The sequence below is a fragment of the Sedimentitalea xiamensis genome (assembly GCF_030164465.1).
Lineage (GTDB): Bacteria > Pseudomonadota > Alphaproteobacteria > Rhodobacterales > Rhodobacteraceae > Sedimentitalea > Sedimentitalea xiamensis.
Map to the genome: position 1 here is coordinate 1 of NZ_JASNJE010000006.1, position 206785 is coordinate 206785.

At 63.3% G+C, this 206785-nt stretch carries 194 protein-coding genes, 2 tRNA genes and 4 pseudogenes; 108 read left to right on the forward strand and 92 right to left on the reverse strand.

What is annotated here, in order from left to right:
- Positions 1 to 135, reverse strand: a 135-nt coding sequence (locus QO034_RS06635; protein ID WP_284484917.1) for a transposase, incomplete at its 3' end; no start/stop codon positions are given.
- A 799-nt stretch (positions 136 to 934) separates the two neighbouring features.
- Here QO034_RS06635 and QO034_RS06640 point away from each other — a divergent pair.
- From QO034_RS06640 to QO034_RS06650, 3 genes are all read left to right on the forward strand, one after another.
- Entirely contained in the window at positions 935 to 2338 is a 1404-nt protein-coding gene (locus tag QO034_RS06640) for an amidase (RefSeq protein WP_284484727.1), read from the forward strand.
- A gap of 83 nt (positions 2339 to 2421) precedes the next feature.
- The gene (locus QO034_RS06645) at positions 2422 to 3408 is read left to right on the forward strand and encodes an acetamidase/formamidase family protein (RefSeq protein ID WP_284484728.1); all 987 of its coding nucleotides are present in this window, start codon (positions 2422 to 2424) and stop codon (positions 3406 to 3408) included.
- Positions 3409 to 3422: 14 nt separating this feature from the next.
- Complete coding sequence (locus tag QO034_RS06650) at positions 3423 to 4184, forward strand: SDR family NAD(P)-dependent oxidoreductase (protein ID WP_284484729.1); 762 nt, start codon at positions 3423 to 3425, stop codon at positions 4182 to 4184.
- A gap of 33 nt (positions 4185 to 4217) precedes the next feature.
- Here the strand turns inward: QO034_RS06650 and QO034_RS06655 are convergent, their stop codons facing one another.
- The 8 genes from QO034_RS06655 to QO034_RS06690 are packed head-to-tail and all read right to left on the reverse strand — an operon-like array spanning position 4218 to position 14227.
- Positions 4218 to 4514 (reverse strand): putative quinol monooxygenase, encoded by a 297-nt coding sequence (locus QO034_RS06655; protein WP_284484730.1) that lies wholly within the window; start codon positions 4512 to 4514, stop codon positions 4218 to 4220.
- Between the two features lie 18 nt (positions 4515 to 4532).
- Entirely contained in the window at positions 4533 to 6224 is a 1692-nt protein-coding gene (locus QO034_RS06660; RefSeq protein WP_284484731.1) for an AMP-binding protein, read from the reverse strand.
- A 17-nt stretch (positions 6225 to 6241) separates the two neighbouring features.
- A complete protein-coding gene (locus QO034_RS06665) occupies positions 6242 to 8614 on the reverse strand; it encodes an amidase (protein WP_284484732.1) in 2373 nt (790 codons plus the stop codon).
- Positions 8611 to 9345, reverse strand: a complete 735-nt coding sequence (locus tag QO034_RS06670; RefSeq protein WP_284484733.1) for an ATP-binding cassette domain-containing protein — start codon at positions 9343 to 9345, stop codon at positions 8611 to 8613. Before QO034_RS06670 ends, QO034_RS06665 begins: the two co-directional genes overlap by 4 nt.
- Positions 9342 to 10394 carry a branched-chain amino acid ABC transporter permease gene (locus QO034_RS06675; RefSeq protein WP_284484734.1) on the reverse strand — a complete coding sequence of 351 codons (1053 nt, stop codon included), beginning with the start codon at positions 10392 to 10394 and terminating at the stop codon, positions 9342 to 9344. Before QO034_RS06675 ends, QO034_RS06670 begins: the two co-directional genes overlap by 4 nt.
- Positions 10391 to 11260, reverse strand: a complete 870-nt coding sequence (locus tag QO034_RS06680; protein WP_284484735.1) for a branched-chain amino acid ABC transporter permease — start codon at positions 11258 to 11260, stop codon at positions 10391 to 10393. Before QO034_RS06680 ends, QO034_RS06675 begins: the two co-directional genes overlap by 4 nt.
- A 51-nt stretch (positions 11261 to 11311) precedes the next feature.
- Positions 11312 to 12556: an urea ABC transporter substrate-binding protein gene (locus tag QO034_RS06685; RefSeq protein ID WP_284484736.1), complete on the reverse strand. Its 1245-nt coding sequence runs from the start codon at positions 12554 to 12556 to the stop codon at positions 11312 to 11314.
- 42 nt (positions 12557 to 12598) lie between these two features.
- The gene (locus QO034_RS06690; protein WP_284484737.1) at positions 12599 to 14227 is read right to left on the reverse strand and encodes a flotillin family protein; all 1629 of its coding nucleotides are present in this window, start codon (positions 14225 to 14227) and stop codon (positions 12599 to 12601) included.
- Positions 14228 to 14655: 428 nt separating this feature from the next.
- Between QO034_RS06690 and QO034_RS06695 the strand changes: the two genes are divergently transcribed.
- The 4 genes from QO034_RS06695 to QO034_RS06710 are packed head-to-tail and all read left to right on the forward strand — an operon-like array spanning position 14656 to position 18470.
- Positions 14656 to 15717 carry an ABC transporter ATP-binding protein gene (locus QO034_RS06695; RefSeq protein WP_284484738.1) on the forward strand — a complete coding sequence of 354 codons (1062 nt, stop codon included), beginning with the start codon at positions 14656 to 14658 and terminating at the stop codon, positions 15715 to 15717.
- Positions 15714 to 16616, forward strand: coding sequence for an ABC transporter permease (locus QO034_RS06700; protein ID WP_284484739.1), 903 nt, complete (start codon positions 15714 to 15716; stop codon positions 16614 to 16616). Before QO034_RS06695 ends, QO034_RS06700 begins: the two co-directional genes overlap by 4 nt.
- Positions 16609 to 17415, forward strand: coding sequence for an ABC transporter permease (locus tag QO034_RS06705; protein ID WP_284484740.1), 807 nt, complete (start codon positions 16609 to 16611; stop codon positions 17413 to 17415). The genes QO034_RS06700 and QO034_RS06705 overlap by 8 nt, the downstream gene beginning before the upstream one ends.
- Before the next feature lie 29 nt (positions 17416 to 17444).
- Complete coding sequence (locus tag QO034_RS06710; protein ID WP_284484741.1) at positions 17445 to 18470, forward strand: extracellular solute-binding protein; 1026 nt, start codon at positions 17445 to 17447, stop codon at positions 18468 to 18470.
- Here the strand turns inward: QO034_RS06710 and aguB are convergent.
- The 4 genes from aguB to QO034_RS06730 all read right to left on the reverse strand — a co-directional run bounded on the left by aguB (position 18463) and on the right by QO034_RS06730 (position 22017).
- Positions 18463 to 19359, reverse strand: coding sequence for an N-carbamoylputrescine amidase (aguB, locus tag QO034_RS06715; RefSeq protein WP_284484742.1), 897 nt, complete (start codon positions 19357 to 19359; stop codon positions 18463 to 18465). The two genes, QO034_RS06710 and aguB, sit on opposite strands and share 8 nt — an antisense overlap.
- On the reverse strand, positions 19352 to 20389 hold the full coding sequence (locus tag QO034_RS06720) for a histone deacetylase family protein (protein WP_321169989.1): 1038 nt from the start codon (positions 20387 to 20389) through the stop codon (positions 19352 to 19354). Before QO034_RS06720 ends, aguB begins: the two co-directional genes overlap by 8 nt.
- A gap of 557 nt (positions 20390 to 20946) precedes the next feature.
- A tRNA-Asn gene (locus tag QO034_RS06725) sits at positions 20947 to 21021 on the reverse strand.
- A gap of 66 nt (positions 21022 to 21087) precedes the next feature.
- Positions 21088 to 22017, reverse strand: coding sequence for an MBL fold metallo-hydrolase (locus QO034_RS06730; RefSeq protein WP_284484743.1), 930 nt, complete (start codon positions 22015 to 22017; stop codon positions 21088 to 21090).
- A 40-nt stretch (positions 22018 to 22057) separates the two neighbouring features.
- On the opposite strand from QO034_RS06730, the gene QO034_RS06735 reads away from it, so the two are divergent.
- Positions 22058 to 23377: an ATP-binding protein gene (locus QO034_RS06735; RefSeq protein ID WP_284484744.1), complete on the forward strand. Its 1320-nt coding sequence runs from the start codon at positions 22058 to 22060 to the stop codon at positions 23375 to 23377.
- A gap of 100 nt (positions 23378 to 23477) precedes the next feature.
- Here the strand turns inward: QO034_RS06735 and QO034_RS06740 are convergent, their stop codons facing one another.
- From QO034_RS06740 to QO034_RS06750, 3 genes are all read right to left on the reverse strand, one after another.
- Entirely contained in the window at positions 23478 to 24272 is a 795-nt protein-coding gene (locus QO034_RS06740; protein ID WP_284484745.1) for a lytic murein transglycosylase, read from the reverse strand.
- Positions 24273 to 24559: 287 nt separating this feature from the next.
- Positions 24560 to 25966, reverse strand: a complete 1407-nt coding sequence (gene glnA, locus QO034_RS06745; protein ID WP_284484746.1) for a type I glutamate--ammonia ligase — start codon at positions 25964 to 25966, stop codon at positions 24560 to 24562.
- 39 nt (positions 25967 to 26005) lie between these two features.
- The gene (locus QO034_RS06750) at positions 26006 to 26344 is read right to left on the reverse strand and encodes a P-II family nitrogen regulator (protein ID WP_284484747.1); all 339 of its coding nucleotides are present in this window, start codon (positions 26342 to 26344) and stop codon (positions 26006 to 26008) included.
- 171 nt (positions 26345 to 26515) lie between these two features.
- Here QO034_RS06750 and QO034_RS06755 point away from each other — a divergent pair, with 171 nt between their 5' ends.
- From QO034_RS06755 to QO034_RS23335, 3 genes and pseudogenes are all read left to right on the forward strand, one after another.
- Positions 26516 to 28084, forward strand: coding sequence for an NAD(P)H-hydrate dehydratase (locus QO034_RS06755; RefSeq protein WP_284484748.1), 1569 nt, complete (start codon positions 26516 to 26518; stop codon positions 28082 to 28084).
- Positions 28085 to 28310: 226 nt separating this feature from the next.
- Positions 28311 to 28395 (forward strand) — tRNA-Leu (locus QO034_RS06760).
- Positions 28396 to 28702: 307 nt separating this feature from the next.
- A pseudogene (locus QO034_RS23335) lies at positions 28703 to 29162 on the forward strand (IS5/IS1182 family transposase); the annotation flags it as partial.
- A 1-nt stretch (position 29163) separates the two neighbouring features.
- On the opposite strand, the gene QO034_RS06770 reads toward QO034_RS23335, so the two are convergent.
- Genes QO034_RS06770 through ccmI form a run of 3 tightly spaced genes read right to left on the reverse strand, consistent with a single transcriptional unit; the run spans position 29164 to position 31105 of the window.
- Entirely contained in the window at positions 29164 to 29394 is a 231-nt protein-coding gene (locus tag QO034_RS06770) for a DUF1289 domain-containing protein (protein ID WP_284484750.1), read from the reverse strand.
- Positions 29391 to 29873, reverse strand: a complete 483-nt coding sequence (ruvX, locus tag QO034_RS06775; protein WP_284484751.1) for a Holliday junction resolvase RuvX — start codon at positions 29871 to 29873, stop codon at positions 29391 to 29393. The genes QO034_RS06770 and ruvX overlap by 4 nt, the downstream gene beginning before the upstream one ends.
- Positions 29870 to 31105 (reverse strand): c-type cytochrome biogenesis protein CcmI, encoded by a 1236-nt coding sequence (ccmI, locus tag QO034_RS06780; RefSeq protein WP_284484752.1) that lies wholly within the window; start codon positions 31103 to 31105, stop codon positions 29870 to 29872. Before ccmI ends, ruvX begins: the two co-directional genes overlap by 4 nt.
- A gap of 226 nt (positions 31106 to 31331) precedes the next feature.
- Between ccmI and QO034_RS06785 the strand changes: the two genes are divergently transcribed.
- The 5 genes from QO034_RS06785 to QO034_RS06805 all read left to right on the forward strand — a co-directional run bounded on the left by QO034_RS06785 (position 31332) and on the right by QO034_RS06805 (position 36894).
- Positions 31332 to 32576 carry a sarcosine oxidase subunit beta family protein gene (locus QO034_RS06785; protein WP_284484753.1) on the forward strand — a complete coding sequence of 415 codons (1245 nt, stop codon included), beginning with the start codon at positions 31332 to 31334 and terminating at the stop codon, positions 32574 to 32576.
- Positions 32577 to 32648: 72 nt separating this feature from the next.
- Positions 32649 to 32993: a TfoX/Sxy family protein gene (locus QO034_RS06790; RefSeq protein ID WP_284484754.1), complete on the forward strand. Its 345-nt coding sequence runs from the start codon at positions 32649 to 32651 to the stop codon at positions 32991 to 32993.
- Positions 32994 to 32997: 4 nt separating this feature from the next.
- Positions 32998 to 33327, forward strand: a complete 330-nt coding sequence (locus tag QO034_RS06795) for a sarcosine oxidase subunit delta (protein WP_284484755.1) — start codon at positions 32998 to 33000, stop codon at positions 33325 to 33327.
- Positions 33324 to 36335, forward strand: a complete 3012-nt coding sequence (locus tag QO034_RS06800) for a sarcosine oxidase subunit alpha family protein (protein ID WP_284484756.1) — start codon at positions 33324 to 33326, stop codon at positions 36333 to 36335. The genes QO034_RS06795 and QO034_RS06800 overlap by 4 nt, the downstream gene beginning before the upstream one ends.
- Positions 36328 to 36894: a sarcosine oxidase subunit gamma gene (locus QO034_RS06805; protein WP_284484757.1), complete on the forward strand. Its 567-nt coding sequence runs from the start codon at positions 36328 to 36330 to the stop codon at positions 36892 to 36894. Before QO034_RS06800 ends, QO034_RS06805 begins: the two co-directional genes overlap by 8 nt.
- Positions 36895 to 36897: 3 nt before the next feature.
- Here QO034_RS06805 and QO034_RS06810 read toward each other — a convergent pair whose 3' ends face one another.
- Positions 36898 to 37662, reverse strand: a complete 765-nt coding sequence (locus QO034_RS06810) for an FkbM family methyltransferase (protein ID WP_284484758.1) — start codon at positions 37660 to 37662, stop codon at positions 36898 to 36900.
- Positions 37663 to 37765: 103 nt separating this feature from the next.
- Between QO034_RS06810 and QO034_RS06815 the strand changes: the two genes are divergently transcribed.
- The 3 genes from QO034_RS06815 (at position 37766) to QO034_RS06825 (ending at position 40857) form a co-directional block, all read left to right on the forward strand.
- Positions 37766 to 38365: a superoxide dismutase gene (locus QO034_RS06815; protein ID WP_284484759.1), complete on the forward strand. Its 600-nt coding sequence runs from the start codon at positions 37766 to 37768 to the stop codon at positions 38363 to 38365.
- Positions 38366 to 38504: 139 nt separating this feature from the next.
- Complete coding sequence (locus QO034_RS06820; RefSeq protein WP_284484760.1) at positions 38505 to 39785, forward strand: tetratricopeptide repeat protein; 1281 nt, start codon at positions 38505 to 38507, stop codon at positions 39783 to 39785.
- Between the two features lie 76 nt (positions 39786 to 39861).
- Positions 39862 to 40857 carry an LLM class flavin-dependent oxidoreductase gene (locus QO034_RS06825; RefSeq protein ID WP_284484761.1) on the forward strand — a complete coding sequence of 332 codons (996 nt, stop codon included), beginning with the start codon at positions 39862 to 39864 and terminating at the stop codon, positions 40855 to 40857.
- On the opposite strand, the gene QO034_RS06830 is transcribed toward QO034_RS06825, so the two are convergent.
- From QO034_RS06830 to guaA, 9 genes are read right to left on the reverse strand one after another with little or no spacing between them, the layout of a single operon-like run.
- Positions 40858 to 41475 (reverse strand): TetR/AcrR family transcriptional regulator, encoded by a 618-nt coding sequence (locus tag QO034_RS06830; protein WP_284484762.1) that lies wholly within the window; start codon positions 41473 to 41475, stop codon positions 40858 to 40860.
- Complete coding sequence (ppk2, locus tag QO034_RS06835; protein WP_284484763.1) at positions 41468 to 42337, reverse strand: polyphosphate kinase 2; 870 nt, start codon at positions 42335 to 42337, stop codon at positions 41468 to 41470. The genes QO034_RS06830 and ppk2 overlap by 8 nt, the downstream gene beginning before the upstream one ends.
- Before the next feature lie 49 nt (positions 42338 to 42386).
- Positions 42387 to 43388 (reverse strand): alpha/beta fold hydrolase, encoded by a 1002-nt coding sequence (locus QO034_RS06840; protein ID WP_284484764.1) that lies wholly within the window; start codon positions 43386 to 43388, stop codon positions 42387 to 42389.
- The gene (gene metA / locus QO034_RS06845; protein WP_284484765.1) at positions 43342 to 44280 is read right to left on the reverse strand and encodes a homoserine O-acetyltransferase MetA; all 939 of its coding nucleotides are present in this window, start codon (positions 44278 to 44280) and stop codon (positions 43342 to 43344) included. The genes QO034_RS06840 and metA overlap by 47 nt, the downstream gene beginning before the upstream one ends.
- A 56-nt stretch (positions 44281 to 44336) precedes the next feature.
- Complete coding sequence (locus tag QO034_RS06850; RefSeq protein WP_284484766.1) at positions 44337 to 45197, reverse strand: ATPase; 861 nt, start codon at positions 45195 to 45197, stop codon at positions 44337 to 44339.
- A gap of 45 nt (positions 45198 to 45242) precedes the next feature.
- On the reverse strand, positions 45243 to 46145 hold the full coding sequence (locus QO034_RS06855) for a DMT family transporter (RefSeq protein ID WP_284484767.1): 903 nt from the start codon (positions 46143 to 46145) through the stop codon (positions 45243 to 45245).
- 27 nt (positions 46146 to 46172) lie between these two features.
- Entirely contained in the window at positions 46173 to 47042 is an 870-nt protein-coding gene (locus QO034_RS06860; RefSeq protein WP_284484768.1) for a DMT family transporter, read from the reverse strand.
- On the reverse strand, positions 47039 to 47365 hold the full coding sequence (locus QO034_RS06865) for a putative quinol monooxygenase (RefSeq protein ID WP_284484769.1): 327 nt from the start codon (positions 47363 to 47365) through the stop codon (positions 47039 to 47041). The genes QO034_RS06860 and QO034_RS06865 overlap by 4 nt, the downstream gene beginning before the upstream one ends.
- Positions 47356 to 48918: a glutamine-hydrolyzing GMP synthase gene (gene guaA, locus QO034_RS06870; protein ID WP_284484770.1), complete on the reverse strand. Its 1563-nt coding sequence runs from the start codon at positions 48916 to 48918 to the stop codon at positions 47356 to 47358. The genes QO034_RS06865 and guaA overlap by 10 nt, the downstream gene beginning before the upstream one ends.
- Before the next feature lie 189 nt (positions 48919 to 49107).
- On the opposite strand from guaA, the gene QO034_RS06875 reads away from it, so the two are divergent.
- Positions 49108 to 50652 (forward strand): trimethylamine methyltransferase family protein, encoded by a 1545-nt coding sequence (locus QO034_RS06875; protein ID WP_284484771.1) that lies wholly within the window; start codon positions 49108 to 49110, stop codon positions 50650 to 50652.
- Here QO034_RS06875 and QO034_RS06880 read toward each other — a convergent pair.
- The gene (locus tag QO034_RS06880) at positions 50645 to 50932 is read right to left on the reverse strand and encodes a DUF6477 family protein (RefSeq protein ID WP_407696732.1); all 288 of its coding nucleotides are present in this window, start codon (positions 50930 to 50932) and stop codon (positions 50645 to 50647) included. The genes QO034_RS06875 and QO034_RS06880 overlap by 8 nt on opposite strands.
- Positions 50933 to 51171: 239 nt before the next feature.
- Here QO034_RS06880 and QO034_RS06885 point away from each other — a divergent pair, with 239 nt between their 5' ends.
- The gene (locus QO034_RS06885; protein ID WP_284484773.1) at positions 51172 to 52320 is read left to right on the forward strand and encodes a DUF6456 domain-containing protein; all 1149 of its coding nucleotides are present in this window, start codon (positions 51172 to 51174) and stop codon (positions 52318 to 52320) included.
- An 88-nt stretch (positions 52321 to 52408) separates the two neighbouring features.
- Here QO034_RS06885 and QO034_RS06890 read toward each other — a convergent pair whose 3' ends face one another.
- Positions 52409 to 53329: a hypothetical protein gene (locus QO034_RS06890; protein WP_284484774.1), complete on the reverse strand. Its 921-nt coding sequence runs from the start codon at positions 53327 to 53329 to the stop codon at positions 52409 to 52411.
- Between the two features lie 230 nt (positions 53330 to 53559).
- On the opposite strand from QO034_RS06890, the gene lipA reads away from it, so the two are divergent.
- A complete protein-coding gene (gene lipA / locus QO034_RS06895; protein WP_284484775.1) occupies positions 53560 to 54510 on the forward strand; it encodes a lipoyl synthase in 951 nt (316 codons plus the stop codon).
- Positions 54511 to 54518: 8 nt separating this feature from the next.
- Here lipA and QO034_RS06900 read toward each other — a convergent pair whose 3' ends face one another.
- The 3 genes from QO034_RS06900 to hpt form a co-directional block, all read right to left on the reverse strand.
- Positions 54519 to 55397 carry a cytochrome c gene (locus QO034_RS06900; RefSeq protein WP_284484776.1) on the reverse strand — a complete coding sequence of 293 codons (879 nt, stop codon included), beginning with the start codon at positions 55395 to 55397 and terminating at the stop codon, positions 54519 to 54521.
- 55 nt (positions 55398 to 55452) lie between these two features.
- Positions 55453 to 55938, reverse strand: a complete 486-nt coding sequence (locus tag QO034_RS06905; RefSeq protein WP_284484777.1) for a c-type cytochrome — start codon at positions 55936 to 55938, stop codon at positions 55453 to 55455.
- A 145-nt stretch (positions 55939 to 56083) separates the two neighbouring features.
- Positions 56084 to 56620 carry a hypoxanthine phosphoribosyltransferase gene (gene hpt, locus QO034_RS06910; protein WP_284484778.1) on the reverse strand — a complete coding sequence of 179 codons (537 nt, stop codon included), beginning with the start codon at positions 56618 to 56620 and terminating at the stop codon, positions 56084 to 56086.
- Between the two features lie 78 nt (positions 56621 to 56698).
- On the opposite strand from hpt, the gene QO034_RS06915 reads away from it, so the two are divergent.
- Genes QO034_RS06915 through QO034_RS06925 form a run of 3 tightly spaced genes read left to right on the forward strand, consistent with a single transcriptional unit; the run spans position 56699 to position 59100 of the window.
- Positions 56699 to 57151 carry a type II toxin-antitoxin system RatA family toxin gene (locus QO034_RS06915; protein WP_284484779.1) on the forward strand — a complete coding sequence of 151 codons (453 nt, stop codon included), beginning with the start codon at positions 56699 to 56701 and terminating at the stop codon, positions 57149 to 57151.
- A gap of 31 nt (positions 57152 to 57182) precedes the next feature.
- Complete coding sequence (locus QO034_RS06920; protein WP_284484780.1) at positions 57183 to 57755, forward strand: DUF4453 domain-containing protein; 573 nt, start codon at positions 57183 to 57185, stop codon at positions 57753 to 57755.
- A gap of 43 nt (positions 57756 to 57798) precedes the next feature.
- Positions 57799 to 59100 (forward strand): MmgE/PrpD family protein, encoded by a 1302-nt coding sequence (locus tag QO034_RS06925; protein WP_284484781.1) that lies wholly within the window; start codon positions 57799 to 57801, stop codon positions 59098 to 59100.
- 48 nt (positions 59101 to 59148) lie between these two features.
- Here the strand turns inward: QO034_RS06925 and QO034_RS06930 are convergent, their stop codons facing one another.
- From QO034_RS06930 to ispD, 4 genes are read right to left on the reverse strand one after another with little or no spacing between them, the layout of a single operon-like run.
- On the reverse strand, positions 59149 to 59649 hold the full coding sequence (locus tag QO034_RS06930) for a CinA family protein (protein WP_284484782.1): 501 nt from the start codon (positions 59647 to 59649) through the stop codon (positions 59149 to 59151).
- The gene (locus QO034_RS06935) at positions 59646 to 60146 is read right to left on the reverse strand and encodes a phosphatidylglycerophosphatase A family protein (RefSeq protein WP_284484783.1); all 501 of its coding nucleotides are present in this window, start codon (positions 60144 to 60146) and stop codon (positions 59646 to 59648) included. The genes QO034_RS06930 and QO034_RS06935 overlap by 4 nt, the downstream gene beginning before the upstream one ends.
- Positions 60143 to 60622 carry a 2-C-methyl-D-erythritol 2,4-cyclodiphosphate synthase gene (gene ispF / locus QO034_RS06940; protein WP_284484784.1) on the reverse strand — a complete coding sequence of 160 codons (480 nt, stop codon included), beginning with the start codon at positions 60620 to 60622 and terminating at the stop codon, positions 60143 to 60145. The genes QO034_RS06935 and ispF overlap by 4 nt, the downstream gene beginning before the upstream one ends.
- Positions 60612 to 61280 (reverse strand): 2-C-methyl-D-erythritol 4-phosphate cytidylyltransferase, encoded by a 669-nt coding sequence (ispD, locus tag QO034_RS06945; protein ID WP_284484785.1) that lies wholly within the window; start codon positions 61278 to 61280, stop codon positions 60612 to 60614. Before ispD ends, ispF begins: the two co-directional genes overlap by 11 nt.
- Positions 61281 to 61523: 243 nt before the next feature.
- Here ispD and dusB point away from each other — a divergent pair, with 243 nt between their 5' ends.
- The 5 genes from dusB to ntrX all read left to right on the forward strand — a co-directional run bounded on the left by dusB (position 61524) and on the right by ntrX (position 68711).
- A complete protein-coding gene (gene dusB, locus QO034_RS06950; RefSeq protein ID WP_284484919.1) occupies positions 61524 to 62453 on the forward strand; it encodes a tRNA dihydrouridine synthase DusB in 930 nt (309 codons plus the stop codon).
- On the forward strand, positions 62450 to 63532 hold the full coding sequence (locus QO034_RS06955) for a two-component system sensor histidine kinase NtrB (protein ID WP_284484786.1): 1083 nt from the start codon (positions 62450 to 62452) through the stop codon (positions 63530 to 63532). The genes dusB and QO034_RS06955 overlap by 4 nt, the downstream gene beginning before the upstream one ends.
- Positions 63532 to 64899 (forward strand): response regulator, encoded by a 1368-nt coding sequence (locus QO034_RS06960; protein ID WP_284484787.1) that lies wholly within the window; start codon positions 63532 to 63534, stop codon positions 64897 to 64899. The genes QO034_RS06955 and QO034_RS06960 overlap by 1 nt, the downstream gene beginning before the upstream one ends.
- 111 nt (positions 64900 to 65010) lie before the next feature.
- Entirely contained in the window at positions 65011 to 67290 is a 2280-nt protein-coding gene (locus QO034_RS06965) for a sensor histidine kinase NtrY-like (protein WP_284484788.1), read from the forward strand.
- Positions 67287 to 68711: a nitrogen assimilation response regulator NtrX gene (gene ntrX / locus QO034_RS06970; RefSeq protein ID WP_284484789.1), complete on the forward strand. Its 1425-nt coding sequence runs from the start codon at positions 67287 to 67289 to the stop codon at positions 68709 to 68711. Before QO034_RS06965 ends, ntrX begins: the two co-directional genes overlap by 4 nt.
- A gap of 29 nt (positions 68712 to 68740) precedes the next feature.
- Here ntrX and QO034_RS06975 read toward each other — a convergent pair whose 3' ends face one another.
- Positions 68741 to 69229, reverse strand: coding sequence for a hypothetical protein (locus QO034_RS06975; protein WP_284484790.1), 489 nt, complete (start codon positions 69227 to 69229; stop codon positions 68741 to 68743).
- 196 nt (positions 69230 to 69425) lie between these two features.
- Here QO034_RS06975 and trkA point away from each other — a divergent pair, with 196 nt between their 5' ends.
- The 4 genes from trkA to hflX all read left to right on the forward strand — a co-directional run bounded on the left by trkA (position 69426) and on the right by hflX (position 73977).
- A complete protein-coding gene (gene trkA / locus QO034_RS06980) occupies positions 69426 to 70802 on the forward strand; it encodes a Trk system potassium transporter TrkA (protein WP_284484791.1) in 1377 nt (458 codons plus the stop codon).
- A gap of 1 nt (position 70803) precedes the next feature.
- Complete coding sequence (locus tag QO034_RS06985; RefSeq protein WP_284484792.1) at positions 70804 to 72336, forward strand: TrkH family potassium uptake protein; 1533 nt, start codon at positions 70804 to 70806, stop codon at positions 72334 to 72336.
- Between the two features lie 130 nt (positions 72337 to 72466).
- Entirely contained in the window at positions 72467 to 72706 is a 240-nt protein-coding gene (gene hfq / locus QO034_RS06990) for an RNA chaperone Hfq (RefSeq protein WP_284484793.1), read from the forward strand.
- Positions 72706 to 73977 carry a GTPase HflX gene (gene hflX, locus QO034_RS06995; protein WP_284484794.1) on the forward strand — a complete coding sequence of 424 codons (1272 nt, stop codon included), beginning with the start codon at positions 72706 to 72708 and terminating at the stop codon, positions 73975 to 73977. Before hfq ends, hflX begins: the two co-directional genes overlap by 1 nt.
- A gap of 13 nt (positions 73978 to 73990) precedes the next feature.
- Here hflX and QO034_RS07000 read toward each other — a convergent pair whose 3' ends face one another.
- Positions 73991 to 75163, reverse strand: a complete 1173-nt coding sequence (locus QO034_RS07000; protein ID WP_284484795.1) for a cation:proton antiporter — start codon at positions 75161 to 75163, stop codon at positions 73991 to 73993.
- Positions 75164 to 75167: 4 nt separating this feature from the next.
- Positions 75168 to 77636 carry a penicillin acylase family protein gene (locus tag QO034_RS07005; RefSeq protein ID WP_284484796.1) on the reverse strand — a complete coding sequence of 823 codons (2469 nt, stop codon included), beginning with the start codon at positions 77634 to 77636 and terminating at the stop codon, positions 75168 to 75170.
- A 112-nt stretch (positions 77637 to 77748) separates the two neighbouring features.
- Between QO034_RS07005 and QO034_RS07010 the strand changes: the two genes are divergently transcribed.
- A complete protein-coding gene (locus QO034_RS07010; protein WP_284484797.1) occupies positions 77749 to 78621 on the forward strand; it encodes an NAD(P)-dependent oxidoreductase in 873 nt (290 codons plus the stop codon).
- A 49-nt stretch (positions 78622 to 78670) separates the two neighbouring features.
- Here QO034_RS07010 and QO034_RS07015 read toward each other — a convergent pair whose 3' ends face one another.
- The 3 genes from QO034_RS07015 to hemB form a co-directional block, all read right to left on the reverse strand.
- Positions 78671 to 79258, reverse strand: a complete 588-nt coding sequence (locus QO034_RS07015; RefSeq protein WP_284484798.1) for a lipid-binding SYLF domain-containing protein — start codon at positions 79256 to 79258, stop codon at positions 78671 to 78673.
- Between the two features lie 157 nt (positions 79259 to 79415).
- The gene (locus QO034_RS07020; protein ID WP_284484799.1) at positions 79416 to 81035 is read right to left on the reverse strand and encodes a M10 family metallopeptidase C-terminal domain-containing protein; all 1620 of its coding nucleotides are present in this window, start codon (positions 81033 to 81035) and stop codon (positions 79416 to 79418) included.
- 157 nt (positions 81036 to 81192) lie between these two features.
- Positions 81193 to 82191 (reverse strand): porphobilinogen synthase, encoded by a 999-nt coding sequence (gene hemB / locus QO034_RS07025; RefSeq protein WP_284484800.1) that lies wholly within the window; start codon positions 82189 to 82191, stop codon positions 81193 to 81195.
- A 228-nt stretch (positions 82192 to 82419) separates the two neighbouring features.
- On the opposite strand from hemB, the gene QO034_RS07030 reads away from it, so the two are divergent.
- The gene (locus tag QO034_RS07030) at positions 82420 to 82947 is read left to right on the forward strand and encodes a component of SufBCD complex (RefSeq protein ID WP_284484801.1); all 528 of its coding nucleotides are present in this window, start codon (positions 82420 to 82422) and stop codon (positions 82945 to 82947) included.
- Between the two features lie 24 nt (positions 82948 to 82971).
- On the forward strand, positions 82972 to 86451 hold the full coding sequence (gene mfd, locus QO034_RS07035; RefSeq protein WP_284484802.1) for a transcription-repair coupling factor: 3480 nt from the start codon (positions 82972 to 82974) through the stop codon (positions 86449 to 86451).
- 284 nt (positions 86452 to 86735) lie between these two features.
- Here the strand turns inward: mfd and QO034_RS07040 are convergent, their stop codons facing one another.
- Both QO034_RS07040 and QO034_RS07045 read right to left on the reverse strand, forming a co-directional pair.
- On the reverse strand, positions 86736 to 88400 hold the full coding sequence (locus QO034_RS07040) for a hypothetical protein (RefSeq protein ID WP_284484803.1): 1665 nt from the start codon (positions 88398 to 88400) through the stop codon (positions 86736 to 86738).
- A gap of 53 nt (positions 88401 to 88453) precedes the next feature.
- Positions 88454 to 89662, reverse strand: a complete 1209-nt coding sequence (locus QO034_RS07045) for an MFS transporter (RefSeq protein ID WP_284484804.1) — start codon at positions 89660 to 89662, stop codon at positions 88454 to 88456.
- A gap of 133 nt (positions 89663 to 89795) precedes the next feature.
- Between QO034_RS07045 and QO034_RS07050 the strand changes: the two genes are divergently transcribed.
- A complete protein-coding gene (locus QO034_RS07050) occupies positions 89796 to 90110 on the forward strand; it encodes a hypothetical protein (protein ID WP_284484805.1) in 315 nt (104 codons plus the stop codon).
- On the opposite strand, the gene QO034_RS07055 is transcribed toward QO034_RS07050, so the two are convergent.
- The 3 genes from QO034_RS07055 to QO034_RS07065 are packed head-to-tail and all read right to left on the reverse strand — an operon-like array spanning position 90077 to position 92645.
- Positions 90077 to 90469, reverse strand: coding sequence for a potassium channel family protein (locus QO034_RS07055; RefSeq protein WP_284484806.1), 393 nt, complete (start codon positions 90467 to 90469; stop codon positions 90077 to 90079). The genes QO034_RS07050 and QO034_RS07055 overlap by 34 nt on opposite strands.
- The gene (locus QO034_RS07060; RefSeq protein ID WP_284484807.1) at positions 90466 to 91131 is read right to left on the reverse strand and encodes a DsbA family oxidoreductase; all 666 of its coding nucleotides are present in this window, start codon (positions 91129 to 91131) and stop codon (positions 90466 to 90468) included. The genes QO034_RS07055 and QO034_RS07060 overlap by 4 nt, the downstream gene beginning before the upstream one ends.
- Entirely contained in the window at positions 91128 to 92645 is a 1518-nt protein-coding gene (locus QO034_RS07065) for a class I adenylate-forming enzyme family protein (protein ID WP_284484808.1), read from the reverse strand. Before QO034_RS07065 ends, QO034_RS07060 begins: the two co-directional genes overlap by 4 nt.
- Before the next feature lie 64 nt (positions 92646 to 92709).
- Between QO034_RS07065 and QO034_RS07070 the strand changes: the two genes are divergently transcribed.
- On the forward strand, positions 92710 to 93333 hold the full coding sequence (locus QO034_RS07070) for a helix-turn-helix domain-containing protein (protein ID WP_284484809.1): 624 nt from the start codon (positions 92710 to 92712) through the stop codon (positions 93331 to 93333).
- Between the two features lie 3 nt (positions 93334 to 93336).
- On the opposite strand, the gene QO034_RS07075 is transcribed toward QO034_RS07070, so the two are convergent.
- On the reverse strand, positions 93337 to 93573 hold the full coding sequence (locus QO034_RS07075) for a hypothetical protein (protein WP_284484810.1): 237 nt from the start codon (positions 93571 to 93573) through the stop codon (positions 93337 to 93339).
- A gap of 173 nt (positions 93574 to 93746) precedes the next feature.
- A complete protein-coding gene (locus QO034_RS07080; protein ID WP_407696733.1) occupies positions 93747 to 95564 on the reverse strand; it encodes an extracellular solute-binding protein in 1818 nt (605 codons plus the stop codon).
- 323 nt (positions 95565 to 95887) lie between these two features.
- Between QO034_RS07080 and QO034_RS07085 the strand changes: the two genes are divergently transcribed.
- Together QO034_RS07085 and QO034_RS07090 are read left to right on the forward strand one after the other, a co-directional pair.
- Positions 95888 to 96661: a 3-hydroxybutyrate dehydrogenase gene (locus QO034_RS07085; protein ID WP_284484812.1), complete on the forward strand. Its 774-nt coding sequence runs from the start codon at positions 95888 to 95890 to the stop codon at positions 96659 to 96661.
- A gap of 87 nt (positions 96662 to 96748) precedes the next feature.
- The gene (locus QO034_RS07090) at positions 96749 to 97783 is read left to right on the forward strand and encodes a patatin-like phospholipase family protein (RefSeq protein ID WP_284484813.1); all 1035 of its coding nucleotides are present in this window, start codon (positions 96749 to 96751) and stop codon (positions 97781 to 97783) included.
- On the opposite strand, the gene QO034_RS07095 is transcribed toward QO034_RS07090, so the two are convergent.
- The 4 genes from QO034_RS07095 to QO034_RS07110 form a co-directional block, all read right to left on the reverse strand.
- The gene (locus tag QO034_RS07095) at positions 97780 to 98490 is read right to left on the reverse strand and encodes a DUF502 domain-containing protein (protein WP_284484814.1); all 711 of its coding nucleotides are present in this window, start codon (positions 98488 to 98490) and stop codon (positions 97780 to 97782) included. The two genes, QO034_RS07090 and QO034_RS07095, sit on opposite strands and share 4 nt — an antisense overlap.
- A 78-nt stretch (positions 98491 to 98568) precedes the next feature.
- Entirely contained in the window at positions 98569 to 99483 is a 915-nt protein-coding gene (locus QO034_RS07100; RefSeq protein WP_284484815.1) for a pseudouridine-5'-phosphate glycosidase, read from the reverse strand.
- Positions 99480 to 100379, reverse strand: coding sequence for a PfkB family carbohydrate kinase (locus tag QO034_RS07105; protein WP_284484816.1), 900 nt, complete (start codon positions 100377 to 100379; stop codon positions 99480 to 99482). The genes QO034_RS07100 and QO034_RS07105 overlap by 4 nt, the downstream gene beginning before the upstream one ends.
- A gap of 150 nt (positions 100380 to 100529) precedes the next feature.
- Positions 100530 to 101150, reverse strand: a complete 621-nt coding sequence (locus QO034_RS07110) for a thiamine phosphate synthase (protein WP_284484817.1) — start codon at positions 101148 to 101150, stop codon at positions 100530 to 100532.
- Between the two features lie 156 nt (positions 101151 to 101306).
- On the opposite strand from QO034_RS07110, the gene QO034_RS07115 reads away from it, so the two are divergent.
- The 3 genes from QO034_RS07115 (at position 101307) to QO034_RS07125 (ending at position 104735) form a co-directional block, all read left to right on the forward strand.
- Positions 101307 to 102053, forward strand: coding sequence for an RNA methyltransferase (locus QO034_RS07115; RefSeq protein WP_284484818.1), 747 nt, complete (start codon positions 101307 to 101309; stop codon positions 102051 to 102053).
- Positions 102054 to 102114: 61 nt separating this feature from the next.
- Positions 102115 to 103269 (forward strand): heme A synthase, encoded by a 1155-nt coding sequence (gene ctaA / locus QO034_RS07120; protein ID WP_284484819.1) that lies wholly within the window; start codon positions 102115 to 102117, stop codon positions 103267 to 103269.
- A complete protein-coding gene (locus tag QO034_RS07125; protein WP_284484820.1) occupies positions 103266 to 104735 on the forward strand; it encodes a carboxypeptidase M32 in 1470 nt (489 codons plus the stop codon). Before ctaA ends, QO034_RS07125 begins: the two co-directional genes overlap by 4 nt.
- 254 nt (positions 104736 to 104989) lie before the next feature.
- Here the strand turns inward: QO034_RS07125 and gyrA are convergent, their stop codons facing one another.
- Positions 104990 to 107749: a DNA gyrase subunit A gene (gyrA, locus tag QO034_RS07130; RefSeq protein ID WP_284484821.1), complete on the reverse strand. Its 2760-nt coding sequence runs from the start codon at positions 107747 to 107749 to the stop codon at positions 104990 to 104992.
- A 193-nt stretch (positions 107750 to 107942) separates the two neighbouring features.
- Between gyrA and QO034_RS07135 the strand changes: the two genes are divergently transcribed.
- Entirely contained in the window at positions 107943 to 108209 is a 267-nt protein-coding gene (locus QO034_RS07135) for an usg protein (protein ID WP_284484822.1), read from the forward strand.
- A gap of 19 nt (positions 108210 to 108228) precedes the next feature.
- Here the strand turns inward: QO034_RS07135 and QO034_RS07140 are convergent, their stop codons facing one another.
- Both QO034_RS07140 and QO034_RS07145 read right to left on the reverse strand, forming a co-directional pair.
- The gene (locus QO034_RS07140) at positions 108229 to 109827 is read right to left on the reverse strand and encodes a caspase family protein (RefSeq protein WP_284484823.1); all 1599 of its coding nucleotides are present in this window, start codon (positions 109825 to 109827) and stop codon (positions 108229 to 108231) included.
- 66 nt (positions 109828 to 109893) lie between these two features.
- The gene (locus QO034_RS07145; protein ID WP_284484824.1) at positions 109894 to 110847 is read right to left on the reverse strand and encodes a radical SAM protein; all 954 of its coding nucleotides are present in this window, start codon (positions 110845 to 110847) and stop codon (positions 109894 to 109896) included.
- Between the two features lie 162 nt (positions 110848 to 111009).
- Between QO034_RS07145 and zwf the strand changes: the two genes are divergently transcribed.
- The 4 genes from zwf (at position 111010) to QO034_RS07165 (ending at position 116036) form a co-directional block, all read left to right on the forward strand.
- Entirely contained in the window at positions 111010 to 112467 is a 1458-nt protein-coding gene (gene zwf / locus QO034_RS07150; protein WP_284484825.1) for a glucose-6-phosphate dehydrogenase, read from the forward strand.
- Entirely contained in the window at positions 112464 to 113135 is a 672-nt protein-coding gene (gene pgl, locus QO034_RS07155) for a 6-phosphogluconolactonase (RefSeq protein WP_284484826.1), read from the forward strand. The genes zwf and pgl overlap by 4 nt, the downstream gene beginning before the upstream one ends.
- 3 nt (positions 113136 to 113138) lie before the next feature.
- The gene (gene pgi, locus QO034_RS07160) at positions 113139 to 114752 is read left to right on the forward strand and encodes a glucose-6-phosphate isomerase (protein ID WP_284484827.1); all 1614 of its coding nucleotides are present in this window, start codon (positions 113139 to 113141) and stop codon (positions 114750 to 114752) included.
- Positions 114753 to 114830: 78 nt separating this feature from the next.
- Complete coding sequence (locus tag QO034_RS07165; RefSeq protein ID WP_284484828.1) at positions 114831 to 116036, forward strand: MFS transporter; 1206 nt, start codon at positions 114831 to 114833, stop codon at positions 116034 to 116036.
- Here QO034_RS07165 and QO034_RS07170 read toward each other — a convergent pair.
- Positions 116033 to 116509, reverse strand: a complete 477-nt coding sequence (locus QO034_RS07170; protein ID WP_284484829.1) for an acyl-CoA thioesterase — start codon at positions 116507 to 116509, stop codon at positions 116033 to 116035. The two genes, QO034_RS07165 and QO034_RS07170, sit on opposite strands and share 4 nt — an antisense overlap.
- 191 nt (positions 116510 to 116700) lie before the next feature.
- On the opposite strand from QO034_RS07170, the gene QO034_RS07175 reads away from it, so the two are divergent.
- Positions 116701 to 118320, forward strand: coding sequence for a long-chain-fatty-acid--CoA ligase (locus QO034_RS07175; protein WP_284484830.1), 1620 nt, complete (start codon positions 116701 to 116703; stop codon positions 118318 to 118320).
- 239 nt (positions 118321 to 118559) lie between these two features.
- On the opposite strand, the gene QO034_RS07180 is transcribed toward QO034_RS07175, so the two are convergent.
- Positions 118560 to 118832: a hypothetical protein gene (locus tag QO034_RS07180; RefSeq protein ID WP_284484831.1), complete on the reverse strand. Its 273-nt coding sequence runs from the start codon at positions 118830 to 118832 to the stop codon at positions 118560 to 118562.
- A 192-nt stretch (positions 118833 to 119024) separates the two neighbouring features.
- Here QO034_RS07180 and QO034_RS07185 point away from each other — a divergent pair, with 192 nt between their 5' ends.
- Entirely contained in the window at positions 119025 to 119186 is a 162-nt protein-coding gene (locus QO034_RS07185; RefSeq protein WP_284484832.1) for a hypothetical protein, read from the forward strand.
- A gap of 54 nt (positions 119187 to 119240) precedes the next feature.
- Here QO034_RS07185 and QO034_RS07190 read toward each other — a convergent pair whose 3' ends face one another.
- From QO034_RS07190 to QO034_RS07225, 8 genes are all read right to left on the reverse strand, one after another.
- Entirely contained in the window at positions 119241 to 119525 is a 285-nt protein-coding gene (locus tag QO034_RS07190; protein ID WP_284484833.1) for a hypothetical protein, read from the reverse strand.
- A 101-nt stretch (positions 119526 to 119626) separates the two neighbouring features.
- Positions 119627 to 122716 carry a proton-conducting transporter transmembrane domain-containing protein gene (locus tag QO034_RS07195; RefSeq protein ID WP_284484834.1) on the reverse strand — a complete coding sequence of 1030 codons (3090 nt, stop codon included), beginning with the start codon at positions 122714 to 122716 and terminating at the stop codon, positions 119627 to 119629.
- A complete protein-coding gene (locus QO034_RS07200; protein WP_284484835.1) occupies positions 122713 to 123075 on the reverse strand; it encodes a sodium:proton antiporter in 363 nt (120 codons plus the stop codon). Before QO034_RS07200 ends, QO034_RS07195 begins: the two co-directional genes overlap by 4 nt.
- 16 nt (positions 123076 to 123091) lie before the next feature.
- A complete protein-coding gene (mbhE, locus tag QO034_RS07205; RefSeq protein ID WP_284484836.1) occupies positions 123092 to 123796 on the reverse strand; it encodes a hydrogen gas-evolving membrane-bound hydrogenase subunit E in 705 nt (234 codons plus the stop codon).
- Complete coding sequence (gene mnhG, locus QO034_RS07210) at positions 123793 to 124113, reverse strand: monovalent cation/H(+) antiporter subunit G (RefSeq protein ID WP_284484837.1); 321 nt, start codon at positions 124111 to 124113, stop codon at positions 123793 to 123795. Before mnhG ends, mbhE begins: the two co-directional genes overlap by 4 nt.
- Positions 124110 to 124361 carry a Na(+)/H(+) antiporter subunit B gene (locus QO034_RS07215; protein WP_284484838.1) on the reverse strand — a complete coding sequence of 84 codons (252 nt, stop codon included), beginning with the start codon at positions 124359 to 124361 and terminating at the stop codon, positions 124110 to 124112. The genes mnhG and QO034_RS07215 overlap by 4 nt, the downstream gene beginning before the upstream one ends.
- Complete coding sequence (locus QO034_RS07220; RefSeq protein ID WP_284484839.1) at positions 124361 to 124621, reverse strand: monovalent cation/H+ antiporter complex subunit F; 261 nt, start codon at positions 124619 to 124621, stop codon at positions 124361 to 124363. Before QO034_RS07220 ends, QO034_RS07215 begins: the two co-directional genes overlap by 1 nt.
- Positions 124614 to 125129 (reverse strand): Na+/H+ antiporter subunit E, encoded by a 516-nt coding sequence (locus tag QO034_RS07225; protein WP_284484840.1) that lies wholly within the window; start codon positions 125127 to 125129, stop codon positions 124614 to 124616. The genes QO034_RS07220 and QO034_RS07225 overlap by 8 nt, the downstream gene beginning before the upstream one ends.
- A 291-nt stretch (positions 125130 to 125420) precedes the next feature.
- On the opposite strand from QO034_RS07225, the gene QO034_RS07230 reads away from it, so the two are divergent.
- From QO034_RS07230 to QO034_RS07250, 5 genes are all read left to right on the forward strand, one after another.
- A complete protein-coding gene (locus QO034_RS07230) occupies positions 125421 to 126509 on the forward strand; it encodes an efflux RND transporter periplasmic adaptor subunit (protein ID WP_284484841.1) in 1089 nt (362 codons plus the stop codon).
- Positions 126506 to 129556 (forward strand): efflux RND transporter permease subunit, encoded by a 3051-nt coding sequence (locus tag QO034_RS07235; RefSeq protein WP_284484842.1) that lies wholly within the window; start codon positions 126506 to 126508, stop codon positions 129554 to 129556. Before QO034_RS07230 ends, QO034_RS07235 begins: the two co-directional genes overlap by 4 nt.
- Positions 129557 to 130177: 621 nt before the next feature.
- The gene (locus QO034_RS07240) at positions 130178 to 131248 is read left to right on the forward strand and encodes a patatin-like phospholipase family protein (RefSeq protein ID WP_284484843.1); all 1071 of its coding nucleotides are present in this window, start codon (positions 130178 to 130180) and stop codon (positions 131246 to 131248) included.
- Positions 131245 to 132696 carry a GntP family permease gene (locus tag QO034_RS07245; protein WP_284484844.1) on the forward strand — a complete coding sequence of 484 codons (1452 nt, stop codon included), beginning with the start codon at positions 131245 to 131247 and terminating at the stop codon, positions 132694 to 132696. Before QO034_RS07240 ends, QO034_RS07245 begins: the two co-directional genes overlap by 4 nt.
- 54 nt (positions 132697 to 132750) lie before the next feature.
- Positions 132751 to 133428 carry an urease accessory protein UreF gene (locus tag QO034_RS07250; RefSeq protein ID WP_284484845.1) on the forward strand — a complete coding sequence of 226 codons (678 nt, stop codon included), beginning with the start codon at positions 132751 to 132753 and terminating at the stop codon, positions 133426 to 133428.
- A gap of 6 nt (positions 133429 to 133434) precedes the next feature.
- Here QO034_RS07250 and QO034_RS07255 read toward each other — a convergent pair whose 3' ends face one another.
- From QO034_RS07255 to QO034_RS07275, 5 genes are read right to left on the reverse strand one after another with little or no spacing between them, the layout of a single operon-like run.
- On the reverse strand, positions 133435 to 134466 hold the full coding sequence (locus QO034_RS07255; RefSeq protein ID WP_284484846.1) for an urea transporter: 1032 nt from the start codon (positions 134464 to 134466) through the stop codon (positions 133435 to 133437).
- A 49-nt stretch (positions 134467 to 134515) separates the two neighbouring features.
- On the reverse strand, positions 134516 to 136219 hold the full coding sequence (gene ureC, locus QO034_RS07260) for an urease subunit alpha (RefSeq protein ID WP_284484847.1): 1704 nt from the start codon (positions 136217 to 136219) through the stop codon (positions 134516 to 134518).
- 1 nt (position 136220) lies between these two features.
- The gene (locus QO034_RS07265) at positions 136221 to 136532 is read right to left on the reverse strand and encodes an urease subunit beta (RefSeq protein ID WP_284484848.1); all 312 of its coding nucleotides are present in this window, start codon (positions 136530 to 136532) and stop codon (positions 136221 to 136223) included.
- A gap of 10 nt (positions 136533 to 136542) precedes the next feature.
- A complete protein-coding gene (ureA, locus tag QO034_RS07270; protein WP_284484849.1) occupies positions 136543 to 136845 on the reverse strand; it encodes an urease subunit gamma in 303 nt (100 codons plus the stop codon).
- A 25-nt stretch (positions 136846 to 136870) separates the two neighbouring features.
- Complete coding sequence (locus QO034_RS07275) at positions 136871 to 137629, reverse strand: urease accessory protein UreD (protein WP_284484850.1); 759 nt, start codon at positions 137627 to 137629, stop codon at positions 136871 to 136873.
- A 408-nt stretch (positions 137630 to 138037) separates the two neighbouring features.
- On the opposite strand from QO034_RS07275, the gene QO034_RS07280 reads away from it, so the two are divergent.
- The 6 genes from QO034_RS07280 (at position 138038) to QO034_RS07305 (ending at position 143330) form a co-directional block, all read left to right on the forward strand.
- Complete coding sequence (locus QO034_RS07280; protein WP_284484851.1) at positions 138038 to 138472, forward strand: urease accessory protein UreE; 435 nt, start codon at positions 138038 to 138040, stop codon at positions 138470 to 138472.
- A 51-nt stretch (positions 138473 to 138523) separates the two neighbouring features.
- A complete protein-coding gene (ureG, locus tag QO034_RS07285) occupies positions 138524 to 139198 on the forward strand; it encodes an urease accessory protein UreG (RefSeq protein WP_284484852.1) in 675 nt (224 codons plus the stop codon).
- Positions 139195 to 140475 (forward strand): DUF1576 domain-containing protein, encoded by a 1281-nt coding sequence (locus tag QO034_RS07290; RefSeq protein WP_284484853.1) that lies wholly within the window; start codon positions 139195 to 139197, stop codon positions 140473 to 140475. Before ureG ends, QO034_RS07290 begins: the two co-directional genes overlap by 4 nt.
- Positions 140476 to 140680: 205 nt before the next feature.
- On the forward strand, positions 140681 to 141259 hold the full coding sequence (locus QO034_RS07295; RefSeq protein ID WP_284484854.1) for a DUF3611 family protein: 579 nt from the start codon (positions 140681 to 140683) through the stop codon (positions 141257 to 141259).
- A complete protein-coding gene (locus QO034_RS07300) occupies positions 141256 to 142386 on the forward strand; it encodes an AI-2E family transporter (RefSeq protein WP_284484855.1) in 1131 nt (376 codons plus the stop codon). Before QO034_RS07295 ends, QO034_RS07300 begins: the two co-directional genes overlap by 4 nt.
- A gap of 476 nt (positions 142387 to 142862) precedes the next feature.
- Complete coding sequence (locus QO034_RS07305; RefSeq protein ID WP_284484856.1) at positions 142863 to 143330, forward strand: hypothetical protein; 468 nt, start codon at positions 142863 to 142865, stop codon at positions 143328 to 143330.
- Between the two features lie 33 nt (positions 143331 to 143363).
- Here QO034_RS07305 and QO034_RS07310 read toward each other — a convergent pair whose 3' ends face one another.
- On the reverse strand, positions 143364 to 144281 hold the full coding sequence (locus QO034_RS07310) for a LysR family transcriptional regulator (protein ID WP_284484857.1): 918 nt from the start codon (positions 144279 to 144281) through the stop codon (positions 143364 to 143366).
- Positions 144282 to 144724: 443 nt separating this feature from the next.
- On the opposite strand from QO034_RS07310, the gene tig reads away from it, so the two are divergent.
- The gene (gene tig / locus QO034_RS07315) at positions 144725 to 146056 is read left to right on the forward strand and encodes a trigger factor (RefSeq protein WP_284484858.1); all 1332 of its coding nucleotides are present in this window, start codon (positions 144725 to 144727) and stop codon (positions 146054 to 146056) included.
- Positions 146057 to 146223: 167 nt separating this feature from the next.
- Here tig and QO034_RS07320 read toward each other — a convergent pair whose 3' ends face one another.
- The 4 genes from QO034_RS07320 to QO034_RS07335 form a co-directional block, all read right to left on the reverse strand.
- Positions 146224 to 147066 (reverse strand): acyl-homoserine-lactone synthase, encoded by an 843-nt coding sequence (locus QO034_RS07320; protein ID WP_284484859.1) that lies wholly within the window; start codon positions 147064 to 147066, stop codon positions 146224 to 146226.
- A 91-nt stretch (positions 147067 to 147157) separates the two neighbouring features.
- Positions 147158 to 147859, reverse strand: coding sequence for a LuxR family transcriptional regulator (locus tag QO034_RS07325; RefSeq protein ID WP_284484860.1), 702 nt, complete (start codon positions 147857 to 147859; stop codon positions 147158 to 147160).
- A gap of 36 nt (positions 147860 to 147895) precedes the next feature.
- Positions 147896 to 148300, reverse strand: a complete 405-nt coding sequence (locus QO034_RS07330; RefSeq protein WP_284484861.1) for a helix-turn-helix domain-containing protein — start codon at positions 148298 to 148300, stop codon at positions 147896 to 147898.
- Positions 148301 to 148510: 210 nt separating this feature from the next.
- Entirely contained in the window at positions 148511 to 150469 is a 1959-nt protein-coding gene (locus QO034_RS07335; protein ID WP_284484862.1) for a bifunctional 2',3'-cyclic-nucleotide 2'-phosphodiesterase/3'-nucleotidase, read from the reverse strand.
- A gap of 148 nt (positions 150470 to 150617) precedes the next feature.
- On the opposite strand from QO034_RS07335, the gene aqpZ reads away from it, so the two are divergent.
- Positions 150618 to 151307 carry an aquaporin Z gene (gene aqpZ, locus QO034_RS07340; protein ID WP_284484863.1) on the forward strand — a complete coding sequence of 230 codons (690 nt, stop codon included), beginning with the start codon at positions 150618 to 150620 and terminating at the stop codon, positions 151305 to 151307.
- 49 nt (positions 151308 to 151356) lie between these two features.
- On the opposite strand, the gene QO034_RS07345 is transcribed toward aqpZ, so the two are convergent.
- Positions 151357 to 151845: a lytic transglycosylase domain-containing protein gene (locus QO034_RS07345; protein ID WP_284484864.1), complete on the reverse strand. Its 489-nt coding sequence runs from the start codon at positions 151843 to 151845 to the stop codon at positions 151357 to 151359.
- A 166-nt stretch (positions 151846 to 152011) separates the two neighbouring features.
- Here QO034_RS07345 and QO034_RS07350 point away from each other — a divergent pair, with 166 nt between their 5' ends.
- On the forward strand, positions 152012 to 152431 hold the full coding sequence (locus QO034_RS07350) for a DUF1330 domain-containing protein (protein ID WP_284484865.1): 420 nt from the start codon (positions 152012 to 152014) through the stop codon (positions 152429 to 152431).
- Positions 152431 to 153015, forward strand: a complete 585-nt coding sequence (locus QO034_RS07355; protein ID WP_284484866.1) for an isopropylmalate isomerase — start codon at positions 152431 to 152433, stop codon at positions 153013 to 153015. Before QO034_RS07350 ends, QO034_RS07355 begins: the two co-directional genes overlap by 1 nt.
- 60 nt (positions 153016 to 153075) lie before the next feature.
- Here the strand turns inward: QO034_RS07355 and rplI are convergent, their stop codons facing one another.
- The 3 genes from rplI to rpsF are packed head-to-tail and all read right to left on the reverse strand — an operon-like array spanning position 153076 to position 154328.
- Entirely contained in the window at positions 153076 to 153705 is a 630-nt protein-coding gene (rplI, locus tag QO034_RS07360) for a 50S ribosomal protein L9 (RefSeq protein ID WP_284484867.1), read from the reverse strand.
- A gap of 12 nt (positions 153706 to 153717) precedes the next feature.
- Entirely contained in the window at positions 153718 to 153945 is a 228-nt protein-coding gene (gene rpsR, locus QO034_RS07365) for a 30S ribosomal protein S18 (RefSeq protein WP_184565978.1), read from the reverse strand.
- Positions 153946 to 153974: 29 nt separating this feature from the next.
- Complete coding sequence (gene rpsF, locus QO034_RS07370) at positions 153975 to 154328, reverse strand: 30S ribosomal protein S6 (RefSeq protein WP_284484868.1); 354 nt, start codon at positions 154326 to 154328, stop codon at positions 153975 to 153977.
- Positions 154329 to 154723: 395 nt separating this feature from the next.
- Between rpsF and QO034_RS07375 the strand changes: the two genes are divergently transcribed.
- Entirely contained in the window at positions 154724 to 155296 is a 573-nt protein-coding gene (locus QO034_RS07375) for a YceI family protein (RefSeq protein WP_284484869.1), read from the forward strand.
- A 105-nt stretch (positions 155297 to 155401) separates the two neighbouring features.
- Positions 155402 to 155986: a YceI family protein gene (locus tag QO034_RS07380; protein ID WP_284484870.1), complete on the forward strand. Its 585-nt coding sequence runs from the start codon at positions 155402 to 155404 to the stop codon at positions 155984 to 155986.
- Between the two features lie 54 nt (positions 155987 to 156040).
- Here QO034_RS07380 and QO034_RS07385 read toward each other — a convergent pair whose 3' ends face one another.
- The gene (locus QO034_RS07385) at positions 156041 to 157276 is read right to left on the reverse strand and encodes a cytochrome b/b6 domain-containing protein (protein WP_284484871.1); all 1236 of its coding nucleotides are present in this window, start codon (positions 157274 to 157276) and stop codon (positions 156041 to 156043) included.
- 185 nt (positions 157277 to 157461) lie between these two features.
- Between QO034_RS07385 and fabD the strand changes: the two genes are divergently transcribed.
- From fabD to QO034_RS07505, 24 genes and pseudogenes are all read left to right on the forward strand, one after another.
- Positions 157462 to 158406: an ACP S-malonyltransferase gene (gene fabD / locus QO034_RS07390; RefSeq protein WP_284484872.1), complete on the forward strand. Its 945-nt coding sequence runs from the start codon at positions 157462 to 157464 to the stop codon at positions 158404 to 158406.
- A 5-nt stretch (positions 158407 to 158411) separates the two neighbouring features.
- Positions 158412 to 159149, forward strand: coding sequence for a 3-oxoacyl-[acyl-carrier-protein] reductase (fabG, locus tag QO034_RS07395; RefSeq protein ID WP_284484873.1), 738 nt, complete (start codon positions 158412 to 158414; stop codon positions 159147 to 159149).
- Positions 159150 to 159638: 489 nt separating this feature from the next.
- On the forward strand, positions 159639 to 159872 hold the full coding sequence (locus QO034_RS07400) for an acyl carrier protein (RefSeq protein WP_284484874.1): 234 nt from the start codon (positions 159639 to 159641) through the stop codon (positions 159870 to 159872).
- A gap of 188 nt (positions 159873 to 160060) precedes the next feature.
- Positions 160061 to 160542, forward strand: a pseudogene (locus tag QO034_RS07405) (GNAT family N-acetyltransferase).
- A 110-nt stretch (positions 160543 to 160652) separates the two neighbouring features.
- Positions 160653 to 161396, forward strand: a complete 744-nt coding sequence (locus QO034_RS07410; RefSeq protein ID WP_284484875.1) for a 1-(5-phosphoribosyl)-5-[(5-phosphoribosylamino)methylideneamino]imidazole-4-carboxamide isomerase — start codon at positions 160653 to 160655, stop codon at positions 161394 to 161396.
- Positions 161397 to 161526: 130 nt separating this feature from the next.
- A complete protein-coding gene (gene fabF, locus QO034_RS07415; protein ID WP_284484876.1) occupies positions 161527 to 162792 on the forward strand; it encodes a beta-ketoacyl-ACP synthase II in 1266 nt (421 codons plus the stop codon).
- Positions 162792 to 163946, forward strand: coding sequence for an endolytic transglycosylase MltG (mltG, locus tag QO034_RS07420; protein ID WP_284484877.1), 1155 nt, complete (start codon positions 162792 to 162794; stop codon positions 163944 to 163946). Before fabF ends, mltG begins: the two co-directional genes overlap by 1 nt.
- Positions 163947 to 164179: 233 nt before the next feature.
- Positions 164180 to 164509, forward strand: coding sequence for a hypothetical protein (locus tag QO034_RS07425; RefSeq protein WP_284484878.1), 330 nt, complete (start codon positions 164180 to 164182; stop codon positions 164507 to 164509).
- Between the two features lie 7 nt (positions 164510 to 164516).
- On the forward strand, positions 164517 to 165803 hold the full coding sequence (locus QO034_RS07430) for a DNA-packaging protein (RefSeq protein ID WP_456115086.1): 1287 nt from the start codon (positions 164517 to 164519) through the stop codon (positions 165801 to 165803).
- A 129-nt stretch (positions 165804 to 165932) separates the two neighbouring features.
- Entirely contained in the window at positions 165933 to 167120 is a 1188-nt protein-coding gene (locus tag QO034_RS07435; RefSeq protein ID WP_284484879.1) for a phage portal protein, read from the forward strand.
- On the forward strand, positions 167113 to 167340 hold the full coding sequence (locus QO034_RS07440; protein ID WP_284484880.1) for a GTA head formation protein, RCAP_rcc01685 family: 228 nt from the start codon (positions 167113 to 167115) through the stop codon (positions 167338 to 167340). The genes QO034_RS07435 and QO034_RS07440 overlap by 8 nt, the downstream gene beginning before the upstream one ends.
- A gap of 35 nt (positions 167341 to 167375) precedes the next feature.
- Positions 167376 to 167933, forward strand: coding sequence for an HK97 family phage prohead protease (locus QO034_RS07445; protein ID WP_284484881.1), 558 nt, complete (start codon positions 167376 to 167378; stop codon positions 167931 to 167933).
- Positions 167934 to 167969: 36 nt separating this feature from the next.
- Positions 167970 to 169151 carry a phage major capsid protein gene (locus QO034_RS07450; protein WP_284484882.1) on the forward strand — a complete coding sequence of 394 codons (1182 nt, stop codon included), beginning with the start codon at positions 167970 to 167972 and terminating at the stop codon, positions 169149 to 169151.
- 167 nt (positions 169152 to 169318) lie between these two features.
- Positions 169319 to 169918: a head-tail connector protein gene (locus QO034_RS07455; RefSeq protein WP_284484883.1), complete on the forward strand. Its 600-nt coding sequence runs from the start codon at positions 169319 to 169321 to the stop codon at positions 169916 to 169918.
- On the forward strand, positions 169915 to 170253 hold the full coding sequence (locus QO034_RS07460; RefSeq protein WP_284484884.1) for a head-tail adaptor protein: 339 nt from the start codon (positions 169915 to 169917) through the stop codon (positions 170251 to 170253). Before QO034_RS07455 ends, QO034_RS07460 begins: the two co-directional genes overlap by 4 nt.
- On the forward strand, positions 170250 to 170663 hold the full coding sequence (locus tag QO034_RS07465; RefSeq protein ID WP_284484885.1) for a DUF3168 domain-containing protein: 414 nt from the start codon (positions 170250 to 170252) through the stop codon (positions 170661 to 170663). Before QO034_RS07460 ends, QO034_RS07465 begins: the two co-directional genes overlap by 4 nt.
- Before the next feature lie 24 nt (positions 170664 to 170687).
- Positions 170688 to 171101, forward strand: coding sequence for a phage major tail protein, TP901-1 family (locus tag QO034_RS07470; protein WP_284484886.1), 414 nt, complete (start codon positions 170688 to 170690; stop codon positions 171099 to 171101).
- A gap of 4 nt (positions 171102 to 171105) precedes the next feature.
- The gene (locus QO034_RS07475) at positions 171106 to 171426 is read left to right on the forward strand and encodes a gene transfer agent family protein (RefSeq protein WP_284484887.1); all 321 of its coding nucleotides are present in this window, start codon (positions 171106 to 171108) and stop codon (positions 171424 to 171426) included.
- Positions 171423 to 171608 carry a rcc01693 family protein gene (locus tag QO034_RS07480; protein ID WP_284484888.1) on the forward strand — a complete coding sequence of 62 codons (186 nt, stop codon included), beginning with the start codon at positions 171423 to 171425 and terminating at the stop codon, positions 171606 to 171608. Before QO034_RS07475 ends, QO034_RS07480 begins: the two co-directional genes overlap by 4 nt.
- Before the next feature lie 10 nt (positions 171609 to 171618).
- The gene (locus QO034_RS07485; RefSeq protein ID WP_284484889.1) at positions 171619 to 172278 is read left to right on the forward strand and encodes a phage tail tape measure protein; all 660 of its coding nucleotides are present in this window, start codon (positions 171619 to 171621) and stop codon (positions 172276 to 172278) included.
- Between the two features lie 23 nt (positions 172279 to 172301).
- Entirely contained in the window at positions 172302 to 172934 is a 633-nt protein-coding gene (locus QO034_RS07490; protein ID WP_284484890.1) for a DUF2460 domain-containing protein, read from the forward strand.
- Entirely contained in the window at positions 172934 to 173821 is an 888-nt protein-coding gene (locus QO034_RS07495) for a DUF2163 domain-containing protein (RefSeq protein ID WP_284484891.1), read from the forward strand. Before QO034_RS07490 ends, QO034_RS07495 begins: the two co-directional genes overlap by 1 nt.
- A complete protein-coding gene (locus tag QO034_RS07500) occupies positions 173821 to 174270 on the forward strand; it encodes an NlpC/P60 family protein (protein WP_284484892.1) in 450 nt (149 codons plus the stop codon). The genes QO034_RS07495 and QO034_RS07500 overlap by 1 nt, the downstream gene beginning before the upstream one ends.
- Positions 174270 to 178193 carry a baseplate multidomain protein megatron gene (locus tag QO034_RS07505; RefSeq protein ID WP_284484893.1) on the forward strand — a complete coding sequence of 1308 codons (3924 nt, stop codon included), beginning with the start codon at positions 174270 to 174272 and terminating at the stop codon, positions 178191 to 178193. The genes QO034_RS07500 and QO034_RS07505 overlap by 1 nt, the downstream gene beginning before the upstream one ends.
- Before the next feature lie 187 nt (positions 178194 to 178380).
- Here the strand turns inward: QO034_RS07505 and tnpC are convergent.
- The 3 genes and pseudogenes from tnpC to QO034_RS07520 form a co-directional block, all read right to left on the reverse strand.
- Positions 178381 to 179073, reverse strand: a pseudogene (gene tnpC / locus QO034_RS07510) (IS66 family transposase); the annotation flags it as partial.
- A 129-nt stretch (positions 179074 to 179202) separates the two neighbouring features.
- Positions 179203 to 180561 carry an ATP-binding protein gene (locus tag QO034_RS07515; protein WP_284484894.1) on the reverse strand — a complete coding sequence of 453 codons (1359 nt, stop codon included), beginning with the start codon at positions 180559 to 180561 and terminating at the stop codon, positions 179203 to 179205.
- On the reverse strand, positions 180558 to 181217 hold the full coding sequence (locus QO034_RS07520) for a response regulator transcription factor (protein WP_284484895.1): 660 nt from the start codon (positions 181215 to 181217) through the stop codon (positions 180558 to 180560). The genes QO034_RS07515 and QO034_RS07520 overlap by 4 nt, the downstream gene beginning before the upstream one ends.
- 145 nt (positions 181218 to 181362) lie before the next feature.
- On the opposite strand from QO034_RS07520, the gene QO034_RS07525 reads away from it, so the two are divergent.
- The 8 genes and pseudogenes from QO034_RS07525 to QO034_RS07560 all read left to right on the forward strand — a co-directional run.
- Positions 181363 to 181689 carry a PepSY domain-containing protein gene (locus QO034_RS07525; protein WP_284484896.1) on the forward strand — a complete coding sequence of 109 codons (327 nt, stop codon included), beginning with the start codon at positions 181363 to 181365 and terminating at the stop codon, positions 181687 to 181689.
- Positions 181682 to 182347, forward strand: coding sequence for a cytochrome b/b6 domain-containing protein (locus QO034_RS07530; protein WP_284484897.1), 666 nt, complete (start codon positions 181682 to 181684; stop codon positions 182345 to 182347). Before QO034_RS07525 ends, QO034_RS07530 begins: the two co-directional genes overlap by 8 nt.
- A gap of 167 nt (positions 182348 to 182514) precedes the next feature.
- On the forward strand, positions 182515 to 183048 hold the full coding sequence (locus tag QO034_RS07535) for a hypothetical protein (RefSeq protein ID WP_284484898.1): 534 nt from the start codon (positions 182515 to 182517) through the stop codon (positions 183046 to 183048).
- Positions 183049 to 183225: 177 nt separating this feature from the next.
- Positions 183226 to 183606 carry a PepSY domain-containing protein gene (locus tag QO034_RS07540; RefSeq protein WP_284484899.1) on the forward strand — a complete coding sequence of 127 codons (381 nt, stop codon included), beginning with the start codon at positions 183226 to 183228 and terminating at the stop codon, positions 183604 to 183606.
- Between the two features lie 38 nt (positions 183607 to 183644).
- The gene (locus QO034_RS07545) at positions 183645 to 184115 is read left to right on the forward strand and encodes a DUF2271 domain-containing protein (RefSeq protein ID WP_284484900.1); all 471 of its coding nucleotides are present in this window, start codon (positions 183645 to 183647) and stop codon (positions 184113 to 184115) included.
- An 11-nt stretch (positions 184116 to 184126) separates the two neighbouring features.
- Positions 184127 to 186328 (forward strand): PepSY domain-containing protein, encoded by a 2202-nt coding sequence (locus QO034_RS07550; RefSeq protein ID WP_284484901.1) that lies wholly within the window; start codon positions 184127 to 184129, stop codon positions 186326 to 186328.
- Positions 186309 to 187289, forward strand: a complete 981-nt coding sequence (locus tag QO034_RS07555) for an FAD:protein FMN transferase (RefSeq protein WP_284484902.1) — start codon at positions 186309 to 186311, stop codon at positions 187287 to 187289. The genes QO034_RS07550 and QO034_RS07555 overlap by 20 nt, the downstream gene beginning before the upstream one ends.
- Positions 187290 to 187294: 5 nt before the next feature.
- Positions 187295 to 187618 (forward strand): annotated as a pseudogene (locus tag QO034_RS07560) (heavy metal translocating P-type ATPase); the annotation flags it as partial.
- A gap of 265 nt (positions 187619 to 187883) precedes the next feature.
- Here the strand turns inward: QO034_RS07560 and QO034_RS07565 are convergent.
- Genes QO034_RS07565 through QO034_RS07575 form a run of 3 tightly spaced genes read right to left on the reverse strand, consistent with a single transcriptional unit; the run spans position 187884 to position 191208 of the window.
- A complete protein-coding gene (locus QO034_RS07565; protein ID WP_284484903.1) occupies positions 187884 to 188888 on the reverse strand; it encodes an META domain-containing protein in 1005 nt (334 codons plus the stop codon).
- Positions 188889 to 188935: 47 nt separating this feature from the next.
- On the reverse strand, positions 188936 to 189835 hold the full coding sequence (locus tag QO034_RS07570) for an alpha/beta fold hydrolase (RefSeq protein WP_284484904.1): 900 nt from the start codon (positions 189833 to 189835) through the stop codon (positions 188936 to 188938).
- Positions 189832 to 191208, reverse strand: a complete 1377-nt coding sequence (locus tag QO034_RS07575; RefSeq protein ID WP_284484905.1) for a M20/M25/M40 family metallo-hydrolase — start codon at positions 191206 to 191208, stop codon at positions 189832 to 189834. Before QO034_RS07575 ends, QO034_RS07570 begins: the two co-directional genes overlap by 4 nt.
- Before the next feature lie 518 nt (positions 191209 to 191726).
- On the opposite strand from QO034_RS07575, the gene hemA reads away from it, so the two are divergent.
- From hemA to ispG, 3 genes are all read left to right on the forward strand, one after another.
- Positions 191727 to 192950 carry a 5-aminolevulinate synthase gene (gene hemA / locus QO034_RS07580; RefSeq protein WP_284484906.1) on the forward strand — a complete coding sequence of 408 codons (1224 nt, stop codon included), beginning with the start codon at positions 191727 to 191729 and terminating at the stop codon, positions 192948 to 192950.
- Positions 192951 to 193073: 123 nt separating this feature from the next.
- A complete protein-coding gene (locus tag QO034_RS07585; protein WP_284484907.1) occupies positions 193074 to 194321 on the forward strand; it encodes a helix-turn-helix domain-containing protein in 1248 nt (415 codons plus the stop codon).
- A gap of 75 nt (positions 194322 to 194396) precedes the next feature.
- Positions 194397 to 195518 carry a flavodoxin-dependent (E)-4-hydroxy-3-methylbut-2-enyl-diphosphate synthase gene (ispG, locus tag QO034_RS07590; RefSeq protein WP_284484908.1) on the forward strand — a complete coding sequence of 374 codons (1122 nt, stop codon included), beginning with the start codon at positions 194397 to 194399 and terminating at the stop codon, positions 195516 to 195518.
- A 108-nt stretch (positions 195519 to 195626) separates the two neighbouring features.
- On the opposite strand, the gene QO034_RS07595 is transcribed toward ispG, so the two are convergent.
- Positions 195627 to 196376, reverse strand: a complete 750-nt coding sequence (locus QO034_RS07595) for a DsbA family protein (RefSeq protein WP_284484909.1) — start codon at positions 196374 to 196376, stop codon at positions 195627 to 195629.
- Positions 196373 to 197773, reverse strand: coding sequence for a M48 family metalloprotease (locus QO034_RS07600; RefSeq protein ID WP_284484910.1), 1401 nt, complete (start codon positions 197771 to 197773; stop codon positions 196373 to 196375). Before QO034_RS07600 ends, QO034_RS07595 begins: the two co-directional genes overlap by 4 nt.
- Here QO034_RS07600 and QO034_RS07605 point away from each other — a divergent pair.
- The 3 genes from QO034_RS07605 to QO034_RS07615 all read left to right on the forward strand — a co-directional run bounded on the left by QO034_RS07605 (position 197772) and on the right by QO034_RS07615 (position 202875).
- Positions 197772 to 198917: a pyridoxal phosphate-dependent aminotransferase gene (locus QO034_RS07605; RefSeq protein ID WP_284484911.1), complete on the forward strand. Its 1146-nt coding sequence runs from the start codon at positions 197772 to 197774 to the stop codon at positions 198915 to 198917. The two genes, QO034_RS07600 and QO034_RS07605, sit on opposite strands and share 2 nt — an antisense overlap.
- Before the next feature lie 88 nt (positions 198918 to 199005).
- Positions 199006 to 200226 carry an N-acetylmuramoyl-L-alanine amidase gene (locus tag QO034_RS07610; RefSeq protein ID WP_284484912.1) on the forward strand — a complete coding sequence of 407 codons (1221 nt, stop codon included), beginning with the start codon at positions 199006 to 199008 and terminating at the stop codon, positions 200224 to 200226.
- A gap of 96 nt (positions 200227 to 200322) precedes the next feature.
- On the forward strand, positions 200323 to 202875 hold the full coding sequence (locus QO034_RS07615) for a penicillin-binding protein 1A (RefSeq protein WP_284484913.1): 2553 nt from the start codon (positions 200323 to 200325) through the stop codon (positions 202873 to 202875).
- Between the two features lie 32 nt (positions 202876 to 202907).
- On the opposite strand, the gene QO034_RS07620 is transcribed toward QO034_RS07615, so the two are convergent.
- Positions 202908 to 204362 carry a M20 family peptidase gene (locus QO034_RS07620; protein ID WP_284484914.1) on the reverse strand — a complete coding sequence of 485 codons (1455 nt, stop codon included), beginning with the start codon at positions 204360 to 204362 and terminating at the stop codon, positions 202908 to 202910.
- 243 nt (positions 204363 to 204605) lie between these two features.
- Between QO034_RS07620 and prfB the strand changes: the two genes are divergently transcribed.
- Positions 204606 to 205727 carry a peptide chain release factor 2 gene (gene prfB / locus QO034_RS07625; protein WP_284484915.1) on the forward strand — a complete coding sequence of 374 codons (1122 nt, stop codon included), beginning with the start codon at positions 204606 to 204608 and terminating at the stop codon, positions 205725 to 205727.
- Positions 205728 to 205819: 92 nt separating this feature from the next.
- Positions 205820 to 206722 (forward strand): hypothetical protein, encoded by a 903-nt coding sequence (locus QO034_RS07630; RefSeq protein ID WP_284484916.1) that lies wholly within the window; start codon positions 205820 to 205822, stop codon positions 206720 to 206722.
- Positions 206723 to 206785: the final 63 nt, after the last annotated feature.

Here is a 206785-nt window from a genome sequence, read left to right on the forward strand (position 1 = left end):
TCTCTTCCAGCCGCTGATCATTGTCGGATGGACGCCGTACTTCTTGGCCAGCTCGGCCGTCGTCAGCTCTTCACGGATGGCTTCAAGCGCAACCTTGGCCTTGAACTCCGCCGAATAGCGTTTCCGCTTCGTCATCTGGGGTATTCCTTCGTCAGTCGCTAAAGCTTAGCAACTGGTCCGAAATCTCGCGACCACCTCTCTTAGCGAAGACCTGATGAGGGACTTCTAGCGGCCGCTGGAGTAGCCCTGTGTGTGCAGCCCTTAGGTGTGCAATTTGCATAGCCTGGCGCGACCTTGCGGCCAAGAAACCAAAGGCAGCGCACATCTCATGACGGGCGACCTAGCCACCTGCTTCCCTTGGCTGGCTGGGTTCGACTGATGACGAATCCAAGCTCATGACTTGTCATGCGCTCTGGTTTGTCAGACACAGTTGGGGCACGTTTTGGGACACACGGGCGTTAGGGGTTCTTGGTAAGTCTTTGAAAAACTTTGTACCTTTGGTCTGTCTGGCCGTGAAGTTAGCCTTCTCGACCGCACCATAAATCAAACTAGAACCAAACTCCCGCTTACGTTTCAACCTTGTTGTTATGGGCGCAACGCCCAAAACATGTTTCGTTCCGGTTGTCATATTGTGTCCTTCCGTGGTTTCAATCATGCTTGATTCACGCCGCGCGCGTAATTTGGGGGAACGCATGGCGACATTCAGGAAGGCCAAGGCCGATTGCACGGCTTAACTTGGCCGGGCAAGTGACCGCAGTCCGCAACGACCGGCTATCGGCTATCCGTCCAACTCACGCCTGCAAGACAGGGCCGTCCGCAAGCGACAACTCCTTTATGGTTGTGTCAGCGCCGGAACGGCTTAACCTATGTGCCTGACCCGGGCATGACACACCATGGCAAAGGAGTGCGGTCACGTTTCGGGATGGAGCGTTCGATGTCATCACACAACTTGCACTTCAAGACCCTGCTCGAAGTCGGCCGGATGATCCACGGGGGCGACATGACCGCTGCAGCGGTGACGGATCGGATGCTGGACCGGATCGCCGCTGTAGATCCGCAGTTCCAAAGCTATGTTCGCGTCTGCGCGGATCGCGCCCGTGATCAGGCGCAGATGGCGGATGCGGACATGGCCAAGGGCATCTTCAAGGGACCCCTGCACGGCGTGCCGATTGCGGTGAAAGACCTGTGTTACACGACCTACGCCCCGACCGGCGCGGGCACCATCATCCACGCGGATTTCATGCCGGCCTACAATGCGACCGTCGTGGACCGGCTGGAGGCGGCGGGTGCGGTGATCCTGGGCAAGCTCACGATGACCGAAGGGGCCTATACCAGCCATCACCCCCAGATCCCGACGCCACCGAACCCGTGGAACCCGGACTACTGGGTCGGGTCTTCTTCGACCGGATCGGGCGTGGCGACGTCTGCCGGGTTGTGTTTCGCGTCGCTGGGCAGCGATACCGGCGGGTCGATCCGGTTCCCCTGCGCCACCTGCGGTCTGACAGGGATCAAGCCGACCTGGGGCCGGGTCAGCCGGCATGGGGTCTTTGCCCTGGCGGAGTCGCTGGATCACATTGGACCGATGGCCCGGTCGGCGGCGGATTGCGCCGTGATGTTGCAGGCGATTGCCGGATGGGACGCGCAGGATCCGACCACTCTTGATACACCTGTGCCGGACTACGCGGACGCGCTGGGAAAACCCGTTCGCGGCATGCGGATCGGCATAGACCGGTCCTATTGCCTTGACGGTGTCGATCCGGACGTGGCTTCCGCTCTGGAACAGGCCGTCGCGGTGTTTGAAGCACAGGGCGCGCGCATTGTGGAGGTCGCGTTGCCGCCCCACGAGGAGCTTGTCGCCACATGGATCATGATGTGCGCGATTGAAACCGCGGTCGCGCACAAGGACACTTATCCGCGAAGGGCGGGCGAATATGGCCCTGATCTGGCGCAGCTGATCGACGAGGGGCGCGTCGCGACGGGCATGGACGCGGCACGCGGACACCACTTGCGGCTGGCGTTCACGGGGGCGTTGTCGACGATGTTCAACGGCGTCGATTGCATGTTGTGCCCGACCATGCCCATGCCGACGCCCAGCCTGGTCGACATGGCGCAATTCGGTGAAGAACCCGACGTGCTGAACGCCATTCTGCGGTATACAGCGCCGTTCGATTTCTCGGGCAGCCCGACGGTGACTCTGCCCAACGGCGTGGACCGGGCCGGTATGCCGCTGAGCATGCAGATCGTCGGCCCGAGGCTGGGCGAGGCGACCCTGATCCGAGCGGCCGACGCCTACCAACGGGCGACCGATTGGCATACGCGCGCCCCGCCGATGAGTTGAAAGGAATTCGATCCGGTTCTGGACACGGAGCGCCGGCGCACCAGATCACAGTCAAACCACAACGGCAAGAACGGGGTCATGTCATGGGATGGACGGAAAATTCGGTCATGGGGCGCAAGGCGGTCGCGAAGGGGCAAGCCGGTGCGACCCACCGCTTGAGCGAGGAAGATCAGGGAACATTCCACTATGTCTACGGTCCCTATTCGGAACCGGTGTTGCGGATTGCGCCGGGCGATGTCGTCGAGGTCGAAACGCTGGACGCCTTTGGCGGCGCGATCCGGTCGGAATCCGATCTGCCGTCGCGGGTGCTGAACATGCCCTTCGTCAATCCGCAGAACGGACCCATCGCCATTGACGGCGCGGAAAAGGGCGATGTGCTGGCGGTATACATCCGGTCCCTGCTGCCGCGCGGGCCGCAACCGGCGGGCACCACCGCGTTGATCCCGAGTTTCGGCGCGCTGGTGGCGGACGGCAATCAGATGCTGAACGCGCCGATCCCCGAGCGGGTCAAGAAGATGGAGGTGACGCCCGAAGGCGGCGTCAAGTTTTCGGACCGGATCACGTTGCCCTACGAACCCTTCGTCGGGACAATGGGGGTGAGCCCGGAAATCGAGGCGGTCAGTTCCTTGCAGCCCGATTACTGGGGCGGAAACATGGATTGCCCCGATGTCGCGCCCGGCGCGATCATCTATTTCCCGGTGCAGCGCAAGGACGCGCATTTCTTCATCGGCGATTGCCACGCGCGGCAGGGGGACGGTGAATTGTGCGGCGTGGCGGTCGAAATCCCGGCCACCGTCACGGTGCAGATCGACCTCGTCAAGGGCTGGACGATCCCCGGCGTCCGGCTGGAGAACGAGGAATTCATCATGTCGCTCGGCAGCGCGCGCCCGATGGAAGACGCCGCGCGCATGGCCTATCGTGACCTCGTGCGCTGGCTGGTCGACGATTACGGATTCGATGACTCCGAGGCTTATTTTCTGGCGACACAGGCCGGACGCATGCGGGTCGGAAACATGGTCGATCCGAAATACACCCTAGGCGCTTCGATGCTCAAGGCGTACCTGGGCTGAAATGGGGGTTTGACATGGATCTTGGACTGAAGGGGCTGAAGGCCCTGATCACCGGCGGAACCAGGGGTATTGGCCGCCATTGCGCAGAGATTTTCGCGGAGGAGGGCGCCGATGTCGCGATCTGCGCCCGCGACACTGCGGGTGTCACGGAAACGGTCAATGCGTTGAAAGCCAAGGGTGTCGCCGCGATCGGGCGTGGTGTCGACGTTTCGGACAGGCACGCGTTGAAATCATGGGTCACGGATTCCGCCGCGGCCCTGAGCGGGATCGACATGATCGTGGCCAATGTTTCGGCCCTGGCCGTGGCCGATGACGAGGCGGCCTGGGAGGCGGGATTCGCGGTGGACATGATGCATTCGGTGCGGCTGGTGAATGCGGCGATGCCGTTTCTCGAGAAATCCGAAGCGGCGTCGATCACCTTGATTTCGTCGGTCTCCGGTCGCGAAATAGATTTCACCGGACCGGCCTACGGGGCGTTCAAGGCGGCGCTTGTTCACTATGCGCAGGGGCAGGCGATGAAGCTGGCGCCAAAGGGAATCCGGGCCAATACGGTGTCTCCGGGCAACACCTATTTCGAAGGCGGCATCTGGCAGAACATTGAACGGAACAACCCGGAACTTTTTGCCGGCGCGCTTGCACTGAACCCGACGGGGCGCATGGCGACACCCGAAGAGATCGCGCGTGGCGTCGTTTTCCTGGCGAGTCCTGCCTCCAGTTTCACCACTGGCACCAACCTCGTGATTGACGGGGCCCTGACAAAGGGCGTGCAACTCTGATCGCGCTTTCCGCGCGCCGGGGGCAGGGCGCGGTCACTCGGGCCAGACTTCCACGGCCGTCACGACCGTGACATCGCCATCGAGACGCTCTCCCGCCGCCGCAAAGAAGCCCTGCGACGCGGCGCCGTTGTTATGCGCGTCCATCGCCGCCTTGTCGGTGAACCGTTCGTAGGTGGTGAACAGGCATGGATCGTCCGGGTCCTGCGCCACGAAAAAACCGACGGTGCCGGGCTCGTTCGCGGCGGCGAAGACGCCGACTTTCAAAAGTTCGGCGCGCACAAGGTCTTCCGACCCTTTGCGGGCGCGGATGATGGCGGTGAGCGTATGCATGGGCGGACTCCTCTTGGGTCAGGGTGGGGGCGCGACCCCCAGATCGGCGCACATCGTGTCCCGCATCTTGAATTTCTGCGGTTTTCCGGTGGCGGTCAGCGGCATGTCCGGGTCAAACCGGATGTGGCGCGGGATCTTGTAGCGGGCGATCCTGTCGGCGCACCAGTCGCGCAGGGCGTCAGAGGTCATTTTCGCGCCGGGCCGCAAGACGATCCAGGCCGCGACCTCTTCGCCAAGGCGCGGGTCGGGCAGGCCGAAGACCTGCGCCTGCGCGATGTCGGGATGGCCGGATAGCAGTTCTTCGACTTCCGCGGGATAGATGTTTTCGCCGCCCCGGATCAGCATGTCGCCGGCGCGCCCGGTGATCCGGCAATAGCCCTCGTCGTCGATCACCGCGAGATCTCCGGTGTGCATCCAGCCATCGCGGATCGCGGTGGCGGTGTGTTCGGGATCGTTCCAATAGCCTTTCATCACGAGATAGCCGCGGGTCAGCAACTGCCCCTGTTGTCCGACCGGCAGGGTACGGCCTTTGTCATCGACGATCCGGCATTCCACATGCGGCTGCACGCGGCCCACGGTGGTAATGCGCCGCTGCGGGGGATCGTCGGGGTCGGACTGGAAAGAGATCGGGCTGGTTTCGGTCATGCCATAGGCGATCGTGATGCCGTCACAATGCATGTCCTCCATCACCCGGCGCATCAGCGGCGCGGGGCAGGGCGCGCCGGCCATGATGCCGGTGCGCAGACTGCGTAGGTCGAATTGGGCGAACTCCGGATGATCCAGCATCGCCGCGAACATGGTCGGCACGCCGTGCAGCGCTGTGCATCCTTCGTCAGCCACGGCCCTGAGCGTGGCGAGCGCATCGAAACCTTCGCCGGGAAACACCATCTTGACCCCGCAGGAAGCGGCCGCGAGGTTGCCCAGCACCATCCCGAAGCAGTGATAGAGCGGCACCGGAATGCACAGAGCGTCGCGCGCGGTCAGGCGCATCGCGCGGGCCGAGGAAATTGCGTTGTTGATGATGCTGCGATGGGACAGCGTCGCGCCTTTCGGGTGGCCCGTGGTGCCGGAGGTGAACTGGATGTTGATCGGATCATCCGGTTTCAGCGATGCGCCGATGGCATCCAGGCGCGCCTTCGGCCCGGCACCGCCCCGCGCCATGAGATCGTCAAAGGAATAGGCGCCCTGCGTGGCATCGGGGCCAAGCTGCACGATCCGGCGCAAGTCCGGCAGTCGTGCGGCGCGCAACCGTCCGGGACGCGTGTTGTCCAGTTCGGGGGCGAGGTCGCGCAGTTTCGCGATGTAGTCGGAGCCACGGAACTGCCGCGCAGTGATCAGCGTGTTGACGCCCGATTTGCGCAGCGCGTATTCCAGTTCGCCGGTCTGGTAGGCCGGGTTGATGTTCACGAGAATGGCCCCGATCCGGGCGGTCGCGAACTGGGCCAGCACCCATTCGGGACGGTTTGGCGACCAGATGCCGACGCGGTCGCCCTTGTAGACGCCGACCGACAGCAGCCCCGCCGCCAGCCGGTCCACCCGCCGCAACAGGTCGGTATAGCTCCATCGTTCGCCGGTCTGGCAGAACACGACTGCCGGCCGGTTGCCATGGCGGCGGCGCACTTCCGACATGAAGCCCGGTATCGTAGCCTCGATCAGGGCGCGCGCGGTGCTGCCCCTTACATGCGAGAGACCGTCCAGGGGCCGTGTCACGAGCGCAGCCCTCCCGCCTATTTCTCGCGCCAGTTGCCCGACTGCTCGAACGCCGCAGCCGCGCGATAGATCGTGCTCTCATCATAGCGCCGCCCGATGATCTGCAGCCCCACCGGCAGCCCGCCCGACATGCCGCAGGGCACGGACATCGCGGGATGGCCGGTGACATCGAAGGGCGCCGTGTTGGTGATCATCTCGAACGCGCGCTGGCACCACAGTTCGAGCGAGGCATCCGCTGGCGGGATGGGCGGGGCTTTCATCGGCGTGGTCGGGGTCAGCAGCAGATCATAGGAGGCGAACACCTTGTTGAACTCCTCGCGCAGTTGCCGCGACAGGTTCTGCGCCTTCGCGTAGTAGCGGCCGCGCGTGTTCTTGAGGTGGTACTGGCCGATCAGCATGGAAATCTTGAGCGTATCGCTCAGCTCGTCGGCCCGTGTGCGCCAGTTGGAATGATATTCCAGCAAGGACGTGGTATAGAGACCCTCCCACCCGGTGCCGAAACCGTTGCCGAGCATCATCTGCTGGGTCAGCCCTTCGAGCGCGATGGGCGTCCAGATGGCCACGCCGTGCAGGTGCCAGGGGACCGAGATTTCGTCCACCGTCGCACCCAGTCCCCGCAGCGTTTCGGCTGCGGCGCGGACCTTGTCGTTGACATCGGATTCAGCGCCGGGCTGCTCATAGCCTTCCTTGATGACCCCGATGCGCAAGCCGGAAACGCCGCGCCCCACGGAGGAGGTATACCGATCCGTTTTCACGTCGTATTGCCGCGGGTCAAGCCCGTCGGGGCCCGCGATCACTTCCAGCATCAACGCATTGTCCATCACGTTCTGGGTCATCGGTCCGGTGTGATCGATGGTGTTCTCGATGGGCATGATTCCCGAATAGGGCACAAGCCCATGCGTCGGTTTCATACCGTAGCAGCCGCAGAACGAAGCGGGCATCCGGATCGACCCGCCCTGGTCGCCGCCAATAGCCATGTCGATTTCGCCGGCCCCGACCAAAGCGCCCGACCCGGACGAAGACCCCCCCGCGGAATGGCCGTGCTTGTGCGGGTTGTGAACTGGCCCCGTGGCGTTGGTGTGCGATCCGCCCGACAGGCAGAAATATTCGCAATGCGCCTTGCCCGCGATGGTGGCGCCCGCATCCAGCAGCCGGGTCACGACCGTGGCATCCAGGTCCGGCGTATAGCCCTTGAGAGTCGAGGCCCCGTTCATCATCGGAACGCCCGCGAGGCACACATTGTCCTTGAGAGCGACGCTGCGCCCCAGAAGCGGGCCACGCGGCGCGCCCTTGATTTCGGTTTTCACATACCAGGCGTTCATCGGGTTCTCTTCCGGCGTCGGCCGATAGCCCGAAGTGCGCGGATACAGCACCGGCGGCAGGTAGTCGGGCAGGGAATCGACCACGTCATAGGCATCCAGCGTGCCCTGCATCACGTCGAGGAACTCCTGAACGCGGGCGTCCGACATGTGCATCCCCAGTTCGGCGACCACGTCTTTCATCTGCGCGAGGGTGGGGCGTTGGACGGTCATGTAGGACATCCTTTCGGTGAGGGAACTGGCGCCGGGCGAAACCTGCGCAGGTATCTGGGAAACGGCGCGGGGCGTCTTGCCGGGCGCGGCGGGCGCCCCTTTGGCGAGAACGGCGGCGGAAGTTCTCTTGCGTGCGCCGGAACCCGGCGAACCGAAGCCGGTAAACTCTTCGATCAGATCCGGGTCGGAGGCTTCGGAGCCCGAAATCTCGCCGGTGATGACGCCCTTCTGGATCAGCATCACCCGATCCGAAAGCGCGGTGATGAAGTCGAGGCTTTGTTCGACCAGCACAACTGTAATCCGGCTGCGCTGGTTGAGTTCTTGCAGCAGTTCGATGATCTCGTCGATGATCGAGGGCTGAATGCCTTCGGTCGGTTCGTCCAGCAGGATCAGGTCCGGTTCCGAAATCAGACAGCGCGCCAGCGCCAGAAGCTGTTGCTCACCGCCCGACAGCGCGCCGCCGTCCCGGTCCAGCAGCCTTTCAAGACGCGGGAAATCGGCCAGGACCCTTTCGATGGCGTCGTATTCGTCCATCTCGTGCGCGGCGACGCCCATGCGCAGGTTGTCCTGCACGCTGAGGTTCGGGAAAATCCCGCGTCCCTGCGGCACGTAGCCGATGCCCAGACGCGCCCGTCCCGACGAACGCAATGCGGTCAGGTCGTCGCCGTCAAAGATGATCTGGCCGGCGGTTGCGGGGACGATCCCCATCAGCGTCTTCAGCAGCGTCGTCTTGCCCATCCCGTTGTGCCCGAGCACGCCAAGGATCTCGCCTTCGGACACATCGAGGTCGATGCCGTGCAGCACCGGCACCTTACCATAACCGGAGCGCAGGCCCTGAACTTTCAGCAGCGCTTTCATGCCCGGTGCCCCAGGTAGACTTCGCGCGCCCGCTTGTCGTTCGAGATCGCCTCCATCGTGTCTTCCATCAGGATGCGGCCTTCGTGGAACAGCGTGACCTGGCTCGAGATCATGCGGATGAACTGCATGTCATGTTCCACCACGATCAGGGCGGCTTCCGTGTTGATTTCCCTGATGAGCTCCGCGGTGCGGGCGGTTTCCTCGTGAGTCATGCCAGCGGCCGGTTCGTCCAGAAGAACCAGCCAGGGGTCGGCGGCGACGACCATGCCCAGTTCGACCCACTGCCGTTGCCCATGGGCGAGCCGGCCCACGGTCTCGCGGCGGATGTCGCCGAGTCTCAGCCGTTCGATGGTTTCAGCGGTCAGCGCGCGGGCGCGTTTCGGCTTGTGCCAGCGGCGGGCCGAGAGCCAGATGTTTTCATCCACCGACAGCCCGTCGAACACGTTCGGAACCTGTGTCTTGATCCCGACGCCAAGCCCCGCGATCTCGTGCGGTTCGGCACCCGTCGTGTCCTGTCTTTGGATCAGCACATTCCCGGCGGTGGGGTGCAACTGCCCTGTCAGGCATTTGAAAAAGGTCGATTTGCCGGCGCCGTTCGGGCCGATGAGGCAGCGCAGCTCCTTGTCGAACAGGGTGAAATCCACCTGGTCCACCGCCCGCACACCGCCGAAATGCATCGACAGGCTGCGCGTTTCCACGATCACGTCGCGTCTGTGGCGCTTCGAACTCATGCTTCAGTGGCTCCGGTCCGGCGGGCCGCGCGCCGGCGACGTCCGGCGGCGCGGCGCGGCTTGCGCCGCCGGGTGAACCAGTCGGTGACGGTCGGGGCCAGTCCCTTGGGCACCAGAAGCACGAAGAAGATCAGGATGATGCCAAGCACGAGGTTGTTGTTGAACAGCGACTGCCCGCCAAGCGCGGAGGTGAGGTAGAACAATCCGAACGTGGCCACAATCGGCCCGATCAGGGTTCCGCGTCCGCCGACGATCACCCAGATGATGGTCAGTGCCGCGTTGTAGAGATTGAATACGTCCGGCGTGATCCGCCCCACACCGTTGCAGAACAGCACCCCGCCAATCGCGGCGATGCCCGCGGAAATGGTGAAGATCCCCAGCTTGTAGAGGCGCGAGTCATAGCCCAGCAGTTCGGCGCGCAGTTCGTTTTCACGAATACCGACGCAGACCCTGCCGAAATGCGTGGTGACGAGCCAGCCGCAAAACACGTAGCAGAGGATAAGAGCGGCCATCGCCACATAGAATACATGTTCGGGAAAGAGGAACGATCCGGCGTCCCAGGGCAGGTTCAGGGGCGGTGAGGTTATGCCGTTGAATCCGCCCATCAGCGCCTTGCCGATCGTGTATTCCGGTCCCGACGTGCGCCGGATCAGGGAAAAGAAGATCAGCGTGACGGTCAGCGTGATGACGCCCAGGTAGACATCGGACACGCGTCCGAAGAACACGAAATAGCCCAGCAGCGCGGCGAAGGCCGAAGCCACCATGATCGCCACGAGGATCGCCCAGGTGGAGCCGCCGAAATTGATCGCCGCGATCGTGTAGGCATAGGCGCCCAACCCGAAAAATGCGACCTGCCCGAAGCACAGGATGCCGCCGAAGCCCCAGACCAGGGCGAGGCTGAGCGCCAGAACGGCAAGCGCGATGGCTGTGGTCAGGTTTATGATCGTAAAGAGTTGCAGCACGTAGGGCGCCGTGAACATGAAGATCACCCCGATCAGCGCAAAAACGAAGACGGGCCGCATCTTACGGAGCGTGTCTCTGCCGTTCATAGGGACTTGCGGAAGAACCGCCCCGTGATCCCGCGTGGCATGAGGCGCAGAAGGAGGATCGCCGCGACCAACAGGGCGACCTCGCCGATGGTCGGACCGGTCAGGAAAGAGAAGATGCCGTTGATCCCGCCCAGCAGAACCGAACCGGACGCGGTGCCCGCCAGGATCGAAGCGCCACCGGAAATGACGGTGATGAACGCCTTGGCGATATAGGTGGCGCCGATGGTCGGCAGGACGCCCGTGACCGGGGCCAGCAACCCGCCCGCCAACCCGGTCACCGCCGCGCCGAGCCCAAAGGTGATCATGTAGACGCGGGTGGTCGACACGCCGAGCGCCGAGGACATTTCAGGGTTCTGCATCGTTCCGCGCGCGACTAGACCCAGTTTCGTCAACTTGAGCGTCGCGTAGACGGCAATGAAAAGCGCGATGGTGACGCCAACGAGAAACAACTCGTATCCCGAAGCGGAATAGTCTCCGATCCGGATGATCCCCAGCGGCGGCGAAATGGTGGTGGCTGTCGATGCCCCGAAGATCGAGGTCACGAGACCGATCAGCAAAAGGGACAGGCCCCAGGTGGCCAGCAGGGTATCGACCATCCGGCCATAAAGCCAGCGGATCAGAAGCCGTTCGACGATCACCCCGATGATGCCGACCACGAGCGGCGCAAGGATCAGCATGGCGACCCAGATATTCACGCCCGCATTGGTGGCCACGACCACGGTATACCCGCCGAGCATCAGAAACTCGCCATGCGCAAGGTTGATGACCCGCATCATCCCGAAAATGATCGCAAGGCCGAGGCTGATCAGAGCCAGGTTGGCGATGCCGTAGACGAGCTGAAAAAGAACTGCGACGACCAGATCCAAGGCGATCTCCTGCTGGGGGAGGTTGGCCCGGCGCAAGCCGGGCCAACCGGTTTACTTGATGCCGGCGGCTTCGAGACCGTTTTCGAACAGGAACGCCGATTGATCGGGGTTCGCCACGAGGTCGCAGACCAGCGCGGTATCGGCCGGTGGCTGGTCTGCGAAGGACTCGACGATGTTCCAGGTCTGATCCTGCAGGTCGCCGATGTAGACGTTCATCGAACAGTGATTGGTATGCGGATCGATGGTCACGGCGCCGGACGGACCCTCATAGGTCAGGCCGGAGCGCAGGGCTTCGATGACCGGTTCGCGGTCGACGGTTCCCGCTGCCTTGACCGCTTCGGCCCAAAGCATCGCGCCTTCATAGGAGCGGATGGCGAGTTCGTTCATCACCGGACGGTCCGCGCCCAGCTTCGCTTCGAGCCGTTCGAGGAACGCCTTGTTGACCGGGTTGTCGATGCCTTCGAAATAGCCATAGGAGGCGAGGATGCCGTTGCCTTCTTCGGCGGAGATCAGTTTCTGTTCGTTGCCGACCCCGAAGGTGGTGGACGCGATCGGGATATCCTGCATCATGCCGGCTGCCGCATACTGGCGATAGAAGGACACATGCGCGCCGCCAACCAGCGCCGAGATCACGAAATCCGGCTTGGCGGTCTGTATCTTGTTGATGGTGGGGCCGAAATTGGTCACGTCGAGCGGGAAGAATTCGACGTCCAGCGTTTCTCCGCCGTTTTCGGCGACGAACCTCTGCATCCACTGGGCGGTGATCTGGCCATAGTTGTAGTCGGCGGCGACGATATAGACTTTCTTGCCCCATTTCTCCATCGCATAGGGCACGACCTTGGCCACGGTCTGGGCCGGCGTGGAGCCGGTGCAGAAGTTGTTGTAATCGCATACGCCGCCTTCGTACTGCACGTTGTAGAAATACAGGGTCTTGAACCGCGCCAGCGTCGGCCGGATGGCTTCGCGCGATGCCGAGGTGATCCCCGCATGGACCGTGTCCGCCTTGTCGCCGGCGGCGGCTTGGGTTGCGTATTGCGTGTAGAACTGGATCGTGGATTGCGCATCATACAGCGTCAGTTCGACTTCGCGGCCCAGAAGGCCCCCTGCGGCGTTGATGTCTTCGATGGCCAGCTTGGTGGTTTCGGCCATCGGGGCGCCGTAGATGTCCAGCCCCCCCGACAGATCGAGGATGGAGACGAATTTGATCGCGTCGGATTGCGCGCGACCGATGGTGGCCGGCGCGGTCAGGGCGAGGGCGGAACTGCCGACGACAAAGTGTCTGCGGGAAAGTTTCATTTGTCTTTTCTCCTGTCGGTGATCGACGAACGCTTGCGAGCGTCAGTCCGTTTTGTCGGTTGATGTTTCGTCCGACGTTTTTTTCGGGGAATCCCCGTTTGATTTCCTGTGCAGGGAGTCGGAGATGCCGCGCACACCGTCGCCTATATTCATCCCGACCTCTTCGCCCAATTTCTGCACGGCAGGCAGTTGCAGCGCCATGCTCAGCACCGAATCGACCACCTGGTTCACCGTCGATCCGGCGGCGCTGTCGCCGCCTCCGCCGGTGGCGCCGCCAAAGCCGGTCATATGGTTGATGCGAATGGTTTCGATCTTTTCCGCCGGCTTCATCATGCGTTCGACCACCTCGGGAAGCGTGCGCAGGCGCGCTTCGTCCAGCTTCATCGCGATCAGTTCCGGGCTTTGGGCGTTTTCCGCCTTGATGATCGCGGCGCGGCCTTCGGCTTCGGACAATAGCTTGTCGCGGTTGGCCTTGGCACGGTCCAGCATCGCCCTGGCTTCGGCTTCGGCCATCGACGTGATGGTTCCCGCTTCGGATTTCACGCGGGTGTCGTCGACCTCGGCCTGTTCGGCGGCCCGGATCAGCGCCAGCGCCTTGTCGCGTTCAGCGATGGCCGTTTCGCGGATCGTGCGGACTCGTTCCTCGGCTTCGGCTTCGCTCGCCTTCGCGGCGATGGCTTCGGCTTCGGCTTTCGCCTCCTCGCTGCGTTTCAGGGCAAGCGCTACGGTGTTTTCCGATTTCTTCAAAGCGGAATTCAGTTCGGACTCAAGTGTCTGGCGGCGGAGTTCCGTATCGCGGGCGATTTCGGACAGACGCACTTCGCGTTCGCGCTCGATCCGCGCGGCTTCCCGTCGTTTCTCGGAACTGGCTTGCTCTTCCGCTGTCTCTGCCGCGGACTTGGACCGGGCGATTTCGATTTCGCGCTGCTGCGTGATCATCGCCTCCTCTTCCTCGCGCGAAATCGTCAGCTTGCGCTTGGTGGCGTCCAACTGGCTCTGACGCACGGACACGTCGGCGTCCGCCTCGATCGCGGCGCGCTCCTTCTTGTTCACCGCGATGATTTCGGCCAGCCGCCGCATCCCGAGCGCGTTGAAGGCGTTGTTCTCGTCGAGCGCATGGAACGGAGTCTGGTCGATGCGCGTCAGCGAAACCGATTCCAGCATCAGGCCGTTCTGGGCCAGGTTGTCGGTCAGCATGTCGCTGACTTCCCTGGCGTATCCGGCGCGATTGTCCTGCAGGTCGTCCATCGTGTAGCGCGCCGCGGTCGACAGCATTGCGTCAACCAGCTTGCCTTCGAGGATGTCTTCAAGATCGGAGGCGCGAAAGGACTTGCCGGCCAGCGCCTGTGCCGCCGTGGCGACGCCATCGACGCTGGCGTGGACCCGGACATAGAATTCCGCGCCCACGTCCACGCGCAGACGGTCTTTGGTTATGATCGATTTGGGACCCAGCCGCTCAATTTCGAGTTTGGACGTCTGCATGTTCACTTCCGACACCTTGTGCAGGAAGGGCAGTGCGATGCAGCCGCCGTCCAGAACGACTTTTTGCCCGCCCAGACCGGTGCGCACGACGCTGATTTCCCGCGTCGCCTTGCGGTAATACCGGTTCATGAACAGGATCAGCAGTATGGCTGCAACAACCAGCAATATGACGGCGACAATCCATGCCATAGACGAGTCCTTCCACAGAAAACCGGACTGTTTCATTCCCAGGCGGCAGCTGGAAACCCGGTGGCCAAAAGGTGCCAGCGACATTCAACAGTAGGTTTGTGCCAAAAATTCTGTCAAGATATTCTGTTAACATATCATCGGACGCATGACGCGGGTGAGTCGGAATATCGAGTTTTTTCAACTGATTGGATGAAGATCGCCGGTGCGCGCGCATATTGATCCGGGCGCAAAGCCTGTTTTTTGCGCAGCCTATGGGGAATGGACGCCGTCAGGTGCAAATGGCCGACGCCCGCCGGCCGCTTTTGACGACAGGCTCTGCCGCAACCATTCGGGGTGTCTTGTCTTCGGCCGGGACGCGTTCCATCGGGCCAAGCCCCTTGCCAAGGTATCGAGCGCATAGCAGACTGGAGCCGAACAGGGGGTGTCGATTGAACCAAGATATCGCGGTTTCCGCCAGTCGCATAGTCAAGACCTATGGTGCGGGAACAAGTGCCGTCAGGGCGTTGGACGATGTCAGTATCGACATCGAAAAAGGGGAGTTTTTCACGTTGCTCGGCCCGTCGGGCTGTGGAAAGACGACCCTGCTGCGATGTATCGCCGGGTTCGAGACGCCGACATCCGGCACCATCCTCCTGTCGGGCCGGGACATCACGTTCACCCCGCCCAATGAACGCCCGATCAATACCGTCTTTCAGTCCTACGCGCTTTTCCCGCACCTGACGGTGGCGCAGAACGTCGGATTCGGTCTGCAGATGCTTGGCCGCCCCAAGTCCGAGGTGGCGGAAGCGGCGGCGCGGGTGCTGGCGCTCGTGCGGCTGGACGGTTTCGCCAATCGATTGCCACAGCAGTTGTCAGGCGGGCAACAGCAGCGCGTGGCGCTGGCCCGGGCGCTTGCCCCGCAACCCGAAGTGCTGTTGCTTGATGAACCGCTGTCCGCGCTGGATCTGAAGCTGCGCAAGGAAATGCAAAGCGAATTGAAACGGTTGCAGACCGAAACCGGGATCACCTTCATTTTCGTGACCCACGATCAGGAAGAAGCCCTTACCATGTCCAACCGCATCGGCGTGATGTCGGCGGGCAAGCTGTTACAGGTGGGGACGCCGCGCGATATCTACGATCGGCCGGTCAACCGTTTCGTCGCCGATTTCATCGGTGAGACCAACTTTGTCCGCGCGACTCTTGCCGGGGACCAGGCGACGCTCGGTTCCGGCGACACGATCGTCGTCGATGCCAAGGGGGCGAGCGGTTCCGTCACCCTGGCGGTCCGGCCCGAACAGATCAGGATTGCGCCCAGGGATCGGCCAGGCGCGATCCACGCCACCGTCGCGGAGTCCACATATTTCGGCACCGACATGCACTATCAGCTTGCCCTTTCGGACGGCACCTTCCTGATCGCGCGTTTGCAGGCCAATGCGGCCAATGTCTACGGCAATGGCGATGAAGTCGGCGTTCTGATTGATGGCACCGCCCTGCAGCTGCTGGCCGAATGAGAGGATCGGTCCACAGGCGCAGTTCCGGGGCGAATGGCTGGCTTCTGTCATTGCCCGCGCTGCTGTTGCTGTTGGTGGCGGCGAGTGGTCCGCTGGTGATCGTCGCGATCTATTCCTTCCTGGAGCCGGGCGACTATTCCGGCGTCAGGTGGATCTTTTCCGGCGACGCCTGGTTCCGGATCCTGTTCGAAAGGGACATCTTCGACCAGACCGTGAGCCTGGCGGATGCGAACCTGTCGATCTTCTGGCGGTCGGTCAAGCTGTCGCTCGCCACCACGCTGGTAACTTTTGCCCTGGGCTTGCCGACTGCCTGGTTCATTGCGACCCGTCCCGCCCGATCACGGGCCATCTGGTTGTTCCTGATCACGATTCCGTTCTGGACGAACCTGCTGATCCGCACCTTCGCGATCATGGAAGTGATCCGCAACCAGGGCCTGCTGAACACCGCGCTGATCAAGATCGGTCTGATCACGGATCCGATCCAGATCCTTTACACGGATACGGCCGTTCTGATCGGTATGGCCTATGTCTATCTGCCGCTGATGGTGCTGCCGCTGTTCGCCGCCATCGACCGGTTCGATTTCAACCTGATCGAGGCGGGCTACGATCTTTACGCGTCGCGGATGCAGATCCTCCGGCGGGTCATCCTGCCGATCATCCGACCGGGGATCGTGGCGGGCTGCATTCTGGTTTTCGTGCCCAGTCTCGGGGCCTATGTCACGCCGCGCGTCCTGGGCGGCGGCAAGAACATGATGATCGGCAACTTCATCGAGCTTCAATTCGGACAAGGCCAGAACTGGCCCCTGGGCGCCGCCCTGTCCATGGTTCTGCTGATCGTCGTTCTGGGCGCCCTGCTGATCTACACGCGGGTGGCGTCCAAGGAAGATCCGCATGGGTAAGAACCGCGCATTCGATGTCACGACGCTGCCCGGTTTCACCGCAATTGCCATCCTGGCGTTCGTGCTGCTTTACGCGCCGATCGTCACGTTGGTGGTATATTCCTTCAACGGCGGAAATTCGGTCAATCTCTGGGGCGGCTTCTCGCTCAAGTGGTACAAGATCGCCTGGGAAAACGAGGCGGTGCAGGGCGCGGCCGTCCGGTCCCTGATCATCGCCGTCTGGGCGTCCGTCATCGCGACGTCGGTGGCGACTCTGGCGGCGCTCGGCACGACACGCCGAAAACGGTTCAGGGGGCAGACTTTCATCTACGTGATGATCAACCAGCCGCTGATGGTGCCCGAGATCGTAACCGCGGTGGCGCTGCTGATCTTCTTTTCCTCGGTCAAGCTCGCCACTGGGTATTCCGGGCTCGGTTATCTCATCCTCGCGCATTCCGCGTTCTGTGTGCCCTTTGCCTATCTTCCGATCCGGGCGCGGCTGGAAGGCATGGACACCAGCATGGAAATCGCCGCGGCGGATCTCTATGCGACCCCCTGGCAGACCTTTCGCCATATCACCCTGCCGTTGCTGATGCCCGGCGTGCTCGCTGGCGCTATGCTGGCTTTCGTCATTTCGCTGGATGATGTGATAATCACGGAATTCGTCAAATCCGCGGGGCAGGACACGCTTCCCACCTATATGCTCGGCCAGTTGCGCAGGGCGCTGACGCCCGAGGTCAACGCCATCTCGACGGCGCTTCTGGTGCTGACGGTGCTGATCCTGACCGCGTTCTTCATCATCACCAAGAAACGGGGCTGAACCCGCCAACTTCAACAAAGGAGAGACACATGAAATCGATGCTGATCGCCACGACGGCCCTGTTCGGGAGCACCCTGAGCGCTTTCGCGGAAGGGCAGTTGAACCTGTTCAACTGGGGAAACTACACAAGCCCGGAACTGATCGAGAAATTCACCGAAGAAACCGGAATCACGGTCACGATCACCGACTATGACAGCAACACGACCGCGTTGGCCAAGGTCGAGGCGGGCGGCTCCGGCTTTGACCTTGTGGTGCCGTCGGCCAACTACGTGCCGGTCTTCGTCGGCAAGGGCCTGCTGGCGGAACTGGATCATTCGCGGCTGTCCAACATCGGGAACATCGCGCAGGAATGGGTGGATGTCGCCTGGGATCCGGGGCGAAAATTTACCATTCCGTGGCAATGGGGCACGACCGGGGTCGCGGTCAATACCTCTGTCTACGGCGGCGATGTGAATACATCCGACATCTTCCTCGATCCGCCGGCCGAACTGGTGGGCAAGGTCAACGTCGTCCCGGAAATGAATGACGTGATGGCGCTGGCGATCTTCAATGCCGGAGGCGAAGCCTGCACCGAGGACCTGGAAGTGCTGAAGAAGGTGCGCGACAAGCTGATGGCGGCCAAGCCCAGCTGGATCGCGATGGATTACGGGACGACGGACAAGCTGTCCTCCAACGATCTGGTGGCGACCGTGAACTGGAATGGCTCGACGATGCGGGCGCGCCTGAACAATCCGGATGTCGTCTATGGCTATCCCGTCGAAGGCTATCCGCTGTGGATGGATTCGGTCGGGCTGCTGGCGGATGCACAGAACGTCGATGAAGCCTACAAGTTCCTCGATTTCATCATGGTGCCGGAAAACGCGGCGATGATCTCCAGCTTTGCCCGCTATGCCAACGGCATTGCCGGATCCGAGGAATTCATGCCGCAAGAGATGAAAGAGGCTCCGGAAATCGTCATTCCCGAAGAGTTCGTCTCGGCCGGAAAATTTCTGCCGACCTGCCCGCAAAGCGCGACCGAACTTTACACGGCGATCTGGACCGAACTGGTCAAGTGATCTTCCTGGCGGAGCCGGCAACGGCTCCGCCATCCATTCCCATGATCGCGCCGTAGAGGTCCGGGCGGCGGTCGCGGAAGACGCCCCAGCTGGCCCGCAACTCCGCCACCGCGTCCAGATCGAAGCTGGCCAGAATCACTGCTTCGGTCTCCCGGTCCGCCTTTTCGACAATCTGTCCTGTTTCGTTTGATACGAAGGATGAGCCGTAGAACGTCACCTCGGTATTGCGCTGTCTTTCCTGCCCGATCCGATTGGCGGCCATGACCGGCATGATGTTGGCCGCGGCGTGGCCGCGCATGGTCATTTCCCAATGCGGCTGGCTGTCGTATCCCGGTGCCGGTGGCTCCGATCCGATGGCCGTCGGATAAAGCAGCGCTTCGGCCCCCATCAGCGCCATGGCGCGCGCGGTTTCGGGAAACCACTGGTCCCAGCAGATACCGACCCCGAGCCGGCCAAAGGCCGTTTCCCAGACCCGAAACCCGGTATCGCCCGGCGAGAAATAGAACTTTTCCTCGTAGCCCGGACCCTGCGGGATATGGCTCTTGCGATAGAGTCCCAGGTCGCGGCCATCGGCGTCGAGCATGGCCAGGGAATTGAAATGGGACTGTCCGGCTTTCTCAAAGAAGGATACCGGCAGCACGACACCCAGTTCGCGCGCCAGCGCGGAAAACCGGGACAGGATCGGATTTTCCCTGTAGGGCAGGGCGGTCGCGAAATGGGCAGGGTCCTGGATCTTGCAGAAATAGGGCGCGGCGAACAGTTCCTGCAGCAGGATCACCTGCGCGCCCCGGCCTGCGGCGCGCCGGATCAGGTCTTCGGCGCGGTCGAGGTTCGTCGCCATGTCCGGCGCGACCGCGAACTGCGTGACGGCGAAGGTGACGTCACGCATTCTCGAACCCTTCCAGCACGTTCACCGTGTTGATGCCGACCGCCTCTATCGCGTAGCCGCCTTCCATGCAGATGACGGTAGGGAGGGACAACCGCGCGATCCGCTGTCCCATATCGATGAAATCGGGACTGTCGAGCTTGAAGAAACTGATCGGATCCTCCTTGTACGCATCGACGCCCAGCGACAGGACGAGCGCATCCGCCCCCCAGTCTCCGATGCGCGCGATCGCGTTCTCCAACGCTTCTGCCCAGACCGCGTATCCGGTGCCGGGGGGCATGGGATAGTTGATGTTGGCGCCGTCGCCGTCGCCCTTGCCGGTCTCGTCGGCATATCCGATGAAATAGGGATAGGCGTCCTGCGGCGCGCCATGCAGCGAAGCGAACAGAACATCTCCGCGTCCATAGAAAATGTCCTGTGTGCCGTTTCCGTGGTGAAAATCCACATCCAGGACGGCGACCCGGTCGGCGCCGCCGTCGCGCATCATCTGCGCCACGATGGCGGCGTTGTTCAGGAAGCAGTAGCCGCCATACTGGTCCCGCGTCGCATGGTGCCCGGGTGGGCGGCACAGGGCAAAGGCGGCGCTGGCCCCGGCGGCGACATGCCGTTGCGCCGCTTGCGCCGAGGCCAGCGAGGAACAGGCCGCCGCCCAGGTTCCCGCAGTCATCGCGGTTTCCGAGGCATGGCAGTAATAGCCCACCTTGCCGTCGATATTGGCTGGAACGCGATCCAGATGCATGCCGCGCGCAGGCACGTTCGCGGCGATGATTTCGCCGGCCATGCCTTCGGCTTTCCAGTCGGCCCATGCGGTCTGAAGGAAATCGAGATACCCCGGATCAAGCAATCTTCGCGCCGGTTCAAGGTCCGCCTCGGCGGGTTTCTCGATGTCGGAAAACCCGCGTTCCTTCAACCGGTTCAGGACATATTCGACCCGTGACGGGCGTTCGAACGGGGTGACAAACTGACCGCCGGACAGTTCAGCTTGCGGGAAATGCAGGCGGTGATTTTCGCTGTAGAAGGTTTTCAAGGGCATGATCCATTGTCAGGGCTGGTTCCGGTCGGCGGAACGGATGCCGCGGGACTGCAACACGCGCTGATGTTACCGCAGCCCCTTCGGTCGGGGCCACTCCTAAAATACGAAGATCCGAGCGATCCGGGGGTATTCGGAGCAGCCAGGGAAAACCTGCGATGCGGAGGATGGGGCCGGATCGTTACGTGTATGAACAGACTTCGCCAAATCCGACCATCGCAGATGAGGAACGCATATGGGTGCTGCGGACTTGACCATCGACCCTGACAACGTAGACCTAGCCGAAGGAGTGTACTGGACCCGAAGGAATTGGCAGATCGGGTTCGATACTGCCGGGCGCCTTGAACTACGCCGATCCACTCAGCGTAAGGAAAGGGCAAATCTCTACGTCAATATGCGGCAGAGGAGAAAAAGCGTTTAGAGGCTAATAGTTAGCACAAGCCTGTGGCACCGGGTGACAAATGATCCGTAAACACCGATCCAGACAGTGTTTTCTGTACTTATTCTGTGCTCAGAAAGAAAAAAGACCTAGCGGGTGAGCGCGAAGTCCTTGAATTCTTTGGCTCCGGCGGTAGGGATCGAACCTACGACCAATTGATTAACAGTCAACTGCTCTACCGCTGAGCTACGCCGGAACGGTTTTGGGCGTATAGCAATCGGGGTATGCGCCGTCCAGAGGGATTTTCCGGTTTCCGGCAAAATTATCCTGTCGCTCTGTCGGTTCTGGAAAATCGCGACCCGGTGGACAAGGGAGAGCTTGCCTGCACCATGGATTTTCCCATGAGATCAACGAGATGGGCGAGAACGTTGCGCTCGGCCGCCGGGAGCATGGATGCGGGTGTTTCCGTGTAGATCCGCCTTGCCAGGTCGAATGCCGTGGCCGGACCTGTGCGGAGTGCATCGAGAATGGCGGACTCGCGCGCCCTGCGATGGGCGATCAGCCAGGACAACCGCTGCTGCGGGTTCCGGACAGGCGCGCCATGTCCGGGGTGGAACACGCGCCATGGTTGCTCGGACAGCCTTGCGCAGGAGGCCATGAAATCGGTCAGGTCGCCGTCCGGAGGGGACACCAGCGAACTGGCCCAACCCATCACGTGATCGGCGGTAAAGCAGGCGTCCCGCCATCCAAGGGCAATGTGATTGCCCAGATGTCCGGGCGTGTGAAGGACGTGCAGGTCCCAGCCGTCGCCGTGAATCATCTCGCCGTCGACGACGGTCCGATCCGGGACAAAGTCGAGGTCGAGCCCCTCCTGGCCGGCCGCCAGCCCGGACCTGGAGAGTTCGGTCATGATGGCGCTGCGCCCGGTTCCCGATTTTCCGAAACCCAGAACCGGTGCGCCGGTAGCGAGGCTCAATCGCCTAGCCAGGGGAGAGTGGTCGAGATGGGAATGGGTCACGATGATATGGGTGATTTCCTGCCCCGGCGCGACCGCGGCCAGGATGGCGCCCAGATGGGAGTCGTCCGTGGGGCCGGGGTCGATGACCGCGAGGCCGCGGTTGCCCAACAGATAGGTGTTGGTGCCGCGATAGGTCATCGGCGACGGGTTGGGCGCAAGAATCCGGCGCAGGCCCGATTCCAGCGTGATTGCCTGTCCGGCAGGCGGATCGAAATCATCCGGGGGCGTGGTCAATGCTCTTCCTCTCGTCAAAGCCGGGCGCTAGGGTTCGGCCATGGGGTTTCAGTGGCTCAAACGATACATGCCGCGCAGTCTCTACGGTCGCGCCGCGCTTATTCTGATCGTTCCGGTTGTCAGTGTGCAACTGGTTGTTTCGGTTGCCTTTATCCAGAGACATTTGGAGAACGTGACGCGGCAGATGTCAATGACCCTGGTGCGCGACCTCGACGTCGTCGCGCATCAGACGGCCACTGCAGCAAGCCCGGACGAGGCTCTGGACATGATGCGGCCGTTCCTGACCGCGTTCGAGATGAATCTGGATTTCGTTCCGCAAGGCGATGTGCCCGCGCGGGGTTATATGCGCTGGTATGATTTCTCTGCGCGCGTCGTGGACCGGACAATCCGGGAATTCTTTCCGTCGATGCTGGCGACCGTTTTTCCCGACAATCGGTCAATCCAGTTGTATCTGGAGACGGATCTGGGACCCGTCCGGATCAGTGTCAACCGCAGCCGGGTCGCAGTGTCCAATCCGCACCAGTTGATCGTGACCATGATCTTTTTCGGCGGGTTGATGACAGTTATCGCGTTTCTCTACATGCGCAATCAACTGCGTCCGATCACGCGCCTGGCCAGAGCGGCGCAGGCATTCGGGCGGGGGAGAACGGTGCCCTACGTGCCCTCCGGCGCGACAGAGGTTCGGGCTGCAGGCGGCGCATTCCTGGAAATGCGGTCGCGTATAGAACGCCAGATCGAACAACGCACCCTTATGCTGTCCGGGGTGAGCCACGATCTGCGCACACCCCTGACGCGGCTCAAGCTGGGGTTGTCGATGATCGACGAGCGGGATGCAGAGCCGCTGTTGCGGGATGTGGATGAAATGCAACGGCTTCTCGATGCGTTCCTCAGCTATTCGAGCGGAGTTTCGGAAGGCGAGCCGGAACCGGTCGATCCGCAGCAACTCGTTCGCAGGATCGTGGAGGATGGCCAGCGAGCCGGAACGCCGGTGACGCTGAAGCAGAGCACGGGAGAGGGCACCATCATGCTGCGCGAGACGCCGATCCGCCGGGCGGTCGAGAACCTGATCGGAAATGCCGTCCGCTATGGCGACAAGGCGGAAGTTTCGGTTACCCTGACCGACAGGTCCCTGCGCATCCGAGTGGAGGATGACGGGCCGGGCATACCGGCGGACAAGCGCGCGGAATCGGTCAAGCCGTTTTCCCGTCTGGACCCGGCGCGCAATCAGGACAAGGGCAGCGGCGTGGGGCTGGGTTTGGCCATCGTCGCCGACGTGGCGCGCGCGCATGGCGGTACCCTGCGGTTGGGTCAAAGCGAAACGCTGGGCGGTCTCTGCGCGGATATCGTGATTGCGCGATGAAAGCGTTCCGCGGGCTCGTTTTTGCGGGCTGTTGCGGCCGAGATCATCCACACTCGATCGCGCAAACCGGTGTGCAGAACTCTGACGAACAGGAGCGGACTCAGCCGTCGATCCGGGCGGCTATGATCGCGATGGCCTTCTGGTAGACACCTGCCGCGTTCCATGCCTGGATCACCGCGAAATTCGGCTGACCCTCCTGATAGCCGCGTCCCGGTTTCCAGCCTTTCTGGCGCAAGAAGTTGGCCGTCGATGCCAGCGCGTCGGTCATGTTGTAAAAATCGACCCGACCGTCGCCCGTGGCGTCCACCCCGTAGATCAGCGCGTTGCCCGGCAGAAACTGGGTATGGCCCAGTTCTCCGTGCTTGGCCCCGAGTGTCTGCGATGTCAACGTCCCCTGATCGACCAGTTTCAACGCGCCGATCGCGTGCGGAACGAAGAAGTCGGACCGTCTGCAATCATACGCAAGGGTGGTGATGGCCGACACCACCTGGCTGTCTCCCATGAAACCGCCAAACGCGGTTTCCATCCCGTGGATCGCGATCAGAACACCTGCGGGTACGCCATACTGCCGTTCGAGCGCCGCGTAGAGGTCAGGGTTGCGGGCCTTTCGCTTGCGTCCCTGCGCGACAATCGTGTCCGCGCCCCGGATCTGCATGAACTTGTCCAGGGAATATTTGAAGGACTTCTGATTCCGGTCCGCGGCGATTGTGCGGCTGGCATAGCTGGCCTGGGACAGGGCCTGAAGCCCGGCCGACTTGACCCCGGCCTTGCGGGCCTGATCTGCAAATCCGACTTTCCAGGTTTCAAATCCGCTGCCGGTATTCCCGCAGGTGGCGGCGCCCACCACGCCGGGCAGGGTAAGCAGGGCAATGCACGCCAGGGTAATTCGGGTCATGGCAATCTCCGGTCAGCAACAGCAACACCGCGATGCTAACTGTCCCAGCGGTGAATTCCAGATGAATCAGAGGCGAAATTTCAGGGATGTCGACGCAATGCCGGGTCAGAGGGTCAATTCCGACGCCAAAGACGCATGCGACGACGTTCTCAGTCGGATCATTTTGCCAACACCGCCGAGATGCCGGGATGGGCTTCGCTCCGCAAGGGGCGGTCGGAAACGGAACAGGCGCCCTTTTGGGGCGCCTGTCGGTCGTTTCCTGCTCGGGAAACCTGCGGTCTTTCAGATCAGCAGCTGTAATACATTCCGAATTCGACCGGGTGCGGCGTGTGCTCGTATTTGTGCACTTCGTCCATCTTCAGGTCGATATAACCTTCGATCTGTGCCTTTGTGAACACGTCCCCCTGCAGGAGGAAGTCGTGGTCAGAGGCCAGGGCATCCAGCGCTTCCCGCAGGCTGCCGCAGACGGTGGGGATACCGGCCAGTTCTTCGGCGGGCAGGTCATAGAGGTTCTTGTCCATGGCTTCGCCCGGATCGATCTTGCTCTTGATGCCATCGAGACCGGCCATCAGCAGGGCCGCGAAACACAGGTAGGGGTTTGCCGCCGGATCGGGGAAGCGGGCTTCCACACGCTTTGCCTTGGGGCTTTCGGTCCACGGAATACGCACGCAGCCGGACCGGTTCCGGGCGGAGTAGGCGCGCAGAACCGGTGCCTCAAAACCCGGAATCAGGCGCTTGTAGCTGTTCGTCGACGGGTTGGTGAAAGCGTTCAGGGTCTTTGCGTGCTTCAGGATGCCGCCGATGAAATAGAGCGCTTCCTGGGACAGGTCGGCATATTTGTCGCCGGCGAACAGCGGTTTGCCGTCCTTCCAGATCGACATGTTCACATGCATGCCGGATCCGTTGTCGCCATAGATCGGCTTGGGCATGAAGGTCGCCGACTTGCCATAGGCGTGGGCCACGTTGTGGATCACGTATTTGTATTTCTGAAGCTCGTCGGCCTGCTTGGTCAGCGTGCCGAAAATCAGGCCCAACTCGTGCTGGCAGGAGGCCACTTCGTGGTGGTGCTTGTCGACCTTCATGCCGAGACGCTTCATCGTCGACAGCATTTCGCTGCGCAGATCCTGCGCTTCGTCGGTCGGGTTGACCGGGAAATAGCCGCCCTTCAGGCCGGGGCGGTGGCCCATGTTGCCCATTTCATATTCGGTGTCGGTGTTCCAGGAGGCGTCGGTCGCATCGACCTCGTAGGAGACCTTGTTGATCGTGTTGCTGAACCGCACGTCGTCAAACAGGAAGAATTCCGCTTCGGGACCGAAATAGGCCACGTCGCCGATACCGGAAGCCTTGAGGTAGGATTCGGCTTTTTCGGCGGTGCCGCGCGGGTCGCGTTCGTAGGATTCGCCTGTGTCCGGCTCGACCACCGAGCAATGCACGCACAGGGTCTTTTCGGCATAGAACGGATCGATGTAGACGCTGTCGGTGTCGGGCATCAGCTTCATGTCCGATGCTTCGATCGACTTCCAGCCGGCAATCGACGACCCGTCGAACATGAAGCCTTCGTCCAGGAAGTCCTCGTCCACCAGATCGGCGATGACGGTCACGTGCTGCAGCTTGCCGCGCGGATCGGTGAAGCGGACGTCGACATACTCGATGTCTTCATCCTTGATCATCTTGAGAACTGCGTCCTTGCTCATTCCCTTGGGTCCTCTTCTTTAGAAATGTGTGTTTGTGAGTTACAGCGCGTCCGAGCCGGTTTCCCCGGTCCGGATGCGGATTGTCTGTTCGACGCTGCTGACAAAGATCTTGCCGTCGCCGATCTTGTTGGTCTTGGCGGCCGACACGATGGCTTCGATGGCGCCGTCGACCTGATCATCGTCAAGGACGACCTCGATTTTCACCTTGGGAAGAAAATCCACGACGTATTCGGCCCCGCGATAAAGTTCAGTATGACCCTTCTGGCGTCCGAACCCCTTGACCTCGATAACGGAAAGCCCCTGCACGCCGACGTCCTGCAACGCCTCTTTGACTTCATCAAGCTTGAACGGTTTGATGATCGCCTCGATCTTTTTCATCGGCCTCTCCTGAAAATCGACTTTCTTGGGGGGTGAGACCATTTCCGTCTGTTGTCTACAATCGGTTCCGGTGGCACGGTTCATCCGGGAGGCCCTGAAATCGGGGCGCAGCTTCAATTTTATGCATGTTGCATAAAAACTAGTCGAAAGTGAATCGTTGAAGGGGTGAACATGGCTGAATTGCTGACCGCCGCCGAAATGCGGGCCGTGGAACGTGATGCCATTGCGTCAGGGATCGTGACCGGGCTGGAGCTGATGGAACGGGCCGGCGCGGGGGTGGTCGACGCGATTTTCGAGGAATGGCCGGATCTGGCGCAAGGGTCGCACAAGGCTGTCGTTCTGTGCGGGCCCGGCAACAACGGAGGCGACGGGTTTGTCGTCGCCCGGCTTCTGCAGCAACGTGGCTGGACCGTGACCGCGCATCTGATGGGAGAGGCCGACCGGCTGCCGCCCGATGCCAGGACAAACCACGATCTCTGGATCGGCATGGGTCCCTGCCTGCCGTTGTCGGATGGTAGTCTGGGCAGTGTCAAATCGTTGCCGGACCTCGTTGTGGACGCCTTGTTCGGCACCGGGTTGGCGCGCCCTGTCGAGGGCGACGCGGAATTTCTGCTGGGCAACCTGGACACGCTGCGGCGCGACTTCGGTGTCCGCAGCGTCGCGGTCGATATCCCTTCGGGGATCTGTTCGGACAGCGGAAAGGCGCTGGGCTGTTTTCCGAAAGTCGATCTGACCGTCAGCTTTCACAGCGAAAAGCTCGGGCATCGCCTGGAACAGGCCGACACCCATTCCCGCCGGGTCGTCGTCAAGGATATCGGATTGCATCATTTCGACCCGGAAGACGAACGCCACGATCATGTCTGGTGCGTGGAGCCGCCCGCCGCCGACCTGCTGGACAAGCCCGTATCCGGCCAGAAATACACCCAGGGGCACGCCCTTGTCCTGACCGGCGGGGCAGGGCGCACCGGCGCGGCGCGGCTTGCGGCCATGGCGGCGCTTCGGGTCGGGGCGGGGCTCGTGACCCTCGGGGTTCCGCAAAGCGCCATGTCCGAAGTGGCGAACCAGATCACGGCGCTGATGATGATCAAGGTGCCCGATGCGGAAACCTTGGGAGAGCTGTTGTGGGACACCCGGCTGAACGCGCTGTGCCTCGGTCCGGGGCTGGGGCTGACGGATCTGCCGCGATCCCTGATTGCCACGGTTCTGCCTTTGCGCAGGCCCGTGGTTCTGGATGCGGATGCATTATCGATGTTTCACAAAACGCCGGCGGAGCTTTTTGACATGCTGCACGAAAAGGCGGTGCTGACGCCACATCGGGGCGAATTCGCCCGGCTTTTTCCCGACCTCGACCAGAAACTGAAACAGGAGCCGCAGAAGGGGCCGGCCTATTCGAAAGTCGACGCGGTGCGCGCCGCCGCCAGACGGGCGGGCTGCACCGTTCTGCTGAAAGGGGCCGATACGGTGATGGCGGCGCCGGACGGGCGATGTTCCATCCATTCCGCGCAATATGATCGGGCCGCGCCCTGGTTGGCCACGGCCGGGTCGGGGGACGTGCTGTCCGGGATGATCACCGGCCTGATGGCGCGCGGCCTCGCACCCTTGACCGCCTGCGAAACCGCATCCTGGCTTCACACGCAATGCGCGCTGATGTTCGGCCCCGGTCTGATCGCAGAGGATATCGCCAGCCAGATCCCGGCGGTCTTGCGGGATCGCGGGATTCGGACGCCGTCTGCCGGATGATTGGTCGAAGGACCGAAGGGTTGGGGCCAACGGAAATTCCGACCGGATGACTGCCCCGTACGCGCGCAGCAATGGAAAGCACGGGTTGCATGTCCCGAGCGGCGCAGGCGAAGGGAGGGACATCGGCGCCGTCATGCGTTCCGATTTGCTCTCGCATCCGCATTCAAGCTTTGGTAAGCATCGCCGGACGCGATGGCGGGGTGTGACACCCGGCTGACCGGCCTGTGCGGGTGTGGCGGAATTGGTAGACGCACCAGATTTAGGTTCTGGCGCCGCAAGGCGTGGGGGTTCAAGTCCCTTCACCCGCACCATCCTACTCCTTTGAAAACAAAGAAAACCCTTGCAAATAAGGGCTTCTGTTCGCTTGATAGTTACGGTTGTGGTCGCAAATGGGGTCTGGAATGGCTGGCAAGGTTTGACACATGGTCACACGCAGCGGGCGCTATCACACCCGGCGGTTTTGTCAGAACGATTCCTGTTGAGGCGGGCAGGGCAGCCTCGTCGTGTCGGCCATGACCGAAGGTGATCTTTTCAAGGGCTTTCAAAGCCGTCCCGACATCATCCGCCTGGCGGTTATGCTCCATATTCGGTTTGCGCCAGCAATGTCCCGAGAAGGGGGCAGCGGGCGCCAAAGGGGGGGGCCGCCGTTCCCGCGGTGGCTTCACGACCAGGATCCGCCCCCTCGTCAATGCCGCCGGCCCGCCCGTGAGGGCAGGGATCGCACCGGGCCGGACGTCGGGCTGTCCCGGCTTCGATCCGGCGATGGCGGACAATCCGCCGAACCCGTGCGCGCTTCCGGCCGACTGTGGCCATGAGGCTGACGGCTTTGGGAAAACACTGGTAAATGGCGATGGGCTTCCGGCGATACCCCGCCGGGCAAGGGATGCGGAGATCGGGCAGGATGCGGACCGCGGCGGACCGCTCCCTCCGCCGGCCGCGCGACTTGGTCGAACGCCGCTTCAACAAGCCGAAAAACGCCCGGCGGGTCGCCGCCCGCCACGCCAAGACCGCAGAGAGCTTCCCGGGGTTCATCGACACAACGTCGATCCGCATTTGGATGCGCTATTTGTCGGTATGAGTTAGCGTTTCAGCCTGGCGGCACGTCCGCCCCGGCGGCGGGCCAGGCTTGGGGCCCGGTCGGGCAGGGCCGCGGTGATCCTGGCGCGTTCCTCCGAGGTCATGCGGGACCAGCGGGTGATCTCGTCCACGCTACGCAGGCATCCGGTGCAGATGCGTTCCACCGGATGCACGACGCAGACCCTGACGCAGGGAGATTCGATTTCGTCACGCTTCCAGACATCGTCGCTCATGGTCGGCTCTCGTTTCTGATGTGGCGCATGCGGTCCAGCGCGCCTTGCAAGATATAGCTCGCCGCGACGTGATCGATGACCTCGGCGCGACGCTTTCGCGTCGTATCCGCCTCCAGCAGCGCTTTTTCGGCGGCAACGGTGCTCAGCCGTTCATCCCAGAACCCGATGGGCAAGTCCGTCAGGCGCGCGAGGTTGCGGGCGAAGGCCCGGGTGGACTGGCAGCGCGGTCCCTCGCTGCCGTCCATGTTGCGGGGCAGGCCGAGCACGATGCCGCCGGCCTCGCGATCCGCGAGAATGGCCAGCAGACGGTCGGCGTCGAGAGTGAATTTCTTGCGCCGGATGGTTTCAACCGGCGTGGCCGACGCGCCGATACGGTCCGAGACCGCAACCCCGATGGTCTTGTCGCCAAGGTCCAGCCCGACCAGCGCGCGCATTGCCGGACAGGCCGCGGCGAAGGCGTCGAACGGATCGAGGATCATTCCGGCAAACCGGCCTGCCGCGCCGCGTCGTCGATTACCGACATGGCTTCCGCGTCGCCGTCAAAGACCTGCCGGGCGTCGCGCAGCACCGCTTGCGCCTGGTCGGTGTCGCCCAGGACGCCAAGCGCCCCGATCAGCCGCGCCCATTCGGTCGGCGTGCCGCCTTCGGTGGCCAGGCGGTCGGACAGACCCTGAACCATGCCCCGGATCATCTGCTGGCGGTCCTCTGCGTTCATCTCGCCAGCAGCCTCCACATCCGCGGCGGTCGGGCCGGGCGCAGCGGGGACGGGCGCTTCCTCGGGCAGGGTGAATTCGACGCCGGCCCGCATCGCCATCTCTTCGATCTGGGCGCGCACAGGGACGATCCAGCGCGCTTCCGGCGGACCTTCGCGCAGAAGCGCGTTCCAGACCCGGAACGCGATGTCCGGGCGTCCGGTCTGCGCCATCATCAGGCCCCAGTAATACCGCGCCGGCCCGTTGTCCGGATCGCGCGCCAGCACCTGCCGCAGCACGGATTCCGCTTCCGGCGAGACATATCCGCCGGCGGCCAGGATCAGCATGTCGGCGTAATCCGCAAAATCCGCAGCGGTGGCCGCATCGCCCTTGAGACGCAGCACTTCGGCCTGCGCGGCATGGGCGGCGGCGAAGTTCCCGGTCGCCGCCTCGTTGCGCGCCAGAAGCATCTGCCCCTGCACGTCGCCGGGGCGGTCCGCGACCGTTTCGCGCAACCGTTGCACCAGCGCGAGGTAGTCCTCGCTCAACCCGTCCAGCGCCGGGGCGGGGGGCAGACCGGCTTCGGCCTCGGCCTGTCCGGGCCGTCCGGCGCGGGCCTGTTCCGCCAGTTCGATCCGGTGCGTCAGGCCCAGGTCGCCGTAGCCGGGCGCGCCCAGGCTGCGGTACAGCATCAGGCTGCCGACGACGAGGAGCGCCGCCAGCGCCACCGCCGCGATCCCGGTCATGGCCCGCGCCGCGCCGGAACCGGTGCGCGCCGATTGCGCCTGCGCGTCCGCCGACAGGATGCGGCGCGACACCTCGGTTCGAATGCGGATCGCGTCGGATTCGTTGATGACGCCGCGGTCCAGGTCCCGGTCCACATCCTTGAGCTGATCGCGATAGACGCGCATGTCGTAGGCCGCCGCCGGCTCGGCCGCGGCGCGGCTGCGCAGCAACACCAGCGCGAATGTTGCGGCGATCGCCAGCGCCATCGCCGATGTAATGATCCAGAACGTCATGTGGTCTCCTGCGGTTCGATCCTCATGTAGCCGTCCGCGGGGGGTAAAAAAAGGGACAAAGCGGCGCAACCGCGCCTCCCGGCGCGGCAATTCCGGCAGATGTCGCAAACGGGGCAGGAAACGCCGCGCCGGGTATCCTCTTTTTGGCGGGTTTGCGCAGAAGCAGTGTATATGTTCGCATCACGATCATGTCGAATCTTCCTTCGCCGGTGCACAGGAGTCTTTGATGAAACGCTATTCCGCCTTTGCCATCGCGCGCGAAGCCCTGCGCAACCACACCGGATGGGCTCGGGCATGGCGGGCAGCCGAACCGAAGCGGTCCTATGACGTGATCATCGTCGGGGCGGGCGGGCACGGGTTGGCAACGGCCTATTACCTTGGCAAGAACTTCGGCGTCACCAATGTCGCGGTGCTGGAAAAGGGCTGGCTGGGGGGCGGCAACACCGGGCGCAACACGACGATCATCCGCAGCAACTACCTTCAGGACCCGTCGGCGGCGATCTACGAGAAATCGCGCAGCCTTTATGAAACCCTCAGCCAGGAACTGAACTACAACCTGATGTTCAGCCCGCGCGGCGTCATCATGCTGGCGCAGACCCAGCACGAGGTGCGCGGCTACCGGCGCACGGCGCATGCCAACGCGCTCCAGGGGGTGACGACCGAATTCATCAGCCCCGCGCGGGTCAAGGAACTGGTGCCGATCATCAACCTGTCCGGGCCGCGATACCCGGTGCTGGGCGGCTTGTGGCAGGCGCGCGGCGGAACCGCGCGCCATGACGCGGTGGCCTGGGGCTATGCGCGGGCCTGTTCGGACATGGGCATGGACATCATCCAGAAATGCGAGGTCACGGCGATCCGGCGCGAGGGCGGCAAGGTCACGGGCGTGGACACGTCCAGGGGTCCGATCGACTGCCGCAAGCTGGGCATCGTCGTTGCCGGGCATTCCGGGGTGCTGTCCGACATGGCGGGGTTCCGGCTGCCGATCGAATCCGTGGCGCTTCAGGCGCTGGTTTCCGAACCGATCAAGCCCTGCATGGACGTGGTGGTGATGGCCAACACCGTGCATGGCTACATGAGCCAGTCCGACAAGGGCGAGATGGTGATCGGCGGCGGTGCGGACGGCTATAACAATTATACCCAGCGGGGCAGCTTCCACCATATCGAGGAAACCGTGCGCGCGCTGATCGAAACCTTCCCGATGGTCAGCCGGCTCAAGATGCTGCGGCAATGGGGCGGGATCGTCGACATGACCGGCGACCGCTCGCCGATCCTCTCGAAAACCCCGGTCGAAGGCGTGTTCATCAACTGCGGCTGGGGCACCGGCGGCTTCAAGGCGATCCCCGGTTCGGGCTGGGGCATGGCGGAACTGATGGCCAGGGGCCACTCGCCGCTGACCGAGGCATTTTCGCTGGACCGGTTCCGCGAGGGGCGTTTCATCGACGAAAGCGTCGCCGCCGGGGTGGCGCACTGATGCAAATTTCTTCGAAGAAATTTGCCAAGAATTTTCGAAAATTCTTGGCCGGTTCGCGCGGAGGCCGGCGTCATGACCTATTCTGAACCCATGGCCGAAACCATGCGCGCCGATCTGGGGGTTGAACCGGGCCTGTCCGAGCAGAAGATGTTCGGGGGGCTCTGTTTCCTGCTGCACGGCAACATGATCGGCGGCATCGGAAAGGATGGCGCGCTCTATCGCCCCGGCAAGCCCAACGAGGACGCCGCCCTCGCCTTGGAAGGCGTCACCCCGATGGTAATGGGCGGGCGCCGGATGGGCGGTTTCGTGCGGCTCGACGACGACGGGTTCGCCGATGACGTCATCCGCCGCAAACTCACCGAAATCTCGCTGGGCTTCGTGGCCGGCCTGCCCCCAAAAGACATGATACAAGGATGAGAGCATGCTGATCCTCACCTGTCCCTATTGCGGCATCACCGCCGATGAAACGGAACTCGCGCCCGGAGGTGAAGCGCATCTGAAACGCCATGGTCCGGGGTCGGGCGACGACGAATTCCACAGCTATCTTTTCACCCGCGAGAACCCTCGCGGGGTGCATTTCGAACGCTGGCGCCATGCCTATGGCTGCGGCAAGTGGTTCCACGCCGCGCGCGATACGATGACGCTGGAAGTGTTCGGCACCTACAAGGCGCAGACCACCGAACCGCCCAAAGAGGTGCGCGCCGCGATCACCGCCCGTCATCCGGGCTGGAGCTGGAGGGACTTTTCATGAGCCATCGCCTCGCCGATCACGGCCGCCTGATCGACCGCAGCAAGCGCATCGGGTTCAGCTTCAACGGCGCGCCGCTGGCGGGCCATCCCGGCGACACCCTTGCGTCGGCGCTTCTGGCCAATGCCAGGATGATGGTCGGCCGGTCCTTCAAGTATCACCGCGCGCGCGGCGTGGTGGCTTCGGGCGCCGAGGAACCGAATGCGCTCATGAACATGGGACAGGGCGCGACGTTCGAACCGAACCAGCGCGCCACGACGACCGAACTGTTCGACGGGCTGACCGCCCGCAGCCAGAATCACTGGCCAAGCCTCGATTTCGACATCGGCGCGATCAACACGCATCTGTCGCGCTTCCTGCCCGCGGGTTTCTATTACAAGATGTTCATGTATCCGCGCGCCTTCTGGAAACATGTCTACGAACCCTTCATCCGCCAGTCCGCGGGTCTGGGCCAGGCGCCCAGGGAGCGCGATTGCGACACCTACGAACATTTCTATGCCTTCACCGATGTGCTGGTGATCGGCGGCGGTATTGCCGGGCTCCTGGCCGCCCATGCTGCGGCGCAATCCGGGGCCAAGGTGCTGGTGCTGGAACAGACCGCATTCTGGGGCGGTCGGTCGCCGGTCGATGGCGGTACGGTCGATGGCGTTCCGGTCGAACAGGCGATCGAAAAGATTGTCGGCGAACTCGAAGAGATGGACAATGTGACCCTGCGCACCCGGTGCATGGGGGCAGGCGTCTATGACCACGGCTACGTCCTGGGATACGAACGTCTGACCGATCACCTGCCGGTCGCGGAGGGTCCGCGCCACCGGTTGTGGCGGATCCGCGCGGCGCAGGTGATCACCGCCACCGGCGCGATCGAACGCCCGCTGTCCTTTGCGGGAAACGACGTTCCGGGCGTCATGCTGGCGTCGGCCATGCGCGATTACGCGGTGAACTACGGCGTCGCCGCGGGGCGCAGGATCGTCATCGCCACCAACAATGACGACGCCTATCGTACGGCGCTCTGTCTGAAAAAGGCCGGGCTTGACGTGGTGCGGGTGCTCGACGCCCGCAGCATTGGCGGCGGCGCGCTGATGGAGGAGGCCCGCGCCGAAGGTATCCGGATCGACTGCGGCCGCGCCATCGCCAAGGTCACGGGTGGCAAACGCGTCAGAAAGGTGAAGATCTGTGCCCAGGACGGCATTGGCGGTGCTCTCGAGGACATCGACTGCGATGCGGTCGCCATGTCGGGCGGCTGGTCTCCGGTGGTGCACCTGTGGTCCCATTGCGGCGGCAAGCTGGTCTGGGACGAGGATCAGGCGCATTTTCGTCCCGACCCGGAACGCCCCCCCACCGGCCCCGATGGCGCGGGGTTCGTGACCGCGGCGGGCGCCGCGAATGGCATCCTGTCGCTGGACGGCGCGCTCAAGGACGCCACTGCGGCGGGGCGTGCGGCGGCCAAGGCGGCCGGGTTCAAGCCCAGGCGCACAGCCGCGCCGACAGGCGATTCCGTCGCGGAGGCGCCGCTGGAACCGGTCTGGCTGATGCCGCGCGCGGCGCAGGTGTCGCTGCGGTCCAAATCGTGGCTGGACTTTCAGAACGATGTGAAGGTCTCGGATGTGCAGCTTGCGGCCCGTGAAGGGTTCGAAAGCGTCGAACACACCAAGCGATACACCACCTTGGGCATGGCGACGGATCAGGGCAAGTTGAGCAACATCAATGGATTGGCGATTCTTTCCGATGCGCTTGGACAGCCGATCCCGGCGACGGGCACGACGACCTTCCGGCCGCCTTATACGCCGATCTCGATGGGCGCGATCGCCGGCGAGGCGCGCGGCGAGGTGTTCCAGCCCCTGCGCAAGACGCCGATGCACGACTGGCACGCGGCCCATGGTGCCGACTGGGAACCGGTCGGCCACTGGCGGCGGCCCTATGCCTTCCTGCGTGATGGCGAACGGGTGCATGACGCGGTGGAGCGAGAGGTGAAGAACACGCGCCAGGCCCTTGGTTTGCTTGACGCATCCACGCTCGGAAAGCTGCTGGTCAAAGGGCCCGACGCAGGGCGGTTCCTCGACATGCTCTACACCAACATGATGTCGACGCTGAAACCGGGACACTGCCGCTATGGGCTGATGTGCAGCGAGAACGGGTTCCTGATCGACGATGGAGTCGTGGCCCGGATCAACGAGGATACGTTCCTCTGCCACACGACGACGGGCGGAGCCGACCGCATCCACGGGATGATGGAGGAATGGCTGCAGACGGAATGGTGGGACTGGCAGGTGTACGTCGCCAACCTGACCGAACAGTTCGCGCAGGTGGCCGTGGTCGGACCCAATGCCCGCAAGGTGCTGGAGAAACTCGGCGGCATGGATGTCAGCGCCAAGACACTGCCGTTCATGGGGTGGGCCGACGGGCGGATCGGGGGTTTTGACTGCCGCGTCTACCGGATTTCCTTCTCCGGCGAACTGAGCTTCGAGATCGCTGTCCCGGCGTCGCAGGGGCTGGCGTTCTGGACCGCGCTGATCGCGGCGGGCGAGGAATTCGGCGTCATGCCCTACGGCACCGAGGCCCTGCACATCATGCGGGCCGAAAAGGGGTTCATCATGATCGGCGATGAAACCGACGGCACGGTCATTCCGCAGGATCTGGGCCTCGATTGGGCGATCAGCCGGAAGAAGGACGATTATCTTGGCAAGCGCGCGCAACAGCGCCCGCACATGACCGACCCCGGCCGCTGGAAACTGGTCGGGCTGGAAACGCTGGATGGGTCGGTCCTCCCGGACGGTGCCTATGCGGTCGCGCCGGGGCGCAATGCCAACGGACAGCGCAACACGCAGGGCCGGGTGACATCGACCTACCATTCGCCGACACTGGGCAGGGGGATCGCCATGGGGCTGGCACTGAAGGGGCCGGAGCGGATGGGCGAAGTGCTCGAATTTGCCGGCACGGACGGCAAGACCACGAGCGCGAGGATCGTGGACCCGGTGTTTTACGACAAGGACGGGGAGAAACAGAATGTCTGACCCGATCAGCGCCATGAACATGGCCCGCTTTGACGGCATTGCCCGGATAGAGGAAACCGGTCTTCACGGCATGATCACCCTGCGGGGCGATCTGGCGTCCAAGCCGCTGAAAGCCGCGGCGACGGCCGTGGCCGGGGTGGCCTTTCCCGGCGCGAACGAAGCCAATTGCGAGGATGACACGGGAATCTGCTGGATGTCGCCGGACGAGGCGCTGGTCATGTGCCCTTACGATACGGTCAAGGCCGGTGTCGCGCAGATGCAAAAGGCGCTGGCCAGGCAACATGTCCTGGTGGTCAACGTGTCCGACGCGCGAGCCGTGTTTCAGGTGTCCGGCCCGTCGGCGCGCGAGGTCATGGCAAAACTCTGCCCGGTCGACCTGTCGCCCGAGGCGTTCAAACCCGGCATGTTCCGCCGCACCCGCATGGCACAGGTGGCTGCCGCTTTCTGGATGGTGGACGATCAGACCTTCCGGATCGTGTGTTTCCGTTCGGTCGCGGACTACGTGTTCTCGCTGCTCAGGGTCGCGGCGCAGCCGGGGTCCGAAGTCGGCTGTTTCTGAGGCTCAGCCGCAGAGCAGAACGGACCGGAACCGGTTCAGCGCATCGTCGTCCAGAAGGCTTTGCGGCGCGATGTCCAGCCGGGCTTCGTCCTGCCAGCGCGGATAGAACCCCAGGGCGTCTATCAGTTCCTCCACGCGCCGCCTGCGGTCCGCCGGGGCGAGGAACGGCGCATGGATCGACAGCAACAGCGCCGGACGCCGTTTCGCTAGCCAGGGGGTCAGCGTCGGCAGAAGGTCGAATTCCGCGCCTTCCACATCCATCTTCACCAGCGACACGCCGTTCAGGTCGACTGCCGTTTCGAACTGGTCGAAACCGAGCGTCAGAACGTCCGATCCGGCCGCGCCCGCCGGGTTCAGCAGGCTGGTGGTGCTGTCTCCCTTTTCGCCGTGAAACCCGGCCATGCGGGCGACGCCAACGCCCTGGGACAGGGCCGCGGCAAAGGCGCTGACATTGTTCAGCCCGTTCAGGTCGATGTTCCAGGCCAGCGCCCGGAATGCTTCGGGATCCGGTTCGAAACACCAGACATGCCGGGCCTTGCGCGCGCCGTAAAGGACGGTAGGGCCGATCCAGGCGCCGATGTCGAGATAATCGTGATCCTTGTCCAGATACCTGTCCAGCATTGCGAACGTTTCCGGTTCCCAGCCGCCCGCGCTGGCCTTGCGCCAGAACTTGCTGTGATAGGGATCGAAACGGAATGGCTCCCCGTTCAGCGCTCCGCTGACATAGCCTCTGGCGCGATACACCATCTTTCGTGCCCGTGTCAGCAACGCGGCCTCCGGTCTTGCATTGTTTTGCCCCGCGACCCTTGACCTGTCCCGTTCCGCGCCGCATGTAACGGGTCGGAACGGAAACAACAGTGGGGGGCCGAAAATGGCTTTTGAACTACCCGATCTTCCTTATGCACATGATGCGCTGGCTTCCAAGGGCATGTCCAAGGAAACGCTCGAATATCATCACGACCTGCACCACAAGGCCTATGTCGACAACGGCAACAAGCTGATCGCCGGCACCGAATGGGACGGCAAGTCGCTGGAAGACATCATCACCGGCACCTACGACAAGTCCGCCGTCGCGCAGAACGGCATTTTCAACAACATCAGCCAGTTGTGGAACCACAACCAGTTCTGGGAGATGATGGGACCGGGCGACAGCGCGATGCCGGGTGAACTTGAGAAAGCCCTGACCGAGAGCTTTGGCAGCGTCGACAAGTTCAAGGAAGCGTTTTCCGCGGCGGGCGCGGGACAGTTCGGGTCCGGCTGGGCCTGGCTGGTCAAGAACGCGGACGGATCGCTTGCGGTCACGAAGACCGAAAACGGCGTCAACCCGCTGTGTTTCGGCCAGACAGCGCTTCTGGGCTGCGATGTGTGGGAACATTCCTACTATATCGATTTCCGCAACAAGCGCCCCGCCTACCTGACCAACTTTCTCGACAACTTGGTCAACTGGGAAAACGTCGCCTCGCGTATGTGAACCCGTAGCGACGGCAGAACGGACAAGGCCCGGTGTTCGCGCACCGGGTCTTTTTTTCTGCGTCGCGGCTCGGATCCGTCGCGGCTGACAACCGGTTTTTCGCGCGTTAGGGTCACATATCGACAGAAGGGGGGCGCGGATGACCGTGACGGATCGTTATGGCAATGCGATCAGCACCGCATCGCAAGCGGCGCGGGATCACTATGACCACGGCGTGCATCTGTTTCTGGGGGCGGATTACGGCGCGGTGCAAGCCTTCGCGGCGGCGATCGGCGCGGACCCGGATTTTGCGCTGGCGCATGCGGCCCATGCCCGCGCCTTGATGATGACCGGGGACATGCCGGCCGCCCGATCCGCCATATCCCGGGCAAAGGCCCTGACGGACGAGCTGACCAGGCGCGAACGCGGGCATATCGACGCCATTGCGCTGGTGCTCTCGGGGCAGGGCTCCGCGGCGCGGGCCGCGACACGCGCGCATGTGCGGGACTATCCGCGCGACGCTCTGGTCGCGCAGCTTTGTTCGAACGTGTTCGGCCTGATCGGCTTTTCCGGCGAGGTCGGACGGGAAGCCGAACTTCTGGCCTATACCGCCGCGTTGCTGCCACATTACGGCGAAGACTGGTGGATGATGTCGATGCACGCGCTGTCGCTGTGTGAAACCGGGCAGATCGACGCGTCGTCCCGGCTGATGGAACGCGCGCTTGCGATCAACCCGCGCAATGCCAACGGATCGCATTTCAAGGCCCATGCGCAATATGAGGCCGGTGAGACGGAACAGGGGCGCGCGTTTCTGAACGACTGGATGGAAGGATATGACGCCCGCGCCGTGCTGCACGGGCATCTCAGCTGGCATCTGGCGCTTTGGGCCCTGCATGCGGGCGACGCGGCGGCAATGTGGCGGGCGGTGGATGCGGGTGTCGCGCCCGGCGCCGCGCAGGGTTTGCCGATCAACGTGCTGACCGATACCGCAGCCATCCTGCACCGCGCGGAGATCGCCGGGCTGAAGGTCGATCCGGAACGCTGGTCGGCACTCAGCGATTATGCGGCGCGGTTCTTTCCCGATCCGGGGCAAAGCTTTGCGGACATGCATGCCGCGCTCAGCCACGCGATGGCGGGGCAGGGCGACCGGCTGGCCCGCATCGCCGAGACGACGCAAGGCTTTGCCGGCGACCTGGTGCGCCCCGTCGCGCAGGCCTGGGCCGCGATCGCCCGGTCGGACTGGCAGGCGGCACTGGATCACATGGTTGCGGTCATGGCGGCGACCGAACGGATCGGCGGCAGCCGGGCGCAGCGGGACCTGTTGGAGCTGACCTATGCCAACCTGCTCCTGAAGCTGGGCCAGACCGACGAAGCGCGCCGTAGCCTGGCCACCCGTCGACCGGTTCTGGCGGCAGCGCCGCCAATCGCGGCCTTGCGTTGAATTCGGGCCGTGGCCGGGGTTTCGTTCGACCCTGCCACTGCCTAGATTGCATGGGACGCCAGACAGGAAACACGCCATGCAATATTCCGTTCTCGACCTTGCGCCGGTCCCCGAAGGGTTTGACGCGAAGACCGCGATCTCCAACACGATCGATCTGGCCCGTCACGCGGAACGGCTGGGTTATCACCGGTACTGGATGGCCGAACATCACAACATGCCGGGTATCGCCAGCGCCGCTACCTCGGTCCTGATCGGGCATGTCGCAAGTTCCACACGGACCATTCGCGTCGGTTCCGGCGGTATCATGCTGCCCAACCATGCGCCGCTGACCATTGCCGAACAGTTCGGCACCCTCGCGACGATTCACGGCGACCGGATCGACCTGGGGCTCGGGCGCGCACCCGGTGGCGACCAAGCGGTCTACCGCGCTCTGCGGCGGGGCGGCGGCGACAGCTTTCCCGAAGACGTGGCCGAACTGATGGGCTATCTCGGCGATCCGAAGACGGATGCCCCGGTGCGTGCCCTGCCGGGCGAAGGCACCCGCGTGCCGATCTGGATTCTCGGCTCGTCCCTGTTCGGCGCGCAGCTCGCGGCGCATTTCGGCCTGCCCTATGCCTTTGCCAGCCATTTCGCGCCGGATGCGCTGGAACAGGCGGTGCAGGTCTATCGGGAACGGTTCCAGCCGTCGGCGCAATGCGAGCGCCCCCGGTTCATGCTGGCGGTGAATGTCTTTGCCGCCGACAGTGACGAAGAAGGCGCCTATCTGCGCAGCTCGATGCAGCAGGCCTTTGCCCGGTTGCGCACCGGGCGTCCGGGCAAGCTGCCCCGGCCGGTCGACGATATCGACGCGGCCATCGGTGCACCGATGCGCCAGGCGGTCGATCATGCGCTTCGGGTCTCTGTCATCGGTTCCGCCCGTTCGGTGCAGGAAGGATTGTCCGCCCTGATCGAAGCCTACAAACCCGATGAACTGATCCTGACCGGGCAGATTCACGATCACGCGGCACGGATGAAATCCTTTGCCATCGCCGCCGACGTTCTGTCGGAACTCAATGCCCGCAGCGCCGCCTGACTAACTGTCCGGCGGAATCAGGCCAAGCCCGCGCAGGTAGATGCCGATCCCGGTTTCCAGCAGTTCCTCGGGTGAGAAGGGCGACGCGGTTCCCGGAGACGCACGGGCGAAAAGTTCGACGACTCCGTGGCTGAGCGCCCAGATATGGGCGCTGAACATGGACGCGGGCGGTCTCTTGTCGATCGGGATATGCTCGGACAGATCGGCGGCCGCGCGTTCCAGCACCGCGCGGGCGCGGGCGGATGCGGCGGCCAGATCCGGTGTGCGGTTCACGGAAATCCCGCTTTCGAACATGGCGATATAGTGACCAGGATGTTTGCGCGCGAAGGCCAGGTAGGCGCGCCCGGTCGCTTCGAACGCCGCCAGCGCCGACGGCTGCCCCGTGTCATAGGCGTATTGCATGAGGTCCGCGAATATCTCGAATCCCTGGCGCGCGGCCTCGGCGATCAGGTCTTCGCGCCCTTCGAAATGCCGGTAGACAGCGGCCGGAGTCACGCCGGCCTGTTTGGCGGCCTCTGACAAGGTGAACCCGGTAGGGCCTTTGACTTCGATGAGTTCAAGGGCCGCGTCGATCAGTGCCTGTCGCAGGTTTCCATGATGATACCCGCGTTTAGTCATCCCAGAGACCCGGTCCGCCACAAATGGACTCGTCGATATGTCCGAGGGCATCGTGGTCCTTGCGGTCATAGGGCAGCGCGGACAGAACCGTTCTGATCGCGGCCAGCCGGGCGCGCCTCTTGTCGTCGGAACGGATCACCGTCCAGGGTGCTTCCGTCGTGTGGGTGCGCTCCAGGGTCTCGCGGATCGCATCGCTGTAGTCAGCCCATTTCTTCAGCCCGTCCACATCGATCCGGCTGAGTTTCCAATGCTTCAGCGGGTCCTGTTCCCGGTCCAGGAACCGCCGCAGCTGTTCCGCCTGTCCGACATTCAGCCAGATTTTGAAGAGATGGATTCCGTCGTCCACCAGCGCTCTTTCGAACGGCGACACCTGCCGGAAGAAGCGGTCCCGTTCGGTATCCGTGCAGAAGCCAAACACCTTTTCGACGACCCCGCGGTTATACCAGCTTCGGTCAAAGAAGGTGATCTGGCCACCGGACGGAAGGTGATCGATGTAACGCTGGAAATACCATTGCGACTGCTCGCAATCCGAAGGTTTCTGCAAGGCGACCACATTTGCATATCGCGGGTTCAGATTTTCCCGGAAACGCTTGATGGTGCCGCCTTTTCCGGAGGCATCCCGGCCTTCGAAGACGATGACGACGCGCGTGCCGCTGGACTTGACCCAGGCGAGCATCTTGACCAGTTCGATCTGAAGCGCCGCGAAGTCCTTCTCGTAAGGCTTGCTCGACAGGCGTTCCCTGTGCGGATAGCTGTCGCTCAGGATGTCGTCCTTGTCAGCGGACCTGATCGCGTCCCGGACATGGCTCGGGGCACCGTGCTCGTAGAATGCGCTTATTGCGCCATCAAAGGGAAGTTCCATCGATCATTCCTTTTCGACGTGTTTTCAGCACTATGTGGTGTTAACCGGTTTAACGCAAACCCGCGCTTTCGGCCGCGCGATCTATCGCTGCAACCACCTCGTCCTCCGCGGCATGATGCGGCATGTGGCCGATCCCTTCCAGACGTGTCAGGACGGCCCCATTGATCTGTTGGGCCAGCTTTTCGGAATGGATCGACAAGCCCACCGTCGTGTCGGCGGTGCCATGCACGATTTCCGTGGGCGCCGTGATCTGATCGTATTTCGGCAGTTGACGCTTGATTTCATCCAGCAGGTTCGCGCGTTGGACCGCATTCGCGCGCAGCGAGATGCGGCGCAGGGTCAGGGGCGCGCCGATGAAACCGTCATAGCCTTCGGGGGGCGACTGCGGAGGAAAGACGCTGTCGATGGCCTGCCTGATCCGCGCGTCGCTGACAAAGGCGGTCAGGGCAGGCACCACCAGCGCCTTGCCCAAACGGGACGATGTCACGCGATAGAACGGGTCCAGCGGTGTCGTCCAGGGATTGGATGCCGCCGAAACCGGCACCAGAGCCGCCACCCGGTCGGGGAATTCCGACGCCCAGGCCAGGGCCACGGCCCCGCCGTAGCTTTGCCCGACGACGATGGGCCTGTCGGCGCCAAGCTGGCGGGCGGCCTGCATCAGTAAACCGGCTTGCTGCGTCAAGGTCGCGCCGCTGTCCGCGATCCTGTCGGTATAGCCAAGACCGGGGCGGTCAAAAACGATCACGCGATAGCGTTCCGCCAGCCGTGGCGCGAGCGAAAAGGTCATGTCCCGCAGGTTGCCGCTGGCGCCGTGGATCAGGATCAGGTCCGGACCCGCGCCCATGTCCACGTAGTGCACGGCGGTTTCGCCGACCCGGATGAAATCTCCGCTCGGCGGGAACTGTCTTTCGGCCCTGATTTCCTGCCGCGCGGCGCGCAGCAGCGTGATGCCCCAGAGCAGCAGAAGGACAACGCCGGTCAGGATCGCCACCCGCACCATGCCGTCAGGCGCGAAGATCGGTGTACTCCAGACCGATTTTCGCGTTGTCATAGGGCGTGGTTTCGTAGATCTCGCTGATCCAGTTCGAATAGAGCAGATGCGCATGGCTGCGCCAGCGGTTCTGTGGTGTCCGCGACGGGTCGTCGTTGGGGTAGTAGTTGATCGGCACGTTGATCGGCGTGCCTTCGGCCACGTCGCGGTCGTATTCCTGTTTCAGCGTATCGCTGTCATATTCGAAATGGTTGAAGATATAGAGCGCCCGGTGCGCCGGATCCTCGACAAGGCAGGGACCGACGTCATCGCTGCCCAGAAGGGTCTTCAGGCCGGGGACCGCGTCGATTTCCGACTGGCGCATTTCCGTCCAGCGCGAGACAGGGATCACGCAGATGTCGGAAAAGCCGCGCAGGTAGGGCGAGGCCGGGGCAAGGTTGTTGTGTCCGAAACAGCCGAACGCCTTGTGCGGCAGAATGTGTTTCCTGACCCCGTGGAAGTGGTTGATCATCGCCATGCCGCCCCAACAGACCCCAAGGGTCGAATGCACGTTGGTCTGGGTCCAGTCGAACACCCGGCAGATTTCATCCCAATAGGTTACTTGGTCGAACTCCAGGTGTTCGATCGGCGCGCCGGTGATGATCAGCCCGTCGAACTTTTCGTCCGTCAGCTCCGCGAAGGGGCGGTAGAAGCTTTCCATGTGATCCGCCGAGGTGTTCTTGGCCTGATGTTCGGACATCCGGATAAGCGTCAGTTCGATCTGAAGCGGGGTGGCCGCAATGAGGCGGGCGAACTGGGTCTCGGTCTGGATCTTCTTGGGCATCAGGTTCAGCAAGCCGATCCGCAGAGGGCGGATGTCCTGGCGCGCCGCCTGGTCTTCGGCCAGGATCATGATGCCTTCGCGGGTCAGGACCTCGTAGGCGGGCAGGTCGGACGGGATCTTTATCGGCATGTGGTCTGGCCTTGCTGGATGTTTGGCGCGTCATTCGGCCTGTTCAGATACGACCCTTAGTCGCGTGTCTCAAGGGCATGGGCGATCAACTGATCGAAATCCCCGGCATCCCGGATCGTCGCGACATCGTCCGCGGTGACGGTCACGCCCCAGTTTGCCATGGATTCATAGCGTGGCTGGCGATGCGCCAGGGCCTTTGCATATGTCCAGCGGATGAACGCATCCGGGTCAACTTCGTCCTCCACGCAATTGTTTTTCTGTAGATATGCTTCCCATGCGTCGGTCAGGAACTCTGGCTGATAGGACATCGGCTTGGGGGCCTTGTCAAACCGGCGGATCAGTTCCTGGGTGTGCGCCTCGTCGCCCTTGATCCAGACCATCAGGGTGCGCTTGCTCAATTCCACCATTACCGGATCGTCTGGATTGTCCGCATCCACCCATTCACAGATCGACCCGCCGGTGTCGCAGATGAAATTCGGATAGCCGTAAAGCCGTTCCGCCCGGTCGATGAAGTTATCCGTGTCCAGCAGCGCGTAGACTTCCGCGTGGCGGAACTGTTCCTGGCGGCGGCGGTATTCCTGCATGCTCAGCCCGCCCTTGTCCGGGTTTCCCGGTTTGCCGAGGTAGGCGGAAACCGGTGTCAGGTTCTCGAAGCTGAGATTTGACCCGATGTAGATGGAATCCGACAGCAGGAGATCGCGCAGGAACGGCACCTTCATCGCTTCGGCCTTGGCGTTGTCGGCGATGTATTCGCCCATGTATCGCGTGCCGATGCGGTAATCGATGCTGTAGTGAAACCAGTTGCCCGCGTCCCGCAGCATCTGGCTGACATGGGTCTTGCCCAATCCGGACATGCCAAAGAAAAGCACGCGTTTGCGCGCCGCATCGCGCCAGTCCTGAGCGGTTGAATAGAGCATGACCCCGGTCCTTTTCTTCCTTGCTACTCAGCCGGGCGGGAAGGGTCAATTGCGCCGTTTTCCGATGGTGCCGTTCAGGATGAGAAGACCAAGGGCAAGCAGTACGAAGCCCGCGTAGGCCTTCGGATGCAGGGCTTCGTCAAGGATCGCAGCCCCCAGAAGGATCGCAACGGGGGGAATCAGCAGCGTCACCAGCATCAGGTTGCCACTGCCGGCACGGATGAGCACACGGTAATAGAGCAGGTATGCGCCCGCAGTTGCGATCAGGGCATAGTAGGCTATCGCCATTACGGTGGCGGGTTGCAGGTCGAGCGTCAGCGGCCCGTCCACGATCAGCGCGACGGGCAGCATGACTGCCGTCGAACAGGTGAGCATCCCGGCCGCCGCAACCTGGGGAGACAGATGACCCAGGCGGGCACGCGCCCAGGAACCGGCGCAGGCATAGCTGACGGTGCCCAGAAGAACCGCGATCTGGGCCGTGCTGCGCAAATCGAAACTGGCAAGGGATCCCAGGCCGATGGCCGTGGCCACGCCGAGAAACCCGACGCCGACGCCGATGGCCTTGCGCAGGGTGAGTCGTTCGTCCGCAAAGACGATCGCGGCCACGATGACGCCGAAAATGGCGGTCGTTGCGTTGAGGATCGAGGTCAGCCCGGTTTCTATGTGCAATTGCCCCCAGCTCATCAGGCAAAACGGGATCACGTTGTTCAGGAGTCCCATCACGAGAAAGCCGCCCCAGACGCGCGGGTCGCGCGGAATCCGCTGGCGCATCAGCAGAACGACGCCCCAGAGCACCAGCATCGCCCAGAAGGTCCGGTGCAGGACCGCCGTCATCACCTGAACCTCTTCCAGAGCGATCCGGACCGACAGGAACGACCCGCCCCAGATCAACCCGAGCAGCATCAATTCGATCCAGGCGCGGCCGGATATGGTTTTCTGATTTGTCATGCCCGCAGTAGATATGCGCCGCGGCTGTCAGGCGACCCGGTTCTTGCGGGTTTCCGCGAGAATATTCATGTAGTTGCCGACAAAGATGATCGCCGCTCCGATCAGGACCCACATGTCCAGCGGTTCGCCGTAGAGCAACATGCCGACGACCGCGATGGCGGGCAGCCGGGCGAAATCGAACGGCACCACCACGGTTGCCGGAGCGATGGCCAGCGCGTTGGTTATGCAGAAATGCGCCAGCAATCCGGCAAACCCTATCACCACCAGGTAAGGGGCGGTTTGCGCATCGGGCAAGGCAATGTCGCCATCGTATCCCGCCGTGATCAGTCCCAGCAGAAGCTGGATGACCGTCAGCCAGAACAGGATGCATCCGACGCTTTCCGTGCGGGTCAGCCGCTTGGTGAACATGGTCGTGAGGGCGAAGAAGACCGCGGCCAGGGCGGCTGTCAGCAGTCCCGGACTGAAAGTGTCCGGGCTCGGGCGGGCGACGATCAGGATGCCGACGAAGCCGATGGTCGCGGCGAGGGCGCGCACAGGCGTGATGCGTTCCCCCAATAGAAGCGGCGACAACACGATGACCCAAAGCGGAGAGGTGAATTCCAGAGCGAAAACCTGCGCCAGCGGAATCACCGTCACGGAATAGAACCACAGGTTCTGGCCGGTGAAATGGACGATGTTGCGCAGGGCCTGGGTGCCCAGGGACCGGGTCGTCACCCGTGGCCAGCCGCCGGTCACGGTCAGGACCGTTGACACCACCAGCACCCCGATGATGCTGCGATACATCATGATTTCAAACGTATCGAGCGCAAAGCTTGCTTCGCGACCGGCCACGGCCATCGACGAAAACGACGCGATGGCCCCCGTCATCCACAGGGCGGCCCTAAAGGTCGGGTTCACGGGATGTCTTCCCGAATGCCGTAGTTGCGGGGGATGCCGGCGCTGATTTCGGCCCAGGTCGATTGTGCCGCGCGCTCTTGGTGGGCGGCGAAATCCCGGCGGGTGGCGAAGCGTTCGGAAACCTCGAACACGCCGGGTGCGTCGGCGCGTTCGGTGACATTGAAGTACAGGCAGCCCGGCTCGGCTCGGCTTTTGGCGATATGTTCAGGCAGCGCCGCGCGAATGGCCGCGCAACGCTCCGGTGGGACGGTGATGGTCCCGGTCAGGACGATCTGGGGACCGGGATCAGGATCGGAGTCGGCGCCTGTGCGTGTCACTCCCATTCGATCGTCCCCGGCGGTTTGGACGTGATGTCGTAGGTCACGCGGTTGATGCCGGTCACTTCGTTGATGATGCGGGTCGCGGTTTCGCCCAGGAATTCGTGGCTGAACGGGTAGTAGTCCGCCGTCATGCCATCGACCGAGGTCACGGCGCGCAGGGCGCAGGCATAGTCGTAGGTGCGCCCGTCGCCCATCACGCCGACGGTGCGCACCGGAAGAATGGCGACGAAGGCCTGCCATATGTCGTCATACAGCCCGTGCTTGCGGATCTGGTCGATATAGACCGCATCGGCCTTGCGCAGGATTTCAAGCTTTTCGCGGGTGATTTCACCCGGACAGCGGATTGCGAGACCCGGTCCGGGGAACGGATGCCGGCCGATGAAGGAAGGCGGCAGACCCAGTTCGCGGCCGAGTTCGCGCACTTCGTCCTTGAACAGCTCCCGCAGCGGTTCGACCAGTTTCAGCCCCATCTTTTCCGGCAGGCCGCCGACATTGTGGTGGCTCTTGATCGTGACAGAGGGTCCGCCGCTGAAGGAAACCGATTCGATCACGTCGGGATAAAGGGTGCCCTGGGCGAGGAATTCGGCACCACCCACTTCTCCGGCGTGTTTCTGGAACACGTCGATGAACAGCTTTCCGATGATCTTGCGTTTTGTTTCCGGGTCGGACTGGCCATCCAGGGCGCCCAGGAACAGCTCCTGCTCGTCCGCATGAATCAGGGGCATGTTGTAATGGTCGCGGAACATGGTGACGACCTCTTCGGCTTCGCCCTGCCGCAGCAGGCCGTGATCGACGAAGACGCAGGTCAGCTGGTCGCCTATGGCCTCGTGGATCAGGACCGCGGCGACCGATGAATCCACCCCGCCGGACAAGCCGCAGATCACCTTGGCATCGCCCACCTGTTCGCGGATCTTGCGGATGGCCTCGTCGCGGTAGGCGCCCATGGTCCAGTCGCCGGTGAACCCGGCGAGGCGGACGAAGTTCTCGTAAAGCCTTGCGCCATTGGGCGTGTGATGCACTTCCGGATGAAACTGAACCGCGAAGAAATTCCGGTTCAGGTCGGCGGTCACGGCGAAGGGCGCGTTGGGCGAGGTGCCATAGACCGCGAAACCGGGCGCGATCGCGCTGACGTGGTCCCCGTGGCTCATCCAGACCTGTTCGCGGTCGGCTTCGAACCAGCCGTGGAGCAGGTCGATCCTGTCGCGCGCCGGCGTGACATAGGCGCGACCGAATTCCGCGGTTCCGTGACCGCGTTCGACCTTGCCGCCCAGCATCTGCATCATGACCTGCTGACCATAGCAGATGCCGAGAATCGGAACCCCGAGGTCGAAGATATCGGCGGTCGGTCGGGGGCTGCCCTCGTCGATCACCGACGCCGGCCCGCCCGACAGAATGACTGCCTTGGGTGCGAAATCGCGCAGAAATTCCGCGGTCACGTTCTGGTAGGGATGGATCTCGCAGTAGACGTTCAGTTCCCGCAGGCGGCGGGCGATCAACTGCGTAACCTGGGAGCCGAAATCGACGATCAGCAGGCGGTCATGGGATGAATGAGTCATACCTGCGTCCTAGGGCAGAGACGTATCCGGCGCAAGCCGTTCGGTGGGGCGGCAATCCGGTCCCATTCGGGCGCAAAGGACGGTCGCAATGTCGCTTTTCCCCCTCATGCGCCGCAATCCAGACCGGGTGAGGCGCGGGACTAGGCTAATGACTGCTCACGTTCGTCCGATGGAGCAAGGGACCGGGACATGACCGATACGAATACAAGGCGCAGGACTCGTGGTGGCGGCGGCGCGGCGCGCCGGGCGGAACGTACGGCGGTCAGCGTCGAGACGGCGCGTTATATCGAACGCAATATTCCGAACTTCGAGATCCTGACGCCCGAAGCTCTGGAGATCATCGAAACCAATGCCGAAACCGTGCTTGCGGAGATCGGCGTGAATTTCGTCAACAACCCCGGCGCTCTGAAACTCTGGCAGGATGCGGGTGCCGAGATCATCGGCGAGCGGGTGCGGATCCCGCGCGGTCTGGCGCGGAAACTCTGCGCGACGGCTCCTTCGCGGTTCACCCAGCATGCGCGGAATCCGGCGCGGAACGTGGAAATCGGCGGCAACACGCTGGTTTGCGCGCCGGTTTATGGTCCGCCCTTCGTCCGGGATCTGGATGGCGGACGCCGCTATGCCACGATGGAGGATTTCCGCAAGTTCGTGAAGCTCGGCTATATGTCGAAATGGTTGCATCATTCCGGCGGAACCGTTTGCGAACCGACGGATGTTCCGGTCAACAAGCGCCATCTTGACATGTTGCTGGCCCACATGACCCTGTCGGACAAGCCCTTCATGGGGTCGGTTACGGATCCCAGCCGCGCGCAGGATTCGGTGGAGATGTGCGAAATCCTGTTCGGCAAGCAGTTCGTGCAGGAAAATACGGTGATGACGTCGCTGATCAACGTCAATTCGCCGCTGACCTTCGATGACGTGATGATGGGCGCGCTTGAGGTCTATGCCCGCAACAATCAGGCCTGCATCGTGTCGCCGTTCATCGTCGGCGGGGCGATGGCGCCGGTGTCGGTGGCGGGCACGCTGACCCAGGTCCTGGCTGAAGTCCTCGCGGGAATCGCCTATTCCCAACTGGTGCGTCCCGGCGCCCCGGTCATTTTCGGCGCGTTCGTGACGTCGATCGACATGAACAGCGGTGCCCCGACTTTCGGAACGCCGGAAGCGACGCAGATTCTGTCCGGGGCGGGTCAGCTTGCGCGGCGGATGGGATTGCCGTTCCGGTCGGGCGGCGGTCTTTGCGCGTCAAAACTCCCGGACGCGCAGGCGGCCTATGAAAGCGCGAATACGCTCAATGCGGCCCTGCTCGGTGGGGTGAATTTCATGCTGCATTCCTGCGGCTGGCTGGAAGGTGGGCTGGTCAGCAGCTTCGAGAAATTCGTGATGGACGCGGACCAGCTGGGCGTGTTGCACAAGCTGGCCGAAGGCGTGGCGGTGGATCAGAACGCCCAGGCGATGGAAGCCATCGCCGAAGTGGGGCCGGGCGGTCATTATCTCGGGTGCGAGCATACGCAGGCAAACTTCAAGTCGGCGTTCTGGAGGTCGGAAGTGTTTGATTACAAACCCTTCGAAACCTGGGATGAAGAAGGATCCCGCGATACGCAAACGCTTGCAAGCAAGCGGGTCGCGTATCAACTGGCAAACTATCAGCAGCCGGCGCTGGACCCTGAAATCGCGTCTGCGCTGGAAGCCTATGTCGCGGACAAGAAGGCGTCCATGCCCGACGCTTTCATGTAGCCTGATTGATCTGCGAAGCGCGCAGAAGCTGCGCTTCGCCCATCATGGCGATCAGGACATCGACGTGACGGGGTAGCGAATACCCGGCGTCGTTGCCCCGGCGCTGATCGTCGAGCGTGCGTTCGATATCCATCAGCCGCATGATCGCGGCCGAGGGGCGCGGAAGCGCGCCATATCCCAGAAGACGCTGAAGGTGCCGGTCGCGGCGATACTCCTGCGCCCCGTGGCGGGCTGCGCGGATCAGAAGCTGTGGGCGGCGCAGGGCGTTCAACATGCTCATCAGGTCTTGCATCGGATTACCTTTCGTCTGAATTCCGTCGATGGCATCTATGACACAACCTTAGCGGGTGTTGCATTGCTGTGGATAACACCGTGCGATGCTTTCACCAGTGTTTATCTTTTGGAAACAATGCTGGCTGCGTTGGAAGTATCTTAACGATCAAGTAACTTGTTCGCCTTTAGGTTGTGGATAACATTCGATTAACCCTGATAAGTCCGATGGTCCTGAGGATGCGTCCAATGAACGAGCCGAATGCTGCCAGCTTGCCGAAATGGGTTCCGGAAGGGGCAAGACGATATCTCGCCCATACCGAGGCAGGACAGCCCATCCGCGATCTCGCGCGCGGTGCGGACTGTCACGCCTCCACGGTCCTGCGCCAGATCCGACGGATGGAGACACGACGCGACGATCCCCTGGTGGATGCGGCTCTTTCGGCTTTGGCAGAAACGCATTTTGCGACGGAATCACGCGGTTCCCGGACCGCGCCCGTCGATACGAAAAGGGACATCTCTTTCATGACGCAGCCCGCCCGCAACCCCATGGAAACCCCGGATGCCGCCACGCTGGAAAGGGAAGCCTGTCGCGTCCTGCGCCGCCTGTGCGAATCCGGCGCCCTTCTGGCCGTTGCCGAGAACATGGAAAAGGCCGTCGTCGTTCGCGACAGCGACGGGGGCAAGACCACCAGAACCGCGGTTGTCGATTGCACGATCGCCCAGGCGATGGCGCTGAAGGACTGGATTTCCTGCAGCAATCCGGGACGGATCAGCCGGTATCATATCACCGCGACGGGCCGCGCGGCGCTCAGCCGTCTGCTGGCGGAACAGGAGAACCGCGCGAGATCCGAAAACGAACACGGATTCGCAGAGGCCCAGGCACCCTTCGCGCCCGCCGGCAACTGGTCGGACAGGAACGTCGAAGATCCGGAAACCTCTCGTCCGCGACGGGTTCGCTACAATCTTTCGGAAAGCCCGCTGGCCGCGCTTGCGCGGCGCAAGGACCGGGACGGCACGCCGTTCCTCGACGACTCTCTGGTGCATGCCGGTGAACGTCTGCGCGAAGATTTCGAACTGGCGCAGATGGGTCCGCGTGTCGCTCAGAACTGGGACAGGTTCCTGACCGGCGGCGGCCGTGGCGGGTTTTCACCCGATGGCGGCGCAGGCAACGGCCCTCATGGTGCGCGCGACCGCGTGACGCGCGCCTTGTCCGATCTGGGGCCGGGTTTGAGCGATGTGGCGCTACGATGCTGCTGTTTTCTGGAAGGTCTCGAGATGGCCGAGAAACGGATGGGCTGGTCCGCCCGCTCTGGCAAGATCGTTCTGCGCATCGCGCTTCAGCGCCTGAAGCACCATTATGACGGGCTGTCCGGTCCGGACCGCATGATCGGCTGATCGTCTTCTTGATGTCAGGGCGCAAACGCTCGATCCGGATGACGATTTCTTGTCCGGGAGCCGGTTGAGCGGCGCGCGCCTGCCGCACCTAGGTGTCGGTGTCTGCGTCTTCCTCGGCCTTGTCGACGATTTTTTCGGCTTTCTCGATCATGTCGTCGCATTTCTTCAGCGTGGATTCGACGTCGTCTATGGCCGACTTCATCTTGGCCGACTGGACGTGTTTCGCGATGATCTTTGCGCTTTTCTTCTTGGCGAGTTGATGTTCCTTGTTGAGGCTCTGAAGCGACTTGTGTTCGTCGAGCGCCTTCTTCAGAATCTTCTGAGCCTCCTCGGGACTGCTGGCGGCTTTCTGTGTGGCGTCCTTGCAGAACTTCTTGATGTTCTTCTCCATCCGTTTGACCGCCTTTCCGGTCCGCGTGCGCTGCGGATCCTCGAGAAAGTCGGGCAATCCCGTGTCGGTCGCCTTTTTCATCGTGGTCTTCACGATGGCGTCGATCGTGTCGTTCAGCTTCGCGGCGTAAAACACCTGCGGGACAGTGAGGGTGCCGAAGATCTTCTGGGCCGCGTCGAGGTCGGATATTGCCGTGGAAGACGCCTTCAGCGCGTCATTGATCTTGGTTTTCGCCGAAGGATCCTTGTTTTTCTTGGAGTCCTTGTCGAATTTCTTGTGTTCACTCTGCCAGGACTTGAGGTGTTTGGCCGCGGAATCGCTGTAGGACTTGAGCGATTCGACCTCGTCGCGAAACGCTGAAACAGCGGATTTCCACGCTTTCAACGCCGTCTTGTAGCCATCGTCATGGGCGAAATCGGCGGGTTTGTTGCCCGAATTTCCGGTTCGATGCGCTTCGATGATTTTGTCGCGCAGCTCGTCTTCCTTCTTCCAGGCCTCATCCAGTTTGGTGATCAGTTTTTTCTTGTTGGCTTTCGCTGTTGAATCGGAAAAGTCGGCGAAATCCTTTTTCTTCTTGTTATCCAGATCCTTTTGGAAGCTTTCCCATGGTTCAGGCATGACGAATTTCCCTTGTTCACGAAAATGCGGGCGGCGGGGCGGTCGGGACAGAATAGTTCCTGTTGGCAGTATCGTCCGACTATGAGCCTTTGGGCAAGCGTTTGGTTCACGCCGCGCCTTGACGGTCCCCGACCGGCGGTTGCATAGCGGCCATGCGTCTCTGGCGCTTCTCATGACGCAGCGTTATGTTACCCACGACCCGATTTTGACCTTTGCCGAAAGTTCACGCGATGCGAGATCTCAAGATACCGGAGCAGCGCCACCCTGAAAAGGCGCACCGCCCGGACAACGCGCAACCGAAGAAACCGAGCTGGATCCGCGTCAAGGCGCCGGGGGGCAAGGGCTATGCCGAAACGCGCAACATCATGCGCGACAACAATCTCGTGACCGTCTGCGAAGAAGCGGGCTGCCCCAACGTCGGCGAATGCTGGAGCCAGGGCCACGCCACGATGATGATCATGGGCGAGATCTGCACCCGCGGCTGCACGTTCTGCAACATCGCGACAGGCCGTCCGGACACGCTGGATGCGTTCGAACCCGGCCGCGTCGCCGACGCGGTGCAGAAGCTCGGGCTGAATCACGTGGTCATCACCTCGGTCGACCGGGATGATCTGGACGATGGCGGGGCAGAGCATTTCGCGCAGACGATCCGCGCCGTGCGGCACCGCAGCCCCAGGACCACGATCGAGATCCTGACGCCGGATTTCCTGAAATGCGATGCGAGCGCGCTGGAAACCGTGGTGGCGGCGCGTCCGGACGTGTTCAACCACAACCTGGAAACGGTGCCGGGTCTCTATCCGTCCGTGCGGCCGGGGGCGCGGTATTTCCACAGCCTGCGCCTGTTGCAGCGGGTCAAGGAAATGGACCCGTCCATGTTCACCAAATCCGGCATCATGGTCGGGCTGGGCGAAGATTCCCAGGCGGTGAAACAGGTGATGGACGACATGCGCGCCGCCGATGTCGATTTCCTGACCATCGGGCAATATCTGCAACCGACGCCGAAACATCACCGCGTCGACCGCTTCGTCACGCCGGAGGAATTCGCGGCCTATGAAAAGGCCGCCTTCGGCAAGGGCTTCCTGATGGTGTCGGCCACGCCCCTGACGCGGTCGTCCTATCATGCGGGCGACGATTTCGCCCGCCTGCGCGATGCACGGCAGGAAAAACTGGCCCGGTCATAGCGCCGGGTTCAGGGCAGGGCCTTGAGATAGGCGGCGATGGCGTCGCGGTCCGATTTCTGCAGCCTGGCCATGCTGGCCACCACCTTTGTCATCTGGCCGCCCGCGCTGTCGTAGTCCGGGGTGAATCCGGTCTCCAGGTAGTAGGAAATGTCGCCCGCGCTCCATTTCAGGTTGGCCGGGTCGATAGCGGGAATTTTCCCCTTGCCCGACGGGTTCGGCGCGCCCTGCATCCAGCGGCCGCGATCCAGGCCGCCGGTGGCGTCGCGCGGCGTATGGCATTCCGCACAGTGGCCCAGGGCTTCGACCAGGTAGCGTCCGCGTTCGATCTCGGGTGTCGCCGCATCGGTCAGAACCCAGTCCGGGTTCATGTTGATCCGTTTCCAGAGACCGAGCCCACGGCGCATGTTGAACGGAAACCCCAGCTCGTGCGGCAGGCTCGCCGTATCCGAAGCGGGCAGGGTGTCCATGTAGGATTTGAGGTCGGCCACATCCTGCGGCTGCATGTGCATGTAGGTTGTGTAGGGCAACGACGGATAGAGATGCCGCCCGTCCGGCGAAACGCCCGCCAGAAGCGCGTTCGCCAGATCCTGCGCGGTCCAGTCGCCGATGCCTTCCGGGCCGGGTGAAATATTGGGCGCGACAAAGGTTCCGAACGGGCTTTCCATCCGGTAGCCGCCGGACAGAACCAGTTTCGCGTCGTCCTTCGCATCGGGCGCCGCGTGGCAGGACGCGCATCCGGCAGCCCAGAAAACCTGCTCGCCGCGCGCCGGATCGCCCGTCAAACCCGCCATCACGTCGTCGGGAACGGGCTTCGGCGCGCTCACCATCCACCCTGCCGCGGCCCCGACGACCGCCACGGCGATAATGATTGTCACTATTCTGGGCATTTCAGTTCCTTGAACCGGGGCAGATCGCGCCACCCCGGAAATTCACCGGACGCAATCAGTTCTGCGCCTTGCGGTAGGTCTCGTGGCAGCTTCCACAGGATTTGCCCAAAGGCCCGATCGCGCCGCGCAGGGAATCCAGCCCGCCGCCGGCAGCCTGTTCAAGCGCCACGGCGGCTTCGCTCATTTCCATCGCCTTCTGACCGATCGTGCTGTCCGCGGACCAGATCACCGGCAAGGCTTCGGTGGTTTCGTCGCCAAGCGCCGCGTTGTCGGACCCCTGCGGCCACAGTCTCGACTGGTCCAGCTTGGACAGCGCCGCGAGGTTGCCGGCGGCTGCGCTGGCCGCCGTGGCGTCATATTCGATTTCACCCTTGGCCATGCCGCCCAGAAGACCGATGTTGAACGCGTAAAGGGTCATCTGGGACTGCCGCGCCTTGACCGCTGCCAGAACCGCCTTGTCGGCATGCGAATCGCTGATTGCCGATGTGCCGAGAATTCCTGCCGTCATCAAACCTGCAACCAGTGCGATACCGTATTTCATTGAATGCCTCCAACCTGTTGGGTTTACGAATTGAGTTTACATGCGATTTTCTGTGCATGCTCCCATGTATTACCGCACAGACGGTGTGAACGTCTGTTCAAATTGATGTGTGCGGTGCGAAGCGCCGTTCTTGCCGGATCGCGCATCAGGTAAAACGCACCTTGCCGATATAGGGAAGGTTCCGGTTGCGCTGCGCGAAGTCGATACCATAGCCGACGACGAATTCGTCCGGTATCTCGAACCCGATCCAGTCGGCCCTGTAATCGACCTCGCGCCGGCTCGGCTTGTCCAGGAGAGCGATCGATTTCAGCCGCGCCGGCTTGCGGCTTTTGAGCAGGCCGGTGACGTGGTTCAGCGTGTGGCCGGTGTCCACGATGTCTTCGACGACCAGCACGTCGCGCCCCTCTATCGCGCCTCTCAGGTCCTTGAGAATGCGCACCTCCCGGCTGCTTTCGGTCGAATCCCCGTAGGAGGACGCTTCGAGAAAGTCGACTTCGATCGGCAGGTCCAGTTCGCGCACAAGGTCGGCGATGAACACGAAGCTGCCGCGCAGCAGGCCGACCACCACGAGCTTGTCGGTGTCGCCGAACTCGTCCGCGATCTCGCGGCACAGCGTTTCGATTCGCGCGGCGATCGCCTTGGCCGAAATCATTTCGTCGATGACATATGGCCCTTCCGGCATGCTGCCCCCCTTGATCTTTTGGCCCAACCATAGGACATGACGCGCCACCGTCATTCAAGAAGCGATCCGCACGTTTTCATGCCGACCCACTCAGAAACCCGTCCGCTGCCGTATTCGGCACAGCAGATGTATGACCTGGTCGCGGACGTCGCCAGATATCCCCAGTTCCTGCCCTGGTGCGCCGCCGCACGGGTGCGCAGCGTCGTCCCGCAGGGGCGGTCGCAGGTGATGGCGGCGGATCTGGTGATCAGTTTCAAGGTGTTCCGCGAAAGGTTCGGCAGCCGGGTCGTGCTCTGGCCGGAGCAGAAACGGATCGAAACGGAATATATCGACGGTCCGTTCAAATACATGAAATCGAGCTGGGATTTCGCCGATACGCCGACCGGGTGCGACGTGTCGTTTCATGTGGATTTCGAATTCAAGAACGCGATCCTGCAAAAGATCATCGGCCTTGTCTTCAACGACGCCATGCAGCGGATCGTCCGCGCCTTCGAACAGCGCGCGGCGGAACTTTATTCACCAATTTCTTGACCGCGGAAGCGGGTGGCAGCATCTTCGGCCCATGCGGTGTCTTTCTGTCCTGGCCTTTGCCCTGTTGCCCCTTGCCGGCTGGTCCGACGAACAATGCGAAGATATCTGGTTCACCCGAAATCTCATCATGGACCGGGCCGGGTATTGTTTCGCGTCGCCGCTGGGGCAGGCGCTGTTTGACAATTCCGATTGCGTCGGCAGCCAGGTCCAGCTCGACGCGGCCGCGGCGGAGACCGTGACTCGGATCCGCGCGCTGGAAGCGGAATACGCCTGCAATGTCGATACGCGCAGGCACGGGCTGGACATGGCCGATATCGCCTTCCGCCGGGCCTTGCGGGACCTGCCATTGCGCCACATGGGAAACGCGAGCGAATGGGCCTGTCAGGGCTGGACCGGACCGACCCTGCCGCTTTACGACGGGTTTTCCGATCCCCTGCATGCAATTGGCCAGATCCTGCCCGGAGACTTCGTGAGTTTCGGGCATGACGGACCCGGCCAGGGCTGGGTCTACGTGTCCGTTCATCCGCCGGGCTTTTCCGGCTTCAAGAGCGCCGGCTGGATGTACTGGCCGGACCGGATGCCCTGCGCCGCGGAAGCGGGTTGACGCCAATGGCTGACTTCGCTTCCAAGCCGTGTTGCCTGCCGCGATGACGGGGCCGTTCTCCGCCAGCCTCGCCGGGTTCGCGACAGGACCCGTCCAGACCACCGCCGACGCCCGGCTGGTCGCCTGTCTGTCGGCGCTCGACTGGCTGGCGGTCGGGCGCGCCGGTGCGCAGGAACCGGTCGCGGCCATCCTGCGCGACCTCGCCCTTGACGAGGCCGGGGCAGGGCAGGCGCATGTCTTCGGCATGGACCAACCCGTCCCGGTCCGCATGGCCGCGCTTGTCAACGGCACGACATCGCATGCGCTGGACTACGACGACACGCATTTCGCGCATATCGGACATCCCTCCGTGGCGGTGTTTCCGGCGGCCCTGGCGACGGGAGAACTGCGGGACGCAACGCTGGTCGACGTGATCGAGGCGGCGCTGGTCGGGATGGAACTGTCGATCAGGGTCGGGCTGTGGCTGGGCCGGGATCACTATCAGACCGGATTTCACCAGACCGCCACCGCCGGGGCGTTCGGCGCCGCCGCGGCCGCCGGTCGGCTGGCCGGCCTGTCGCCGGAGGCGATGCGCCATGCGCTCGGCCTGACGGCCACGCGCGCCGCCGGTCTCAAGGCGCAGTTCGGCACCATGGGCAAACCCTACAACGCCGGGCTGGCGGCTTCGGCGGGGATCGAATCGGTGCAGCTGGTCCGGCGTGGATTTGTCGCCAATCCCGACGCGATGGAATCCGGCGGCGGTTTCGGTGCGACGCATCACGGCCAGGCGCAGACGGACGCGGCGTTGGACGGGCTTGGCGGGACCTGGCTGTTTGAAACCGTTTCCCACAAGTTCCATGCCTGTTGCCACGGATTGCACGCCGCCCTGGAGGCCGGGCGCGACCTGGATATCGGCGCGCCGGAAATCGCCGAAATGCGGGTCAGGACCCATCCGCGCTGGATGAGCGTCTGCAATCAGCCCGCGCCGGACACCGGGTTGGGCGCCAAGTTCAGCTACGCGACGGTGCTGGCCATGCAGGCGACCGGCTATGACACCGCCCGGCTGGACAGCTACAGCGACAAGGCCTGCGCCGACCCCCGCATCCGTGACCTGCGGTCGCGGATCACGGTCACCGCCGATGACAGCCTGACCGAAACCCAGGCGGTGCTGAGCGTTCTGCGCCGGGATGGCGCGCGGCTGGAAGCGTCCCACGATCTCGACGCGCCGCTTTCGCTCGATCAGCGCGAGGACCGCGTGCGCCGGAAGGCCGGCGTGCTGATCGGACAGGAACGCGCCGATCTGGCCTGGGGCCAGCTGCGCGGCGGCGGCAGCGCCGCCGGATTCGCGTCGCTGCTCTGCCGGTAGGGGCGGCCCGAAAAAACACTATTCCGGGACTGTCGGAAATAGAGGCGGCTATTCGGCCCTTTCGCCTGCTTGCCGGTCGAAATGCGAAATTCCGAGCGCCAGCAGTTTCAGGGCGTGGTCGCAGGCGGCGCGCCGGACCTGCGCGCGCCCCAACGGGCCGAAGTCGACGGTTTCGCAGACGGTCGGCCTATCGCGCACCGCGAGTCCGAAACAGACGCGTCCCTCGGGCTTGAACTCGGAACCGCCGGGGCCGGCGATTCCGGTCACGGACACGGCGACCTCGACCCCGGATCCGGTCCGCGCGCCTTCCGCCATTTCGCGGGCCACCGCTTCGGAGACGGCGCCGACGGCGGCCAGCGTTTCCGCCCGCACACCCAGCATCTCCTGTTTGGCGGCGTTGGAATAGGTGACGAAGCCGCGATCCACCACGTCGGACGACCCCGGCACATCGGTCAGCGCCGCCGCCACCATCCCGCCGGTGCAGCTTTCCGCCGTCGCGATGCGCACCCGCGCGGCGCGGGCCGCCTGCAGAATGCCTTCGACCGTCACAGCCCGAACACCCCATGCGCCAGCCCGGCGAGGATCATCACGCCGATGGCGGCGAAGACACCCGCGACCACGTCGTCCAACATCACCCCCAGCGCGTCGTTACGGCGGTCCGCCCAGCCGACAAGCCAGGGCTTGCCGATGTCAAACAGCCGGAACAGCAGGAACGCCGCGATCCAGCCCGGCCAGAACCGCAGGATGTCCAGATCCATCCGCCAGGCGGAATAGCTGAGCGGCAGCAGCGCGATCCATTGTCCGACCACTTCGTCGATGACGATTTCCGAAGGATCGTGGTCGTCGCTGCCTCGGGTCAGCACGCCCGTCGCCCAGACCCCCTTGGCGAAGGCGGCCAGCGCGGCCAGCATAGCCAGGGGAAATCCGCCGATCACGTGGATCAGCCAGAACAGCGGCAGGGCGGCCAGCGAGCCCCAGGTGCCGGGCGCCGGGCGCAGGTAGCCGACGCCGCCGACGGTCGCGATCATCCGGGCCAGCCTGTTCATGCGGACACCAGGGTTGCCGTGGCGATGGCGGCGATACCTTCGCCGCGTCCGGTGAAGCCGAGCCGTTCCGATGTCGTCGCCTTGACCGACACCCGCGAAATCTCCAGCCCCATGATCCCGGCAAGCCGCGCCCGCATGGCCGGGGCATGCGGGCCGATCTTCGGGAATTCGCAGATCAGCGTCACGTCCGCATTGGACAGGGCAAACCCCATCTGTCCGGCGAGATCGCTGGCATGGCGCAGGAAGATGTCGCTGGCCGCGCCTTTCCACCGGGCCTCGCTGGGCGGAAAGTGCCGGCCGATATCGCCCTGCGCGAGCGCGCCATAGATGGCGTCGGTCAGCGCGTGCATCCCGACATCGGCGTCCGAATGCCCTTGCAGGCCCCGGTCATGCGGGATCTCGACGCCGCAGAGCACCACGTGATCCCCGGCGCCGAACCTGTGCACATCGAATCCGTTGCCAAGCCTAATGTCCATTGCGCGCCCTCAGAATGCGGTCCGCCCGGTCGAAATCGCCGGGCAGGGTGATCTTCAGATTGTCTTCGTCTCCGGGCACGATTGCAACGCGCATCCCGGCGGCGCGGGCGACTTCCACATCGTCTGCCGCGCCGCCGGGATGGGCCGCATGGGCGGCGCAGATGGCGTCATAGTGAAACCCCTGCGGAGTCTGGGCGCGGTAGAGCCCCGCCCGGTCCTGCGTGCCGGTCACGAATCCGTTCGCCCCCTGCCAAAGCGCATCGGTCACGGCCAGCGCCGGCGCGGCGCCGGGTTCATCCTCCAGCGCGGCGATCACGCCGGAGATGACATCCCGCGTCACGCAGGGACGCGCGACATCGTGGATCAGGACCTTGTCGACACCTTGTCCGGCCAGCGCCGCCAGGCCGTTGCGGACGGATTCCGCCCGGTCGGCCCCGCCGTGCGCGACCCGGATTCCGCGCGCCTGAAACGCGTTCCCGCCGGTCAGGTCGTCCGGGTGCAGAACGATGGCGATCAGCCCGATCAGCCCGTGCTCTTCAAAGGCCCGCAACGTATGTTCCGCCACCGGCGCGCCGGCGATTTCGCGCCATTGCTTGGGGAAGGGGCCGCCGGCGCGCCGGCCGCGTCCGGCGGCAACGATGAGGGCGGCTGTGGTCATGGGGCGATCCTGCGAGAGATGGCAAAGCTTGCGCGTGTTTAAGTTGTGGTGCGGCCTGAGGCAATCACCCCCGGCAAGGCGCCTAAATATTGTGCAGACGCTTTCTTTTGCGGCATGCGACAACGTGGAAGCGTTGAGCCTGCCCGGCAACTTCGGTAAGCCTGCTGCAACTGCACAAGGATCGGGCATGTGACGCAGCCTCTTCGCGACATCTTTCTGACGCCGCCGGTCATCCTGGCCCCGATGGCGGGAATCACCGACCGCCCGTTCCGCGACCTGGTCCAGGGTTTCGGCTCCGGACTCGTCGTCAGCGAAATGGTGGCCAGCCAGGAAATGGTGCAATCCAGGCCCGGCACGCGCGAACGGGCGGAACTGAGCGCGGATGTGGAGAACACCGCGGTGCAGCTGGCCGGCCGGGAGGCCCACTGGATGGCCGAGGCGGCGCGGCAGGTGGCGGATCGCGGCGCGCGTATCATCGACATCAACATGGGCTGTCCGGCCAAGAAGGTGACGAACGGCTATTCCGGGTCGGCGCTTCTGAAAACGCCGGATCACGCCCTGACGCTGATCGAGGCCGTGGTCGCGGCGGTGGACGTGCCGGTGACGCTGAAGACCCGGCTGGGCTGGGATGACGATTCGCGGAACGCCGCCGACGTCGCCCGCCGCGCCGAAGACGCCGGAGTCCAGATGGTGACGATTCACGGGCGGACCCGGTGCCAGTTCTACAAGGGGCGGGCGGATTGGCCGGCGATCGCCAGCGTCAAGGATGCCGTGTCGATCCCGGTCGTCGCCAATGGCGACATCACCGACGGCGCGACGGCGCGTCAGGCCCTGGCGGCGTCGGGCGCGGATGGCGTGATGATCGGACGCGGGGCCCAGGGCCAGCCGTGGAAACTGGCGGAAATCGCCCATGACATCGCCGGTTTCCCCGTGCCGTCTGTCCCGTCCGGGGACGGGCTGGTCGCGCTCGTCAGCGCGCATTATCAGGCGATGCTGTCGTTTTACGGAAAGGACCTGGGCCTGCGCGTCGCCCGCAAGCATCTGGGCTGGTACATGGACCTGGTTCCGACCGGGCCGGCCCTGCGCCGTCTGGTCCTGACCTCAGGAAGCCCGGACGAGGTTCTGCGCCTGCTGCCGGATGCCCTGACCCAAAGCGCGCAGGCCGCCGCATGACGTCGGACAGTTCCATCTGGGCGTCGCTGCCGATCCCTGCCTTCCTGATCGACGGCAACGACAATATCGCGGACGTGAATTCCGCCGGCGAAGGCTTCCTGAACGCCTCGGCGAAATCGGTCATCGGCACCCCGATCTGGGACCAGGTGGCGATCGACGCGCCGATCGAAGAAGCCTTCGGCCGCGCCCGCAAGAACGGCACGCCGCTTTTCGTCAACGACATCGACGTCGGCTCCGGCAGCCGCGCGCCCCTGCAATGCGCGCTCCAGATCGCGCCGCTGCTCGGTCATCCCGGCACCATGATCCTGATGATCTCGCCGCGCGAACTCGCGGGGCGGATGACGCAAAGCCATTCGGTCAAGTCGGCGGCGCAATCGGCGATCGGCATGGCCGAGATGCTGGCCCATGAAATCAAGAACCCGCTGGCCGGGATCACAGGTGCTGCGCAACTGCTGAGCATGAACCTGTCGCCGGAAGACCTGGAACTGACCGACCTGATCGTGACCGAAAGCCGGCGGATCGTGAAGCTGCTCGAACAGGTTGAACAGTTCGGCAACCTGTCGGAACCGTCCTTCAAGCCGGTCAACATCCATGACGTGCTGGACCGGGCGCGGCGGTCGGCGCTTCTGGGTTTCGGGGCGCATATGAAGATCGTCGAGGATTACGATCCGTCGCTGCCGCTGGCCTATGGCGATCCGGACCAGTTGCTCCAGGTGATTCTGAACCTGCTGAAGAACGCATCCGAAGCCGCCGACCCGAAAGGCGGCACGATCCGCATACACAGCTATTTCGAACATTCCTTCAGCCTGCGCCGCGCGGACGGGTCGGGGCAGTCGCTGCCGCTCCAGGTCGAGATCATCGACGACGGTCCGGGCCTGCCCGACAAGATCCGCGCCGATGTCTTCGATCCTTTCGTGTCCGGCCGCGACAACGGCACCGGCCTCGGCCTCGCCCTGGTGAGCAAGATCATTTCGGACCACCACGGATGGATCTCCGTGACGTCGGTTCCGGGACATACGGTTTTCCGACTTTCCCTGCCGCGGGTTCCGCGCGGCCTGAACCCCGAGGAGACTTCCTGATGGACGGTACTGTTCTGGTTGCCGACGACGACCGCACGATTCGGACGGTCCTGACCCAGGCGCTGACCCGCGCGGGCTGCAAGGTGCATGCGACCAGTTCCCTGACGACGCTGATGCGCTGGGTCGCGGAGGGAAAGGGCGACGTGGTGATCAGCGACGTGATGATGCCGGACGGCAACGGGCTGGAAATGCTGCCTAAGATCGCGCAGGACCGTCCGGGCCTGCCGGTGATCGTGATCTCGGCCCAGAACACGATCATGACCGCCATCCAGGCCGCCGAGGCTGAAGCCTACGACTACCTGCCCAAGCCTTTCGATCTTCCGGACCTGATGAAGCGCACCTCGCGTGCGCTGGAACTGAAACGCCGGACCCCGTCCGATGTGCGCGACACGTCCGAGGACCGGCCCGACGAACTGCCGCTGGTCGGGCGCACCCAGGTGATGCAATCCCTCTACCGCCTCGTCGCCAAGGTGATGAACACCGACCTGCCGGTGCTCATCTCCGGCGAAAGCGGGACCGGGAAATCGCTGATCGCCCGCGCGATTCACGATTTCTCGGACCGGCGCACCCTGCCGTTCATTTCGGTCGGGGCCGCCGATCTTCAGGATCTCGAAGGACCGGCGCGGGTTCTGGCGCGGGTCAAGGGCGGAACCGTCCTGATCGACGAGATCGCCGATATCGACGAAGAGATCCAGGCGCGGATCGTGCGCATGATGGACGCACCGGGCGATCACGTCCCCCGGTTCATGGCCACCAGCCAGGGCAACCTGTCGGCGGCGATGGAAAAGGGGCAGGTGCGTCAGGATCTCTACTATCGCCTCAGCGGCGCGGCCCTGCACGTTCCCGCCCTGCGCGAAAGAGTCGATGACATCGAATTGCTGGCCGAACATTTCCTCGCCCGTTCCGAACGGGAAGGCGCGCCCAAACGCTGGTTCAGCCGCGAGGCGCAGGATCTGTTCCGGGTCTACAGCTGGCCGGGAAACGTCCGCCAGCTTGAAAACGCGATCCGCCGGCTGGTCCTGACCAGCCGGACCGACGAGATCACCCGCGCCGAGGTCGAGGCCGTTCTCGGCAGCCAGCCGGAAATGGAACCGGCCATGGGGCGCGGCGACGCCGAAAAGCTGTCGGCATCGGTCGCGCGCCACCTGCGGCGGTATTTCGACCTGCATGGCAACATGCTGCCGCCGCCCGGTCTCTACACCCGAATCCTGCGCGAGATCGAAACGCCGCTGATCGAAATCGCGCTGGACGCGACCGGGGGAAATCAGGCGAAATGCGCGGATCTGCTGGGCATCAACCGAAATACCCTGAGAAAGAAGATCACCGACCTTGATATAGAGGTGACACGGCGGCGCAAGTTGATGTAAAAACGTCACATGAGAGTGGCAAGCCGGTGCCAGTGAAGGCGGGCGCCGGGAAGAGACCACGACATATGGCGGTACGTCGCGCAGGCGACACATCAACTACGAGGGCAGCGCGTGACGACTCGGTCACACAACAGGCCGTTACTGACGTTCAACAGGTGGCGCAGAACGCGGCGGGCCAAGAATGCCGGAACGCTCGGGCTCGTGGTCCTCGGGCCTGTGCTGGCCTTCGCCACGTTCATGGTGCTCGGCCCGTTCGATCACGATGCCTCCTCGCCGGCGCTGCGGTTCATCCTGCTGGCCGATTTCGTCTATATCCTCGTCGTCGCGACCCTGGTCCTGAACCAGATCGTCCGGCTTGTCGCCGCCCGCCGCGCGAAATCGGCGGGCTCGCGGCTCCATCTCCGCCTGACCGGCGTCTTTGCCCTGCTGGCGCTGATTCCCACGGTGATCGTGGCGGTCTTCGCGGGCCTCACCGTCAATATCGGGCTGGAAGGCTGGTTCTCGGACCGCGTGCGCCAGGTGGTCGGGACCTCCCTGTCCGCCGCCGAAGCCTATGAGGAAGAGCATCGCGAGAATTTGAAGCAGGACGCTCGGGCGCTGGCCCTGTTCATAGACGCCACGCGCCGGGCGACGTTCTTCATGAACGACGCCGAACTGCGGCAATTGCTCGGCCAGGGGCAGGCCCAGATCCAGCGCGGCTTGCGCGAAGCCTATGTTATCGACGGCACCGGCGAAATCCGGGCCCGCGGCGAGGGATCGTACCTGTTCGATTTCGAACGCCCCGCCCCCGAGGACATCGCGACCGCCAGCGAAGACGGGCTGCTGATCATTCAGGACTGGGACAACAACGAATTCCGGGCGCTGGTGCGGCTGGATGCCTTCGTCGACCGGTTTCTCTATGTCAGCCGGGCCGTGGATGGCGACATCCTGAACCTGCTGGACGAAACCAAGGAAACCGTCCTGCTCTATCAGCAGCTCGAAAAGGAACGGGGCAGGGTCCTGTTCGAATTCGGCCTGATCTATCTCGGTTTCGCCGTGATCCTGATCCTCGCGGCGATCTGGCTGGGGCTCTGGTTCGCGGAACGCCTGTCCCGCCCGGTCGGACGGCTGACGACCGCGGCGCAACGGGTCGGCGGCGGCGATCTGGATGTGCAGGTGATCGAAGAGGAAGGCGACGACGAAATCGCCATGCTGGGCCGGTATTTCAACCAGATGACCTATCAGTTGAAAGGACAGCGGGAACGGCTGCTGGACAACACCCACCAGATCGAACGCCGCCGCCGGATGTTCGATTCCGTGCTGTCGTCGGTGACCTCGGGAGTCGTCGGACTCGATCCCGATGGCCGCGTGACCTTCGTGAACCGGTCGGCGGAACGGCTGCTGGACTGGTCGGGGGACGAACAGTCGCTGGCCCTGTCGGTGGCGGTGCCCGAATTCGGCCCGCTGTTCGAAACGCTGAGGGCAGGGGGCGGCGAAACCGCCCAGGGCGAAGTCAAGGTGTCCCGGCAAGGACGGCTGGAAAACCTTCTGGTGCGCATGTCGACGCGCCGGGAATCCGATGGAAGCCTCGAAGGCTACGTGGTCGCCTTCGAGGATGTGACCGATCTGGTCAGCGCGCAGCGGATGGCCGCCTGGGGCGACGTGGCGCGGCGCATCGCCCATGAGATCAAGAACCCGCTGACGCCGATCCAGCTGAGCGCTGAACGGATCAAGCGCAAGTTCGGCCCGGTTCTGACCGAGGACCGGGACCGGCTTGAATCGATGACCGATGTGATCATTCGCCAGACCAACGATCTGCGCCGGATCGTGGACGAATTCAGCAAGTTCGCGCGGATGCCGGAACCGGACAGGCGCAGCGAGGACCTGACGCGGCTGACCCGCGATGCCGTTCTGCTGCAGGAAACCGGCCAGCCGAAGGTGCATTTCGTCACCGATCTTCCGGATCATCCCGTGAACGCCGAAGTCGATGCGACCATGATTACCCAGGCCTTGACGAACCTGATCAAGAATGCCGGAGAAGCTATTGAAACAGCGTCGGAAATAGGCGACATCGCCGATCTTGAGCCGCAGATCCGCGTGACCCTCACTCCGCTCGACAAAGGGTGCGAGATCGCCATCGCCGACAATGGCATCGGCTGGCCGGAAGACCGCACCCGGCTGTTCGAACCCTATGTGACGACCCGCGACCAGGGCACCGGCCTCGGACTGCCGATCGTCAAGAAGATCATCGAGGAACACGGCGGCAGCCTCACCCTGGAGAACGCGCCGGTGTTCGAAGGACAGACCCATTCCGGCGCCATGGCCGTGATCCGGCTTCCCGGCGCCCCTCCGCCCACCACCAACGCCCGCACCATTGGCGACAACACCAAAGAAAAAGCAGGTATGACATGAGCGATATTCTGATCGTCGACGATGAACGCGACATCCGCGAACTGGTTTCCGATATTCTCGAAGACGAAGGCTACGCGACGCGGCTGGCCGGCAATTCCGACGACTGCATGGCCGCCATCAACACGGAACCGCCGGCGCTTCTGATCCTGGACATCTGGCTCAAGGACAGCCGCATGGACGGTATCGACATCCTGAAAGCGGTGAAGCGGGACAATCCCGACGTGCCGGTGGTGATCATCTCGGGGCATGGAAACATCGAGATCGCCGTCGCCGCGATCAAGCAGGGGGCCTACGATTTCATCGAGAAGCCGTTCAACATCGACCAGCTCATGGTGGTGATCCGGCGGGCCATGGAAACGTCGAACCTGCGCCGCGAGAACAGCGCCCTGAAACATCGCGACACCGTCGCCGCGGACATGATCGGCGCAAGCCCGGCGTTCCGGAACCTGGTCGGAAACCTCGACAAGGTCACGAAATCCAACGGGCGGGTGATGTTGTCGGGGCCGGCCGGATCGGGCAAGGAAATCGCCGCGCGCTACATCCACGCCCATTCCAACCGCGCCAATGCGCCCTTCGTCACCGTCAACTGCGCCAGCATCGAACCGGACCGCATGGAAGAGGTGCTGTTTGGCCGCGAAGGCGCCGACCGGGGCGTCGAATCCGGGCTTCTCGAACAGGCCCATGGTGGCGTGGTCTATTTCGACGAGGTCGCGGACATGCCGATCGGCACCCAGTCCAAGATCCTGCGGGTTCTGGTCGACCAGCAATTCCAGCGGGTTGGCGGCAACGACAAGGTGCGGGTGGATCTGCGCGTGATCTCCAGCACCAATCGCAATCTGGAGGACGAGATCAAGGCCGGCCGCTTCCGGCAGGAACTGTTCCACCGCCTGAATGTCGTGCCGATCGCCGTGCCGTCGCTCGAAGACCGGCGCGAGGACATCCCGGTGCTCGCCGAACATTTCATCGCCGCCTGCCATGCCTCCCAGGGCCTGCCGGTGCGGTCCCTGTCCGAAGACGCGATTGCGCTGATGCAGACCATGGTCTGGCCCGGCAACGTGCGCCAGTTGAAGAACCTGATCGAACGGGTGCTGATCCTTGGCGAAGGCGCGGGACCGATCGAGGCGCAGGAACTGCCCAGCGACGGCGACAAGAAATCCGAAGAAGGCCGCGTGGTTCTGTCGGGCACCCTGGCGGCGCTGCCGCTGCGCGAGGCGCGCGAGGCGTTCGAACGCGAATACCTGCTGACCCAGATCAACCGGTTCGGAGGCAACATCAGCCGGACCGCGTCCTTCGTTGGAATGGAGCGCAGCGCGCTGCACCGCAAGCTGAAGTCGCTCGGCGTCGTCACGTCCTCCAAGTCCGGAGCGCGGATCGCCCATGTGGATGACGACGTGCCGGAAAGCGCCGCCGCCGCGGAATAGACCGGCGCGGCGGATGCGCGGGCGAAACCCTATTCCGACGCGATCGGGGGGACCGGATTGACGATCTGCCAGCTTCCGTCGTCATACCGGATGACGCAGGAACTCTGGGTCAGCGCCGGCAGGGTCTGCGTCCGGGTGCGCGGCGCGGCGGCGGCGACCGCGCCGGAACAGCGGGGCAGGCTGACGGGCGCGTATCCTTTCTGCGCCATGCACAGGTCCAGCACCCGCGCCCGCAGATCCCTGTTCACATCGACCGTGTAGATCCCGCCATCGACCCAGTATCCGGGCCGGTAATAGCACCCCGCGGAATTGCAATATTGCGATCCGGGAAAGAAGATCGGCGGATTCTGCCGGATCTGGTTGGCGACCGGGGCGTCTTTTAGCGCCTCAACCTCGCAGCGCGTGGTGTCGGTCTGCATCCGCGACACGGAAACGCCGGGCGCATAATAGGTCGTGAGCCCGGTGGCGCAGCCGGCCAGCACGGTCAGGGCAGAAAATATCGGGGCATTGATCCGCATGATGGGCCGAGATTGCCCCAGACCCGGCGGTGGCGCAACGGCTTCGCGGCGAATTCCGCGTGCTCGGCGCGGGTTTGCGCCCTGGTCCGGACCTTCGCGCCGCCGCTCTCCGGCTGCCCGACAATTCATTTGACCGCCCTTTGGCCTTCTGTCATGCAAAAGACCGCTGAACTCGGGGCCACAAGGGCGACAAGGCATGAAGGTCATCATCTGCGGTGCCGGTCAGGTTGGCTGGCAGATCGCGCGCCATCTGTCGGGGGAACAGAACGATGTGACCGTGGTGGACAGCAATCCCGACCTGGTGCGCCGGGCCACGGACACGCTGGATGTGCAGGGGGTCGCGGGCTTCGCCAGCTACCCGGACGTGCTGGACCGGGCCGGGGCGCGGGACGCGGACATGATCATCGCCGCGACCTATTCGGACGAGGTGAACATGGTCACCTGCCAGGTGGCCCACTCGGTGTTTTCCATCCAGCGCAAGATTGCCCGGCTGCGGGCGCAATCCTACCTGACCGCGATCTATTCCGATCTCTACCGGCGCGAACACCTGCCCATCGACGTGGTGATCAGCCCCGAGCGCGAGGTGGCCGAAGCCGCGATGCAGCGCCTGGCCGCGCCCGCCGCCTTTGACACCGAAACCTTCATGGACGGCAGGGCGCAGCTTCTGGGGATAACCCTCGAGGACGACTGCCCGGTGGTGAACACGCCGCTGCGCCAGCTCACCGACCTGTTCTCGACCCTGCGGTCGATCGTGGTCGGGGTGCGCCGGGATGGCACGCTTTTCGCGCCGGAACCGAACGACCAGCTTTTCGTCGGCGACGACTGCTATGTCTTCGCCCATGTGGCCGACATCAGCCGCACGCTCGAAGTCTTTGGAAAGGCGCAGTTCAAGCAGGAACGTCTGGTCATCGTCGGCGGCGGAAACGTCGGGCTGACCGTGGCCAAGGCGCTGGAGGCGCGGGAAACCCGCACCCGTGCCAAGGTGATCGAGAAAAGCCGCGCCAACGCGGAACAGGCGGCCGAGGCGCTGGAACGCACCATCGTGCTGCACGGGGACGGCCTCGACGCGGCACTGCTCAACGAGGCGGGGATCGACCGCGCCGACGCCATGCTGGCCGTCACCGACGACGACAAGACCAACATGCTCGCCGCCGTCCGGGCCAAGGCCGAAGGCTGCCCCTATGCCATCGCGCTGATCAACGATCCGACGCTGGTGCCGCTGATGGCGCCGCTGGGGATCGACGCCTACATCAATCCCCGCGCCACCACCGTCAGTTCGATCCTGCGCCATATCCGGCACGGCCGGGTGCGCGCGGTCTATTCCATCGGCGACGCCGAGGCCGAGGTGATCGAGGCCGAAGTGATGTCGACCTCGCCGATGGCGGGGCAGCGCATTCGCGACATCGACTTTCCCGAAGGCGCGCTGGTCGGGGCCATCATGCGCAACGGAGAGGTCATGCGCCCGGTGGGCGAGTTGCGGATCGAGGAAAAGGACGTGATCGCCATTTTCGCGATGGCGGCGGACGTGCCCGAAGTCGAGCGCCTGATGCAGGTCTCGATCGACTTCTTCTGACATGACGGCGCCCAGGCCCTACGGCGTTTTCCTGCGGCTGCCCCTGTCGCTGCTGCTCTGGGGGATGACCTCCGCGTCGATGTTCCTCCCGGCCTCGCACGCGCTCGTGCGCAACAATCACCCGGCCTCGCAGTCCTTCTTCTTTTCCGGGCTTCTCGGCCTCGTCTGCGTGACCCTGATCGGCCTCGCGCTGGGCGAGCGCAAGCCGCGCTACGGCTCGCTCGGACAATTGTCGTCCCTGATGTTCGCCTTCGCGATCCTGCCGGTTTTCCTGGCCGTTCCGTTTCACGACGCGCTTCAGACAACGTCCTTTCTGAATGCCTATTTCGACATGGTCAGCGCCATCACCACCACCGGCGCCGACCTGTTTGACGACCCGGCGCGGCTGGCGCCGTCGCTGCACCTGTGGCGGGCGCAGGTCGGCTGGATGGGCGGGCTGATCCTGTGGGTGGCGGCGGCGGCGATTCTGGCGCCCCTGTCGCTCGGCGGCTTCGAACTGACCGCCCAGGGGCAGCCGGGGCGGGACATGACGGGTCTGGGGGTTTCGGAAATCTCGGACCCGCGCCGGCGGCTCCTGCGGATCTTCGTGACCCTGGCGCCGATCTATGCCGGCCTGACCATGATCCTGTGGGTGCTGCTCCTGATGGCCGGCGAAACCTCGCTGACGGCGCTGTGCCACGCGATGTCGGTGATGGCGACCTCCGGCATCTCCCCGGTCGGCGGCGTGACCAACGCCGCGTCCGGGGTCATCGGCGAGGCGCTGCTGTTCCTGTTCATGTTCTTCGCCCTGTCGCGGCTGACGTTCTCCAACGACACCTCGATCAAGGGCCATCGCCGGCTCGACAGGGATCCGGAATTCCGCGCCGGTCTGCTGCTGGTCATCGGCCTGCCCACCCTGCTGTTCCTGCGCCATTGGCTCGCCTCGCTGGAAATCGGCAACAGCGAAGGGTTCTTCACCGCCCTGCGGGCCTTCTGGGGGGCGATGTTCACCGTCATGTCCTTCCTGACCACGACCGGCTTTGAAAGCGCCAACTGGGACGAGGCGCGGCAATGGTCCGGCCTCGGCACACCGGGCCTGATCCTGCTGGGGCTGGCGGTGATCGGCGGCGGCGTCGCCACCACCGCCGGCGGGGTCAAGCTGCTGCGGGTCTATGCGCTCTACATGCACGGACGCCGCGAACTGGCGCGGCTCGTCCATCCCTCGTCGGTCAGCAGCGTGCGCCAGGGCGACAGCATACACAACAACGGCGCCTTCATCGCCTGGATCTTCTTCATGCTGTTCGCCATGTCGCTGACGGTCATCAGCCTCGCGCTGGCGGCGATGGGCGTCTCCTTCGACCATGCCATCGTCCTGAGCATCGCCACCCTGTCCACCACCGGTCCGCTGATCGAGGTCGCGGCGCAGACGCCGATCCGGCTGGTGGAACTGAGCGGCTGGGCCAAGGCGATCCTCTGCGCCGCGATGGTGCTCGGGCGGCTTGAAACGCTGGCCATTATCGCGCTTTTCACGCCGGATCTGTGGCGGGGCCGGTGATGTCTTGGGCGCCTGCACATAACAGGCTGATTTTTTGGGTGGAAGTTCCCAACGCGGCGCGACATACTCGCGATGCAGGGGCGTGCCGGTGCGCGGCGAATTGACAAGAAAAAAGGTGAGTTTTCAAGTAATGGCATCTGACAGACAGAATCTTCAGGACGCGTTCCTGAACCACGTAAGAAAGACCAAGGTTCCGGTCACGATTTTTCTGATCAACGGCGTCAAATTGCAGGGTGTCATCACGTGGTTTGACAACTTCTGCGTTCTGCTGCGCCGTGACGGACAATCCCAGCTGGTCTACAAGCATGCGATCTCCACGATCATGCCGTCCCAGCCGATCAACCTTTATGAGGGCGAAGACGCCACTTGATGGAACACGACCGGGTCGGCACCCGCGCCTGGGTGCTGCACCCAGACATCAAAAGCGATCCCGACAGGCGCCCGGCCAAACCGGCGCTCGGCGAGGCCGTGGCGCTGGCCGCGGCGTTGCCCGGCCTGGACGTGGCCGGCTCCGAAACCGTCAGCCTGCCGAAAGCCCATGCCGGGATGCTGTTCGGCAAGGGAAAGATCGAGGAACTGCGTCTGCGGTTTGAGGCCGAAGAGGTGGAACTGGTGCTGGTGGACGGGCCGGTCAGCCCGGTGCAGCAGCGCAACCTCGAAAAGGTCTGGGGGGTCAAGCTGCTCGACCGGACCGGCCTGATCCTCGAAATCTTCAGCGACCGCGCCCGCACCCGCGAGGGCGTTCTTCAGGTGGAAATGGCGGCGCTGTCCTACCAGCGCACGCGTCTCGTGCGCGCCTGGACCCACCTGGAACGGCAGCGCGGCGGGCTCGGCTTCGTGGGCGGGCCGGGTGAAACCCAGATCGAGGCCGACCGCCGCGCCATCGACGACCAGCTTGTGCGCCTGCGGCGGCAGCTGGACAAGGTGGTCAGGACACGCGACCTGCACCGCAAGGCCCGCGCCAAGGTGCCCTATCCCATCGTCGCGCTCGTCGGCTATACCAACGCCGGGAAATCGACCCTGTTCAACCTGCTGACCGGGGCCGAGGTGACGGCGAAGGACATGCTCTTCGCGACCCTGGACCCCACGATGCGCCGGGTGCGCTTGCCCGACGGGCCGGAGGTGATCCTGTCGGACACGGTGGGATTCATCAGCGATCTGCCGACCGAACTCGTCGCCGCCTTCCGTGCGACGCTCGAAGAAGTGCTGGCCGCCGACCTGATCCTGCATGTACGCGACATCAGCCATCCCGACACCGAATCGCAGGCGCGGGACGTGACGGCGATCCTGTCGTCCCTGGGGGTGGACGACAGCCGCCCGCAGATCGAAGTCTGGAACAAGCTCGACCTGCTGGACCCGGAAGCCCGCGAGGCCATGGCCGCCCGCGCCGCCCGGAGCGACGGGATCATCGCCATTTCCGCCCTGACCGGATCAGGGATCGACGGCCTTCTGGCCGCGACGGCGGAACGCTTGCAGGATCGGCGGCACACCAGCGCGTTGCACCTGGCCTTTTCGGACGGCAAGCGCCGGGCCTGGCTGTTTCGGCAGGACATCGTCCAGACCGAAACCCAGACCGAGGACGGGTTCGACATCACGGTCCTCTGGACTCCGCGGCAGCAGGCGCAGTTCGAGGCCCTGTAGGACACCGCGCCGGTCAGGTCTCGGCGCCGGAGGTCTTTCTGATGGCCAGGCGGGTCGCCAGCGGGCCGAACATCTCGAACACCACGGTCGCGCCGATGGTCAGCGCCATGATGAAGGCGCCGTGATCCGGCAGGTATTCGACCGCGATCAGCGCCATGCCGATGGCCACGCCGGCCTGCGGCAGCAGGGCCGGGCCATACCAGGGGCGTTCGGCCCTGGGGGCGCCGGCCAGCGCCGCGCCGAGCCAGCCGCCGAGAATGCGGGCCAGGATGCGCAACAGCATGTATCCGGCCCCGATCGGACCGATCGTCGCCAGCGCCTCCAGGTCGAGCGTCGCGCCCGCAAGGATGAAGAAGATCACCATGAACGGCCACTGGATGTTCTCGATTTCGTGGAACGCCTTGGTGTGATGACGCGCCAGGTTCACGATGATCGCGCCCACGGTCATGCCGCTGATCAGATAGGACAGGTCCAGCCAGACCGACAGGCCCGCGGTCAGGAACACCAGCCCCAGCGCCTCGATCCGCAGCGGCTCGCCGCCGGACAGCCGCCCGGTCAGCACCGCCGCCGGAAGGCCGATGACCGCGCCCAACGCCAGCGACCCGACGATCTCGTAGGCGGTTTCGCCCAGCATGCCCGCTTCGGTCGCGGTTCCGGTCCAGGCCTGCACCAGCACCAGGGCCAGGCTGAAGACGATCAGCCCCCAGGCGTCGTCGATCGCCACGATCCCCTTGAGCGTGCGGGCGAATCCGGTGTCGGCACCGGTTTCCCGCAGCACGTCGTAGCTGGCCGCCGGGTCCGTCGCCGTCGCGATCGCGCCGAGGATCAGCGCCGCCGCCAGCGGCAGCCCCAGCGCCGCCAGCCCCGCCGTGACCACCGCCAGCGTCACCGCCACGACGCTCAGCGACACCAGCAGGATCGCCCGCCCGTGCGCGCGCAGGGTTTCCACCGACAGCGCGCCGCCGAGCAGGAAGGCCAGCATGCACAGGGCGATGACGGTGACGACCGGATAAAGGTCGCTGACGCTGGCGGGCAGCAGGTCGAACCCCGGCGCTCCGGCCAGCAGGCCGCAGCCCAGGAGCAGCGTCACCCGCGGCAGGCGGGTGCGCCGGCCAAGCTCGTCCGCCACCAGACCGGCGAGGAACAGCACTCCGAGCGCGATCAGTCCGTTGGCGTCCCCGCCCATCGGATCAGGGCGCCCGCGGGGTCAGCAGCGTGACCCCGACCGACGCGGCGCGGGCCAGGCCCTCGTCCAGCGACATGGGGATGTATTCGCCGCGCCGCCAGAGCTGGGACAGATCGTCGTAATGGCGCGACAGGAAATGCCCGGACTGGCCGGTGGAGGTGACGAAGACCGAACTGTCCGGGTCGGCGAAATCGTAGACGCCCCGGTATCCGGCCCCGTGGACATTGTGAAACGGCGTCGGATCCTCGCCCGAGGTCAGCCCGCGCTGCAAGGTGTTGTCGCCGCCGCTGGTGGATTGCCGGATGTTCACGAAATAGCGCAGCAGCGGCACGTCGCCCAGCACCTGGTGGTCCTGCGTCGCCTGATGCGCGTCGCCCCAGCGCAGGCTTTCCAGCGCCGTGCCATAGGTTTCCCCGATCCACAGCAGCGCGTCGTCCAGCGCCAGCCGCGCCATGTCGGTGCAGGTTTCCACCGGGGCGCTCTGGCGGACGTCGCACCAGGCGGACGCGCCGCCGATGTCGCGGTAGACGCGTTCGATGAACAGGGGGTCCACATGGTCGAACTCCTCCGCCAGCGGCCCGAGATCGTCCTTGATCAGCCGGGCCTGCAGCGCCCGCACCCAGGCCGCGTAGATCAGTGGTTCGGGCAGGTGTTCGTTCATTTCGCCGTTCCAGTCGGCGAGAAGCGACAGGGCGATCTGGCGCTGGCGTTCCGGGGTGCCGTCCGGCGCCGCCTCGCCGGTGAACCAGAGGTCGGCGCCGATCAGGGGCAGCAGCGTGCGGGCGGTGAAACTGACCGGGTCCAGCTGCGCCTCGATGAAACTGTCGCGCGTATGGACCTGGCGGGACTGCATCAGGCGCTGCCACCGGTTCACCCGCTGCGTATCGCCCCATTCGAACGAGATGTGATCGGGAAAGGGACGGTCGACGATCTTGTTGTTCGTGTTGCCGAGGATGCCGCCGGCGGGGGCGATGAATTCCGGGTTGGTGTCATAGGGCATCCGCCCCTGCCATCGGTTTTCGCTGCGCCAGCCCTGCGAGGGCATCCGTCCCTTGCTCTGGTGGCGCGGATCGCGGCGCGGCACCGCGCCGACCAGTTTCAACGCGATGGTGTCCTGATCCACCAGCGACAGGTTCTGCGCCGGACCGATATAGCCTTCGCTGGCGGCGATGGCCTCCTGAACCGTCCGGGATCGCATCAGCGCCATGGCCGCCGACAGCGACGTGTCGCGCGGGCTGAGGATCGTCCACCCCAGCGCGGCCACGTGACCGGGCGGGGTGATGCTCTCCAGGCCATAATGGCTGCCGGGCAGCACCGGACCGTTCTCGGTCCAGCGCAGGGTCAGGGTGATCGGCGGGCTACCCTTGATTTCGATGATCGACGGGCGGGTCTGAAAGGCCTTGTAGCCGTCGGGCGTCCTGTATTCCTCGGGGTCGTCCGGGTTGAGCTGTTCGATGAACAGGTCCTGATCGTCCACATAGGCGCTGGTGATGCCCCAGCCGAGCCGGGCGCTGCGCCCGGTCAGCACCACCGGGATGCCGGGGATCGTTCCGCCGATGACGCCGCCGGTCTCAAGCTCCAGCCGCGCCAGATACCAGACCGTCGGGGCGGTGAACCCGAGATGCGGATCGTTGGCCAGAAGCGTTCCGCCCGACGCCGAACGGGACGGGGCGGCCGTCCAGGCATTGCTCGCCCCCGCGAATCCGCGCCGGGGCACCGGCGACAGCGGGTCGCGCGGGCCGGTCTTCGCTTCGGCATATCGGGGCGCGGTCGGAAACAGGCTGGAATATTCCGGCAGCGCCGCCAGCCCCGCGCCGGGCACGTCCGGCAGGATATCGGCGATCCGGCTTTCGTCCTCCAGCAGCAGCGACACGCGCGCCCGCAGCACCTCGCTCGACAGGTGGCCGGAGAGCTGCAATCCCATCAGTTTCACCAGCGCCAGCGAATCCGCCGCCGACCAGGGGGCGACGGGGGCATTGAACAGGAACATCTCGGGCGCGCCCCGGCCAAGCGCCTCGTCGTTGACCTGTTGCAGCCGCGCGTTGACGCCCGCCGCATAGGCGTCGAGCGCGGCCAGGGTCTGCGCATCCTGCGCCTCCAGCGACTGGCCGGCGAGACGGTAGATATCCAGCCGCCGCAACAGCCGGTCGATGGCAACCGTGCGGCGGCCCATGACCTCGGACAGCCGCCCCTGCGCGGTGCGCCGCATCATGGTCATCTGCCAGAGCCGGTCCTGGGCATGGGCATAGCCGAGCCCGAAGAACACACCGGCATCGCTGTCCGCGAAGATATGCGGCACATTGGCGTTGTCGCGAACGATCTCCACCGGTGCGGACAGGCCGTCCACCTGCACGCTGCGCCCGTAGTCGGGCAGGGACCGGCTGGCCAGGTAATAGGTCAGCAGCACGACCAGCACGACCAGCGCGACCAATCCGGCGGCGATTCTCAGCAACCAGCGAAACCCGATACCCATGCTTGTCCTCTTCGTGCCGGGATCGCGGATTCCGGCGATTGTAGATTTTTTATTTTCGCAATGCCTGCTAGGTGTCGCGAACTTATTTCATGTCGGAACGAAGGGAAAGCACATGGCGAAACTGGCGTTTTTGGGTCTCGGGGTCATGGGGTATCCGATGGCGGGGCATCTTCAGGCGGCCGGGCACGATGTCACCGTCTACAACCGGAGCGCCGCCAGGGCCGAAGCCTGGGTCGAGCAGCACGGGGGCAAACGCGCCGACACCCCGAAGGCCGCCGCCGAGGGCGCGGAATTCGTGATGGCCTGCGTCGGCAATGACGACGACCTGCGCAGCGTCTGCCTGGGGGAAGACGGGGCCTTCGCGGGGATGGAGTCCGGGTCGGTCTTCGTCGATCACACGACGGTTTCGGCGAAAGTGACGCGGGAACTCCATGCCGCCGCCGCCGCGCGCGGCGCCGGTTTCGTCGACGCGCCGATTTCAGGCGGGCAGGCGGGGGCCGAGAACGGCGCCCTGTCGGTGATGTGCGGCGGCGACGCGGAAACCTTCGCCCGTGCCGAACCGGTGATCGCCGCCTATGCCCGGATCTGCCGCAGGATCGGGGACAGCGGCGCGGGCCAGATGACCAAGATGTGCAACCAGATCGCCATCGCGGGGCTGGTGCAGGGCCTGTCCGAGGCGCTGCATTTCGCCGAAAAGGCGGGGCTGGACGGGCGCGCGGTGGTCGAGGTCATCAGCCAGGGCGCCGCCGGGAGCTGGCAGATGTCCAACCGCTATGAAACGATGATCGACGATCATTTCGAACACGGGTTCGCGGTGGACTGGATGCGCAAGGACCTGGGCATCTGCCTGGACACGGCGGACGAGACCGGGGCGTCGCTGCCGGTGACGGCGCTGGTAGACCAGTTCTACAAGGATGTTCAGGCCATGGGCGGCGGCCGCTGGGACACGTCGAGCCTGATCAAGAGACTGCGCAAGCTGGGCTAGCGCCCTATCCCGCGGCCGGCCCCGGCGTCCTGTCCGGGGCCTGGCCCGATCATGGGATGATGCGGGTGTATTTCGCGCCTTCCAGCGAGGCCCCGGCGTAAAGCCCGGCCTGCCCGAAGATCGCGGCCAGGATCGGCGAGCGCAGGGTGTTGGTATCGGCGGAAATGGAATCGCCGCGATCCGTCAGCACATAGTCGAGATCGGCCCCGGCGGTCCAGCCGTTCGACCGGCGGAACCCCTCCAGCGCGTCCTGGGTCATGAAGAACAGCACATGCGCGTATTGCTTGGCCCCGATCTGGAACCCGGCGCTGGCCTTGGTGTTGGAATAGTAATCGACGGTCACGTTGTCGACCCGCAGCGCCCCGCGCCCGTAGCCGCCGCCAAAGCCGAACCCGGCCTCCGTCACCAGCGGCATGACCAGCATGCCGGTCGATTTCGCCGCCAGGTCCACCGTGTTCGGATATTGCGAATACATCTGGTTCAGCGTCGCGTCGACCCGCGCGTCGATGGTCGCCGCGCCGGGGCTGCCGACCCCGTTTCCACAGGCGGCCGTGACGGTCAGGCCCGCGAGGGCTGACAAGGCGAAACCACGCCGGGTCAGCAAGGAGGACGGAGGAGTTTTGATCATGCTGCTCATGTTTTTTGCCTGTGATGATGCCTGTTCTGACCGTTTTCCCGGCCTTGCCCGTTTTTATACGCAGAAATTTGCCCAGTGTCACGCATAAGCCGGGTGATTCGGCGACTTACCGCTGTCGCTGGCGCGGGGTCTTGCGGCCGTTCCGGCGCTGATTCGGTCACAGGATGAAATCGGACGCGGTCAGCGCCAGGGCGCCGGTCAGTTCGATCCGCAGATTCGCGACCAGATCCGCATCGGTATCCACGAGAACCGAGGTGTCCGCCCCGTTCGCCGCCACTGTCACGCTCGGGCCCGCGCCGGAGAACGCCGCGCCCTCCGCAAAGGAAAATGACGCCGGGTGCAGCCGGGACAGATCGATCCTGTCAAGCCCGATCTGGAAATCGGTGATCCTGTCCCGGTCCGGCGCGACGGGGCTGTCGGTCACGTCGGAGAAAACGAATGTATCCGACCCGTCGCCGCCGGTCAGCCTGTCCGCGTCGCGCCCGCCGATGATGCGGTCGTTTCCGGCGCCGCCGTTGATGATGTCCGCTCCGAAACCGCCCGCCAGAATGTCCCGCCCGCCGCCGCCCCGAAGACTGTCGTCACCGGCGTTGCCCCGCAGCAGATCGTCGCCGTTGCCCCCGAACAGCCGGTCCTGTCCCGGTCCGCCAAGCAGGATGTCGTCGTCCCTCTGGCCGTGCAGCCGGTCCTTCCCGGTGTCCCCGGACAGCCTGTCCTCGCCGTCCCCGCCTTTCAGCAGGTTCCGGGCGGCGTTGCCCGACAGGCGGTCGTTGCCGCCGCCGCCAAGCGCGTTCTCGATCAGCGACCGCGTGTCGCCGTGATACAGCAGCGCGGTGTAGATGCTGCCGCTGGCCCGGTTGCCGTCGCCCAGATAGGCCAGTTGATCCGCGCCCAGGACCGACGCCGCGCCGGGGGCCAGGTCGATCGACAGGTCGGTGTCATAGGCGCTCAGGTCGAAGGTGTCGGTGCCGCCGCCATCCCAGATCGTCGCGAAGATGCGGCTGCCGCCGGGATCCAGCGCGACCACGCCGTCGACCACCGTATCCGACGACAGCGGCGACCAGGAATAGACGGTGTCGCCGCTGTTGGTGGTGAAATTCGCGCCATAGATGTGCTGAAGCGCCGCGATGTCCTGCATCATGAAACTCTGGGCATAGTCCCAGGTTCCGTTCGTATACCGGGTCGCCGCGGCCCCCACATAGGACCTGTAGGTCATCACCGTGTATTCCATCGCGTCGAACTGCGGCGGCAGGGCGCCATAGGTGTCCGATTCATGCCCGTGCTTGAGTCCCAGCGCATGCCCGATCTCGTGCAGAAGAGTCAGGTTGGCGTAATTCCCGACCTGCGGCGCGGAATAGTCATAGCTTCCCTTGATCAGCCAGGCATCCCCGGCAGAGGCGACGGTGGCCGGGTAATAGGCCCAGGCGGTGCCGTAGCTGTAAGGATCCCGGTCCGTCATCGCGACCCGGATGGTGGCGTTGAAGGAGGTGGTGCGCACCAGCGACACGTCGGCGAACCCGTCCAGCGCGAACCCGTCGTCGGCGGCGGTTCCGAACTGCGTGTCCAGATACCGCTGCTGCGCCGCGATCAGCAGCGCGGTGGGTTGCAGAAGCCCCAGATGTTCGCCCTGTCCGTAGCCGGTGCCGTAGTCCGCAGAAGAGGTCGGCGCGCTGTAGGTCAGGGTGCCGCCGGACCAGGCCTGACTGTAAAGGATGCCGTCGATCCGGCTATCGCCGGTGGCGGCGACGAACGTGGTGGATTTGCCGAGACCGCTCAATGCCGCCTTCTCCCCCTTGAATGCGGTCCGTTCAGATCAGTCTTTGCTGCGGGGCGCAACGGGATTGCCGGAATCCGGCGCAGACTTGGCCGCAGAACGGCGATATCCGGCCGATCCTGCCCATCCGGACGCCGCAGCGGGTCCCGTGCCGCGCCGCTCAGGATTGCAGCAGCCGCGCGGCCGCCGGTGCGAAATAGGTCAGGATTCCGTCGCAGCCCGCGCGCTTGAAGGCCATCAGGCTTTCCAGCATCACCCGGTCGCCGTCGATCCAGCCGTTCTGCGCCGCGGCCCGGATCATCGCGTATTCGCCGCTCACCTGATAGGCGAAGGTCGGCGCGCCGAACGTGTCCTTCACCCGGCGGCAGATGTCGAGATAGGGCAGGCCGGGCTTGACCATCACCATGTCGGCACCTTCGCGCAGGTCGCGTTCCACGAGCCGCAGCGCCTCGTCGGAATTGGCCGGGTCCATCTGGTAGGTCTTCTTGTCCCCGGTCAGCGCCGCGCTGGCCCCCACCGCGTCGCGGAACGGCCCGTAAAAGGCGCTGGCGTATTTCGCAGCGTAGCTCAGGATCATCACGTTCTGATGCCCCGCCGCCTCCAGCGCCGCCCGCATCGCGCCGATGCGCCCGTCCATCATGTCGCTCGGCCCGATGATGTCGGCCCCGGCCTCGGCCTGCGCCAGAGTCATCTTCACAAGCGCCTCGACCGTGGCGTCGTTGACGATCTCGCCATCGACCACGTACCCGTCGTGGCCGTTGATGTTGTAGGTGTCCAGCGCCACGTCGGTCATCACCGCGATGCCGGGCACCTCGGCCTTGATCGCCCGGATCGCCCGGTTGGCGTGGTTGTCCGGGTCCCAGGCCCCGGCGCAGTCCTCGGTGCGTTCCTCCATGCCGGTGTAGGGAAAGATGCAGATCGCCGGGATGCCGAGACCGGCCGCCTCCCGCGCGGCCTCGACCACCTTGTCGACGCTGCGCCGCATGACGCCGGGCATCGACGGCACCGGCTCCTCGATGCCGGTCCCGGCGCGCACGAAGACCGGCCAGATCAGGTCGTCCACCGTCAGCGTGTTCTGCCGCACCAGGCCCCGGATCGCCGGGTTCTGGCGGGTGCGGCGCAGGCGGGCGGCGGGAAAGGGGGCGACGGTGGGTTTCATGGGCAGGGGCCTCCGGTCAGGATCTGCTCCGATAGGTGCCATGGAATGCCCGCACCGGCAAGCCATGCGGTCGCCCCGGTCGCCTTGAGCCGGGACAGGAAACGCCGGCGCGCGCGTCGCGCTGCCCCGGCGGAGGCCGCCCGATCACCAAGCGGGTTGCACTTGCGCCGCGCCGGTGGCATTGATCGGCATCCCGACGGGCAATTTGGGCAGAAGCAGGCGACAGGCGTGGATTGGTACAGCTCGATCTTCGAACTGATCGACATGCGGTCGTTTTCGAACCTGTGGTACTGGATCGCGCTGGCGACGCTGTGGTCCACGGCGAGCCACTGGGTCCTGGGCGTGCCCTATGACATGGTGCTGCGCGCCCGCCGGGTCGGCGGTCAGGCGGAAACCGATCTCGAAGACATCACCCGCGTCAACGTCAACCGGCTGCTCTATATCGGCCGGGTGTCCGGCCTCTGGATCCTGGCCATGGTGAGCTTCGTGCTGTCCGGCCTTCTGGTCCTGGCGATCTGGTATAGGGTGGAATTCGCGCAGGCCATGTTCCTGCTGGCCTTCCCGATGACCATCGTCGGGGCGCTGAGCCTGTCCACCGCCAAGCTGATCGAATCCGAAGGCGGCACCGGCGATCTGCTTCAGAAACGGCTGGGGCGGCAGCGGCTCTACACGCAGATGATCGGCACGGTGTCGATTTTCGTCACCGCCGTCTGGGGCATGTATCAGAACATCACCATCGGCGTTCTGGGCGGCTGACTGCAAAGACCGGAGCGATCTCTCATGAAACCATCGACCCATCTCACCGTCGGCGGGGCGCCCGAAGGCTTCGACGCGCGGCTGATCCTGAACGAAATCGCCCGCTCCGGGGCGCCGGTCCTGCATGTGGCCCGCGACGACAAGCGCATGGCGGCGCTGCGGGCGGCGCTGGACTTCTTCGCGCCGGAGATGCCTGTGCTGACCTTTCCGGGCTGGGATTGCCTGCCCTACGACCGGGTGTCGCCCAACGCCGACATTTCCGCCGCGCGGATGGCGACGCTGGCGGCGCTCGTGCACCAGATGCCCAGCCGTTTCGTGCTGCTCACCACGCTCAACGCCGCCGGTCAGCGCCTGCCGGCCCGGTCGGTCCTGCGCGAGGCCGCCTTCACCGCCCGCGTCGGCAGCCGCATCGACGAAACCGCGCTGCGCCAGTTCCTCGTGCGCATGGGCTTCTCGCAAAGCCCGACGGTGATGGAACCCGGCGACTACGCGATCCGCGGCGGCATCATCGACATCTATCCGCCGGGCGAGGGCGGGCCGGTCCGGCTCGACCTCTTCGGCGACGTGCTCGACGGCGCGCGCCGGTTCGACCCCGCGACGCAGCGCACCACCGAAAAGCTGGATCTGGTGGAACTCGCCCCGGTTTCCGAAGTCATCCTAGACGAGGCCGCGATCACCCGGTTCCGCCAGAACTACCGTATCGAATTCGGCGCCGCGGGCACGGACGACCCGCTCTACGAAGCGGTCAGCGCCGGGCGCAAGCATCAGGGCATCGAACACTGGCTGCCGTTCTTTCACGAGAAGCTGGAAACCCTGTTCGATTACCTGCCGGGCGTCACGATCACCCAGGACGATCAGGTGACTCCCGCGCGTCTCGCCCGCTGGGACAGCATCGCCGACCAGTACGAGACCCGCAAGCTGGCGATGCGGCAGAAGGCGCGGCTCGACAGCGTCTACAAGCCCACGCCGCCGGCGCTGCTCTATCTCGACGACGCGGCCTGGGACGCCGCGGTGGCCGGGCACAGGCTGCTGCAATTCAACCCCTTGCCCCAGGCCAGCGGCCCCGGCGTGATCGACGCGGGCGGCCGGATCGGGCGCAATTTCGCCCCCGAACGCCAGCAGGAACAGATCAGCCTCTTCGGGGCGCTCGCCGATCACATCCGCACCCGCCTGCAACAAGGCCCGGTGGTTGTCGCCTCCTATTCCGAGGGCGCGCGCGAACGGCTTTCGGGGCTGATCGAGGACGAGGGGCTCGCCGAAACCATCGCCATCCCCAACGCCACCCGCATCGGCAAGCGTGGGCTGCACCTCGCCGTCTGGGCGCTGGAACACGGGTTCCAGACCTCCGACCTCACCGTCATCGCCGAACAGGACGTGCTCGGCGACCGGCTGATCCGCACCGCCCGGAAACGCCGCAAGGCGGAAAACTTCCTGACCGAAACCCAGTCGCTCTCCCCCGGCGATCTGGTGGTGCATGTGGACCACGGCATCGGCCGCTACCAGGGGATGGAGGTGATCACCGCCCTCGGCGCCGCCCATGAATGCCTGCTGCTGGAATATGCCGAAGGCGCCAAGCTCTATCTGCCGGTCGAGAATATCGAACTGCTGTCGAAATACGGCCACGAGGAAGGGCTGCTCGACAAGCTCGGCGGCGGGGCATGGCAGGCGAAAAAGGCGCGCCTCAAGGAACGCATCCGCGAAATGGCCGACCGGCTGATCCGCGTCGCCGCCGAACGCGCCCTGCGCCGCGCCCCGGTGCTTGAAGCCGAACACCATGCGTGGGAGGCGTTCTCCGCCCGCTTCCCCTACCAGGAAACCGACGACCAGCTCGCCGCCATCGGCGATGTGATCGGCGACCTTGAAAGCGGGCAGCCGATGGACCGGCTGATCTGCGGCGACGTGGGCTTCGGCAAGACCGAGGTCGCCATGCGCGCCGCCTTCGTCGCCGCCATGTCCGGCGTGCAGGTGGCGATCATCGCCCCCACGACCCTGCTCGCGCGCCAGCATTACGCCAGCTTCGCCGACCGCTTCCGGGGCTTCCCGTTTCAGGTCCGGCAGCTGTCGCGCTTCGTCTCCACGAAAGAGGCGCAGCAGACCCGCGACGGCATGGCGCGGGGCACCGTCGACATCGTGATCGGCACCCATGCGCTGCTGGCCAAGGGGGTGCGGTTCAAGAACCTGGGTCTCTTGATCATCGACGAGGAACAGCATTTCGGCGTCACCCACAAGGAACGGCTGAAACAGCTGCGCAGCGACATCCACGTACTGACTCTCACCGCCACGCCGATCCCGCGCACCCTGCAACTGTCGCTTTCGGGCGTGCGCGATCTTTCGATCATCGGCACGCCGCCGGTCGACCGTCTGGCGATCCGCACCTATGTGAGCGAATTCGACGCGGTGACGATCCGCGAGGCGCTGCTGCGCGAACATTACCGCGGCGGGCAGAGCTTCTACGTCGTGCCCCGCATCTCCGACCTGCGCGAGATCGAAGAATTCCTGAAGGAACAATTGCCGGAACTGACCTATCTCGTGGCGCATGGCCAGATGGCGGCGGGTGAACTCGACGACAAGATGAACGCCTTCTATGACGGCAAGTTCGACGTGCTGCTCGCCACCACCATCGTCGAATCCGGACTCGACATCCCGACCGCCAACACCATGATCGTGCACCGCGCCGACATGTTCGGCCTCGCGCAGCTCTACCAGATCCGGGGCCGGGTGGGGCGGTCGAAAACCCGCGCCTATGCCTATCTCACCACGAAACCGCGCGCGAAACTGACCCCGGCGGCCGAAAAACGCCTGCGGGTGCTGGGCAGCCTCGACACGCTTGGCGCGGGCTTCACCCTTGCGAGCCAAGATCTCGACATTCGCGGCGCCGGGAACCTGCTGGGCGAGGAACAGTCGGGCCAGATGCGCGACGTGGGCTACGAACTCTACCAGTCGATGCTGGAAGAGGCGATCGCCAAGATCCGCAGCGGCCAGATGGAGGGCCTGTCCGACGCCGACGACCAGTGGGCGCCGCAGATCAATCTCGGCGTGCCGGTGCTGATCCCCGAAGACTACGTGCCCGATCTCGACGTGCGCCTCGGCCTCTACCGCCGCCTGTCGTCGCTTTCCACCAAGGTGGAACTCGAAGGTTTCGCCGCCGAACTGATCGACCGGTTCGGCAAGCTGCCGCGTGAGGTCAACACGCTGTTGCTGGTGGTGCGGATCAAGGCCATGTGCAAGCGCGCCGGCATCGCCAGGCTCGACGGCGGCCCCAAGGGCGCGACCATCCAGTTCCACAACGACAAGTTCGCCAGCCCCGAGGGCCTTGTCGCCTTCATCCAGGATCAGAAAGGGCTGGCAAAGGTCAAGGATAACCGGATCGTCGTGCGCCGCGACTGGACAAGGGAAGGCGACAAGATCAAGGGCGCCTTCGCCATCGCCCGCGACCTTGCCGAGAAAGTCATCGCGAAACAGAAGAAATCCAGGGCGCAGACGGCAAGCGGTCCGTCGGCCTGACCTTCTTGCCGCGGGTCGGCATGCCCGAATGCACCATCGGCGGCGGACCGGCCCGGATCACGCCGGGCCACGTGTCCGGACAGAGGTCTGGCGATGGCCCGTGCCGGGCCTTCCGGTCCGCACCGTTCGCCCGGTTAACCCGGTCCGTGGCAGCCCTGCGTATGCACGCGGTATGCACAGGCTGTGTGCCGGTAGCCATATTCACGAAGTGACGATTCAGCCTTGTTAACAAGGGGTTTCGCACCGGTTCGTGTTCGCGCGGTCATCTTTCGGTAACGCCTTGCTCAGCCCGCCGCCCGCATCGCCGCCTGGGCGCAGAAACAGGACGCGCCCACCGCCCGGTCGGCGCGGGCCAGCGCGGTGTCCAGCCGTTGCCGCACCTGGACGATCTCCACGCGCTCGCCGCGCGCTTTCAGACAGTCGTGCAAGCCTTTGAGACTCCAAATATTGTCCGGGTGGATGCTGGCCCGCGACAGGGTGCCGCCCAGCCCCAGATCTTCGCGGTAGACCGCCTCTGCCTCCGCCACCTTGCCCTGTTCGAACAACAGGGCGCCAAGGGCGTGACGGGCCGGCTGCATCCAGCCCCAGGGTTCGTCATAGGGCAATGCATCGTCCAAAGCGACCGAACGGCGCAGGTGATCGAAGGCAGAGTCGAAATTTCCCTTGCGGTATTCGATTTCGCCGCGCAGCATTTCCGAAGCGATTTCAAGAAGATCGAGGACGGTATTATTGTGGAGGAGCCGGGTTTCCGGCACCCGGTCGCGGGCGGCGAGGAACACCTGTTCCTCCGCTTCCGCCTCTGCAACGCGTCCCGTCGCGGCAAAGGCCAGTGCCCGCGCATAATGAGTCGTCGCGGCCAGGGTGCAATAGAGATCCGGGTCCGCCGGGGGCTCCAGCGCGATCAGCTCGTCCCAGCGTCCGAACCGGATCAGGATATGCGGTTCCATCGCCATGTAGCTTTCGAAATAATCCGCCATTGGCGGGCTTTCGATGCGCAGCATCTCTTCGGGCACGGTCGCGGCCATGCCCCGAACGGCCTCAAGCGCGGGTTCGATTTGTCCAATGAAAAGAGCGCCATAGATGACGAAGTGATAGTTGTGCTGGCGATAGCCGGTATAGATGTTGAAGGCGCCTTCGCGTTCGTAATACTTGAGATCGGCCCTGACTGCCTGCTGGTTCCAGTGGACCACGTCGTGATAGTGCCCGCACAGCACGTCGATATGGGTGGGCATATGCACCAGATGCCCCGCGTCCGGCGCCAGCGTGCGCAGGACGTCGCCCGCCTTCAGGGCCTTTTCGGGAAAGGGCGACATCTCCATCAGATGCACATAGAGATGCAGCAGACCGGGATGCGCCATCGCGCCCGGCTGATCCGCCATCGCGCTTTCCAGCGCCCGCTGCGCTTCCAGCGTCGCGGCCCCGGTCGCCGGGGCTCCGCTGGCCAGGTCCCACATCCGCCAGGGCGTCAGATTCAGCAGGGATTCCACATAGATAGTCCGCAGGTCCAGATCGTCCGGGTGGGTGGCGAAAGCGGCGCGCATGGCATCGGCGAAGTCATGGTTCCAGGCCTGCATGTCCAATCCGGGTTCACGCTGCGGATAGCGCGCGGGCAGGGCGTTGATCAGCGCCTGTTCCACATCCGTGCATCCCGGAGCCAGCCGCACCGCCGCCTGCGTCGCATCATGGGCGAGCGCCAGCGCCTCCGCGCGGCCCGTCTCGTCGAACAGGTCCCACGGCATGTTGTAATTCGGCCCGCCCGCATAGGCGATTCCCCAATGGGCCATGGCGCAGGCGGGATCATGGTCCAGGGCGCGTTTGAAACAGGCCACGGCTTCTTCGTGATTATATCCGTAGGTCCAGATCAGGCCGCGATCGAACCACATCTGGGCTTCGGACGACCTGGTCGTGACCGGGCAACTGTGGTCGCCAAGATCGTAATAGCCATCCATCCCGAACCTCCTGTTTCCGCCCAGGATAACAGGAATCGCCGGTGTCACCAATATCAGGCGGGCCGGCGGGCTTCGATCCGGCCCATGTACAGCATCAGGGCAAAACCCGCGATCGACATCAGCACGAACCCCATGGCAAGCGGCAGCAGGGATCCATCGAAGAGCAGGCCGATCGGGGCCGCGATGGCAGCGGCCAGCACGGTCGAGATCGCGCCGATCACCGAAGCGGCCATGCCGGCGATGTGGCCCATCGGTTCCATGGCAATCGCATTCAGATTGCCCAGCGTCGTGCCGGCCATGAAGAAGGCGCAGGACTGCCAGAAAACGAAAATCGCGAACAGACGGTCCGGCGGCAGGTCCAGCCCGGAGATCGCCAGAACGCCGCCGGACAGGACGACCTGCGCCCCCAGCGACCAGGTCACCATCCGGCGCATGCCGACCCGGACAACGATTGCGGCATTCAGAAGACTGGCGCTGCCGGACACCAGCGCCACCGCCCCGAACCAGAACGGAAAGCTGTCGGCCTTGCCAAAGATCACGTCATAGACCGGTTGCACCATCGTCAGCATGGTGAAGAGCATGCCGAGACACAGGGTCTGGACGATGATCGACAGGCGCACGGTCGGATGCGCCAGCATCTGGCGCACCGCATCCAGCAGGAGCGGCGCGCGAAACGGCCGCCGGTTCTCGGGCGCAAGCGGTTCCGGCAGCCGCAGCCCCATCCAGAAGATGCAGATCAGCGAGAACAGCACGAAAGCCGCGAAAATGCCGCGCCATCCGACGATGGCGATGATCCCGGCCCCCATCATCGGCGCGAAGGCCGGGAAGATCGTGAAGATCATCATCGCGATCGACATCATGCGGGCCATTTCGCGCCCGGTGTAGAGATCGCGCATGATCGCCACGGCAACGACTCGCGGCGCGGCTGCGCCGATCCCCTGGACCACGCGGGCGATCAGCACCAGTTCGAGCGAGGAACTGAACCAGGCCACCGTCGCCGCCGCGATATAGAGGAGCGAGCCGAAGAAAATCACCGGCTTGCGCCCGAAAGCGTCCGACAGCGGGCCGGTAAAGAAGGTCCCAAGACCCATGCCAAGGACGAAGGATGTCAGGATCAGTTGCGCCCGGTTCGGATCGGCCGGACTCAACTCGTCACCGATTTCCGGAAGAGCCGGCAACATGGCGTCGATTGAGAATGCGATCGTTGCGAACATCATCGCGATCAGCGCAATGAATTCGCCGCGGGACATGTGGGTGGGCATTGGGACTCCGGGGTTCTGAGGCGGGCGCTATCACAGGCGATGCGGCTTGGCCAGATTTCCTGCTGGTCAATAGTTTACGAAAACAGTAGGAAACCAGTAATTGATAAAAACAGTCAAGTATAAGGACAGTCTGATGAAACTCCTGATAACGACACTTTCTGCTCTGACAATGGCTTTGCCGGCCATGGCGTCCGGCCCCGGAGAATCACATGCCGGCAAGGGCACGGCCTATCTGGGAAATGGCGTTCTGAGCTACGAGGTGTTCGAAGCCTCGATCACCCATGCCGACATGGAGAACTGCCCGGTGGAGTTCGACCCTGACGCGGTGTTCTGCCGCCTGACCCTGGCGAATGACAGCGCCCATGTCTTTGTCTTTTCCTATGATGGCGCGCAACCGTTGCTGGCCGTCAAGCACTATGAACTGGACGGCGATTTCCTGCCTTTCTGATCCGGGTTCGGCTGATCGTCTTCGTTGGCCGCGGTCGGTGGATCGTCGTGGTTTCTGTGGCCCAGTCGGCCGATCAGCCATTCCGTATGCTCTTCGCGCTTCTGCATGTGGTAGAGCGCGAATTGCTGGATTGCGACGGCGAAGATGCCGAGGCCGGTAAAGATGAAGAAGGTCGTTCCGATCTTGCCAAGCGCGGTGGCGGGAACGAGCGACCCGTAGCCGACGGTCGAAATCGTGATCACGGTGAAGAAATAGGAATCCAGCCAGCCCCAGCCTTCGACGAGGTGAAAGAAAACGGTTCCAAGGGCGACGATGCCGACAAGACTGATGACGACCGTATGCGCTTTGAACTGTTTCAATGCTGCTCGGCGCTTTCCGGGATCTGAGCCTGCAATTCCCGGATCACCTTCTGCCAAAGCTCGGGCGGTTGTGCCCCCGGCACGGCATGTTTGCCGGCGACGATGAAGGTTGGAACCGATGTCACGCCCATTTCGCGGCTGTGACGGTCGCGTTTCGCGATGTCGTCCCGATCCGCATCCGTCGCCAGAAGCCGCGCCACCACAGACGCATCCATTCCGATGCTGTCGGCGATATCGGCCAGAACCTCGGGGTCGCCGATATCGCGGGCTTCGACGAAATAGGCGTTGAACAGCGCATCGACCATGTCGTTCTGTTTGTGCTCTATGCCGGCCCAATGGATCAGCCGGTGGGCGTCCATGGTGTTGGGCGTGCGGGCCATGTCTTCGAAATTGATGCTCAGCCCGGCGGCCTCGGCGCTTTCGACGACCGGCGCATAGGCGCGCACCGCGCCATCCTTGCCGCCGAACTTGGCTTCGAGATAGGCGCGCCGGTCCATGCCGTCCTCCGGCATGTCCGGGTTCAACTGGAAGGGATGCCACTGGATGACGAAGGGATGGTCGGGGATCGCCGCCAAAGCCTGGTCCAGATGGGTCTTGCCGATGTAGCACCACGGGCAAATCGGGTCCGAAAGGATGTCCAGCGAAATTGTGCGGTCTGTCATCGGTCCTTGGCTTTGAAATATGCATGCAGGGCGCGGCGCAGCAGCTTTCCGTTTGCGCTGACGGGCAATGCAGGCAGGTGGATATAGGCACGGGGCTGCTTGTACCGCGCCAGCTTGTCCTGAACATAGGTGCGCAGCACCGCATCGTCCAGAGCGGCCGGGCCGGTGTAGAAGGCCGCTATGATCCGGGTGTCTTCCTTGATCTCGATATCGGTCACGCCGGCCTGGGTGATGCCGGGATGGCCGGACAGGACGGTTTCGACTTCGAGAGGCGACACGCGGTAGCCTCCGGCATTCATCATGTCGTCGTTCCGGCCCAGGTAGCTGATCTGACCGTCGGCCGCCATCGCGCCGAGGTCCCCGGTCAGGAACCAGTCCCCCTGCATGCGGTCCGCGGCTTCGTCGGGCGCGTTCAGGTATCCCAGCATCAGGCCGGGATCTTCGCGGTGCACCGCGATGACGCCCTCCTGGCCCTGCGGCACCGGGCCATCGGCATCGACGATGGCGACGCGTCGCCCCTGCTGCGGGCGCCCCAGCGCATCGCCGCGCGCCGGCTGCGACGGACTGGTCGAAATGAACGTCGAACATTCCGACATGCCATAGGCCTCGTAGATCTCGGTTCCGGTCGCGCGGTGCCACAGGCCCGCCAGGTGCCGTGACAGCTTTTCACCGGCGCTCAGCCCATGTCGGAGGTGCGGCAGATCCAGATGTGTCCGGTCGGACAGGAACTTGCGATAGACGCCCGGCGCGGCGGCGAAGATCGTGGCTTCATGGGTTTTCATCAGCTTCGGCAGATCGGCCAGATCGGTGCCCTGTTCCGGGATCAGCGCCGTCGCGCCAATGGTCCAGGGATCCATCAGTCCGGTTCCCAGCGTATAGGTCCAGTTGAACGCGCCGGCGTGAAGCAGGCGGTCCTGCGGGGTCAGCCCATACCAGCCGTCGATCATCATCCGCCGGGCCCAGATCGCCCGGTGGGCATGGGCGACGGCGCGCGGCTTGCCCGAGGTGCCGGAGGTGTAGACGACATAGGCCAGCCGGTTCGGATCGCCCTTGTCCCAGGCGCAGGGCGGCTGATCGCGCATCGCGCGCAACGCGTCGAGCGTGATCATTCGCGGGTGCGCGGCACAGGCCACGTCCGGGTCGTGCAGAACCGCCGCGACCGACAGTTCCGCGATCATCTTCGCGGTTTCGCTTTCGGTCAGCTGCGACGAGGTCGGCACCGGAACCAGTCCGGCGGCGATCGCACCGAGGTAGGCGATCGGGAAATCGATAGTGTTTCCGAGCCGCATCAGGACAATGTCGCCGGGGCGCAGCCCGAGGGCAAGCAGCCCGGTGCCGGTGGCGCGTATGGCACCGCTCAACTGTCCAAAGCTCCAGTCCTGCGATCCGGAGGCTCCCAGAACCGAAAGGGCCGTTTTTTCCGGGTGTCGATCCGCATGCCCGATCACGTGCTCCGCCAAGTTGAAGGGCGCGGGGCAGGCGGGAGGCGGACCCATGTCGAAGATCGATTGCATGGCCCTTGGCTAGCGCGCCAGAGAGATCGTTGCAAGCTGCCCGGAGCGCTCCTATAGAACGGCCATGACACCGCGCGATCCGAAGGCCATCATCCGCATCGCCCGCAGTTCCGGGGCGGACAGCGACGCGCAGCCGCTGGATCTCGGGGCGCGGGTGCGCGAGTTGCGCAAGGCGCGGTCCTGGACTCTGGAACAGGCCGCGAGCCAGGCCGGTCTGGCGCGTTCTACCCTGTCCAAGATCGAGAACGGGCAGATGTCTCCGACCTACGAGGCCCTGAAAAAGCTGGCTGTCGGGTTGCGGATCTCGGTGCCGCAACTGTTCACGCCACCGGAGCGCGACCAGATCACCGGCCGCCTGGCGGTGACGAAATCAGGTGAAGGCGAGGCCCATGCGACGGCGACCTACGAACACGAGCTTCTGGCCGAAAACCTGACTAAGAAGCAGATGCTGCCCTACCGGGCGCGGGTGCGGGCGCGGTCGATGGAGGAATTCGAAGGTTGGGTGCGCCATGACGGGGAAGAGTTCCTGTATGTGCTGACCGGGGTCGTCAGGCTGTTCACGGAATTCTATGAACCGATCGAGATGCGCCGGGGCGACAGCGCCTATTACGACGCGACCATGGGGCACAACGTGATTTCGGTCAGCGCCGAAGATGCCCTGATTCTCTGGGTGACGTCGCTGACCTGACGTTCAGGCGGCTTCGTGCCCGTCTTCCGCCTCGCAAAGCAGGCTCTGGATATAGAGAAAATCCTCGACCTCCTCTCGGGCTTCGGTCAACGTCAGGTTCTGGACATCCGCCAGGTAGGCTTCGAAGCGATCCCGGTCCAGTTTCGAGAACGGCATGGCCGCATCGTCCAGTTTGGGAAACCGGATCTGCAGGCGACGGTACCAGGTGGCCCAATCCGCCGTCATGTCTGTCCAGGTCATAGCATGCATCCCCTTTGGCAATCTCTTGCCTCCCATCCGCCAGCGTAGCGACGCTGCAACGCAGAGAAAAGAGGCTATCGGTCGCAGCCGCGATTTTTTGTAAAGGTTCTGTGAAGGTCCCTGATGCGTCGGCGGCTGGTGGTCAAGCCATTGAAAATACGTACTTTTCGCCTCTATTCCGGGTCGTACCACCAGACATCGGGCAGGAATCCAACCGCGTCGCCGTAGATTGGCAACCGGTCGGGGAAACGGAGGTGCCGGGAATGGGCGATGCGACCCACGTCATACTGCCAGATCGGAATCACGTATCGTCCGGTCGTCAGCACGCGATCCAGCGCCCTGACCGCGGACACGAAATCTGTCCGGGTTTCGGCGGTGAGCATCGTGTCGATCATCGCGTCCACCGCCGGCGAAGCGACGCCCATCAGGTTTCGGGATCCCGGCGTTTCCGCGCCGCCGCTGCCCCAGTAGAGCCTTTGTTCGTTGCCGGGAGACAGTGACAGATCGCGGCGAAACGGCGTCATGTCAAAGTCGTATTCCCCGATCCGGGCGGTGTATTGCGCGTCATCGACGGTCGTCACGGTCACGGCCATTCCGAGCCGCTCCAGCGCCTGACGGTAGATTTCGATCACGGTCTGGTTCCCGGTGTCGCCCTGACGTAGTAGCACGTCAAAGGCAAACGGATCGCCATTTCGATCCGTCAGAACGCCGTCGGTTACGGTCCATCCGGCCTCTGCCAGCAAGTTCACGGCACGTCGCAGGTTTTTCCGGTTGCGCGCGGTGCCATCGCTTTGCGGCAGCGCGTAGCCGTCCAGCGCATCCGGTGCGAGCGTTTCCGAATAGGGGGCGAGCAGCGCGCGGACATCAGCGGATGGCGGTCCCGGCTGCATCGCCAGTTCGGAATTGGAGAAATAGGACGTGATGCGCGGCTGCACGCCGCCTGTGAGCGTGTCGTTGATGTATTCGAAGTTGAAGGCGAGCAGCATCGCTTCCCGGACGCGCCAGTCCTGAAATGGCGCACGGCGGGTGTTCATCACGAAGCCGGTCATGCCGGACGGTTTCCGGTGGGGAATTTCGGACTTGATGATATCGCCGCGCTGAACGGCGGGAAAGTTGTACTGCGTTTCCCATTTCTCGGCATTGAACTCGCGGTTGACAGTCAGTTCGCCGGCCTTGAAGGCTTCGAACAGAACGGTTTCGTCGCCGTAGAACTCGATCCGCAGTTCATCGAAGTTCTGGGTGCCGCGCCGGAACGGAAGGTCGTTGCCCCAATAGTCCGGGTTGCGGCGCAGGGTCACGAAGCGTCCGGCCTCGAAATCCGATACCACATAGGCGCCGGTTCCGATCGGAATGTCATCCAGCCCCGACGCGGCGAAGGTCTTGCCGTCCCACTGCGCCTTCTTCAGAATCGGGCGCATGCCGGCGATCAGGGCGAGTTCGCGGTCCGCGGTGTTGAAGTCGAAGCGGACGCTGCGCGGACCGGTCTGGCGGATCCCGGCGATCTGTTCCGCCAGCCCGCGATACCGCAGGTGCCCGGCGGTGCCGAGCGTCTGGTAGGACCAGATCACGTCTTCGACCGTGACCGGGCTGCCGTCCGAGAACCGGGCATCGGGGTGAAGATCGAATTCCACCCAGGACCGGTCGGGCGCGGCGCGCACTGATTCGGCCAGAAGCCCGTAGAGCGAGAAGGGTTCGTCCCAGGACCGGCCCAAAAGCGACTCGTAGCCCCAGAACCGCAACTGCCAGGGAGAGGTGCCTTTCTGCACGAAAGGATTGAGCGAATCAAAGCCGCCGGTGTTGCCGAAAACGATACGGCCCCCCTTGGGGGCTTCGGGGTTCGCATAGGGAAGAGACACAAAATCCGGTGGCAGGGCCGGCGTGCCATACATAGCTATGCCATGAAGTGATTCTGCGCCGCTTTCACTGGCCGCGAGAATGGTGGCGATTCCGATGGCGATCGCGCATGCGCGTTGGAAAAAAACTGGTCGCACTTTGGCAACAATCCCGCTCTTGCCTTATTTTGTTAACGCTCAGGGTAACGGGGGATTCACGTCTTTTCAAACTTTTAGCTTGGATGCTTCAGGGAAATTGCGTATACATAAATCACTGCTCGATAGGTTTCTTGCCTGTATGAAACCTGCCTCAATAACTTAACGCCCGCCTTGCGCGGGCGTTTTTTTTGGCTGCGGCGTGAACCGGCGCGGGTGGGGACGTCCGGGCAGGCGGCATGGGGGCACACCGCGATTTGCCGTTTCCTTTGCACTTGCAGCATGCCATTCTCACCGGCAGTCCACCGCAAGGAAAAGAGGCCGGAATGTCGTTGAAGGGAAAGACCGCCGTTGTCACCGGGTCCAATTCGGGAATTGGCCTGGGGATCGCGTGGGAAATGGCACGAGCGGGCGCCGACGTGGTGCTGAATTCGTTCACGGACCGGCAGGAGGATCATGACCTGGCGCGGCAGATCGCGGCCGAAACAGGGGTCGCCGCGCGCTATGTCAAGGCCGATCTGTCCAAGGCCGCAGAGTGCCGCGACCTGATCCAGCAGGCCGGTCGCTGCGATATCCTGGTCAACAATGCCGGCATCCAGCATGTGGCGCCGATCGACGAATTTCCGGTCGACAAATGGGATGCGATCATCGCGATCAACCTGAACTCGGCTTTTCACACCACGGCCGTCGCGCTGCCGATGATGCGGGAAGCCGGCTGGGGCCGGGTGGTGAACATCGCCAGCGCGCACGGCCTGACGGCCAGCCCCTACAAATCCGCCTATGTCGCGGCAAAGCACGGCATCGTCGGCATGACGAAGACCGTCGCATTGGAAACGGCGCAGGAACCGATCACCGCGAATGCGATCTGTCCCGGCTACGTGCTGACGCCGCTGGTGGAAGCGCAGATTCCGGACACGATGGAAAAATACGGGATGGGGCGTGAAGAGGTCATCAAGACGGTGATGCTCGAACGCCAGCCCAGCCGGGAATTCGCGACGGTCGAGCAGCTGGGCGGCACCGCCGTGTTTCTGTGTTCCGACGCGGCGGCGCAGATCACCGGGACCACGATCAGTGTCGATGGCGGCTGGACGGCTCTCTGAGGATAAGCGCGTCCTGGCCTGGCCGGATCGGGCGGGGGCCGGCCCCCGCACCCCCGGAGTATTTGCACAAAGATGAAGGAGCCGGCCATGCCGAAGGTCAAGCGGATCAATCTGGCCCTGCAAGGGGGCGGGGCGCACGGCGCTTTCACCTGGGGCGTTCTCGACAGGATTCTCCAGGAGGAGGATATCGAAATCGCGGCGATCTCCGGCACCTCTGCCGGAGCATTGAATGGCGCCGCGCTGAAAGCCGGGATGATTTCCGGCGGGCGCGACGGGGCGCGGGCCAACCTGGACTGGCTCTGGTCCCGCGTCGGGGCACAACAGGACGCGCGGCTGGTCGACTGGATGCGGGGGCTCGATCCGGGGCGGGTTGCGCGGGCGATCGAATATTCGCCTGCATTTGCCGTCGCCGACATGTGGTCGCGGATGATTTCCCCGTACAGTTTCGGTCCTTTTTATCGCAACCCGCTGGAATCGATCGTCCGGTCCTTTGACTTCGACAAGGTCTGCGCGGAGGCAGGGCCGGATCTGTTCGTCTGTGCGACGCGGGTGCGTACCGGCAAGATCCGGGTGTTTTCCGGGCCGGAGATCAGCACGGACGCAATTCTGGCCTCGGCCTGTTTGCCGACCCTGTTCCAGGCGGTGGAAATAGACGATCCGATCACCGGCCGACGGGAAGCCTATTGGGATGGCGGCTATACAGGAAACCCGGCGCTATTTCCTCTGTTCGCCGACCATTTGCCGTCGGATATCGTTATCATCAACATCAATCCGCTCGAACGGGATTCGGTTCCGGTGACGCCGCACCAGATACAGAACCGGATCAACGAGATCAGTTTCAATTCGTCCCTGCTGCGCGAACTCCGGGCCATCGCCTTCGTGCAGCGCTTGATCGCGGATGGCACCATGTCTTCGGAACGGATGAAAAAGGTGTTTGTCCACATGGTCGCGGATGACGTCCTGATGAACGATCTGTCGGTCGCAACCAAGCTCATGCCCAACGCTTTCGTTCTGGACCGGCTGAAGACCGCCGGGCAGATCGCTGCGGAGGCGTTCCTGTCTACTCACAAGAACGATCTCAACCGGAAGGGGACAGTCGATCTTGTTGAAACCTACAATTAATTCGGCCGCGGTTTGGTTTTGGACGCCGTTTCGGGCGGAACCGTCGGGTCCTTGCCGTTGGGGTAGACCAGCCCGGCTGAAATGACCAGCTTGGCAGCTTCCTCGACGGTCATGTCCAGTTCGATGACATCTTCTTTCGGCAGGAACAGAAGGAACCCGGATGTCGGATTCGGCGTGGTCGGAAGAAAGATGCTCATCAATTCGCCGGTCGTTTGCGCCCGTTTGGAGATTTCGCCTTTCGCGGTGGTGGAGATGAATCCGATGGCCCAGATGTCCTTGCGCGGATACTGGATCAGGCAGGCCTTCTCAAAGGAGCGTTCAGACTGGGCGAAGACGGTTTCCGAGATCTGCTTGATCCCTGAATAAATCGACCGCACGACCGGCATCCTGTCCACGATGCTTTCGCCCCAGCGGATCAGGGATCGTCCGATCAGTCCCTTCGCGATCCAGCCGATGAAGATCGTGAACACGAGAAAGATCACGACCCCGACACCGCGCAGGTTGATGCCGATATAGTGTTCCGGCCGGATCGTCTGGGGAACCAGCGGCAGAACGAAGCCGTCGATCCAGCCGACAACGGTCCAGATCAGCCACATGGTGAGGCCGACCGGCGCAATGACCACGAGGCCGGTCAGAAAAGACGATCTCAGGCGGGCAAACAGGCTCGGCTTGCGTATCTGCGGGTCGTCGTCAAAGGGAGTTGTCATCGGCGTTCCATCGGTTTGCCAGCGCAACCTAGGTAGTTGTCGCGCCCGCTACAATGGGCTGCGATGGCGCGGCGGGGCTTAACTTTCCGGATTGCCCATCGCTTTGGCGATCCGTGCTCCAAGCCGGGCGTTGTTTCTCACCAGGGCGATATTGGCCAGCAGGGAACGGCCTTCGGTCCGTTCGTAAATGCGCTGAAGCAGGAACGGCGTCACCGCCTTGCCGGTGATCCGGTGCTGACGCGCCTGGTCCTGCGCGGATTCGATGATCGGGGCCAGCGTGGCGGCTGCGATTTCGGCATCCGCCGGGATCGGGTTCGCGACGAGCTGGCCGCCGGGAATCCCCAACGCGACGCGCATCCTGTGGGCCTTTGCGATCTCGGCGGGGTCGTCCATGCGCAGGGGTGCCTTGTGATCGGATTTGGAGGACCAGAAGGCGGGAAACTCGGCCTGCCCAAAGGCGATCACCGGAACGCCGAGCGTTTCGAGAACTTCGAGCGTCTTGGAGATATCCAGGATCGCCTTGGCCCCGGCGGCCACCACCGTGACCGGTGTCTGGGCCAGTTCCTGCAGGTCGGCCGAGATGTCGAAGGTGGATTCGGCCCCCTGGTGGACGCCGCCGATGCCACCCGTCGCGAAGACCGGTATCCCGGCGTGATGCGCCGCGATCATGGTCGCGGCGACGGTGGTTGCGCCGGTGCCTCCGGTGGCGAGACAGGCGGCAAGATCGGCCCGCGACAATTTCGCCACGCCCCTGGTTCTGGCCAGCGCGTCAAGCTCTTCGGTTTCGAGGCCGATGTGCAGGCGGCCGTCCAGAACCGCTATCGTCGCCGGGGTCGCGCCGCCGTCGCGGATATCGGCCTCGACCTGGCGCGCGACCTCGACATTCTGCGGATAGGGCATGCCGTGGGTGATAATGGTGCTTTCCAGCGCGACGATCGGCCGGCGGTTTTCGCGCGCGGCGCGGCATTCGGAGGACAGGACAAGATCGATCATAGCGGGGTATCTCCTGAAACATATGTGGCGGCGGCATGCAGGGCGCGGGTCAGCGCGGTATCCCGGTCCGCGCCGCCGGCCTCGGCGGCGATATGGGCGGCCATGAACGTGTCGCCGGCACCGGTGACGCGGGTGACGAGCACCTCGGGGGGTGTCTGACTGATAAGGCCTGCCGCGTCGCCTTCGGTCGCCGTGTTGCCGCCATCGGTGACGAGCACCCGCAAGGCGCCTTTTTGCAGCAATCCGACCGCGGCGTCCCGCGAGGCGCCGAACACGGTCTGGCAGAGCAATCCCGCTTCTTCGAGATTTACATAGAGCGTGGCGCGACGGTGGTTCAGGAAGGGCAGAAGCCGTTCCGCCTTGCCCGGCGACGCCGGTGCCACCCGCAAGTCCGCGGCGCCAAAGGCCGGGTCGCGGGCGATCTGTTCCAGCAGGGTCTGGGTCAGGTTGCCGTCAAGCGCCACATGACCGCGAAACGGAGCCTGACCACTGCCGAGCGGGCCGGTCTGCAACGGGCGCAGGATCTTGTTGCCGGCGGCTTCCAGCGAATGCGCGTCAGCGATGGCGGCGATCAGGCCGTTGGCGCCTTCCACGGCCATGTAACGATCCGTCGGCAGATCGTCCGACCGGTAGACGTGATCGATGTCCATTCCCAGATCGGCGCAGGCGGCGGCGAGTTCGTCACCTTCCGGGTCCCGACCGATGGCGGTGAGCAGGATCGGGGCATGGCCGAACCGGACCAGCGTCATGGCGATGTTCATGGCCACGCCGCCGGGCAGGCGCGTGATGCGCCCCGGAACGTCCGAGCCCTGCCGCATGTGGCTGGCCGACCGGCCGATGACGTCCCAAAGGACGCTTCCGATACAGACGATGCCCTTGCCGCTTTCCTGTGTCATGTTCCGGCTTTTGCCGCCAATTCCGGTCCGGCGCAAGCGCCGGTGTCGCAAGGACCAGGGAACCGCGACCCGTCCGGTTGTGATCTTCGGCTTCGGCAGTCATCGCGCTGATCGGAGCCTTCTGGTTCGTCGAACGGGTTGCCTGACCGATCAGGCCATGGCCGCGACCAGTTGTGCCAGCGCCACCGCCGGGTCGTCGGCTTGCCAGATCTCGTCGCCGATCCCGAAGAAGTCGGTGCAGGGCGCAAAGGTCCTGACGATGTCGGGGGTCAAGCAGCCTTCGGCGACGACCGGAACCTCGATCACTTCGGACCACCATTGAAACAGGTCGAGATCCGCCACCTTGCCGTCGCCCAATGCGCCTGGCCCCACCGGGCCGAAACTGATGTAGTCGGCACCCGCTTCGCCGGCCGTCAGCCCATCATGGCGCGACGCGCCGCAGAAGCTGCCAACGATCGCATCGCTTCCCAGGGTCTTTCTGGCCGCGCGCACGGATTTGGCGGCATCGCCGAGATGTACGCCGTCCAGGCCGAGCCGTTGCGCCAGCAGAACGTGATCGTCAATCACGAGAGCAATGTCGCGGGCATGGGTCACGGCCCGGAGCGCATCCGCGGCGCGGGCGATCCGGTCTTCGTCGCGGCCGGCCATCGCCATTCTCACGCAGGCGACAGGGGTCGAGTCCAGCACGCGGGCGAGCAGGTCGGGAAATTGGTCGAGGTCGAACACCGGCGGCGAAATCAGATATATCTGGGGCTGCTCTGCACTGTCCATGCGCTTGGTCCTGTGACTGTTTCGCGCCGGTGTAGCGGATCATTCGCGGGATGGAAACGCCAATGCCGCCGGTGCGGGTTTTTCCAGCGGCGCGAGGCAAGGCTTGTCACCGGCGGAATCGCCTTTTATGGCGATGGTTCAGTCCCGGAGAAGCATATGCCGAGCGAACATCCTCAACCCCTCTTCGTCCTCGTGCGCCCGCAGATGGGCGAAAACATCGGTGCGGCCGCGCGGGCGATGTGGAATTTCGGCCTGGACCGGATGCGGCTGGTCGCGCCCCGCGACGGCTGGCCGAACCCGGCGGCGGACGCGATGGCCAGCGGGGCCGGGCGGCTGCTGGACGAAGCCATGCTTTGCCCCGATCTTCCGGCGGCGGTGGCCGACTGTTCCTATGTTTTCGCGACGACGGCGCGACAGAGGGAGCTGACAAAGCCGGTGTTCAGCCCGGAACGCGCGATGCAGGTCGCGGCGGAAAAGATCGCCGCCGGCGAAACCGTCGCCGTTCTGTTCGGGCCGGAACGCGCGGGTCTGGAAAACGAGGATATCGCCCGCGCGAACGCGATCATATCGGTGCCGGTCAATCCGGACTTCCCGTCGCTGAACCTCGCGCAATGCGTCCTGCTGACCGGATATGAATGGCGGCGGAACACGGGCGAGGTCGCGCCCGAAGTCGTGGCCGCGGGAAAATCCGGCTGGGCCAGCGGGCTGGAAATCGAGAAACTGGCGGAGCATTACGAAGCGCAACTGCACGAGGCGGGTTTCTTCTTTCCCGAAACCAAGGCCGACAACATGAAGGTCAACCTGCGCAACCTCTGGTCGCGCATGCCCCTGACGCAGGCGGATGTGCAGATGTTGCATGGGATCATGCGGCAGATGGTCCGCTGGAAACGCCGCGGCGGCTGAAGCCGCTGGACGGGCAGGGGGCAGCGCCCTAGGGTCGCAGGCGATCGAACGTGAGGCAGAGATGAGCAGGAAACGCAGCATTTTCGAAGAGGTATCGGAGTCCGGCGCGGAGAAGCCCGCAACGCAGACCGGCCTGATCGACAAGGGGCGCGGCGGCGCGCGACGGGGCATCCGGCTATGGCTGATGTGTCTCTTCGCGCTCGTGGTCGTGATGATCGCGGTCGGCGGTTTGACCCGGTTGACCGACAGCGGTCTGTCGATCACGGAATGGCGGCCGATGACGGGGGCAATCCCGCCTCTGAGCGAGGCCGACTGGCAGGCCGAATTCGACAAATACAAGCAGATCGACGAATTCCGTGTTCAGAACCAGTGGATGGAACTGGCGGATTTCAAGACGATCTACTGGTGGGAATGGGGACATCGGCAACTGGGCCGGGTGATCGGACTGGTGTGGGCTGTCGGCCTTGCCGGGTTTCTGGTGGCGCGGCGGATACCGGTCGGATGGACGGGCCGCCTGTTCCTGATCGGGGCGCTTGGCGGCGTGCAGGGTGCGATCGGCTGGTGGATGGTGTCATCGGGCGTGACGCAAGGCGAATCCACGACGGACGTGGCGAGCTATCGCCTGGCGGTGCATCTCGGCCTCGCCTTCCTCATCCTGGGCCTGATCGCCTGGTATGTCTTTCTTCTGGGGCGGACGGAACGCGACTTGATGCAGGCACGCCGCGCCAAAGAAACGAGGCTGTTCGGCCTGTCTACGGGATTGCTGCATTTCGCGTTCCTGCAGATCCTGATCGGCGCGCTTGTCGCGGGCATTGATGCCGGGCGCAGTTACACGGATTGGCCGCTCATGGGTGGGCAGGTCGTGCCGCCGGATCCTTTCCTGTTCGAACCGGCGTGGCGGAATTTCTTCGAGAACCCCGGACTCGTGCAGTTCATTCACCGGGTGACGGGCTACCTGTTGCTTGCCTTTGGCACCGTGGTCTGGCTGCGCGGCAGGCAGAGTGCGCACAGGGCGACCCAGGTGGCTTTCAACGCGGCCTTTGCCGCCCTCTGCCTGCAGGTCGTTCTGGGTATCGTCACGGTTCTCTACGGCGCGCCCTGGCCGGTCGCGATTCTGCATCAGTTGCTGGCGGTGCTGCTGTGGGTTCTGATCCTTTGGGCGCGGTTCCTGACCGCCTATCCGGTCGCGGCTTCGATCCGGGGGAAATCGGCATGAGCGCCTTTGACGACCTCCTGGCCTATCAGCACGAGACAGCCGCGCTGGCGCAGATCGCCGGTCGCCTGTCCTGGGACCAGGAAACCGTCATGCCGCGCGGGGCCGCGGTTCAGCGGGGGATGGAAATGGCGGCGATCGAATCCGTCCTGCATGCGCGCCGGTCCGCGCCGCAGGTCGGCGACTGGCTGGCCGCGGCAGTGGCTCCGGATGCCACCGGCGCGGCGCATCTGCGCGAAATCCGCCGGGCCTACGAGCGTGCCAACAAGGTGCCGGGCGCTCTGGCCAGGCAGATCGCCCGTGTCACCTCCGAGGCGCAGGGCAAGTGGGCGGCCGCCCGTGCCGGGGAAAACGTCGCCGCTTTCCTTCCGGTCTTGAGCGAGGTCATCGCCCTCAAACGGGAAGAAGGCGCGGCCCTTGCGGCAGGTGGCGATGTCTACGATGCGATGCTCCAGGATTTCGAACCGGGCATGACCGGTGCGGAAATCGCGGCGATCTTCGACGCGATGCGCCCGAAGCTTGTGGAACTGCGCGCCGCGGTTCTGGGCGGTGCGGCGGCGCCGGCGCTGTCCGGCACGTTCGACGAGGCCAGGCAGATGGAACTCGCGCACCGGCTGGCGCAAGCCTTTGGCTACGACATGACCCGCGGCCGACTGGACAAGGCGGTTCACCCGTTCAGTTCCGGCAGCGGTTCGGATGTGCGTATCACCACGCGCACCAGCGCGACGGACCCGTTCAACTGCTTTTATTCCACCATTCACGAAGTCGGTCACGCGGCCTATGAACAGGCGGTGAACCCGGCCTTCGCGCTGAGCGCGCTGGGGCAGGGCGTATCCATGGGGGTGCACGAAAGCCAGAGCCGCATCTACGAGAACCAGCTTGGGCGGGGGCGCGCATTCACCGGTTGGCTGTATGCGCAAATGCGCGAAACATTCGGAGATTTCGGGATCGCCGACGCGGATACATTCTACTGGGCGGTGAACCGCGTGCATGATGGCTTCATCCGGACCGAGGCCGACGAGGTGCAATACAACCTTCACATCATGCTGCGGTTCGACCTGGAGCGGGCTTTGATGTCAGGAGACCTGCAGGTTCAGGACCTCGAGGCCGCCTGGAACGACAGGTTCGCATCGGATTTCGGTTTTGCGGTGGACAGACCGTCCAACGGCTGCTTGCAGGATGTGCATTGGTCCGTCGGCCTGTTCGGCTATTTCCCGACCTATGCGCTTGGCAATGTCTATGCCGGTTGCCTGAATCAGGCCATGCGGACGGCGCTTCCGGATCTGGACGGCGATCTGGCGCGGGGGGATACGTCGGCGGCGACGGGATGGCTGCGTGAGAATGTTCAGCAGTTCGGCGGGCTTTACGAGTCCCGTGAGGTGATCCAACGGGCCAGTGGCATGGCGCCGAACGAAGCGCCGTTGTTGCAGTATCTCGACGCCAAATTCGGTCAGCTTTACGATTTGTGACAACGGGAACGCGGGGCTGGACCCCCGCGTTCCCGCCTTGCAAAGCGCATTGCCCCGTCAGGCCCGCACGTCGCCCGGTTTGCCAGGCCCGGCGGCTGCGAAGGCCGCGCCGGGCGGGATCCGGGCGGCGGGAAGAACCAAAGAAGAAGCCAGCCGATCAGTCCGGTTTCAGATTGGAATGATCCATTTCCGCCATGCGCGACAATCGCGGAAAACGCCGAGGCCCGCGCGGTCTTGGTTCCCTGCCGCACGGATCATGATTCGGTTCCGTTTTCCCCGTTCTCGCCCTGATCCGCGATCCAGGCGACGCTGACGACCTCTTCACCCTTGGCGGTGTCGAAGACCTTGACGCCCCCGGCGCTACGCGAACGGAACGAAATTCCTTCGACCGGAACCCGGATCGACTGCCCTTTCGACGTCGCCAGCATGATCTGGTCGTCCATGTCGACGGGGAAGGAGGCGACGAGATCGCCGCCACGCATCGCGCGGTCCATTGCCGCGACCCCCTGTCCTCCGCGGCCGCGGACCGGGTAGTCGTGCGAGGAGCTGAGCTTTCCGGACCCGCCGGCGGTGATCGTCAGGATCAGGTTTTCGGCCGCCGACATCTCGGCGTAGCGTTCCTGGGTGATGGTGGCCATGGCGTTGGTGTCTTCGTCCTCGGCCTCGACCTCGGGCGTTTCCAGGTCCTCGGGCAGTCCGGCCACGGCGCGACGGCGTTTGAGATAGGCCGCACGTTCGTCCGGCGTCGCATCGAAATGGTGAATGATCGACATCGACACCACCCGGTCGTCGCCGCCCAGCCGGATGCCGCGCACGCCGACGCTGGAGCGGCTGTTGAAGATCCGCACGTCGGTTGCCGGGAACCGGATCGCGCGGCCTGATTTCGTCACCAGCATCACGTCATCGTCGTTGGACGCGATCCTTGCGTTGATCAGGGTCGTCTCCGCGTGTTCGTCCTCGAACTTCATGGCGATCTTGCCATTGCGCATGACATTGGCGAAATCGCTCAGTTTGTTGCGGCGGACGGTGCCGGCAGAGGTGGCAAAGACGACCTGCAGATCGTCCCAGTCCTTTTCATCGCGATCCACCGGCATGATGGCCGCGATCGAAACGCCGGTCGGGATCGGCAGGATGTTGACGATCGCCTTGCCCTTGGACGTGCGCCCGCCCTGTGGCAGCCGCCATGTCTTCAGCTTGTAGACCATGCCGTCGGTGGTGAAGAACAGGAGCTGGGTGTGGGTATTGGCCACGAACAGCGTGGTGACCACATCCTCTTCCTTGGTCTGCATCCCGGCCAGGCCCTTGCCGCCGCGGCGCTGGCTGCGGAAGTCGGCCAGCGGCGTGCGCTTGATCCAGCCGCCGGAGGTGACGGTGACGACCATATCTTCGCGCTCGATCAGGTCCTCGTCTTCCATGTCGCCCGACCAGTCGACGATCTCGGTGCGGCGCGGCACGGCGAAGAGTTCGCGCACCTCGCGCAGTTCGTCGGCGATGATGCTCATGATCCGTTCGCGGCTGCCGAGGATTTCCAGGTATTCCTTGATCTTGCCGGCGAGCTCCTCCAGTTCGTCGGTGACTTCCTTGACGCCGATCTGGGTCAGCCGTTGCAGGCGCAGTTCGAGGATGGCGCGGGCCTGGGTTTCGGACAGGTTGTAGGTGCCGTCCTCGTTGGCGGTGTGGGTCGGGTCGTCGATCAGCTTGATGTATTCCATGATCGGCTGCGCCGGCCAGCGCCGCGTCATCAGCTTTTCACGCGCCTCGGCGGCATCGGCGGAGGCGCGGATCGTGGCGACGATCTCGTCGATATTGGTGACGGCCACCGCCAGACCGCAGAGGATATGGCTGCGTTCCCGCGCCTTTCGAAGCAGATGGGCGGTGCGCCGGGCGACGACGTCTTCCCGGAAGTCGATAAAGGCGGTCAGGAACCTGCGCAGGGTCAGCTGTTCGGGCCGTCCGCCGTTCAGGGCCAGCATGTTGCAGCCGAAATAGGTCTGCATCGGCGAGAACCGCCAGAGCTGGTTCAGGACGACCTCGGCGGTGGCATCGCGTTTCAGTTCGATCACCACCCGCACGCCATTGCGGTCGCTTTCGTCCTGCACATGGGCGATGCCTTCGATGCGTTTCTCGCGCACCGCCTCGGCGATCTTTTCGATCATCGCGGCCTTGTTCACCTGGTAGGGGATCTCGTCCACGACGATGGCATAACGGTCCTTGCGCAATTCCTCGACGCGGGTCTTGGCGCGCACGATGACGCTGCCGCGCCCCTCCAGGTAGGCTTTGCGCGCGCCGGATCGGCCCAGCATGATGCCGCCGGTCGGAAAATCGGGTCCGGGCACGTATTCGATCAACTGTTCGCTGGACAGGTCCGGATCTTCGATCAGGGCCAAAGTCGCATCGACCACTTCGCCGAGATTGTGCGGCGGGATGTTCGTCGCCATGCCGACGGCGATGCCGCCCGCGCCGTTGACCAGCATGTTGGGAAACCGGGCGGGCAGAACGGAAGGTTCACGGTCCTTGCCGTCATAATTGTCCTGAAAATCCACCGTTTCCTTGTCGATGTCGGCAAGGAGGTAAGCGGCGGGCTTGTCCATCCGCACCTCGGTGTAGCGCATCGCCGCCGGGTTGTCGCCGTCCATCGAACCGAAGTTTCCCTGTCCGTCGAGCAGCGGCAGCGACATCGAGAAATCCTGCGCCATGCGCACCAGCGCGTCGTAGATCGCGCTGTCGCCATGCGGGTGATATTTACCCATGACATCGCCGACCGGGCGCGCCGACTTGCGATAGGACTTGTCATGGGTGTTGCCGGTCTCGTGCATCGCATAGAGAATGCGCCGGTGCACGGGCTTCAGGCCGTCTCGCAGATCGGGAATGGCCCGGCTGACGATGACCGACATGGCGTAATCCAGATAGGACGTGCGCATTTCGGATTCGATGGACACGGTCGGGCCGTGCGGGATCGGACGCTCTGTCAGGTTTTCATTCGCGTTTTCAGGGGGTTCCGGCGTGTCGCTCACGTTGTCCGCTCATTTTCTGTGCATCACTATATATAGTAGAGCAACCTTATCAGACCCGGCATATTAGGTGCAATGCTTAGCGGAAAGAACCATTGGCAGCCGGTGCGGACAAGTGATAACATACTGTTTTTGTTGAAAATTAATATTTTTCGGCAATCATGATTCACAGGGGTAAATTTTAAAGGTGATCGAGATGCCGACGGAAACGGAATTGATGCTCAAGGGATACGGCCTGACCACGGCCGAGCTTTTTTATCGCATGCCGGACTACACCCATGTTCTGAACAGCTTTGTCTGGCAGGATTACGACATTGCGCCGGATCATCCCGGCCTGTTCAAGTTCGTCGAATTCTGGCAGCGGGAAATCGAAGGGCCACTTCACTCGGTGCGGTTCACCCATCGCAAGCTGCTGTCGTCCGGACAGTGGCACAACCAGGTCGGAGAGTTCACGCTGCACTGAGGTCGGGACGTAGCCGGGATCAGCCCGCGCGCCATGCGGTCGCGGTGCAGCCGGTATTGGAAACATCGGTATAGCTGTTGCCATCCGGAGACAGGGTCCCGGTCGCGTAGGTCGTGAGATTCGGCCAGTAGAGCACCAGTTTCAGCGTGCGGCCGCTGAGCGTGGCGTGGACAGTCGCCGTCTGGCCCAGCGAATCCTGCAAGCTGCCCCGGAATGTATCCGGCCCCGAACGGCGATAGCGCACGGAGCCTGTGGTCTTGATGAACAGCGGGCAACTGGCGCGGAACTGCCAGCCCCCGGTCAGGTCGAAGGCCGCGGATTGGCCAGGGGAGATTTCCGCCGGTGTTTGCGTGACAACCGTCTTGCATCGGGCCCCGTCCGCTGCGCGCAGGGCGGCGAGCGCCCGTGCAGAGCCAAGGTCGGCCCCCTGCACGTCGGTCCCGGTGTCGGCGATGAACCTTTCAAATGCGCTGCGGGTTCGGGAACCGATGATTCCGTCAGCGCCTCCTGCCGAACATCCGGCGGCGTTGAGGGCAAGTTGCGTCTGTCGGATGATGTCGCGCCGGTCGGGGATGTCCGGTGCCGAGGGAGCATCTTCGGGGACAGGGTTTTCCGTGACCGTGGCGGCGCGTTTCTGCGCCACAAGCTGTTCCGCGATCTGATAGGAAAACGCTTCGCTGCGGTCCGCATAGCGGTCAAGGAATGCCGTCAGCGCCGCGACCGTGCCGATCGAGCGGGCCAGTTCGAAATCCTGCCGCATCGTATCCGGCGGGGCCGCCGCCATGCGGGCGGGCGCGCTGTCGCCGGCCGGACCCACCACCTGCTCCACGCCCGGAGCGGCGCTGTCCGCGAAATAGAACTCGCCAAGCAACTCATCGTAATAGGCCGGAAACTGCTGGTGATTGACGGTGCGCGCCATGTTGCGCACCTCCACACGCAACTCCGCCATCAGGGTCCGCAGTTCCAGTCCCGGTTGCGCCAGCCGGGGTAACAGGGCGCGGGTGAATACCGAATTCCGCGCCGGGTCGTCTTCGGTCAGTTCGTCCAGCGCAAGTTGCCCGGCGCCGGCGGAAAAGATCACGAATGTCCCTTGCGGCGCGGTGATCCGGCCCAGGCCACGGGTGCCGCCGATGCTGCGTCCCGTGGCGGTATGGAACGGGTTGTTGCGGCAGGCGTCGACGATGGCGATGGTCATCCGCGCCCCGCTGGCCCGCACCCTGTCGAGCAACCCTGACAGGGCGATGGATTCGGCCTTGATGAAATCGCGTTCGCCGGATTCGGGCGCGACGATATCGGTGGGCAGGAGATAGTTTTCACCGTCGATTTCCACCCCGTGTCCGGCAAAGAACAGGAAGGCGCTGTCGCCCGGTTCCAGCCGGCCGGTGAAATCGGAAATGCTGCGGTTCATGTTGCGGCGGTCGGCGTTGATCGCGGTCAGGATCTCGAATCCCTGCGCCCGCAGCGCCACGGCGACCGATTCCGCATCGGCGACCGCCTTGTCGAGGCTGGGAACCTGGGAATAGGCATCGTTGCCGATCACCAGGCCGATCTTGCGGTCCGCCTGTGCAAGGGCCGGCCAGCAAAGACAAAGAACGAACAGAAACAAGGCTTTTCGCAAGGCAAACTCCACAGTCCGATTCGCAGGGAGTATATCCGGATCGGCGCCAGGTGTGCGTGGCCTGGGTTACGTGGAACAGCTGGCTCCGCCCAGGACACAGAACTTGGCGCAGTGCGGATGGTTCAGATGCACGTCGCGTTCGGCGTCTGCCAGGGTTTCGCCGAGTTCGAATTCGGCGGAATAGGGCAGAAGGGTGCAGGCCAGAACGGTCGGACGATCCGCGCCCTTGCGTTTCACGACCATGCGGGAGGACGCGCACATCACGTCTTGGGGCCGCTTGTTCAGGATTCCCCAGCATGCCGTGGTGATTTCCGGCACTTCGGCGGTTTCGTCCATTTCCGGGAAGAGCACGGTCCGGCCGGGGTCCTGCGCATCGATGTCAAATCCGTGCTTGGCGAAAAGCGCGGCATATCCTGCGCGGCTGTCCGCTTCGTTGTCGCCCCAGACCGATCGGCCAGCCACCGCCATGCGGAACCCGTTGTCGCGCAGCCAGCCCATCCCGTAGAGCGTGCGTTCAAAACTGCCCCTGCCGCGTTCGCGGTCATGCAGTTCGGCGCTGAAGTGATCGACCGACACCCGCAACGTCAGCCTGTCACCATAGGTGTTGAGCAGTTGCAGCAGACCCCGGCGCATCGTCTTGCGCATCATGGGCTGCATGGCGTTGGTGAGGATGAGAACCTCGTGTCCGCGCGACAGGGCGAGGCGGGCCATCTCGATGATCTCGGGGTTCATGAAAGGTTCGCCGCCTGTGAATCCGATCTCGCGGACCGGCCATGCGCGGTCCTGGATCTGGTCCAGGAAGCCGTTGACCTCGGCGGCGGAGATATAAACCAGCGCATCATTCGTCGGGCTGCTCAGGATATAGCAGTTCGCACATTCGATGTTGCAAAGCGTTCCGGTGTTGAACCAGAGCGTTTGCGGAGACCGCAGTGACACGGACGCCCGCGGCTGGCCGTCAGCCGTGACCTGTGGATCCCGGAATTTCCCGTGGTTGGCCGATCTGGAGACGACGTCTTTCATGCATGCTTTCCGTGTGTTGGCCTGTTGGTGATGTCTAGCCTATGCTATGGGCGGTGAGAAAGCGGCGGCAAAGCGATTGACACAGTTGTGATACACTTGGGTGTGGATACAGTCGGGCGCAGATGCTTTCCATCGGCGCCGGACAATCAGGTGGGGCAAAGCATGGTATCTCGTGTCATTCCGGTCGATCCCTTCGATCTGGTCATATTTGGCGGCACCGGCGATCTTGCCCGGCGCAAGATCCTGCCGGGACTGTTCCGGCGTCACTGCGCGGGGCAGATCCCCGATGAAGCGGCCATCATCGGGGCGGCCAGAACGCAACACAGCCGGTCGGAATACCGGTCCTTCGCCGCGGAGGCGATCCGCGAATTTGCCAACGGACAGCCCTGCGATGAGGGCGCGCTTGCGGCGTTTCTGGACCGGCTCCAGTATGTTGCAATCGACGCGCGCGGCACGCAAGGCTGGGCGGAGCTGGCGGGCCAGGTTCATCCGGACAGGGTCCGGGCCTTCTATTTCTCGGTGGGTCCGGCGCTGTTTGGCGATCTGGCGGAACGGATTCATTTGCACGGCATGGCGACGGACGACGCCCGGATCGTGGTCGAAAAACCCTTTGGTCACGATCTGGCCAGCGCAAGGGCGCTGAACGCGACGCTCGCGGCGCATTTCCAGGAAGGTCAGATCTACCGGATCGATCACTACCTGGGCAAGGAAACGGTTCAGAACCTGATGGCAATCCGGTTCGGCAACATGCTGTTCGAACCGCTCTGGAACAGCCAGTATGTCGACCACATCCAGATCACCGTCGCCGAAACCGTCGGGGTCGGTGGGCGCGGCGAGTATTATGACAAGGCCGGAGCAATGCGCGACATGGTGCAGAATCACCTGATGCAGCTTCTGTGCCTGATCGCCATGGAACCACCGGCGAAATTCGATCCCGATGCGGTGCGCGACGAGAAACTGAAGGTGATCCGCGCGCTCGATCCGGTGGAGCCGCATCACATCGTGCGCGGCCAGTACGAGGCGCAGGATGGCGCCCATCCCAGTTACCGGGATGCGGTCGGCGATCCGCGCAGCAGCACCGAAAGCTACATCGCGCTGAAGACCCATGTCAGCAACTGGCGGTGGGCCGGAACGCCGATCTACCTGCGGACGGGCAAGCGACTGGTGGCGCGGTCCTCGGTCATCAACGTGATGTTCAAGGACGCGCCGCATTCGATCTTTGGCCAGGAAGCCGGCCGGCACGCCAACGTGTTGTCGATCCGCCTGCAACCGAACGAGGGCATCACGCTTCTGGTGACGATCAAGGAACCGGGTCCGGGGGGCATGCGGCTGGTGGATGTGCCGCTGGACATGACCTTCGCCAAGGCGCTGGGGCCGGAAGGCGAAGACCCGCCCGATGCCTACGAGCGTCTGATCATGGATGTGATCCGGGGCAACCAGACCCTGTTCATGCGCGGTGACGAGGTCGAAGCCGCCTGGGCCTGGACCGACCCGATCATCGCCGGATGGAAATCGCGCGGGGAGGTGCCAAAACCCTATGAAAGCGGTAGCAACGGTCCGGGCGATGCCGATCTTCTGATGCAACGGGACCGCCGGGCCTGGAGGGGGATAAAACCATGAATGTCGTCGATTATCCGGACCGGGAAATGGCCGCTATCGGTCTTGCGAACGTGTTGGCCGGGGCATTGAATTCGCGTCTGTTGACGAGCGATCACGCGTCCTTCGCCGTGCCGGGGGGCAGCACGCCGGGGCCGGTGTTCGACGCGCTTTGCGCCGCCGATCTCGACTGGAGCCGGGTGAGCGTCTTCGCCACCGACGAACGCTGGGTGCCTGAAAGCGATCCGAGATCGAACGGGCGGCTGATCCGGTCGCGCCTGCTGACCGGACCGGCCGCGGAAGCAACCTATCTGCCGCTCTATCGAAATGTGACCCGGCCGGAGGAAGTGCTGTCCGAGATCGAAGAAAGCCTTGCGCCGGAATTGCCGATCTCGGTCCTGCTGCTGGGGATGGGGACCGACATGCACACGGCCTCGTTGTTTCCGGGGGCCCAAGGGTTGACGGCGGCGCTGGACCGCGACGCGCCGGCCGTGGTGGCGATGCGACCTGACGCGGTGCCCGAGGCGCGGGTCAGCCTGTCGGCGCGGGTGCTTGACGAGGCGCTGGCGAAACATCTCGTGATCTTCGGCGCGGAAAAGCGGGCGGCCTTGGACCGGGCCTTGTCGCTGCCGCCGGAAACCGCGCCGGTCCAGGCGGTGCTCGGGGACATGACGATACATTGGGCGGAATAGAGCATGCCGGACTGGTCTTATCTCAGGGCTCTGCACCGGGCAGCGCCGAGGATCGCGGATCTGTTCGCCGCCGATCCGGCGCGGGCGGACAGGTTCAGCGTTAAAACGGCGGATCTGATGCTGGATTACTCGAAGACGGCGCTGGATGACACGGCCAGGGCAGGGCTGGTCGCACTGTGCGACGCCGGCGGTGTCGCCGAACGGCGCGAAGCCATGTTCACCGGAGCGCCGATAAACGAAACCGAAGGCCGGGCCGTTCTGCATACCGCGCTGCGCAATCTCGATGGCGGGTCCGTTCTTGTCGATGGTGCGGATGTGATGCCCGGCATCCGGGACACGCTGGCGCGGATGCGGGGGTTCTGCGACGCGGTCCGGACAGGTGCCGCCATGGGCGTTGGCGGCCCGTTCACCGACGTGATCAACATCGGGATCGGAGGGTCCGACCTTGGCCCGGCAATGGCCGTCGCCGCATTGGCGCCTTACCACGACGGACCGCGGTGCCATTTCGTGTCCAATGTGGACGGCGCGCATATCGCCGATACCCTGCGCGGGCTCGACCCGACAACGACGCTTGTCATAGTAGCGTCCAAAACCTTTACCACCGTGGAAACCATGACCAATGCCCGCACGGCGCGGGACTGGATGCAGACGGGCGGCGGCGATCCGGAAAGGCAGTTCGCCGCAGTGTCGAGCGCGCCGGGGGCAACGGCGGAATTCGGCATCATGCCCGAGAACGTGTTCGGGTTTCAGGACTGGGTCGGGGGGCGCTATTCGGTCTGGGGGCCGGTGGGCCTGTCGCTGATGCTGGCCATCGGTCCGGCTGGCTTTGACGCCTTCCTGCGCGGCGCGCAGGCGATGGATCGTCATTTCCGCTCCGCCGATTTCGCGGACAACATGCCGGTGATACTGGCGCTGGTGGGACTGTGGCACAATCAGGTCTGCGGATACGCGACCCGCGCCGTTCTGCCCTACGATCAGCGGCTGTCTCGGTTGCCGGCCTATCTGCAACAGCTGGAAATGGAATCCAACGGCAAGAGCGTTGCGATGGACGGTAGCGCCCTGACCGGGCCGTCGGGCCCCGTGGTCTGGGGCGAACCCGGCACCAATGGGCAACATGCGTTCTACCAGTTGATCCATCAGGGAACCGCGGTGGTGCCCTGTGAATTCATGGTCGCGGCGCAGGGTCATGAGGCCGCACTGGCGCACCACCACCGGCTGCTCGTGGCGAACTGCCTCGCCCAGTCCGAAGCCCTGATGCGGGGCCGGTCGCTGCGACAGGCGCGCGCCATGCTCGCAGGCAGGGGCCTTTCCGACCCTGAACTGGACCGGCAGGCCCGCCACCGGGTGTTCCCCGGCAACCGTCCGTCGGTCACACTGATCTATCCGAAACTCACGCCTTTCGTGCTGGGCCAGATCGTTGCGCTTTACGAACACCGGGTCTTTGTCGAAGGCGTGATCCTCGGCATCAATTCCTTCGACCAGTGGGGCGTCGAACTGGGCAAGGAACTCGCGACTTCGCTGGGGCCGGTCGTCGATGGCAGCGAAAGCGCCGCCGGAAAGGACGGGTCGACCGCGGCGCTTGTCGACTATGTCCATCGTCACGGGGGCGGCGCCTGAACGAGCCTGAGACGGTTTTCGTTTTGCGGATCGCGCACCGGGCCTTAGCCTGCGGAAGACCAGCTTCCGGAGGGCCAAATGGGTCAGGATCCGCATTCGGACACGACGGCGGCAATCGTCGCGGGGTGCATCGTCGCCTTCGTGGGCTTCGGCTTTGCCGCCACGTTCGGCGTCTTCCTCAGGCCGATGTCCCTGGACCTTGGTTGGGGGCGCGAGGTGTTTGCCCTGTCGATGGCCATTCAGGCGCTCTGCTGGGGCGTGACCCAGCCGCTGGCCGGCATGGTCGCAGACCGTCAGGGAACCGCGCGTGTGCTGGCCTTTGGCGCGGTCGTCTCGGCGCTGGGGTTCTTCCTGCGCGGCGCGGTCATAGACCCGGCCGTCTTCATCGCCTCGGGCGTGGTTGTCGGGGTGGGAACCGGGGCCTGCTCGTTTCCGGTGGTGATCGTGGCATTGGGCAAGGTGGTGGACGCCAGACGGCGCAGTTTCGTTCTGGGTCTCGGAACCGCCGCTGCATCGACGGGCATGTTCGTTGCGGCCCCGCTGTCGTCGCTGCTGATGAGCCTGATCGGCTGGCAATCGGCAATTCTGGTGATCGCGGCCAGTTTCCTGCTGATCCTGCCTGTGCTTGTGTTCATTGCGCGCGTGTCCCGGCCCACGGCGCAGGACGGCGCCGGCGACGGGTTCGCCCGGGCGGTGCGGACAGCCTTTGGAGACCGCTCGTATGTACTGCTGTTCTTCGGCTTCTTCGTCTGCGGCTTTCACGTCGCTTTCATCCAGACCCATCTTCCGGCCTATATCGCCGACCACCAGCTTGCGCCGGTCATCGGGGCCTGGTCGCTGGCGATCATCGGATTGTTCAATATCGCCGGGTCCTTCCTGTCCGGCTGGGCAGGTCAGCGGCATTCCAAGAAAAACGCTCTGGCCGGCATCTACTTTTCGCGCGCGGTGGTCATCGCCGCCTTTGTCCTGATCCCGCTGTCGCCCGCAAGCGTCTATGTCTTTTCGGCCTTCATGGGGCTTCTCTGGCTCTCGACGGTTCCGCTGACGACCGGTCTGGTCGCGCAAACCCAGGGGCTGCGATTCCTGTCGACCCTCGCCGGGCTGGTGTTCTTCAGCCATCAGACCGGGGCCTTTGTCGGAGCCTGGCTGGGCGGCCGGATCTATGATGCGACCGGTGACTATCAGGGCATGTGGTGGGCGGCCATCGGGCTGGCGCTGCTGGCGACTCTGCTGCACCTTCCGATCCGCGAAACGCCCGGCCAATTGGCGCAGGCCGAAACCTAGCTCTCGGCGACGGCGCCGTCGCTTTCTGCGAAATGCCGGCGCAGCCCGTCCGGCAGCGGCCAGCGGCCCGACCCGTCCGGATGCAACATCACCATGACACCGGTCAGCGTTGCGCGCAGATCGCCCGCCCAAAGTTCCTGGTGAACCGTATAGGACGAGTTGCGAAACGCCGTAACCCGCGCGGTGGCGACATAATCCTCGCCCATCAGCATTTCCTTGATGAACCGCATGTCGGCATTCCGCAACACCGTCCGTGGAAGGGGTTGACCGGCGTAGTATCGGGCGCAGAACATGTCGAAATAGGCGACGCGCAGGGTTTCGAACCATCCCATGTAGGATTTGTTGTTCACGTGATTCAGAACGTCGAGCTCCGCATAGCGCACCCGGTCCGCCAAGGCGGCCGGCTGCGGGGCGGTCAGACCGAAGTCGATCTGTTCCTCGGGGCTGAGCGGAGAATGGTAACGCAAGGTCATAAGCGGAACGGGTATCCAGAACGCGTGATTTGGGCAAGGCCGATATTGCCAAGCCAGATATTCGTTGGCAGTTTGACCGCCGGAGGAGACGGGCTGTTTCACAGCATTCCCGACCAGGGGGAGATGGCCGAGTTTCACACGTAATTTTTGACCGCACAGGCCGCAGCCTGTCGCCAAGGAAGGAACCTGCCATGCTCGGCCAGATGATGACTGCACCCTTGTTGATTTCGTCCCTGATCGATCACGCCGATCGCTATCACGGCGAGACGGAGATCGTATCCGTGGAAACCTCGGGCGGCGTTGAAAACTGCACGTGGGGCGACGTGGCCCGCAACGCCCGCCGCCTCGGCTCAGCACTCACCAAGCTGGGTCTTGAGCCGCAGGCCCGGTGCGGCACCATCGCGTGGAACAACCGCCGCCACCTCGAGATCTATTTCGGCGTGTCGGGGGCAGGGTTCGTCTGCCACACCATCAACCCGCGCCTGTTCCCGGAACAGCTGATCTACATCATCAACCACGCGGACGACCAGGTTCTGTTCCTGGACGCGACCTTCCTGCCGATCGCGGCCAAGCTGGGCGAGCATCTGCCGAACCTCAAGCATATCGTCCTGATGGGACCGCGTGACGAGGCGATGGCTGAGCAGGTGCCGGGCCTGCTGTTTTACGACGAGTTGCTGGAAACCGGGGACGACTCCTTTGCCTGGCCGAATTTCGACGAGAACACGGCTTCCAGCCTCTGCTATACCTCGGGCACGACAGGCAATCCCAAGGGGGTTCTCTATTCGCACCGGTCGACCCTGCTGCACACCTATGCCGCCAATCTCAGCGATACGCTGGGGCTGACGGCGATGGATGTGGTGATGCCGGTGGTGCCCATGTTCCACGTCAATGCCTGGGGCGTGCCCTATTGCGCCGCCATGGTGGGCGCGCGGCTGGTGATGCCGGGGCCGGGGCTGGACGGCGAAAGCCTCGTCAAGCTGATAGACGGCCACAGGGTCACGATGGCGCTGGGGGTTCCGACGATCTGGATCGGCCTTCTGGCGCATGCCAAGGGCATGGGCAGCAAGCTCGACAGCCTCAAGCGCACGGTCGTGGGCGGATCCGCCTGTCCGCCGTCGATGATCAAGCAGTTCCGTCAGGACTTCGGGGTGGATACCATCCACGCCTGGGGCATGTCCGAGATGAGCCCGCTCGGGTCGGTCAACATCCCGCTCGCCAAGCATCTGGAATTGCCGATCGAGGAACAGCATCACCTGCGCGAAAGCCAGGGCCGGCCTCCCTTTGGCGTCGACCTGAGGATCGTGGACGAGGATGGCAATGTGTTGCCCAACGACGGCAAATCGCAGGGCGATCTGGAAGTGCGCGGACATTGGGTGCTGGACAGCTATTTCCGGATGGAGGATCAGAAAATCCTGCACGACGGCTGGTTCGCGACCGGCGACGTGGCGACGATCGACAAGGACGGCTTCATGACGATCCGCGACCGGTCCAAGGACATCATCAAGTCGGGCGGCGAATGGATCAGTTCGGTCGAGCTGGAAAACATCGCCGTCGCCCATCCCAAGCTGGCCAATGCCGCGGTCATCGGTGTGCATCATCCGAAATGGGATGAACGGCCGCTGCTCGTCGCGGTCGTGGCAGAGGGCGAAACACCGAGCGAAGAGGAGCTGCTCGCGTTCTACGAAGGCAAGATCGCAAGCTGGCAGGTGCCTGACAAGGTCGTGTTCATCGACGCGCTGCCGCTGAACGCCACCGGGAAAGTGCTGAAACGCAATCTGCGCGAGCAGTTCGCCGACGCGCTGAAGGGCTGAACCCAAAGGGCGCAAGGCATGGCCGGGCGGGGACACGGATCGTCCTGTGCCCGCAGACACGGAGTGAGTGCAACGATGGCCGGGTTTCTTCGCCCGGCTTCGTGGCCATGTATCGCAAGACTGCCATCCCGAGTCGCTGCCAAGGCCGTTGTAGGCGCATTCGTCCGCAACTATGTCCCGTCTGCCCGGAGGCGGGGCGACAGCCCGTCGGCTGGATGGCGCACACAAGAATGCCAGCCTCAAGAACAGTGGAGTTCCGCGTCGCGCAGCGTCAGCCACACACCGTCCGCGGCGGTAATCGTCAACGCGTCCACCCGCGCAGCGCCCGACGAGGCGCCGGAAAACCCGGTGACCCCTACCTCTCGCCCTGCGCCCGACAACCTGTTCTGAAGAAACCGCTCGATCCGGGTCTCGCCGTCGGTCCACGCCGGCAAGGGCAGGACGGCCACCAACAAGAGAACGAGCTGGGTTACTCGGCAAATGCAGGAAAAATGCGGTTGAAGGTTTCTCAAAGGAGGTATCTCCAACTGCTCCGGTCCTAGGGATTCTCTTCTGGCAGCCGGGTCCATGGCTGCCTTGGCATTATTCGTGTGTCAGTCGGGCTCTCGGCGATATCGCCTGTAGCGGCGTCGCGTTTTCTGTGGACAGAAGGGCGTTTGTCTTTCAGGATGCGATCTGACCTATTAGAAACGGAGTTCTCATTTATGAAACGTCTTGCTGCCCTGATCGGCGTCTTGGTCGCTTCTCCGGTCGTTGCGCACGAAGCCGGCCCGATTGCACACAACCATCCCCACGGCATCGAAACCGCGGTCGCCCTGCTGGCGCTTGGTCTCGTCGCATTCGCGGTCTGGAAAGTGCGCCGCTGAGGCATCCGGCTGCCTGATTCCCCGTAAGTGCCTGACGTGACTGGTTGCATGGGGTCAACGGCCAGCAATACGTTCCACCAACTCACGATACCTTGGGTCGTGCTCGACCCCTCCGGTTTCCAGAAACGAAACGGTCTGCGCGACGACAAAAGGATTGTTCATCAGCAGGGTGTGGCCGACCGGAAGCACGATGTGGTCGGTCATGCCCGCAATGCGCGTGCTATCGACCGAAACCGCTTCGTCCTCGGGGCCGGGGATCAGGCTCGAGAACAGCGGGTTGAGCGAGACGTTCCCGGCGTTCGAGCCAAGGTCGAAATCGACCGGACCAAGGGGGTTCACCAGAGACTGGTCGTCGGTTCTTGGTTCCTGCGCAGCGGGGCCGGATAGCTTGTTGAACAGCGCCGGGTCGCTGAAGCGGTCGATGATCTCGGACCCGGCACTCAGCGAGCCGGGATCAAGGGCAGGGCCACAGCAACAGCGAGGAAGTAGAGCAGCGTCAGCAAAACATAGGTCTGCGCGTTGCCGGTGTAGATGCGCCGTACGGTATCCGCGACCCGGTTCGTGCCCGCCGTCACGCCCCGCCAGAAGGTGATCGCGAGTGGCGGCATGAGCGCCGGCGGCAGGGGCGAGGCGGAAACGAGTGCCGCGCGGGCGGTCGGGACGACCCTCCGATCCCTGACGGCGGTCCACCAGAGCAGCGTCAGCACCGCAACCGCGACCAGGGCACTCAGCATCATCGGCGTCGGATCCCAGAGGCCGTAGATCGTTTCGAGCGATTGCCCCTGCCAGACCAGCGTTGCGGCAAACTCCGGGTCGATGGCGGCGGAAACCGGCTCCATTAGCAGTTTGGGGAAGAACGAGAGGACGAGGATGCCGCCCACCAGCAGGACTTGGGGAAGCAGAAGCGCCGGCGACGCTTCGCCCCGAGCGCCACCAGCGGCGGGCGGGCCGAGGAAAAGCGCGGTGAACAGCCGGACCATGTACCAGAGGCCAAGGAACGTTGCGATCGCGCCGGCGATGGCAAGTTCGGCCCAGCCTTTCTCCATCATTGCCGCGAGGAGCAGCCATTTCGAGCCGAAACCCATCAGCGGCGGCAGCCCCGACATGGAAAGGAGCGCGACCGCGACCATTGCGGCGGTGACCGGCATGGCGCGCAGCAACCCGCCCGCGTCCGCCAGCAGGCTGCTTCCGGTCCGGTGCGCAACACCTGCGACGGCGAGGAACAGGATGCCCTTGACCAGCATGTGGCTGGCCACGAGGTAGAGCGCCGTCACCCATCCGAGGTGCCCCATCAGCCCGATTGCGGTGACGATGTATCCCAGCTGGCTCATGCTGGAATAGGCCAGAAGGCGCTTCGTCTCGGCCTGGCGCAGCGCCAGCAACGCTCCGGCGATGGTGGTGGCCATCCCGATCCAGGCGAGCGTGCGCCCGAATTCGACTTCCATCTGCGAGCGCAGCACCAGGTATCCGGTCAGCAACAGGCCGAAGATCGCGGCCTTGCTGACCACGGCGGACAGCAGCGCGGTGACATCGTCGGTGGCCTCGGCATAGGCGCCGGGTTGCCAGACGTGCACCCCGATGGCGGCCGCCTTGATCAGGAAGCCTGTGACCAGCAGCGCAACACCGAGCCCGTCGCCGGAGCCAAGGGCGATGATCGCGTAGATCGACCGCGTCCCGGCATCGGCCGCGATCATCGCGAACCCCGCCATCAGGCAGAAGGCCGCCGCGAGGGAGAAGATCAGGAAGCGCAGGGCCTCGCCGCGCGCGGCCTCCCGACGGGCGATCAGGAACGCCGAGGCAAGCGTGACGAATTCCCAGGCGGTGTAGAAGGCCAACCCGGTAGGCGCCGCCAGGAGCGACTGGATCGAGAGCAGCAGCACGGCGACCCATGGATAGTGCCCGCGCCGCGGACCGGGCCATGCCATACCCGCGAATGCGATGACGAGACCACCGGCCAGCAGCACCGGGCCGAAGAGGCCGGCGATCCCCTCGGGGCGGGGAAGCAGCAGGCTGCCCGCGGCGACGATGGCCAGCATCGCGACCGCCTTGATGCGCCCGGGAAGTGGCTCCGCCAGCAGCAGGGCCGCGCCGGCAAGCAAAGGCAGCACGGTGGAAATCGTGAGCGCCCCGGAGGCCATGGCGCCGGCCGCACCACCGATTGCCAGGAAGATCGCAAAGCCGACCGGGGGGAGCACGTCCTGGAGCGTTAGCGCATCGTCCGCCTCTTCGCTCTCGCTTTTCTCCGCAGGGCCAAGGGCTCGGAAGAACCAGCGGAACAGGTATGCCGCTTCGAACAACGACCCGATCAGGATCACGCCGATCAGCACCGGGCGCTGCGCCTCGGCCAGTTGCAGGATCAGTTCCCACTTGGCCCAGAAACCCGGAAAGGGCGGCAGTCCGGCGATTGCGACAACGAAAACGCCGAGCAGCAGCGCCAGTGCGGGTTTGGCGGCGAGCGACAACGGCTGATCCACACGGCGCGCGCGCAGCGCCCCGGCGAGACAGAAGAGCCCGGCCTTGGCCAGAAGATGGTTTACGAACAGCCCGAACAGGACGTAGGGCGCTACTTCGTTGGCGCCGATGTCCGTCAGGACGGCGAGCGCAATGAGCAGGAGGGCCATCTGCCCGATGGAGGAATAGCCTAACAGGCGAAAGACATTCTGCTGCCGCAAGCCCGCGAGGTTGGAAGCCAGGAAGGTCAGCGCGGCGCCGACGGTGAGCAGGCCGAGCGCTTGGTCATAGAGCGGCAGCAGCTTGCCCAGGGCGAAGATCAGCCCCGCCGAACCGACCACGGACAGGAAAGCCGCCAACGGCGGCGGGGCGGTTTCGTAGACATCAAGCCCCCAGCCGCCTGCGGGATAGGGTTTCATCTCGATCAGGAATCCCGCGAGGACCATCGCCAGGGCGGTTCCGGCAATCGGTGCGGCCAGGGGCGGAGCCGCCTCGATCAGCAGGTCGATGTTGAGATGACCGGTGGCCTTGTAAAGGAGCACCGCACCAAGCAAGACCAGCGCGGAGGCGACCATTGTTGCAGTGATGTACTTGAACGCCGCCTGGACACCGGCACGACTGGTGGAAAGTGCCAGCAGGCCATAGGTTCCGACCGACAGGATCTCAAGAAAAACGAACAGGTTGAAGAGGTCGCGCGTCTGGATGAGGCCGTTCACGCCCATGGTCGCGATCAGGAAAAGCAGCAGCGGCACGTATTTGGTCCGGATCGTCTGCCAGAAGCTGATGGCCAGCATCGCGGCAGCGAGCGTGGCGCTGGCCGAGACGGCGGCTTCCCACGGCCCGAAGCGAAGGTTGATCGATACCGGCGGCAGGGCGCCGGCCGTGGTGATCTCGATCGTTTCGCCCGATTGCAGCACCGACAGCGCCGGAACGACCGCACAGAGGGTCATACCAAGCATCGCGACGACGAACCCGGCGTGCAGCCAGCGTTTTCCGACCTGATAGAGGATTGGCAGCAGGAAACCGCCGCCGAGACCGAACAGATAGATCCCGAGGGGGTGCAGGTGAAGTGCGCTCATTCGCGGCTCTCCGTGAAAGCGTCGACGTTGAGCGTGCCGTGAAGCCGGTAGAGGCGGATGGCGTAGGCCAGAGTGATCGCGGTCACGGCGAAACCGATGACAATGGCCGTCACCGCCAGCGCCGCGTTGATCGGATCCACGAAGACTGTCGCGGCGGTCGTGTCGGCGTCGAGGATGGGTGCCGTGCCACCCTGAACGTAACCCAATGCAACAACGATGATTGCAATCCCGCTGTCGACGAGGCTGAATCCGATCACCATCTTCAGGATGTTGCGATGGATCAGGATCGCGGAATAGCCGAGCAGGACGAGGCCGAAACCTGTCACCATCAAGACAGTTGAAACCGGAAGTGCAGTCATAGCTCCCCCAACGGCCTTAACCCCGGAACCTTTCGAGGACGACCGAGAGCTCCGCGGCAACCTTGATCCCAAGCAACAAGGAAACCAGCGGGATCGCGCCGCCGCTGACGAAATGGCCGAGTTCCCCGGCGGGAAGGAACCGCGGATCGAGGAAGCCGCCGGCGAAAACCAGGCCGAAAACTCCGACCGCGACGAACAGAACCCCGACGCCCGACTCCAGGGCGCTGAACGCTTTCACGTTGATCGCCGAAGCCACCCGGGCGATCATGTAGAACTCGATGCCGGTGGCGATGATCGCGCCGCCCTGAAAGCCGCCACCGGCCGACAGATGGCCGAACAGGATCACATAGGCCCCGAAAACGCCAATCAGCGGCAGCAGGGCGAAGTGACCGCTGTGGATGATCTCACCGGCATTCTCGGACAGGCGCGGTGTCTCTGACGCAACGGGATTGTCCATCGGTTGCAGCAGCGGACCGAGGCTCGCGGCTACCATGTAGAGCACGGCGACCTCTCCCAGTGTGTCGAAGCTGCGATATGCGAGAAGGATACCGGTAACGACATTCGGGACCGACAGTTCTTCCGGGCTGAGCCGGATGTAACCGGCGGCGAGTTGGCCAAGCGCGGTGGGCTCGACATGGGCGCCGACGAGCCGCGAAAAGGCAAATGCCAGACCGGCAAGCGCGAGGGCGCTCAGGCCGAGATGGACCGTTCGCCCAGTCACTGTGCACGTTCCTCCGGTCTTTCCCCTTCAGGAACGTCCCCCTCTGTCCGTCCTGTCTTCAGCCCGGCGCGCGCCAGCGCGTGGGAGGAGATCGGATTGCTGATGAAGACGAAAGCGATGATCAGCACGTATTGCACGGCGCGTTCAGGGTGCAGCACCGCCAGCCCGGAAAGGATAAGGCCCGCGCCAAGCGTGGTCGCCTTGGTGCCCGTCTGCAGGCGGCTGATCGGGTCCGGCATCCGTAGCAGCCCGAGGGCGGCGGAAAAGACGAAGACGGAGCCAATGAACATGAGAAAGCTGGCAACGAGTTCGATCATCTGTCGGATTTCCCCGGATACCCGGCCTTCTTGAGAGCGTAGAGAAAGATGAAGATCCCCAGTCCCGAACCGATGGCGGCTTCGGCCATTGCCACGTCTGGCGCACCGAGAAGCAGGAAGGCGAGCGACGCGAAGAGACCAGCCGCGCCGGCGCTGACCGATGCCATCAGGACATCGGACAGCACAACCGCCAAAACCCCGCCGAGCAGGATTGCCGCGCAGATCACGATGATGAAGATGTCGAGCATCAGAGGCCGCGCTCCAAATACCGGGCGACGGCGAGAACCGACACGAAGCTGAGCAGGCCATAGGTCAGCGCGACGTCGAGATAGGCTGTCCGGCCCGACACATGCGCGTAGACGGCGATCAGCACGATTGCGACGATGGTCAGCACGTCCAGCGCGACGATCCTGTCGATCAGTGTGGGTCCCATGGCCAGTCTCACGAGGCTGCAGAGGATGGCACCGGCGACAAGAACGCCTGAGGCCTGGATCAGAAGGTCAGCCAATCGCGTTCTCCACCAGTGTTTCGAATTCGCGGACGCTGCCCTCTGTCCCGGCGACGAGAGCGCTGTCGAGGAGGTGAAGGTGGATCCGTTCGTCTTCGAGGTCGATCACCAGGGACCCCGGTGTGAGAGTCAGGGTGTTGGTGAGCGCAAGCCGTTCTCGCGGCCGGGCGAGACGTGTGGAGACATGCATCGTCACGGGCGAGATATTCACGCGTGGAGAATATACATAACCCATAACTGAAATATTGGATTTGACGATCTCCCGCATGAAGACGGCAAGATAGCGGAGGCCGGCAGCGAGTTGACGCGGCTTAAGGCTGAATCCATCCCAAAAATCCGTCATGCGGCTTGCCAAAATAGCAATTCCGAACGAGACAATGAGGCCCGCAGCCATGCGCGCCAATTCGGTCGATGCAGTCACGGCCATCCAGATTACAAAAAAAGTGACCCAAGCCCCCCAGAATCCGTTTGTTTCATTTTTTTCGTCCGAGCGATATCTTTTGGACATTTCATCAGCCCCCGATTTCCATCGAAGGGGCTTTTTCCGTCAGATCCAATGTCTCGCGACAATTCAAGTCAGGACATGTCGTCCGGGGGGACGGAGTGCATGATCCGCCAATTGAAGATCGTGCTTTCGACGAAAGATCATGCATTTCATCAAAAAATCCTGGATAATGCCGGCAGGCACCAATGCGACACAAGGGCACCGAACGGTTCGGCTTCTTGACCAAGCCTACAGCAAGCTCCTATACGGAAACAAGGTTCATATTCGGGAATATGACGAGGGAGTTAGCATTTGATGTCGTGGTTTTGGGCCAACAGGCTGGGTTGGACCCCGGTCGTTCTCGCAAGTCTGGTTGCAGCTTGCGAGCCGGAGGAAGAAGAGAAGGTCGTGGAGCCGCGTCCGGTGCGTGCTGTCGAGGTCACCCAGAGCGATGGCGGCACCTACGTGACGATCGCCGGCACCATCGAGGCGGTCGAACAGGTCAATCTTGGCTTTCTTCACGGCGGGCGGATGATCGAACGTCTGGTCCGCGTCGGCGACAGCGTCGAGCCTGGTCAGGTCGTGGCGCGACTTGACAGCTCCAATGAGGAAAATGCGCTGCGGGCGGCCGAGGCAAACCTCGCGGCCGTGTCGGGGCAGCTTTCGGAAGCACGGATCAATTTCGACCGCCAGCAGACCCTCTATCAACGCCAGATCGCGGCACGGGTCGCCTTCGAACGGGCAGAGCAGGTCTATTCGACCGCTTCCGCCGCGGCCGATGCCGCGGAGGCGCAGGTCGCGGTCGCGCGGCGGCGACTGGACGAAACCGTGCTCTACGCGGACGCGCCGGGCGTCGTGATCGGCGTGGGCGCCGAACCCGGAGAGGTCGTCTCGGCCGGGCGGGCGATCGTCCAGGTGGCGCGGGACAACGGCCGTGACGCGGTGCTCTCGGTGCCGGCAAACATCCTCGAAACCAGCCCGCCCGATCCGGAGGTGACGGTGGCCCTGTCGCTGAACCCGTCTGTCAGCACCAAAGGTCGGGTGCGCGAGATTGCGCCTCAGGCCGATCCGGTCACCGGCACGTTCCAGGTTCGCATCGGCCTGATCGAGGCACCGGCCGAGTTGCGGCTCGGCTCGGCGGTCACGGCCCGCGCGTTCTTCGGTAGCGAAGGGGGCATCGTGCTGCCGGCCACCGCTTTGACCCGGTCTGAAGGATCGCCGGCCGTCTGGGTTGTCGACCCGGACTCCGGCACGGTCACCCTCAGGCCCATCGAAGTGGGCACCTTTGCGCCGTCGGCGGTTCAGGTCGCAAGCGGTCTGGAGGTCGGTGAAATCGTTGTAACGGCCGGCGTGCAAGCGCTGCGCCCAGGCCAGGAAGTACGGTTGCTGGGCGCTGACTCATGATCGGACCGAACCTGTCGGCATGGGCGGTCAAGAGCCGCGCCCTAACGATTTACCTCATGCTGGTGGCGGTTATCGCCGGCGCCTTTGCCTTCGTGAACCTTGGCCGGGACGAGGACCCGAGCTTTACCATCAAGACGATGCTGGTGACCGCCGTCCTGCCCGGCGCCACCCTGGAAGAGACCCAGAATCAGCTCACCGAACGGCTGGAGCGGCGGTTGCAGGAGACCACGGGCCTCGACGCATTGCGCTCGATCACCCGGCCCGGGCTGGTGACGATTTATGTCGACCTCGACGGAGCCTTCCCGCCCGAAGATGTCCGGGACGTCTGGCAGGAGGTGCGCAACTCCGTCGGCGACATGCGCCATACCCTGCCGCAGGGCGCGTTGGGGCCCTTCTTTAACGACAATTTCGGCGATGTCTTCGGCATCATCTACGCCTTCACCGCCGATGGTTTCAGTGACCGGGAACTCCGCGACTACGTCGATTTCGCTCGTTCGGAACTCATCCGCAAGGTGCCGGATATCTCCAAGATCGAGTGGATCGGCGCGCAGGACGAAACCGTCTTCGTCGAATTCCAGCCGGAACGCGTGGCGGCGATGCGGCTCGATTACGGCCAGATCTTCGCGGCGATCGCTGCGCAGAACAGGATTCGGCCGGCTGGCGTTATCAATACCGGGTTGGAGAACCTGGCGTTGCGGGTGTCGGGCGCCTTCGAAAGCGCGGACGATATTCTCGACGTGACTCTCGTGGCGGGCGACCGGATGATCCGGCTGGGCGATATCGCCACGGTCCGCCACGGCTTCGTCGACCCGCCGCAGCCGCTTCTGCACGTGAACGGCGAACGCGCCATCGCCCTGGCGATTTCCATGCGCGATGGCGGCGATATCCTTCAACTCGGCGACGAGATCGACGCGGCCATCCGCGATATCACGGCGGAACTACCCATCGGGATCGAACCGATGCTGATCTCCAACCAGCCCGCCGTCGTCGAGACCGCCATCGGGGATTTCACGACTTCGCTCTACCAGGCTGTCGCCATCATCCTGACGGTGAGCTTCCTGACCCTCGGGGTGCGCCCCGGGGCAGTCGTTGCGATCGCCATTCCGGTCACGCTGGCGACGGTGTTCCTCGTGATGTCGGTCATGGGGATCGACCTGCACCGGGTGTCTCTGGGTGCGCTCATCATCGCCCTTGCGCTGTTGGTGGACGATGCGATGACCACGGTGGACTCGATGCTGCGGCGACTTGCGGCGGGCGACACGATCGCGGAAGCCGGCGCCCATGCCTACCGGACGCTCGCCGCGCCGATGCTGACCGGTACCCTGATCACCATCGCCGGCTTCGTGCCCATCGGCTTCGCCGAGAGCCAGGCCGGGGAGTACACGATCTCCCTGTTCCTCGTGGTTGCCATCGCACTGATCGCCTCGTGGTTCGTGGCCGTTATGTTCACGCCGATTCTTGGCGGCGCTCTTCTCAAGCCGCCGACAAACCCCGAGCCGGTCGAGCCCGGTGGGATCATGAAGGCCTATCGCGGCGTGCTGACATTCGCCATGCGGGCGAAGTGGCTGACCTTCGCCGTGACCATCGCGATATTCGTGGTCTCGCTCCTTGGCTTGCAGATGGTGAACCGGCAGTTTTTTCCGCCGTCCGACCGCAACGAGCTGATCGTCGATTTCCAGATGCCGCGGTCGAGTTCGATCTTCGCCAGTGAAGATGCCATCGCGCGCGTCGAGGCCTGGCTGGGCGAGTCCGAAGACGTGGATTTCTGGACCGCCTATATCGGGCGCAACGTGATCCGTTTCTATCTGCCGTTGGCCATCCAGCCGCCGAGCGACCACCACAGCCAGATCGTGGTGATGGCGAAGGATCTCGAGGCGCGCGAGCGGCTTGAGGAGGACCTCTCGGAATTCCTCAGCGAGAACTTCCCGGAAACGATCAGCCGCGTCGGCCCGCTGGAGATGGGACCACCCATCGGCTGGCCGCTGCAATACCGGATCTCGGGGCCGGATATCGAGGAGTTGCGGACGCAGGCCATGCGGCTCGCGGGAGTCGTAGCCAGCAACCCCGGTGCACAAGGCGTGCATTTCGACTGGATCGAACCTGCCCGGCAGGTGCGGGTCGAGGTCGATCAGAACCGGGCCCGGCGGCTGGGCCTGTCCTCGGCACAGCTGTCGAACACGCTGCAGACAGCGGTTTCCGGTGCGCCGATCACGCAGATGCGCGACGGGATCTACCTGATCAACGTCGTTGCCAGGTCGGATTCCCGGGACCGGATCTCGCTCGACACGCTGGCAACCCTGCAGGTGCCCGTGTCCGGCGGGCGGACCGTTGCATTGAGCCAGTTTGCCAACTTCTACTACGATCAGGAGCAGCCGCTGATCTGGCGGCGGGACCGCGTTCCCACCCTGACCGTGCTGGCCGATGTGGTGCCCGGAACCTTGCCCGAGGCGGTCGTGACGGCGCTGGAAGAGGACATCGCGGTGCTGAACGCGGATCTGCCGCCGAATTACGCCATTGAACTCGGTGGGACGGCGGAAACCAGCGCCGAAAGCCAGGCATCGGTCTTTGCCGTGCTGCCGGTGATGGTCTTCATCATGCTGACGCTGCTGATGATCCAGCTGCAGAGCTTCAAGTCGACCGGCATGGTCGTTCTGTTGCTGCCGCTCGGACTGATCGGCGTGGTGCTGGCGCTGCTGACCTTTGGCCGGCCGCTTGGCTTCGTGGCCATCCTCGGGATCCTGGCACTGATCGGGATGATCGCGAAGAACGCGGTGATCCTGATCACCCAGATCGAGGATGAACGCCGGAACGGGCTGTCGCCATGGGATGCCGCGATCAGCGCGGCGACCAACCGGTTCCGGCCGCTGCTGCTGGCGGCCTTGTCGACCATCCTCGGGATGTTGCCGATCGCGCCGACCCTGTTCTGGGGCCCGATGGCCTTTGCGATCATGGGCGGTCTGGCGGTGGCCACGGTTCTCACGCTCATCTTCCTGCCGACGCTCTACATCGCCATTCACGGAAAGGAAGACGCGCCAGCCGGGGAGTGACTCGCGCCCCTGCCTGTTCGCGAAACGGACGCCCGCAGGATGTCGGGCGTCCGTTTTCGTTTCTTGCAGCGGTGCGGACAGTCCGGTCGTTCATGGATATGTCAGTAGGGTCTGTTGACTGCGCAAACCTACCGGTCGCGATGTATGAACGCTTCGTTCATGCAGCATCTTCTCTGGACTCTCGGGTGGCGAAAGAAAGCAAGAAATGAAACCCTTTTCCAATTCATCCGGAGGTATTGGCGGAATGATCCGGGCCGCATTGCATTCCAGTGTCGCTGGGCGATCGTTTCCCATCGCCTGATCCTTACAAATCCGGGTTCGCATCGAGAGCGAAGGCAGCGTCCGAAAGCTTTCTCCTGATCGTTATGGAAGTGCGTTCCGGGTATTCACTTTCTTTGAAAGCTGCCCCATGAGCTGTCGGAAACAGGAATTCATGGGTCGAAATGTCTTTCGTCCCATTCTGTGTTGCCGCAAATCTGAGCGATTTGCAGCGATTGACCATTTGCGACACCGGGGATGCCTTCAAATCAATACCTTGGTGTAGTATGACGAGTCCGTGATTCTGCGCTGCGGCATCATCATGTAGTATTTTAAACTCACGTTCATGAAAGGAACTTCGAGATGCCGGGGGCTGACCGCCAAATCGACATTGCCTTGCAGGGTGGCGGGGCGCACGGGGCGTTTTCCTGGGGAGTGCTGGATCGGCTGCTCGAGGAGGAGAGCCTTGAGATCAGCGGCGTTTCCGGCGCCAGCGCGGGTGCTATGAACGCGGTCGCCCTGACCCAGGGGCTTGCGACCGGCAGCCGGCAGGCCGCACGGGAACTTCTGGAACGCTACTGGCGGGCGGTGAGCGATGCGGCGCGCTTCAGCCCCCTGAAACGCACGATCTGGGACAAGATGGTTGGGCGCTGGAGCCTGGAATTCTCGCCCGGTTTCGTCGTATCGCAATATCTCCAGCAGACCTTGTCGCCGTATCAGCTCAATCCGCTCGACATCAATCCGCTGCGCGATCTCGTGATCGAGCATTTCGATTTCGACCTGGTGAATTCCGGAAAGGGCCCGAAGCTTTTTCTGGGCGCCACCAACGTGCGCAGCGGCTTGCCCAAGATCTTCCGCCAACCGCAGATCACTGCCGACGCGGTGATGGCCTCGGCCTGTCTGCCGTTCCTGTTCAAGGCGGTCGAGATCGACGGCGAAGCCTACTGGGACGGCGGATACATGGGGAACCCGCCGCTCTTTCCGCTGATCGACGAGACGGAAACCCGCGACATCCTGCTGGTGCAGATCAATCCGTTCCGCCGCGAGGAACTGCCCCGAACCGCCTATGAAATCCAGAACCGGCTCAACGAGATCACCTTCAACGGAAGTCTCATAAAAGAGATGCGTTCGATCGGCTTCCTGTGGGAGATGATCCACCACGAACAGCTCGACCGCGCCGCCTACCGCGACGCGCGCGTCCACCGGATCAGCGCCGAGAAGGAAATGGGCCGGATGAGCGTGTCCAGCAAGCTCAATGCCGAACGCAGGTTCCTCGACCACCTGTTCGCGCTCGGCCGCCGCACCGCGGACACCTGGCTGGACGAGAATTTCGACAAGGTCGGCGTCAAGTCCACCTGGTATCCGGACTTCCTGTTCGAGGAAAGCCTCGAGCCCGCCCATCTCGACGACAAGAAGCGCGAGATCCAATCGTGATCGACATTCTCGCCATTCTGCTGGCCCTCGGGCTGTTGATGTTTCTCGCCTTCCGGGGGATGACGCTGCTGCTGGTCGCGCCGCTGATGGCGGTGCTTGCGGTGGTGCTGTCGGGCAGCCTGCCGCCGCTGGCCTCCTATACCCAGATCTTCATGGTCAGCACCGGCCGGTTCGTCGTCGATTTCTTTCCGCTGTTCATGCTTGGGGCGATCTTCGGCAAGCTGATGGACGACAGCGGCTGCGCCGCCGCGATCGCCAAGGGTGTCATCGGCAAGCTCGGCGTGGAACGGGCGATCCTCGCCGTCGTGCTGTGCTGTGCGCTGCTGACCTACGGCGGCGTGTCGCTGTTCGTCGTCGCCTTCGCGATCTTCCCGATTGCCGCCTCGCTGTTCCGCGACGCGCAGATCCCGAAGCGGCTGATCCCCGGCACCATCGCGCTCGGCGCCTTCACCTTCACCATGTCGGCGCTTCCCGGCAGCCCGGCGATCCAGAACGCGATCCCGATGCCGTTCTTCGGCACCACTTCCTTCGCGGCGCCGGTCCTCGGCATCATCACCGCCGCCATCATGCTGGGCCTCGGCATGATGTGGCTCAACCGGCGCAGCCGCCTTGCCGCCGCTGCCGGAGAAGGCTACGGGCAGCACGAGGACAGCATGCCTGCGCCGGACCGCACGATGCGCGAGCGGACGCAGGTCGAGGGGTTCGACCTTGCCGAGATCGACCCAGAACCCAGTGGACCGGACCTGCCGGGCTTCGCGCTCGCCTTCGCGCCGGTGATCATCGTGGTTGCCGTCAACCTGCTCTTCATCCAGCTCGTCGTGCCGCGTCTGGACACCGCGCCGCTGGCGCTGCCGCTGTTCGGCGAAACCACGATCGAGGCGGTGCGTGGCCTCTGGGCGGTGATCGTCGCGCTGTCGACGGCGATCCTGTTCCTGATCGCCACCAACTGGGCGAGGCTGAAGGACCTGCGCGCCAGCCTCAACGCGGGGGCCGACGCCTCGGTCCTGCCGATCTTCAACACCGCCAGCCTCGTCGGCTTTGGCGCCGTGGTCGCGGCCCTGCCGGCCTTCGCGATGATCAGCGAGGCAATGCTGTCGATGGGCGAGGGCAACCCGCTGGTTTCGGTCGCGGTCGCGGTGACGACTCTCTCGGCGCTCACGGGTTCCGCCTCGGGCGGCATGACCATTGCGCTCGACGCGCTCGGCGCCAACTTCGTGGAGCTTGCCGCGTCGACAGGCACTTCGCTCGAAGCCATGCACCGCGTCACGGCCGTCTCCTCGGGGGCACTCGATGCGCTGCCACACAATGGCGCCGTCATCACCGTTCTGGGCATCTGCAAGCTTACCCACCGTGACAGCTATCTCGATATCCTCGCCGTCGCCGTCGTGATCCCGATGATCTCGCTCGTCGCCCTGATCGTGCTGGCCAGCCTCTTCGGAGCGTTCTAGACTCCGGTTGCCGGCGATGGACCGGGACACCCGGACGGAGAGGCGAGGGACGACATGGATCAGACTGAAATGAATATCCCGCTCGCTCTTGTGCGTCTCACGAGTTCGTTGCTGCCTGTCGGTGCCTTTGCCTATTCCCGCGGGCTCGAACATGCCGCGAACGTGGGGTGGGTGACGGATGCGCAAGACCTGCGATCCTGGCTGTTCGGAACGCTCCAGCATTCCTACGCCTCGCTCGACGGGGCGATGTTCCTGCGGCTGATGGCTGCGGCGCAGGAATGCCGCTGGCAGGATTTCCAACGCGACGACGTCCTTCTGTGCGCCGCCAGGGAGAGCCGCGAGTTGCAGCAGGAAGACATGCGGATGGCCGAGGCCTTGATGGACCTGTTGCGCGAAATGGGTGTTGCGGCGGCGCAGGACCAGAGCGTGCCATGCAAGACCTTTCCGGCCGCGTTTGCCCTTGCGGCTCATGACGCCGGGGCGAGCGCTTCGGCGGGTCTTGCGGGGCTGATGTGGTCGCTCTGCGAAGCGCAGGTCGCGGCGGCGATCCGGCTCGGGATCATCGGGCAGACGGACGGGCAGAAGATCCTTGCAGACGCGCCCTCGGAAATATCCCGTGCGCTGGTGTTGGCGGAAGAGACGCCGGCGGACGAGATCGGCAACCTGTCGTTCCTTCAGGCCGTCGGAAGCGCATTGCACGAACGGCAGTACAGCCGCCTGTTCCGGTCCTGATGCCCGTCACGCCTGGACTCTGGCCCTCTCGCGCAGCGTCCTTTCCGGTGAGTCGGCGTTGGCCGGCTCGACGGGAATCAGAGCCGCGAACCCGTATTGCCCGAGCAACATCATCCAGGTCACCAGGACGAAGGTCGAGGTCAGGACCGGCATTCCGATCGGGCCAAGGAAGATCGCGACCGAAGCCCAGAGCCAGGTGGAAATGATGGCGCCAAAAATGGCGTAAAGGATGCTCGCGCGGTTCGGGACGAGGAAGAACCCGCCGAGCGCAATGGCGGTCAGGGCCGCGTTGTAGCCGAACAACCCGTCGCGGATCGCGCCTTCAGGCCCCCCGGATATTGTCGCCGTCACCGCCGCAACCGCCGCGCCGAGAAGCGCCATCCCGGCGCTGATCCGCGAATGGATCGCCATGCCGAGGATTATGAGGTAGCCGGAGATCCAGTTGTCCTGGAAAAAGATCTGTCCGATCGCATTGCCGATCCCCATGTACCAGGTGGGCAGGGAATAGACCGCGATGGCCTCGTAATCCTCGGGCGAAACCGGCTTTTCAAGCGGCCCGGCCTCGATATGCGCGAATTTCAGAACCGCAAACAGGAATAGCCAGCCAACCAGCACGAAGGGGCCGGTGAGGGGGGCGACGCGATGGGGGGCAAGCAGCGTCGCCATTGCCTGCATCACGACGGTCGAAAAGGCGGCGCCGAAGCCGATGTAGACGGTCATCAACGGCGAGGGCACCGCGCCGGTCCGGAAGTCCGCGCTGGTGAAGGCAACGAGGCACAGGGCGACGAGCGCCCCGTTGAACCCGAACAGACCGGCCTTGATCAGCCCGCGATCCGCCTTCAGCGCAAGCGCGGTCAGGGTGCTGACGGTCGCGCCGAAGATCGCGACGGTGCCGTAGATCCAGGAGTTGAAGAACAGCGCGAACAGGATGACCGCCCCGGACAGGGGATTGTTCTGGAACACCACCTGTCCGATCCCGCGCAACAGCCAGTCGATGAGCCCGACCCGGGGGGCGTCCTGAAAACGATTGATGTCCATGTCCACCTCCCGGGTCGGTGCTTGTCTGGGTATGCGGCACTGGTCCCGATCAGATCAGGAAATACCGCTGCGCCATTGGAAGGACCTCCATGGGCTCGCAGGTCGCAAGCTCCCCGTCGACGCGCACCTCGAAGGTCTGCGGATCGACTTCGAGCTTCGGAGTCAAGCCGTTGTGAACCATGTCCTTCTTCTTGACCGTCCGGCAGCCTTTCACCGCGACGAGCGATTTCTGAAGCTGCAGCTCCTCGCCGATCCCGGCCGCCAGCGCGGCTTGCGACACGAAGGTCACGCCGGTCTTGCCAAGCGCGCGGCCAAGCGGGCTGAACATCGGGCGGTAGTGCACCGGCTGCGGCGTGGAGATCGAAGCGTTCGGATCGCCCATCGGGGCGACCGCGATCATGCCGCCGATCAGCACGAGCGCCGGTTTGACGCCGAACATCTTCGGATCCCACAGCACCAGATCCGCCCGCTTGCCGACTTCGACCGAGCCGATCTCGTGGGCAAAGCCGTGCGAGAGGGCCGGATTGATGGTGTACTTGGCGATGTAGCGGCGGGCGCGGAAATTGTCGTTCCGGTCGCTGTCCTCGGGCAGGGGGCCGCGCTGCACCTTCATCTTGTGCGCGGTCTGCCAGCAACGCAGCGTGGTTTCGCCGATCCGGCCCATCGCCTGCGAATCCGAGGACATCATCGAGAAGACGCCCAGATCGTGGAGGATGTCCTCTGCCGCGATGGTCTCCTTGCGGATGCGGCTTTCGGCGAAGGCCACGTCCTCCGGGATGTCGGGCGACAGGTGATGGCAGACCATCAGCATGTCGAGATGCTCGTCCACCGTGTTGATCGTGTAGGGCCGCGTCGGATTGGTCGATGACGGCAGGACGTTCTGTTCGCCTGCCACGCTGATGATGTCCGGCGCGTGGCCTCCGCCGGCCCCTTCGGTATGGAAGGAATGGATCGTGCGCCCCTTCATCGCGGCGAGCGTGTCGGCCACGAAACCGCTTTCGTTGAGCGTGTCGGTATGGATGGCGACCTGGATGTCTTCCTCTTCGGCGACCGACAGGCAATTGTCGATGGCCGCGGGGGTCGTGCCCCAGTCCTCGTGCAGTTTGAGGCCGATGGCGCCGGCGCGGATTTGTTCGTGCAGCGGCTCGGGCAGGCTGGCGTTGCCCTTGCCCAGAAGCCCGATATTGATCGGCAGGGCGTCGGCGGCCTCCAGCATCCGGTGCATGTACCACGGTCCGGGCGTCACCGTCGTCGCCAGCGTTCCCACCGACGGGCCGGTGCCGCCGCCGACCAATGTCGTCGTGCCGCTGGAGAGCGCCTCTTCGATCTGTTGCGGGCAAATGAAATGGATATGGGTGTCGATGGCGCCGGGCGTCAGGATCTTGCCCTCGCCGGCGATGACATCGGTGCCGGGACCGATGACGATATCCACATTCGGTTGGATATCCGGGTTGCCCGCGCGGCCGATGGCCACGATGCGACCATTCTTCACCCCGACATCGGCTTTCACGATGCCGTGGTGATCCAGCACGACAGCGTTGGTGATGACCAGATCGACAACCTGGTCGGCGTTGCATTGGCCCTGACCCATGCCATCGCGGATGACCTTGCCGCCACCGAACAGCACTTCGTCGCCATAGATCGTGTAATCCTTCTCGACCTCGACAAACAATTCCGTATCGGCCAACCGAATCCGGTCTCCGGTGGTCGGGCCATAGAGGGAAGCATAGGCTTCGCGTGTGATTTCAACCATTTCAGTTCTCCAATGCGCCCATGATCTTGCCGCCGAAGCCGTAAACCTTGCGGTCGCCATCCAACTTGACCAGCGTCACGCTGCGTTCCTGGCCGGGTTCGAACCGCACGGCGGTGCCGCTGGGAATGTCGAGGCGGAACCCGCGTGTAGCCTCCCGGTCGAAAGCCAGCGCGTTGTTGGTCTCGTAGAAGTGGTAATGCGAGCCCACCTGTATCGGCCGGTCGCCCGTATTCGCAACTTCGACCGTGATCCGGTCGCGGCCGGCGCTGAGTTCGATCATGCCTTCGGCGGTGATGATTTCTCCGGGGATCATTTTGGCGCCCTCACTGAATCGGATAGTGGACGGTGACGAGCTTCGTGCCGTCTGGAAAGACCGCTTCGACCTGCACGTCGTGGATCATTTCCGGCACGCCCTCCATGACGTCGTCCCGGCTCAGCAGGGTCGTGCCATAGGACATCAGGTCGGCCACGGTGCGCCCGTCGCGCGCACCTTCGAGGATCGCAAGCGCAATGTAGGCAATTGCCTCCGGCCGGTTGAGCTTCAGCCCGCGTGCCTTGCGGCGTTCGGCCAGCAAGCCGGCGGTGAAGATTAGCAGCTTGTCTTTTTCTCGCGGTAGCAGGTCCATCCTCCGCAACCTCCCTAGTTGAAAATCATGTTGCCCAGATGCGCGGAACAACGGCATCTTTCCCCTGGCCGAGTTGCCGCAAGACTTTCCAGGCCGCGGCAAAGAAGCTGCGGCCGGCAGATACCTTGGAGCCGATGTAGCGGCAGACGATCAGGTCGTTGATCTGTGTGATCGCGCCAAGCCCGTGGGTGGCTGGCGGAACGCGTTCATGGAGCCTGTCTATGGCGCCCTCGGGCAGCCGGCCTGCGTGGATTGCGGCGCCAAAGATCGGGTGGCCGCCAAATCCATGCGCGGCGTCCAGGATTGCCGAACCGCCGTCGATCTGCGCTCGCTCGTACCATATCGGTTCGCCGTCGCGGGTGATGTTCATCCGCTGATCGAAAAGACCCTCTGAGAATCGTTCACCCGCGGCCGGCCGGCCAAGGCTGACGAGGTCCCAGCCGAAGAAGACGCCGTTGCCCTGCAACCGGATTTCGGTTTCGAACCGGCTGCGCGCGGCATTGAAAAGGATGGTCTCCATCGGCATCAGTTCGCAGACCGCCCCGTCGGCGATATCGATACCGATGCGCTGCCGGCTGCCGTTTCCCGGTGTCCGGTAGACCTTGGTGGCGCCCGGGGATGTCAGCAGGCAGCGGGCGTCCGGTTCAACGGAAATCCGGATATCCAGGCTGTCGCCGCCGGCCACTCCGCCGGGGGGATGGAGAACATAGCTGTGACATGTTCCGTCCCGCTCCGGGTAGAAGGGGCGTTGCACCAGGAGCGGCCCGACATGCCGCCGGTGCACGACTGTCCTGTCTGCCTTGGCCTCGTATCTCAGTTCAAGACGCGCGGGCCAGGTGCCGTACCCGGGGGCGCGGCCAATGGCACTCTTACATCTTGAAGCATCGATCAGATTCAAGGCACTACTCTGAAGAAAGGCTGAACAAGGTTCCTATAGGTATTGCCCCGGCCCGGCGGCAAAGCAAGGTTTTTTTCCCGACCGGAGAAAGCTTTGACGGCGAAATCGATCCGGCTGAATTCGATCCAGCTTTCAGTCAAGCTGGGCGAGGCAAGTCCTTGACTTGGGGCAATTCGGTATGATTTGCCTTGGAGTCGGTGCCCGCAGAAATGGAGGAACAGAATGCGACAAGTCGTTGAGGTCCTGGCCGATCGGCCAAACGCCTCGTCCGCGCCCGGGACGCCGGGTTCTGTGATGCTGCTGGCGCATGACGAACGTCACGTTCGTCGGCGGGTCATGGAAACGACAGATGGCCAAAGGGTTCTGGTGGACCTGCCTGAACCCGTAATGCTGAACCATGGCGATCTGCTGGTGCTCGACAATGGCGCCGAGGTCTGGATCGAGGCGGCAGAAGAGGCGTTGTACGACGTGCAGGCGAGGGATCTCGTCCACCAGGCCGAACTTGCATGGCACATCGGGAACCGTCACCTGGCGGCCGAGATTCAGCCGGAAGGAATTCGCATCCTGCAGGACCACGTCATCAGGACGATGCTCGAGAAACTCGGCGCGACGGTCAGCGAGGTGCGCGCGCCCTTCGTTCCGGTGCGTGGCGCCTATTCGGGGACTTCGGCATCTCACGGCCACCACCACCATCACAATCACGACAAAAACGACACCGATCACGGGTAAGGTTTCCGGGACGGGGCGCGCAGGGCCTCTCTCCGGTCAAAGGAGCACGACATGCCATCTAAAAACGGACCTCTCCGCGTGGGTATCGGGGGCCCCGTGGGATCGGGGAAGACAACGCTGACCGAAAAGCTGTGTGTGGCGATGCGGTCGGATTACTCCATCGGCGTCATCACCAACGACATCTACACCAAGGAGGACGCGCTCTATCTGGTGCGCCGGCAGGTGCTTCCCGAGGATCGGGTCGTCGGTGTCGAAACCGGGGGCTGCCCTCACACGGCGATCCGCGAGGACGCCTCGATCAACCTTCAGGCCATCGCGGAACTGAACAGGCAGTTCCCCGATCTCGAGGTCGTCTTCATCGAATCCGGCGGAGACAACCTCGCCGCCACCTTCTCTCCGGACCTCGCGGATTTGACGATTTACGTTATCTCCGTCGCCCAGGGCGAGGAGATTCCGCGCAAGGGTGGGCCGGGGATTACCCGTTCAGACCTTCTCGTCATCAACAAGACGGACCTCGCCCCGCATGTCCGTGTCAATCTCGACGTGATGGCCGGTGATGCCGACCGCATGCGGCAAGGACGCCCCGTGGTCTTCACCGACATATTGCGCGGGGTCGGTGTCGACGAGATCGTCTCTTTTCTGGTGGAGACCGGCGGCCTTGCGGCATCGCAAGGCGCACATTCGCCGCGTGTTGTGACGGCCGGGGAGGATAATCCACTTCCATGACCGACGATGCGCCCAAGGTCCTACCAAGCAACACCCGTCTTGCCATGGTGGCCGGCCTGGCGGTCGTGTTCATCGCCTACGGCATCGCGGTGTCCGGTCCTGGGGCGACGTTGGAGGGGCTTGGCAAGATCCTCCTCGCGCGCGACATGCTGTTGACCGACTATGTCGAACTCGGCGGCATCGGCGCGGCCTTCGTCAATGCCGGGCTGCTGACATTGATCGCGGCAGCCGTATACTGGCGCACCGAAGCGACCGTCGGGGGCGGAGCCGTCGCCTGCCTGTTGCTGGTCCTCGGGTTCGCGCTGTTCGGCAAGAACCTCCTGAATGTGTGGCCAATCCTTGGCGGTGTCTATCTCTATGCCCGGTTTCGCGGGGAACCGGTCTCGGGCCACCTGAACACGGCCTTCTTCGGCTTTGCGCTTGCTCCTGTCGTTTCCGAGATCCTGTTCAGCACCTCGCTCGACGTTGCCGTGCGGATACCGCTCGCGATTGGAACCGGCATAGTCATCGGGTTCATCCTGCCACCGATCGCGGCGCAGCTCTTCCGGGCGCATGACGGGTACAACCTCTACAACATGGGGTTCACCGGGGGGATGGTCGGAACCATCGTCGTCGCCGTCTACATGTCCTACGGGTTTGTGCCGGTCCCGGTTTTCCTCTGGGCCACCGACGCGAGCGCCGTCCTTGCGCCGTTCCTGATCGTGGTTTTCCTGGGAATGATCGCTGCCGGCCGATACGTCGACCCGGCCTGTTTCCGGAACTTCCGCGAACTCTTGCGGTTGAGCGGCCAGGCGCCAAGCGATTTTGCAGCCAAGGCAGGGGATGGCGCGGTGCTGGTCAACATGGGTGTTCTCGGGCTGTTGACCACCGGCTATGTCCTGGCGACCGGAAGCGTTCTGAACGGCCCGACTATCGGCGGTATCCTGTCCGTCGTGGGCTTCGGAGCGTACGGAAAGCATCCGTTCAATTGCGCACCGATCATGGCGGGCGTCCTGCTGGCGACCCTCGCCAAGGGTGCCGATCCCGCGGCGTCCGGGCTGATCCTTGCGGCGCTGTTCTCGACCTCGCTCGCCCCGATCGCAGGGCGGTTTGGCTGGCATTGGGGGATCCTGACCGGCGCCATCCATGTTTCCGTGGCTCAGTCGGTCGGTGTCCTGCACGCGGGCCTCAACCTCTACAACAACGGGTTTGCCGCGGGGATCGTCGCGACGCTTGTCTCGGCGGTGATCCTGTCGATCGTGACACGGGGAGGGGAGCGCACCCCCGAGAAGCTGTAGCGGGTGTAGGAGACGCGAGGAACATCCGCCTGAAGGTGCAACCGGCTCGGCGGGGTCAGTGTCCGCAAGGACCGCATGACGCGAACACGACAGGATATGCGCTTGCGCAGCCGGCATCCGGGAATGCAAGCTGCCGGCGGAACAATGGGGTTCGACGACTGACGCCAGACCTGGCGAAACCACAGACCAGAAAGGGTCAAGAGGGATGAGCAAGACCGTCATGTCCTGGAAAGAGAATCAAACGGCGGGAGTGTCCAAGGCACTGCTGCGCTTCGGCCATTTTGGCTTCTGGTTGCAACTGGTATTCCTCGTCGTCATTGTGCTGCTGGGAGGCTACGTTGCTCGGATCGTCCGCGGCGGAATCGGGCTGGAGAATTTCCTGGCCCTGATCGGGCTCTTGCTGCCGCTCTTCACCACGTTCTGGTGCCGCGTTTATATCTTTCTGGGCCGCGCGATGGCGGGACCCGAAAAACCCAACCCGGCGCGGGTGCGCAACCGGGTCTGGATCGGGTTCTGGGCCGGAACGCTTGGTATCAGCGTATCGATGTTGTCGCTCTTCGGCGCGGCGTCCGCGCTGCTGGTGACGATGCTTTCGAACCCGCAGGTCGGGATTCAGGTGTCTCCCGCGACGGGCGGGGCCACGGCCTACACGGTTTCCGCCATCGACGCGGTCAGTATCTTCGCCCTTCTGTTGACCCAGACGTCCGAACTTCTGGTCGCGGCGATTTCCCTTCGCCTTGTCTTCCTTGTCGCTCGGTCGACCCGTCAGGAGACCGCGGAGTGAGCAGCGAGAGCCAGGACCCCGGCGAGACCACCAAGGTGCCGGAGTCGGGTACGGAACCCATCATTCGCATGGCGGCGATTTCAATCACCGTTGCCTTGTGCGTGGCGCTTCTGACCATCGGTGCGGGTTTCCTCGTGCCGATTGCCGAGGCATTGATCGTATGGTTCATTCTCAACAGGTTCGCCTTGCAGCTGCGCAGGTCTCCCGTGATAGGACCCATGCTGGGCAATGGCACTTCGATAGCGCTGGCGGCGGTGCTGATCACCCTGATCGGTCTGGTAGGCGTCTATAGCGGCGTCCGCAGTTTCCTGAATGCCGGCTCGCAGGCGATGTCTTTGCAGACCAGCATGGATCCTGTGATCCACTTCATCGCGCGGGTGTTGGGCACCGAAACCTCGCTGGTCGTGGATTACGTGTTCGACAGGATTGGTTTCGAGACATTGTTCCAGAAACTGGCGCTTGGGCTGCTGGGGCTGATCAACCAGTTCGGCGTCGTGGCAATCTACGTGGCGTTTCTGGTGGTGGACCAGGCGTTCTTCGATGCGAAAATGCGTGCGCTTTACCCGGACCCGCAGACCCGCGCCCATGCAAAGGCGTTTCTGGCCGACATTTCGCGGCAGATCAGCTCCTACCTCTGGATCATGACCCGCGTGAGCCTGATGACCACTGTCCTGAGCTTCGTCGTGATGCTGGGGGTCGGGCTGGACAGCCCGGATTTTTGGGCGATTCTGATCTTCGTGCTGAACTTCATCCCCACCATCGGATCGATCCTCGGCACGATCCTGCCAACCTTCTTCGCGTTGGTTCAGTTCGACAGTCTCGGGCCGGTCATCATCTTGCTGGCGGGGATCGGATCGGTGCAGTTCGTGATCGGGAATTTCGTCTTTCCAAAGATGGCGGGCGAAACCCTGAACATGAGCCTGTTCGTGACCATCTTCTCACTGTTTTTCTGGGGGTCGATCTGGGGCATCACGGGCATGTTCCTCGCGGTGCCGCTGACCGCGATCCTCGTCATCGTGCTGAGCCGGTTCCGGATCTCGCGGCAGGTGGCGATCATGCTGTCCAAGAACGGGCAGGTCGGGACGCCGAACCCAGAGCCAATCGCTCCCGAGACTCGCAAGACCTGACCGGGGGATACCCGCAGCGTGGGTTGAGCCTTTTTCCTACAGGGCGGGCCAGGGACAGGCACTGTCCCGGCGGAATTGCCTTGCAATCCGCCAGCCGGGGAACAGGACGTGGCGTATCTGCCCCATGGCGCATCCTTCCATTCCGACGAATGGATCGCGCCATCAAACCGTGGGATCGGGCAGCTGGGCATTTCGATGCCAGTCGTGTTCAGTGTAAAGGAACCAGCATCGAAAATCCCATTCGCACGTTCGGTCGGCGATTGGCCTTCGACCGTGCCTACTACTCCTTGAAGAGGTCCGGCTGCTCCGCTTCGAACATTTCGACTTTGCCGGAAAACCTGTCCGTCTGTGCAAAGACACCTTGCGCATTTCGCCAATGCCTGTGCGCCGATGGACATCACATATTCCAATCACGCGCAACGGCCATTCCGATCATTCGGTGCGGCCCGAACCGAAAAGCAACCCAGGAGAAGACCATGCAGACCCTCAAATCCCTCACCGCCCTCACCGTGGCCCTCGCCCTGGCGGCGCCCGGCATCGCCGCCGCGCAGAGTGCCGCCCATGACGGCCATGCTGCCTCGGCGCTGGAAATCGTGCTGAATGATGGCGCCAAATGGCAGGGCGATCAGAACATGCTCACCGGCATGAGCGCGATCCACGCCACCATAACCGGGAACCTGGACGCGATCCACGCCGGCAGCCTGTCGGCCGATGCCGCCGGCGGGATCGCCGCCGATGTGCAGAAGCAGCTCGATTTCATGGTCGAGAACTGCGTGCTGGAGCCCGAGGTCGACGAGCAGTTCCACATCGTCCTCGGCGAGGTGATGGCCGGTGTCGCGGCGCTCGAGGCAGGCGAGGTGGAGCCGGGCGCGGTGACCATCGTTCAGGCGCTGAACGCCTATGGCGAGCATTTCGAGCATCCGGACTGGCGGATGATCGACTGAACGCGCGCCCGCAGGGACGACCCGGCCGGGGCATCACGCCCCGGCCGGTTTTCCGTCACGCGGGCGGCGGCCCTCCAGCAGGTCGGCCTGCGCCGCCAGTGCCTCGGCGATGAAATCGACGAAGGCGCGGATGCGGGCGGTCTGGCGCAGATCCTCATGGGTGAGCAGCCACAGGTCGAGGCGGAAATCGTCCGGGAACGGTGCCACGCGCACCAGTTCGGGGTCGGGATCGGCGATGGCGCAGGGCAGCGGCGCAAGGCCGGTGCCGGCGCGTGCCGCCGCAACCGCCGCCGAGATCGAATTGGTGCGGAATTGCGGGCGCAGGCCGGGCAGCCAGTCCTTGAGCGCCTGACGCAGGGGCGCATGGCCACTGCCAAAGCCGATCCAGTCGTTGCGCGCCAGATCTCCGGCGATTCCGGCACGCTGGCGCGCGGCGCTGGCATAGACGCCGAAGGCCAGTCGTCCCACCCGGCGTCCGACCAGGGTTTCCTGCACGGGATTGCCAAGGCGCAGAGCCACATCCGCTTCGCGCCGGGTCAGATCGAGCCGCATGTCCGAGACCAGCAGTTCCAGATCAATGCCCGGCCATTCGCGCCGAAACGCCGCCAGATGCGGCGGCAGCAACCCGATGGCCAGCATGTCGGTGGTGGTGATGCGGACCTGTCCGCTCGGCCGCTGGTCCTGGCCCGTGACCTGGCGGCGGATGGCGGCGATCTCGTCGTCGATGCGGGCGGCCGCCGGCTGCATGGCCTCGCCGGCGGCGGTCAGGGCGTAGCCCGAGGGCAGGCGCTCGAACAGACGCACGCCAATGCGGTTCTCGAAGCTGCCAAGGCGGCGAAACACCGTCGAATGCGTCACGCCCAGCAGCCGCGCCGCCCCCGACAGGCTGCCCGCCTGCGCGATGGCCAGGAACAGGCGGTAATCGTCCCAGTTCTGTTCCTGTGCATCCATGCAAGAATTCCTTACGTTGACCGCTTGTCCCTGCGCGCTTGCGGACAGCCTATCTTGAAGATGCCAGCAAGGTCCAGCCCGAAGCCGGGCCGCACGGACAAAGGAGAAAGCCATGCCCGGCACTGAGTCGCCGAGGCCAAGGTGTGTTTCAAGACCGGCCGCGTCGAGGTGGCCCCTGACGCCGCCGCGTCGAAGATGCGCAGGAGGAACGCGCGCCCAGCCGGCGCATGATCGAACGCTTCGCGCAAGGGTATACATCCGGCATCTGGAGAATGCCGGGCGCATCGACATGCTTGCGGTGTGCGCCACCGGGACGACATCCGGTGCGGCGCTGCTGTCCGATAACCGTCAATGCCCCTTGCGCCGACCTGCGCAGACAAATAGAAGGCCACAAATTTGAACGTTGTGCGTATTGCGCACGCAGGAACCTATGGGGAACTAGGATGCAGGTCACAGAGACGCTGAACGACGGACTGAAGCGAGGCTACGCGATCACGGTTACGGCTGCCGAGCTGGAAGCGAAGGTCAACGAGAAACTTGCCGAAGCCCAACCCGAAATCGAGATGAAAGGGTTTCGCAAGGGCAAGGTTCCGATGCCGCTGCTGAAGAAGCAGTTCGGTCAGCGTCTGATGGGCGAAGCGATGCAGGAAAGCATCGATGGCGCCATGAGCAAACATTTCGAGGAAAGCGGCGACCGTCCGGCGATGCAGCCCGAGGTCAAGATGACCAACGAGGACTGGAAGGAAGGCGACGACGTCGAAGTCGCGCTGTCCTACGAAGCCCTTCCGGCCATTCCCGAGGTCGATCTGAAGTCGGTCACGCTGGAAAAGCTGGTGGTCAAGGCCAGCGAAGCCGACGTCGAGGAAGCCCTTGGCAACCTGGCTGAAACGGCCCAGAACTTCGAGCCGCGCAAGAAAGGCTCCAAGGCCAAGGACGGCGATCAGGTCGTCATGGATTTCGTCGGAAAGGTCGACGGAGAAGCGTTTGAGGGCGGTGCGGCCGAGGATTATCCGCTGGTCCTGGGATCCAACAGCTTCATCCCCGGTTTCGAGGATCAGCTGTTGGGCGTGAAGGCCGGCGAAGAAAAGACCGTGACTGTCAGTTTCCCCGAGGAATATCAGGCCACGCACCTGGCCGGGAAGGAAGCCCAGTTCGATTGCACGATCAAAGAAGTCAAACAGCCGGTGGCGGCGACCATCGACGACGAGCTGGCCAAGAAATTCGGGGCAGAGGATCTGGCGGCGCTCAAGGTCCAGATCGGCGAACGTCTGGAAGCGGAATACGCGGGTGCCTCGCGGGCCGTGATGAAACGTGCCCTGCTGGACGCTCTGGACAAGTTGGTCGAATTCGACCTTCCGCCGAGCCTTCTGGAAGCGGAAGCGGGACAGATCGCCCACCAGCTCTGGCATGACGAGAACCCGGATGTGACCGGCCACGATCACCCGGAAATCACGCCGACCGACGAGCACCAGAAACTGGCCGCGCGGCGCGTCCGCCTCGGGCTGCTGCTGGCCGAGCTTGGACAGAAGGCCGAAGTCGAAGTCACCGACGCCGAGATGACACAGGCGATCATGAACCAGGCCCGTCAGTATCCGGGGCAGGAGCGCCAATTCTTCGAATTCGTGCAGCAGAACCAGCAGATGCAGCAGCAAATGCGCGCGCCGATCTTTGAGGACAAGGTTGTCGACTACATCTTCGAACTGGCGACAGTCACGGACAAGGAAGTCGGCAAGGACGATCTCCAGAAGGCTGTCGAAGCCATGGAAGACGAATAAGGATCAGTCCGTCTGGCCCAAGTGCCAGGCTTTCTGATGCGGAAACGGCAAGAGCCGCCTCTGAGGGCGGCTCTTTTCGTTTTCGAGTGTAAGTCTTGGTCGTGAGTGGTCTTGGCCTGAAATGAAATTGTCGGTTCTGCCAGCTCCGCCAGGCAGGCTTGACCAGATCAGTTGAAACGACGCAGGGCTTGTCGCGATTTGTCCGACAATGTGCCCGATACGGCTTCGATGAGCTGGCGGACCGCCACGATTTCTTCGGGGCTGTTTGCATCGCGCAACTGCTGGACGAAGTAGTCCTGCAATTCGCCCGATGAGCCTTTGGCCGGACGAAACGGAATGCAGTTGTCGGACTTCGGCCGCGATTTTTCGGCGATAAGGGCAATCACCTCTTCTTCCGACGAGAACACGTTGCCGCGGATGTCCGAAAATTCGCGGATGCTGGCAATGCGTTCGTCCGAGCAGTCCATCAGCGCGGCCATGGCCGTCACTTTTCCCATCGGTTTTGCACTGCCGACATAATCATACGGCGCGTTCCCGGACCGTTTGAGCACCCGGTTCATCACCGGGTCGATGACGGCCACAGCGTCGAGCACGCCGGCTTTCTGGGCGTATTCGAAGGCTCCGATCATGACCTCGCTGGTCACGTAGGAAATCGAGTTGCGCGATTTTCCGCCCGAAAGCCTGGCTGTGTCGACGCAGAACCGTGTCGCTTCCCAAAGCCGGGAGCTGCGCAGAGGCGGTTCGCCATCAAGAATGCTGTAGAACACATCGGCCAGCATGTGCGGGCCGGTGGTTTGCAGCAGTCGCATGCACCCGACGACATTCCCGTCATCGTCGAGGCTGACGACATGCGTCGGATCGAGATCGTCGAATTCGTCTCTTTCCATGCCGTCCTGAACATTCACGTCCCAACCCAGACGGCCCTGGAACACGCGCGCGCGAAGCCTGTACATGTCATCCAGAACCGAACCGAATTTGTGCCTGTTCAGTGAGTCTATCGTAATGATCATTTTCGTTCCCCATCTATTCCTGCCACCAAAACTATAGATGCAGGATATTTGATCTATTGGGGAATTCCCGTAGGTCGATTTTCCGACGCTGTCAGCCCGGCATGATCAGGTTGAGACCAATTGCGCGGCCAACCGCCTGCGGCGTCGAAAGGGCGCCGAGCTTTTCGCGCCCGGAACGCAGGTGAACTTCGACGGTGCGGTGTGAAATGGACAGGATATCGCCAATGTCCTGCTGAGACTTGCCCGCGGCCACCCATTGCAGAATTTCGACTTCGCGGGAGGACAACGCAGGCATCGAGATCGCCCGCGCCAGCACGCCCGTTTTCGTCACGTTGTCATGCATGTGAACGGCGGACGCCTGCAGGTCGCCGATCACGGATTTTTTCAGCTTCTCCCATTCCACCGGGGAACAATCCCGGGTGACGCTCAACAGCCCGCAATCGCCGTAAGGGCCGCGGACGGGAACCGTCAGGCCGCGATCGCTTATCCCGAAATCGTGGGCATCCTTGAAAACCTTGGTGAATTTCGTGTTCTGTTCGAAACAACCCCAATCGACGGGAGCGATGCTTTTTGCGGATTGCGTCAAGGTGGGGTCAAGGTTGTGGTAGCTTTGCTTTGCGTAATGTAACTTCCATGCGTCAGGATAATTGGCATAGCCCTGCACGTCGCCGCTGACCGGATTGATCGTGGCATAGGACGCGTAGTCGAATTCGAGCAACTGACACAACTCGTCCAGATAGGACCCAGCATGCTGGTGCACGTTCTGTACCGAACTGAGATCGATCAGTTTCAATTCTGTGTCCTCGGTGCCGGTGCATGAATGCCCAGGCTAGCTTGGCACCTTCAGTCTGGGTTTCGTGTCGGTATCTGCCATCGAACGGATGAACGCCAGGACAGCCCGTTTCTGTTCGCCCGGAAGGGAGCTGTAGGCCTCCACCATCTGGACAACGTCCGGATCGGACAAGTAGGTCAGTTTGTCCAGCAACACGGGCGCATCACCGGTGCCGTCATCTGTCCCTTGTTCGATACCATCGAAGAAATGCGTGACATCCACATTCAGAGCGTCCGCAATCGCCCACAGCCTCGAGGCACTGACCCGGTTGGATCCGGTTTCATACTTCTGAACCTGCTGAAATCTGACTCCGACCGCGGAGCCGAGATCGGCCTGGCTCATGTTCGCGGCGAGCCTGCAAGCGCGGATGCGCTGTCCAACTACTACGTCCACCATGTTCATCTGCGTCAAAATCTCCGATTTGTTCGCGCCTGATCGTCCGGTTCCCGCGGGTAATCGAGGTCGGCCCGCGAGTGAACCAGAGCCGCATCCGGTGCTACCGTCTCCTAGCCCTTGGCAAAGTCTGCATGACATTGCCCGAACAGGCAATGGCTTTCTGATTGAATTGACCTTGCATTTTATCCAATCGGTTGAATGACCGATGGTGCGCTGTCACAAGTCGATGCGGTAACGGGCGAAACCGTCAGGGCCATTCCCGGCGGGTTCGATGACCACGCCCTGCACGTCGTCCAGGTAGGTCTGCGATCTTGGGCCGGTGTCGAACAGGACGGATGCGCCGTCCAAGGGTTTGAACGACCAGTTCGCGTCCGCCCTGGGGTTGATGGTGCCGTGTTGAACGATGTATCGGACGATCACATCGCGGTTCGTGTCGGGACCTTCGAAAATCACGGTATCGTCCATAGCACCGGGAAAACTGCCGCCGCCGCTTGCACGGTAATTGTTGGTCGCGATGACGAAGTTCTGTTCCAGGTCAATTGGTTGCCCGTCAAACTTGAGGTCGGTGATACGGTTCGCTTCGGGATTGATCAATTCGCCCTTGGTGTCGAATTTCGATGGCTGGCTGAGATCGATCCGGTAGGTCACGCCGTCAATCACATCGAAATTGTAGGACGGAAATTCAGTGTTCAGCAAAGGCTGGTCTGGTTTGCCGGGTTCGATCCGGTTGAACATCCCGGCAGAGCGTTCCAGCCAATCCTTGACTTGTGCCCCGGTGACGAGCACGGCGCGCGCCGTGTTCGGGTAAAGATACAGGTCGGACACGTTCTTGATCGCGACATCTCCCTTTGGCACGTCCGTGTAGTATTCCGGGCCGCCCCGGCCGCCGGCCTTGAACGGCGCCGCGGCCGAGAGGACCGGCAGGTCTTCGTACTCCGTTCCGAGCAGCATTTCCTTGATATACCAGGTCTGCGCCATCGACACGATCTGGATCGACGGATCGTCCGCCACGAGCGCGAAATAGCTGTGCAGCGGTGCATTGGTCTTGCCGACCGCGCGGCGGACATAGGCAAGCGTTTCATCGTGTTCCTTCTGGACGGATGCCAGAACCGCCGCGTCGCTTTCCACCAGCGCCGTGTAGGAACGGTCTTCGTTGCGCCGGGAAATGGGCCGGGCTTCGGCGGAATGGCCGGTGATGCGCCAGCCATTGCCGTCGCGTTCTAGGATCAGGTCGATCACACCCAGATGGCTGCCCCAGAACCCGCCCATGGTGGCGGGCTTGCCGTGGATCGTGCCGGCCTGCGCGTCGATGGCGGCGTAACCGGCATAGGTGTCGGACGGAAAGACGAGGTGGCTATGCCCGGTCATCACCGCGTCGATCCCTTCGATCGCCGCAAGCGGGACCGATGCATTCTCCATCCCCTCGCTTTCCTGCGCCGCACCGATGCCGGAATGAGACAGCGCGATGATGATGTCGGCACCCTGTTCCTTCATCTCGGGCACCAGCGCACGGGCGGTTTCAAGGATGTCGCGCGCCTGCACGTTGCCTTCGAGATGGCGGCGGTCCCAATTCATGATCTGCGGCGGGACAAATCCGACGAGGCCGATCCGGATCGGAAGTCGCGTTCCCGCCCCGTCCGTCAGGGTCCGGTCGAGAATGACATAGGGGTCGATCAACGTGGTGTCGCCGCCGGGCGCGGCCCCCAAGGCCTTGGCGACGTTGGCGCAGACAACCGGAAAAGCGGCTCCCGCCAGGGATTTCATCAGGAAATCGAGCCCGTAGTTGAATTCGTGATTGCCCAGCGTCGCCGCGTCGAATCCGACGGCGTTCATGGCGGCGATCACCGGATGCATGTCGCCTTCCTTCATGCCGCGTTCATAGGCGATGTAGTCGCCCATCGGGTTTCCCTGAAGAAAATCGCCATTGTCCAGCAACAGGGAATTGGTTGCCTCCGCCCGGATCGCGCGCACGGTCGATGCGGTGCGTGCAAGCCCGACCGTGTCGCGCGGTTTGTCCGCGTAGTAGTCGTAGGGAAACACATGCACATGCAGATCGGTGGTTTCCATCAGGCGCAGGTGGGCCTGGTTTGCCGCCGCGTGAACCGAAAACGGATGCAGGGCGATCAGACCGGCGCTGCCGGCGAGGAAGGAACGGCGATCAAGATGGAGCGGCATGGGATTGTCCTTTTGCTGGGGCGTCGGGTCGGTATGGATCGGCGTCGGCGCGGGATCGGTCGAAAACGTGACCTTCGTGTTCTCAAATGCTTTGCCAAAATTTCAGAATCAGCAAATGGTTTTCCCTGTGGTTTCCTGGAGCATGAATATGACAAAGAAATTTCTGGCCGAGTTTTTCGGCACCTACTGGTTGGTTTTCGGCGGTTGTGGAAGCGCGATCCTGGCGGCAGGTGTCGCGAATGTGGGAATTGGCTGGCTTGGGGTCAGCCTCGCTTTCGGCCTGACCGTCCTCACCATGGCCTATGCTGTCGGGCATATATCCGGAGGCCATTTCAATCCTGCCGTGACCCTCGGGCTGGTCATCGGCGGCCGACACAGCAGTTCCGAATTGCTGCCCTACTGGGCTGCGCAGGTCCTTGGGGCGACGGCGGCCGCGGCGACGCTTTACGTGGTGTTCACGGGGATGGCCGATTTTCAGGGCGTCGGTGGCTTTGCTTCCAACGGGTTCGGCGAAGCGTCGCCGGAGAAATACGGGATGCTGTCCGCGCTCGTGATCGAGATCGTCCTGACCGCCTTCTTCCTGATCATCATTCTCGGGGCGACATCGAAGGGGGCGCCCGCCGGGTTTGCCCCGATCGCGATCGGTCTCGCATTGACGCTCATCCACCTGATCTCGATTCCGGTCACGAACACCTCGGTCAACCCGGCGCGGTCCACCGGGGTGGCCCTTTTCGCGGAGGGGCCTGCCTTGGGCCAGCTCTGGCTATTCTGGGCCGCGCCTCTGGCCGGTGCAGCGATCGGCGCAATGATCTGGAAGATGATGACGACAGACGACTGATGCGGTGACGCGGCAGAGGTTTAGCCTGTATTGCCGCGTGCCGTGCCGTTCATTCGATGACGGTCGGTTGCACCAGTCCGGTTTCGACCAGCATCCCGCGTTTCTTGGCTTCGTAGTAATAGCCGCGGGAATAGTGTTTGACCGCGTTGTCGTAGCTGCCGTCGGCCAGCAACCAGGCGCCGCGCAGATACTTGCCGGCGTATTTCAAGTTGGTTTCGGCATCCAGAAGATCCTCCGGCTTGCCGCGGAACCCCATGGATCTTGCGGTCGCCGGAAGGATTTGCAGCAAACCGTAATAGGGGCGGTTGATCGCTTCGGGGCGGTGGGTGCTCTCGCGAATGGCGAGACGATGCACCAGCGGCCGCGGAATTTCGTAAAGATCGGCGTAGGTATTGATCAGCTCGCGCAGTTCCGGTGTTTCGTTGGGATATAACGGCGTCGCGGCCAGGCGTTCCGGAGTTTCGTTTCGGGCACAGGCGGATGTTGCAAGGCCGATTGCGATGACGGCCAGGGCACGCCGGCGGGACAGAGGAGACATGTGGTGACCAAGGTTGTTTCTACTGCGCGAAAACCGTTACCGGATCGGCGGCGCAGGGCAAGAGGCATGGGAAATGATGCGCGGCGATCTGCCGATGAGATGGCTTGTCCCGGAGCCGCGGTCAGGCCAAGTTGACGAATAGGCGCATGGGCAAGAGGCGAAGCGAATGGAACACGTCGGCTTTGGCAAGGAAGAATACGAGGCGTTCAAGGCGAATGACCGACCGGGTCCGATTCACATGCTCAACCTTGTCCTGCTGCGTGACTGGGCCGACTACCCGGATGGATCGCGTGTCAGCGGCAGGGATGCCTACGCGGCCTATGGACGATTGAGCGCACCGATTTTCGCACGGGTTGGCGGGCGGATCGTCTGGCGCGGCAGAATGGAACAGATGGTCATCGGCCCCAGGGACCGTGTCTGGGACTTGTGTTTCATCGCCGAGTATCCGCAACCGTCGGCGTTCCTTGAAATGCTGAAAGACAGCGCATACCGCGAGGCCATGCTGCATCGTCAGGCGGCGGTCCGGGATTCGCGCCTGATCCGCATGGCGCCGCAGGAGACCGGGGAAAATTTCGGGAACGGCTGATGCGGGAATATCCGATGATCGCGTGGTCGGACCTTAGCGATTGCGTCTTTGCCCGCTGGTCGCCGAAAATCGGCGACGCAAGTGTCATGGGATGGGTCACGGTGGCAGCCTATGGCGGCGCGGCACTGCTGTGCGCGGTGGCGTTCTCTCGGGCGCCGGACCGGGCAGTTCGGGTCTTTGGATGGGCGCTTGCCGTCTTGCTTGCGGCTTTGATGGTCAACAAACAACTGGACCTGCAATCGGCTTTCACGGCAACCGGGCGCTGCATTTCCCAGATACAGGGCTGGTATGAGCACCGCCAGCAGTTCCAGTTCCGGTTCATACTCGGTTTGCTGGCCGTCTGTGCAATCCTGGGAGCAGGGGCATTCTGGCTGATGCGGCAGCACTTGCGGCAGGTCTGGCTGGCGCTGCTGGGGCTGCTTCTGGTCATCTCCTTCGTCGCAGTGCGCGCCGTCGGGTTTCACCATTTCGACGAGGTGATCAATTTCCGGGTGAAAGATGTTCGGATGAACTGGGTCCTGGAACTCAGCGGATTGGTGCTGATTTCGATCAACGCGATCTGGCTGCTGTTCCGGCGCGACTGACACGAAAAAGCCGCGCGGGAGGGAACCCGCGCGGCCTTGTCATGCGTCCTGTGCTTTCGATCAGGCTTTGCTGTCGTCTTCGGTCGCTTCGGTTTCCACGCGAGCGGCTTCCGCGAGATCGTCGTCATCCGAGGCGGCGCTTCCGATGTCGTCGAACAGTTCGGCGATCTCGAATTCCGCTGCGGCCTCTTCCTCGGCGGCGAGTTCCTGGATGGATTTGCCGGAGGCTTGCAACTCGGCCTCGTCCGTCGATCGAGCGACGTTCAGGCGGATTACCGCAGTCACTTCCGGGTGCAGCACGATCGTGACGGAATGCAGACCGAGTTCCTTGATCGGCCGATCGATGATGACCTGCTTGCGGTCGATCGAAAAGCCTTCCTCGGTTGCGACATCCGCGGCGTCGCGTGTCGTGACCGACCCGTAGAGCGAACCGGCGTCCGACGCGGAGCGAATCACGATGAACTGCTTGCCGTCCAGTTTGGCGGCGAGCGCTTCAGCTTCCTTGCGGGTTTCGAGGTTGCGCGCTTCAAGCTGGGCCTTCTGCGCTTCGAAACCGGCGATATTCGCTTCGGATGCCGACAGGGCCTTGCCCTGCGGCAACAGGAAATTGCGGGCATAGCCGGATTTCACGTCGACGACGTCGCCCATCTGGCCAAGCTTGGCCACGCGTTCCAAAAGGATCACTTGCATTTCAAAGTCTCCTTAGTTCACGGCATAGGGCAGCAGGGCGAGGAAGCGGGCGCGCTTGATGGCGCGGGCCAGTTCACGCTGCTTTTTCGCCGAGACGGCGGTGATACGGGAAGGCACGATCTTGCCGCGTTCGCTGATGTAGCGCTGCAGCAGGCGGGTGTCTTTGTAGTCGATGGCCGGAGCGTTGTCGCCGGAGAAGGGGCATACTTTGCGACGGCGGAAAAATGGTTTGGCTGCCATGGTTTACAGTCCTTTTCTCAAGCTTCTGATCAACGACGTTCGCGGCGTTCGCTGCGGTCGTCACGTTTCTGCATCTGAACCGACGGCAGTTCCTTGTGCTCATCGACGCGGATGGTCAGAACCCGCATGACGTCGTCGTGCAGACGCATCAGGCGTTCCATTTCCTGCACCGCCGGCGCCGGGGCGTCGCTGCGCAGGAACGCATAGTGCCCCTTGCGGTTCTTGTTGATCTTGTAGGCCATCGTCTTGACGCCCCAGTATTCGTGATCGACGAGGCTTCCGCCATTGTCGGTCAGAACGGCTCCGAAATGTTCGATAAGGCCTTCGGCTTGCGTGTTGGACAAATCCTGACGCGCGATCATGACATGCTCATAGAGTGGCATGTGGACTCCTGTCTTGTTTCAAGGCGCATTTCAAAGGAGGGGCCAGACCCTTCCGCGGCCCCGCCACGAGAGACTGCGCGGTTCAATTGGTTGCGAAAGGAGCGCTCCGTATACACGCTTTGCCAAAGGTCGCAAGCCCGACACGTCAATCCGGCGGGCGGCCGGCGTCTTTGGGCCGCCGGACAGGCGTCCTGTCGGTGTTTTCTGTCGCTTGTTCTTTCGGGATGCGCCTACCGTTGCACTCCGCGCGGCTCAGACCGTCCATTTGCAGGACAAGGTTGGCTTGCGGCCCTTGAATCCGCGCCACACAACCGGGGCCGTGACAGATTGGCCCTTGAGGAATCGCAGTCACGGACCATCTGATTTGATGGAAGTGCCGCCCAAGGTTTGAAGAGATGAAGAAGGCCCTGTTTGGACTGTCGCTGACCATTCTCGCCGCGCCGCTGAGCGCGGAGACAGGACGCTATGTTCTCGATCCCAGCCACAGCCAGGTTCTGTTTCAGTATGAACATCTGGGATATTCGACCACATGGGGGTTGTTTTCCGGGTTCTCGGGAGAGATCGAGTTCCATCCGGATGACCCCGCAGCCTCCAGTGTAACGGTTTCCATACCCGTGATGTCGATGATGACGGGCTGGCAGGAACGGTTCGAGACGTTCATGGCCGATGGGTTCTTCGGTGCGACGGAGCAGGACATGATCACGTTCAGGTCCACCCATATTACGATTACGGGTGAGAACCGTGCGGACATCGCCGGTGATCTGTCGATGAACGGGATCACGCGGCCGGTGGTCCTGGATGCACGGCTGAACCAGATGGGACCGCATCCGATCGAAAACAGGGCATGGGTCGGGTTCGATGCCACGGCGACACTGATACGGTCGGATTTCGATCTCGGGCAGTTCGCGCCTTTCGTGGGCGACGAGGTGAAAGTGCAGATATCGATCGAGGCCGGCAAGGCCGAATGAGACCTTGAACGACTGGAACTGGCCCTTGCAATGATCATAGCACTTGCCCGCCGGGGCTTGAATGCGCAACCTGTCGGCGACTCAAGGCTTCGGGAGATCATGAAGGTGAAGGTGAAATTTGTCGCGGTCGCTTTGGCGGTTGTTGCCGCCTGTGCGGAAGCGGATACCTGGACGGCCGATCCTGATCACACCGAAGTCCGGGCGTATTGGGACCATTCCGGTTTTTCGGAACAATCGCTCGAATTCACGAAGTTCGACGGATCGCTTCAGTTTTCCCTGGACGCCGTGCCGCAGTCGAATGCGTTCTTCAGCATTCCCGTGAGCAGCATCGCGACAGGTGTCGCGCAACTGGACAAGGATCTGCTTGGACCGACCTTTTTTGACGTCGAGAATTTTCCGAACATCAGTTTCCAGTCCTCGTCTTTCCGGCAGGTCGGACCCAGGAGCGTCATTGTCACAGGCGATTTGACAATCAAGGACGTGACCAAGGCAGCGACATTCGATGTCACTGTCCTCAATCTCGGGGAACATCCGGTCGGTCGCTTCTACAAGCCGTTTCAAGGCACGTGGCTGGGGGTTTTCGCAGTCGCCACGATCAAGCGTTCGGAGTGGGGAATGGGGGCGTTCGTACCGATTGGATCGGACGAGATCCGGATCGAAATAAATTCGGAACTGAAAGCAGAGAACTGAACCTGTTCGTACGTGTCGGAACTTGCGGTTCCCGTGATCCGGGGGCGCGCGCCGTCACGGATTCCCGGACGGTGGCACGCGTTCGGCAGTCAAATCGACCTTGACTTGCACGTATCGGCCAAGCGTTTTCGGGTCGGTGACAGTCGTGCCGATACCGTGCATCAGTCGATCGACGATCACGGCGCCTGAAACGGTCGCCGTGTCGCCGGCCAGAGTCAGATCAAACGGCATCGAAACTGGAACCGAAATGCCGCGAATGGTCAGGGGGCCGGACAGGACATAACCTTCCGTGGTTCTTGAGATGTCGCTGCGAAAATGCGCCACAGGAAAATCGATCCCGTCCAGAAAGTCCGGACCCGTCGCCTGGGAGGAGACTGATCCCAAGGCGAGTGACCGGATCGACACGGTGACGTCGACATGCCCCGCTATTCCGATGCTGTCCCGTTCTTCAAAGAAGATCGAGGCAGTCCAGTCGTCGAAACGGCCTGCCACCGGACTTCCAAGCTGTTCGATCGTGATGGCCAGTGTGCCGTCCGTGACAGTCCAACCGCTTGTTTCCGTCGCCAGAGGGACGCCGGAACTTTCGCCGGGGCGCTCGGTCGCGTACATGCCCAGACCCGCTCCGACCGCTACTGCGATTGCCCAGATGGCGAGAGCCAAGGCACCTGGAAGGGCGGAGCGGCCTCGTGCAACGGGAACGGGGATCTCGGACCGCCCGGGCCACATGCGCAACAATGTGGCGTCGCGGTAAGCGAAGTGGTGCAGGAAAGCGCCCGCGACATGCAAGAGGATCGCCAGGACCAGGACTCGCTGCAACACGATGTGCAGACCGGCGAACACCGATGCCAGAGCTTCTGAAGGCGGCACGAACGGCAGGGACTGCCCGAATGGCCACAGGATCGGCGCGAATCCTGTCGCTGCGGAGTGATGCAGCCAGCCGGTCAGTGGAACCAGCAAAAGCGAACCGTAGAGAAGCCAATGGATCGTCCGCGCTGCGAGCATCTGAATACGGGGCGTTTCGGGCAAGGGGCCGGGCGCGGGTTGAAGAAAGGCCCAGGAGATACGCGCCAGCGACAGCAGGAAGATCGCGACTCCAACGGTCTTGTGCAGGGAAAACAGCAGCAGCGACCGGTTCAGGAGATCTTCCGTCGTGCCGGGCGCGAATGCTTCCTGCGCCATCCTATTCGCGATCAGACCGAGCGGGATCACGATCAGAATCATCAAGGCGGTCAGCCAGTGAAGGGTCTTTGTGACCGCGCCGAAGCGCCTGTCCGTGTTGGCGAAATTCATACTGCGCTCCGCTGACTGCGGTCAGGATAGGCATTATTGAAGGGCGCACAATGTTACGGTTTGACCGGCAGGCCCGAATTGCCAGGCCCGACGAGCATCTGCGGCTTCGTATGGGAACCCGCAAGCCGCCGTTGCCTCTCGATCCCGCGCGGGCTATGCCGGACCTGGAAAAGTGGAGACGCAAGATGAGCAGAGCATTCGTATTTCCGGGGCAGGGCGCGCAGACCATCGGGATGGGACAAGCCCTTGCCGAGTCTTATCCGGTGGCGCGGGCGGTATTTGAGGAAGTCGACGAGGCGCTTGGCGAAAAGCTGAGCGCGCTGGTCTGGGAAGGCGATATCGAAACGCTGACCATGACGCGGAACGCGCAACCAGCCCTGATGGCCACGTCGTTGGCTGCCATGTGTGCGCTGGAAGCGGAAGGTGTGAAGATCACGGATGCGCGTTTTGTTGCAGGTCATTCGCTTGGTGAATATTCGGCTCTCGCGGCGTCCGGGGCGCTGAGCATTAGCGACACGGCCAGATTGTTGCGCGCACGCGGAACTGCCATGCAGGATGCGGTTCCGGTCGGCGTTGGCGCGATGGCGGCGCTTCTGGGGCTGGACCTTGAAGCCGTCCGGGACATTTCAAAGGAGGCGGCGCAGGGCGAGGTGTGTGAAGCGGCCAATGACAATGACCCGGCGCAGGTGGTCGTGTCCGGCAACAAGGCTGCGGTGGAACGCGCGGTGGAACTGGCCAAGTCGCGGGGCGCCAAGCGCGCGGTCATGTTGCCGGTCAGCGCGCCGTTTCATTGCCGCTTGATGCAACCGGCAGCCGAGGTCATGGCGGAGGCATTGGATGCGGTTTCGATTTCCGCTCCTGCGATTCCCCTGATCGCCAATATCCTGGCGGAGCCGGTGGCCGATCCGGATCGGATCCGGTCGCTTTTGGTGCAGCAGGTAACGGGTGCGGTCCGGTGGCGCGAAAGCGTGCTTTACATGGGATCGCAAGGTGTTGACGAGATATGGGAAATCGGCGCCGGAAAGGCGCTGTCGGGCATGGTCCGCCGGATCGACCGGAATATCTCCTGCCGGGCGGTCGGGGGTCCGGAAGATGTCGCGGAAGCTGCAGACAAATTGAAGCAAGGATAATCGAGATGTTTGATCTGACCGGAAAGACGGCGCTGGTTACCGGGGCGTCCGGTGGCATCGGCGGCGAAATAGCACGAATGCTTGTGGAGGCGGGCGCGACCGTGAGCCTGTCGGGCACGCGCGTGGAGCCGCTCGAGGCATTGGCGGCGGAGCTTGGCGACCGGGCCCATGTGCTGCCTTGCAACCTGAGCGACATGGCGGCAGTCGACGCGTTGCCGAAACAGGCCGTCGCGGCGATGGGCAGCCTCGATGTCCTGGTCAACAACGCCGGGATAACACGTGACAACCTGTTCATGCGCATGTCCGACGACGAATGGCAGAGCGTGATCGACGTGAACCTGACCGCCACGTTCAGGCTGTGCAAGGGCGCGATCCGCGGGATGATGAAGGCGCGTTGGGGCCGGATCGTGAACATCAGCTCGGTGGTCGGCGCGACCGGCAATCCGGGGCAGGCGAACTATGCTGCGTCCAAGGCCGGGATGATCGGCATGTCCAAGAGCCTCGCCTATGAGGTGGCCAGCCGGGGGATCACCGTGAATACCGTGGCGCCGGGCTTCATTGCGACGGCGATGACCGACAAGCTGAGCGACGACCAGAAAGCCGGGATCCTGGCCCAGGTGCCGGCGGGACGCATGGGAGAGTCCCACGAGATCGCTGCGGCTGTGTTGTATCTGGCGAGTCCGGAGGCGGGATACGTCACGGGCGCGACGCTGCATGTGAACGGCGGCATGGCCATGCTCTGATACGGCGCTTTCCGGGGACGGAAAAATGGGCTGATCAGCCGAGGTTCACGATAAGGTTTTTCAGGTCTTTGAGGACTGAAGCACCTGAAGCGCGGCCCGCATGGCGATGCCGACCAGAAGGTCGGAGATGCGGCAAGTTCGACGGATTGGTGCGCCATGGATCGGGGTTTTCCTGATTCACAGGCTTTTGACACGCGCGCGATTTCGACTCCGCTCTTGTTTCGAATGCGGGAACGGATTATCTGCGAAAACAGGATAAATTTCGGCAGGTTCCGACCAGGGACGAGGCGCTTGCCGGGGTTTTCGAAAGCGTTTGCCAATTTTTCAGTCTATGCTATAGGCGGCGCAGAATTTGACAGGGAGCGAGTGCGTTCTTCTGTCGTCCCCGGCGATCCGGGACCGAGCCGCCTGATGAGGGCAAAACCAACCCACCCGAACGGGCAAGGGCAGACTTGGGCGAGAAAGCCCACAATGGAATGAGGACCAAACATGAGCGACGTCGCAGACCGCGTTAAGAAGATCGTTGTGGAACATCTGGGTGTTGAAGAAGACAAAGTGACTGAAGGCGCTTCGTTCATTGACGATCTCGGCGCGGACAGCCTCGACACTGTCGAACTGGTCATGGCCTTCGAAGAAGAATTCGGAATCGAAATCCCCGACGATGCCGCTGAAACCATCCAGACCTTCGGCGACGCGGTGAAGTTCATCAGCGAAGCCTCCTGATAGTCAGCCAGAACTATTTCTTGATCGGCGTCCCCGGACAGGTGGCGCCGATTTCCTTTTTGCGACCCTGTGACTTGCGTCCATCGGATTCGCTGCGACACTGATCCTGCAGAGCAGAGGCCGGAGAGCGTCGCCACATCATGCGAACCATACCCAACATCAATACGGCGCGTCTGACATTGCGCGCCATGCGTCCGGAGGATTTCGGGCGCTACGCGGAAATCTGGTCCGAGCCGGACGTCGTGCGCCACATCCAAAGCGCTCCGCGCACCCGCGGACAATCCTGGGATGCGTTCCTGCGCAATGCGGGACATTGGCAGATGGCGGGGGTTTCGGACAATGGGCCATCGTCGAGCGGAACAGCCGTCGGATGATCGGGCAAACCGGGTTCTTTTTCGCCGCGCGCGGTCTGGGCGAAGACTTCGATTCCCATCCCGAAGCTGGCTGGGTTCTCGCTTCGGAGGCGCGGGGGACGGGATTCGGACTGGAAGCGGCGCAGGCCGCGCATGAGTGGTTCGACCGGATCATGCCCGGACCCCTGGTCGCCATGATTGATCCGGACAATACTGTTTCGCTGCGACTGGCCGCGTATCTGGGATACGCGGAGATACGGGAATCCGAAAGCGACGGTGCCGCCGTGGTTCTTCTGCGCCGCCACGGCCCACCATAGCGCCTGGCTACGCCGCAAAAGGCAGAGACAGAGACGCAAACCGCAGACGTTCCGGCAAAGGTCGTGCTATGGTCCCGAGCGAGAACGGGCCACCAGCAGGAGTTTGCGTCATGTTGATCTATCCGACCATTGAATTGCAGCAAGGGCGTTGCGTGTCACTGGACAAGGGACGACTGGACCAGGCCATGATCTGGCATGTCGATCCGGTCGAAACGGCCCGTGGCTTTGCGGCTGACGGCGCCGAATGGATGCATGTCACAGATTTTGACGCCGTTGAGGGGCGAACCGACAACAGCGATCTTATCGAGACCATCATACGGGCCGCGGGCATTCCGGTTCAGTTGGGCGGCGGAATCCGAAGCCGGGAAACGGTGGAACGCTGGATCGATAAGGGGGTCGGCCGGGTGGTGATTGGCACCCTCGCGGCGCGCGACCCGCAACTGGTGCAGGAACTGGCGAAATATTACCCGGACCAGATCGTTCTTGCGGTGGATGTCTGGCAGGGGCAGGTCATGACCGAGGGGTGGCGCACCGCCAGCGCATTGACGCCCGAGGCCTTTATTTCGGCGTTCGGCAATGCGCCTTTCGCGGGGATCATCATTACCGATGTCGATACGGACATCTCCGAAGTCGATGCGCAATTGGGCCTGATTTCGGGTCTTGCGAGGCACGCAAGTTCGCCGGTGATCGCGAGCGGAGTCGTGCGCGGCGCCGATGATATCGCGCGGCTGGCCCATATTCCGAACATCGCCGGCGCCCTGGTCGGCCGGGCCTTGTTTCAGAAGACGATCGACCTGAAGGAAGCCTTGCGCACGGCGCAGCCGGGACCGGGGCGGATCGCCGAGTTCCTGTAACGTCACGGTTCCACATTAGGACTGTCCGGACGCGGAAACGCGCTGATGAGAGGTGTGCTGCGCCCTTGCCCCCGTGCCCCGGTGCGGGGTAAGAGCGATGCGCAGGAGAACACGGTCGAGAGGGCAGGTCATGCGCAGAGTAGTCGTAACGGGATTGGGTCTGGTGACGCCGCTGGCCAGCGGCGTCGAGGAAAGCTGGTCGCGCCTGTTGGCCGGGGAGTCCGGAGCCGGGCCGATCAAGCAGTTCGATGCAGTGGCGAGCGGTGTGACGACGACCTATGCCTGCGAAGTGCCGCTGGGCGACGGCAGCAACGGCACGTTCAACGCGGACGACTGGCTGGAACCCAAGGAACGGCGCAAGGTCGATGACTTTATCCTGTTCGGGATCGCTGCGGCGGACATGGCCGTCCGCGATGCGGGCTGGCTGCCCGAGGCGGAAGAAGACCGGCAACGCACGGGCGTGATGATTGGGTCGGGGATCGGCGGTCTGAGTTCGATTGCGGACACGGCCGTGATGATCAAGGAAAAGGGCCCCCGCCGGGTGTCACCGTTCTTCATTCCCGGCGCGCTGATCAACCTGATCTCGGGCCAGGTTAGTATCAGGTTCGGTTTCAAGGGGCCCAACCATTCGGTGGTGACGGCCTGTTCGACCGGCGCGCATGCGATCGGCGATGCGTCCCGGCTGATCCGGTTCGGGGATGCGGATGTCATGATCGCAGGCGGCGCCGAAGCGGCGATCTGCGAGATCGGCATCGCGGGGTTCAATGCCTGCAAGGCTCTGAGCACGAAATTCGCCGATAATCCCAAGGCGGCCAGCCGTCCCTATGATGTCGACCGCGACGGGTTCGTCATGGGCGAAGGTGCGGGGGTCGTCGTTCTGGAAGAATATGAACACGCAAAAGCGCGCGGGGCCAAGATCTATGCCGAGGTTCTTGGCTACGGACTTTCCGGCGATGCATATCACATCACCGCCCCGTCGGAGAACGGGGAAGGCGGCGAGCGGTCGATGCGTATGGCCCTGAAACATGCCGGGCTGGAGCCGAAGGATATTGATTATATCAATGCGCACGGCACGAGTACGATGGCTGATACCATCGAACTCGGAGCTGTCGAACGCATGTTGGGAGAGTTCGCCGGGCAGGTCACGATGTCGTCCACGAAGTCGGCCACAGGACATCTTCTTGGGGCCGCTGGCGCGATCGAGGCGATTTTCGCGATCCTTGCAATCCGTGATCAGGTGGCGCCGCCGACCATCAACCTGGATAACCCGGCGGTGGAGTCCAAGGTCGATCTTGCCCCGAACGCCAAGCGCGAACGCAAGATAGATGTGGCGCTGTCCAATTCGTTCGGCTTTGGTGGGACCAATGCCAGCGTCGTCTTCGGAAAACTCCGCTGATGTGGCGCAGCCTCGCTTCGAACATGCTGACGTTCCTGATCGTCGCGCTGTTCCTTCTGGTCGGTGTCGTCCTGTGGGGGCAGTCGCAATACAGGGCGGAAGGCCCCTTGACGGATGCGATTTGCCTGCGCGTGGACCGTGGGTCGAACATGGGGGTTGTCAGCCGCAGTCTCGAAGAACAGGGCGCGGTCACTGACAGCCTGATCTTCCGCCTGGGTGCGGATTACACCGACAAGACCGGCCAGTTGAAAGCGGGCAGTTTCCTGATCAGGCCGGGCGCGTCGATGGAGCAGATCGTTGATCAGCTGACACGCGGGGGTGCGAGCACTTGTGGTACCGAAATCGTCTACCGTGTGGGGGTCACGAGCACGGAGGCGCAGGTGCGGGAACTGGACCCTGCGACAGATAAGTTCGTGGAGAGGGCCGCGTTCGACCCGACCGTTGACGAAGCTCCGGAAGCCTATGTCGAGAAACGGTCCATGGCGGACACAAGATACCGGATTTCACTGGCCGAGGGCGTGACAAGCTGGCAGGTCGTCGAGGCTCTGAAAGCCATTGACGCGCTTACAGGCGAGGTGGCTGAAATCCCGGCAGAGGGGACACTGGCGCCCGACAGCTACGAAATCGTCGCGGGCGCTGAACGATCGGCAATTTTGGCGAGGATGCAGGAACTGCAAACTTTGCGGATCAATGCGGTCTGGGAAAGCCGCCCCGAGGGGATTTCCCTGGCCAGTCCGGAAGAGATGTTGATATTGGCCTCGATCATCGAAAAGGAAACCGGCGTACCGGAAGAGCGCGGGCAGGTGGCAAGCGTTTTTATCAACCGGTTGAAACAGGGTATGCGGCTTCAGACAGATCCTACGGTGATCTATGGAATAACCAAAGGACAGGGAGTGTTGGGGCGCGGCCTACGGCAAAGCGAATTGCGTGGCCAGACTCCTTGGAACACCTATGTGATAGACGGTCTGCCCCCGACGCCAATCGCGAATCCCGGTCTGGCGAGCCTTGAGGCGGCCGTCGCGCCTGACGAAACAGATTTCGTGTTCTTTGTGGCGGATGGAACCGGCGGGCATGCCTTTGCGACCACGCTTGAGGAACACAATCGGAACGTGGCGAAATGGCGAGAGATCGAGGCCAACCAGTCGAATAACTAGTGTTTCTCGACAGGCCGCTACGGTTGGCCAGTTTCGCGAAATTAGGATTTTGTTAATTATGCCGGACGGTTACGTGGAAAGGGTTTAGAGAATTCGCTTGACTTAGCGAACGGACTCTCGTATAAGTTGTGGCATGCTAGAAGAAGTGGGCGAACGGCCACGGGAGTTTCCCGTCGGTCGTTTTTTCGTTTCTCTCGTGCGGAGAAGTTCACGCATGAGGCTAATGAGCAAATATGACTTTGATTACCCCGGATGAGTGCGTTTCGCGAACAGCTGAACTCTTGGAGTCGGTTCACGAGTCACTTCAAAGACTGCGTCAGCAGGCGGAAGACCTGCGTATGCAGCTTGAAGCCGGGGAGGATACGGATCTAGCGGACGGTAGCAAACAGGTTGCGGCGATCGAAAGACTGATCGGAGCCTGCCAGAAAGTGGAGATCAGCCTTGATGAGCAGCACAAACGACAAGCCGGTATTGTCAGAGGGGACTACGCACTCGACATGGACGTCATTCGATTTGAGATCGGGTGCCGTCTTGCTCGCCTCCGCACCTGCGGAGATACGTGAAAGTTTTTTGGATGAGATCGGAAAGGGGGGGCTTCGCGCCCTCCCTTTTCTTTTTGAGTTCTGGGCACTGGAGCATCAACTGCCACCGGATGGGGACTGGCGTGCCTGGGTTATCATGGGGGGACGGGGCGCGGGCAAGACACGCGCCGGTGCGGAATGGGTTCGAAGCCAAGTGGAGGGCGCAAGGCCGCTGGATCCGGGACGCAAGAGGCGCGTTGCGCTGGTAGGGGAAACCTACGACCAGGTGCGCGAAGTCATGATCAAGGGCGACAGCGGGATCCTGGCCTGTTCTCCGCCGGATCGGATGCCGCAATGGAAAGCCAGCGAACGCAAGCTCATCTGGGACAACGGCGCGGAAGCGCAGGTGTTTTCGGCGAGCGAACCGGAAGCGTTGCGGGGACCCCAGTTCGATGCGGCCTGGGTGGATGAGCTTGCCAAATGGAAAAAGGCGCAGGACACGTGGGACATGCTGCAATTTGCGTTGCGGTTGGGTGAGAAGCCCCAAGTCTGCGTGACCACGACGCCGCGCAATGTCAATATTCTCAAGGCGCTGCTGAAATCGCCATCGACTGTCCTGACGCATGCGCCGACCGAAGCCAACAAGGCCAATCTCGCGGCGAGTTTCCTTGAGGAGGTGCGTAGCCGCTATTCCGGCACGCGCCTTGGCCGGCAGGAATTGGACGGCGTTCTGCTCGCCGATGCCGAGGGTGCGTTGTGGACAACCGAGATGCTTCAGAAGGCCCATGTCGAGATCGTGCCTGAACTGGACCGCATCGTTGTCGCCGTTGACCCGTCGGTGAGTTCCGGGTCCGGGTCGGACGAATGCGGAATCGTGGTCGCAGGTGCCAGGACGCAGGGACCGCCGCGCGATTGGCGCGCCTATGTTCTCGCGGACTGCACCGTGCAGGGAGTCGGTCCGACCGGTTGGGCAAATGCCGCCATAGCGGCGATGGATGTCCACGGAGCAGAGCGGCTCGTGGCGGAAGTCAACCAGGGGGGGCAACTGGTGGAGGAAGTCATCCGGCAAGTCGATCCGCTGGTGGCCTACAAAGGCGTCCATGCGGCGCGGGGTAAATCCGCCAGAGCCGAACCTGTCGCCGCGCTCTATGAACAGGGGCGCGTGAGGCATGTGAGGGGGCTGACCGCTCTGGAAGAACAAATGTGCCTTATGACTCCGAGAGGGTTTGAAGGGCAGGGATCACCGGATCGGATGGATGCCCTGGTCTGGGCATTGCACGAACTGATGATTGCACCGGCCGCGCAATACCGGGTTCCGCGCATAAGAGTTCTTTAACCCTTCGGTGTTGCGGGACCACCGTACGGTGGGTTTTCCGAATTTTACGAAACCTCGATCATAAAGCGTCTCATCGACCCGGTCGGCGCGGACCGGACTCGCGACGGTGATCAGACAGGAGCTTCACACATGGTATTTAAATTCTTGCGTCCTGGCGCTGAAGCGAAGGTTGTGGAAACCAAGGCAAGCGCGACCGGACCCGTAGTGGCCTATCACAGCGCCGGACGGGTTGCCTGGAGCCCGCGGGATACGGTGTCTTTGACGCGGACCGGTTTTTCGGGAAACCCTGTCGGTTTCCGGTCCGTGAAGCTGATCGCCGAAGCGGCGGCTGCGTTGCCGCTGGTCCTGCAGGATCGCAACCAGCGTTTTGATGTTCATCCGATACTGAACCTGGTGCGCCGCCCGAACATGGCGCAGGGCCGTGCAGAGCTGATGGAGGCGCTGTTCGCGCAATTGCTGTTGTCCGGCGACGCTTATGTCGAAGCGGTTGCGAGCGAAGAAAGCGTTCCTCTGGAAATGCACGTCCTCAGATCGGATCGCATGAAGATAGTTCCCGGTGCGGACGGATGGCCGGTGGCCTATGAATACAGTGTTGGTGCGAAGAAACACCGTTTCGATGCGACTGGCCCGGTTTCCCCGATCTGTCATATCAAATCCTTTCATCCGCAAGATGACCACTACGGGTTCTCACCCATGCAGGCAGCCGCCATGGCGGTCGATGTTCACAACAGTGCGTCACGCTGGTCGAAATCGCTGTTGGACAACGCGGCCAGACCCAGTGGTGCATTGGTGTTCAACAGCTCGGAAGGGCATGGCGCCATGGGCGATGACCAGTACCGCCGGCTGTCCGAGGAGATCGAAGCGAACTATCAGGGTGCCCGCAATGCCGGTCGGCCGATGGTTCTGGAGGGTGGTCTGGACTGGAAGCCGATGGGTTTTTCGCCCAGCGATATGGAATTCCAGAAGACCAAGGAATCCGCGGCGCGGGAAATCGCCTTGGCCTTTGGCGTCCCTCCGATGCTGATCGGGATACAGGGTGATGCAACCTATGCCAACTACCAGGAGGCCAACCGCGCATTCTATCGCCTGACGGTTCTGCCGCTGGCCACGCGGGTGGCATCTGCCCTGAGCGATTGGTTGTCACAATTCACCGGTGAAGATTTGGAACTGAAACCTGACCTGGATCAGGTCCCGGCATTGGCCACTGAACGGGATGCCCAATGGTCGCGAGTCTCGAACGCGGATTTCCTGACGAACAGGGAGAAAAGGGCGCTGCTCGGCTTGCCTGCTCTGGCCGAAGGGGATTCGGATGGATGACAAGAGACCGAGATTTGAGTCTTTCGAGTGCGCCCCAGGTCTGAGGTTGGCGGCGCATGAGCGGGTTAGCCAGATCCATCACGAAAACCTCGTCCGCCGGTTGGATCGGCTGGACGAGATGATGGAGCGGCTGGAGCGCAAGCTTTGGCTTACGGTCTATGGCGTTGTCGGCGTGATCCTGAGCCAGGCCGTTCAATCCTTCATCGTTGCGACGCCTTGAGCGTCACACACTCAACTCTTGAAAAGGAGAGTTTAATGGGAACCGAGAACGGACTTGAGCACAAGTTTGCCCGTTTCGGCGATGCCTTGAGCGTCTCGGACGATGCCTTGATCCAGGGATACGCCAGCCTGTTTGGCCAGACGGACCAGGGCGGTGATGTCGTTCGGAAGGGTGCCTACGAGCGATCCCTGTCTCAACTGGCGCATGCAGGACAAAGGGTCAAAATGCTGTGGCAGCACGACCCTGCCCAGCCGATCGGTGTCTGGGACGAGGTCCGGGAGGATGCCAATGGCCTCTGGGTCAAGGGACGGATTCTGGACAGCACCCAGAAGGGCCGGGAGGCAGCGGCGCTGATCGCGGCCGGGGCGATAGATGGGCTTTCGATCGGGTATCGCACCCAGAAAGCGAGTAAGACGGACAAGGGCCACAGGCTTTTGACTGAACTGGAGCTTTGGGAGGTGTCGCTTGTGACCTTCCCGATGCTTCCCAGTGCGCGGGTGGCGGCCAAGGCCGAAAACCTGGAGGTGGAAACCACCATGCGTGAGTTGGCGGCGACATTTCACAGTGCGCGGCTGGAGCTGGCGCGCCGTTAGCCGCGCCTTTCAATCACCAACAGACAGGATGTTCTGATGAGCAAGACCGACGGGCTGGCATCGGCCAGTGAAGGTATGCCCCTGGTTCAGGAGGTGAAGCAGGCGATGACCGGCTTCGTAAGTGAATTCAAGGGCTTTCAAGATGAAATTCAATTCAAGCTTCAACAAACAGAAAAGCGACTGACCATGCTGGATCGAAAATCCCAAATCGCGGCGCGCCCGCATCTTTCCGCCGCAACCGATGAAATGGCCCCGCACCAGAAAGCCTTCAACGCCTATGTGCGTTCCGGCGACGATGACGGTCTGCGCGGATTGGACCTGGCAGGCAAGTCCATGTCGACCGCTGTGAACAGCGATGGCGGTTTTCTCGTCGATCCGCAAACCGCCGACACGGTGAAATCCGTTCTGCAGTCGACCGCTTCGATCCGTTCGATCGCGTCCGTGGTCAATGTCGAAGCAACCAGTTTTGACGTTCTGGTGGATCACACCGATGTCGGCGCCGGCTGGGCGAGCGAAACCGGGGCGCGGAGCGAAACGGACACGCCTCAGATCGATCGTATCACCATTCAGCTTCACGAACTGAGTGCTTTGCCGAAGGCGAGCCAGCGGCTTCTGGACGACAGCGCCTTTGACATCGAAGGCTGGCTGGCGGGTCGCATCGCCGACAAGTTTTCCCGTGCCGAAGCCGCTGCCTTCCTGAACGGCGATGGGCTGGACAAGCCTCGCGGCATCCTGAGCCACAACAAGGTCGACAACGATGTCTGGGCCTGGGGCAACATTGGCTATGTGCCGACTGGCGTCGATGGCGACATCGGGTTCGGTGATGCGATCGTTGACCTGGTCTATGCGCTGGGTGCGCAATATCGGGCAAACGCGACGTTTGTGATGAATTCGAAGACGGCCGGGCTTGTCCGCAAGCTCAAGGACGCCGACGGGCGTTTCCTGTGGTCCGATGGTCTCGCCGCGGGCGAGCCGGCACGCCTGATGGGCTATCCTGTCGTGGTCGCCGAAGACATGCCCGACGTTGCAAGCGACTCTTTCTCGGTCGCCTTCGGTGATTTCAATGCAGGCTATACCATCGCCGAACGCCCGGACCTGCGGGTGCTGCGTGATCCGTTCAGCGCGAAACCTCATGTTCTTTTCTATGCGACCAAACGTGTCGGCGGTGATGTTTCGGATTTTGCCGCGATCAAATTGCTGAAATTCGGCGTCGCCTAAAGCGGCGTCCGATACAGGGCCATTATAGGCTCTGTGGTGGACGCGCGTCTGGAGAGACCCCTCATGTTGTCTAGCTGCTCCCCTCCGTCCGAGCAATGTGGGGCGACGCGTGTCCACCGAAACCGAATGAACTGGCCCGGAGGGGTCCGAGCTTGCGGAGTGACGTTATGATGTTGATCGAAGAAACCACCGTGCCCGATACGGCATTGCCAGTGGCCGAGTTCAAGGCGCATTTGCGGTTGGGTACTGGCTTTGGTGAGGAGAGCTTGCAGGACAGCGTTCTGAAAAGTTTTCTTCGCGCAGCAATCGCGGCGATCGAGGCGCGGACCGGCAAGATATTGATTACGAGAGAGTTTTCATGGTCTTTGACCGGTTGGCGTGACCGCTCCGGGCAAGCGCTGCCTGTTTCTCCGGTCACGGAGATCAGCCGAGTGACCTTGATCGATGCGCTGGAGATCGAATCCGAGTTGCCGAGCTACAGGTTCCGCCTGGAGAAGGACAGCCAGCGCCCGAGGTTGCGTCCGACAGACAGCCTATTGCCGATGGTGAGAACCGGAGGGTCGGTTCGCATTAACTTCCGCGCCGGATTCGCGCCGACCTGGGGGGAGTTGCCAGCGGATCTGGGGCAGGCCGTACTGTTGTTGGCCGCTCACTACTATGAGTACAGAAATGAGACAGCATTGAGCGACGGGTGCATGCCATTCGGCGTCAGCAGCTTGCTTCAACGCTACCGGGTGATGCGCATCGGGATTGGATCGGTCCAATGAACGGGCCGCATCTGAATCGTCTGTTGTCTCTGGAGGCTCCGATACGGATCGCTGACGGGGCCGGCGGCTACGTGGAAACCTGGGCCGTGCTGGGTGAACACTGGGCGGAAGTCCGGTCCCGGACCGGCCGGGAACGCGACGAGGCTGGCGTTCCGATATCGACGGTCAGCTACAACATCGTGGTGCGCAGTGCGCCGTTCGGCTCGACTGCACGCCCCATGCCGCAACAAAGGTTTCGGGATGGCCAGCGGCTTTTCGTTATTCAGGCGGTGGCAGAACGGGATCGCGAAGGCCGGTTCCTGACATGTTTCGCGGATGAGGAATTGGTCGCATGAGTTATGGGCTTGCAAATGCACTACAGACGGCAGTCTACCAGCAGCTCCGTTCTGACGCCCTCGTCAGCACGCTGGTCGGCAACGCCGTCTACGACGCTCTGCCGGTCGGCGATGTACCGAACCTGTACGTAACCCTTGGTCCGGAAACCGTTCGGGACAGGTCTGACATCAGCGGCGTCGGCGCAGAACACCGATTCATCATTTCCGTGGTGACGGATGAGGCCGGATTCGGTGCGGCCAAAAACGTTGCTGCGGCCGTTGGCGACGCGCTGATCGACGCGGATCTGCCGTTGTCGCGCGGTCGCTTGGTCGGACTTTGGTTCGATCGGGCAACAGCACGGCGGACAGGCAAAGCGGGGCGTGTGCGGCGCATCGATCTGAGATTTCGCGCACGCGTCGAAGACAACTAATCAACCAATTTTTGGAGACACGATATGGGTGCCCAGAACGGCAAGGACCTGTTGGTCAAGGTGGATATGAATGGTGGCGGGCTTTTTGAGACAATCGCCGGTCTTCGCGCAACGCGCGTCAGTTTCAACGCGGAAAGCGTGGACGTGACCAGTCTCGAAAGCCAGGGCGGTTGGAGAGAGCTATTGTCCGGCGCTGGTGTCAAATCGGCCGCGATTTCCGGGTCTGGAGTATTCAAGGACGCCGGAACCGATGAACGCGCGCGCCAGCTCTTCTTTGACGGGGAAACCCCTGATTTCCAGGTGATCATTCCTGATTTTGGCGTTGTCGAAGGCCCTTTTCAGGTGACGTCTATTGAGTATGCGGGAAGCCACAACGGCGAAGCCACCTATGAGATGTCTTTGGCGAGCGCCGGAGCGCTCACGTTCACGGCGCTGTAGTCCTGTGGCGAACCCGTGGACTGGAGAGGTGGCCTTGGTCATCGATGGAAAGAAGCGTGTCTTGAAACTCACTCTCGGAGCGTTGGCGGAATTGGAACAGGTTCTGGAAACAAAGTCTCTCGTGGCTCTTGTCGAGAGGTTCGAAGGCGGATCGTTCACCACGAAGGATGTGATTTCCCTGATCGCGGCGGGACTGCAAGGCGGCGGAACAGATATTTCGGCGGTCGACCTTGGCCGGGCGGACATCAAGGGCGGACCAATGATGGCCGCACGGGTTGCCGCAGAGCTTCTTGCCCGTGCCTTCATGTTGCCTGGGGAAGAATGACAAGCTTTGACTGGGCGGCCTTGATGCGAGCCGGACTGCAGGGCCTGAGACTTACACCGGACGTGTTCTGGAACCTGACACCCGCGGAACTGCGCCTGATGTTGGGAAATGCGACGGCCGAGTCATCGTTATCCCGCGCTGGACTGGATGCATTGTTGGCTGCCTATCCAGACGAAAAATGAGGAAAAGTTGATGAGCGACGAGATTGGTATGACGGCCCTCGAAGGTCAGGCTGAAGCGTTGGAGGACAGCCTTGGTGCCGCGGCCAACATGGCCGCGGGGTTTGATTCCGAACTCCAACGGGTCCGAAATTCCCTCGCTGGCACGGGAAAGGACATCGCGTCGCTGGAGCGGGGACTGTCCAACGGACTTAGGCGGGCCTTTGATGGAGTTGCGTTTGACGGCATGAAGCTGTCGGATGCGCTGGAAACGGTCGCGCAATCCATGATTCAGACGACGTATTCGGCCGCGATCAAGCCGGTCGCAAATCATTTTGGCGGACTTTTGGCGCAGGGCGTCAATGGAATTGTCGAAGGTATTTTGCCATTTGCCGATGGCGCGAGTTTCTCACAAGGCCGTGTTACTCCGTTTGCAAACGGCGGAATCGTATCCGGACCGACAACTTTCCCGATGCGCGGAGGGATGGGACTCATGGGCGAAGCGGGCCCGGAAGCGATCATGCCACTCGCGAGAGGTGCCGACGGAAAACTAGGGGTGCGAAGTGCCGGTGGTCGCTCGGTTAACGTCGTGATGAATATCACAACGCCTGACGTGCAGGGTTTCAACCGGAGCCAGGGTCAGATCGCGGCTCAGATGAGCCGGGCTTTGGGCCGCGGCAATCGCAACCGGTGAACGGAAAGACAGGGGAGAAGAATATGAGCTTCCACGAAGTGAGATTTCCGGCTTCGCTGAGCTTTGGCTCGGTTGGCGGGCCTGAACGACGCACGGATGTCGTGACGCTGGCCAATGGATACGAAGAGCGCAACACGCCTTGGGCCCATTCGCGACGTCGGTATGATGCCGGTCTGGGCATGCGATCCCTGGACGACATTGAGACCCTGATTTCCTTTTTCGAAGCTCGGAGAGGTCAGATGTTCGGTTTTCGTTGGAAGGACTGGTCTGATTTCAAGTCGGGGCGGTCATCGGCTGAAACGTCGTTTGACGATCAGGTCATCGCCATTGCCGATGGTCACAGAACCGAGTTTCCGTTGGTCAAGACTTACCGATCTGGAGAGTTCTCATACGTCAGGCCGATTGCCAAACCTGTGCTTGGCTCGGTTCGTATCGGAATCGAACAAGATGAGATGAAGGAGTCGGTCGACTTTTTTGTCGATGTTGCGACCGGTTTCATCCGCTTTGAACAACCCCCCGCGGAAACCATGAGAATAACCGCCGGGTTCGAGTTCGACGTTCCCGTCCGGTTTGACACTGATCGCATCCAAACCAGCGTTGCCAGCTTTCAAGCAGGCGATGTGCCCAATGTTCCTGTCATTGAGGTTCGTGTGTGATGGTGGCAGATAGCGAGGCTTTTCAGGAGCATGTCTCCACCGGCTTGACCACCCTGTGTCGGTGCTGGGCCATCACGCGCAAGGATGGCGTACAGATTGGGTTCACGGATCACGATTTGCCCCTGTTTTTTGAGAATATTGCCTTTAAGGCGGATACGGGCTTGTCGGCCTTGGCCTTACAGCAGAGTACAGGTCTTTCAATCGACAATACCGAAGTTCTTGGTGCACTCAGCGATGCTGCAGTGCGCGAAACAGACATTGTTGCCGGGCGGTTCGATGGTGCCGAAGTTCGGTCCTGGTTGGTGAACTGGGAAGACGTTTCCATTCGGAAACTGCAGTTTCGCGGCTCTATTGGGGAATTGCGCCGCGGCGGCGGCGCCTTTCACGCGGAACTTCGCGGTCTGACCGAAGAACTCAACAAGCCGATTGGGCGGATTTATCAGCGTCCGTGCACCGCTGTGCTTGGTGATTCCAGCTGCGGATTCGATCTGGATTCGGATGGGTACTTTCTGGAACGCGGCGCGGAGCTGGTTGAAGACGCACGCATCTTTCGCTGGAAAAGCTTATCAGACTTCGAGCCAGGTTGGTTTGCTCGAGGTCGGCTTTCGGTCAAGTCTGGTGAAGCGGCAGGTCTTTGGGGCGTCATCAAAAGCGATCGGTTTGAAGGCGATCTTCGCGTCATCGAATTGTGGGAACCCATCCGTGCAAACGTAGCGGCGAATGACTTGCTTAGATTGGATGCCGGGTGCGACAAGCGCATGGAAACCTGCCGTCTGAAGTTTGCAAACTTCGTCAACTTCCAAGGATTTCCCGATATTCCCAGTGAAGACTGGGTTATGGCCGTTCCAAAGCAGAGTGGCAGGAATTCTGGAGGGAGCCTGCGCTGATGTCGGATAAGAAATGTATCGTCACCATCGCACGGAGTTGGATTGGGACGCCCTATCGCCACCAGGCGGCCACCAAGTCAGCGGGAACAGACTGCCTGGGACTCATTCGCGGAGTGTGGCGGGAACTGAACGGATTCGAGCCGGAAAGCGTTCCTCCATATTCGATGGACTGGTCGGAACCACAGGGAGAGGAACGTCTGTGGGAGGCCGCCAAGCGTCACTTGATTGCCAAACCCATATCGGTTCCAGAAATGGAACCAGGCGAGATTGTGCTCTTCCGGATGAAAACCGACGCCGTTGCCAAGCATCTCGGCCTCATCGCTGACACCGGCAAGCAGCCGACCTTTATCCATGCATATTCTTATCATGGGGTAGTCGAAAGCCCCCTGAGTGAACCCTGGCGGCGCAGAATAGTTGCCCGTTTCATTTATCCTTTGGAGATCATCTGATGGCGACCATACTTCTTTCAGCCGCAGGCGCCGCCATTGGAGGATCCATTGGTGGGTCTGTGGCCGGGCTTTCTTCTGTTGTGATTGGACGCGCGGTTGGCGCTACGCTCGGCCAGGCGATAGATCAACGTCTATTGGGCCAGGGTGCGACGGCGGTCGAGACGGGTCGGGTCGACAGGTTCAGGTTGACCAATGCCGGCGAAGGAAACCCCATTGCGCAGGTGTATGGGCGCACGAGGGTCGGAGGACAGGTTATCTGGTCCTCTGACTTCAGAGAGTCGTCCAGCACAACCGATGGTGGGGGCAAGGGTAGCCCAAGCACGCCGGAAGTGACGACCTTCAGCTATTCCGTTTCGCTTGCGGTTGCTGTTTGCGAAGGTGAAATCAATTCGATCGGAAGAGTCTGGGCGGACGGAACCGAAGTTTCAAAAGACGATTTGAACATGCGCGTCTATCCCGGAAGCAGAGATCAGCCGCCGGACCCAACCATGGAGGCCGTGGAGGGTCGGGGCAATGTTCCGGCATACCGGGGAACGGCCTATATTGTGTTTGACAACTTGCCACTGGGCAAGTTCGGGAACCGAGTTCCGCAATTCTCCTTCGAAGTGATCCGGACGGAGCAAGAAAGCTCGAGAACTTTTGAGCGCGATCTGCCTCAACTTGTGAGGGGTGTGGCGTTGATGCCTGGAACCGGAGAATATGCTTTGGCGACGTCGCCCGTGTATTACACGAAGGAACCTGGAAGCAGCTGGCCGGCGAACATCAATAGCCCGTCCGGGAAAACGGATTTCGTTACTTCGATGGAAATGCTGGCCGACGAACTACCAAAATGCGATGCGGCATCTCTGGTCGTTTCGTGGTTTGGAGATGATCTGAGGTGCGGGTATTGTCAAGTTCAGCCGAAGTTCGAGCGACGCGAAGTTGAAGGAAGCAATATGCCCTGGAGCGTTTCGGGACGAACCAGATCAACGGCGCTGGAAATTGCGGAGGAGGAAGGTCGGCCAATTTATGGTGGTACACCTGCCGACAAAGCGGTCATCGAGGCCATCCGTCACATGAATGCGCAAGATCGCCGTGTGATGTTCTATCCCTTTATCCTTATGGATCAAACCAGCGGAAATGGTTTGCCTGACCCGTGGACTGGCGCCGAGAACCAACCGGTCCTCCCCTGGCGGGGGCGGATCACGTTATCGGCGGCACCGGGAACCGAAACGTCCCCCGACGGAACCGAAGCGGCGGATGCGGAAGTTCAGAAACTTTTCGGCAAAGCAAAAGCGTCGGATTTCAAAGTTGTTAGCGGGAATGTTTCTTACCATGGACCGCAGGAATGGGGACTTCGGCGATTCATTTTGCACTACGCGGCGCTTTGCGCCGCAGCAGGCGGGGTATCATCTTTCTGCATTGGGTCAGAGATGAGAAGCCTCACGCAGATCAGGGGCGCGAACGGATTTCCTGCGGTTTCCGCATTGAAGGAATTGGCTGGGGAAGTGCGAAAACTGGTGGGATCCGAAACGAAGATCGGCTATGCGGCGGATTGGTCAGAGTACTTCGGCTATCAGCCACAGGATGGTAGCGGAAATCGATACTTTCATCTTGATCCACTTTGGGCAGATGAGAATATCGATTTCATCGGAATTGACAACTATATGCCCTTGTCTGACTGGCGCGATGGCGCAGATCATGCCGATTCGGAATGGGAGTCCGTTTACAATCCGGAGTACTTGCAGAAAAACATCGAAGGCGGAGAAGGGTATGATTGGCACTATCATTCTTCGGAAGCGAGATCGGCACAGATACGGACCGAGATTTCGGATCTTGAACATGGTGAACCCTGGGTCTGGCGATACAAAGATCTGCGTTCGTGGTGGAGCAAGCCGCATCATGAACGCATTGATGGGGTGCGGCAGGTCGAACCGACGGCGTGGGTTCCCCAATCAAAGCCGATCTGGTTTACTGAACTGGGTTGTGCCGCAGTAGACAAGGGCACCAACGAACCAAATAAGTTCGTGGATCCGAAATCTTCGGAATCCAGCCTGCCAAGCTTCTCGAACGGAATGCGCGATGACTTCATGCAAATGCAGTTTCTGCAAACGGTTCTTGCGTATTGGCAGGATGGCGATCGGAACCCGAATTCGGATCTTTATGACGGCAAGATGGTCGATGTTTCGAATGCTTATGTTTGGGCATGGGATACACGCCCATACCCAATGTTTCCAAACAATCGGATGCAATGGGACGACGGGGCAAACTATGCCCGTGGGCACTGGATCAATGGAAGAGTCGGAACACGCAGTTTGGCTTCCGTGGTTGAAGAAATATGCGCCCGTTCCGGTCTGACAAAAGTTGATACTAAACGGCTCTTCGGAGTAATTCCCGGATATGTTGTGGAACAAATTGGTGACGCAAGAGGCGCGTTGCAACCTCTTATGTTGCGTTTCGGGTTTGATGCTGTCGAGCGTGATGGATTGTTGATCTTCGCGACGAGAAACGGAAATAATTCCAAACCAATCGATTTGGAAAGAGTCGCCGAATGCGATGAAATCGAAGGAATCCTGCAAAAGAGCAGAGATGCCGAAGCCGAAATGACCGGACGAGTCCGGGTGCGTTTCATTCAATCCGGAGCGGACTATGATCTCGTCGCGGAAGAAGCCGTCATGGCCGACGATGCGACGCATGCCGTTTCGACAAATGATCTCCCACTTTCGATGACCAGGGCCGAGGGGCGTCAGGTTGCGGAGAGATGGCTGGCCGAGGCAAGGGTTTCACGTGACAGGATCCGGCTCGCGCTGCCGCCTTCAATGATTGGCATCGGCGCTGGAGATGTAATCAGGGTGCCAGACTGTCTGGAGAGTGGTGAAGCTCTTTTCAGGATCGACATGGTGGAGCAATCTGGTCTTCAAATCGTTGATGCTGTGCGTGTTGAACGGAACATCTACACGCCTTCAGACATGGCAGACGATCAACCCGCGGCCGCCTCGTTCGTGCCGCCGGCTCAGGTCTTTCCATTGATGATGGACCTGCCGTTGATAGCCGGCGACGAGGTTCCGCATGCTCCGCATCTGGCGGTAACAGCGCAACCTTGGCCGGGCGCGGTCGCGGTATACTCTTCTGTAACCGACGACAGCTACGACTTGAACCGCATAATCCGTCGCCGTTCCATCGTTGGCAGGACCGAAACGGCGCTTGCTTCGGCTGGAATGGGTGTTTGGGACAATGGTGAAGCTTTGCAGGTCAAATTGTTGACCGGTGGGTTGGAATCAAAGTCCGAAGATGCGGTTCTCAAGGGAGCCAATCTTGCTGCAATTGGGGATGGCAGCAGCGGAAACTGGGAGCTTTTTCAGTTTCAGAGTGCTGAACTGATTGCCGAGAGAACGTATCTTCTTTGGCGGCGCCTGCGCGGTCAATTGGGCAGTGATGCGGCGATGAAAGATGTTTGGCCTGCGGGCTCTTGGTTTGTCTTGATGAACAGTATTCCTGAGCAGATTGATCTGAAAAGTGCGCAACGGCGTCTCGAAAGTCACTTTCGAATTGGACCGGCAGCAAAGGGAATTAGTGATCCTTCCTTTTCATACTTGCGTGAAGCGTTCGATGGAAATGGTCTTCGTCCTTATTCGCCATGCCACTTGTCCGTCAACCAAGAGAACGGTGAGGGCATCGATTTCAAATGGATTCGCCGAACCCGCATTGATGGGGACCCATGGGATCTGACCGAAGTGCCGCTAGGGGAAGAACGGGAAGCTTACGTGGTGCGTGTCGCCCAAGGATCAAAAACGATACGGGAAGCAGTAGTTTCAAAACCCAACTGGACCTATTCTCATGCGCAACGGATGGAGGATGCTTTGCTAGGATCTTATGAAGTTTCGGTTGCGCAGGTGTCGGCACTTTATGGTGCAGGCCCATACACGAGCATTCAAGTGACCTGACTCGAACGAAGGCAGGTGAGCCACCCACTAAAATTCGAACACTGACGTAGGCTACGATTTGCTGTCTGCGGATCTTCGACGAGAAGGCGTTCAGGGATGTCGAAAAGGAAACAACACGCGCCCGAGTTCAAGGCGAAGGTGGGGCTGGAAGCGTTGAAGAGTGGTAAGCATCCGGCGTCGGCCGCGGTCATGCTGCGCGTCGGTGTGCTGATGGCTGCCAATTCCAGGGCAGAAGATCGGTCACGCGTGATGCCGTTGTGTTGGGGAGCCGTGCGAGGACGTCAGCAAGCCATGCTTGCGGGTCGATGTCGTTCATCTTTGCCGTGACGATCAAGGAGTACATGAAGGCTGCTCGGTCGCCGCTGCGCTCGGAGCCCGCGAAGAGCCAGGACCTTCTTCCCAGTGCAATCCCGCGAAGTGCGCGCTCGGCTGCATTGTTGGTCAGGCAGATTCGCCCGTCGTTCAGGAAGAGCGTGAAGGCGTCCCAACGGTCCTTCTTGAACATGTAGGCGATCGCCTTGGCGACGGGGTTGTGCTTCGACATGGTGCCCTGCTCGGCCTGCATCCAGTCGTGCAGGTCCTCGACCAGTGGGCGGACCAGCCGGTGCTGGGCCTCGAGCCGGCTGGCGACGTCCAGGCCGTTGATCTCGCGCTCAACCTCAAAGATGGCGTCGATCTTCTTCACGGCTTCCAGCGCGACAGGCGATATGTCGTACGCGGGCTTCTTCTGGCGGGCGTTCTCCTTGATGTCCGCAAGCTCGAAGAACTTCCGTCGAGCATGGCTCCAGCAGAGAGCGCTCAGCACGGGGCCGGGATCACGCCCACCACGGTAGAGGTCGTTATAGCCGCCATAGGCGTCGGCCTGGAGAACGCCCTGGAAACAGACAATCCTGCAGCGCCGCCTGCAGCGCCAATCCGATACCGCCTGGACTGAAACTGAAACCGAACCAGAGCCTTGGCTGCGAAACGGCCCAGGGAGTCCGGAAAAGCCCGACGACGGAAAAGCCGGTTACGAATCCCGCCTCGCGCCGGGGTCCGGAGCATCGGTCGGCAACTTCAGAGAAGCTTGGAAACCGGAAAGGGCGCCCTGAGGCGGCGACTCCAGAACGAGCGAGCTACCGATCCGCTCCGCGATGGCGGCGACGATGGCGAGGCCGAGTCCGCTGCCGTCGGCGCCGGTGGTCGCCCGCTCAAAGCGCGCCGTCAGGCGATCAAGGGTGTCGCGCGGCAGGACGGGACCGTCGTTCGCGACCACCAGGTGGCCATCCGCCGTCAGGCTCACCCCGACCTGCACATTCTCGGTTCCGTGCCGGAGGGCGTTTTCCACGAGGTTGCGGCACAGGATGGCGAAGGCGTCGGGGTCGATGTCCGACATGACGGCAGTGTCAGGCAGGTTCAGCGCGATGCGGCCCGGCGCGCTTGCGCGTCCGATATCGTCCACGACGATGCGCGCGACCGCCCTCAGGTCCGCGCTCCGGTCCATCCGCAGCCGTCCGCCTTCGGCCCGCGCAAGCTGCATGAGGCGTTCGGAAAGCCGGGTCAGGCGCTTGAGCGTCGCCTCTATCTCTGCCGCGCGCGCTTCGGTGGCAGTGTCGCTGGTCTCTGACCTGAGCCTTTGTGCCTGCGCGATGGCGCCCGCCAGCGGCGTCCGCAGCTCGTGTGCAGCGTTGGCGGCGAAGCTGCGTTCGGCCTCGAATGCGTCGCGTAACCTGGCCAGAAGGCTGTTCAGGGCTACGGCCAAGGGGGCGGTCTCTGTCGGCAAGCCCTCGGTAGGAACCTGCGACAGGTCGCGGGCATCACGCGCCTCCAGCTGCGCGCCGAACCGTCGCAGAGGATCGAGGCTGAAGCGGACAGCCAGGATGATCGCCGTCAAGGCGACCGGCAGCACGATCAGCAAGGGCAGGCCGAGGCCCATCTGGATTTCCCGCGCGACCGACATGCGATGCGCGAGAGGTTCCGCCACGGTGATGCGGACAGTGCCCTGAAGGGCGGCGTCGCTGTAGAGCCGGTGGGTTGCCGTCTGTCGAAACCCCTGACCGTCCCAAGGCGGGAACACGGCAGGGTCGGCCGCATGAGATTGCAGCAGGATGCGCCCTTCGGCATCGCGGATGAGGTAGGTGAAGAACTCGTCATGTTCCCGAATCGGCGCGAGCCGCTGCGTCACCCCCTGATCTTCCCGCCCGACGATATCGGTCACGGCCAGCGGCAGGATGCGCTCCGCCGTCTCCCGCAGCGCACTGTCGAAAACCTCGTCCAGCTCACCCCGCACGATCACCGCCGTGACCGTTGCGGCCAGCAGCCACAGCACCGTCAGCACCAGCCCGACCGAAAGGCCAAGCTGCGCCTGCAGGCTGCGCGGCATCTTCATGGTTTGCCCAGTCTGTAGCCCATGCCGCGTTCGGTCTCTATGACTGCGCTCCCCAGCTTCTTGCGCAGCCGGCTGACATGGACCTCGATCGTGTTGCTCTCCACTTCGGCGTCGAAGGTGTAGAGCTTCTCTTCCAGCTGCGCCTTGGACAGGAGTTGCCCGGGCCGCGCGAGGAAGGCTTCGAACAGGGCCCATTCGCGCGCGGTGAGCTGGACGGGCTGGCCGGCGCGATGAACGCTGCGCGCGGCGAGATCGATTTCCAGCGGCCCGTGGGTGACGATGGGATTCGGGTTGCCGCTATAGCGCCGGGCGACAGACCCGATCCGGGCGGACAATTCGGCCAGGTCGAAGGGCTTCACGAGGTAGTCGTCGGCGCCCGCGTTCAAGCCCTCGATACGGTCGGATACCTGGTCGAGCGCGGTCAGGATGATGACCGGCGTCACGTCGCCCCGCACCCGCAAGTTCTTGAGGAAGCCGATGCCACGCCCGTCGGGAAGCATCAGGTCGAGAAGGATCAGGTCGAAGGACGTTGTCTTCACCGCGTCGCCGGCGGCATCGAGCCGCGTGACCCAATCAACCGACTGACCATCGGCCGCGATCTGGTCGCGCACCGCGGCCCCCAGAACCGTGTCGTCCTCGATCAGCAGAATGCGCATCCTCGTTCCCGTCCTTTTCCGATGCCCCTCCATGATCAGACTGTCTGACAACAGCCTGAAGCGGGTGGACCAGGCGCCTTCAGGCTGTTGTCAGCTTCGCCGTGCATGACCTGAATCAAGAGGTGAGCCACGAGGAGTTTGGCCCATGAAGAAGACATTGACAATTCTCGGCTTTCTTACGTTCTTGCCAGCCGGTGTTGCACTTGCGGACGACGACTGCTTCGTGCCGATGGCGGATTGGCAGCCGCGAGACGCCGTCTCCCGGCTTGCCGAGCAGAATGGCTGGACGGTGCGCCGCATCAAGATCGACGACGGCTGCTACGAAATCGACGGCCGGGATGCCGAGGGGCTCCGGATCGAGGTGACGGTCCATCCGGAGACGCTTCAGGTGATCGAGTTCGAATACGAGGACGACGACGATCGTCGCAACAAAGACAGGGCGCGCGATCGCGAAGGAGGCAACAATGACTGACGCAACCACCCATCAACCGCCGCAGATGAACACCGCGCCGACCGGCACGGTCCGGGTCTGGGATCCGCTGATCCGGATCTTCCATTGGAGTCTCGTCGTTGCCTTCATACTCGCCTGGCTGACAGCGGATGAGTGGCAGACCACGCACGAGGTCGCGGGCTATACGGTCGCGGGTCTTGTCGCATTCCGGCTGGTCTGGGGCTTTGCCGGCAGCCGCTACGCGCGCTTTGCCCAGTTCCTGAAGGGACCCGGCACAACGCTCGGCTATATCGGTGACATGATGCGAGGGCGCGAGCGGCGGCACCTCGGTCATAATCCGGCCGGTGCCGCCATGGTCGTCGCGCTGCTGGTGACGCTCTCGGGCACCGCCGTCACCGGCTGGCTCATGGAGGACGAGACCCGCGTGGCGATGCTGCCGGAGATGCCTGCCATCGTGGCACCGGCCTGGGCGGATGACGACGGGGACGCGCAGGGCCAGCGCGGCGGCGAGGAAGGCGCGCTGGAAGAGGTTCATGAAACACTTGCCAACCTGATGCTCTTGCTTGTTGCACTGCATGTGGGCGGGGTCGTGCTGGCGTCGTTCCGGCATCATGAAAACCTTGCGCGTGCCATGGTCACAGGCGACAAGCGCGCCCGTGGCCCGGACGACATCGCCTGACCTGCGCAGACCCCGAGACCGGCTGTCCGTTCGGCCGACTCTGGCCCCGCTCTCCCCGGCGGGGCCCATTTCTTGCTGACAGCAAACTGAAGCTTGAAACGCGGCCCTGTCAGGAAAGCATCAGGCAGGACCGTCACATTGGTCACATCAAGCAAGAGGAGGCTAAAATGCAACAGATCCTGATCGTCGCCGCGGCCCTGACGGCCCTTGCCATTCCGGCCCATGCGACACCTTATGAAACCCCCTATGCCCTGAGTGCGGTGCATGCGGAGTTTCAGACCCGGCTGGAACATGCCGCCGAAACGCCAGGTGCAATCGGCGCGGCCGCCCGCGTGGCCGCCGATCTCATGACACGGCAAAACGCCGCGCAGGAACGGGTGGTCTTGCCGCTGCTTGGCTGGGCCGATGTGACGCCGGCACGCGGTATGAAGGCGTCGGCGGACTTGCCCGACCGGATGCGCATCGAGACGGAAGTGTCGCAACTCTATGACGGTGACGTGAACCTCGTGACGGCTTTGGTCGAGCTCTATGCAGCGGCGGATGAGGCCGGAGATTCCGAAACCGCACGTCTGGCAGAGACAATGATCTGGCACCAGACCAGCGACGCCGAAGTGCTCTACCCGGCAGCCCTGCTTGTCGAAGCGGCCATGCAGGCGCAGGTACCGTCTGCCGATCCGCACAAGCCCGGCACCGGCAACTGAGCTGGTGCAACGGACGGGTGGACGGTACGGGATCGTGCCAACAAACCTGAAAGGCCGGCTGCGTCAGCTGGCCTTTTCCTTATCTGACAGGAAGCTGAAGCCGAAATCGCGCCGCTGTCAGGAAACCCTCAGGTCGGCCCTCCAGATAGGTTTCAGCAGACCAAAGGAGACCCTGCCATGAAAATGACCCTGACAGCATTTGCTCTTGCAGCGCTTCTGCCCGCCGGTGCCGTGCTTGCCGATGATGACGATTGCAAAGCGCCCCGCGACACCTGGCAGCCGCGCGAGGCCGCGATGAAGATGGCCGAGCAAAACGGCTGGACCGTGCGCGACTTCGAGATCGACGATGGCTGCTTCGAGATCGAGGGCCGGGACCGGGAAGGCCGGGAGATCGAGGTGAAGCTTGATCCGGCGACACTGAAGGTTGTCGAGATGGACTACGAGGATGACGACGACAACCGCGGCGGCGCCCGCAATCCCGCGCCCGCCGGTACCGTCGCGCCGCCGCAGAACGGTCTCTTCGGCAACGGCGCTCCGCCGCAGGTTCAGGTGAACTGAACCGTTCTGCAGCACTTTCCCGAACAAGGATCAGCCCGATGAAATCGCTTCTTGCAACGCTCGCGCTCACCACCGCGCTGACGCTTCCCGGCGTCGCCATGGCGCGGCCGGTGACGCTCACCACGACCCTCAACAACTACGGCGGCGACGGGGCCTATCTCGCCCTCTACGTCACCGACGCCTCGGGCGCCTATGTTGGCAGCCTCTGGATGGCCGGCGGCAAGTCCAAGTACTATGAACATCTGAGCGACTGGTACCGCGCCACGGGCGGCGACACCGCGCAGGTGAACGGCATCACCGGCGCCAGCGTCGGCGCGGGGCGCACGCTCGAGATCACCCTCGACCTGGCCGACGCGCTCTTCGATGCCGGTTATACGCTCCACATCGACGCCGCCGTCGAGGAGATGCGCGACAGCCCGAACGAGGTGGCGGTGCCGCTCACCGCCGATGGCGCGGGCACGCCGGTACGCGGCCGCCGCTACATCGCCAGCTTCGCCTACGACATGTGAGGAGCGGGTCCATGATCCGTGCGTTTCATCGCTGGCCGGGCCTTGTGGCCCTCGCGTTCCTCACCATACTCGCGCTGAGCGGTGCGGCGCTGTCGGTCTTTCCTGCGACCGAGCGCATCGCCGCGCCGCAGGCGCAATCTGAACTGACGGTCGCCGCTCTCGCGGACCGCATCCAGGCCGTCTATCCGGGCGTCGAGCAGATCCGCCGCTCGCCCTCGGGCCGGATCACTGCCTATTGGTTCGATCAGGGTGCACCGGGTGCTGCCGTGATCGACCCGGCGACGGGTGAGGGCGTGGCCTCGGCCGACCCGAACCAAGCCCTTCGCTGGCTCACCAACCTGCATCGCTCGCTGTTCCTCGGGGACGGCGGGCGCATCGCCATGGCCGCGGGGGCTGCCGCGATGCTGGCCCTATCGCTGTCCGGCGCGGCGCTGGTCGCGCGGCGCGCGGGCGGCTGGCGGCACTGGTTTGCGCCCCTGCGGGGGCCGCTTGCCGGACGGCTGCACGTCGAAATCGCCCGCATCGCCGTGATCGGCCTCGTTCTGTCCTCTACGACCGCCCTCTGGATGACGGCGTCCACTTTTGACCTTCTGCCAGACGGCGGTGCCATGCCAGCCTTCCCGTCCGAAGTGAGCGGTGAGACGGGGGCTGCGCTCAAGCAGATGAGAACCTTGCAGCAAACACCCGTCACGGAACTGCGCGAACTGAGCTTTCCATATTCTGGCGACGCGACAGACGTCTTCACGCTCAAGACCGACCGGGGCACCGGATATCTCGATCAGGGCGACGGGGCTCTTCTGGCCTGGGCCGACCTTGCGGGATGGGAGCGCGTCTCGGAAACCATCTACATGCTGCACACCGGGCAGGGTGAGGCGACGCTCGGCCTCGTGCTCGGGCTCATGGCGCTTGGCGTGCCCGCGATGGGCGCGACCGGCGTTCTGATCTGGCTTGCCGGGCGGCGGGGGCGCATCCGAGGCAATCAACCCGCAGGGCGGGCAGAGACGATCCTGCTCGTCGGCAGCGAAGGCGGCAGCACCTGGGGTTTCGCCGCGACGCTGCACGCCGCCCTGACCGAAGCGGGGCAGAGTGTCCATGTCGGGCCGATGTCGGCCTTTGAACCGCACCGATACGCCGAGGCCCAGCGGATCATCGTGCTGGCGGCGACCTATGGCGACGGCGCTGCGCCGGCCTCGGCGAAGGGCTTTCTCGACCGGCTGAACGATTCCGACCCGGCGCCGGACATTCCTCTGGCCGTGCTCGGCTTTGGCGATCGCAGCTTTCCGGCCTATTGCGCCTTCGCCAGGACAGTTACGGCCACGGCGCAGGCGAAAGGCTGGCGTGAGCTCCTGCCGCCGGACATCATCGACCGCCAGTCGCCGCAGGATTTCGCGCGTTGGGGCCGCGCGCTCGGGGAAATGCTTGGGATCGACTTTGAGCTGTCGCATCGACCCGTTCCGCCGAAGACCGAAATGCTGGCCCTCGTCTCGCGACGGGACTACGGCGCCGAGGTGCAGGCCCCGACCGCCATCCTCCGCTTCGCGCTTCCGCGAGTCTCGCTCTGGCAACGACTGCGAGGGGCCGGGTTCGCACGGTTCCAGGCCGGCGACATGATCGGCGTTCTGCCTGAGGGGAGCGCCGTCCCGCGGCTCTACTCGTCGGCCTCCGGGCGCCGCGACGGTTTCATCGAGATCGTCGTGAGAAAGCATCCCGGCGGCCTGTGCTCGGGCCAGCTCGTGGCGCTGGAGCCGGGCGACACGGTGACCGCCTTCCTCCGCCACAATCCCGCTTTTCGTCCGGGCCGGGGCCGGACGCCGCTGATCCTGATCGGCGCCGGGACCGGCATCGGGCCGCTTGCGGGCCTCATACGCGGCAATGCGCGCCGCAGGCGGGTCCACTTGTTCTTCGGCATGAGACATCCCGCCAGCGACTTCCTCTATGGCGAGGAATTCCCCGCCTGGAAGGAAATGGGGCGTCTGACGCGCCTGGTCACGGCCGTCTCGCGCGGGGCGCGGCCTCATTACGTGCAGGATGCCTTGCGCGCCGAGGCCGCTCAGGTCGCGGAGCTTATCCGCGACGGAGCCCGCGTGATGGTCTGCGGCGGGCGCGAGATGGCGTCGGGGGTGGCCGATGCGCTGGTCGAGATCCTCGCTCCGACAGGGTTGACGCCGGCAGTTCTGAAGGCGGAGGGGCGGTATGTCGAAGATGTCTACTGACCTGCGGCGCCGCGCCCTGAACGGCCCGACCATGGGAACGCGCTGGTCGGCGCTGTTCTACGCAGATCTGACCGTCGATCCCGACCGGATCCGTGCGGCGCTGCAGGCGGCCGTGGACGAGGTGGATGCCCAGATGTCGACCTGGAACTCGGGCAGCGACCTGATGCGGCTCAACGCGGCGCCGGAGGGCGATTGGGTGGCGTTGCCCGAACGCCTGCGCGCGGTTCTGGGTCTCGGCCTGGACATCGGGCGAGCGTCGCACGGGGCGTTCGATATCGGCATGGGCGATGCGGTGACGGCCTGGGGCTTCGGGTCGGACACGGCAGCATCCGGGGCCATCCGCGCGGCGATGGGCGCATGCCGTCGACCGGCGCATGAGGTGCTGGACATCGACGGCGCCCGTGTGCGCAAGTCCGCGCCCGTCACACTGGACCTGAACGGCATCGCCAAGGGCTACGGCGTCGACCGGCTGGCCGATACCCTGCGCGACTACGGGATCACAGACGGACTCGTCGGTATCGACGGCGAGATGCGCGCGACGGGGTTCCGGCCGGATGGCGAGGCATGGACCATCGCGGTCGAGGCCCCGGACACCGCGCGCCGGGCGCCGCATTCGATCCTCGCGCTGCAGGATGCCGCCGTCGCGACATCCGGCGATTACCGCCACTGGGTCGAGGTGCAGGGACGCCGCCTGTCGCATACCATGGACCCGGCGCGCGGCGCGCCGCTGATCGCGTCGCCGGCCTCCGTCACCGTGGTGGCCAGCACCTGTGCCGAGGCCGACGCCTGGGCGACGGCCCTCATGGTGGCCGGGCCCGAGAGAGGGGCGGCACTCGCACGAAGACGCGAGCTCGACGCCCTGTTCCTGCTGCGCGGTGATGATGCAGGCGTTAGGGGCGTGGGAGTCGGGCGGCTTTTCCGCGAAGAGCCGGCGGCGTTCGCCTCGGCCCGAGGAAGATGAGCCGTATGGAAACGATCCGGACCGATCGCGTCAAGACCGCTATCCCGTTCGTCGCGGCGGCCGGCCTGGTTGCGGGACTTGCATTCCGCGCCGTGGGTGGACCCGACATCGCAAACCTTGTCTGGATCGCCGGTGTCGTTCCCGCACTTGCCGCGCTCTCGATGTCGGCGGCGCTGGTCTTCGGAGAGACGCTGGCCGCTTCGGTCGTCGCCGTCATGTATGCCGGCGGCACCGTCCTCGAAGCCTGCGCCGAGGGCCGTGCCCGGCGCGAGGCATGACCTTCTGTCCCGCGTCCCCGGACCGCGTCCCGGCATCGGAACGGGGGGCTGACGACCGCCTCGTTCCGCGACAGGTCGGCTACGTCCAGTTCCTGCCAGGCCGGGTGCCGGTTCCTTTTCCTCCCGCCATACAGCCCTGATCCCGATCCCGTCGAAATGGGCTTCTCGAAATTCAAGGCTTCTTCGGAGGATCGGCGCCCGCACCTTCACCGATATGTTCGATGCCATCGCCCGGGTTTGCGGTCTCTACGCACCGGAAGCATGCCGGAACCACTTCACGGTTGCCGGATATGCCTCAGATCAATGGCGGGACGCATTAGCGACGGGCGGTGATCGACTGGTCCCCGGCGTTTGTCAGGGTCATTGCGCCGGTCGCATCAAAGCTGACCGTCACGGGGCCGGAAAGAACCTGGAAGAACTTCTGCTCTTGATCGCCGAGCGCCGGCACGCAGGCCATCTGCGTTGATGCCAGCGGGCCGAAGGTCAGGGTATCGCCTTCGCGGGTGTAGCTGCCTGTGTACTGGTTGCAGCCGCCGCGCCCGGACACGCGCCCGTCCGGAGTGAATTCAAGGCTGGTCATGGCGTTGTCGACGGTGCCGCGCCCGTTGATGTCCTCTACGCGCCAGACGCCGCCGGTGATCTCCGTCGCCCTGGCGGTCTGCTTGATGCATTCGGTTTCCAGTCCACCGGTCTGCAAGAGCGCGCTGGCACCTTTGTCCCAGAACGCGAGCGTGCCGTCTTCGGCCGCGTATCGCGCGCCCGATGCGGACCGGGCCGGCGCGAGGTCGCGGGTTTCTCCGTCGATGACAAGCTGAAGCGCATTCGGGCTGAAACGGGCTGAAACGATACGGTCGCCGCAGACATAGGTTGCCTCGGTCATACCGGCAGGGGCCGCGACCTGCACCAGCATGAGCATGCCCAGGTCGTTGACGGCAAGCGCCGGATCGACAGGGATGTGGGTGTCGGTGGTCCAGCGCAACCCGCCTTCAGCGTCGCGGATCGTCGCCCGCAGGGCGTAGCGGCCGCGTTCGTCCATCTCTTCGGTCGGCACCTCCAGCGAGAACGGGATCGGCACCTGTCCGGCGGCGATCGAGGCTTCGGCCAGCACCTGAGCGGGCGCATCGGCGCGGGACACGTCGCTGACGGTTACGGTCGCGGTGCTGCCGGGCAGCAGCGCAATACGCTGGCGATAGCTGATCTGTCCGGTGACGGTGATCATCGCCGATTCATTCGACCAGGCCGGCGCGGCAAGGGGCAGGGCGGCAAGCACCATCGCCGCGGCGAGGCCGGCGGGAAGCAGTTGCGAAAGTCTTTGCATCATCTGTGTTCATCTTTCCGGGTCGTGATTTCGGTCGGGACCAGTGGCATTCAGATGGGGTCGGGGCGCGATCCTGCAAGTCCCGCCAGGAAATCCGCCAGCACCTCGGCGGTTTCCGCGGGGTGCAGATCGGGAAAGAAATGCCCGCCCGGCAAAGCGCGCGATTGCATGTCCGTCAGCCGGTCGGACCAGGTGCCGGGCACGTCGTAATATTTTGCCATCGCTCCGTCGATCCCGTAGAGAACCAGCGCCGGGCAGGTGACGCGGCGCGTGAGATCGGCGGCGTCATGTTTGAAATCATGGCTCAGCGCGGCCCGATAATCGTTGCACATCGCGGCGATGGTGTCCGGCCAGCGCCAACTCTGGCGATAGGCAAACAGTGCCGCCGGGTCGAAGTCATCGAGGTCGCACCCGCCCCATGCGGTCAGGCAGGTTTCGAAATACCAGTCAGGGTCATGGCCGATCAGGGTTTCGGGAAAAGGCGCGGGCTGGGCGAGGAAGAACCAGTGGTAATAGGCCGCCGCGACGTCCTTTGGCAGGTCGTCCAGCAGCAGATGCGTCGGGACGATGTCCATCAATGTCAGACTTTCGATGCGTTTCGGCGCATCCAGCGCCAGCCGGTGCGCGGTGCGCGCGCCCCGGTCGTGGCCGACGAGATGGAAGCGGTCAAAGCCCAGTTCCGTCATAAGGGCAAGCTGGTCCGCGGCCATGTTGCGAAAGCTGTAGGCGTCCGCCCCTTGGGGCTTGCTGCTGTCGCCATAGCCGCGCAGGTCGGCCGCGATGACGGTATACCGGTCGGCCAGGAGCGGCGCGATGCCGTGCCACATCGCCCGCGTCTGCGGAAAACCGTGCAGCAAGAGCACGGGAGGACCGTTCCCGGCGCGGGAATAGGCGATGGACTGACCGTTCACCTCGGCCAGCGCATCGTCAAAGCCGGGCAGAGCCGTCATGCGCGGGTCAATGCGTCCAGAATCCGCGCCCAGCTGCGGATGCCCTTGTGGAAGCTTTCCATGTCGTATTTTTCGTTGGGGGAATGGATCTGGTCGTCGTCCTTGCCGAATCCAATCAGCATCGGTGTCGTGCCGAGCAGGTTCTGGAAATGTCCGGCGATGGGGATAGAGCCGCCACACCCGATATAGGCTGCCGGATCGGGCCATTCGTCGCTGAGCGCGGCGCGGGCGGCTTCGAAGGCGGGGTTGGTGGTTTCGAAAACGCCGGCCTCGGAGGCGCCATGGCCGGAGAATGCGACGGAGCAATCGGGCGGCAGCATGTCCGTCACCATCTTGCGGAACGCCTCGCGGATTGCCAACGGATCCTGGGAGCCGACGAGACGAAAGCTGATCTTGGCGCTGGCCTTGGACGGCAGCACGGTCTTGAACCCGTCGCCGGTGTAGCCGCCGATGATGCCGTTGACCTCGCATGTCGGTCGCGACCAGATCATTTCCAGCGGTGTCCGGTCGACTTCTCCGGCGGGATGGGACAGTCCGACGTCGTTCAGGAACCGCGCGTGATCGAAGGCGAGCCCCTGCCATTGCGCGCGCAGGTCGTCCGGCAGTTCGGAAACGCCGTCATAAAATCCGGGCACCGTGACGCGCCCGGCGTCGTCATGCAGCGACGCGATGATGCGGGCCAGGACCCGGACCGGGTTGATCGCGATGCCGCCATACATGCCGGAATGCAGGTCCTTGGACGGGCCGGTGATCGTGATCTCTTCGCCCAGAAGCCCCCGCAACATGGTTGTGATCGCCGGAACGCGGCTGGCGAACAGGCCGGTGTCGCAGATCAGCGCGAGATCGGTTTTCAGTTCGTCGGCATGTTCCCGCATGAAGGGCACGAGGCTGGGCGAACCGCTTTCCTCTTCGCCCTCCAGAAAGAACGTCAGCTTGCAGGGCAGCGACCCGTGCACCGCCTTCCAGGCGCGGCAGGCTTCGATGAAGGTCATCAGCTGGCCCTTGTCATCCGCGGAACCGCGCCCGCGGATGACGCGCCCTGTGGGCGTGTCCTGCACCTCGGGGTCGAACGGGTCGCGATCCCACAGGTCCAGCGGATCCACCGGCTGCACATCGTAGTGGCCGTAAAACAGAAGATGCGGACCGGGTCCGTCCAGATGTCCGACGACCATGGGATGCCCCGGCGTCGGACGCTTTTCGGTCGTGACCCCAAGCCCGTTCAGATCGGCCACCAGCCAGTCCGCGGCGGCGTCGCAATCCGCCTTGAAGGCGCGGTCGGTGGAAATGGACGGGATCCGCAGCAATTCCAGCAGCCGGTCGGTGGCGGCCGGCAGGTCTTGGTCGATGCGGGACAGGACGTCGGTCAGGGACATTGGGCAACCTCATGCAGTGATGAGTCAGACCGTATCAGCGCCGTTGGCTGTGTCCAGCCCATGCATCCGGCGGGTCCAGCGCGGTCAGGCCGGGACCCGATACCGGGCAACAAAAAACGGCCGGGAACGGGCGGGATGCCCCGTCTCCGGCCGCTGCGATTCAACCCCGTGACGGCCCTTGCGGGACCGTGGCGGCGCACCCGTCGGATCAAAACCGATCCTTGCGGTGGCCCGGGGTTTGAAACACGAACCATTCACCAAACAAAAAAACGAAATCTTTACCTTCCCACATGGGACAGGGTGTCAAACTGCGCGGTTTGCAACAAGTCCGGTATTCCAGACCTTGCCGTGTGCGGGTGCATGACGGGTTGGATTGATCCAGATCAAGGCTGCGACGTATGGTCGTTCGATAATCGGTTGAACAAGCGACGGAGCGCCTGTAATTATTCCAAAACGTGAATGCGGTTACTGCACCGCCAAGCTGCCGCCGGATTCGGCGCAAACAGATGGAGGAGCCGGTGGACTACACCGCTGAACTCGACGCGGCGATCGATCGCCTGCACCAGGAAGGCCGCTACCGGACCTTTATCGATATCGAACGCCGCAACGGCCAGTTCCCGCATGCCGTATGGACCCAGCCCGATGGCAGCTTTCGCGACATCACCGTCTGGTGCGGCAACGATTACCTGGGGATGGGGCAGAACCCGGTCGTTCTGAATGCGATGAAGGACGCCATCGACGCCACCGGCGCCGGGTCGGGCGGCACGCGTAACATTTCCGGCACAACGGTCTATCACAAGCGGCTCGAGGCCGAACTGGCGGACCTGCACGGCAAGGAAAGCGCGCTGCTGTTCACCAGCGCCTATATCGCCAACGACGCCACCCTGAGCACGCTGCCCAAGCTGTTTCCGGGTCTGATTATCTATTCCGACGAGCTGAACCATGCCTCGATGATCGAGGGCGTGCGCCGCAACGGCGGGGCCAAGCGCATCTTCCGCCACAACGACGTGGCGCACCTGCGCGAGCTGATGGCGGCGGATGATCCTGCCGCACCCAAGCTGATCGCATTCGAATCGATCTATTCGATGGATGGCGATTTCGGCCCCATAGAGGCGATCTGCGATCTGGCGGATGAATTTAATGCTTTGACTTATATCGATGAAGTCCATGCCGTCGGCATGTATGGCCCGCGCGGCGCGGGGGTGGCGGAGCGCGACCGCCTGATGCACCGGCTGGACATCATCAACGGCACCCTGGCCAAGGCTTTCGGCGTGATGGGCGGCTATATCGCGGCCAGCTACAAGATGTGCGACGCCATCCGGTCCTATGCGCCCGGTTTCATCTTCACCACGTCGCTGCCGCCCGCGGTCGCGGCTGGCGCCGCCGCGTCGGTGGCCTTTCTCAAACAGGCGCCGGAGCTGCGCGAAAAGCACCAGGCCCAGGCCAAGATACTGAAAACACGTCTGAAAGCGCTCGGGCTTCCGATCATCGATCATGGCAGTCACATCGTTCCGGTGATCGTCGGGGACCCGGTCCATACCAAGAAGCTCAGCGACATGCTTCTCAAGGACCATGGCATCTACGTGCAGCCGATCAATTTCCCGACCGTGCCACGCGGCACCGAACGGCTTCGTTTCACCCCATCGCCCGTGCACGGGCCGGATGAAATGAACAAGCTGGTGCGCGCGATGGACAGCCTGTGGTCGCATTGTGCGCTGAATCGCGCCGAGTTGAGCGCCTGACCCCAAGCCTGTGTGCAAAATCCTTGCGCTGTGTTAGCATTGTCGAAAGAAAAGCGTGAATGAGTCGAGGGGACGACTCCACACGCTGCGACGGACCGCAGCAGGCGACATGGGGCAGCAGGCATGATCGGGCGCAAGGGACAGCGCAAACCTGAAACAGACGACGTCGACGTTGTCAGACCCAAAGGGTTTGACGACTTCGAATTGCGTCTGGGTGACACCATGCGCGGCGAACGCGCCACCATGGGCAAGTCTTTGCTCGATGTGCAGCGGGAACTGCGGATCAAGGCGTCCTACATCGCCGCGATCGAAAACTCCGACCCGTCTGCGTTCGACACGCCGGGCTTCATCGCCGGCTACGTGCGGTCCTATGCCCGCTATCTGAACATGGACCCGGACGAAGCTTTCACCGCGTTCTGCGCCGAAAGCGGGTTTTCGGTGGCCCACGGAATGTCCGCCGAAGCCTCGGTCGTCAAGAAATCGCTGGGGGTCGCCCGCGCCGGTGACGGGGCAAAGGCGAAATTCGCCGTGCGCGACCCTTTCATCACACCGAACACGCCGTTCATACCATCCAGCGATGGCGTGCTGAGCCACCTGGAACTGCGGGGCATTGGCTCCATCCTGGTGCTCGTCGCCCTGATCGGAGGGATCGGATACGGCGGATGGTCGGTTCTGAAGCAGGTTCAGCAAGTTCAGCTCTCTCCCGTCGAACAGACGCCCATCGTCCTGTCGGATCTCGATCCCCTGAACGGCGCGATCGCGCCGGAAGCGACCGAAGACGGCGAATCTTCCGGTTTGAATACGCCGCGGGCGGAAGCGCTGGATCGCCTGTATCGCCCGCAGGCGCTTGATGTGCCGGTTCTGACGGCGCGCGATGCACCGATCTCGACATTGGATCCGCGCAGCGTCGGCACGTTCAGCCATCCGGACCTGCCGGACATGATTGTCGCCGAAGCGGTTGACGAATTCGAACCGCGCCGTGAAGCGGCGGTGCCGCAAGTCGTTGAAACCGCGGTCCAACAACTGCGCATGGTGGCCGTGCGGCCGTCCTGGGTCCGGGTCAGGGCCGCGGACGGCACCGTCATCTTCGAAGGTATCATGGAAGGCGGCCAGACCTATGACGTGCCTCTGACGGAAGAACCGCCGACCCTGCGGGCCGGGGAATCCGGATCGATCTATTTCGCTTTGGCGAACGAGCATTTCGGCCCGATCGGCGCACGCGGCACGGTCACATCCAACGTGCCCTTGTCCATCGAAGCGGTCAGGGAACGTTTCGCGGTGGCCGATATCGAACAGGATGGCGACCTGGCCCGCATGGTGGCCGAGGCGCAGACGCTTTCCCAACAATCCGGGCCGGTCACGCAACCCTGACCGTCTCGGCATTGCTGCACGCTCCGGTTCGGGCTATCTGTGCCGCAGACACGAACCGGAAAAAGAACGCCTGACATGTCGCTGAATTCGATCCGCCCCTGGCGCAACATCTACCGTCGCAAGTCCCGTCAGATCATGGTCGGCAAGGTGCCGGTGGGCGGCGACGCGCCCATTGCGGTGCAGACGATGACCAACACGCTGACCACCGATGTGGCCGCAACCGTCGCGCAGGTCCAGGCGGCGGCCGAAGCCGGCGCGGACATCGTGCGCGTGTCGGTGCCCGACGAAGCGTCATCGAAAGCGCTGAAACACATCGTGGCCGAAAGCCCGGTGCCGATCGTGGCCGACATCCATTTCCACTACAAGCGCGGGATAGAGGCCGCGGAGGCGGGGGCCGCCTGTCTGCGGATCAATCCGGGCAATATCGGCGATGAACGGCGGGTGCGGGACGTCATCCAGGCGGCGCGCGATCACGATTGTTCGATCCGCATCGGGGTCAACGCGGGCAGCCTGGAAAAGCATCTGCTGGACAAATACGGTGAGCCCTGTCCGGACGCGATGGTGGAAAGCGGACTCGCGCATATCCGCATCCTTCAGGACAACGATTTCCACGATTTCAAGATCAGCGTGAAAGCGTCGGACGTGTTCATGTCCGCCGCCGCCTATCAGCAGCTGGCAGAGGCGACGGATGCGCCGCTGCACCTTGGAATCACCGAAGCCGGCGGACTGACCAGCGGCACGATCAAGTCGGCCATCGGTCTGGGCAACCTGCTCTGGATGGGGATTGGCGACACGATCCGGGTGTCTCTGTCCGCCGACCCGGTCGAAGAGGTCAAGGTCGGGTTCGAGATCCTGAAATCGCTTGGCTTGCGCCACCGTGGCGTCAACATCATCAGTTGCCCAAGCTGCGCCCGGCAGGGCTTTGACGTGATCAAGACCGTCGAGGCGCTGGAAAAGCGATTGGAACACATCAAGACTCCGATGAGCCTGAGCATCATCGGATGCGTGGTCAACGGGCCGGGCGAAGCGCTGATGACCGACGTCGGCTTTACCGGCGGCGGCGCCGGCAGCGGCATGGTCTACCTGGCGGGCAGGCAGAGCCACAAGCTCAGCAATGAACAGATGCTGGATCACATCGTCGAGCAGGTGGAAAAGAAGGCGGCGGAACTCGACAGCGCGGCCGAGGCCGCCGAATAGAGTTCGTAACCGGCCGCCGCCGGCAAACCCGGTCGGCGGCCGGGGTTCCGGGGCGTCAGACGGCCGTCATCCGGCGGGTCATGGCGGCGGCGCTCTCCGACACGGCCATCATCTGTCGCGTTTGTCCGCCACGATCAACTCCATCTGGTCGGCGGGCAGATAGCCCCGCAGCAACTCGTCTTCCAGCACGAAGGTCGGCGTGCCGCTGATCTGCAAACGCTGCGCCAGAGCGCGGGTGGCGGCGATTTCCTGCGTGACCTCTTCGCTGTCCATTCGGGCCAGTATCGCGTCGCTGTCCAGCCCGAACCCGTCCGCGAGCCGGCGCAGCGTCACGTCGGTCAGGTCGCTGTTGATTTCCATCAGAGCGTCGTGAACCTGTTTGTAGGCCTCGTCTCCGGCAACATGCCGGGTCGCGATGGCGAATCTGGACGAGATCATCGACGCTTCGCCCAGGATCGGGAATTCCTTGACGATCACCCGGATATTACCGTCGTTTTCCAGCAACTTGGCGACCTCCGGCTTGGCGCGGCGGCAATAGCCGCAACGGTAGTCCATGAACTCCACCAGCGTGATGTCGCCATCCGGGTTTCCGCCGACCCAGGAAAAACCGTCATTGAAAATCTCGTCGGCGTTCGCCTGCACGAGGCTGACGTCGGCCTCGGCCTGCGCGGTGGCCTTGCGTTCCTCGAGCAGGTTGACCGCTTCGATGATGATCTCGGGATTGTCCATCAGGTAGGCGCGGACCTCGGCGCGGAACGCCTCGCGTTCGGCGTCGGTCATGGCGGTGAGATCGGCGGCGCAGGCCGATCCCGCCAGCAAGGCAAATGCGGTCAGGGCGGGAGCGGCTAGGCGGATCATCGTTTCTTCCTCTTGTTTGCGTGTTCGGATGCAATGACCACATCTTGGGCGCGCTGCCAAGGTGCAGAGCCGCGCGGTAACAGGGTTGTGGCCCTTTGTGCCTGGCGCGCCGCGTCTTCCATGCGCCCTTCGAGCGCGTGGCGTTCCGCGGTCGTGAGCGCCGCCATCCCGGTTTCCCCAAGCCTGGCATAGGCCAGTGCCAGATCGCGCATCACCCGCGCATCGCGGAAATCCCGCGATCGCGCTTCTTCCAGCGGGCCGAGCGCGGCCTTGGGCTGATCCGCCGCCAGAAGCGCCCGGCCATAGCTGCCCTGAATGAGCGATTCGCGCGGGGCAAGCGCGACGGCGGTCCGGTAGGCGTCCAGCGCGGGTTGCAGTTGCCGGTTCTCCAGCAGGATCTGCCCTTTCAGTTCGTGGTAATACGCATCGTCGGGGCGGGCGGCGATGGCGGCATCCATGGCCTTCAGCGCCGCTTTCAGATCGTTGTTCCGGTGATGGGCGATGGCCTCGCGCATCAGACGCACGTCCGCGTGGGGTTCCTCGGGCGCCCGGCGCAGCGTCCATTTAGGCGCGCGTGTGAAGGCGGACAGTTTGCCCTGTACGCGTGCGAACCAGTAGGTGTCTTCCGGCTTGGACGGCGGGGCGACCGGCTGAGCGGCCACATAGCTCTCTGCGACGCGGATCCGGTCCTGGGTCAAGGGGTGGGATTGCATGTAGGGATCCTGCCGGCCGACGCTGAGCGCTTCCTGTCCGGCGAAAGCCCGGTGCAGATCGACCAACCCCTGCGGGTCGAGTCCGGTGCTGGTCATGTAGTGCGCGGCTGACCTGTCGGCGGCGGATTCTTCGGCGCGTGTGTGGACAAAGAACCCGCGGAGCGCCGAAGACGCCGTTCCCGCGGCGATCCCCCCGGCAGCGCTGCCCGCGCCCGCGGCGGCGGCGGCGACGGCAAGTGCGGCACCCAGCCCGGCAGCCGTTCGGGCGCTGCGCAGGTTCCCCATGCGCCGCGCGATGTGGCCGTTGGAAATATGCGCCGCTTCATGCGCGATCACCGCTTGCAGCATGGCGGCGGACTGCACCTTGAGGATCAGGCCATGGTGCAGGAACACGGTCTGGCCATCGACGACGAACGCGTTGAGCGAACTGTCGTCCACCACGAGCACCCTGACGCGCTTCGGATTGAGGCCCGCCGCCCGAAGCACCGGTGCGGCAAGTTCGGACAGCCCATGTTCGATATCGGGGTCGCGCAAAAGCGACGCGGCGGCCGCCTCCGCGGCCGTGACGACATGCGTCGCGATGGCAAGCGCCGCGACGGCCACGCGGAACCGATCGACCACAAGCATTGACGTCAGTCGGGATAATCGGTCAAACCACATGGCCGCACCATGGGAGAAGCACATGCGAAACTCAATCCGCTCCAGGGTCGATCCCTTCATTGTGATGGACGTGATGGAAGCGGCGCGCCGCGCCGAGGAATCCGGGCGGCGCATCATCCATATGGAGGTCGGTCAGCCCGGAACCGGGGCACCGAAAGGCGCGGTCCGCGCCCTGTCCGGCGCGCTCGGAACCGACGCCTTGGGCTATACGGTGGCGCTGGGATTGCCGGCCCTGCGTCGCCGCATCGCGCGGATGTACGGCGAATGGTATGGCGTCGATATCGATCCGGAGCGCGTGGTGATCACATCCGGGTCTTCCGGCGGCTTCATCCTTGCGTTCACGGCTCTGTTCGATACCGGCGACAGGGTCGGGATCGGCGCGCCGGGGTATCCCAGCTACCGTCAGATCCTGCGTGCGCTGGACCTTGTGCCTGTGGACCTTCCAACCTCGACCGAAAACCGTCTTCAACCGGTTCCCAGCGACTTCGCCGGATTGGACTTGGCCGGGCTGATGGTGGCGTCGCCCGCCAATCCCACCGGCACGATGCTGGACCGCGAGAGCATGGCCGCGCTTGTCGAGACGGCCCATGGGCAGGGCGCGGCCTTCATCAGCGACGAGATCTATCACGGCATCGAATACGAGGCCAAGGCGGTCACGGCCCTGGAACTGACCGACGACTGCTACGTCATCAATTCCTTTTCCAAGTATTTCAGCATGACCGGCTGGCGGGTCGGCTGGATGGTGGTGCCGGAGTCCCATGTGCGCGTGCTGGAGCGGATCGCCCAGAACATGTTCATCTGTCCGCCTCACGCCAGCCAGGTCGCTGCCCTGGCCGCCATGGACTGCGAAGAGGAACTTGAGGCAAATCTGGCGGTCTACAGGATCAACCGCGACCTGATGCTGACCGGATTGCCGCGCGCCGGGTTCACCAGGATCGCGCCGCCGGACGGAGCGTTCTATGTCTATGCCGACGTTTCCGACCTGACCGATGACAGCCGCGCCTTTGCCGCCGAGATCCTCGAAAAGGCCGGCGTCGCGGTGACGCCCGGACTTGATTTCGACCCGGAGCGCGGCCACAAGACCTTGCGGTTCTCCTATGCGCGCGCGACCGGGGATATCGAAGAGGGATTGGTCCGGCTGGCGCGGTTCATGGCTGCGCGGCCCTGAAAATCCGTCAGTTCCAATGGCTGCGTTCCGCGGCGAGCCAAGCGGAACGATCCGGCGAGGCGGCGGTTGCGAGACGAAACGGAGACGCATGATAAGACCGCTGATTCTTTTTGCCGCGATCTGGCTGGAGATCGGGATGGCCCAGGCCGGGGATCTCGGTGGACACGCACGTGTGGACGCCGAAAGAAGCCGGATAACCGACGCCTGGTTCAAGTCGGCGCAGATCGACCTGTATCTCAGCCAGGGCGTTCCGTTCCGGTTGTTCACCCTGGATGCGCCGCCGCGTCTGGTCCTGGATCTGCAGGAGGCGGACTGGACCGGTCTGCGCCCGGAGCGGTTTCTCGACAGCGAGAGGGTCACGCAGGTCCGGTTCGGTGACTATCTGCTCGGCTGGTCCCGCCTGGTCCTGGAACTGGACGGGCCGATGTCCGTTTCACGGGCCGACATGACGCTCGGTGATGGCACGGGCGGCGCGCATCTGACGGTGCGTTTGCAGCCGGAAACGCCCGAAGCCTTTGCCGCCGGTGCGGGCGCGCCCCTTGATCCGCGTTGGGATTTGCCCCCGCCCGCCGAAATACCGGCGGTTCCGCCACGCGGACCGAACGCCCCCCTCGTGGTGGTTCTGGATCCGGGACACGGCGGGCTTGATCCGGGGGCGGAAACCGATACCGTGAACGAAAAAACGCTGATGCTGACCTTTGCCCGCGAATTGCGGGATCTGCTGGAGCGCAGTGGCGGGTTTCACGTCGTGCTGACGCGCGACACCGACCGGTTCGTCTCGTTGGAACAGCGGGTTTCGATTGCCCACCAGATGGGCGCGGATGTGTTCCTGTCCCTGCATGCCGATGCGCTGGCCGAGGGGATGGCGCATGGGGCCACGGTTCATGTTCTGGCGCGGGACGCCTCTGATTCCGCCAGCGCCAGGCTTGCCGAACGCCACGATCGCGCCGACCTTCTGTCTGGCATCGATCTGAGCGATGCGGACGACGAAGTGACCGGCGTTCTGCTGGACCTTGCGCGGCAGGAAACACGGCCGCGCACCGAGGCGCTGGCGAAAGAACTGGTCAGGTCGATGGCGGAGGCCGGCGGGCCCATGAACAACCGCCCGCTGCGCCGGGCCGCGTTTTCGGTCCTGAAAGCCGCCGACATCCCGTCTGTCCTGATCGAGATCGGATTCCTGAGCAGTCCGCGCGACCTGCGGAACCTGCGGGACCCGGTGTGGCGGGCCGGCATGGCGCTTGGTCTGCGCAACGGTTTGCTGGCCTGGCGCGACGCGGACATTGCGTTGCGACCGCTGATAAGGCAGTAGGAGCCGCAGCGTCAGGCGATTTGTCGCCCGCTTGTGTTTTGACCCTTGCGTGTCGGCTCCCTATATTGGCAACAGCGCGCGAGTAGAGGCCCCAGTGTGATCCGTTTTATTCTATCCTTCTTCGGAGCGATCTTCACGCTCCTGACTTTGGGCGTGGCAGTTGTCGCGCTCAGCATTGGCGCCGTGTTCTGGATCTATGGCCGCGACCTGCCGAGCCATGAATCTCTGGCGCAATACAAGCCACCGACGATCAGCCGCATCTATTCCGGCGAAGGCCACCTGATCGACGAGTTCGCGCAGGAACGCCGGCTGTTCGCCCCGGCGAACGAGATTCCCGATCTGGTGAAGCAAGCCTTCATCTCGGCCGAGGACAAGAATTTCTACAGCCACAAGGGTTATGACACGCGGGGCATCGCGGTGGCGGCCTTCGAGGCGGTCAAGTCGCGCGGCCAGAACGTGCGCGGGGCCTCGACCATCACCCAGCAGGTGATGAAGAACTTCCTGCTGTCGGCCGACCGCAAGATCGAGCGCAAGATCAAGGAGATCATCCTCGCCGCGCGGCTCGAAGAGACATTGGACAAGGAACAGATCCTGGAGCTGTACATGAACGAGATCTTTCTCGGGCAGAACTCCTATGGCGTGGCGGCGGCGAGCCAGACCTATTTCAACAAGACGCTGGCCGAACTGGCGCCGCATGAGGCGGCGATGCTGGCGGCGATGCCGCAGGCGCCGAGCAAGTATCACCCGGTCTTTGCCAAGGAACGGGTTACGCAACGGCGCAACTATGTGCTTCGTGAGATGTATGAGAACGGCTATCTCGACCGCGCCACCTATGAATCCGAGGTGCAGCAGCCGCTGCGTTCGGTGCAGAACGGCGATTTCGAGAGCTTCCGGAACGCGCTGCCGCCGCGGGATTATTTCACCGAGGAGATCCGGCGCCAGTTGCAGGAGGAATTCGGAGATGGCGAGTTCTTCACCGGCGGGTTCACCGTGCGGGCGACCATCGACGAGGAAATGCAGAAGGTTGCCGCGGAGGCGCTGCGCGACCAGCTTGAGGAATACGACCGCGGGCGCGGTATCTGGCGTGGCACCGGCGAGAAGATTGCGGCCGATCAGTTGACGACCGAAGATCAGTGGCGCACGGCCCTGGCGGATGCGGACGTGCCCCGCGACATCGTCCTGGACGGACAATGGCACCCCGCGGTGGTCTTGCAGGTCGGCGATTCGGATGCCCGGATCGGCATCGAAGGCGTCGAAGAGGACGCCGACGGGCACTGGATCGTGGCCGGCGACGTGCAATGGGCGCGCAAGCTGCGCCGGGACGGCACCCTTGCGAGCAAGGCCAAGGTCGCGGGAGACCTGCTCGAGGTCGGCGACGTGGTGCTGGTGCGCGCCATGACCGACGACAAGGACGGGTCGTTCATCCGCTGGACCTTGCGGCAGGTGTCCGAGGTCCAGGGCGGGTTCATGGCGATGGATGTGAACACCGGTCGCGTCCTGGCGATGCAGGGCGGGTTCAGCTACCAGGATTCGGTCTTCAACCGGGCGACGCAGGCGCAGCGACAGCCGGGATCGAGCTTCAAGCCGTTCGTCTACGCTGCGGCGCTGGACAGCGGCTATACGCCGGCGACCATCGTCGTGGACGCGCCGATCGAGATCAACACGCCGCAGGGCCTGTGGCGGCCGCGGAACTCATCCAACAAGTTCTACGGGCCGACTCCGCTGCGCACGGGAATCGAAAAGTCGCGGAACCTGATGACGATCCGGCTCGCCCAGGAAGTCGGGATGTATGTGGTCGCCAGCTACGCCGAGAAATTCGGTGTTTACGACGAGATGGGGCCTTATCTCGCGAATTCGCTCGGGTCCGAGGAGACGACGCTCTACAAGATGGTTGCGGCCTACGCGATGTTCGCGAATGGCGGCGAGCGGGTGGAGCCGACGCTGGTGGACCGGATTCAGGACCGGTACGGGGAAACGATCTACCGCCACGACAAGCGGGACTGCCTCGACTGCAATTCGCCCGCGTTGCAGGCCAACGCGTCGCCGCGCATCCTCTCGAACCGCGAGAGGGTGATGGATGCGATCACCGCCTACCAGCTGACGTCGATGTTGAAAGGCGTGGTGGATCGCGGCACGGCCAGCGGCGTGATCGACCTGCCGGTGCCCACCGCCGGCAAGACCGGCACCACCAACGAAGCGCGCGATGTGTGGTTCATCGGATTCACCAGCAATATCGTCGCTGGCTGCTACATCGGCCATGACCGTCCGCGACCGCTGGGCCGGTCGGCCTATGGCTCCTCGCTTTGCGGACCGGTCTTCCAGTCCTTCATGACCAAGGCCACCGAGAAATATGGCGGCGGGCCGTTCGAAGTGCCTCCGGGCGGTTATTTCATCAAGATCGACCGGTTCACCGGCGGTCGCCTTCCCGACGACGCCACCGGCAACTATGTCGTTGCGGAGTATTTCCGCGAGGGCCAGGATCCGGGCTTCGGGATCACCTATGACGGTGGTTTCGCCATGGGGTCCAACCTGCCGCTGTTCGAAGAGGTCAGCAGCGGCGGCCGCCAGGTCAAGACGTCGACAGGCGGCACGGCGGTGGTCGGACCCAAGGCCAACTTCGGAACCGTCAGTTCCGGCGGCTTGTACTGACGCGCGAAGCGAGCGCGGCCTGAACGCGGCGGTTACTGTTTCATCAGCAGCGATCCGTAGAAGTTTATGCCCCGTTCGAGGTTTTCCACCGACAGGCGTTCGTCGATCCCGTGAAACCGGACCAGGTCGTCGCCGTCGATCTTGAACGGATTGATCCGGTAGGCCGCATCGGACGCCTGCGCATAGAACCGGGCGTCCGTAGCCGCTATGGTCAGACCCGGCACCGACACCAGCGGGCCGAAGGCGGCCAGGATGGAACTTTCTATATCCCGATAACCCTGGGCGTCGGCGTCGGCGACCGGCGAGGCCTCTATCGCGGTCCCGCGGTCGGGGACGATTTCGATGGATTCATCCGCGATCACGTCCCGGATATGGGCCAGGACGCTGTCCACGGTGTCGCGGGGATGGATGCGGAAGTTGATCGTCGCTGTCGCTTCCGTCGCCAGCACGTTGTCCTTGGCAGAGCCGGACAGCATGGTCGGCGCGGTGGTGGTGCGCAGCATGGCATTGGTCGACGGGGCCGCGGATAGTACCCGCTCCAGCACCGGATCGAACAGCCAGCCATTGGCGAACAAGGCCCGTTGCAGGAACGGGAAATGCGGCCCGATTCCATCGAAGAAGTCGCCGGACACTCCGCTCAGACCGCCGGGCATCGGCGTGTTCTCGAGCCGGTGGATCGCGCGGGCCAGGCGTCCGACCGCCGTGACGCGGGGCGGCATGGAGGAGTGGCCGCCTGCGGATCTCGAAATCAGGGTTACGGTCATGTAGCCCTTCTCGGACAGATTGATGCTTGCCACCGGAGAGGCGAGGCCGGGAATGATCCCGTCCAGCACGAAGGATCCCTCATCCAGCGACCAGTCCAGCCGGACCCCGTTTTCGATCAGATGCCGGGCCACGGATTGCGCCCCGGACCCGCCGACTTCCTCGTCGCCGCCAAAGCTCAGATAGACGGTGCGTCGCGGCGTGAAACCGGACGCGATCAGGGTTTCGGTCGCGGTCAGGATGGCGATCAACGCGCCCTTGTCGTCCAGGGTGCCGCGGCCCCAGACGAACCCGTCCGCCTGCACGCCGTCAAACGGTGGATGGTCCCATTGTCCAAGCGAATCCGGCGCCACCGGAACCACGTCATAATGCGCGGCCAGAAGCACGGGTTTCAGCGTCTCGTCGCTTCCCGTCCATTTGAACAGAGGCGTGTGCGCGTCCAGGACCAGGCGATCCATGGCTGCGTGGCTGAGCGGGAAACGCTCTTGCAGGAAGGACAGGAACGCCGGGAAATCCGGAACGGTCATGTCGGTCGAGACGGTCCTGAACCGGATCGCTTCGGACAGGGTCCGGGCGGCGCGGTCGGTATCGGCCCCGAGATCGAATGGATCGGACGAAACGATGTTGCCGCCGGTGTATCGCAGGGTGTTGACAAGGATGACGGTGAACAGGATCGCGACGGTCAGGCCAATCCCCAGGGCAAGGCGCTTCAACAAGGTCCGCATCCAGTTTTCCTTTCGATCTCGTGAAATGGCCCGCGGCGGATCTGAGGGTTCGCTGCTTCCGGCCGATGGCTGGCGGTATCGGGTTCAGCCATAGACCAGTCCCGGCAGTCTCGCAAACACTGCGCCGGTCTCGTTGGCGGACAGCACGAGATGGCGGACCTCGGCATTCATTTCCTGACCGCTTGCCGCGCCCGCGGTGCTGGTCTATCACCGATTGTCACAGACTTGATTGCAGGAACCCGCATGCGCGCCGAGATCCAGAACACCGTTGCCGAAATCGAGAAATCGCTGGAGCTTCTGGCCCAGAGAATGGACTGGGAGACGGCCCCGCACCGACTGGAGGAATTCAACGCACGAGTGGAAGACCCGAACCTTTGGGACGACCCGGAGGCGGCGCAGAAACTGATGCGGGACCGGCAGATGCTGGTCGATGCGATGGAGACCTACAGCGCCATCAAGCGGGATCTGTCCGACAATGTCGAAATGATCGAACTGGGCGAAATGGAGGACGATGCCGAAGTCGTCCAGGATGCCGAACAGGCCCTGAAAACGCTCGCGGTCACGGCCGCCCAGAAAGAACTGGAGGCACTGCTGGACGGCGAGGCGGACGGCAACGACACCTTCCTTGAAATCAACGCCGGGGCGGGTGGCACCGAAAGCTGCGATTGGGCCAGCATGCTGGCGCGCATGTATGTGCGCTGGGCCGAGAAGAAGGGCTACAAGGTCGAATTGCAGGCCGAAAGCGCGGGCGAGGAGGCCGGCATCAAGTCCGCCACCTACAAGATCAGCGGCCACAACGCCTATGGCTGGCTGAAATCGGAAAGCGGCGTGCACCGGCTGGTGCGGATATCGCCGTTCGACAGCGCCGCCAAACGTCACACGTCTTTCAGTTCGGTCTGGGTCTATCCGGTGGTGGATGACAATATCGAGATCGAGGTGAACCCGGCGGATATCCGCATCGACACATACCGCAGTTCCGGGGCGGGCGGGCAGCACGTGAACACGACGGATTCCGCCGTGCGGATCACCCACCACCCCACCGGAATTGTCGTGACCAGTTCGGAGAAATCGCAGCACCAGAACCGCGATATCGCGATGAAGGCGCTGAAGTCGCGTCTCTACCAGCTGGAACTGGACCGCCGCAACGCGGCCATCAACGAGGCGCATGAAAGCAAGGGCGACGCGGGCTGGGGCAACCAGATCCGGTCCTACGTGCTGCAGCCTTACCAGATGGTCAAGGATCTGCGCACGAATTTTGAAACCTCCGACACCAAGGGTGTCCTGGACGGCGACCTGGACGACCTGATGGCCGCGACCCTTGCGCTCAACGTGTCAGGCAAGAGCCGTGCTGAAGCGCAGGGTTAGGGTTGAAAAGAATGCACCCGAATCTCCTTCGAAATTGAACGAAAGAATGGTATCTTTCCCCTATTTTGAAACTTTTTGTTTAGGGGGAAGATATGGCGACGGAAGTATTGAATGTAACATTTGACGGAGTGAATGCTGTTCCGCGGTTGCCGGGATCCACTTCGGTATCGTGGTACGATGCTGGCGGTCGCCAGACCATCGACCGCTATTCGGTCTTTGTCGAAGCACCCGATGATCTGGATGCAACGTTGAATTTCACGGGTTCGAACTGGCGGATTCGAACGTTGCAGGTGGCGGGCGACGATCACATTACGCGGTTCGTCGATCTCGATAACGGTGCCGGACGTGAAATCGAATACCTGAATCTCGGATACAATTCCGAAGTCGATCTGACCTCGACCAAAGTGCGCTACATGAGCGGTTGGGACGGGCAGTTGCATGATATCACCCTCGGCCCGCAGAACGACTGGATACGCTGGATTAATCTGGGTGCGGATGTCAACAAGCTGGACACTTCCGTGGGATGGATTGGTGGCATCGACGTTTACAGAGGACGGGCCGAAATTACGGTCCGCGGCGAAGCCGGCACCATCAATTTGACCGGTTCCGACGATCTCTTGGTCGTCAATGGCGGCCACGTTAAATCTGCGACCCTGGGAAACGGAGACGGCACCGTCATCGTTCGAAATGGCGGGCGTATTACATCGCTGGAGGATTTCGGCGGCACCGGCGATGTCAGGGTACTCAACAACAGCAGGCTGGATAGTTTCCGCGGTGGTGAAGGAGACGTCAACATTGCCCTGAAAGGCACGGGTCGCGCGGAATCGATTCGTGTCTACAATGGCGACTTCACGTTTTCGTCCGAGAACGGAGTCGTTCAATCGATTTATACTTCGGGGGGCTCGTCGGATCTGACTGTCGGGTCCGGCGGTGCGAATAAAGCATTTCGGGGAAACCCTGAGTCGCTGGGGATTCCCTTGAGGGGTCGATTGTGATTCATCCTTTTCAGGAGGATGTTTCATGTCAGCACCACTGCCAGGCGCGCTTCGGACGCGGTT

What these genes read in the sequence shown, in the direction of transcription:
- glnA (WP_284484746.1), bottom strand. Translation starts at nt 25,966, where the DNA reads ATGAGCAAGGACGCAGTTCTCAAGATGATCAAGGATGAAGACATCGAG.
- QO034_RS07470 (WP_284484886.1), top strand. Translation starts at nt 170,688, where the DNA reads ATGGGTGCCCAGAACGGCAAGGACCTGTTGGTCAAGGTGGATATGAAT.
- QO034_RS07465 (WP_284484885.1), top strand. Translation starts at nt 170,250, where the DNA reads ATGAGTTATGGGCTTGCAAATGCACTACAGACGGCAGTCTACCAGCAG.
- pgl (WP_284484826.1), top strand. Translation starts at nt 112,464, where the DNA reads ATGAATGTCGTCGATTATCCGGACCGGGAAATGGCCGCTATCGGTCTT.
- QO034_RS06750 (WP_284484747.1), bottom strand. Translation starts at nt 26,344, where the DNA reads ATGAAAAAGATCGAGGCGATCATCAAACCGTTCAAGCTTGATGAAGTC.
- QO034_RS06740 (WP_284484745.1), bottom strand. Translation starts at nt 24,272, where the DNA reads ATGACCCGAATTACCCTGGCGTGCATTGCCCTGCTTACCCTGCCCGGC.
- QO034_RS07125 (WP_284484820.1), top strand. Translation starts at nt 103,266, where the DNA reads ATGAGCGCCTTTGACGACCTCCTGGCCTATCAGCACGAGACAGCCGCG.
- QO034_RS07060 (WP_284484807.1), bottom strand. Translation starts at nt 91,131, where the DNA reads ATGACAGACCGCACAATTTCGCTGGACATCCTTTCGGACCCGATTTGC.
- QO034_RS07630 (WP_284484916.1), top strand. Translation starts at nt 205,820, where the DNA reads ATGGCGACGGAAGTATTGAATGTAACATTTGACGGAGTGAATGCTGTT.
- QO034_RS06885 (WP_284484773.1), top strand. Translation starts at nt 51,172, where the DNA reads ATGAACGAGCCGAATGCTGCCAGCTTGCCGAAATGGGTTCCGGAAGGG.
- QO034_RS07185 (WP_284484832.1), top strand. Translation starts at nt 119,025, where the DNA reads ATGAAACGTCTTGCTGCCCTGATCGGCGTCTTGGTCGCTTCTCCGGTC.
- QO034_RS07585 (WP_284484907.1), top strand. Translation starts at nt 193,074, where the DNA reads ATGATCGGGCGCAAGGGACAGCGCAAACCTGAAACAGACGACGTCGAC.
- QO034_RS07265 (WP_284484848.1), bottom strand. Translation starts at nt 136,532, where the DNA reads ATGATCCCCGGAGAAATCATCACCGCCGAAGGCATGATCGAACTCAGC.
- QO034_RS06640 (WP_284484727.1), top strand. Translation starts at nt 935, where the DNA reads ATGTCATCACACAACTTGCACTTCAAGACCCTGCTCGAAGTCGGCCGG.
- fabF (WP_284484876.1), top strand. Translation starts at nt 161,527, where the DNA reads ATGCGCAGAGTAGTCGTAACGGGATTGGGTCTGGTGACGCCGCTGGCC.
- ispF (WP_284484784.1), bottom strand. Translation starts at nt 60,622, where the DNA reads ATGGACATTAGGCTTGGCAACGGATTCGATGTGCACAGGTTCGGCGCC.
- QO034_RS07065 (WP_284484808.1), bottom strand. Translation starts at nt 92,645, where the DNA reads ATGCAATCGATCTTCGACATGGGTCCGCCTCCCGCCTGCCCCGCGCCC.
- QO034_RS06705 (WP_284484740.1), top strand. Translation starts at nt 16,609, where the DNA reads ATGGGTAAGAACCGCGCATTCGATGTCACGACGCTGCCCGGTTTCACC.
- QO034_RS07480 (WP_284484888.1), top strand. Translation starts at nt 171,423, where the DNA reads ATGACAAGCTTTGACTGGGCGGCCTTGATGCGAGCCGGACTGCAGGGC.
- QO034_RS07255 (WP_284484846.1), bottom strand. Translation starts at nt 134,466, where the DNA reads ATGGACATCAATCGTTTTCAGGACGCCCCCCGGGTCGGGCTCATCGAC.
- rpsR (WP_184565978.1), bottom strand. Translation starts at nt 153,945, where the DNA reads ATGGCAGCCAAACCATTTTTCCGCCGTCGCAAAGTATGCCCCTTCTCC.
- QO034_RS07440 (WP_284484880.1), top strand. Translation starts at nt 167,113, where the DNA reads ATGGATGACAAGAGACCGAGATTTGAGTCTTTCGAGTGCGCCCCAGGT.
- QO034_RS07165 (WP_284484828.1), top strand. Translation starts at nt 114,831, where the DNA reads ATGGGTCAGGATCCGCATTCGGACACGACGGCGGCAATCGTCGCGGGG.
- QO034_RS07500 (WP_284484892.1), top strand. Translation starts at nt 173,821, where the DNA reads ATGTCGGATAAGAAATGTATCGTCACCATCGCACGGAGTTGGATTGGG.
- QO034_RS06985 (WP_284484792.1), top strand. Translation starts at nt 70,804, where the DNA reads ATGACGGCGCCCAGGCCCTACGGCGTTTTCCTGCGGCTGCCCCTGTCG.
- QO034_RS07045 (WP_284484804.1), bottom strand. Translation starts at nt 89,662, where the DNA reads ATGCCCACCCACATGTCCCGCGGCGAATTCATTGCGCTGATCGCGATG.
- QO034_RS07075 (WP_284484810.1), bottom strand. Translation starts at nt 93,573, where the DNA reads ATGACCTGGACAGACATGACGGCGGATTGGGCCACCTGGTACCGTCGC.
- QO034_RS07105 (WP_284484816.1), bottom strand. Translation starts at nt 100,379, where the DNA reads ATGACACAGGAAAGCGGCAAGGGCATCGTCTGTATCGGAAGCGTCCTT.
- QO034_RS06795 (WP_284484755.1), top strand. Translation starts at nt 32,998, where the DNA reads ATGCTGATCCTCACCTGTCCCTATTGCGGCATCACCGCCGATGAAACG.
- QO034_RS07410 (WP_284484875.1), top strand. Translation starts at nt 160,653, where the DNA reads ATGTTGATCTATCCGACCATTGAATTGCAGCAAGGGCGTTGCGTGTCA.
- QO034_RS07230 (WP_284484841.1), top strand. Translation starts at nt 125,421, where the DNA reads ATGTCGTGGTTTTGGGCCAACAGGCTGGGTTGGACCCCGGTCGTTCTC.
- QO034_RS07400 (WP_284484874.1), top strand. Translation starts at nt 159,639, where the DNA reads ATGAGCGACGTCGCAGACCGCGTTAAGAAGATCGTTGTGGAACATCTG.
- QO034_RS07540 (WP_284484899.1), top strand. Translation starts at nt 183,226, where the DNA reads ATGAAAATGACCCTGACAGCATTTGCTCTTGCAGCGCTTCTGCCCGCC.
- aqpZ (WP_284484863.1), top strand. Translation starts at nt 150,618, where the DNA reads ATGACAAAGAAATTTCTGGCCGAGTTTTTCGGCACCTACTGGTTGGTT.
- QO034_RS07555 (WP_284484902.1), top strand. Translation starts at nt 186,309, where the DNA reads ATGTCGAAGATGTCTACTGACCTGCGGCGCCGCGCCCTGAACGGCCCG.
- QO034_RS07070 (WP_284484809.1), top strand. Translation starts at nt 92,710, where the DNA reads ATGACACCGCGCGATCCGAAGGCCATCATCCGCATCGCCCGCAGTTCC.
- QO034_RS06815 (WP_284484759.1), top strand. Translation starts at nt 37,766, where the DNA reads ATGGCTTTTGAACTACCCGATCTTCCTTATGCACATGATGCGCTGGCT.
- QO034_RS07450 (WP_284484882.1), top strand. Translation starts at nt 167,970, where the DNA reads ATGAGCAAGACCGACGGGCTGGCATCGGCCAGTGAAGGTATGCCCCTG.
- hemB (WP_284484800.1), bottom strand. Translation starts at nt 82,191, where the DNA reads ATGAAACCCACCGTCGCCCCCTTTCCCGCCGCCCGCCTGCGCCGCACC.
- QO034_RS06905 (WP_284484777.1), bottom strand. Translation starts at nt 55,938, where the DNA reads ATGAAATACGGTATCGCACTGGTTGCAGGTTTGATGACGGCAGGAATT.
- QO034_RS06960 (WP_284484787.1), top strand. Translation starts at nt 63,532, where the DNA reads ATGGACGGTACTGTTCTGGTTGCCGACGACGACCGCACGATTCGGACG.
- QO034_RS06830 (WP_284484762.1), bottom strand. Translation starts at nt 41,475, where the DNA reads ATGACTAAACGCGGGTATCATCATGGAAACCTGCGACAGGCACTGATC.
- QO034_RS07050 (WP_284484805.1), top strand. Translation starts at nt 89,796, where the DNA reads ATGAAACTCCTGATAACGACACTTTCTGCTCTGACAATGGCTTTGCCG.
- QO034_RS06820 (WP_284484760.1), top strand. Translation starts at nt 38,505, where the DNA reads ATGACCGTGACGGATCGTTATGGCAATGCGATCAGCACCGCATCGCAA.
- QO034_RS07145 (WP_284484824.1), bottom strand. Translation starts at nt 110,847, where the DNA reads ATGAAAGACGTCGTCTCCAGATCGGCCAACCACGGGAAATTCCGGGAT.
- fabD (WP_284484872.1), top strand. Translation starts at nt 157,462, where the DNA reads ATGAGCAGAGCATTCGTATTTCCGGGGCAGGGCGCGCAGACCATCGGG.
- QO034_RS06915 (WP_284484779.1), top strand. Translation starts at nt 56,699, where the DNA reads ATGCCGACCCACTCAGAAACCCGTCCGCTGCCGTATTCGGCACAGCAG.
- QO034_RS07605 (WP_284484911.1), top strand. Translation starts at nt 197,772, where the DNA reads ATGCGAAACTCAATCCGCTCCAGGGTCGATCCCTTCATTGTGATGGAC.
- ppk2 (WP_284484763.1), bottom strand. Translation starts at nt 42,337, where the DNA reads ATGGAACTTCCCTTTGATGGCGCAATAAGCGCATTCTACGAGCACGGT.
- dusB (WP_284484919.1), top strand. Translation starts at nt 61,524, where the DNA reads ATGGCGGGAATCACCGACCGCCCGTTCCGCGACCTGGTCCAGGGTTTC.
- QO034_RS06665 (WP_284484732.1), bottom strand. Translation starts at nt 8,614, where the DNA reads ATGAAAGCGCTGCTGAAAGTTCAGGGCCTGCGCTCCGGTTATGGTAAG.
- QO034_RS06805 (WP_284484757.1), top strand. Translation starts at nt 36,328, where the DNA reads ATGTCTGACCCGATCAGCGCCATGAACATGGCCCGCTTTGACGGCATT.
- QO034_RS07495 (WP_284484891.1), top strand. Translation starts at nt 172,934, where the DNA reads ATGGTGGCAGATAGCGAGGCTTTTCAGGAGCATGTCTCCACCGGCTTG.
- QO034_RS06955 (WP_284484786.1), top strand. Translation starts at nt 62,450, where the DNA reads ATGACGTCGGACAGTTCCATCTGGGCGTCGCTGCCGATCCCTGCCTTC.
- QO034_RS07595 (WP_284484909.1), bottom strand. Translation starts at nt 196,376, where the DNA reads ATGATCCGCCTAGCCGCTCCCGCCCTGACCGCATTTGCCTTGCTGGCG.
- pgi (WP_284484827.1), top strand. Translation starts at nt 113,139, where the DNA reads ATGCCGGACTGGTCTTATCTCAGGGCTCTGCACCGGGCAGCGCCGAGG.
- QO034_RS07575 (WP_284484905.1), bottom strand. Translation starts at nt 191,208, where the DNA reads ATGTCCCTGACCGACGTCCTGTCCCGCATCGACCAAGACCTGCCGGCC.
- ispG (WP_284484908.1), top strand. Translation starts at nt 194,397, where the DNA reads ATGTCGCTGAATTCGATCCGCCCCTGGCGCAACATCTACCGTCGCAAG.
- QO034_RS07435 (WP_284484879.1), top strand. Translation starts at nt 165,933, where the DNA reads ATGGTATTTAAATTCTTGCGTCCTGGCGCTGAAGCGAAGGTTGTGGAA.
- aguB (WP_284484742.1), bottom strand. Translation starts at nt 19,359, where the DNA reads ATGCGTGACGTCACCTTCGCCGTCACGCAGTTCGCGGTCGCGCCGGAC.
- QO034_RS07600 (WP_284484910.1), bottom strand. Translation starts at nt 197,773, where the DNA reads ATGTGCTTCTCCCATGGTGCGGCCATGTGGTTTGACCGATTATCCCGA.
- QO034_RS06800 (WP_284484756.1), top strand. Translation starts at nt 33,324, where the DNA reads ATGAGCCATCGCCTCGCCGATCACGGCCGCCTGATCGACCGCAGCAAG.
- QO034_RS07010 (WP_284484797.1), top strand. Translation starts at nt 77,749, where the DNA reads ATGGCGAAACTGGCGTTTTTGGGTCTCGGGGTCATGGGGTATCCGATG.
- QO034_RS07200 (WP_284484835.1), bottom strand. Translation starts at nt 123,075, where the DNA reads ATGACTGCACTTCCGGTTTCAACTGTCTTGATGGTGACAGGTTTCGGC.
- QO034_RS06850 (WP_284484766.1), bottom strand. Translation starts at nt 45,197, where the DNA reads ATGCTCTATTCAACCGCTCAGGACTGGCGCGATGCGGCGCGCAAACGC.
- QO034_RS07195 (WP_284484834.1), bottom strand. Translation starts at nt 122,716, where the DNA reads ATGAGCGCACTTCACCTGCACCCCCTCGGGATCTATCTGTTCGGTCTC.
- QO034_RS07000 (WP_284484795.1), bottom strand. Translation starts at nt 75,163, where the DNA reads ATGGGCGGGGACGCCAACGGACTGATCGCGCTCGGAGTGCTGTTCCTC.
- QO034_RS07335 (WP_284484862.1), bottom strand. Translation starts at nt 150,469, where the DNA reads ATGCCGCTCCATCTTGATCGCCGTTCCTTCCTCGCCGGCAGCGCCGGT.
- QO034_RS06785 (WP_284484753.1), top strand. Translation starts at nt 31,332, where the DNA reads ATGAAACGCTATTCCGCCTTTGCCATCGCGCGCGAAGCCCTGCGCAAC.
- QO034_RS07490 (WP_284484890.1), top strand. Translation starts at nt 172,302, where the DNA reads ATGAGCTTCCACGAAGTGAGATTTCCGGCTTCGCTGAGCTTTGGCTCG.
- QO034_RS07175 (WP_284484830.1), top strand. Translation starts at nt 116,701, where the DNA reads ATGCTCGGCCAGATGATGACTGCACCCTTGTTGATTTCGTCCCTGATC.
- QO034_RS06655 (WP_284484730.1), bottom strand. Translation starts at nt 4,514, where the DNA reads ATGCATACGCTCACCGCCATCATCCGCGCCCGCAAAGGGTCGGAAGAC.
- QO034_RS07485 (WP_284484889.1), top strand. Translation starts at nt 171,619, where the DNA reads ATGAGCGACGAGATTGGTATGACGGCCCTCGAAGGTCAGGCTGAAGCG.
- QO034_RS06675 (WP_284484734.1), bottom strand. Translation starts at nt 10,394, where the DNA reads ATGAACGGCAGAGACACGCTCCGTAAGATGCGGCCCGTCTTCGTTTTT.
- QO034_RS06880 (WP_407696732.1), bottom strand. Translation starts at nt 50,932, where the DNA reads ATGAGCATGTTGAACGCCCTGCGCCGCCCACAGCTTCTGATCCGCGCA.
- ruvX (WP_284484751.1), bottom strand. Translation starts at nt 29,873, where the DNA reads ATGATCCTCGATCCGTTCGACGCCTTCGCCGCGGCCTGTCCGGCAATG.
- ureA (WP_284484849.1), bottom strand. Translation starts at nt 136,845, where the DNA reads ATGGACCTGCTACCGCGAGAAAAAGACAAGCTGCTAATCTTCACCGCC.
- ispD (WP_284484785.1), bottom strand. Translation starts at nt 61,280, where the DNA reads ATGACCACAGCCGCCCTCATCGTTGCCGCCGGACGCGGCCGGCGCGCC.
- QO034_RS07610 (WP_284484912.1), top strand. Translation starts at nt 199,006, where the DNA reads ATGATAAGACCGCTGATTCTTTTTGCCGCGATCTGGCTGGAGATCGGG.
- guaA (WP_284484770.1), bottom strand. Translation starts at nt 48,918, where the DNA reads ATGACTCATTCATCCCATGACCGCCTGCTGATCGTCGATTTCGGCTCC.
- prfB (WP_284484915.1), top strand. Translation starts at nt 204,606, where the DNA reads ATGCGCGCCGAGATCCAGAACACCGTTGCCGAAATCGAGAAATCGCTG.
- QO034_RS06890 (WP_284484774.1), bottom strand. Translation starts at nt 53,329, where the DNA reads ATGCCTGAACCATGGGAAAGCTTCCAAAAGGATCTGGATAACAAGAAG.
- QO034_RS06645 (WP_284484728.1), top strand. Translation starts at nt 2,422, where the DNA reads ATGGGATGGACGGAAAATTCGGTCATGGGGCGCAAGGCGGTCGCGAAG.
- QO034_RS06875 (WP_284484771.1), top strand. Translation starts at nt 49,108, where the DNA reads ATGACCGATACGAATACAAGGCGCAGGACTCGTGGTGGCGGCGGCGCG.
- QO034_RS07305 (WP_284484856.1), top strand. Translation starts at nt 142,863, where the DNA reads ATGCAGACCCTCAAATCCCTCACCGCCCTCACCGTGGCCCTCGCCCTG.
- QO034_RS07295 (WP_284484854.1), top strand. Translation starts at nt 140,681, where the DNA reads ATGAGCAAGACCGTCATGTCCTGGAAAGAGAATCAAACGGCGGGAGTG.
- rplI (WP_284484867.1), bottom strand. Translation starts at nt 153,705, where the DNA reads ATGCAAGTGATCCTTTTGGAACGCGTGGCCAAGCTTGGCCAGATGGGC.
- QO034_RS07235 (WP_284484842.1), top strand. Translation starts at nt 126,506, where the DNA reads ATGATCGGACCGAACCTGTCGGCATGGGCGGTCAAGAGCCGCGCCCTA.
- QO034_RS06650 (WP_284484729.1), top strand. Translation starts at nt 3,423, where the DNA reads ATGGATCTTGGACTGAAGGGGCTGAAGGCCCTGATCACCGGCGGAACC.
- metA (WP_284484765.1), bottom strand. Translation starts at nt 44,280, where the DNA reads ATGCCGATAAAGATCCCGTCCGACCTGCCCGCCTACGAGGTCCTGACC.
- QO034_RS07545 (WP_284484900.1), top strand. Translation starts at nt 183,645, where the DNA reads ATGAAATCGCTTCTTGCAACGCTCGCGCTCACCACCGCGCTGACGCTT.
- ureC (WP_284484847.1), bottom strand. Translation starts at nt 136,219, where the DNA reads ATGGTTGAAATCACACGCGAAGCCTATGCTTCCCTCTATGGCCCGACC.
- QO034_RS06920 (WP_284484780.1), top strand. Translation starts at nt 57,183, where the DNA reads ATGCGGTGTCTTTCTGTCCTGGCCTTTGCCCTGTTGCCCCTTGCCGGC.
- QO034_RS07455 (WP_284484883.1), top strand. Translation starts at nt 169,319, where the DNA reads ATGATGTTGATCGAAGAAACCACCGTGCCCGATACGGCATTGCCAGTG.
- QO034_RS07225 (WP_284484840.1), bottom strand. Translation starts at nt 125,129, where the DNA reads ATGTCCAAAAGATATCGCTCGGACGAAAAAAATGAAACAAACGGATTC.
- mltG (WP_284484877.1), top strand. Translation starts at nt 162,792, where the DNA reads ATGTGGCGCAGCCTCGCTTCGAACATGCTGACGTTCCTGATCGTCGCG.
- QO034_RS06690 (WP_284484737.1), bottom strand. Translation starts at nt 14,227, where the DNA reads ATGGCATGGATTGTCGCCGTCATATTGCTGGTTGTTGCAGCCATACTG.
- QO034_RS07565 (WP_284484903.1), bottom strand. Translation starts at nt 188,888, where the DNA reads ATGATGCAAAGACTTTCGCAACTGCTTCCCGCCGGCCTCGCCGCGGCG.
- QO034_RS07085 (WP_284484812.1), top strand. Translation starts at nt 95,888, where the DNA reads ATGTCGTTGAAGGGAAAGACCGCCGTTGTCACCGGGTCCAATTCGGGA.
- QO034_RS07520 (WP_284484895.1), bottom strand. Translation starts at nt 181,217, where the DNA reads ATGCGCATTCTGCTGATCGAGGACGACACGGTTCTGGGGGCCGCGGTG.
- zwf (WP_284484825.1), top strand. Translation starts at nt 111,010, where the DNA reads ATGGTATCTCGTGTCATTCCGGTCGATCCCTTCGATCTGGTCATATTT.
- QO034_RS07040 (WP_284484803.1), bottom strand. Translation starts at nt 88,400, where the DNA reads ATGGATGGCTATTACGATCTTGGCGACCACAGTTGCCCGGTCACGACC.
- QO034_RS07100 (WP_284484815.1), bottom strand. Translation starts at nt 99,483, where the DNA reads ATGATCGATCTTGTCCTGTCCTCCGAATGCCGCGCCGCGCGCGAAAAC.
- QO034_RS06770 (WP_284484750.1), bottom strand. Translation starts at nt 29,394, where the DNA reads ATGAGCGACGATGTCTGGAAGCGTGACGAAATCGAATCTCCCTGCGTC.
- hfq (WP_284484793.1), top strand. Translation starts at nt 72,467, where the DNA reads ATGGCATCTGACAGACAGAATCTTCAGGACGCGTTCCTGAACCACGTA.
- mfd (WP_284484802.1), top strand. Translation starts at nt 82,972, where the DNA reads ATGAAACCATCGACCCATCTCACCGTCGGCGGGGCGCCCGAAGGCTTC.
- lipA (WP_284484775.1), top strand. Translation starts at nt 53,560, where the DNA reads ATGCGAGATCTCAAGATACCGGAGCAGCGCCACCCTGAAAAGGCGCAC.
- QO034_RS07525 (WP_284484896.1), top strand. Translation starts at nt 181,363, where the DNA reads ATGAAGAAGACATTGACAATTCTCGGCTTTCTTACGTTCTTGCCAGCC.
- ctaA (WP_284484819.1), top strand. Translation starts at nt 102,115, where the DNA reads ATGAGCAGGAAACGCAGCATTTTCGAAGAGGTATCGGAGTCCGGCGCG.
- QO034_RS06670 (WP_284484733.1), bottom strand. Translation starts at nt 9,345, where the DNA reads ATGAGTTCGAAGCGCCACAGACGCGACGTGATCGTGGAAACGCGCAGC.
- QO034_RS07240 (WP_284484843.1), top strand. Translation starts at nt 130,178, where the DNA reads ATGCCGGGGGCTGACCGCCAAATCGACATTGCCTTGCAGGGTGGCGGG.
- QO034_RS07550 (WP_284484901.1), top strand. Translation starts at nt 184,127, where the DNA reads ATGATCCGTGCGTTTCATCGCTGGCCGGGCCTTGTGGCCCTCGCGTTC.
- QO034_RS06720 (WP_321169989.1), bottom strand. Translation starts at nt 20,389, where the DNA reads ATGCCCTTGAAAACCTTCTACAGCGAAAATCACCGCCTGCATTTCCCG.
- QO034_RS07425 (WP_284484878.1), top strand. Translation starts at nt 164,180, where the DNA reads ATGACTTTGATTACCCCGGATGAGTGCGTTTCGCGAACAGCTGAACTC.
- QO034_RS06735 (WP_284484744.1), top strand. Translation starts at nt 22,058, where the DNA reads ATGGGGTTTCAGTGGCTCAAACGATACATGCCGCGCAGTCTCTACGGT.
- QO034_RS07505 (WP_284484893.1), top strand. Translation starts at nt 174,270, where the DNA reads ATGGCGACCATACTTCTTTCAGCCGCAGGCGCCGCCATTGGAGGATCC.
- QO034_RS06685 (WP_284484736.1), bottom strand. Translation starts at nt 12,556, where the DNA reads ATGAAACTTTCCCGCAGACACTTTGTCGTCGGCAGTTCCGCCCTCGCC.
- QO034_RS07290 (WP_284484853.1), top strand. Translation starts at nt 139,195, where the DNA reads ATGACCGACGATGCGCCCAAGGTCCTACCAAGCAACACCCGTCTTGCC.
- hpt (WP_284484778.1), bottom strand. Translation starts at nt 56,620, where the DNA reads ATGCCGGAAGGGCCATATGTCATCGACGAAATGATTTCGGCCAAGGCG.
- QO034_RS06855 (WP_284484767.1), bottom strand. Translation starts at nt 46,145, where the DNA reads ATGACAAATCAGAAAACCATATCCGGCCGCGCCTGGATCGAATTGATG.
- QO034_RS06925 (WP_284484781.1), top strand. Translation starts at nt 57,799, where the DNA reads ATGACGGGGCCGTTCTCCGCCAGCCTCGCCGGGTTCGCGACAGGACCC.
- QO034_RS07170 (WP_284484829.1), bottom strand. Translation starts at nt 116,509, where the DNA reads ATGACCTTGCGTTACCATTCTCCGCTCAGCCCCGAGGAACAGATCGAC.
- QO034_RS06710 (WP_284484741.1), top strand. Translation starts at nt 17,445, where the DNA reads ATGAAATCGATGCTGATCGCCACGACGGCCCTGTTCGGGAGCACCCTG.
- QO034_RS07570 (WP_284484904.1), bottom strand. Translation starts at nt 189,835, where the DNA reads ATGACGGCTCTGCCCGGCTTTGACGATGCGCTGGCCGAGGTGAACGGT.
- QO034_RS07015 (WP_284484798.1), bottom strand. Translation starts at nt 79,258, where the DNA reads ATGAGCAGCATGATCAAAACTCCTCCGTCCTCCTTGCTGACCCGGCGT.
- QO034_RS06790 (WP_284484754.1), top strand. Translation starts at nt 32,649, where the DNA reads ATGACCTATTCTGAACCCATGGCCGAAACCATGCGCGCCGATCTGGGG.
- QO034_RS07280 (WP_284484851.1), top strand. Translation starts at nt 138,038, where the DNA reads ATGCTGCTGGCGCATGACGAACGTCACGTTCGTCGGCGGGTCATGGAA.
- ntrX (WP_284484789.1), top strand. Translation starts at nt 67,287, where the DNA reads ATGAGCGATATTCTGATCGTCGACGATGAACGCGACATCCGCGAACTG.
- mnhG (WP_284484837.1), bottom strand. Translation starts at nt 124,113, where the DNA reads ATGATCGAACTCGTTGCCAGCTTTCTCATGTTCATTGGCTCCGTCTTC.
- QO034_RS07445 (WP_284484881.1), top strand. Translation starts at nt 167,376, where the DNA reads ATGGGAACCGAGAACGGACTTGAGCACAAGTTTGCCCGTTTCGGCGAT.
- QO034_RS07310 (WP_284484857.1), bottom strand. Translation starts at nt 144,281, where the DNA reads ATGGATGCACAGGAACAGAACTGGGACGATTACCGCCTGTTCCTGGCC.
- QO034_RS06700 (WP_284484739.1), top strand. Translation starts at nt 15,714, where the DNA reads ATGAGAGGATCGGTCCACAGGCGCAGTTCCGGGGCGAATGGCTGGCTT.
- fabG (WP_284484873.1), top strand. Translation starts at nt 158,412, where the DNA reads ATGTTTGATCTGACCGGAAAGACGGCGCTGGTTACCGGGGCGTCCGGT.
- QO034_RS06935 (WP_284484783.1), bottom strand. Translation starts at nt 60,146, where the DNA reads ATGAACAGGCTGGCCCGGATGATCGCGACCGTCGGCGGCGTCGGCTAC.
- QO034_RS06755 (WP_284484748.1), top strand. Translation starts at nt 26,516, where the DNA reads ATGGCTGAATTGCTGACCGCCGCCGAAATGCGGGCCGTGGAACGTGAT.
- tig (WP_284484858.1), top strand. Translation starts at nt 144,725, where the DNA reads ATGCAGGTCACAGAGACGCTGAACGACGGACTGAAGCGAGGCTACGCG.
- QO034_RS07250 (WP_284484845.1), top strand. Translation starts at nt 132,751, where the DNA reads ATGGATCAGACTGAAATGAATATCCCGCTCGCTCTTGTGCGTCTCACG.
- QO034_RS06865 (WP_284484769.1), bottom strand. Translation starts at nt 47,365, where the DNA reads ATGGGAGTGACACGCACAGGCGCCGACTCCGATCCTGATCCCGGTCCC.
- QO034_RS06840 (WP_284484764.1), bottom strand. Translation starts at nt 43,388, where the DNA reads ATGACAACGCGAAAATCGGTCTGGAGTACACCGATCTTCGCGCCTGAC.
- hflX (WP_284484794.1), top strand. Translation starts at nt 72,706, where the DNA reads ATGGAACACGACCGGGTCGGCACCCGCGCCTGGGTGCTGCACCCAGAC.
- QO034_RS07385 (WP_284484871.1), bottom strand. Translation starts at nt 157,276, where the DNA reads ATGAATTTCGCCAACACGGACAGGCGCTTCGGCGCGGTCACAAAGACC.
- QO034_RS07515 (WP_284484894.1), bottom strand. Translation starts at nt 180,561, where the DNA reads ATGAAGATGCCGCGCAGCCTGCAGGCGCAGCTTGGCCTTTCGGTCGGG.
- QO034_RS06825 (WP_284484761.1), top strand. Translation starts at nt 39,862, where the DNA reads ATGCAATATTCCGTTCTCGACCTTGCGCCGGTCCCCGAAGGGTTTGAC.
- QO034_RS07005 (WP_284484796.1), bottom strand. Translation starts at nt 77,636, where the DNA reads ATGGGTATCGGGTTTCGCTGGTTGCTGAGAATCGCCGCCGGATTGGTC.
- QO034_RS07355 (WP_284484866.1), top strand. Translation starts at nt 152,431, where the DNA reads ATGCGGGAATATCCGATGATCGCGTGGTCGGACCTTAGCGATTGCGTC.
- QO034_RS07215 (WP_284484838.1), bottom strand. Translation starts at nt 124,361, where the DNA reads ATGCTCGACATCTTCATCATCGTGATCTGCGCGGCAATCCTGCTCGGC.
- QO034_RS07320 (WP_284484859.1), bottom strand. Translation starts at nt 147,066, where the DNA reads ATGATCATTACGATAGACTCACTGAACAGGCACAAATTCGGTTCGGTT.
- QO034_RS07375 (WP_284484869.1), top strand. Translation starts at nt 154,724, where the DNA reads ATGAAGAAGGCCCTGTTTGGACTGTCGCTGACCATTCTCGCCGCGCCG.
- QO034_RS07350 (WP_284484865.1), top strand. Translation starts at nt 152,012, where the DNA reads ATGGAACACGTCGGCTTTGGCAAGGAAGAATACGAGGCGTTCAAGGCG.
- QO034_RS07530 (WP_284484897.1), top strand. Translation starts at nt 181,682, where the DNA reads ATGACTGACGCAACCACCCATCAACCGCCGCAGATGAACACCGCGCCG.
- QO034_RS07345 (WP_284484864.1), bottom strand. Translation starts at nt 151,845, where the DNA reads ATGTCTCCTCTGTCCCGCCGGCGTGCCCTGGCCGTCATCGCAATCGGC.
- QO034_RS07115 (WP_284484818.1), top strand. Translation starts at nt 101,307, where the DNA reads ATGCCGAGCGAACATCCTCAACCCCTCTTCGTCCTCGTGCGCCCGCAG.
- QO034_RS07095 (WP_284484814.1), bottom strand. Translation starts at nt 98,490, where the DNA reads ATGACAACTCCCTTTGACGACGACCCGCAGATACGCAAGCCGAGCCTG.
- QO034_RS07620 (WP_284484914.1), bottom strand. Translation starts at nt 204,362, where the DNA reads ATGCGGACCTTGTTGAAGCGCCTTGCCCTGGGGATTGGCCTGACCGTC.
- QO034_RS06975 (WP_284484790.1), bottom strand. Translation starts at nt 69,229, where the DNA reads ATGCGGATCAATGCCCCGATATTTTCTGCCCTGACCGTGCTGGCCGGC.
- QO034_RS07135 (WP_284484822.1), top strand. Translation starts at nt 107,943, where the DNA reads ATGCCGACGGAAACGGAATTGATGCTCAAGGGATACGGCCTGACCACG.
- QO034_RS07090 (WP_284484813.1), top strand. Translation starts at nt 96,749, where the DNA reads ATGCCGAAGGTCAAGCGGATCAATCTGGCCCTGCAAGGGGGCGGGGCG.
- QO034_RS06900 (WP_284484776.1), bottom strand. Translation starts at nt 55,397, where the DNA reads ATGCCCAGAATAGTGACAATCATTATCGCCGTGGCGGTCGTCGGGGCC.
- rpsF (WP_284484868.1), bottom strand. Translation starts at nt 154,328, where the DNA reads ATGCCACTCTATGAGCATGTCATGATCGCGCGTCAGGATTTGTCCAAC.
- ccmI (WP_284484752.1), bottom strand. Translation starts at nt 31,105, where the DNA reads ATGACGTTCTGGATCATTACATCGGCGATGGCGCTGGCGATCGCCGCA.
- QO034_RS07330 (WP_284484861.1), bottom strand. Translation starts at nt 148,300, where the DNA reads ATGAACATGGTGGACGTAGTAGTTGGACAGCGCATCCGCGCTTGCAGG.
- QO034_RS07460 (WP_284484884.1), top strand. Translation starts at nt 169,915, where the DNA reads ATGAACGGGCCGCATCTGAATCGTCTGTTGTCTCTGGAGGCTCCGATA.
- QO034_RS07110 (WP_284484817.1), bottom strand. Translation starts at nt 101,150, where the DNA reads ATGGACAGTGCAGAGCAGCCCCAGATATATCTGATTTCGCCGCCGGTG.
- ureG (WP_284484852.1), top strand. Translation starts at nt 138,524, where the DNA reads ATGCCATCTAAAAACGGACCTCTCCGCGTGGGTATCGGGGGCCCCGTG.
- QO034_RS07535 (WP_284484898.1), top strand. Translation starts at nt 182,515, where the DNA reads ATGCAACAGATCCTGATCGTCGCCGCGGCCCTGACGGCCCTTGCCATT.
- trkA (WP_284484791.1), top strand. Translation starts at nt 69,426, where the DNA reads ATGAAGGTCATCATCTGCGGTGCCGGTCAGGTTGGCTGGCAGATCGCG.